A 227,670-nucleotide genomic window follows, 5' to 3' on the forward strand; every position below is an offset into this window, starting at 1 on the left:
TCGCCGAGCGGCTCGCGGCCACCCCCCGACACGTCCACGAGTGGGCCTGCCGGGCCATCGACGCGGCCAGCGAGGCGCCGGCAGCGACCTCGTTGCTGGTCGAGCAGCTCGCCTACGCCGCCCTCAGCGACGCCCACTGACCCCCACCGCCCACGCCACACCCAAGGAGCACCGCATGCGCACCATCACCGACGGCCTCGAGCTGAGCGAGGTCCAGCAGGACCTCGTCGCCCTGGCCCGCGACTTCGCCCGCAAGGAGATCCGCCCGCGGGCCCGCGAGGTCGACGAGAACGACACCGAGTCGCCCCTCGACCTGTGGTACAAGGCCGCCGAGCTCGGCCTCGGCGGCTACATGCTGCCCACCGAGTACGGCGGCAGCGGGATCACCGACCTGGTCACCCAGTGCCTGGTGCAGCAGGAGCTCTGCTACGGCGACATCAGCATCGGCAACTTCCTGACCTCCAGCGCCTTCTTCGCCGGACCGGTCGAGGCGCTCGGCGACGAGGAGCAGAAGAAGCGGTGGCTTGCGCCGCTGGCCGGCGAGCGCCCGCCCATCACGGCCTTGGCGGTGACCGAGCCCGGTGTCGGCTCCGACGCGGCGAGCCTGCAGACCCGCGCGGTGCGCGAGGGCGACGAGTACGTGCTGAGCGGGCAGAAGACCTGGATCTCCAACGCGCCGTACGCCGACCACATCGTCGTCTTCGCCACCGTCGACCCGTCGCTGCGCTCGCGTGGCGTCACCGCCTTCGTTGTCGACCGCGACATGCCGGGTCTGACCATCGGGCGCCCGATGAAGAAGATGGGTCAGCGCGGCATCGTCAACGCCGAGGTCTTCCTCGACAAGGTGCGCGTGCCGGTCTCGTCGCGGCTGGGCGAGGAGGGGCAGGGCTTCTACGGGCTGATGCGCACCTTCGACGCCTCGCGGATCCTCATCGGCGCCGGTGCTACCGGTCTCTCGCGCGCCGCCCTGGACGCCAGCATCGAGTACGCGCAGCAGCGCGAGCAGTTCGGCAAGCCCATCATCGAGCACCAGGCCGTCGCCTTCCGGCTGGCCGAGATGGCCGCGCGCGTCGACTCCGCCCACATGCTCGCCATGCGCGCTGCCCGGCTCTACGACGCCGGCATCCCGGCCGCCGCGGAGTCCGCGATCGCCAAGCTGGTCGGCTCCGAGAACGCCAGCTGGGTCGCCAACGCCGCCCTGGCCACGCACGGCGGGTGGGGCTACTCGCGGGAGTTCCTGGTGGAGAAGTGGGTGCGCGACGCCAAGCTCGAGGAGATCGAGGAGGGCACCTCCGACATCCAGAAGCTCATCATCTCGCGGTCGCTGACGACCGCCGGCTGACCGGAGCCCACCGACCAGAGCCCATTGGCCACGGAGCAGGGCCGGTGGGCACGCCCCGGCTACAGTCGGCGCGTGCCCACCCCCGGTGAGATCGCCACCCACCGGTGGGACGACTGGTCGCTGGGTGACCTCCTGGAGGCCAAGGGCGATCACCGGGTCAGCCTGGTGGTGCCGGCGCGCAACGAGGAGGGCACCGTCGGGGAGGTGGTGGCGCGCACCCGCGAGGCGCTGATGGAGACCGTCGCCCTCGTCGACGAGCTGGTGGTCATCGACTCCGACTCCACCGACACCACCTTCGCGGTCGCCACCGACGCGGGTGCGGTCGTGCACCGCTCCCGGGAGGTCCGTCCCGACCTGGGCACCCACCCCGGCAAGGGCGAGGCGATGTGGAAGTCGCTCTTCGTCACCACCGGCGACCTGATCGTCTTCATGGACGCCGACCTGCTCGACTGGGACACCCACTTCGTGCCCGGCCTGCTCGGCCCGCTGCTCACCAACGCGCAGACCTCACTGGTCAAGGGCTTCTACGAGCGGCCCGGTGCCGACGGGCTGCAGGGCGGTCGGGCCACCGAGCTCGTCGCCCGGCCCTGGCTTGCGCTGCGGCACCCCGAGCTCGCCGGGCTGGTGCAGCCGTTGGCGGGGGAGTGGGCGGTGCGCCGTTCGCTCTTCGAGTCGCTTTCGGTCCCCACCGGGTACGCCGTCGAGCTCGCCGCCCTCGTAGACACGGCCCTGTTGCACGGAGTAGAGGCGATCGCCCAGGTTGACCTCGGGCTCCGCTCGCACTCCCAGCAGCCGCTGCTCGACCTCGGGGCGATGGCCACCCAGATCCTCGCGGCGATGCTGGCGCGCGAGGACGGCGTTCCGCCCGGGGTCGATGAGGTGGCGCTGCGGCAGTTCCGCCCGGCCGAGGGAGCGATCGAGACCGTCGAGCGCGGCGTACCGACACTTGAGCGGCCGCCGGCCCGCGACGCCTGACGCTCAGCCGGACAGCTCGGAGCCGGAGGCAGGGCTGGTCGCGCCCAGCACCAGCTCGGGCTCGAACCACCGCGACGAGGGCTCCTCGTCGGACTCGATGAGGGCGCGGATCGACTGCGCCATCTCCTCCACCGGCTGGCGGACCGTGGTGAGGGAGGGGTGGGCCAGGGCGACGGCGCCGACCCCGTCGAAGCCGATCACCCGGAAGTCGCCGGGTATCGAGCGGCCCTGGTGGAGCAGGTGGGAGACCACGCCCAGGGCGATGATGTCGGCGGCGGTGACGATGGTGGCGCCCTCCCAGCCGTCCGCGAGGAGCCGGGCGGCCGCCTCACGACCCCAGGCCGCCGAGAAGTCGCCCAGCAGCGTCGGGACCTCGGGGGAGAACCAGCGGCGCACCCCGTCGAGCCGCTCGTGCGCCGACGACGAGCCCGGGGCGGCGCCCACGTAGACCACCGGCTGTGCGTCGAGGTCGACGCACTCGGTGATGTGGTCGCGCACCAGGCGCATGCCCGCCCGGTTGCTGACCCCGACGTACGACGACGCGGTGCCCGGCACGTGCCGGTCGAGCTGGATCGTGTGCACCGCGGCGGCCGCGATCGCGACCGAGGCCTCGCTGAGCTGCTCGTGCACCGGGATCAGCACCAGCGCGTCGACCTGGCGGCCCAGGAACGAGCGGACCCCGCGCGCCTCGGTCTCCAGCGATCCGTCGGCGCTGAAGACCAGCAGGTCGATGCCGGGGGCCGAGAAGGCCCGGGCAAGCTGCTGGGCCAGCGCCGAGAAGTACGGGTTCTCCAGGTCGGGCACGATCAGCCCGACCGTCGAGGTGCGGGTCTGGCGCAGCGCCCGGCCCACCAGGTTGACCTGGTAGTTGAGCTCGGCGGCCGCCTCGGTGACCTTGCGCTGCATCGCGGGGTCGACGGCGCGGGTGCCGCTCAGCGTGCGCGACACGGTCGCCACCGACACCCCGGCCAGGCGGGCGACGTCGGCCATCGTGGCGGAACGGTGGGCTGCCACGCGCGTCTCCTCCTCCGTCGCCGACCCGTCCAGGACAAGTCGGATATCGATTTCCGGACAACTATGGACGCTGAGCGGTCGACGTGTCTAGAGTCACGGCCAACGTCTCGGCAATCGATTACCGACGAATGAGGACACCATGAACCGACACCTCCGCACGGCCGCCCTCGCGACCGCCGCCACCCTGACCCTCGCGGCCTGCAGCACCGGCAACGAGGAGCCCACCACCGGCCAGGCCGGGGAGGCCGCCGACGAGTGCGTGATCGGCATGACCCAGATCAACCAGACCGCCACCTTCTTCACCCAGATGAACGAGGGTGCCCAGGAGGCCGCCGAGGCCGCCGGGTGCGAGCTGCAGATCGCCAACGCCAACAACGACTCCGCCAAGCAGAGCAGCGACATCGAGAACTTCGTCGCGCAGGGCGTCACCGGTCTCATCGTCGTGGCCATCGACGTCAACGGCGTGCTGCCCGCCCTCGAGCAGGCCACCCGCGAGGGCATCCGCTCGGTGGCCATCGACGCCGAGCTCGAGGAGGGCGCCGTCGACACCTTCGTCGGTGTCGACAACGAGGCCGCCGGCGCCGAGGCCGGCCAGTGGGCCGTCGACCAGGGCCTGGTCGACGGGGCGTCGTACGGCGTCGTCGACGCGCGCAGCTCCTTCATCCAGAACCAGCGCGAGGACAGCTTCCGCGAGGTCATCGACGGGGCCGGTGCGACCTTCACCCAGGCCGTCGACGGCGAGAACGTGCAGGAGCAGGCCGCCACCGCCGCCCAGAACCTGGTCACCGCCCAGCGCAACCTCGACTTCGTCTACACCACCGGCGAGCCCGCCACCGTCGGTGCCGTCGCTGCCCTCGACGCCGACGGCGACACCAAGGTCATCGGCTGGGACCTCACCGCCGAGGTCATCGCCGGCATCGACTCCGGCCTGGTCACCGCCGTCGTGCAGCAGGACCCGCGCCAGGAGGGCGTCGAGGCCGTCAACGAGCTCGCCGCGATCCTCGACGGCGAGGAGCCCGCCGGCTTCATCCCGGTGCCGATCACCATCGTGACCGCCGACAACGTCGACGAGTACCGCGAGATCTTCGAGTGACGGCGCCGACCAAGGACGTCTCCGTGCCGCGCGTGGAGATGCGCGGCATCCGCAAGAGCTTCGGCGCGCTCGACGTGCTGCGCGGGGTCGACCTGACCGTGGGTCGCGGCGAGGTCGTCGGCCTCGTCGGCGACAACGGCGCGGGCAAGTCGACGCTGATGAAGATGCTCGCCGGCGCGGTGATCCCCGACCAGGGCGAGATCAGCGTCGACGGCGCGCTGCTGACCCACCCGGGTCCGCGGGCGGCGCGGGCCGCTGGCATCGAGATGGTCTACCAGGACCTGGCGCTGTGCAACGACGTCGACGTGGCCGGCAACCTCTTCCTGGGTCGCGAGATCTACCGCCCCTTCAGCCGCCGCCTCGACCACGACCGGATGCACGAGGAGGCCGCGCGCGACCTGGCCACCCTCCACATCCGGATCAAGGACACCCGCCAGCTGGTGGCCAACATGTCCGGCGGCCAGCGCCAGGCCATCGCCATCGCCCGTGCGGTCACCTTCGAGCCCAAGGTGCTGGTGCTCGACGAGCCCACCGCCGCGCTCGCGGCCCGCGAGGTCGAGATGACCCTGCAGCTGATCCGCGACGTCTCCGCCCGCGGGGTCAGCGTCGTGCTGATCACCCACCGGCTCCAGGACCTCTTCGAGGTGGCCGACCGGTTCGTCGTCCTGCACGAGGGCGTCACGCACCGCGAGCTCGTCCCAGCCGAAACCGACCTCGGCGGTCTGGTGACCGCGATGATGGGGAAGTGACACCGTGAGCACCCAGACCGCCGCCCCGGCGCCCACCGGCAACCGCAAGGGCGCCCGCCAGGACTACGTCACCCGCAACTTCGGCGTGCTGTCGATCCTGGCCGTCCTCGCCGTGCTGTTCGTCTTCTTCAGCCTGCAGACCGACGTCTTCCTGACCACCAACAACCTGGTCAACGTCGCCCGCCAGGTCGCGCCGACCGTGATCGTCGCGGTCGCGATGACCTTCGTGATCACCACCGGCAGCATCGACCTGTCCGTCGGCTCCATCGTCGGGCTCACCGCCGCCGCGCTCGCGATCTTCGCCGAGAGCCGCAACCCGCTGATCGCGCTCGCGCTCACCCTCGTGCTCGGCCTGGGCATCGGGATGATCAACGGCGCGCTGACCGCCTACGGCCAGCTGCAGTCCTTCATCGTCACCCTTGCCGCGCTCACCGCGGTGCGCGGCCTCGCGCTGCTGATCACCGACGGCTACAGCACCCCGATCACCTCCGAGTGGCTGCTCCCGATCGGCAACGGCAAGCTCGCCGGCCTCTACGCCCCCACCTGGATCGCCGTCGCGACCGTGGCGCTCGGGTGGTACGCCTTCAACCACACCCGCTTCGGGCGGTACGTCGTCGCGACCGGCTCCAACGCCGAGTCGCTGCGCCGCGCCGGTGTCGACGTACGCCGCATCCAGCTGGCCGTGCTGACCCTCACCGGGCTCGCCGCGGCGCTGGCCGGTGTCATCACCGCCAGCCGGCTGGCCAGCGGGTCGGCCAACTCGGGCACCCTCTTCGAGCTCGAGGTCATCACGGCCGTGGTGCTCGGCGGCACCGCCCTGATGGGCGGCAAGGGCTCGATCATCGGCTCGGCCATCGGCGCGGTCACCCTGGGCGTCATCAGCAACGGGCTGGTCCTGCTGCGGGTCGACGTCTACTGGGTGCCCATCACCCAGGGCCTGATCCTGATCGTGGCGATCCTGCTCAACGCCAAGCTGTTCGGCCGCGTCTCCGGTCAGAAGGGCTGATCGCCCCGTGACCGACCAGCCCGACGAGGCGGTGGCGACCGTCGAGACCGTTCGGGGGCCCGTGCCCGTGGACGAGCTCGGGATCACCCTGAGCCACGAGCACCTGCTCAACGACGTGTCGTCGTGGTGGGCGCCCAGCACCTCCCGGGGCCTCGACGCCGACGCCTTCGCCGACGCCCCCGTCAGCGAGGAGGTGCTCTGGGACCTGCGCCAGGACCCCTTCGGCAACCGGGCCAACCTGGCCCTCGACGACGTCGACGTGGCCTGCGCCGAGCTCGACCGCTTCGCCGCCCTGGGTGGCGGCACCGTCGTCGAGACCACCGGCTGGGGGATCGGCCGCGACCTGGCCGGGCTCCGCACGATCTCGGAGCGCACCGGGGTGCACGTGGTGGCCGGCACCGGCTTCTACCTCGAGGCCTCCCACCCGGTCGACCTGCTGGCCCTGGGTGCCGACGGCGTGACCGAGCGCATCCTCACCGACCTGCGCGACGGCGAGGACGGGGTGCGCCCCGGCATCATCGGCGAGATCGGCGTCAGCGCCGACTTCACCCCCGCCGAGCAGGTCAGCCTGCGCGGTGCCCTGGCCGCGCAGGCCGAGACCGGGCTGCCGGTGCAGGTCCACCTGCCCGGCTGGTTCCGGCTCGCCGGGGAGGTGCTCGACCTCGCCGAGAGCACCGGCGCCGACCCCACCAAGGTCGTCCTGTGCCACATGGGCCCGTCGGGCGACGACCCCGACTACCAGCGCGCGGTGATGGACCGCGGCGCGTGGGTCCAGTACGACATGATCGGGATGGAGGTCTTCTACGCCGACCAGGGCGTGCAGTCCCCCTCCGACGAGCTCAACGCCGCCCACCTGGCCCGGCTGGTCCGCGACGGCTACGGCGCGCAGCTGCTGCTCAGCCAGGACGTCTTCGTCAAGTCGCTCCTGCGCCGCCACGGCGGCCCGGGCTACGCCCACCTGCTCCAGTACTTCGTGCCCCGTCTGCACCGTCATGGTCTGGACGACGCGCAGGTGCTGTCCCTGCTCACCGACAACCCGCGCCGCCTCTTCAGCGGTCGCGAACACCACCCCGAGGAGACACCGTGACCCGCGTCCTGCTGGCCGGCGAGAGCTGGATCTCGACCGCCACCCATGTGAAGGGCTTCGACGAGTTCTCGAGCACCACGTTCCACACCGGCGCGGACGCGTTCATCGCGGCCGCCGCCAGCGAGGGCCTGGAGATCGAGCAGATGTACGCCCACGACGTGCCCGGGTCCTTCCCCCGCACCGTCGAGGCGCTGTCCGAGTACGACGTCGTGATCCTCTCCGACGTCGGCGCCAACAGCTTCGTGCTGTCCCCGGAGGTCTTCCTCGAGGGCCGCCGCACCGGCAACCCGCTTCTGGCCCTGGCCGAGTGGACCCGTGGCGGCGGCGGTCTGATGATGGCCGGCGGCTACCTCAGCTTCACCGGCTTCCAGGCCCGCGCCAACTTCGCCCGCACCGCCGTGGCCGACGTGCTGCCGGTGACGATGCTCGACTGCGACGACCGCGTCGAGGCGCCCCAGGGCGTCGCGGTCTCGGTCGGCGACCCCACCCACCCGGCCGCCGCCGGCTGGGGCGAGCTGGTGGGCTCCGCGCCCACCCTGCTCGGCTACAACGTCGTGCACCCCCGCGAGGACGCCGACGTGGTCGCCACCGTCGACGGCGACGTGCTGGTCGCGACCCGCGAGGTCGGCGAGGGCCGCTCCCTGGTGTGGACCTCCGACATCGGCCCGCACTGGTGCCCCGAGGACTTCCTGGCCTGGGACGGCTTCGCGCCCCTCGTCGGCGGCATGCTGCGCTGGCTGGCCAAGGCATGAGCGCCGCCACCCCGGTGCCGGTGCTGCTCGACTGCGACCCCGGCCACGACGACGCCGTCGCCATCCTGCTGGCCCTCGGCTCGCCCGACATCCGACTGCTCGGCATCACCAGCTGCTTCGGCAACTGCGCGGTCGAGGACGCCACCCGCAACGCCCAGCGGGTCCTGGCGCTGGCCGGACGCGAGGACGTCCCGGTCGCCGTCGGCGCGGCCGGGCCGATGCGCGGCGAGCTCGCCCTGGGCAACTACGTGCACGGCATCAGCGGTCTCGACGGGCCCGAGCTGCCCGAGCCGACCGTCGCCCCGGTCGAGGAGACGGCCGTGCAGTTCCTGGCCCGCACCCTCGACGAGTCGCCCGAGCCGGTCACCGTCGTGGTGACCGGGCCGATGACCAACCTCGGCCACCTGCTCACCGAGCGCCCCGACCTGACCGAGAAGATCCGCGAGCTGATCTTCATGGGCGGCTCCACCGAGCGCGGCAACCACACCCCGACGGCGGAGTTCAACACCTACGCCGACCCGGAGGCGCTCGACGTGGTGCTCCGCTCGGGGGTGCTGCTGCGGATGGTCGGGCTCAACCTGACCCACCAGGCGCTGGCCACCCCGGCCGTGGTGGCCCGGATGTCGGAGATGCCGCACGAGGTCGGGCGCACCTGCGCGGCCTGGATGGGCTTCTTCGGCGACTCCTACCACCGGATCTGGGAGTTCGACGCGCCGCCCGTGCACGACCCCTGCACGATCGCGCCGCTGCTCGACCCCGACGTGATCGGCTGGCGCGACTGCTTCGTGGCCGTCGAGCTCGACGGCACCTGGACCCGCGGGACCACGGTGGTCGACCTCCACGACCGCTACCCCGACGAGGAGGCCAACGTGCAGGTGGCGCTCGACCTCGACGCCGAGCGCTACTGGGACCTGGTCCTCGCCGCGCTCGACCACCTGGGAGCGCCGTGACCGGCGGCGGCGCGGGCGGCCTGGTCTGCGTGGTGGGGGCCTTGAACGAGGACACGACGCTGCGCGTGAGCACGCTCCCCGACCCGGGGGAGACCACCCTGACCAGCGGCGGTCGGCTCACCTCGCCAGGCGGCAAGGGCGCCAACCAGGCCGCGGCCGCTGCCGTCCTGGGCGCCCGGGTCGTGATGGTCGGCGCAGTCGGCGACGACGAGCCCGGCGAGCGCTCGCTCGCCGCGCTGAACGAGGTCGGTGTCGACCTGTGGTCGGTGCTCCGACGCGACGAGGTCGGCACCGGCATCGCGGTGATCACCGTCGACGACGACGGCGAGAACACCATCGTGGTCGACGCCGGGGCCAACGCCACCCTCACCGCCGAGGAGGTGGCGGCCGCCGTCGCGGACGCGCGCCCCGACGTGCTGCTGCTGCAGCTCGAGGTGCCGCAGGACGCGGTGGCCGCGGCGGCCGAGGCCGCCGGTGAGGCCCTGGTGGTGCTCAACCCGGCGCCGATGCCCGCCGACGCCACCGTGGTGCGCGCGCTGCTGCCCCGGGTCGACGTGCTGGTGCCCAACCGCGGCGAGCTCGGCCGGCTGGCCGGTCGCCCGGAGCCTGTCGACGAGGCCGAGGTCGGGGCCTGCGTCGCCGCGCTCGAGCACGACGGCAGCGTCGTGGTGACCCTCGGTGCCGACGGTGCGCTGTGCTTCGAGAAGGGCGCCGAGCCGGTCGCCGTGCCGGGCGTGCCCACCGAGGCGCGTGACGCCAGCGGGGCCGGCGACGTCTTCTGCGGCACCCTGGCCCAGCAGCTGGCCGGCGGCACCGGCCTGCTGGAGGCCGTGCGGCACGCCAACGCGCTGGCCGCGGCCAGCACCGTGCACGCCGGTGCGCGCGTGCGCGCCGAGCTGGCCCCCTGACGCCCGGCCTGCCGGTGGTCCTCAGGCCGCCGGCAGGCCGTCGGCTGCGAGCAGGTGCAGCGCCGCACCGGTCGCCAGGACCGCCTCGTCGAAGACGGCGTCGGCGGCGTGGTTGAAGGCGTCGTGCCCCGGCACCTGCGCGCCCAGGTAGACCATCGCCCCCGGCCAGCGCTGCAGGAAGTAGGAGAAGTCCTCGATCACCATCGAGGGTTCGACCATCTCCACCAGCTCGGCGCGACCGCCGACCGCGGCCCGCACCCGGTCGACGTACGCCGCGTCGTTGACGACCGCGGGGTAGCCCTCGGTGATCGTCGTGCTCGCCTCGACCCCGATCTCGGCGGCCGTGGCGCCCGCCAGGTCGGTGAGCTCGCGGTGCAGCGTCTCGCGCCGGCCCGCCGAGAGCGTGCGCGTGGTGCCGCGCAGCCGGCCGTAGGTGGGGATCACGTTGACGGTGTTGCCGATCAACGACTCGGTGACGGTCGCGACCAGGTGCTCGTCGGCGGCCAGCTCGGCGACCCGACGGCGCAGCCGGCCGACGAGCTCGCCGGCCGCCTCGACCGGGTTGCCGGCCAGGTGCGGCTGACTCGCGTGCGCACCCGGCCCCGCGTAGTCGACACGGAACCAGTCGCCGAAGGCCATGAAGGTGCCGGCGCGCAGGTGCACGGTGTGGGCCGGCCAGGTGGCGTGCACGTGTATGGCGAACGCCTCGGCGTCGTCGAGCGCCAGGGCGGCGTGGCGCGCCAGGGTCGGCACCGCCCCGCGGTCGGTCTCCTCGCCGGGCTGGAAGACCAGGATCGTGCGGCGCCGGGGCGGCTGCTCGACCAGGCAGGCGGCCGCGCCGAGCAGCATCGCCATGTGCAGGTCGTGCCCGCAGGCGTGCATGGCGCCGTCGCGACGTGAGGGGTGCTCGACACCGCTGCGCTCGGTGACCGGCAGCGCGTCCATGTCGGCGCGCAGCACCACCGGGCGTTCGTCGGTCGTGCCCGGCACCTCGACGGTGACGCCCGCGCCCGGGTGCACGGTCGGTGCCAGACCCAGGCCCCGCAGGGCTTCCGCGACGTACGCGTGCGTGTCGGGCAGGTCGAGCCCGACCTCGGGCTCCTGGTGCAGCGCACGGCGGTGCGCGACCATCCAGTCCTGGCGTGCCGCGGCCTGCGACCATCGATCCGTCACGGTCGCGAGAGTACCGGCGCGAGCGGCCCCACTCGGGGCGTCGGGCGCCCCGCGGACACCAGACTTGACCCGGCGCTCTCGAACTACTGCCCCGGGTGAGCCGTCCGGCTGCCAAGATGAGCGGACGAGAGGGACGGGACGACGAAGGGGTCGGGGTGCGGGCGAGCGGCGCGGAGACGGCTGCGGCGAACAACGAGATGCTGCGCGCCACCCTCGACGCCGTGCCCGACGCGGTCATCGTCGTCGGTGAGGACGGCTTCATCGCTGCGGCCAACACGCAGGTCGAGCCGGTCTTCGGGTGGCGGCCCGAGGAGCTGGAGGGCCAGCGCATCGAGGTGCTGGTGCCGCCGCGGCTGCGCGCCACCCACCCGCAGCGCCGCCACGGCTACAGCCACCGCCCGATGGGGCTGCTGCAGCTGCCTGCCTACCGGCGCGACGGGGTGGAGTTCCCCGCCGAGATCTCCCTGGCCTCGGTGCCGCTGGGGGAGCGACGGCTGGCCGTCGCCACGGTGCGCGACATCACCGAGCGTCTTCGCCTGGAGGCCGAGGCCGACCGGCTGCGCGACGAGCTGCTCGCCACGGTCACCCACGAGCTGCGCACGCCGCTCACCTCGATCATCGGCTACGCCGAGCTCCTCGACGAGCTCGAGCAGGACACCCTGACGCCGCTGGGCCGCGACATGCTGGAGAAGATCCGCAGCAACGCCGACCGTGAGCTGCGCCTGGTCACCGACCTGCTCACCATGGCTGTCGGCAACCTCGACCAGATCCGGCTGCGGCTGCAGGACGTCGACGTGCTCGCGCTGGCCGGCGAGGTCGTCACCGAGCGCCGCCGCGAGGCCCGGCGCAAGGGCGTGGCCCTGCACGTGCGCGGCGACGCCGAGACCCTCACGCCCGTGCGCGGCGACCGGCACCGCCTCACCCAGGTCATGGACAACCTCGTCGGCAACGCCGTGAAGTTCACCCCGGCCGGTGGCCGGGTCGACGTCACCGTCAGCGCGCTGGCCGACTCGATCGTCATCACCGTCGCCGACACCGGGGCCGGCATCGAGCTGCAGGAGCAGAAGAAGGTCTTCGAGCGGCTCTACCGCAGCCGCAGCGCCACCGCCGACCAGGTCCCCGGCACCGGCCTGGGCCTGGCGCTGGTCGACGGCATCGTCGACGCCCACCGCGGCAGCGTCGCCCTCACGAGCACCCCCGGTGAGGGCACCACCGTGACCGTGCAGCTGCCGCTGCGCCCGCCCGAGGACTGAGGCTCGCCTCGATGGCGGGCAGCTGTCGACGCACCGGCCGCTCGTGGCGTGGCACGCGATCCCGGAAATAAATCGAGCGGCTGACGGGCGCGTCGCTACTGTTCGCGTGCTCTGCTCCTCGCCGACGTCCGGTGCGGTTCCTGTCGCGTCACCCGCCCGCCGATCGTCGGGCGGCACGGCGCCTCTTCTGTGATGGAGTCACCCACCCATGCAATCCGCCCGCTCCGTCGCGGTGGTCGCGGCCACCTGGCTGACCCTCGTCGGCACCGCCGCTGCCCTACCCGCCAGTGCCGGCGCATCCGTCATCCCTGACCGCACCCCGGGCGTCGAGAGGGCCGACGCCGCCGACCGATCGGTCGAGCTGACGTACGAGTGGGGTGAGGGCTTCGCGTCGATCCCCAACTCCTACGAGTTCTGGCAGTACGACGAGACTTCCTGGCCCGACAACTTCTTCCTGTACTACCGGGTCGGCCAGACCCACCAGGACGGCCGCTTCTTCCCCGTCATGTCCTCGAACGCGAGCGACGAGGACGCGTGGCAGGCTCCCTCGACGTTCAGCTTCCGGATTCTCGAGCAGGACAGCACCCGTTCCCTCACCGGCGCAGGAACCACGGTCCACGTGACCGTGACCAACATCCCCCAGGACGGCAAGCCGTCGGCCGACGACATCGCTCCTCCTACGGTGGTGAACGGCGCCTCGAACGCGGACTTCGGCAAGCCGTTCGACACGGGACGTCCGATCGCGAACATGGGCTCCGTCGGCCGCTCGGTCTCCATCTACGTGACCCACGACGAGGTGTCCGGCACCTGCTGTGCGGACACGGTGGAGTTCACGGTGGAGCCGCTGAACGAGCAGATGGCGACGTACTTCACCGTCAAGACGCCGCGGTACCGGGAGAACGGTTGGCAGACCACGTACATGGACCTGGTCGCCAAGCGCGGGGCGCCAGTGCCGCCGCCGTCCTACTGGACCATGGACTGGTTCGACGTCGACTACACGGTCAACATCACCAAGCACCACCCACGAGACACCGCGGTCACCAAGGACTTCACCTTCGACCGCACCGTGCAGTTCTCCGCCCCGACCATGAGGTTCGAGACCAAGCAGCCCCGGTTCTTCTTCCGCCGTGAAGTCGGCTACACCGTCTGGTCCGGGGTCGGTGTGGACGGCCACGGTGTCCAGTCCGGCTCCTACCAGCTGCACCTGAAGAAGCTGCCGGCGAGCCTGAGGCGGCACTTCTCCGTCGTCCTCGACAACCCCGCCCGTGCGACCCAGTACACCCAGCCCCGGGTAGGGATCAGGCCGCGCACCAAGGAGGCGTTGAGGATGAGCTTCCCGCTGACCTGGCGCGCCAGCGTCGTGGATCGGGCGGGGGTGCGCCACTACACCGACTGGACGACGCACACGGTGAGTGGCGAGCGGGCCTGGAGGCCGGGTGCCGAGCGGCCCGGTCGGGGGCCCCTCGTCACCGCCCTCACCCCGCGTCGTTGACGGGGCATGCGTCGATTCTCTGCGTCCCTGCTCGGGCTGCTCGTGGCATGCGGTCTGCTCGGTGCCCCGTCGTCCGGCAGCGCGGCCGCCGACGAGCCCTACCCGGTGCCCTACAACTTCCTGCCGTACGCCGTCCTCGGCGGTCTGCAGAACGACGCGCCCGGCACCAACGACTGGGACTGCCGGCCCTCGAAGAGGCACCCGCGCCCGGTGGTGCTGGTGCACGGCACCTTCGGCAACCAGGCGACCAACTGGCAGACCTACGGCCCGCTGCTGGCCAACGAGGGCTACTGCGTCTTCGCCCTCACCTACGGCGTCGACCACACCGGCGGGCCCGCGACGGAGCTCTTCGGCGGGATGGACCGGATGCAGGCCAGCGCGCGCGAGCTGCGCGACTTCGTCGGTGACGTGCTCGTCGCGACCGGGGCCCGCAAGGTCGACCTGGTCGGCCACTCGCAGGGCACGCTGATGCCGAGCTGGTACGTGAAGTTCCTCGGCGGGAAGAAGCACGTGAAGCGCTACGTCTCGATCGCGCCGCTGTGGCACGGCACCCAGGTCGGCGGGGTGGCGGCCCTCGCCGGCGGGGCCTTCGGCGCCTCGCCGGACACGGCGGTGCCGTTCTGCGTGGCCTGCGGCCAGTTCTCGCCCGACTCGAGGTTCCTGCGCAAGATCCGCCGAGGCGGGGTGGCGGAGCAGGGGATCGTCTACACCAACATCGTGACCCGCTACGACGAGCTGGTGCTGCCCTACACCTCGGGTATCGAGAAGGGCATGAGGAACATCGTCGTGCAAGACGGCTGCGACACCGACCTCGCCGAGCACTTCCAGATCGTCGCCGACCCGGTCACCGTCGGGCACGTGCTCAACGCCCTCGACCCGCAGCGCCGCAAGCCCGTCGGGTGCGAGCTGGTGCTGCCGTTCGTGGGCGGCCCGCCGCCCGCCTGAGACCGACCAAGCGGACCCACCACGTGACGACGCCAGGCCCGACGTCACTGGGGGGTGTGATCACGCCGGGCCTGGCGTCACTACCTCTGTTCCCCGCACGTCGCGACTCATGCACCCGATCGAGTTATTTCACGATTTGTTGTTCGAGGACTCGCCTGGCCCGTCTACCCGCCCGCTCCGCCGGGGAATGCGGACCCCGCCCGGGGCGTTGAGAGAGATCGTGCCCATCGACGACTCACGCCGCGTGTCCATGCTCATCGGCGTCCTGTTCGGTCTGGCGGGCATGGGCTCGGCCGCCGCGGCCGTCGCGCTGCCGGCGCTGGGCCAGGACTTCGGCATCGGCGTCGGCGCCACCGCCTGGACGATCAGCCTCTACGCGCTGATGTTCGCGGTCACCACCGCGCTCTACGGGCGCTTCTCCGACCTCGTCGGCATCCGCACCCCGCTCCTGGTCGGCATCGGCCTGATGACCGGCGGCGCGCTGCTGGCCGCCCTCGCGCCGACGTACGGCGTGCTGCTCTTCGCCCGCCTCGTGCAGGGCGCCGGCGCCGCGGCCGTGCCGACGCTGGGCGTGGCGATCCTCAGCGGCCGCTACGACGGCGCCGTGCGTGGGCTGGCCCTCGGCCGGCTCGCCGGCACCGCGGCGGCCGTCACCAGCCTCGGCCCACTGCTCGGCGGGGTCGTCGAGCACGCCTTCGGCTGGCGCGCGGTCATGGCGATCCCGATGCTCGGGGCGCTGGTGATCCCGTTCGTGTGGCGCGCGCTGACCACCGAGGGCAGCGGCGCCCAGCTCGACGTGCTCGGCGCGATCCTGGTCGCCCTGACCGCGGCCGGGCTGGTGCTGCTCATCCAGTCGCCCTCGACCGGGCTGGTCATCGCGCTCGTCGGGCTGCTGCTGCTCGGTCTCGGCACCCCGCTGGTCGCGCTGCAGGTACGGCGCCGACCCGACGGCTTCCTGCCACGCGACGTGATCCGCAACCCCGTCGTCGTACGGTCCGCGCTGGCCGCGGCCGCGGTGCCCGCGGCCTGGTTCGGGCTGCTCATCGCCGTGCCGGCGGTGCTGGTCGGCGAGGCCGGCTGGGAGCCCTGGCAGGTCGGGCTGCTGCTGCTGCCGTCGTCGGTCGTGGCGGTGCTGATGCCCCGGTTGACCGGGCCCATGCTGACCCGCATCGGTGCGGTCCGCACCCTGGCCATCGGCGCCGTCGCCTCGTCGCTGGCGCTCTTCCTCGCCGCCTGGGGCGCCGCCGTGCTCTCCCCGGTGCTGCTCGCCCTCGTGCTGATCCTGATGACATTCGCCTTCGGCGCCACTCAGCCCGCCCTCTCCGCCTCGGTCGGGGAGGCCGTGCACGTGCACGTGCGCGGTGTCGCGCTCGGCATCGCGACCCTGGTCTTCATGACCGGCGGCTCCGTCGGCTCGGCCATGGTCGGTGGGCTCGGTGGGGTCACCGGGCTGCCGTGGGCGCTGGCGATCCTCGGAGTGCTGCCGCTGCTCGGCATGACGGCGCTCATCAAGATCCTCAAGCACTCCCCGGAGGCCGTGCTGGCCGAGGCGGACATCGAGCTCGACTGAGCCGCGCCGTCACCGGGCACGGAGCCGGTCAGTAGCGGGCGAAGTTCTGCGTGTAGTAGCGCCCGTACTTGCTGTCGGGGTGGGTGGCGTAGCCGATCCCGATGTGGGTGAAGTCGCCGAGCATGTTGGCCTTGTGGCCGGGCGAGGCGTACCAGCCGTCGACGACGTCGTCGGGGCCGTAGCCGGCCGCGATGTTCTCCCCGGCCCGTCGCCAGCCGGACGGGTACTGCTCGGAGTAGCTCGGGTTGTGGTGGAAGACGTCGTTGGCGGCCATGTGGCGCGACCAGTCCTGGGCGACGGTGTCGAGCTCGGCCATGAGCGCCAGCGGTGCGAGGCCGTGGGCGGCCCGGTAGGCGTTGGTCTCCTCGAGGATCTGCTGCCGCACGGCCTCCTCGGTCGCGGGGTCCGGCCCGAGGTCGCCCGGCTCCTCGGGGGCGTCGGTGGCGACCGTGATCGTCCAGTAGCCCGTGTCGTCGTCGCGCAGCTCCATCCCGATCCCGAGCCAGGTGCCCTCGGCGCCGAGCACGTCGTCGGCCTCCGCCTCGAGGTCGGCCATCAGCGCCTCGGGCAGCCCGCCGAGGACGGTGTGCTCGGCGACCACCTCGTACGACGCCGGGGCGTCCTCGAAGGAGGTGCGGGTCAGCACCTGGCCCTGCTCGGCCTGCTCGACGCTCCAGGCCTGGGCGTAGCCGCCCAGGTCGCTGGTCTGCCAGAGCTCGCCGAGGCCCCGATCGTCGCGGTGCTCGTCGATCAGGGCGCCCAGCTCGGCGCGCAGGTGGCGCATCGGCTGCGACGACAGCTGCGGCTCCGAGGCCGCACTGCCGGTCACCTCGACCGTGGGGGAGGCGGCCCGGCGCAGCCGCTGGTTGCGCAGCACCTGCACCCGGTACGTCGCCCGCCCGTCGAGCGCCTCGGTGGCCAGCCGGTAGCGGCCCGACCTGCGCACCTTGCCGTCGTCGACCACCCGCCACGGGCCGTCCTGCTTCTCCTGCAGACGGACGCGGGCGCCACGCGAGGACCCGCTCACCGCGCCCTTGAACTTGACCGCATCGCCGGTGACCGGCGTGGTGTCGCTCGCGGAGATGCTCACCGTCGGCTTGACCCGCCCCTTGGCCCCGGCGGGCGTCGCGCCCACCGTCAGCAGGGGCGTGGCGGCCAGTGCCAGCACCAGGGCAGGGACGAGGGGCGTGCGCAGCATGGTGCCTCCTGGGGGACGTCGACCGGGGGGTGCCGACGACAGCACGCTACTCAGGACCGGGGTGGTGGGTGGGCGTTTCGAGAACCCGCTCGTCGGGACCGGGAGTCGATGCTCAGCCGCCCGCGACCAGCCCGGCGTCGCGGAAGGCCTGCTCCAGGCTCGTGGCGATCAGCTCGTGCCCGGCGTCCAACGGGTTGCCGGCGGGGCCCTGGGGCAGGTCCCCCCAGCCCTCCTTGGTGGGGCGCAGCACCAGCGCGTCGTCGACCGCGCGCCACGCCTGGGTCATCTGCTTCTCCTGCTTGGAGCTGACGCCCTCCGGGCGGAACGAGCTGATCGCGACCAGCGGCGTGCCGGGAAGGTCGGCGGTGATCCGGTCGCCCAGGTCGGCGATCGCGCCGGTGACGGCGTCGACGTCGGTGGCGCCGGCGTACCCGGCCTGCACGAGCACCGCGTCGGGGTCGATCTCGGCGAGCGGGGCGTCGGCGTACAGGTCGGCGACGGTGCTGCCGCTCTCGCCGGGCACCGTGTAGCCCGCGCCGGGCTCAGCCACCACCCGCACCGTCCAGCCCAGGTCGGCGGCCAGCAGGGAGGTGTACGCCGCGGCGTCGCCGGAGGCACCGTCGCCCGCGGCCCAGCCGTCACCGATGACCAGCAGCACCGGCCGCGGACGGTTGTCGGTCGGGGTGAGCGCCTCGAAGGTGGGCGGCTCGTAGGCCGGCGGCTCGGGTTCGGGGGCGGGCGTGGGCGAGCCGGGGGCCTCGGGCAGCCGGTCGTCGCCCGAGGCGGGGTCGACGACCGACTCGACGTCCGTGTCGGCCGCGATCTGGTTGTTCCAGCGCGACCAGGCGTACGCGGTGCCGCCGACGACCCCGAGCGCCAGGAGCGCGACGAGGATCGCGGCGATGGGCAGTTCTCGGCGTCGGCTCACCCACGCGAGTGTAGGGAAGAACGAGGTCGTGGCCGAGCCAGGGGACATGGGGTGGCCGCCAGCCCGCACCGCTCCCGGCATCGCGACCCTGGTCGCCAGGACCGGCGGCTCCGTCGGTTCGGCATGACCGCGCTGGTCGAGATACCGAGCACCCGCCGGAGGCCGTGCGGGCCGCGGCGGACGTCGAGCTGAGCCTCGCCGTTCGTCAGTAGCGGGCGAAGTTCTGCGTGTAGTAGGGCGTCCCGTCGTCGGAGGTGGTGGCGTAGCCGATCCCGATGTGGGTGTAGTCGCCGAGCATGTTGGCCTTGTGGCCGGGCGAGGCGTACCAGGCGTCGACCACGGCGTCCTCGCTGTAGCCCACCGCGATGTTCTCGCCCGCTGCCCGCCAGCCGGGCGGGATCTGCTGCGCGTAGTCCGGGTTGTGGCTGAAGTCGCCGGTCTCGGCCATGTACCGCGACCAGTCCTGCGCGACGGTGGTCATCTGGTCCATGAGGACGAGCGGCGAGAGCCCGTGCTGGGCGCGGTAGTCGTTGGTCTGCTCCAGGATCTGCTGGCGGACCGACTCCTCGTCCTTCGGGCCCGGGACGTCGGGAGCGCCGGTGGCGAGGGTGATGGTCCAGTACCCGCTGTCGTCGTCACGCCGGCTCATGCCGACGCCCAGCCAGAGCGCATCGGCGGTCAGCAGGTCGGCGGCGGCCGACTCGAGCTCGGCCATCGCCTCGCGCGGGGTCCCGCTGAGCATCGTGTGCTCGACGGTCACCTCGAACCCCGCGGGCGCGTCCGCGAAGGTCTCGCGGGTCAGGACGGTGTCCTCCGCGGCCTGCTCGACGCTCCACCGCTGGGCGTAGTCGTGCAGCTGGCTGTCGGGGGCGAGCGCGCCCAGGTCGCGGTCGTCGCGGAAGGTGTCGACAAGCTCGCCGAGGTCCACGCGGAGGCGTCGGAGGGAGTAGAACGACAGGGGCGGCCCCTGAGCCGCCTGGCCCGTCACCTCGAGCGTGGCCGAGGTCGCCTTGCGCAGCCGCTTCTTCTTCAGCACCTTCACCCGGTAGGTGGCGACGCCTTCGACCGCTGTGGCGGCCAGCTTGTACCGCCCCGACCTCGTGACCTTCCCGGCGTCCACGACCCGCCAGGGACCCGCCTGCTGCTCCTGGAGCCGCACTCGTGCCCCGCGCGCCGGGCCGCTCACCGTGCCGGTGAAGCGCAGCCGGTCGCCCTCCGTCGGCGTGGCCGAGTCCACGGCGACGCTGACGGTGGGGGTGTGGCGTCCCCGGGCCTCGGCGGGCGCCGCCGTACTCGCCGTCACCAGCGGCCCCGCCGTCAACGACAGGACCAGTGCGGGGGTGAGCAGGGCGCGCAGCATGGAGCCTCCTGGGGGATGGGGCGGCGACTCCGTGACGCTACCGAGGTCCGGCGCGGTACGTCGGGCTTTCCCTGACTCGAGGTCTCCGCGACGAGGAGGAGCGGTTCCCTCGCGGGTCGGAGGGGTGTGCGACCCGTTCGGGATCGTCCGGATATCGCCCAACTGCGGAAACGCGAGCCTCTGACGCCCCAGGATCGCCGCATGCTTCCGATGAGTCCCGGCGCCCTGCGCCAACCGTCCCAGCTCGCCATCGTCGCGGTGGTCCTCGCGACCACGCTCGGACTGGCCGCCGGGCCGAGCCGAGCCCTGGCGGCCGCCGAGAGCTCCGCGACGACAGTGTCGCCCGCAGCCGCGCAGCGGGACGACGTGGAAGAGCCGGCGGACGAGCTCCCCGGCCAGCGGTTGGCGGAGATCCTCCGCTTCGGCCGCTCCAACGTCGGCAGGATGGGCCTGCAGATCAAGGCGGTCAACGACCAGCCGGGCGTGCCGCTGACGATCACGCTCTACGGGTGCAACGGCAAGCCGGGGATGTCGAAGTCCGTCGCGAAGTCGAAGGCCAAGCAACGGGTCCTCTTCCTCCCACGGCGTCAGGACAAGTTCGGCTCGTTCATCCGCATCGACGCCACCTGGGCCAACCCGTCCGGCGACCACACGCTGACCTACGGATCGAACGCCAGCAAGAAGGACCGGAACGCCGAGGACAAGGGGTGCCGCAGCGGACGCCCGCCCCGGCTGGCGATGCAGGGCAGCCAGTCCTACCCCAGCAACGCCGCGGACTTCGACGCGATCGTCAAGGTGAAGGACCTGCCCGCGCCCGCGGAGGTCTCCCTCGAACGCTGGATCCGCGCCGAGCAGCGGTGGGCGGTCGAGCAGACCACCCTCTACCGCGACGGCCAGCACGCCGAGCCGGCGCGCGTGCCCGGCTACGGGGAACGCAGCGTGGTCTACCGCGCCTGTGCCACCACCCCCGCCGGGCTGACCTCCTGCTCCGAGCCACGTCCGTACTTCGCGACGGGCCACCCCGTCACGGAGGAGGAGCCGCGCCGAGCCTTCACCGACGCCGAGGAGACCACCTGGCTGGACGCGGCGCTCGACGCCATCAACCAGCGCCGAGCCGCCGACGGTCTCGCGCCGGTGACCCGGGAGGTGACCTACTCCGAGCAGACGACCTACCCGGTCGCGCTGCGCTACTACGAGACCGGGTCCACCAGGGACGGCCCGACGCCGCGCCGCGCCTACGTCGCGGGGCTGGCGTTCAGCGACTACGAGGTGCGCATCGCGCCCGTGGACTGGCTCCTGGACCCCGCGCTCGACGCGGTCGGTCTGAGCGTCCACTGGGACGAGACCGGTGGGTTCGACGGCGCCTACCTCGCCTACGCGGTCGCCGCCACCGAGTAGAGCCCCCGCCCCGACCACCTGCTGGCCCGACGACAAGGAACACGACATGTACCGGAAGCTCATCGGAGCGCTGGCAGCCCTGCTGTTCGTCTCGGCGACCCTGCTCTCGACTCCGAGTGCCGCGGGCACCAAGACGTACACGCTGGAGGCTGCGACCGCCTCGGCCCTCAAGCGCATCAACGCGATGCGCGAGGAGGCGGGGCTCGCCCCGGTCGAGCTGCACCCGAAGATGAGCGCGCACGCGCAGGCCATGGCCGAGGACTGGGCCGCGGGGGAGAAGTCCCGGGAGATCTGGGACTACAACAGCGACTCCCACGGCAGCGACGCGTTCGTCCCGGTCGACATGACGAGCTGGCGAGGCTGTCGCCACGAGGCCAGGAAGCCCAAGAAGATGCACCTGAGCCCCATCACCTACACCGAGGGCGAGGCGGTCGACAACATCTACCTCGCCTTCGGGTGGGCGCCGGTTCCGGGCTCGCGACGCTACCTGTACGTGGTGTACACGTTCACGCCCTACGAGGGCGACGTCTGAGGCGACGACGGGCCTTGCTCCGCGGTTGAGTGCCGGTCGCAGCCCTCTCTGCGTGCGGCTGGTGCGGTTCTTGCGGGGTCTCGGCGACGGTCGGCGCTGGGGCGCCTCCCTGCTCGACCAACGGTGGTGGTTGCGGGGTCTCGGCGACGGTCGGCGCTGGGGCGCCTCCCTGCTCGACCAACGGTGGGGTGGGGCGTTTCTTTGGATCGTGTGAGGAAGCGGGCGGATCGGGGTGGTGTGGCTGGCGTCACGCGTGGCCGGGGTCACATGCTCGGGACTCCAGATCCCAGGAGGCACCATGACGACCACCCCGTACGCCGGCACCCAGCCGGGCACCGACGCCGGCGGCCCGCCGCGCTGGCGGCTGATCGGCCCCGGCCTGGTCGTCGCCGCGACCGGGGTGGGCGCGGCCGACCTGGTCGCCACGATGATCGCAGGCAGCAAGTACGGCTACGCGCTGCTGTGGGCCGTGGTCGTGGGCTGCGTGATGAAGGTGGTGCTCGTCGAGGGCGCGGGGCGCTTCTCGCTGTCCACCGGGCGCACCATCTTCGAGGGGTGGAGCAGCCTGGGGCGCTGGACCCACGCCTACTTCGGGCCCTACATCGTGATCTGGGGCTTCGTCTACGGCGCCGCCGCGATGGCCGGCACCGGCCTGGCACTGCACGCGCTCTTCCCGGTGCTCGGCGTCACCGCCTGGGGCATCGTCTCCGGCCTGATCGGGCTGGCTCTGGTGTGGTCGGGGCGCTACGCGGTCTTCGAGAAGACGCTGAGCGTGCTGGTGCTGCTGATGTTCGTCTGCATGGTCGCCGCCGCCGTCGTCACCCTGCCGAACCTGCCCGACATGGCCGCCGGGCTCGCCCCGCGCATCCCCGACGGCGCCCTGATCAACGTGCTCAGCGTCGCGGGCGGCGTCGGCGGCACGATCACCCTGGCGGCGTACGGCTACTGGCTGCGCGAGAAGGGCTGGAGCACCCCGGCGTTCATGCGGGTGATGCGCCTCGACAACGGCGTGGCCTACCTGGTCACCGGCATCTTCGTCATCGCCACCCTCGTCGTGGGCGCCGAGCTGCTCTACTCCGCCGGCATCGCCGTCGACACCGGCGACAAGGGCATGCTCGACCTCTCCGAGGTGCTGCGCGACCGGTACGGCGCCGCCACCGGCACGATCTTCCTGGTCGGCTTCTGGGCCGCCGCGATGAGCTCGCTGGTCGGTGTCTGGAACGGCGTCAGCCTGATGTTCGCCGACTTCGCCGGCCACGTGCGCGGCCTGCCCACCGACCACCCCGACCGCCAGGGCGGTGGCCGCTGGTACCGCGCGTACGTGCTGTGGCTGACGCTGCCGCCGATGCTGATGCTCTTCCTCGGCAAGCCCGTCTACCTGATCCTCGCCTACGGCGTGCTCGGCGCGCTCTTCATGCCCTTCCTCGCGATCACCCTGATCTGGCTGCTCAACACCGACCGGACCCCGAAGCAGTGGCGCAACAAGCCCTTCGCCAACGTGGTGATGGTGCTGTGCGCGCTGACCTTCCTGGCCCTGGCCGTCGACCAGGTCCGCTCCGCGGTCAGCGGGGTGCTCTGAGCCAGGCGGCGTACGATCCCGGGGTGCAGCTGCTGCTCGTCGAGGACGACGCCGGGGTCGCCGCGGCCCTCGTGGAGACCCTCGAGGGCGCCGGCTGGGACGTCACCCACGCCCGGCGCGGCGACGACGGGCTGCACCAGGTCGCGGCCGCGGACCTGGTCGTGCTCGACCTGGGGCTGCCCGACATGGACGGCCTCGACTTCCTGCGCACCCTGCGCCGCGCCTCCACCGTGCCGGTGCTGGTGCTCACCGCCCGCGACGGCGACGGCGCCACCGTGCTCGGGCTGCGCGCCGGCGCCGACGACTACCTGGTCAAGCCCGTCGGGCAGGCCGTGCTGGTGGCCCGGGTGCACGCGCTGCTGCGGCGCAGCCGCGTCGACGAGGCCACCCGCGAGCCCGCCGCCCTGGCCTGGGGCGGGCTCGAGCTCGACCTGGGTGCGCGGCGCGCCACCCGCGACGGCGTCGAGGTCGCGCTGACCGCCACCGAGCTCGACGTGCTCGAGGCGCTCGCCGCCCAACCCGGTGAGGCCGTCAGCCGCGAGGCGGTGCAGCTGCACGTGTGGGGCACCCCCGCGCTGGGCCGCTCCCGCTCGCTGGACTTCTTCGTCGCCTCGCTGCGCAGCAAGCTCGGCCCCGACCTGCCGCTGCACACCGTCCGGGGCTTCGGCTACCGGCTCGGCTGAGCCGGCTCGGGCAGGGGGAGCGGGTGGAGAGACGGGTCCGGCTCGTGGTGGGGCTGCTGCTGGTCGGCGCGCTGCTGGCGCTGTCGGTGCCGCTCGCGCTCGCCCTGGCCGACCGTCGTACGGCGGCGCTGGCGGTGGAGCGCGACCGGCAGCTGGTGGCGCTGGCCGAGCTGGGTGCGCGCGAGGGCGACGTGGTCGCGGCCGTCGAGCGCTACCACGAGCTCTACGGCGAGGACGTGCTCGTCACCGACGCCGGAGGCGCGGTCGTGGCCGCCGCCGGGTCCCTCGACGTCGACGCGGCCGAGGTGGCCGACGCGGTGCGGGTCGGGCTGGTCGGCCAGCCGAGCCCAGCGCTCGAGCGGGTGCTGCCCTGGTCGGGCGCCGAGCCGCTGCGCAGCGCGGTGGCCTTCGAGGACGGCGAGGTCGCGGCCCTCGCGCTGCTGCGCGTCGACACCGGCGACGCCGCCGCCGACGTGGCGCGCGGGTGGGCGTGGGTGCTGCTCGTCGGCGTGCTGCTGATGCTCGCCGCGCTCGGGCTGGCGCGCTGGCTGTCCCGGTGGGCGGTGCGGCCCGTGCGCTCGCTCGAGAGCGCCGCGCGCGACCTGGCCGCCGGCGGGCGCGGCGACGCGGTGCTGGCCAGCGGACCGCCGGAGCTGCGAGGGCTGGTCGACGAGTTCAACCGGATGGTCGAGGTCGTGCAGCGCTCCCTCGACGACCAGCGCCGCCTGGTCGCCGATGCCTCCCACCAGCTGCGCAACCCGCTGGCCGCGGTGCGGCTGCGCGCGGACTCGCTGGGCCGCCACCTGCACGAGTCGGGGGCCGCCACCCACGCCGGTCTCACCGCCGAGCTCGAACGCCTCGAGCGCCTCCTCGACCAGCTGATGCGCCTCGCGCGCGCCCAGGAGAGCGGCACCTCCGGGGTCGCCGGCGCCCGGGCCCCGCAGGCGCGCGGGCCGCTGGCGCGAGTGCTGGCCGAGCGGGTCGAGGCGTGGGCGCCCGCCTTCGACGCGGCGGGGCAGACGGTCGCCGTAGAGGGGTCGGTGCCCGACGTCGAGGTGGCCCGCGACGACCTGGAGCAGGTGCTCGACGTGGTGCTCGACAACGCCGTGCGGCATGCCGGGGCGGGCGCGGCTGTGGTGCTGCGGGCCGCGGTCTCGGGGGCCGCCTCCTCCGGGCTGGTGGTGGTCGAGCTCGACGACGACGGGCCCGGCCTGGCCGAGGGGGAGTGGGAGCGCGCCGCCGAACGGTTCTGGCGCGGCTCGGACGACCCGCACGGCTCGGGGCTCGGGCTCGCCATCGCCCGTGAGCTGCTGCTGGCCGCCGGCGGCGACCTGGTGGTCGGGCCGGCGCGCGGCGGGGTCCTGGTGCGGATCACCCACCCCGTCGACGGGGGCCTCTCGTGACCCGGGGGACCGGTGTGAGCCGGCGGGTGCTGCTCGGCGGCGCCGGGGCCGGGGTGCTCACGGCGGCCCTCGGCGGGTGCGGCGCCGACGTACGGCGGCTGCGGGTGGCGGCCGGTGACGACGGCGGGATCTACGCGGCGTTCGCGGCGCTGCTGGCGCCGCGGCTCGAGGCGCGGGTCGACGGGCTGGACGTCGAGGTCGCGGTCACCGCCGGGTCGGTGGACAACCTGCGCCGGCTCGGGCGCGGCGAGTCGGACGTCGGGCTCGCGCTGGCCGACAGCGTCGGCGACCCGGGCGGCGCCGGGGTGGTGGCGCTGGCGCGGACGTACGAGAACTACCTGCAGCTGCTGGTGCGCGCCGATTCCTCGGTGCGCGACGTGGCCGGGCTGCGCGGGCGCTCGGTGGTGCTGGGGCGCGGCCGGGTCCGGGGCGGCGGTCTCCGGGGCGGTGCTGCTGGAGGCGGCCGGGCTCGCGGCCCCCGCGGTCGACGTGCGGTACGCCGGGCTGGCCGAGTCGCTGCGCGAGCTCGACGACGGCTCGGTCGAGGCGGTGCTCTGGTCGGGCGGCATCCCCACCCCCGCCATCGCCGCGCTCGACGACACCCGCCCGCTGCGGATGCTCGACCTCGGCGACTGGGCCGAGCCGATGGCCGAGGTCTCCGGCTACCCCTACCGCGCCCGCCGCGCCCCCGACGTCGCCTACGCCGCCGCCGGCACCGCCACCATCGGAGTCCCCAACCTCCTCCTGGCCCGCCCCGACCTCGCCGACGACCTCGCCGCCGCCGTCGTTGAGACCCTCGCCCGCGACGCCGCCGCGCTGGTGCCGAGCTCGGCCCGCGGCGTGCAGTACCTCGCCCCGCCCTCGATGATCCAGACCGGCTCGGTGCCGCTGCACCCCGGCGCCGCGGCGGCGTACCGGCGGTTGCACGGCTGACGGCCGAGCAGTCACTTCTGAACCGCCGACCGGTCAGGTTTGCACCCTCGAGCGGTCACTTCCGCACCCTCGAAAAAGTTTTCGATCTGCCTGTGGAAAACGGTGTTTGACCTGGTGCTTTGTCGGTGGCGGCTGAGATACTTTATTCATGTCGACCACCGCCGCGCACCCCGTCGGGAGTGCTGTCGCGCGGGCCCACGCGGTGCTGGACGAGGTCGCCGAGATGTCTACCTGGTCGATGAGCCAGGCCGAGACCGCGCAGGCGTTGGTGGAGGTCGCTCGGCTCGAGGCTCGGTGGGGCGAGGTGCGCTCGCGGCTGCTGGAGCACGCCGATGCGGTGGCGGTGCAGGAGCGCAACGCCTCGCCGTCGCTGGCGGTCTGGCACTCCAACGTCACCCGGTCGACCAAGCGGGAGTCGTTCCGGCAGGTACGCCTGGCCGAGGGACTGGCGCGTCACGTCTTGGTGCGCGAAGCGCTCGGTCGCGGGGACCTGGTCGCGGAGCAGGCGTCGGTGATCTGCGCGTCGTTGGATGCGTTGCCCGACGACCTCGAGGCGTCGATCCTCGAGGAGGCCACGAGAGCGTTGGTCGAGTTCGCGCAGGTGCACGACGCGAAAGCGCTGCGGGTGCTGGGTCGCCGGATCCTTGACGTGGTCGCCCCCGAGGTCGGTGAGGCCTGGGAGGCCGAGCTGCTCGACCGCGAGGAGCGCGAGGCGGAGAAGAGCTCGGTGTTCCGGATGCGTGAGGACGGCCACGGTCGCATCCGGGGGTCCTTCACGGTGCCGCTGCTCGTGGGGCAGATGCTCGAGCGGGCGCTGCTGGCCTTCGCGGCCCCCAAGCACCAGGTCGCCACCCGTGCCGTCAGTGTCGCGAGTGATGACCAGGACGAACCTGACGAGGCGGCGGTGCCGGTACGTCGTCCGACCGCGCAGCGCCTGGGGGCTGCGTTCGTGGAGCTGGTGGAGCGCCTCGACCCGGCTGGGCTTCCGCGGGCCGGTGGGGTGAACGCCACGGTGGTGGTGACGATGACGCTGGAGTCGCTGCAGGGTGGGTTGGCCGCGGCCACGCTCGACACCGGTGGGCGGGTGAGTGCTGCGACCGCGCGGCGGCTGGCGTGCGAGGCCGGGATCGTGCCGGTGGTGCTGGGCGGCCGGAGCGAGCCGCTCGACGTGGGGCGCAGTCAGCGGCTGTTCACGGTCCCGCAGCGTCTTGCTCTGGGTGTGCGTGACGGCGGGTGCACCGCGAAGGGGTGCGACGCCCCGCCTGCGATGTGCCACGCCCACCACGAGGACTTCTGGTGCAGGGACGGCCACACCAAGGTGGAGCGGGGGCGGTTGCTGTGCCCCTACCACCACCGACGCATCCACGACCCGGAGTACGAGACCGAGATCGGCGGGGACAACCAGGTCAGCTTCCACCGGCGGACGTAGGGGTCTGCCCGGTCCTCGCCGGGTCTCGACGACGGTCGGCGCTGGGGCGCCTCCCTGCTCGACCAACGGTCAGGGGGAGTCGTCGCGCCACAGCGCGACGCTGCACGCCATGCCGGCGAGCCACAGCAGGATCACGGGGATGTCGCCGGTGTGCATGCCGTGGCTCTGGCTCACGGTGAAGAGGACCCGGCCCGTCCACGGGCCGTGCCCGGCGACCAGGAACAGCGCGAGGACCGACACGATCAGGTAGATCGCGATGGCGATCAGGCGTCGGCGCTGCACCGGGAGAGGGTAGTCGGGCGGTGGCGGGGTGGTGGCTTTCGCGTACCCGGTTCCGTGGAGGGGTCTGCTCGGTGCTTGCGGGGTTTCGACGACGGTCGGCGCTGGGGCGCCTCCCTGCTCAACCAACGGACGCGACGGTCGGCGCTGGGGCGCCTCCCTGCTCAACCAGCGATGTTGCTAGCGCGCCTTCCTGGCGGAGCGAGGTGGTGCTAGCGGTGCTAGCGAACGGATTTCCCATGTTTTATTAGGGTTACTCGCCGGTAGTGACTCGTCACACACCCGCTAGCACTTGCAAGCGCTAGCAGCAGCAAGCATGATGGGGGACATGGCAAAGGGAAAGGTCTCGAACGCAGTCGGGACGCTGGGTGACTACCTCAAGGAGCAGCGCACCAGTGCGCAGCTCTCCTTGCGGCAGCTCGCCGAGCAGGCCGGCGTGTCCAACCCCTACCTGAGCCAGATCGAGCGCGGGCTGCGCAAGCCGTCCGCCGAGGTGCTGCAGCAGCTGGCCAAGGCGCTGCGCATCTCCGCCGAGCAGCTCTACATCCGCGCCGGCATCGTCAGCCCTGACGAAGGCACCGGCGGGTCCGTGGAGCTGGCCGTGCTGGGCGACCCCGCCCTCACCGAGCGGCAGAAGCAGTCGCTGCTCGACGTCTACCAGTCCTTCATCGCGATGAACATCGCCACCGGCGAGGCCCAGCCGCCCGTCGCTGACGAGGACTGAACGACCACACGACGTACGCCGCTCACCCGAGCGGTACGAACCAGATCGCCCGGCGTCCACCGGGAACCCAACCGAAGGAGCCGACATGGCCAAGACCAAGTTCGACATCAAGTCCGAGGCGACCAAGGGTCTCTACGCCGGTGCCGGCGTGGCCGACCTCGTCGTCGAGACCGTGCGCGAGTACGTCACCGACGTGCAGACCCGCATCTCCGGCGTCCAGAAGGACGTGCAGACCCGCGTCGCCGACGTGCAGAAGTCGGTCACCGACATCGACCTCAAGCCCGAGGCCCTGCGCAAGCAGGCCGTGACCACGGTCAACGCCCGCGTCGACGCCCTCACCGAGGACGCCAAGGCCCGCCGCAGCGCCATCGAGGCCCGCGTCGCCGAGCTGCAGTCCGAGGCCCTCGCCCTGCCGGGCAAGGTCCAGGGCACCGCGACCGCGACCTACACCGACCTCGCCAAGCGCGGCGAGACCCTGGTGACCCGCATCCGTCGCCAGGAGTCCACCAAGGCCACCGCCACCTCGGCCAAGACCACCACGGCCAAGGCGAAGACCACCAAGACCCAGGGCGCCAAGGCGGCCACCACGACCGCCAAGAAGGCCTCGACGTCGACCAAGACCGCCGCCAAGAAGTCGACCACCGCGACCAAGACCGCCGCGAAGAAGACCTCCACGGCCGCCAAGACCGGCGCGAAGTCGACCACCACCACCGCCAAGAAGGCCTCCGCCCCGGCGCAGTCCTCGGCCAAGGCCACCGGCACCGCCGCGGCCAAGACCGCCGAGAACGCTGCTAAGGCGACCACCGAGGCCGCCAAGAAGGTCGGCGACTGATCGTCCCCTCCGCCTCGCGCTGAGGTTCGGTCACGCGTCACCAGCGCGCCGAGGCACCAGGACCCCCGCACCCACCAGGGTGCGGGGGTCCTGCGCGTGTCGGACCGGGACCCCGGCTCCTTGCCCGGACCGGGGCCCCGGCACCCCGTCCACCCCGAGTCGGGTGGAGAGCTACCACCCGGGCGTGGTGAGGTCTCGGGGCTGGCTTTACCTTCACCCCGCCGGCGTCGGCCCCGCCTCACCCCTGCGCGGACACCCCTGGGGGTCCATGGCCCGTCCGGGGGGTCTTCGTCCGAACGGCTCCCTCGGCGGGGCCCGGGTCCCTACCTTGCCCGGGTGACCACCACCTCGGCCGTACGCCGTCTGCTCGCCGCCCTGCTGTCCGTGCTGGTCGCGGCCCCCCTGGTGCTCGGAGTCCAGGCGCATGCCCGATCGGTGACACCTCCCGAGCCGGACGGCCTCGTCGTGCGCTGGTTCGTCCAGGACCGCTTCGTCACCCTGTACTGGGCCCAGCCGTCGGTGCCGCCCGACCACTACGAGGTCACCACCCACGTCGGCGGGGAGGAGCGCAGCCACGAACGCCACGAGGCGGACGTGACCTGGACCGGCGCCTTCCTGGGGCACGACCCGACCGGCACCCCCGTCGAGGTGTCGGTGCGCGAGGTGCGCGGGGGCCAGCCCGGGCCGCGGACGTCGTTCGTGGCGCAGATCGGGGCCTCCCCGGCCGGGAAGGTGAGCGACGTCCGGTCCGAGAGCCGACCCGCCGAGGACGTGCTGCGCCTGGACTGGGCCGCCCCGTCCGGAGCCGACGACGGCGCCCTCGGCTACCACGTCTCGCTGACCGACGAGAACGGCGACCGCGCCACCCGCGACTACCTCGTGGACGACCCGTGGCTCGAGGTGGCCACCGATGGTGTCGGCGCGACCTTCCGTGCCCGGGTCGAGGCGGTCTCTCCCGGCGGCTACGGCCCGGGAGTCGAGGAGCAGGTCGTCTACGAGGACGTCCCCGGGCCGGCGATCGACCTCAACGCGCGCCCGCGCGCCGGAGGGTTCAGCCTGAAGTGGCACCACGCCAAGGGCAACCAGGCGATCTCGTGGGAGGTGCTGGTCGACGGAGTCGTCGTGCCGGTGCCGACCCGGACGGGCACGAGTCGCACCCTTCTCGCCGACGTGACCGGCCTGGAGACCGGGACCGAGTACGAGATCGGCGTCCGTGGGATGAACAGGCACGGGGGCGGGCCGGTGCTCGCCACGATCGCGCGCACCTACGACCTGCCCGACCAGCTGGCCGCGCCGCGGGTCGAGCGAGGTCCCAGGGGTGGCGACCTCAGCGTGCGGGTCTCGTGGATGCCGCCGGCGGACTGGGGCGGGGGAGAGGAGTGCTGCTACCGCATCACCGGGCACGGACCGGCCGACCGGGCAGGCGGGCCGGCCCTGGTCGTGCGCTGGAGCGACGCGCCGGCCACCCGCTTCGACTTCCCCGTCGGGCGACCCGGGAAGTGGCGGTTCCAGGTCGAGGCCAAGACCGGCGCCGGGTTCAGCCCGGTCAGCGAACCGAGCCGGTGGGTGCGAGCCCGCTGAGGCTCCCGCTCAGTCGCGCAGCGCGGCGACGAGCTCGCCCAGCTGCTCCGGCGCGACGTCGTACCCGGGGAAGTAGCAGCAGACCCGGTCGGTCAGGTCGCCGAAGCGGCGCTTGAGCTCGGCCGCGCACTCGCTGGGCGTGCCGCGCACCGCGATCGTCTCGATGTGGCGGGTGGTCACCAGCGCCATCATCTCGGCCACCGCGCCGGTCTTGGAGAGCGCGTTCAGCTCGGGCTGCAGGTCGCCCCAGCCCTCCACCTCGAGCACCGAGCGGTACGCCGGCGTGGAGCCGTAGAAGGCCAGCAGCCCGCCCACGCCCCGGTCGGCGGCGGCCTGCTCCTCGGGCGTGGAGCCCATCGAGACGATCGCCTGCGGGTAGATCCTGAACTCCTCGCGCGGGCGGCCCGGCCCGCGACCGGCCAGGCCCTCCTCGAGCGCGGGCAGGGTGCGCTCGCGCACGTGGCGGTGGCTGTGGAACGGCATCACCAGCAGGCCGTCGGCGACCTCGCCGGCCGCCCGCGTCATCAGCGGGCCGAGCGCGCCGAGCAGCACCGGCGCCACCCCGTGCGGGTTGGGGCCCGGCACGAAGGTCGGCGGCATCAGCGTGTGCTTGGTGAACTCGCCGCGGAAGTCGAGGCGGCTGCCGTCCTGCCAGGCCGTGAGGATCGCGCGAGTGGCCAGCACCGCCTCGCGCATGCGGGCCGCGGGCCGCGACCACGTGGCGCCGTACCGGTTCTCGATGTGCGGGCGGATCTGGCTGCCCAGCCCGAGCCGGAAGCGGCCGCCGCTCATCAGCTGCAGGTCGTACGCCGCGTGCGCCAGGTGCAGCGGCGAGCGCGGCGTGGCGATCGCGACGTTGGTCATCAGGTCGACGTCGACGCCGGCGCTGGCCGTGGCCGCGAGCGGGAGGAAGACGTCGTGCGGTCCCTCGAAGGTGAACAGCCCGGCCACCCCCGTCGCGGCGAGCTCGGCGGCGCGCGTGGCGGCCTGGTCGGGGCGGGCGTCGAGCTGGATGTCGAGGAGCACGCGCTGATCTTGACACGTGTCAGTTCCGATGGGGAGGGGTCGCGTCCCCAACATCGGGTATTCGTCCGCAGGGGCAGTGACGCGGCGCGGCGCCGGGTGCATCCTGTTCCTGCGGATGCCCGGGCCCGCGGTCTTGAGACTCCCGCCGGCCCGGACACCCGCCTACCTTCGCCGCCCAGCTCTGGTGCGTAGCCTCGTCGCATGCACGACATCCGCACGACCAGCCTCGCCTCGGTCCACGCGCTCTACGTCGCCAAGGTCGAGCGCAAGGGCCGCACCCGCGCCGAGGTCGACGAGGTCGTCCGCTGGCTGACCGGTCTCGACCAGGCCGGCCTCGAGCGCCACCTCGAGGCGGGCACGACCTTCGCCGACCTCTTCGACGAGGTCGAACTGCACCCGGCCGCCGACCGGATCACCGGCGTCGTCTGCGGGGTGCGCGTCGAGGAGGTCGAGGAGCCGCTGATGCGCAAGATCCGCTACCTCGACAAGCTCGTCGACGAGCTCGCCCGCGGCAAGGCTATGGAGAAGGTGCTGCGCGGCTGAGCGGCGGCCGGTCGAGCAGCACCGCGCCGACGCCTGCCACCACCCACACGGCGGTCAGGGTCAGCAGTGCGGCGGTGAACCCGCCGTCGCCCCCGCCGTACGCCGCCACCAGCGCGACGCTCAGCGCGCTGCCGACGGTGAAGCCGAGGTAGCGCAGCACCTGGTTGAAGGCCACCGCCGAGCCGGTCTCGGCGCGCGGCACGTGCGGCACCATCAGCACCGCCAGGCTGGAGAAGGTGAAGCCCGACCCGGCGCCGCCGAGCGCCATCGCGAGCAGCGCCTGCCACAGGTGGTCGTGGAAGAGACCCAGGCCCAGGGTCGCGGCCAGGAACATCGAGCAACCGGTCGGCAGCAGCCAGCGCGGGCCCAGGCGGCGGCGCACGACGCGGGCCAGCTGGTTGCCGAGCACGCTCATCAGCGAGTACGGCACGAGGATCAGCCCCGCCACCAGCACCGAGCGGTCCAGCCCGAAGCCCGGCTCGTCGGCGCGCACCAGCACCACCACCAGGGTCAGCAGGGCGTACATGCCCAGCCCCGCGACCGCCGCGACCAGGTTGGGCGCGGCCACGCCCGGGCGGGTGGCCAGCCGCAGGTCGACCAGCGGCGCCGGGCTGCGCAGCGTCACGCGCACCCACACGACCAGCCCCGCGAGACCGGCCGCGGCCAGGCCTAGCGTGCGCGGCGAGCCCCAGCCCCACACCTCGCCCTCCGAGACCGCGAGCAGCACCGCCAGCATCGCCGCGCTCAGCAGCAGCGCGCCCCACCAGTCCACCCGCGCCGGCGTCTCGTCGGCGCTGCCGGGCAGGTGCCGCCACGCCAGCAGCCAGGTCAGCCCGGTCATCGCGGTGCCCAGCGCGTACGCCGCCCCCAGCCCGCCGAGCTGCGCGACCAGCGCGGTCACCGGGTAGCCCAGCCCCGCGCCCGCCACCGTCGTCACCGACAGCAGCGCGATCGCCCGGTCCTGCCGTTCGTGGGCCAGCGCGTCACGGGCCACCGCGATCGCCAGCGGCAGCAGCGCCATCCCGACACCCTGCAGCGCCCGCCCCGCCACCAGCACCCCGAAGCCCTGCTCCAGTGCCGCCGACACCGCGGAGACCACCGTGCCGAGGGTGACCACGCCGAGACCCACCAGGATCGTGGGCCGGCGCAGCCGCCCGCTCGCGAAGCGGCCCACGACGGGCGTGGCGACCGCGCCGGCCAGCAGCGCCGCGGTCAGCGACCACTGCGCCGTGCCCAGCCGGACGTCGTACGCCGTCGCGACGCTGGGGACCAGCGGTGCGCCCAGGCTGCTGACCACCGCGGTGATGGTCGTCAGCAGCGCCAGCGTCGGCAGCAGCGCGCGGGACGGGGTGCCGCCGACCTGCGGGACGGGGCGGCGGCTCACCCCCCGAACCTAGGCCCGCGGGCAGGGGCGACCCTCACTAGGGTGTGTCCGGTGAACCAGCCCCCGCGCGACCCGCACCGTGTTCAGACCGAGCTGGAGGCGGCGCTCGAGGCCGCGGCCGAGCAGGCCCGGCTGGCCACCCGGCTGCAGGTCGCCGACACCGAGCTCGCCGCCGCGGAGGCGCAGGTGGCCGAGGCCCGGGGGCGGCTCGCCGACGAGCGCGCCGACGTCGAGCGGCTGGAGTCCTTCAGCCCCACCCGGATCTGGGCGGGGCTGCGGGGGAGCCGCGAGTCCGACCTCGACCGCGAGCGCGCCGAGCAGCAGCGCGCCGAGTACACCGTCGCCGTCGTCGAGCTGCGCCGCGACCGGGCGCGCGAGGCCTGCGCGGCGCTGCGCTCGGCGTACGACGCGCTCGGTGACGTCGCCGCCCGCCGCGCGGCCGCGCTCGACGCGAAGGCGGCGTGGCTGGCCGAGACCGGCGCTCCCGAGGCCGAGGAGCTGGCCCAGCTCGCCTCCGACCTGGGCGCGGTGCGCTCGACGACCACCGAGCTGCGCGAGGCGCTGGGGGCCGCCGACGACGCCGCCGACGCGCTGGCCCAGGCCGACAACCTGCTCAGCTCGGCGCGCGGCTGGTCGACCGCCGACACCTTCTTCGACGGCGGGCTGCTGACCGACATGGTCAAGTACGACCGAATGGACCAGGCGCAGGCGCTGATGCGCCGCGCCGACGACGCCCTCTCCGACCTCGGCGTCGAGCTCGCCGACGTCGGCATGGAGCCCGTCGGCGGCATCGAGATCACCCAGCTGGTGCGCGCCTTCGACGTGTGGTTCGACAACATCTTCAGCGACTGGGCCGTGCGCGAGCGGATCGGCGAGGCCGCCACCCGCGTCGCGGAGGCCCGAGGCGCGGTCGGCGAGGTGCGCCGCCGGCTCGTCGACCGGCTGCTGCAGGCCGAGTCGAAGGAGGCGGTGCTGGTGGCGCGCCGCGACGAGCTGCTCGGGGCGGGCACCTAGGCCAGCAGCTGCCGCTCGAGAGCGGCGAGCTCGCCGTCGCCGAGACCGCGGTCGCGCAGGTAGGCCCGCGCGCCGCCGTACGTCTGCTCGACCAGGCGCAGGAAGCGCCGCATCGTCTCGGGGGTGGAGCCGAACGCCTCGGCGGGCAGCGCCTCGAGCCGCTCCTGGTAGGACGGCAGCCGCCGGAACTGCTCGCGCAGCAGCGGCATCGCCTGCTCGGTGCGGGCGTAGTCGGCGACCACGTCGTCCTCACGCACCCCCACCGCGGCCAGGGTCAGCGCGACGGCGGTGCCGGTGCGGTCCTTGCCGGCGGTGCAGTGGGCGAGCACGGCGGTGCGGGCCGGGTCGGCCACCAGCCGCGCGAAGCCGACCAGCGAGTCGGCGGAGTGCTCGGTGAAGCGCAGGTAGTGCCCGGCCACCCAGTCGCTCTCGTGGGCGGAGTCGAAGTCCCAGCGCGCCCGGCCGGCCTGCACCTCGAGGTGCTCGGCGGCCACCGCGTCGAAGGCGGGACTGGTGGCCTCGACGGCCTCCTTCTCGCTGCGCAGGTCGACCCGGGTGGCCACGCCCATCTCCTCGACCAGGCGGGCGACCTGCTCGGCGTCGACGAACGCCGGGGTCGCGCAGCGCAGCAGCACCCCGGGGCGCACGGTGCGCCCGTCGGTCGTGCGCAGCCCCCCGACGTCGCGCAGGTTCAGCAGGTCCGGGGCGGGGGAGGGGGCGGTGCTCACGCCCCCGATCGTGCCTGGTCGACGGTTGCCGCGGCGCTCGCGGGGTCGCCCGGACCGCGCCCGGGGGCCCGGGGACGACGACGCGCCCCGCCCCTCCCACGAGGGAGGCGACGGGGCGCGTCGGCGTACGGCGTCAGGCGCGGGTCAGGACTTGTTGGCCTTGCGCGCCTGCGAGGCGGTCTTGGCGCGGGCGTTCGCGTCGAGCACCACCTTGCGGATGCGGACCTGCTCGGAGGTCACCTCGACGCACTCGTCGTCGCGGCAGAACTCCAGGCACTGCTCCAGCGACAGCTTCTTCGGCGGGATGAGCTTCTCGAAGTTGTCGGAGGTCGCGGAGCGGATGTTGGTCTGCTGCTTCTCCTTGGTGATGTTGACGTCCATGTCGTCGGCGCGCGAGTTCTCGCCGACGATCATGCCCTCGTACACCTCGGTGGTCGGCTCGACGAACAGCACGCCGCGCTCCTGCAGCGAGGTCATGGCGTACGCCGTCGCCGCGCCCTTGCGGTCGGCGACCAGCGAGCCGTTGTTGCGCGAGCGGATCTCGCCGGCCCACGGCTCGTAGCCCTCGGAGATGTGGTGGGCGATGCCGGTGCCGCGGGTGTCGGTGAGGAACTCGGTGCGGAAGCCGATCAGGCCGCGGGCCGGGACCAGGAACTCCATGCGCACCCAGCCGGTGCCGTGGTTGGTCATCTGCTCCATGCGGCCCTTGCGGGAGGCCAGCAGCTCGGTGATGGTGCCGAGGTACTCCTCGGGCGCGTCGATGGTCAGGCGCTCGACGGGCTCGTGGACCTTGCCGTTGACCTCCTTGGTGACCACCTGCGGCTTGCCGACGGTCAGCTCGAAGCCCTCGCGGCGCATCTGCTCGACCAGGATCGCCAGGGCCAGCTCGCCGCGGCCCTGCACCTCCCAGGCGTCGGGGCGCTCGGTGGGCAGCACGCGCAGCGACACATTGCCGATGAGCTCGGAGTCGAGACGGTCCTTGACCAGGCGCGCGGTGACCTTGGCGCCCTTGACCCGGCCCACCAGCGGGCTGGTGTTGGTGCCGATCGTCATCGAGATGGCCGGCTCGTCGACGTGGATGAGCGGCAGCGCGACCGGGTTCTCCGGGTCGGCCAGGGTCTCGCCGATGGTGATGTCGGGGATGCCCGCGATCGCGACGATGTCGCCGGGGCCCGCGGACTCGCCGGGCTTGCGCTCGAGGCCCTCGGTGACCAGCAGCTCGGTGATCCGCACGTTCTTGGTCTCGCCGTCGCGCTTCATCCACGCGACGGTCTGGCCCTTCTTCAGGGTGCCCTCGTGCACGCGCACCAGCGCGAGCCGGCCCAGGAACGGCGAGGAGTCGAGGTTGGTGACGTGCGCCTGCAGCGGCGCGCCCTCGGTGTAGGTCGGGGCGGGGATCGTGTCGAGGATCGTCTGGAAGAGCGGCTCGAGGTCGGGGGAGTCGGGCAGCTCGCCGTTGGCGGGCTGGTCGGTGCCGGCGACACCGGCGCGGCCGGAGGCGTAGACGACCGGGAAGTCGAGGGCGTCCTGGCTGTGGCTCTCGTCGAGCAGGTCCATGAACAGCTCGTAGGTCTCGTCGACGACCTCGGCGATGCGGGCGTCGCCGCGGTCGGTCTTGTTGACGACCAGGATCACCGGCATGTCGGCGTTGAGCGCCTTGCGCAGCACGAAGCGGGTCTGCGGCAGCGGACCCTCGGAGGCGTCGACCAGCAGCACGATGCCGTCGACCATCGACAGGCCGCGCTCGACCTCGCCACCGAAGTCGGCGTGGCCGGGGGTGTCGATGATGTTGATGGTCATCGGCTTGCCGCCCGCCGCCGGACCCGCGTAGTGGATCGCGGTGTTCTTGGCGAGGATGGTGATGCCCTTCTCGCGCTCGAGGTCACCGGAGTCCATGACGCGCTCGGCGACGCCCTCGGCCTGGTGCTCGGTGAACGCGCCGCCCTGGCGGAGCATCGCGTCGACCAGCGTGGTCTTGCCGTGGTCGACGTGCGCCACGATGGCGACGTTGCGGAGATCGGTACGAGTGGTCTGTCCAGACATGCGGGAGCGGCGTCGCTTTCGATTGACGAACGGCCGGATCCGGCCGCATCGATTCTACCGGCGGCGCCGCCGTACGCCGATTCGAGCGGTCTGCATGAGTCCCCGGTCGACCGGGGACTCCGGTACTTGTCAGGTGTTGCAACCCCTGACAAGTGCATGAGTCACCGGTCAGCCGGGGACTCATGCACGCGGGCCGAGGGCGCTCAGCCGGCCAGCGAACCGCCGAAGATCTGCCAGGCCAGCAGGCTCTTGGCGACCAGGCTGAGCACCAGGTACGCCTTCTCGCCGAAGGCGTAGGAGCGCCACGGGCCGATGCCCTTGTACTGCAGCCACTGGTTGAGCCCGAAGCTCATGAAGAAGACGAACAGCGAGACGACGATGCCGTAGACGAAGCCCGGGACGGTGTCGGCGCCGACGGTGTTGACCAGGATCGCGACCCAGGGGGCGAGGCCGGCCAGGGTGCCGAACCAGAAGGGCAGCATGGTCGTGTGCTGGCGACCCGGCGGGTTCATCACCTCCTGGATCCAGCCGAAGAGGATCATCGAGACGTTGGCGCCGATGATCGCGATCAGCGCCTCGACGCCGGTGATGCCGTTGTAGAAGGCGATCAGGATGATCATCAGGGTCGCGCTGACCGAGTACTCCACCCAGCGGAAGCGGTTGATGCCGCCGCGCAGGTCGGCCTCGTAGCGCCCGCGCCACAGGGTGCCGGTCAGGCCGTGGTCGAGCGCCGCGAGCAGCAGGAACGCCGCGATCGCCCAGCCGATCCGCACGTCGAAGAGCACCTCGGGCGCCGGCGGGGTGCTGCCCGGGGGGCCCTGCGGGAAGGTGGAGGTGACGCCGATGGCGAAGTCGGTGGCCAGCACCAGCACCACCACCGCCTGGGCGGCGTGCAGGACCGCCAGCCCGATGTTCCAGCGCTTGAGCGAGGTCAGGGCCTCGTCGGTGACCCCGCTGGCCACCTCGCGCTCGGGGGAGACGTTCTTCGCGTGCGTCATCGGACCACCAGCTCCTTGCCGTCCATCGCCACCTCGGTGGCCTCGCCACCGATGGCCTCCAGGATGGCCCTCACGACCTGCTCGTGGGGCATCGGTGCAGGTAGGCGCGGCGGTTCGCCGGCCAGGGCACGGGTGTCGAGGCCGGTGTCGAGGTGCGGCGGGCGTACGTCGAGCACCCGGAAGGAGCGGCGCTGCTCGCGGCGCAGCACCTGCAGCCAGGTCGCCAGCGCCGCCTTCGCCGCGGAGTAGTCGGCCATGCCCGCGGTCGGCAGGTCGGCCAGCACGGCGCTGAGCACCGCGGCGGTGCCCTCGCCGTCGCGCGCCTCGGCGAGGTACGGCGCCGCGGCGCGCACCAGCGCGATCGGCCCCAGCGTGTTCACCGCGAACAGCTCCTCGGCCACCGCCTCGTCGAGCTCGACCGCCCTGCCGAACCCGGCCGCCCCGGTGGCCACGACCAGCAGGTCCAGCCCGCCCAGCTCCTCGACGGCCCCGTGCACCGCCGCGGCGCACGAGCCCGCGTCGACGACATCGAGGTGCCAGGCCGGTGGTGCCGAGGCCGGCGGCGACAGCTCGCCCAGCCGCTCGGGGTTGCGCCCGGCGGCCACCACCCGCGCCCCCAGTTCGTGCAGCCCCTCGGCCAGGGCGCGCCCCAGCACGCCCGTCGCACCCGCCACCAGCACCCGTGCTCCCTCGGTCCTCATCCCTCGAACCTAGGCCGGGTCGTGGCCCGGGCCAGGACCCCTGGGGGTGGGCGCCGCGTGGCTATCGTCGAGGCCATGGCCTCCATCGCGACCACCGACCGTGTCGACCTCGACGGGCTGCTGGAGTTCGTGCGGCCGCGGCACAAGATGACGTTGATGACCCTGCGGGCCGACGGTCGCCCGCAGGTCTCGCCCGTCACCGGCGGCGTGGACGCCGACGGCCGCCTGGTCGTCTCGACGTACCCGCAGCGTGCGAAGGCCGCCAACCTGCGCCGCCGCCCCGAGGCGACGGTGCTGGTGCACTCCGACGACTGGGACGGTCCCTACGTGCAGGTCGACGGCACCGCCGAGGTGCTCGACATGCCCTCGCAGGAGGCCGAGGACGCCCTGGTCGAGTACTTCCGCTGCATCTCCGGGGAGCACCCCGACTGGGAGGAGTACCGCGCCGCGATGCGCCGCCAGGGCAAGTCGCTGCTGCGGATCACCCCGGTCTCGTGGGGGCCGGTCGCCACCGGCGGGTTCCCGCCGGACCGCGCCCCGGCCTGAGGCGGGCCGCTCGGGGGCCTTCCCACCGTCGGTGGCCGGGTGTTGGCTGGGCGGATGACTCTCGGACCCGCTCGCCGCCCGCACCGCTGCTTCGTCCCGCCGTACCTCCAGCGCGCCCTCGGGTACGACGCCACCCTCGCCGTCGACGAGGCGCTGCGCTCGGCCAGGCTGGCCGGGCCCTCGCCCGCGGCGACGCTGATCACCACCCCCGGCGCTCCGGCCTGGACCGTGCACGACGCCGGGTCGACCACCACGCTGCCCGGCCGGCCGGTGCGCGCGGCCGGGGAGCCTGCCGTCGGCGACGCGGCGGTCGACGAGGCCGCCACCGGGATCGCGGCGTCGCTGGCGCTGCTGCTCGAGGTGTGGGGCCGCGACTCCTACGACGGCGCGGGCGCCCCGGTGTCCCTGAGCGTCCACTACGGCCGCGACTACGCCAACGCCTTCTGGGACGGCACCCAGCTGGTCTTCGGCGACGGTGACGGCGTCGTCTTCGACCGGTTCACCAAGCCCGTCGACGTGCTGGGCCACGAGCTGGCGCACGCGCTGACCGAGCACACCGCCGGGCTCGTCTACGCCGACCAGCCGGGCGCGCTCAACGAGCACGTCTCCGACGTGGTGGCCGCCTGCCTCAAGCAGCGGCTCCTCGACCAGCGTCCCGACGCCGCCGACTGGCTGGTGGGCGAGGGGCTCTTCCTGCCCGGCGTGCAGGCGCGCGGGCTGCGCGACATGGCCCGGCCCGGCTCGGCGTACGACGACCCGCGCCTGGGTCGCGACCCGCAGCCGGGCCACATGGACGACTTCATCGTCACCACCGACGACCACGGCGGGGTGCACCTGAACTCCGGCATCCCCAACCGCGCCTTCCACCTCGCCGCGCTCGCCATCGCCGCCGCCGACCCCGGGCCGGCCGGCACGTCCTGGACCGGCGCCGGCCAGGTCTGGTACGACGCCCTGACCGGCGGCGCGGCCGGGCCCCGCACCGACTTCGCTGGGTTCGCCGCCGCCACCGTGGCCGCCGCCGGGCCGCACGCCGACGCGGTCGCCGAGGCGTGGGCCGCGGTCGGGGTCGAGCCGGGCGCGCCCACGGCGGGCACGCCCGCCGGCTCCCCGGACGAGGAGGGGTCCACCACCGGTCCCACCGCCGGGGTCGTGCGGGTGCGGCGCACCGGGGGGTTCGCGGGGCTCGCGACCGAGGCCGACGTCGACCTGGCCTCCGACGACCCCCGGGTGCCCGAGCTGCGCGGCCTGGCCGGGCGCGTCGACGTCAGCGCCGTCGCGGCCCGCCAGCCCGAGCACCAGCCCGACCGGTTCGTCTACGACCTCGACGTCTGCGGCGACTGCGCCAGCCTGGGCGAGCAGGCCCTGACCCCCGACCTGGCCCGCCTCGTCGAGCTCGTCCTCGACCTCCGCCACCGCTGACCAGGCGCAGATCTCGCACCGACCCGGCGCAGATCTCGCACCGACCCGGCGCAGATCTCGCACCGATCCGGCGCGAACCGTCACCAGGCGTCGCCGGGCCGGTCCTCGCAGACCACGTCGACACGCAGGTCGGGCACCAGGAGCGGGTCGAGACGCAGGATCATCAGCCCGTCCTGCTCGCCGTCGGCGACCGTGCCGGTGGGGGTCCGGGTGTACGACGTACCCTGCCAGCGCTCCCAGCCGAGCCGCTCGTAGAAGCCGGTGGCGCTGCCGGTCGAGAGCATCGCGACCGGCCAGCGGCCCGCGATCTCGTCGTGCAGGCGCTGCATCACCGCCCGCCCGAGACCCCGACCCCGGTGGGCGGGGTGCGTGGCGACGGCCTCGACGTACGCCACCGTGTGCCACGTCGGCCCGAACCGGATGCGGCGGGGCACCGCGCTGGCGTGGGCGACCGGGTCGCCGTCCGCGCGCACGAGCACGTGGACGCCGCCGTAGGCGTGCGCCTCGTCCTCGTCGCTGAACCCCTCAGGGAACGCGAGGTCCCACAGGGCCCGCAGCCCGGCCCGGGTGGCGTGGTCGAGGTCGGCGCTGCCGAGCGCGACCAGATCCACCGGACCGGCGTCCGCTCAGGACAGGGCGCGGGCCAGGGCCGCCTCGACGTGCAGGCTGGTCGAGCCGAGCACGGGGATGTTGGCGTCCGACTGGTGCACCAGCAGCTCGAGCTCGGTGCAGCCCAGGATCACCGCACCGGCGCCGGCGTCCCACAGCTCGTCGATCAGACCGACGACGGTGCGCCGCGACTTGGTGACCACGCGTCCGTGGCACAGCTCGTCGTAGATGATGCGGTTGACCGTGTCGTGGTGGTCGGGGTCGGGCACGTGCACCGTCAGGCCGCGCTCGCGCAGCCGGTCGGTGAAGAAGGAGCGCTCCATCGCGAAGGTGGTGCCGAGGAAGCCGACCTCCTTGACGTCGTTGGCCACGCACGCGTCGGCCAGCACGTCGGCCAGGTGCAGCAGCGGGATGTCCACCGCCGCGGCGACCTGGTCGGCGACCCGGTGGAAGGTCGTGGTGCACAGCAGGAGGAAGTCGGCGCCGGCGCGCTCGACCCCCTGCGCCGCGGCCACCAGGATCGCCGCGACGGCGTCCCAGTCCTCGGCCTCCTGCAGGGCGGTGACCTCCGCGAAGTCGACCGAGGTCATCACGGTGCGGGCCGAGTGGAGGTCGCCGAGGCGCTTCTCCACACCGGTGTTGAGGGCTTCGTAGTAGGCGGCGCTGCTCTCCCAGCTCATCCCGCCGATGAGTCCGATGGTCTGCACCGGCGCAGTCTCTCACGCCCGGCCGAGCGGTCAGTTTTGAACCACCCAGTGGTCAGTTCTGAACCCGCACAGCGCACGGGAGCGACCGGTCGATGGTTCAGAAGTGACCGCTCGGCGGGCGAGGCGTTCGCGGGCTCACGCCTGGCGGTGGACCTTGTGCTGGGCGGCCTGGGCGCGGGGGCGGATGACGAGCTCGTCGACGTTGACGTGGGGCGGTCGGGTGACCACCCAGGCGATCGCGTCGGCGACGTCCTCGGCGACCAGCGGCTCGGCCACGCCGGCGTACACCGCGTCGGCCTTCTCCTGGTCGCCGTCGAAGCGCACCAGCGCGAACTCGTCGGTGCGCACCATCCCGGGCGCCACCTCGCAGACCCGCACCGGCTGGTCGAAGAGCTCCAGGCGCAGCGTCTCGGTCACGACCTGGGTGCCGTGCTTGGCAGCGGTGTAGCCGGCGCCGCCCTCGTAGGCGATCCGCCCGGCCGTCGAGCCGACGTTGCAGATCACGCCGGCGCCCGAGGCGACCAGCCGCGGCAGCAGCGCCTTGGTGACCTGCATCAGCCCGACGACGTTGACGTCGTACATCGCGCGCCACTGCTCGGCGTCGCCCTCGGCGACCGGCGCCGAGCCGAACGCGCCACCGGCGTTGTTGACCAGCACGTCGAGCCCCGGGCGGCCCAGCTCGTCGGCGAGCCCGCCGACCCGGGCGGCCAGCGCGTCGACGGACGCGGCGTCGGTGACGTCGCAGACGACGGCGGTGCCGCCGATCTCGGCGGCCAGCGCCTCGACCCGCTCGGCGCGCCGGGCTGCGCACACCACGTGGAAGCCCTCCGCGCCCAGGCGCCGCGCGGTCGCGGCCCCGATCCCGCTGCTGGCTCCGGTCACGACGGCGAGGAGGGTGCTCATGGGCGCATTGTGGCCCACCGGGCCCGGCGCGCCGACGTGCTGGTGGACCCACCGTCCACCTGCGAGCATGGGGGCGGAGGTCTGAGGAGGGGGTCCGCTGTGGACAGGGGTACGACGTCCGCGGCCGTCGCCGGTGCGCTCGCCGCGCTGGTCGGCGGGCTGCTGTGGGTGCTGGCGTGGGCCGGGGTGGGCCCGCTGGCCTGGTGGCCCGGCGCCGTGCTGCTGGTGCTGGCCGCCGTCGCGGTCGGCGCGGGCCTGGTCGACCGGGGCGCGGCCCCGCTGCGGCTGGTCGTCGGGCTCTGCCTCGCCGTGCTCGGCTGGGCGTTGCTCGCCGTCGTCGGCGGGGTCAGCGGGGTGGTCGACGGTGACGCCGCGGCCCGGGTCGACGGCGTCGTGGGCGCCGTCGCGGCGCTGCTGGGTCTGCTGGTGCTCGGGCGCGAGCTGCGCCGTCGGCACCGCGGCGACCGGCCCGGCACCCGGGCCGCCCGCCGTACGCCACCGGGGCGGCGCCGTACGGGTGGGGCGCACGCGGGCTGACGGGTGTCAGAGTTTCATCGGGTACCCGATGAATCTCGCGCCACCACCACGAAGGTTCAGACAGGTGGCGCCAGTTCCATCGGGTACCCGATGAACCTTCGAGCCCGCCCCCCCGCGACCCCGACCGGCCCGTCACCAGGGTGGGGGAATCAACCGGCGTCGACGCTGGTTGAGCGACGAGGACCGATGACACCCGCACCACACGGACGGAGGCCTGCGTGAGCAGCCAGCAGCGGATCGAGCGCCCGGTGCGGCGCCTGGCGATGATCAGCCTCCACACCAGCCCCCTCGACCAGCCCGGCACCGGCGACGCGGGCGGCATGAACGTCTACGTCATCGAGCTGGCCAAGCGCCTGGCCGCGCAGGGCACCGAGGTCGACATCTTCACGCGCGCCACCTCCTCGGCCCTCGAGCCCGTCGTCGACCCGTACGACGGGGTGCGGGTGCGCCACATCCACGCCGGCCCCTTCGAGGGACTGACCAAGACCGAGCTCCCCGGCCAGCTGTGCGTCTTCGCGCGCGAGGTGCTGCGCACCGAGGCCGCCCACCCGGTGGGCCACTACGACGCCGTGCACAGCCACTACTGGCTCTCGGGCCAGGTCGGCGCGCTGGCCCGCGACCGGTGGGGCGTGCCGCTGGTGCACTCGATGCACACGATGGCCAAGGTCAAGAACGAGGCGCTCGCCGACGGCGACACCCCCGAGCCGCAGGCCCGGGTGATCGGTGAGGAGCAGGTCGTCGAGGCCGCGGACCTGCTGGTCGCCAACACCGACCTCGAGGCCAAGCAGCTGATCAACCTGTACGACGCCCACGCCGGTCGTGTCGAGGTGGTCCACCCCGGCGTCGACCTCGACGTCTTCCGCCCCCGCGAGCGTGCCGACGTACGCCGCGAGCTGGGGCTGCCCGTCGACGCCGACGTGCTGCTCTTCGCCGGGCGGATCCAGCCGCTGAAGGGCCCCGACGTGCTGCTGCGCGCGGTGGCCGAGCTGCTGCGCCGCGACCCCGGGCTGCGCGAGCGGCTGGTCGTGCCGGTCGTCGGCGGCCCGTCGGGCAGCGGCCTGGAGCACCCCGACGCCCTGGCGACCCTGGCCCGCGAGCTGGGGCTCGACGACGTGGTGCGCTTCGTGCCGCCCGTCGCCCAGGACGACCTGGCTCGCTGGATGGCCGCCGCCACGCTGGTGGCCGTGCCGTCGTACAACGAGTCCTTCGGGCTGGTCGCCGCCGAGGCCCAGGCCACCGGCACGCCGGTGGTGGCCGCGGCCGTCGGCGGGCTGACCACGGTGGTGCGCGACGGCCACAGCGGGCTGCTCGTCGAGGGCCACGAGGCCGGTGACTGGGCGGACGCGATCGCGCGGGTGCTGACCGAGCCGGTGCTGGCCCAGCGGCTGCGCTCCGGCGCGGTGCTGCAGGCCAAGGGCTTCTCCTGGGAGGCGACCGCGCAGTCGATGCTCGCCGGCTACGAGCGGGCCCGGTGGATGATGCGGCAGGAGGCCACGGCATGAGCGAGCAGCAGGACCCGAGCGGCACGAGCGGCCCCAGCGCCCCGGCCGGCCCCGAGCAGCAGCGGGTGGCCGAGGTGGTGCGCGGCTGGCTGGCCACCAACGAGATCGAGGTCGAGGAGCCCAGCCCCGGGCTGTTCTCCTTCGCGCTGCCCGGCGAGAAGAAGCTTCAGACCCCCGTCCGCCTCGACGTCGGTGCCCACGCCCTGGGCGTGCACGCCTTCGTGTGCCGCAACCCCGACGAGAACCACGAGCGCGTGTGGCGCTGGCTGCTGGAGAAGAACCTGCGCCTGTACGCCGTCGCGTTCGCCGTCGACCGCACCGGCGACATCTACCTCGACGCGCGGCTGCCGCTGGGCGCGGTCGACGAGGCCGAGCTCGACCGGCTGCTGGGCTCGGTGCTGACCTACGCCGACGAGTCCTTCAACGCCATCCTCGAGCTCGGGTTCGCCTCCTCGATCCGCAAGGAGTGGGAGTGGCGCACCCTGCGCGGGGAGTCCACGCGCAACCTCGAGGCCTTCCGCGGCTGGCTCGAGTCGGGCGCGGAGCCCACGGTCGACTGACCCCGGGAGGGTAAAGACGACTTACCCCATGTGGGGTATGACGCGGGGCCGCCCCGACCAGCAACATCGTCCCCACGACGCCTCAGGCGCGTCGGCGGGGAGGAACCAGGTGAACGCGAGCTCTATGTCCCGGCTCGTGGTGGCCGCTCTCCTCCTGAGCGTCTCTCCCGTGGTGGGGGCCGCGGGAGAGACGCCTTCCGCCCCCGGTGTGCAGATCAGTGCACCGGGCGGCGGCGAGCGCGTCGCGACGGGGTGGAGCGGCCCGGTCGTGGTCGAGGTCTCCGGCGCCACCGCCCTGCACGAGGGGCACCTGAGCCTGTCCTGCCCCTCCAGCGGCTACGAGCACCGGACGACCTTCAGCGTCACCGAGGGCCGGGTCGAGGTGCCGGTGGCGCCGGTGGAGGCGCCCGCCGGCGACTGCTCGGCGACCGCCGAGGTGCGGGGTCCGCTCGAGGCCGGTCCGTCCGACGAGCCGGGCGGCAGCGCCCGGGTCGACTTCTCGGCCTGGCACCGCGTCGGCTTCACCGACGCCCGGATCAGCCCGGTCTTCTACCCCACGGTGCGCGACGGGTACGCCGACGCCGCCGACCTGGTCTTCGGCCTCACGGCCGCCGCCGAGGTCGACCTGCTGGTCTTCGACCCGGTCACCCAGCGGGTGGTGCGGGAGGAGAGCCAGCGGTTCGAGGCCGGCTCGCACACCTGGTCCTGGAACGGCGCCACGAGCGCCTGGCGCCGTGCGCCGAGCCTGCCGACCGGGCGCTACCTGCTCGCCGCGGTCACCGAGGACCCCGTGGCCCGCCGGTCGGTCGGGGTGATCGGCTGGACCGAGATCGCGCGCCGCACCCTCACCCGGCGCAGCGTGCGCACCGTGCCGGCGCTGCAGGCCGAGCGCGTCCTGCGCGGGGCCTGCGGCAGCGGTGCCGGCGAGGCGGTCGTCGCACTGGTCTGCCGCGGCACCCGGACGTCGTACGCCGAGCTGTCGGGCGTCGTGCAGGTGCCGCGCGGGGCCCGGCTGCGGCGGGTCGGCTCCCACCACGACAAGCCCGCCGCCGACGAGCGCCCCGGGCGGGTGCTCCACGACCTCGAGCGGCTCTCCGCCAAGCGGGCGCGGGTCACCCTGCGCATCGACGGCCGTCGCGCCCTGGTGGTCGAGGATCTGTACGTCGTGTGGGCGCAGCGCATCCAGCAGCGCCCCGCCTCCTCGGTGCCGGGCCCGGAGGGCATCGTGGCCGGTGAGGTGACCGGTGGGCCGGGGCGGTGGCACATCGAGCTCGCCGAGCCGGCGCGTCCCTGACCGCTCCGCCACGCGATCGGCACGCTCAGGCGACACCCGACGCCATGTCGTCGACCTGGCCGGGACCGTCGGCGCGCCCCAGGTCCAGCGACGACAGCGGGCCCGGTCGGCCCAGGTGGTAGCCCTGGGCGAGCTCGCAGCCCAGGAGCCGCAGGCAGTCGACCTGGTCGGCTGTCTCGACCCCCTCGACGACCACGTCGACCGGGGCGGTGGCCAGCAGCGCCAGCACGGCGCGCACGAGGTCGAGGTCGGCCGGTGAGGTGGCGATCCCGGCGACCAGCGACCGGTCCACCTTCACGGTGTCGACGGGCAGCCGGTGCAGGTGGGAGATGGAGGAGTAGCCGGTGCCGAAGTCGTCGATGCCGATGCGCACGCCCAGGCGGCGCAGCCGCAGCAGGGTGGACAGCACGTCCTCGTCGCCGGTCATCACGTCGGTCTCGGTGACCTCGAGGAGCAGTCCCGGGGGTGGCACGGCGTGGCGCCCGAGCAGGTCGGCGACACGCTCGGCGTACCCGGGGTCGCGCAGCTCGCCGGGGGAGACGTTGACGTGCACGGTCGCGGTGTGTCCCCGGCGGCGCCAGCCGGCGGCCGTGGCCAGCGCGCGGTCGAGGACCAGGGCGCCCAACCGGTGCACCAGGCCGGACCGCTCGGCGGCCGCGACCGCCTGCAGCGCCGGTACGGCGCCGCGCACCGGGTGCGTCCAGCGCAGCAGCGCCTCTACGGCGTGCACGGAGCCGGTCGCCAGCGAGCGCACCGGTTGGAAGGCCAGGTCGATCTGGGTGGGGTCGTCGAGGGCCTGGGCGAGGTCGCGCAGCAGGGCCAGGTCGTGGTCGGGACGCGAGAGCACCTCGGGCCGGAACCAGCGCACCCCGCCGGGGGAGCGGCGGGCGGCGTCGAGCAGGGTGGCGCGCACGTCGCGCAGCAGGTCCTCGGGCGGGTGCTCGTCGGTGAAGCCGCGCAGGCCGAGCGTGACCACCGGCCAGATCTCCGCGGGCGTCGTCCACACCTTCCCGCGCATCCGCTGCGCCACCTCCATGGCGTCGCGGTCGGCCTGCAGCGGCGCCGCGAGCAACACCCCCAGCGCGCCCCCGAGCGGGGAGATGCGCAGCGGTCGGAACTCCACCGACCCGGCCATGGCGCGACGCACCACCACCTCGGTGACGGTCTCGAGCGTGCCGGCACCGTGCGCGTCGGCGATGTCAGCGGCGTTGGAGACCCCGACGGCCACGAGCGTCATCCGCAGCCCGCGCCGGGTCGCGCGCTCGTGCATCTCGCACAGCGTCGTGACCAGGCGCTCGACCCCGGCGTACGTCGCCTCGTGACCCTGCAACGAGCCCGGCGTCACGTCGCGGCGCAGGACCCCGTCGCGCGGCGCCGGGCTCGGCTGCAGCGCCGGGACCGCCGGCGTGCGTGTGTCCTCTCGCATCGTGTCGACCCCCATGTCGTCGTCGAGGCGTGCCCGACGGAGAGCGGCGCGGGGCGCAGTTCTAGACCGGACGGAGGTCACCGTGGCCCATCTCGCCATGTGGGCGCAGTCTGGTCTAGACCTGAAACCCCTGTGGCTGGTGGGTTTGCGGCCCAGGATTTTACGTTGGGGGTGGATCAATCGCCCGGAGCGGGCACACCGTGAGGTCAGGCGAGTCCGGTCAGCCGCAGGTAGGCGCCGGCGACCGGGTGGCCGGCGAAGAGGCCGACGCCGGCGCCCACGAGCATGAACGGCCCGTGCGGGACCCTCGTCCCGCGGCTCACGGTCCCGGTGACCAGCAGCAGCCCGCCCACCAGCCCGCCCAGCACGAAGCCGGCCCCGAGCCCCACGAGTGCGCTCCCGGTGCCGACGGCGCCCAGCGCCAGGCCCAGCACCGGTGCCAGCGCCACGTCGCCGAGGCCCATGCCGCGACCGCGCGTGGCCGCCCAGGCGCCGGCGTAGACGACCGTCCACGCGCCGGTCGCGACCAGCACGTCCAGCACCGGGACCGACCCGCCCAGCGCCTGGTCGAGGGCGAGCAGTCCGACCAGCGGGACCGCGGCGGCACCGGTGACGGCGAAGGGCAGGCGGCCGTGCTCGAGGTCGATCAGCGCCAGCGCCACCCCGGCGGCCGCCACGACCAGCAGCGCGCCCATCACCTGGGGGTCGTCCACCCGCAGCGCGACGGCGACCATCAGCACCGCGGTGCCGGCCTCGACGAGGGGGTAGCGCACGGGGATGGGCTCGCGGCAGTCGCGGCAGCGCCCGCGCAGCAGCACCCACGACACCACCGGCACGTTGTCGCGCCCGCGCACCTCGTGCCCGCAGGCCGGGCACGCCGAGCCCGGGGAGACGACGGACAGCCCGAGGGGCACCCGGTGGACCACCACGTTGAGGAACGAGCCGACCGCCAGGCCCAGGGTGCCGACGAGGCCCACCAGGAGCGGCAGGGGCAGGCCCGCACTCACGCGCTGCGCCTGCGGTTCGCACCCACCGCGACGTCGTACGCCGAGCGCTGCTGCTCGCTCAGGAGCACCCACAGCTCGGGCGGCAGGCCCCCGCGGGTGGTCGGCAGCGCCGCAGCGTGCCGTCCGCGGGGCGCGGGCTCGGCCGGGACGAGGGCGGCCAGGTCCTCGAGCGGAGCGAGGGCCGGCCCCGGCGAAGCGGGGTCGACGAGGGCCTGCGCCGCCGCCCGCGCGCAGCGCAGCAGCGCGAGGGGGTCGCGGTCGTCGAGGGCACCCACGAGGTCGCCCAGCTCGCCGCCGGCACCGGCCAGGTGCGGCGAGAGGGTCGCCAGGTCGGCGGCCCACTGGCACAGCACGGCCGCCTCGAGGTCCCCGACCTCGGCCAGGCGCCGCGCCAGGCCGGCGTACGTCGTCGGCACCGGGCCGGGTGCGGGCACCTGCGGCGCCTCTGGCTGCTCGAGCAGGCGAGGTCCCTCGGTCGTCTCGGTCGACGCGGGGCGGGTCGGCAGCGCCGGCAGGTCGGGCAGGTCGGGCACGTCGGCACCGGTGCGGCGCCGGCGCAGGACGACGAGCACGCCGACCAGCCCGGCGGCCAGGAGCAGCAGCCCGACGAGGGGTAGGAGCGGTGCGACCGCGACGTGGGGGACGGGGGCAGGGTCAAGGACGCGCACGGACACTCCTGGCGAGGGCTCCGGGTATGGGGGGCACCAGGAGCATCGGCACCAGGCGGCCCGGTCTGTAGCCCCGCTAGCTGTTGGAACTACAGCTAGCGGTCGAGCCGCGAGGCGCTGACCCGGTGCCACTGGCCGACCCAGTCGCCCAGTTCCTCGAGCGGCATCGGGGCGCCCAGCCAGTAGCCCTGGAAGGCGTCGCAGCCCATCGCCCGCAGACGGTGCACCACCTCGGCCTCCTCGACGCCCTCGGCGACCACCCGGATGTCGAGGCCGTGGGCGGCGTTGACCATCGCGCGGCACAGCCGCTCGGCCTCGGGGTCGGCACCGACCTGGCGGACGATGGCGGGGTCGATCTTGATCTCCCGGACCGCGGAGTACTGCCACAGCGCCGTCAGCGACGTCTGCGCCGACCCGAAGCCGTGCACGCTCACCCGGCAGCCCAGGGTGCGCAGCGACTCCAGCAGCCCGCGCACCTCGGTGGTCGCCCGGGGCGCCGGCTCGGTGATCTCGAGGACCAGGTCGGAGGGCGAGGCGCCGGTGTGGCGCAGCAGCGCGGCCACGTCGTCGAGCAGGCGCGGGCCGAGCATGCTGCGTGCCGAGACGTTGACGGCCACCGAGCAGCCCGGGGCCAGGCGCTGGAGCTCGGTCCGGTCCGCGAGCGCGTGGGCCAGCACCAGCCGCGTGAGCGGCACGATCGCGTCGCTGCGCTCGGCCTGCGGGAGGAAGGACTCCGGCAGCAGCAGTCCGTGCTCGGGGTGCTGCCAGCGCACGAGGGCCTCGAAGCCGGTCACCGCGCCGCTCCAGCCGTCGACCTGGGGCTGGTAGTGCACCCGGACCTCCTCGCCGCCGGCGATGGCCGCGAGCAGCTCGTCACGCAGCTGGCGGCCCAGGCGTCCGGCCGCCGCCGGCAGGGGCCGTCGCCACCCGGCCGAGGGGCTCGACTTGGCGTCGTACATCGCCTCGTCGGCGACCCGGAGCAGGTCGGGGACGGTCCGGGCGTCGACACCGTGCACCGCCAGGCCGAGCGAGGGGGCGACCGTGAGGCTGACGTCGTCGACGTGCACGGGCGCGGAGAGCACGTCGAGCAGCGCGGAGGCCCGCCGCTCGAGCGCGGCGTCGTCCTCGCCGATCACGATCATCGCGAACTCGTCACCCCCCAGACGCACCGCGAGCTCGTGCTCGCGCTCCTGGGAGCGGGTACGCCGCGCGACCTCGGCGAGCACCTGGTCGCCGGCGTCGTGACCCAGGGTGTCGTTGACGTGCTTGAAGCCGTCGAGGTCGAGGACCACGAGCCCGACGCGGCAGCACCCGGACTGCTCGGACCGGGCCAGCACCGCACGTCCCTGCGACTCCAGCGCCGCCCTGCCGGGCATCCCGGTCAGCGGGTCGCGGGGGTCGTCGTCACCGCCGAGCCGACGCAGCCGAGGCACCCAGGGCCACCAGCCCCGGTGGCGCTGGGGGTGCTCGCGCGTGGGGAGGGTGATCACGAAGGGACCCCAGCGCCGCAGGGCGACGAGCACGAGCAGACCGAGCAGCAGCACCGCGGCGGCCGTGACGGCGGCCGCGGGGGGCTCGGTGAGTCCAGGCATGTCATCCCGACCGGCTCGTGATCCGCGTGTCGGGCTCGGGCACCGGCGGCGCCACGAAGGTGGTTCCCGACAGGGTCAGGGTGAGCGTAGGGGACCCCGCCTCGCCCGACAGCGAGATGGAGCGGACCAGCACCGCCCGGTCCAGCCCACCGAGCCGGTCCAGCAGCCGGGTGGCCTGCTCGTAGCTGCCGGTCAGGGTCATCGAGACCGTCTGCACCGCGTACTCCGCGACCGGTGCGGCCGCGTCGGGCTGCTGCGTCGCCGGGTCGCCCGCTTGCGGCGCGGCGACGGGCGCCGGGGCGTCGGGGCCCACCGCGACCGGCACGGGCGCGCTGGGGCTGAGGGTGGTGATGTCACGGGCTGCGTAGCCCGCCTGCGTCGCTGCCTCGTCGACGAGGGCGAAGAACCCCGGTTGGTCGGCGGTGGCCGGCACCAGGCGGTCGAGCACCTCGGCGGCCTTCCTGGTGGAGCCGAGGTCCTCGGCCCGCGACTCCAGGTCGGCCAGGTCAGCGGCCAGCACCCGGTTCCGCTCGACGGCGTCGTCGGTGGCCCGCCGGGCGTTCCCGACGTCCTCGGTGAGCGGGCCCAGCAGCAGCAACCAGCCCGCCGCGGCGAGCAGCAGCAGCGTCAGCGAGCCCAGGACGAGGGTGGCGGAGGGGGAGCGGAGGCTCACGGGGTGGCTCCTTCGGCGGGCTCGAGGGTGCCCAGGCGGGCGCCCAGGTCGTCGTAGCGCTTGCTGAACACCTTCACGGCCAGGGCGACCGAGCCGCTGAAGGTGATGGGGGCGCCCTCGCTGGTGGTCGTGGTGGTGACGAAGGGCTCGTCGAACCACGCGCTCTCGTCGAGGGCGGCGACGAGAGCGCCGACGCTCTCGCGGTCGGTGGCGGTGCCGGTGAGGTTGAGGCAGCCCACGACCACGAGCGTCGCGAACGGGTCGGGGCCGGGGCAGGCCGCGGCCTCCAGGCCACGGGTCGGGTCGGCGACGCTGCCGTCGGCGGCCACCACCCGGCCCGCGTCGGGCCTGCGGCCGGGCAGGTCGACCGTCACCGACTCCAGGCCGGCGCCGGGCGGGAGGGCCCCGTCGAGCTCGACCAGGACCCTCGCGAGGTCGACGTCGGTGGCCATCGCCTCCTGCACCGTGCCCACCCGGCGCGACACGCCCCCGACGTAGGCCTGGACGGGCGCCAGCGCCGCGATCTCGCGGCCGAGCTGGGCGCCGACCGCCTCCTCGCCGCGCAGGTCGGCCTCGGCGCCGGCCAGCGCGAGACGTTGGAAGGTCCACGCGCCGCCCGTCAGCAGCACCAGCGCGAGACCGGCCACGCCCAGCCGGCGGCGCCAGCGGTGCACCCGCAACCGGTCGTGGACCCAGGGGGAGAGCAGGTCGACCGTCGCCGGACCCGGCCCGGTGACGGCGGTGTCACGGACGGACCGACGGCCCCCGGTGCGTGCGGTGCTCATGCGCTGCGCCCCAGGCACAGGCCGCCGGCAGCGCGAGGTCGTAGCCGTCGTCGCCCGGGAGCCCGAGGTGCGCGCCGAGGTCGAGCCGGCCCACCGGCAGACCCAGCACGCCGGAGGCCCGCTCCAGGAAGCCGTGCTGGTGCCCGGCGCCGCCGCTGAGCACGGCGCTGATCGGCACGTGCGCAGGGTCGGTGGCGGCGTGGAAGTCGAGCGTGGTGCGCACCTCGGTGAGCAGCCGCTGCGTGGCCTCGTCCAGCACGGGGTCCGGAGCGGCGCTGGTGCCCTCCCGCTCCGGGCCGCCGCGCTTGCGCAGCTCGGCGGCCGGCCAGTCCAGCCCGGTCTCCTCGGCCAGGGCCCGGGTCAGTGCGTCGCCGCCGACGCCGGGGGAGACCCGCACGAAGTGCGGCACGCGCCGGTGTGCACCGCCACCGAGACGGTGTCGGCGCCGATGTCGACCACGGCCTGCGTCGAGGCGTGCTCGGGACCGGTCGGCGCGTCCTGCGCGGCGACCGCCGCGCGCACCAGGGCCAGCGGCGCCAGGTCGGCGGCGACCGGGCGAAGCCCGGCGGCCTGCACGCAGCGCACCATCTCGTCGACGGCTCCACGGGCGGTGGCCACCAGCAGGATCCGCACCACCCGGCGTACCGCCCCGGTCGTGGGGTCGACCTGCTCGTCCTCGCCGAGGAGCACGTGGTCGAGGTTGGCGTCGTCGACCGCGACCGGCAGCACGTCGGCCACCTGGTAGCGCAGCGCCCGGCGCAGGTCGGCCGGCGGCATCCAGTCCAGCTCCAGCGGGCGCACCAGCACCGACCCGCTGCCCACCCCCAGCCGCACCGAGCGGGACGCGATCCTCTCCTCGCGCCACAGCTGGCGCAGCGCGGCGGTCACCGCGGCCGGGTCGACCACCAGGCCGGCCTCCACGGCACCCACCGGCAGCGGCACCCGGCCGTGCCGGCGTACGACGGGACGGCGGCCGCGGCGCAGCTCGACGGCGCGCACGGCGTGCGGCCGATGTCGAGCCGACGACGGTGCGGGGCATGGGACCTCCTCGGGGAGCGGCGCGGGGTGGTCCGCGCTCCCCGGTGTCATCGGCCGCGCCGAGGGCGGACTTGACCGCCGACCGGCCGGTCCGGACCACCGCTACAGGTCGGCCCGCCGGGTGCCGACAACCCCGGTGGCTCGACCGACCACGAGAGGAGACCCGGTGGGCGACACCTGGCACGACGGCGACCAGCCGCGCGTCGACCCGCGGCTGCGCGCCCTGCTGGAGGCGGTCGTCACCGCCGGTGCCTCCGACCTGCACCTGCGCGCGGGGGCGGTGCCGCGGATGCGACGCGGGGGCCTGCTCGAGTCGATCGGCGACGAGGCGTACGACGCCGCCGCGCTGTCGCTCGCGCTGCGCGGGTGCATGACCGACGCGGTGCGGGCCGGGTTCGAGCGCGACCTGGAGGCCGACTTCGCGCTGGCCGTGCCGGGGGTGGCCCGGTTCCGGGTCAACGTGTTCCGCGCCCGGGGCGCCGACGGGGCGGTGCTGCGGCTGATCAGCGACCACCCGGTGCCGCTGGAGGAGCTCGGGCTGCCGGACGTGGTGCGCCACCTGGCGCTGCGACCCCGGGGCCTGGTGCTGGTCACCGGCCCGACCGGGTCGGGCAAGTCGACCACGCTGGCGGCGATGGTCGACGCGCTGAACGCCGCGCGGCCGGTGCACATCCTGACCCTGGAGGACCCGATCGAGGTGCTGCACGCCGATCGGGCCGCCACCGTGACGCAGCGCGAGCTGGGCAGCGACACCCGCGACTGGGCGGGGGCGCTGCGGGCGGCGATGCGCCAGGACCCCGACACCATCCTGATCGGCGAGCTGCGCGACGCCGAGACCGTGCGCGCGGCGCTGTCGGCCGCCGAGACCGGTCACGCGGTGCTGGCCTCGATGCACACGACCGATGCGAAGGAGACGGTGCTGCGGCTCGTCGAGTTCTTCCCGCCGCACGAGCAGGGCCGGGTGCGGGCGGCGCTCGGGGCCAGTCTCGAGGGCGTCGTGTGCCAGCGGCTGGTGCCGCGCGCCGACGGCAGCGGCCGGGTGTGCGTGCTCGAGATCGGGGTGCGCGACGCGCGGTTCGCCGAGGCCGTCGCCGACCCCGAGCGCACCCACTCGATCCCCGACGTGCTGGCCGACGGCGGCTACTCGGGCATGCAGTCCTTCGACCAGCACCTGCTGCGCCTGGTCCTCGACGGCACCATCGACGTGCGCACTGGCACGATGGCCGCCACCAACCCGCACGACTTCGGCGTGATGCTGCGGCGCTCGGGGCACGCGGGCCAGCGGCCCGCGACGGTGCCCGCGGAGTCCGAGCCGGCGCCGGGACGCCGACGAGCACTGGAGCCGCAGCAGTGACCACCACCCCCGACCCCGCCGTGGACCCCGCCGTGGACCCCGCCGTCGACCTGACCGCCCTGGCGCTCCACGAGCTGCGCGCCTACCGCAGCCGGCTTCAGGCCGAGGAGGAGCGGGTGTCGTACTGGCGGCGCCTCGTCCACGCGCGCACCGACCTGCTCGGCACCGGCCGGGGCGCCGGAGGGTCGCTCGGGCTCGAGCAGCTGGTGCGGGCGTTGGGCGACACCGGCTCCGGGGCCACCCGCTCGGCCCTGCTGCGGGTGCGCGCCCAGGAGCCGCTGCCCGACCTCCCGGACCTCGCCGAGGTGTGGGCGGTGCCCGCCGGCGACGCCGAGGTCGACGCGGCGCTGGCCCGGCTCGCCGAGGCCGAGGCCACCCTGACCGGCTACCGGCGCGCGCTCTTCGACCGGCTCGACGCCGCGACGGCCGAGCTGGTGGACCGCTACCGCGCGGAGCCGACGCTCGCGCTCTCCGTCCTGGCCTGAGGGCCCGCGAGGCCCCGGCTGGTGCCGCGAGTGCCGGGGCTGCCGGGGATGCCGGAGGGCCGCGACCCTCAAGGTCGCCCGGCGCGGTGCCGAGACTCCTGACGAGCCGGTGAGCGCCGGTTAGTGGACCCTCGAGGAGCGGTGCGGTGACGGACCTGGCCCAGACCGGCTCGACGCCCGGCGCGACGCCCGGCACGACGACCGGCACGACAGGCGCACCGGACCGCGGCCTCGTCGTGCCGGGCCTCCTGGCCGACGGGCGGGTGAGCGAGGCGCAGGTGGCGCGGGCCGAGGCGGTCGCCGGGCCCGGCGGGTCGCTGCTCGAGGCGCTGGTCGAGACCGGTGCGATCGAGGCCGCCGAGCTGATGCAGTGGGGGGCGCAGGCGTCCGGGGTGCCCTACCTCGAGCTCAGCGACCTGGCGCTCGACCCGGCCGCGACCGCGCTGCTGCCGGCCGACTTCGCGCACCGCGCCAGCGTGCTGCCCGTCGGCTGGGAGGGCGGCCTGCTGGTCGTCGCGGCGCCGTTGCGCGCGGTCCTCGACCTGTCGCTCCAGGACGACGTCGCCCGGCTCACCGGTCAGCGGGTGCGCTTCTCGCTGGCCTCGCGCGGCGAGATCCGGCACCGGCTCAACCAGGTCTACCGCGCCGAGGGCGAGCTCGCCGACCTGACCGTCGGCCTGTCGACCGAGGCCGAGCACGACGAGGACCTCGACAGCCTCACCGAGGTGCACGAGGACGCGCCGGTGGTGCGCTTCGTCAACCTGCTGATCAGCCAGGCGATCGCCGACCGGGCCTCCGACATCCACCTCGAGCCGACCGAGCACGACCTGCGGGTGCGCTACCGCATCGACGGGGTGCTGCGCGACGCGCACCGGGCCCCGCGCAGCATCACAGCGGGCGTGGTGTCACGGCTCAAGATCATGGCCGAGATGGACATCGCCGAGCGCCGGGTGCCCCAGGACGGCCGGCTCAGCGTCACCCACCTGGGCCAGACGATGGACCTGCGGGTCGCGACCCTGCCGACGGTGTGGGGGGAGAAGGTCGTGGCCCGGGTCCTCGACAACTCCAACACCCGCCTCGGCCTGTCCGACCTGGGCTTCAGCGCCCACAACTTCGACCGCTTCGAGTGGTCCTACACCAAGCCCTACGGGATGATCCTGGTGACCGGGCCGACCGGGTCGGGCAAGTCCACGACGCTCTACGCCACCCTCAACATCCTCAACCAGCCGCACGTCAACGTGATCACGGTCGAGGACCCCGTGGAGTACCGGCTGCCGGGCATCAACCAGGTGCAGACCAATCCCAAGGCGGGTCTGACCTTCGCCCGGGCGCTGCGCTCGATCCTGCGCTCCGACCCCGACATCGTGCTGATCGGCGAGATCCGCGACCACGAGACCGCCAACATCGCCGTCGAGGCCGCGCTGACCGGCCACCTGGTGCTCTCGACGCTGCACACCAACGACGCGCCATCGGCGGTGACCCGGCTGGTGGAGATGGGCATCGAGCCGTTCCTGGTGGCCTCCGCGCTCGACGCGGTGGTCGCCCAGCGGCTGTGCCGCTCGCTGTGCGGGCGCTGCAAGGAGCAGTACGTGCCCGACCCCGAGGAGGTCGCCGCGCTCGGCTTCCCGCCGCTGGCGGCGGGGCAGTCGATCCACCGACCCCGGGGCTGCTCGACCTGCGCGCAGACCGGCTACCGGGGCCGGATGGCGTTGCACGAGGTGATGCCGGTCAGCGAGGAGCTCGAACGGCTCACCGTGCGCCGGGCCGCGACCGACGAGGTGGGCCGCACGGCCCGGGAGCAGGGGATGACGACGTTGCGCGACGACGGTTGGTTGAAGGTGCTCGAGGGTCGCACCGCGATCGAGGAGGTCCTGCGTGTCGTGGGGTGAGACGTCGTACGCCGCCCCCGCGGCGCCCGGCGCGACCGAGCTGCTCGACCTCGACGGCCTGCTGCGCCACGTCACCGAGACCGGGGGCTCCGACCTGCACCTGACCGTCGACGCCCCGCCCACGGTGCGGGTGCGCGGCGAGATGACTCCCGTGCCGGGTTACCCCGCGCTGGAGGCCCGCCCGTTGCAGGAGGCGCTCTACGCGGTGCTGACGGAGCGGCAGCGGCAGGTGCTCGAGGAGACCCGCGAGCTCGACCTGGCCTACTCGGTGCCGGGGCTCGCGCGCTTCCGCGTCAACGTCTTCTGGCAGCGCGAGAGGCTCGGGGCGGTGATGCGGCTGATCCCCTGGGAGATCACGCCGTTGGCCGACCTGGGCATGCCGCCGGTCGTCGAGACGTTCGCGGGACTGCGCCGCGGGCTGGTGCTGGTGACCGGGCCGACCGGGTCGGGCAAGTCGACGACGCTGGCCTCGGTCATCGACCAGGTCAACCGGACCCGGCGCGGGCACATCATGACCGTCGAGGACCCGATCGAGTTCCTGCACCCGCACCGCGGCTGCCTGGTCAACCAGCGTGAGGTCGGCGACGACACCCGCGACTTCCGAACCGCCCTCAAGCACGTGCTGCGCCAGGACCCCGACGTCATCCTGGTCGGCGAGCTGCGCGACCTCGAGACGATCTCGGTGGCGCTGACCGCCGCCGAGACCGGCCACCTGGTGCTGGCCACGCTGCACACCCAGTCCGCGCAGGACACCGTCTCGCGCATCGTCGACGTCTTCCCCTCCGGCCAGCAGCAGCAGGTGCGCACCCAGCTGGCCGCGACCCTGCAGGCCGTGGTGTGCCAGAGCCTGGTGCCGACCGCCGATGCCGCGGGCCGGGTGGTCGCCGCCGAGATCATGGTCTGCACACCCGGCGTCCGCGCGATGATCCGCGACGGCAAGCTCCAGCAGATCCCCGGCGCGCTGCAGTCGGGGGTCAAGGACGGCATGCAGACCCTCGACTCCCACCTCGCCGCCCACGTGAAGGCCGGTCGGATCAGCCGGGAGACCGCCCTCGAGTACTGCGCCGAGCGCGAGGACCTGCTCGCCCTCATCGGGTCGGCGACCCGCCGCTCCACCCCCACCCAGGCCCCGGCGACCCCGGGTGCCGCGCCGGCGGCCGCCCAGCACGCCGGCTGGTCCTGACCCACCCCGCCCTGGAGGCCCCGCGTTGAGCACCAGCCAGTACACCTACAAGGTCCGCGACACCACCGGGCGCTTCCGGCAGGGCAAGGTCAAGGCCGACTCCGAGAACGCGGTGGCCGAGAAGCTGTTGGCGATGGGCTACGTGCCGCTCGAGGTGCGCCAGAGCGGCACCGGGCTGCAGGCCGAGATCACCATCGGCCGGGCCAGGGTCAAGACCAAGGACCTCGCCGTGGCCGCCCGCCAGCTGGCCACCATGGTCGACGCCGGGCTGAGCCTGCTGCGGGCCCTGACGATCCTGGGTGACCAGGTCGAGAACACCGAGCTGCGGCGGGTGCTGGGCCTGGTGCGCCAGGACGTCGAGGCGGGGCACAGCCTCTCGTCGGCCTTCGCCGCCCAGAAGGAGGTCTTCCCGCCGTTCATGATCCACATGACCCGCGCCGGCGAGACCGGCGGCTTCCTCGACGGCGCGCTGCGCCAGGTGGCCGAGACCTTCGAGGCCGACGTCAAGCTGCGCGCCAAGGTGAAGTCGGCGATGACCTACCCCGTGGTGGTCTTCGCGATGGCGATCGTGATGTGCATCGGCATGCTGATCTTCATCGTGCCGATCTTCGAGTCGATGTTCGCCGACCTCGGTGGCCAGCTGCCGGCCCCCACCCGCGTGCTGGTCGCGCTGTCGGGGGCGATGAAGTACGCCCTTCCGGCGTTGGGCGTCGTCGTCGCCGCCGGGCTCTTCTGGTGGCGCCGGCACGGCCAGGACGACCGGGTGCGCGAGGTGGTCGACCCGCTCAAGCTCAAGCTGCCGGTCTTCGGGTCGCTCTTCACCAAGATCGCCCTGGCGCGGTTCTCCCGGAACCTCTCGACCCTCCTCGGCGCCGGTGTGCCGGTGCTGTCCTCGCTCGACATCGTCGCCGACACCTCCGGCTCGGTGGTGATCGCGCGCGCCCTGCACGACGTCCGCCAGTCGGTGGCGCAGGGCGAGTCGATCGCCGGCCCGCTGGCCCGCCACGACGTCTTCCCGTCGATGACGGTGCAGATGATCGCCTCCGGCGAGGAGGCCGGCGCCGTCGACGCGATGCTGCGCCGCATCTCGCAGTTCTACGACGAGGAGGTCGAGGCCACCACCGACGCCCTGACCTCGCTGATCGAGCCGTTGATGATCGCCTTCCTCGGCGTCGTCGTCGGCGGCATGATCATGGCGCTCTACCTGCCGATGTTCTCGATCTTCGACCTGATCGAGTAGCGGCCGCGGGCCCCACCTCGAGGGCGCCGGCGGGACGTCATACCGGCAGGACGTCATCGAGCCGAAGGGATGTATGACGTCCCGCGGTGCGGCCAGTGCCTCCGCGCCGGCGGCGGCTCAAGGTCGGTCGGTGCGGTCGACCTCGCGGTAGTCGCTGGTCACCAGGGTGGTGTCGATGAGGCCGGGGGAGAGATTCTGCAGGAAGCAGTCGTCGAGCGAGATGTCGACGGTGCCGGTGAGGTCGACGCTGTCGGCGTAGATGGTGCCGATCAGGTCCGCGGTGCCGTTGGCCTTGAAGACGTGCCCGTAGGGGGCCGGCGAGGTGAGCACGATGTTGGCGACCATGGCCTGGTTGCCGTTGAGCCGAACGTCGCCTCCGACCACGACGACGAGCAGGGACTGCTCCGGGCAGGCGGGGGACGCAGGGCGGGCCCAGCCGTTGACGTCCTTCAGGTCCACGAGTCTCTCATTGGCCGGACGGCCCTCCAGGTCGAAGAACACGACGAGGTGCGGCTGGTCGTCGGAGCGAGCAGGAATTTCGCTGGGGGTGTAGCCGGCTCTGTCGAAGTACGTGCCGGTCTCCTCGGCCATTGCACGAAGGTTGTCCAGCTGGGCGTCCGTGAACGGCTGGTCGGGGATCCCGAAGAGCCGGCGCAGCGACGCCTCGTTCTTGACCTTGGAGCCGACCACATCGGGATCGGCGTCGCCGTCGTACTCCTTGGTGCCGTAGTAGGCCTCCACGGCGTGCGCCGGGGCGCAGCCGGCCCTGCCTGCCAGTGAGCCGCCCTGCACCGACTGGTCCCAGGGGAACTCGGTGTTGCACGCGCCGTTCCTGTGCACCGCGCCGCTGGTGGGGCCGCAGGAGCGGTTGTTGCCGTTGGAGGTGGACACGTACTGCGCGGAGTGGACCGCGGCATCGATGCCGAAGGCGACGTCGACCCCCTCGGTCTTGATCTGTCGCCGGGAGAAGACGCAGCCGGTGCTGATGATCGACTCGCGGGTCACCGTCGCGTCGCCACCGCCGTCGACGCTGCGCGCGAAGATGGCCAGCGGTAGTCCGATCGGCTGGGTTCCGACGGTGATCTCGACCTCGAGCTCGCGCACGCCGTCGCCGGCGCGCCCGGTGGAGTGCACGAGGTAGACGCCGGGATTGTGCGTCGGCAGTGGGGCGACCGGCTCGACCCAGATCTCGTAGCGCCGCCCACCCTCCAGGGCGACCGAGACCGGGGCCGCCTCGGCGGCGTACCCGGTGCACTCCGTGGGGCCGCACCCCAGGGAGGAGATGCCGTACGTGCGCACGTGCGCGGCGAGCTGGGCGACGCCAGCCTCGGCCGAGTCCAGGGCCGCGGCGCTGTCGCGGGACAGACGGGCCGAACGCAGGTCGTTGACCGTGATGCTCAAGATCGTGGTGCCGACGATCATCACCAGGGTGGTGGCGAAGAGTGTCAGGACCAGGGCCGCACCCTGGTCCCGGGGCACCTTCTCGGGGTGTCTCACGCGGGGCCTCCGTCCCGGTTGCGCATGTCGGCCTGCACGACGAACTGTCGTGTCGTGTCGCCGTCCTGCACCTCCAGCTCGACGGAGACGAGATCGATGAGCGCGAGCTCCGCCGCGTCCAGCTGGTCGTCGCTGGTGCTGACCGAGGAGTCGTCGATCTCCTGCCAGGTGGTGGTGCCGTCGCCGTTCGTGTCGTGGATCCATTGGCTGCTGCGCAGCCGCAGGTCGGCCTTCACCACACCGCCGGCAAGCACGTCGGCGGAGTCGCCGCCGCCCGAGAGCACCAATGACCGCTCCTCGGGACGCCAGGTGTAGGTGAGGACCTCGGGGTCGTCCGCGGCGTTGGCCTCGACCCCGCCCTGGCCGTCGAAGTCGATGCCCAGGGTGAAGGCCAGCACCCTGCCTTCGTCGTCGATGGTGACGGACCGGATCTCGCTGGCCTGCCGCAGCTCCCTGGTCATCCGCTCCACGGCCAGGCGTGCCTCGCCGCTCGTGTTGCTGTCGGCACGCACGTCGTCGGCCACGCCGGTGGTGCCGATCGCGAAGCCCAGCAGGAGCGTGCCCAGCACCGCGAACAGCGCCATGCCGACGAGCATCTCGACCAGGCTGAAGCCCGCGTCGCGCGGGCGGCCCGCGCTCACCGGTGGTCCTCAGCGGAGCAGGACACCGAGCCCACGGTCACCGACAGCGCCGACTGCGGGTCGGGGACCGGCGCGTCGTCCTGGACGACGAGCGTGCCGGTCGCGTCGCGCCGCTGCCGCAGCGGCTGGGTCAGGATGCTCACCACCGAGGGGATGTCGACCCGCACCACCCCGTCGCCGACCACGGTGGTGATGCCGGCGCCCGGGCTCGCTGCCGACCACGAGTCGATCCAGGTGGACAGGGGGCGGTCGCCGACCATGACGGTGGCCGGGTCCGGCAGCGTGTCGCTGCTGGTGGACGAGGTGAGGGTGCGGCTGAGCACCGGGGTCGTCGTGCTGGCCGGGCCGTACACCTTCACGTCGGCGGTGAACCCGTACGACGGCGGGTTGGCGACGTGCCCGGGCCCGGTGACCTGGCAGCGGGCGTAGGCGGAGCGGAGCTGCACCGTCACCCGGGGGCCCCCGTTCGCGAGCGGAAGCACTGAGACCTCGGCCGAGTGCGTGGCCGCGCACGCATCGGCGCCTCCGCCGGTGCGGTGGTCGGTGGTGTGCGCCCAGCCGGCGCTGTGCAGGCGAAGGCTGCCGTTGTCCAGGCTGGGTTGGCACCCGGTCATGCCGCTGGTGACGTCGCCGTCGCGCATGCGCACGAGGGGGTTGGTGACGCCGAGGCCGGGCAGATAGTCGGGGCTGTCGCCCATGCCGACACGTAGTGCGAACCCCGCCCCTGCGCTGGGTGTCTTGAGCGCGACGCCTACGGGCGCGGTGGGGGTGCCGATGCCAGGGAGGCCGTCGGCCGTGGCCGGTGTCCACGTGCCCGAGGTCTCGCCGCCGCCCCAGCAGACCACGACGCAGTCCGTCCCGATGAGGTCGTTGGACGTGGAGGAGCTCCAGGTGAGCGCAGTGTCCGGGGGCGCAGTGCCGGTCGCCCTGGTCGTGCCGGCGTTCTCGCCGGTGCCGGCCGAGGCGGTCAGTCCTGCGCCCGCCAGGTCCACCCGGCTGCTGGCGACCAGCGAGGCGTCGAGGTGCAGCAGTGCCCCGGTGGCCGAGACCGCGTTGCCGTCGGTGTCGGTCGGGCCGGGGAGCTTGACCCCGACCTCGAGCGCGGTGGCGTCGGCGGTGGCCCGGACCTGGGTCCGGGTCTGGTAGCTGCGGGCGATCTGCGTGTACGTCGTGACCGGTGACCGGTCGCTCGGACGGTCGCGCAGCACCGTGACCGTGACCCCCACCTGGGAGCTGGCCGGTACGTCGGAGCCGGTCGTCTCGGTGTCGTAACCGGGCCGCGGCTCCTTCCAGCCCGGCGGTGTCTGCGCGTCGAGGAACTGGGTGGCGGTGACCACCACGAAGCCCTCCAGGTCCGGGTCGGGGTGCGGCCCCGTGGTGGTGCGGACGACGCGGTAGAAGGCACCGTCGGGCTCCCAGTCGCAACGGCCTGCGTCCGCGTCGACGTACCCGGTGCTCGCCAGGCCAGGCGGCACGTGCTGGTCGCCAGCGGTGCACTGCGGCGCGACGGCCGGGGTGAGGTCGTGGAAGTAGCGGTCGAAGAGGTCTACGAAGTTGCCGGCGTTGGGCTCGACCTGGAAGGGCAGGTTGCGCATCCGCTCCAGCTCGGAGGTGGCCAGGCCCTTGGCCTGCGAGCTGCTGCGGGCCAGGTCGGTCGCCTTGATGCCGCCGATCAGCTGGGGCAGCACGGCGACCAGCAGCGTCATCACGATGCCGATCGCGACGATCACCTCGACGAGGGTGAAGCCGCCATCGGAGCCGTCGGGCGCCGATCCGCGCCACTCAGCTGGTCGAGACACGGCCGGTGAGCCTCTCCACGCGGATCGTGCGGACCGTCGTCGACCCGTCGCGCCGGACCTGAACGCTGCCCGGGGTCGCGGTGCCCCGGGGGGTGAAGGTGACGCCTGGCGACGTCTCGGTGGCTCCAGCGGCGAAGACCGGGGCGGCGAAGCTCAGCCGTTCGCCGAGCTCGTCGGGCCCCTCGAGGAGGCTCTTCGTCTCGCTGGTGCAGGTGCCACGGTAGACCGACCAGGTGTCAGCGTCGGTCGAGAACAGCACACAGGTCGAGCTGCCCTCGGTGACGGCCCGTTGCTGGGCCTGGCGCAGCACCCCCTGCAGCTCGGTGGCCGCCCCGTCGTGGGCTGCGGCCATGCTCCAGGCCCGCCAGCCGCTGACCGCCGCGGCCATCAGGGTCCCCGCGATCGCGATCACCACGATGAGCTCGATCATCGTGTAGCCCGCGTCGCCGCGGCGGCGCTCGGCGCTCAGCGGGCTCGGCGGCATGACGCTCCTGGTCGGGTCCGGCGGGTGGACGTGTCGCGAGGGGGATGTCGGCTCGTCAGGGCCTCCGCTTGAGTGCCTGGGCTGGTGGTCTAGGCCGGGCTCAAGCGGTGCTCGGCCGGCTCCGACGACCTCGGTGCAACACCACGCCGCTCCCTGCGTCTGGCCTGTGTCTGGCTCCGGGGACCGGTGACCCTCCCGATCCCCTCACAAGGAGAACGAACGACCATGCGCACTGCTCCCTCCACCACCCCCGAGACCAAGAAGGACCAGGGCTTCACGCTCATCGAGCTCCTCGTGGTCGTCGTCATCATCGGCATCTTGGCCGCCATCGCCATCCCGGTGTTCCTGAACCAGCGCGAGAAGGCTGTGGACTCGGGAATTCAGTCGGATCTAAAGGCCCTCGCCACCACGCAGGAGACTCACTACGTCGATGCCCGCGCTTACAGCGTGGACCCGGCGGAGCTGAAGACGGCAGGCTTCACGCCGACGAAGGGCAACGTTATCGGTGTTGCAATCGCAGCAGGTGGGAAAGCGTACTGCCTCAAGGGCACCAACGCCGGCGGCAGCAAGGACTTCTACTACGCATCGGATGACGGCGGCTTGAGTGACGCCCAGTCGGGTGCCTGCACCGGCTTGCTGGATGCCGACTTCACTGACGTGTCGAACGCCTGAGCGAGGTCGCGAGTATTCGGCATGTTCATCGAGCAGACTGATCTGCACGTCTCTGAGGACGGTCTGACGCGCACGCTCGAGCACCTGACCCGCGCGCTGCTCGACCCGGCCCCCAGCCAGGTCGAGCGGCCGCGGGTCGCGGTCGTTCCTTCTCCGCTTGGCGAGCCTGTCCACGAGCAGGAGCCGGTCGAGCCTGTCGTGCTGCGCCTCCCGCGTGGGGTCGACCTCCTGGCCGAGCTCGCGTTCCTCGACCGATGACACCGCCGCACGCACCCTCCCCGCGTGTCCGTTGCCTCGGCGACGGGCACGTGGGGCAGAGTCACGTCCCGACCATGGGGACCGACATCGATGACGCGCGCGCGGGCACGGCTGCGCTGTGGGCGGCGTACAAGCGCGAGGGCGGCGACGAGCTGCGCAACCGGCTGGTGCTGCAGTACTCGCCGCTGGTGAAATACGTCGCCGGCCGCGTCCGGGCCACCCTCCCGGCCAGCGTCGAGTCGGCCGACCTGGTCTCCGAGGGCGTCATCGGGCTGATGGACGCGATCGAGAAGTTCGAGCCCGACCGCGGCTGGGAGTTCCAGACCTATGCGGTGCCGCGCATCCGCGGTGCGATCATCGACTCGATCCGCGCCGCCGACTGGGTGCCGCGCAGCGTGCGCACCAAGCTGCGCCAGGTCGAGCAGGCGCAGGGCGAGCTGCGACTGCGACTGGGCCGCGAGCCCGAGCCCGCCGAGCTCGCGGAGGCGACCGGGCTGAGCCCGACCGAGCTGCGCGAGGTGCTCGAGCGCCCGACCACGATGACCAGTGCCGACGACGACGAGCTCGCCGAGATCGGCGACGCCGGTGGCGGGCTCGAGGACGCCTTCGAGGACGAGGGCACCCGCGAGCTGCTGATGGGCGCTGTGCGCCGGCTGCCCGAGCGCGACCAGGTCGTGGTGGCGCTCTACTACTTCGAGGGCTTCACCCTCGCCGAGGTCGGCCAGGTCCTCGGCGTCACCGAGTCGCGGGTCAGCCAGCTGCGCAGCCGGACGACCAAGGCGCTGCGCGCCGAGCTCGCGACCGCCCTGCTCGACCGCTGATCCTGACGATCCTCACCGCGGCACGCCGCGGGGAGGTGCGGGTCGTCAGGATCGTGGCGGGTCGCTCAGGCCGGGGCGGGCGGGTGCTCGACGCGCCGCGGGCGGCGCCGCGCGAGCGCCACGCCCAGCAGCGCCAGCACCCCGCCGACGTACGCCGCGCCCGGCGGGGTCTCGCCCAGCAGCGCCCAGCCGAGCACGATCGTGATCGGCGGGACCAGGTAGGTGGTGACGCTGAGGCTGCCGGCGTCCATGTGGGTCAGGGCGTAGGCGTAGGTGGTGAAGGCGATCGCGGTCGGGAAGATGCCGAGGTAGACCACCCACAGCACCGACGAGGTCGGCGCGACCTGCACCTCCTCGATGAGCGTGGGCAGGAACGGCAGGCACACGACCGCACCGATCGTGCAGGCCAGCCAGGTCACGTGCACAGCGGCCAGACGGGCCATCAGCGGCTTCTGCAGGATCAGGCTGACGGCGTAGACCACCGCGGCGAGCAGCACCAGGAAGACCCCGAGCAGGTCGCGGCCCTGGCTCTGCGACGTCGAGAGCCCGATCAGCGCGACACCGCCGAAGGCCAGCGCGAGCCCCAGGCCGAGCCAGGCGGTGAACCGCTCGTCGAGGAACACCGCGGCCAGCACCGCCACCAGCACCGGCGAGAGCTGGATCAGCATCGCGGCCGTGCCGGCGTCGACGCGCTGCTCGCCCTCGTTGAGCGCGACGTTGTAGACGCCGAACCACAGCACCCCGATCGCGGCGAGCGAGACCCACTCCCGCCGCGTCGGGCGGGGCACGCCCTTCGTCGCGGTCGCCACCACGCCCAGGCACAGCGCGCCCACCAGCAGCCGGCCCAGGCTCAGCGGGCCGGCGGAGAAGTCGGCGCCCAGGTGCCGGATCGCCACGAACGCCGAGGCCCACAGCACCAGCGTCACCGCCACGGCCGCCAGCGGCAGCCAGGACGTCGGGGTGGAGGCCGGGGGAGTGCCGGGCGCGGGGCGCTCGGTGCGGGTCGTCGTCACGACCGAAGCCTACGGTGACCCATGACGCCGGGTCACGCGGGAATCGGTCGTGACGGCCGCGCTCACAGGTCGAGCTTGTAGCCCAGCCCGCGCACGGTGACGAGGTACTTCGGCTCGCCCGGGTCGGGCTCGAGCTTGGCGCGCAGCCGCTTGACGTGCACGTCGAGGGTCTTGGTGTCGCCGACGTAGTCGGAGCCCCAGACCCGGTCGATCAGCTGGCCGCGGGTCAGGACCCGCCCGGGGTTGCGCAGGAACATCTCGAGGAGCTCGAACTCCTTGAGCGGCAGCCGCTGCTCGTGGCCGTCGACGGTCACCACGTGCCGCTCGACGTCCATGCGCACCGGGCCGGCCTCGAGGGTGGCCGGGGCCGCCTCCGGCTCGGCGCCGCGGCGCAGCACCGCGCGGATGCGCGCGACCAGCTCGCGCGGGGAGTAGGGCTTGGTGACGTAGTCGTCGGCGCCGAGCTCGAGGCCCACCACCTTGTCGACCTCGTCGTCCTTGGCGCTGACCATGATGACCGGCACGCTGGAGGTCTGCCGGATGGTGCGGCACACCTCGGTGCCGGGGATGCCGGGCAGCATGAGGTCCAGCAGCACGATGTCGGCCCCGTTGCGGTCGAACTCCACCAGCGCGGCGTTGCCGTCGGCGGCGATGGCGACCTCGAAGCCCTCCTTGCGCAGCATGTACGCCAACGCGTCGCTGTAGCTCTCTTCGTCCTCGACGACCAGTACCCGTGTCACGGGCTGTCCTCCTGCTCTTTCCTCTCGGACCCGAAGTGCTGGGGCAGGGTCAGGGTGAACGTAGACCCCTGCCCCTCCGCCGACCAGACCCGGACCTCGCCGCCATGGGTGGCGGCGACGTGCTTGACGATGGACAGGCCGAGCCCGGTGCCGCCGGTGGAGCGGTGGCGGGCGGGGTCGACGCGGTAGAAGCGCTCGAAGATGCGGTCCAGCTCGTCGGCGGGGATGCCGATGCCCTGGTCGACCACCGAGATGTCGACCGACCCGTCGTCGACGCGGGTCGTGACCAGCACCGTCGAGTCGGGGTCGGAGTAGGAGACGGCGTTGGAGACCAGGTTGGAGACCGCGGCGGTCACCTGCTTCTCGTTGCCGAAGACCTGCACGTCCTCGGTGCCGCCGATCGCGACCGAGATCCGCTTGGCGCCGGCGTCGATCGCCGAGGCGTCGACCGCGGAGCGGATCACCTCGTCGAGGTGCACCGCCACGGGCGCGTCGAGCGGGTCGTCGGCCTGCAGCCGCGACAGCTCGATGATCTGCTGGACCAGCTTGGAGAGCCGGTCGCTCTCGGTGCCCATCCGGGCGGCGAACCGCTTGACCGCCTCGGGGTCGTCGGCGGCGTCGACCATCGCCTCGGCCAGCAGTCGGATCGCGCCCACGGGGGTCTTGAGCTCGTGGGAGACGTTGGCGACGAAGTCGCGGCGCACCTCCTCGACCCGCCGCTCGCGGGTGCGGTCCTCGACCAGGGCCAGCACCAGGCGCGAGCCGAGCGGCGCGACCCGGGCGGTGACGTGGCGCGCGGGGGCGCCCGGGCGGGTCATCAGGATCTCGGTCTCACGGATCTGCCCGTCGCGGCGCACCAGGTGCACCTGCTCGGCGAGCGCCTCGGAGACCAGGCGCGAGCCGCGCACCAGCCCGAGCGCGTACGCCGGGGCGCTGGCCTTGAGCACCACGTCGCCCGCGTCGACCACGACCGCCGAGCTGCGCAGCACCGAGAGCACCGAGGCGATCCCGTAGGGCAGCACCGGCTCGGGCGCGGGAGGCACGGTGTGCTGCTGGCGGTCGCTGACGTGCCAGGCCAGCACGGCCACGCCGGCGACGAACGCCCCCACGACGGCAGCGATGAATGCCTGCAGCGTCGGGTCCACGTGCAGGATCGTACGCAGTCTCGCACCCGGGACCTGCCGATCCGGCCCCTGCTTCGCAACGTTCACCGCCCGTTCACCGCCCGACGACCACCGGACACCCCGCAGGTCGGCCGCAGTGCCTAGTCTCTTCCTCATGCGTGACGTCTTCCATGAGCAGCTCGACGCCGTCTTCGACGACCTGACCGCCATCTGCGGCCAGGTCGAGGTCGCCGTGCGACGAGCCACCGAGGCCCTGTTGAGCGGCGACGCCGCGGTCGCCGAGCAGGTGATCACCGACGACGCCGAGATCGACCAGGCGCGGGAGCGGGTCGAGGAGTCGGCCTTCCAGCTGCTCAGCCTGCAGCAGCCGGTCGCCGGCGACCTGCGCGTGATCATCGCGGCGCTGCGGATGGTCACCGAGCTCGAGCGGATGGGCGACCTGTCGGTGCACGTCGCCAAGATCGCCCGCCTGCGGGTGCCCAACGTGGCGGTGCCCGAGGGCATCAACGAGACCATGACCAAGATGGCCGAGACCGCCGAGGACATGGTGCGCCGCGTCGGCCAGATCATCCGCCACCGCGACGTGTCGGCGGCCATCGAGCTGGGCCGCGACGACGAGGTGATGGACCAGCTGCGCCGCCACAGCTTCACCCAGCTGCTCGGCGACGACTGGGCCCACGGTGTCGAGGCGGCGGTCGACGTCGCCCTGCTCGGCCGCTACTACGAGCGCATCGCCGACCACGCCGTCTCGATCGCCAACCGCGTCGTCTTCGTGGTCACCGGCGAGAAGCCGCACCGCGGCGAGGTCTGAGCGACCCGAGAGCCACCCGGCCACCCCCGACGCACACCGCCCCGACCCGTACGAACGGGTCGGGGCGGTGTTGGTCCGGGTTGAGCCGGGTCGGCTCTGGTCAGCTCGAGCCGGCTCGGCGCGAAGTATGAGCCGGCTCGGCGCGAGATTTGGGCCGGGTCAGCGACCCTGCGAGGCCACGGCCGCGGCGGCCGCCTCGGCGGCGTCGGGGTCGAGGTAGCGCCCACCGGGGACGGTGGGGGACAGGTCGGCGTCGAGCTCGTAGACCAGCGGCATGCCGGTGGGGATGTTGAGCCCGGCGATCTCGTCGTCGCCGATGCCGTCGAGGTGCTTGACCAGCGCGCGCAGGCTGTTGCCGTGCGCGGCGACCAGGGTGACCTTGCCGGCGCGCAGGTCGGGCACGACCGCCGACTCCCAGTAGGGCAGGAAGCGCTCGATGACGTCCTTGAGGCACTCGGTGCGCGGCATGTCGTCGCCGAGGTCGGCGTAGCGCGGGTCGCCGGCCTGGGAGAACTCGTCGGCGTCGTCGATCGGGGGCGGCGGCACGTCGAAGGAGCGGCGCCACTGCATGAACTGCTCCTCGCCGTACTGCTCGAGGGTCTGCTTCTTGTTCTTGCCCTGCAGCGCGCCGTAGTGGCGCTCGTTGAGGCGCCAGGAGCGGTGCACGGGGATCCAGTGCCGGTCGCAGGCGTCGAGGGCCAGCCCGGTGGTGGAGATCGCGCGGCGCAGCAGCGAGGTGTGCACGACGTCGGGGAGGATGCCGGCCTCGCGCATCAGCTCACCGCCGCGGCGGGCCTCGCCCTCGCCCTTCTCGGTCAGGGCCACGTCGACCCAGCCGGTGAAGAGGTTCTTGGCGTTCCAGTCGCTCTCGCCGTGGCGCAGCAGGACCAGGGTGCTGGTCGGGGCGCTCACTGGGTGTTCTCCGGCTCCGACTCGGCGCCGCCCTCGGGCTCGAGCTCGTCGCCCTCGAGGCCCTCCTCGCCGGGCCCGTAGTCGCGCACCGACTCCAGCGGCTCGCAGTCGTAGGTCCCGCCGCCGTCACCGTCGTCGCTGGCGAAGTCGAAGCCCTCGAAGATGCCGCAGTTCGTGACGACGGGGACGTCGATCTGCACCGACTCGCCGTTGTCGAAGCTCAGGCGCACCGCCAGGTAGTCGCCGGCGGCGAAGTCGCCGGTCACGGCGAAGCCGTTGTCCTCCTCGGAGAGGTTCTCGAAGCCCAGCGGGTCGATCGGGCGGGGCTCGACCTCGGCGCTGACCTGCTCGCCGTTCTCGCCGGACAGACCGGTGAAGGTGATGACGTCGGTGGCGGAGTTGTTGGCCAGCCCGCCGATGAAGGTGCCGGCGCCGTCGCGGCTGGCCACGATCGCCGCGCCCAGCACGTCGACCTCGGCGTCGCGCTCGTTGGCGCCCGCGGCCGGCGTGTAGGGCCGGTCGGTGGCGTAGTCGAAACCGCAGGAGGAGAGCGGGAGAGCGAGCGCGACCGCGCTGGTGGTCAGCGCGAGCTTGCGGCGGATCAGCATCGTGGGTCTCATGCCTTCGGTTCGTCGTGGGTCCGGCTGCGGGCCAGCCTAGCGTCAGCCGGTGCCCAACCCGCTGGTGGTGCCCACGAAGCCGATCGCGACCGTGACCAGGCCCAGGTAGAGCGCCGTGAGCGCCAGCAGCCGTGCCGCGCCCAGCCGCAGACCCAGCCGCAGCGGCAGGTAGGTCCAGCCGTCCTCGTGGTCGGCGACCAGCCCCCACAGCGCGGTGAGCAGGTGCACCCCGACGCCCAGCAGCGCCGCGAGCAGCACCATCGCCGGCTGCGGGGCCTCGTCGGTGCCGACGCCGCCCCAGCCGCCGTACGACAGGAAGGCGGGGTACGTCGCGAACGCCGCGGCCCAGGGCACGAAGGACAGCACCCCGGTGCGCAGGGTCAGGTTGCCCAGCAGCCCGATCGCCACCGAGCCGAGGTAGATCAGGCCGGCCGTGGGGCCGTGCGCGACCGAGAGCGGCACCAGGGCCAGCAGCCCGCAGGCCAGTGCGAACCACGCCGTGCCGGGGTCGAGGCGCCCGTCGGCGAGGGGCTTGCCCCGGGTCGCGTGGTGCGGCGGCGTCGCGGCGCCGGTCGACCAGGTCGTTGTGCCAGCCCAGCATCGCCTGGCCCACCAGCACGGTGAGCAGCACCAGCCCCAGCTCGCGGGTCGGGCGGTCCGCGAGCGCCGCGGCGACGCTCATCAGCACGGCGGTCGCCACGGCCTGGCGCGGGTGGGCGGCCTGCACCAGCAGCACCGGCGTGGCGTCGAGGATCCGGGCCGGGCCGGTACGTCGCGCCCGCGGCGTGGGCGGCGGCGGCGCGACGGGCGTGCCCGCCGGCTCGGCGGTCGCGGTGGATGTCGAGCCGGTCGTCGAGCCGGTCGTCGGGCCGGTCTTCGAGCCGGGCCCCGGGGTGGGAGCCGAGCCGGCGGCCGGAGGGGTGGGGCCCGGAGGGGTGGTGGGCTCGGCGACGGGCTCCCCGACGGGCGTCCCCGCGGGGCGCGGGGCGGCCGGGCGGCGGCGGGGCAGGTGGGGTCGGGCCATGCCCGGCAGTATCCCCGCCGAGGGGGCTCCTCGCGGGAGGTCCGCGCAGGTAGGAGGCACTTTTCGCCCGACGCGCCCGACGTCGGGGGTGGGGTGCGTCACGCCCCCGGGGAGGGCCGCCACCACACCCCCGAGCCATCTGTCAAGACCGCATTGCGCCTCTGACCTGCACAAACGATGCGGAGGACGCTTCGATCCCGTGTTAAGATGGCCACCTAGGAAGGGGAACCTGACATATGACTTTCACCGTCGGCGAAACGGTTGTGTATCCCAATCACGGGGCCGCTGTCATCGAGGACATCGAGATGCGGACCATCAAGGGCGAGGACCGTCAGTACCTGGTCCTGCGGATCGTTGCCCAGCAGGACCTGGTCGTTCGCGTCCCGGCCTGCAACCTCGACCTGGTCGGCGTGCGTGACGTCGTCGACAAGGAGGGCCTCGACCGCGTCTTCGACGTCCTGCGGGCCGCTCACGTGGAGGAGCCGACCAACTGGTCGCGCCGCTACAAGGCGAACCTGGAGAAGCTGCACAGCGGCGACGTCATGAAGGTGGCCGAGGTCGTGCGCGACCTGTGGCGCCGCGAGCGCGACCGTGGCCTGTCGGCCGGCGAGAAGCGGATGCTGGCCAAGGCGCGCCAGATCCTGGTCTCCGAGCTGGCCCTGGCCGAGAAGACCAACGAGGACAAGGCCGAGGTCATCCTCGACGAGGTGCTCGCCTCCTGACGGCGAGCACCACCTCCAGCACAGCGACATCTCGACGGCCCCCGGGTGACCACCCGGGGGCCGTCGTGCGTCCTAGGGTGGACCCACCATGACCCCACCCGACAGCCCCGACAGCACTGACAGCCCCGACAGCCTCGACAGACCCGACTGGTCCGACCTCGAGGACGAGGACGAGCTGCCGCCCGCGCTGGGCACCGTGCTCGAGACCAACCGCGGCTCGCTGCCCTTCGAGCTCCTGCACGGCGAGGCGCTGGTCGCCGTCGCCGCGTGGGGCCTGGGGGAGTCGGGGGTCACCCCCGTCGACATCGGCACCGAGTGGGAGGGCCTCGCGGACTCCGGCGAGCCGGTGGTGCTGCACGACTGCCTGTGCCCGATGACCCCGGCCGACTTCATCGCCGACTGCCTGCGCGAGTCCGTACGCCGCCAGGCGGTCGTCGTGGGCGTGCGACCGGTGACCGACACGGTCAAGACCGTCGACGGGGCGGACGCGCTGCCGACGGTGCGGATGGGGCCCGACCGGGAGCAGCTGCTGGTGGTCACCTCGCCGGTGGTGCTGCCCGCCGGCGTGGTCGCGGCGCTCGACGCGCTGCCCTCCGACGACATGGGGGAGCTGGTCGCGATGCTGGCCGAGCGCTTCCCGGTCGTGACCCGCGAGGCGCCCCCCGAGGGTCGTCGCGTGACCGGTCCCGAGGACGTCGCCGTCCTCGAGGCGCTCACCGCTCGCTGAGCGACCCGCCCGGCAGCGACCCGGTCCGGCCCAGCAGCTCCTCGGCCAGGGCGAGGTCCTCGGGCCAGGTGACCTTGAGGTTCGTGGGCCCCGAGGCGACCGCGACGACCGGCAGGTCGGCGTACCGGCTGAAGCAGGCGGCGGTGTCGGTGCCCTCGAAGCCGTCGTCGTCGGCGCGGCGGTAGGCCTCGAGCAGCGGGCCGGCCCGGAAGGCCTGCGGGGTCTGCACGCCCACCAGCGCGTCGGGCACCTGCTGCAGCCCCCGGGTCAGCACCCCGGCGACCGGGGCGCCGGGCAGCGCCCCGCCGCTGCTGCGCGCCGTCTCGAGGACCGCGGTGAAGAGCGCGGCCGGGGCCAGCGGGCGGGCGCCGTCGTGCACGACGACCAGGTCGGTGCGCCCGGCCTCGACGTCGGCGGCGAGGCTGCGCAGCGCCCGGGCCTCGGAGGCGTGCCGGGTGGCGCCGCCGGCCACGAGCCCGACCTCCGGGCGGCCCCGGCCCTCGTCGTCCGCGCCGGCGTCGTCCAGCGGCAGGTGCGGGGCCAGCGCCTCGGCGACCTCGTCGAGCTCGTCGGCGCGCGCGACCACCAGCACCCGGCCCACGCCGGGGGTGGCCAGCGCGGTGAGCACCGACCAGGCCAGCACCGGGCGTCCGGCCAGCGGCAGCAGCACCTTGTTGACACCCGCGCCGACGCGCGAGCCGGAGCCGGCGCCGAGGACGACCACGGTCGCGGTGGGAGAGGTCGGTGGGGTGGGGGAGGGCGTCGGGTGCGGCACGCGGTGACCGTACCCAGGCCCGGCTCGGGACGTCATACGGGCGGGACGTCCCCCGCCGCGGGGGTGATGACGTCCCGGGGTCTAGTCGATGGCCACCAGCAGCGCGGTCGCGATCGCCGCGACCCCCTCGCCGCGCCCGGTCAGGCCCAGCCCGTCGGTGGTGGTCGCCGAGACCGACACCGGGGCGCCGACCGCGGCCCGCCGCCCGGGCCTCGTCGCGCCGTGGGCCGAGACGGGGCCGGTTGCCGATCACCTGCACGGCGACGTTGACGACCTCGAACCCGGCCGCGCGCACCCGGCGGGCGGTCTCGGCCAGCAGGGTGGCGCCCGACGCGCCGGCCCACTCGGGCTCGGCGGTGCCGAAGTGCGAGCCCAGGTCGCCCAGGTCGGCGGCGGAGAAGAGCGCGTCGCAGGCCGCGTGCGCCGCCACGTCGGCGTCGGAGTGGCCCTCGAGACCGGCCTCCTCGTCGGGCCAGGAGAGCCCGGCCAGGTGCATCTCGGCGCCCGGCACCAGCCGGTGCACGTCGGTGCCGACACCGGTGCGCAGGGCGGCGTACGCCGGCGCGGGACGGTCGGTGCGGGGGCTCTGCTCGGGGGTGCCGTTCACATCGCGATCATGCCCGAGCGCGGGCCCCCGGGGGTGCGTGGGGGATGATCGACAGGTGGACGGACGTGCAGGCATGTGGCGGCTGGCCGGTCTGGTGGCCGGGCTGACCGGTCTGGCGACCAGCTACACCGCCGCGATGGTGCTGACCATCCGCGAGTCGCCGGTGGTCGCGATCGCCGAGGCCGTCATCCGGCTGACCCCGGGCCCGGTCGCCGACTTCGTGATCCGCTTCTTCGGCGCCTCCAACAAGGCGCTGCTGCTGGTGATGATCTTCCTGATCGTCTCGCTCGTCTTCGCCGCGCTCGGCACCGCCGCCCGCACCCGGTGGTGGGCGCCGCTGGCCGGCTACTCGGTGCTGGCGCTGCTCACCGCCGCGGCGGTGCTGCTGCAGCGGGGCTCCGGGCCGGTCGACCTGCTGCCCGTGGTCATCGGCTACCTCACCTGGCTGGTCGTGCTGGCGCTGCTGGTCACGCCGCTGCGGCGCGCCGAGCGGGCCGCGCGCGAACCGGCCCGTCCCGCCGTGCCGACCGACGTACCGCCCGTCGGCTCGCCGGCCGCGGCGCAGGGACGGCGCGCGTTCCTGGTGCGCGCGCTGCTGGTGGGCGGCGCGGCCGTGGTCGTCGCCGGCGCAGGCAAGGTGCTCGGCAGCGGGCGGCGCGCGGTCGAGGAGACCCGGCGGCTGCTGCGCATCGAGGGCGCGGGCCAGACCCCGCCGCCGCGCGGCTCGAGCCTGGGCGTCGACGACATCGCCTCGTGGCAGACGCCCAACGACGAGTTCTACCTGATCCACACCGCCCTGGTGGTGCCCGCGATCGCCCCGGTCGACTGGCGCCTGCGCATCCACGGCCTGGTCGAGCGCGAGATCGAGCTGACCTACGACGACCTGCTCGCCCGCGAGCGCACCGAGGCGTGGGTGACGCTGAACTGCGTCTCCAACCCCGTCGGCGGCGACCTGGTCGGCAACGCGCTGTGGACCGGCGTGCTCACCTCCGAGCTGCTCGCCGAGGCGGGGGTGCTGCCCGGCGCCGACGCGGTGCTGCAGACCTCCGAGGACGGCTGGACCTGCGGCACCCCGCTCGAGGCGCTCACCGACGACCGCGGGGCGATGCTGGCGGTGGCGATGAACGGCGAGGCGCTGCCCATCGAGCACGGCTTCCCGGTGCGCACCCTGGTGCCCGGGCTCTACGGCTACGTCTCGGCGACCAAGTGGGTCGTCGACCTCGAGGTGACCCGCTTCGCCGACTTCTCGGCGTACTGGACCCAGCGCGGCTGGGGCGAGCGCGGGCCGGTCAAGATCGCCTCGCGCATCGACGTGCCGCGCTCGGGGGAGAGCGTGCCGGCCGGCAACGTCGCCTTCGGCGGGGTCGCCTGGATGCAGGGCACCGGCATCTCGGCCGTGGAGTTCTCCGTCGACGGCGGGCCGTGGGTGCCCGCCGACCTGGGCCGCGTGCCCAGCGCCGACACCTGGGTGCAGTGGGCCGGCACCACCGAGGTCGCGCCCGGCGACCACCTGGTGCGGGTGCGCGCCACCGACAGCGCCGGCAACGTGCAGACCGACGTCGAGCGCGACGTGCTGCCCGACGGCGCGACCGGTCTCGACGAGGTCGACTTCACCACCACCGACACCACCGACACCGCCGCCGGCTGAGCCCGGTCGGCCGCGGCCCTACCAGTTGGAGTGGTTCTCCGGCGAGGGCAGCGGGTGGTCGGCGTCGGTGATGACGTACGCCGTGCCGCCCGAGCGGGGCAGCCAGGCGTTCTCGAGCTCGCCGCGGTCGTAGGTGCGGCGCACCGCGCCGTTGGAGGCCCCGGCCGGGTCGTTGACCACGACGTCGCCGTCGCGGGTGAAGCCGACGACGACCAGCAGGTGGCCGTTGGACGCGCCGATCGGGGCGCCGGTGAGCTCGTCGCGGTCGAAGGCGATCGAGATGACGACGGGGATGCCCGCGGCCACCAGCTTCTCGGTCTCGCGCATGCTGCGCAGCCGGGTGACGAAGGCCGCGTCGGTCTGGCGGGCGGCGTAGGCGGTGTTGAAGGGCCAGTTGCCGGTGCCCTGGTAGCCGTGGTCGTAGGTCATCCGCGCCGCGTGGTCGACCCACGGGTCGTTGTGCCCGGCCGGCACCCAGGAGTAGTCCTTGGGCTTCGGCAGGGCGTCGTAGTAGCCCAGCACCATCGACGTCGACGTCGGCGAGCACCACGCCTCGCCGCCGTTGCCCCACTGCGGGTAGTGGCCCTGGTGGGTCATCTGGCTGTACGTCGGCACCGGCAGCACCGTGCCGCCGGCCTTGCTGACCACGCCGGGGGCCGAGGCCTGCACCGAGCCGCTCGGGAGCCGCGAGGCCATCGCGCTCACCGCGCCCACGCTGGGCGGGTTGCTGCTCGCGCCGGCCTTGCGGCCCATCGTCACCCGCAGCCGGTAGGCCACCAGCCCGGCGGGGGCCCGCCAGGTGTCGACGTTGACCGAGGCAAGGTCGTCGCTCTGCCCCGAGACCGTGGTGCGCTCGACGAACTTGTCGCCGGAGGCCCAGCGGCCCAGCAGGTCCCACGAGGAGCGGCGCCCGTCGGCGGCGCGGCCCTTGACCTCGACCTCGATCCAGCTGTCGCCGGGGGTCTTGGCCTCCCACGACGCGATCAGCTCGGTGAAGGAGAACCCGGGGCGGTGCCACGGGCCGTTCCAGCGCGCGGTCGTGTACGTCGTCCCGCCCAGCGAGCGCGTCGACGTGGTGGCCGAGGGCTGGTGGAAGACCCGGCCGCGCTTGACCTTCACCGCCGTGGAGCGGCCCTTCTTCCACTGTGCCGAGCCGTCCCAGGCCTGGTGGTTGATCTTGCGCGCGGTGGCGCTGCGCGCCGAGGTGTCGGCCCGGGCCGCGCTGGAGCTCGAGGCGGCGTCGCTGCCGCCGTCGGCGGCGTACGTCGTGGGGGCGGGGGCCAGCGCGGTGGCGAGGAGGGCGAGCGCGGTGGCGGGGAGGGCGGATCGCAGCACCGGGCCACGGTACGTCACATCCGTCACTTGCGTCACAGGTCGGCCCGAGGGAGTTTCATCGGGTACCCGATGAACCTGGCGCCACCCGGCTGATCCTTCAGCCAGGCAGCGGGAGGTCCATCGGGTACCCGATGAAACTCCCTGTGGAGGACCGGCGGCCCAGCCCGGGCGGGGATGCGGGGCGGGGGAGAGCGCGCTCCTACACTTGCGGGGTGACTCTCCGGCTCTACGACACCGCCACGCGCGACGTCCGCGACTTCGTCCCCCTGCAGCAGGGCAGGGCGGGCGTGTACGTGTGCGGGCTGACGGTGCAGTCGGAGCCGCACGTGGGCCACGTGCGCTCGGGGGTCAACTTCGACGTGCTGCGCCGTTGGTTGGCGCACCAGGGCCTGGAGGTGACGTTCATCCGCAACGTCACCGACATCGACGACAAGATCCTGGCCAAGTCGGCCGAGCAGGGCCGCCCGTGGTGGAACCTGGCCTACGACATGTCGCGCGAGCTCGACCGCGCCTACACCGCGCTCAACGTGCTGCCGCCCTCCTACGAGCCGGCCGCGACCGCCCACGTGCCCGAGATGATCACCCTCATCGAGCAGCTGGTCGAGAAGGGCCACGCCTACGCCGCGGCCGACGGCTCCGGCGACGTCTACTTCGACGTGCGCTCCTGGCCGTCGTACGGCGAGCTGACCCGGCAGGGCCTCGACGACATGGAGCCCGCCGAGGACGCCGACCCCCGGGGCAAGCGCGACCCGCGCGACTTCGCCCTGTGGAAGGGCCGCAAGGCCGCCGAGCCCGCCACCGCCTCGTGGCCCAGCCCCTGGGGCCCCGGCCGCCCCGGCTGGCACATCGAGTGCTCGGCGATGGCCGGCAAGTACCTCGGCGAGGCCTTCGACATCCACGGCGGCGGCGTCGACCTGCGCTTCCCGCACCACGAGAACGAGCAGGCGCAGAGCCGCGCCGCGGGCCACGGCTTCGCGTCGTACTGGATGCACAACGCCTGGATCACCACCGCCGGCGAGAAGATGAGCAAGTCGCTCGGCAACAGCCTGACCATCCCCTCGGTGCTGCAGCGCTTCCGCGGCATCGAGCTGCGCTACTACATGGTCTCGGCCCACTACCGCAGCCACGTCGAGTTCAGCTTCGAGGCGCTCGAGGAGGCCGCTGTCGGCTTCCGGCGCATCGAGGCCTACCTCGAGCGGGCCCGCGGGGTGCTCGGCGAGATCCCCGCGACCGGCATGCACTGCGCCGACTTCGTGGCCGCGATGGACGACGACCTCGGCACCCCCGCCGCCGTCGCCGCGGTCTTCGACGTCGTCCGCGAGGGCAACAAGCTCCTCGCCGAAGGGGCCGGTGCCGACTCACCCGCCCTGCGCGGCAACGCCGCCTCGGTGCGCGCCATGCTCGGCGTGCTGGGCCTCGACCCCGCCGACCCCGCCTGGGGCCCGGCCCGGGGCGCCGACGACCAGCTGACCTCCGCCGTGGACGCCCTCGTCCACGGCCTGCTCGACCAGCGTGCCCAGGCGCGTGCGGCGAAGGACTTCGCCGCGGCCGACGCCATCCGCGACCAGATCAAGGCCGCCGGCATCGAGGTCGAGGACACCCCTGACGGACCGAAGTGGAGCCTCATCAATGGCCGGTAACTCCCAGCGCAAGGGCGCGATCAAGAAGACCGGCAAGGGCAATCCCACCGCCGGCTCGGGTGGGCGCGTCAAGCGCGGGCTCGAGGGCCGCGGCCCGACCCCCAAGGCCAAGGACCGCGAGTACCACCAGGCCCACAAGGCCGCCAAGCGCGCCGAGAAGAACCGCTCGCAGTCCAAGGGCGGCTCCCAGAAGCGCCGCGGCAGCAGCGACGCCGAGTGGATCGCCGGGCGCAACTCGGTGCTCGAGGCGCTGCGCGAGGGCGTGCCGGTCAACGGCGTGTACGTCGCCGAGGGCGCCGAGCGCGACGGCCGGCTGCGCGAGGTCTTCGCGCTGGCCGCCGACAAGGGCGTCAGCCTCCTCGAGGTCGGCCGCGGCGAGCTCGACCGGCTCACCCAGGGCGCGGTGCACCAGGGCCTCGCGGCCCGCATCCCCTCCTACGAGTACGCCGACCCGCACGACCTGATCGAGCGCGCGAAGGAGATGGGCGAGCCGCCGCTGATCGTGATGCTCGACTCGGTCACCGACCCCCGCAACCTCGGCGCGATCGTGCGTAGCGCGGCCGGCTTCGGCGCCCACGGCGTGGTCATCCCCGAGCGGCGCGCCGCCGGCATGACCGCCTCGGCCTGGAAGACCAGCGCCGGTGCCGCCGCCCGCATCCCGGTCGCGCAGACGGTCAACCTGAACCGCCAGATCAAGGAGTACCAGGACGCCGGCTGCATGGTCGTCGGCCTGGCCGCCGACGGCGAGGTCGACCTGCCCGACCTCGACCTGGCCGACGGCCCGCTCGTGGTCGTCGTCGGGTCCGAGGGCAACGGCCTCTCGCGCCTGGTCGCCGAGAACTGCGACCAGCTGGTCTCGATCCCGATGGCCAACCAGCTCGAGTCCCTCAACGCCGGCGTCGCCGCCAGCGTGACCCTCTACGCGATCGCCCGTGCCCGAGCCTGAGCCCGCCTCGTCCCAGGCCGCCGAGCCGGCGGCCGAGCGGGGCCTGCGCGGCCGCCTGCTCGGGCACACCGTGCGCGGCGCGGTGGTCCTCGGCTGCCTGGCGGTCTGGCTGGGCGGCTCGCTGCTCGCGGCCGGCTTCCTGTTCCTCAGCAGCGACCGCGAGGTCAGCCTGGCCAGCCACGAGTCGGTGGTCCGCCCGACCCTCAACGGCCAGGTCGAGCTGCGCACCGGGCCGGTCCTCCCGGACCTGCGCATCTCCTCCGGCCTGCCGCTGGGCGTGCAGGTGCAGCTGGGCAAGACCGAGGCGGCCAGCACCGACGACCTGGTCCAGCGCTACGCGCTGATCGCCTCCTCGCCCGAGGGTCCGCAGGCCAAGCTGCGCTCGGCGATGGAGGACATGGCCCTCGACGCGCTGCTGCGCGGGCTGGTCATCGGCGCGGTGCCGGTGCTGGTGTGGCTGCTGCTGGGCCGCAGCCGGCGCCGCCAGCTGCTGCTCGCGCTCCCCACGCCGTACGGCGTGCTCGCCGCGCTGCTCGCGGTCGCGATGGTGCTGGGGCTGTGGCAGCCCTGGACCCCGCCCGACGACGCGGTCGCGGCCGCCGAGGCCGAGCGCGAGTGGGTGCCGCTGGCCGACTTCGTCGGCGAGGGCGTGCCGCTGCCCGAGGAGGTCGACGGCGTGGAGATCCGCGGCGACGTCACCACCACCTCGACCCGCCGGCTCATCGAGTCGGCGGTCAACACCTACGACAAGTCCCAGACGTTCTACACCGAGGCGGCCGAGGCCGCCCGTGAGCTCGACCTGCGCCTGCCCGAGGACGACGAGGTCGTCGTCACGATGGTCAGCGACCGCCACGACAACATCCAGATGGACGTGGTGGCCCGGGCGGTCGGCGACAACGTCGGGGCCGTGGGGGTGCTCAACGGCGGCGACGACACCTCCACCGGCTCCAGCTGGGAGGCCTTCTCGCTGGACTCGGTCTCGGCCGCCTTCGACGACCTGCCGCGCTGGGGCGTGGCCGGCAACCACGACAACGGCACCTTCGTGGTCGAGTACCTGGAGGAGCTGGGCTGGACGATGCTCGACGGCGAGGTCGTCGAGGGGCCCGGGGGCGGCACCCTCCTCGGTGTCGCCGACCCCCGCTCCAGCGGCCTGGGCAGCTGGCGCGACGAGGGCGGGCTGAGCTTCGAGGAGGTCGGCGAGCGCCTGGCCGACGCCGCGTGCGCGGCCGACGAGCCGATCGACACGGTGCTGGTCCACGACGCCAACCTGGCCTCCGAGGCGCTGCGCCGCGGCTGCGTCGACCTCGTCGTCGGCGGCCACCTCCACGTGCAGGAGGGCCCCGACCCCGTCGTGGCCGACGAGGCCACCGACGGCGACGGGGCGGAGGCGGCCGAGCCCGTCTCCGGCGAGCAGGGCGACGCGGAGCCGGCGGCCGACGAGCAGACCGACGAGCAGACCGACGAGCAGAGCGAGGAGGACGCCGAGGGCGCGAGCGACGCCGAGGGCGAGGAGACCCCCGAGGAGGCCGGCCCGCGCACCGGCTACCGGTTCACCATGGGCACCACGGGCGGGGCGGCGTACGCCATCGCGCTCGGCTCGAAGATCCGCCGCGAGGCGCAGGTCTCGTTGATCACCTACCGCGACGGCAGCCCGGTCGGCATCCAGACCGTCAACCTGCAGACCAACGGCGTGTGGGTGGTCGACGACTACATCGAGCTCTCCGACATCGACCCCGCCGGCACCCCCGACGAGGGCCCCACCGACGGCCCGGCGCCCGGCCCGATCGCCCCCGGCGACGGGCCCGACGACGGCCTCGACGACGGGGCCGGCGAGGCCTGAGGCCGGGCCCGCCGGCCGCGCCGGGCTACCCCCGGCGCTTCTCGCGGACGGCCGCCACCCGCTCGCGCAGCGGGCGCTTGCCGATCTGGCTGGCACGGCCGTGCAGGGCGGTGAGCATGGTGGCGAAGAGGGTGTCCTGCTCCTCGGTGCGCTCGAAGGTGGTCAGGTTGAGCACCGGCTTCATCCGCTGGCGGGTCACCGCCTTGGCGTAGGTGAACTCCTTGAGCCCGTCGGCGCCGTGGATGCGCCCGAACCCGGAGTCGCCGACCCCGCCGAAGGGCAGCGAGGGCACCGCGGCGAACGCGATGACGGCGTTGACCGAGGTCATCCCCGAGCGCAGCTGGCGGGCGATCTCGGCGCCCCGGCGCCCCGAGAAGACCGCGCCGCCGAGGCCGTACTTGCCGGCGTTGGCCTTCTCGACGGCCTCGTCCATGCAACCGACCCGGTTGACCACCACGGTGGGCCCGAAGGTCTCCTCGGTGACGGCCAGGGAGTCCTCGGGCACGTCGACGAGGACCACCGGCTGCGCGAACCGGTCGTCGACCGACTCGGGGCCGCCGACCACGGCACGCCCGCCGCGGGCGATCGCGTCGTCGACGTGGCTGCGCACGACCTCGAGCTGCGAGCTCATCGTCATCGGGCCGAGCTTGGCCTCGGCGTCGACGCCGGCGTGGACCGCGCGGGCCCGCTCGGAGAGCCTGCCGATGAAGTCGTCGGCGACCTTCTCGTGCACGTAGACCCGCTCGACGCCGATGCAGGTCTGCCCGGCGTTGGAGAAGGCGCCCCAGGCCGCGGCCTCGGCGGCGGCGTCGAGGTCGGCGTCCTCGTCGACGATCAGGGCGTCCTTGCCGCCGGCCTCGATCACGACCGGGGTCAGGTTCTCGGCGCAGGTGGCCATCACCTTCTTGCCGGTCGCCGTCGAGCCGGTGAAGGCGAGCTTGTCGATGTCGGCGCGGCACAGCGCGGTGCCGGTCTCGCCCCAGCCGATCACGGTCTGGAGCAGGTGCTGGCCGGGCACCACCTCGCGCAGGCTGTCGGCCAGCCACACGCCCACGCCGGGGGTCAGCTCGCTGGGCTTGAAGACGACCGTGTTGCCGGCGCCGAGGGCGTAGGCGATCGAGCCCATCGGCGTGAAGACCGGGTAGTTCCAGGGGCCGATGACGCCCACGACGCCCAGCGGCAGGTACTCCACCGAGGCGCTGTGGTTGGCCAGCAGCAGGCCGGGGGAGACCCGGTGGCGCCCCAGCACCTTCTCGGCCTTGGCACCGATCCAGGCCAGGTGGTCGATGGCCAGGCCGATCTCGAGCTGGGCGTCGGCGTGCGGCTTGCCGGTCTCGGCGTGCACGACGTCGGCCAGCTGGGCCATCCGCCGGGTCAGCACCGCGCGCCACTGGCCAAGCACCTCGGCGCGGGCGTCGAAGCCGATGCCCGCCCACCAGGCCGCCGAGGCCCGGGCCCGGGCGACGGCGGCCTCGACCGAGGCGGCGTCGTCGACGGCGTGCACCCCGACCACGTCGCCGGTGGCGGGGTCAAAGGACTCGAGCTTCTGCCGGTCCTGCTGGTGCTGCTGGTCCTGCTGGTCCTGCTGGTCCTGGGGCATGGTGTCGCTCATCGGTGGTCCTTCCCGGAGGTGGCGCCGGCGCCGACCGCGGCGCGCCCGCGCAGCAGGTCGGCGGCCTTCTCGCCGATCATGATGGTGGGGGCGTTGGTGTTGCCGCGGGTGACCATCGGCATCACGCTCGCGTCGACGACGCGCAGGCCCTCGACGCCGCGCACCCGCAGCTCGGGGTCGACGACCGCGCGGTCGTCGTCGCCCATCGCGCAGGTGCCGACGGGGTGGTAGAGGGTCTGGGTCTCGGCGCGCAGGTGCTCCTCGATCTGCGCGTCGGTGGGGTCGGCGCCCCACCGCATGGTCGGCAGCCCGGGCCCGGCGACCAGCTCGGCCAGCGGGCCGGTGCCCACCACGTCGAGCATCCGGCGCACGCCCGCGACCATCGCGTCGAGGTCGGCCTGGTCGTCGTAGTAGCCGGGGTCGATGTCGGGGTGCCAGCGCGGGTCGGCCGAGCGCAGCCGCAGCGAGCCGCGGCTAGCCACGTGCACGAGCGTCGGGGCGACGGTGACCTTGCGGCTGGTGGGCTCGTGCAGCCCGTTGTCCCAGAAGCCGCTGGGCGCCACGTGGGCCTGCAGGTCGGGGGCGGGCAGGCTCTCGCGGGTGCGCCAGAAGCCGCCGCCCTCACCGACGTTGGAGGTCAGCGGCCCCCGGCCCATCAGCTTGGCGCGCGCGAAGGCGCCCAGGGTGTTGAGCTCGGCCAGGTCGGTGGTGCCGCGGGTCTCGAAGACCAGCGGCAGCGCCGGGTGGTCGTGCAGGTTGGCGCCCACCGCGGGCTGGTCGAGCACCACGTCGACGCCCACCTCGCGCAGGTGCGCGCCGGGGCCGATGCCCGAGAGCATCAGCAGCTGCGGGCTGTTGACCGCGCCGCCGCACAGCAGCACCTCGGCGGCGGCGTACGACGTCTGCGTGCCGCGCCCGTGCTGGTACTGCACGCCCACGGCGCGGCCGCCCTCGACGACGACCTTCTCGGCCAGCGCGCCGGTGCGCACGGTGAGGTTGGGCCGGTCGGCGGCGGGGTCGAGGTAGGCGCGGGCGGTCGACCAGCGCCGGCCCTGGTGGCAGGTGACCTGGTAGAGCCCGGCGCCCTCCTGGGTGGCGCCGTTGAAGTCGTCGTTGCGGGCCATGCCGGTGGCCACCGCCGACTCGACCCAGGCGTGGGTCAGGTCGTGGGTGTAGCGGCGGTCCTCCACGTGCAGGGGGCCGTCCGTGCCGTGGAGGGGCCCGCCGAGGCGGCTGTTGGCCTCGGCCCGGCGGAAGTAGGGCAGCACGTCGTCGTAGCCCCAGCCGTGCGCGCCGTGGTCGTCGCGCCAGGTGTCGTAGTCGGCGGCGTTGCCGCGGATGTAGATCATCGCGTTCATCGACGAGCAGCCGCCGAGCGCCTTCATCCGCGGCCAGTAGGCGCGTCGGCCGAGCTGCTTCTGCTCGGTGGTCTGGTAGTTCCAGTCCCACCGGGTCTTGAAGAGGTTGGGGAAGGCCGCCGGGACGGAGATGTGGTCGGACTCCGCGGGGCCGCCCGCCTCCAGCAGCAGCACGGAGGTGCCCGGGTCCTCGGTGAGCCGGGCGGCCAGGACCGCGCCGGCGCTGCCGGCCCCCACCACCACGTAGTCGAAGCTCTCCCGCACGCTCATCGGCCCTCCTTCTCGCGGCCCGGGCCCGATGCCCGCCGCGTGGGACCGACCGTATGCCGGGGTGGTCTGCGTCACAACGGCGGTGCCGGGTCGTGGACATGCCCGGCCCGTGATCCCGGTCTGGTCCACGCCGATCAGCGTCCCCACCAGCGCCGATGCCGCTCCGACCACCCCTGTCCGGGTGGGAGTGTCGAGAACTGGTTCCAATTCGGTGTGGGCACCATCACCTTTTTGGGGCACACTCGTTAAGAATTAGTACACGTTCTAGTTTTGGAGGTCCGGTGTCCGCTCGACGGTCCCTGCGTGACGTCCGACGCGCCGCCACGGCCGTCGCGGCGGGCTCGCTCTGCCTGGTGCTCGCCGCGTGCGGCTCCAACCTCGACCCCAACGACGTCGTCACCGCGGGCGGCACGCTCGGCGGCACCGGCACCACCGGCACGCTCGAGGGCGGCGACGGCACGCTCTCCGGGGGAGACCCCGGCAGCGGCGGCGTCCCCGGCACCGACGGCTCCAGCGGCACCAGCGGCAGCTCGGGCTCGAGCGGCTCCTCCGGCTCCGACGGCTCGTCCTCGGGCGGCGGCACGACCACCGACCCGGACGGCGACAACGCGCCAGACGGCGGCGGCAAGGCCGCCTCGTGCGACGGGTTCAAGAACGGGCCCGGCATCACCGACTCCACGATCACCCTGGGCAACGCCTCCGACATCTCCGGGCCGGTGCCCGGGCTCTTCGAGGCCGCCCAGGACGCCACGAAGGCCTACATCGCCTTCTACAACAAGAGCAACCCCGACGGCATCTGCGGTCGCTCGCTGGTGCTGAAGAACTACGACAGCCGCACCGACGCCGGTGCCGACCAGCAGGCCTACACCGCGGCCTGCAACGACGTCTTCGCGATGGTCGGCTCGATGTCGGCCTTCGACTCCGGCGGCGCGCCGGTCGCCGAGAAGTGCGGCCTGCCCGACATCCGCTCGGCGGCCGTCACCCGCGACCGCAGCGGCTGCGCGACCTGCTTCGGTGCCCAGTCCACGGTCGCCACCGAGTTCCAGAACGCGGTGCCCGACTACGTGCTGAAGAACTTCAAGGCCGCCTCCCAGAAGGCCGCGATGCTCTACCTCAACGCCGGCGCCGCCGCCGAGAACGGCAAGACGCAGGCGGCCGCGATGACCGCACGGGGGATGAAGTTCGTCTACCAGCAGGGCATCGAGGTCTCCGACTTCAACTACGCGCCCTACGTGCAGCAGATGAAGGACCGCGGCGTCGAGTACGTCCAGTTCATCGGTGCCGCCAGCAACGCCCTCAAGCTGGCCCAGGCGATGGAGCAGCAGGGCTTCGAGCCCGACGTCTTCATGCTCGACCCGACCGCGTACACCCGTGAGTACCAGCAGGGCGGCAGCGCGGTGGAGGGCACCACCATCTTCACCAACTTCGTGCCCTTCGAGGAGGCCGGCAGCAGCCCCGAGACCCAGCTCTACCTCAGCTGGCTCCAGCAGGTGAAGCCCGGCGCGGAGCCTACCTTCTTCGGCGTCTTCGCCTGGTCCGCCGCGCGCCTGTTCGTGGAGCAGGCCAGCGCGCTGGGCGGCAAGCTCGACCGGTCGGCCCTGATCGACTCGGTGCGCAAGGTGTCGAGCTGGACCGCGAACGGCCTGCACTCCCCGCAGGTCGTAGGGCCCAAGCGCACCGGCGAGTGCTGGCGCTTCATCCAGCTCAAGGGCGGCCGGTGGGTCCCGGTCGGGGGCACGAAGTACACCTGCAACGGCACCACGACCGTGCGATGAGCTCCTTCCTCGCCTTCACGCTCTTCGGCCTGTTCAGCGGGGCGGCGTACGCGATCGCGGCCAGCGGGCTGGTGCTGACCTACAGCACCACCAGGGTCTTCAACATCGCCCACGGCGCGCTCGGCATGGTGATGTCGTTCGTGTTCTGGGACTTCAGCGTGCGCCAGGGGATGCCGCTGTGGCTGGCGCTGTTCCTGGTGCTCTTCGTGGTCGCGCCCGGCGTCGGCTGGTTCATCCAGCGCTTCGTGACCCGGGGCCTGGGGGAGGGGCCGGTCTCGGTCTCGCTGGTGGTCACCGTCGGGCTCCTCGTGGGGTGCATCGGCATGGCCACCCAGATCTGGCCGCCCGAGCCGCGCAGCATCCAGCCGTTCTTCCCCGGCAGCGACGTCGAGGTCCTCGGCATCTTCGTCACCGCCCACCAGATCCTCACCATCGCGCTGTCGGGGGTGGTCGCGGTCGGGCTCTACGTGCTGCTCAACCGCACCCGCATCGGCACCGCCATGCGTGCCTCGGTCGACAACCCCGAGCTGCTCAAGCTCTTCGGCGGCAAGCCCGAGCAGGTCGCCGCGCTGTCCTGGGCGATCGGCACCTCGCTGGCCGCGCTGGCCGGCGTGCTGCTGGTCTCCACGGTCGGCCTCGACTACTACGCGCTGACCCTGCTGGTCATCAACGCCTACGCCGCCGCCATGCTCGGGCGCCTGAAGTCGCTGCCGCTGACCTTCCTGGGCGCGATGTCGCTGGGGCTGATGACCTCCTACGCCTCCGGCTACCTGCCCACCGAGGGCCTGCTCAACAGCGTGCGCAACGTCGTGCCGGCGCTGTTCCTCTTCGCCGTCATCGTCGCGATGCCCCAGGCCCAGCTGCGCATCGGCCAGGTCAAGGGCATCGTCTCGGCGCCGCAGCCCTCGCTGTTCCGGGCCCTGGGCTGGGCCGGTGCGCTGCTGCTGGGCGTGGCCTTCCTGGCCACCGCGTTCGGCGAGTCCAAGCTGCTGCTGCTCGGCACCGCGGCGACGTACGCGATGGTGATGCTCTCGCTGGTGCTGCTGACCGGGTACGGCGGCCACGTCTCGCTGGCCCAGCTGACCTTCGCCGGCGTCGGCGCCCTGGCCTACATCAAGATCGACCAGCCCAACCTGCTCGGGCTGGTGCTGGCCAGCCTGGTCGCGGCCGGGGTGGGGGCGCTGGTGGCGCTGCCGGTGATCCGGTTGACGGGGCTCTACCTCGCGCTCTCCACGCTCGCCTTCGGCGTGATCATGGAGAAGATGGTCTTCCAGGCCGAGTTCGCCTTCGGCTTCAACGGCACGCTGGGTGCCGAGCGGCTCTCGGTGCTGGGCGTGCGCATCGAGTCCAGCGCCGCCTACGTGTGGGTGATGGCGCTGTTCTTCGTGCTGATGGGGCTCTGCCTGCTGTGGCTGCGCCGCGGCACCCTGGGCCGGATGCTGATCGCGCTGCGCGACAGCCCCGCCGCCTGCGGCACCCTGGGCCTCGACGCCCGGTGGTTCCGCGTCGGCCTCTTCGGCCTCTCGGCCGGCATGGCCGGCCTCGCCGGGGCGCTGTACGCCGGCCTGCGCGGCTCGGTCGGCGCCGCGGAGTTCCAGTACTTCAACTCGCTGCCGCTGCTGCTGCTCGCCGTGGTCTTCGGCGTCACCTCGGTCACCGGCGCGGCGCTGGGTGGCGTCGGGCTGATGCTGCTCCCGGTCTTCCAGTCCTCCAACCCCTCGGTGGCCGGGCTGATCTTCGCGCTCATCGGCTTCGGTGCGGTCGCGCTGGGCCGCGACCCCAACGGCCTGGCCAACCAGCTCTTCAAGCTCGGGCGGCTGCTCGACCGGCGCTTCGGCACCCAGCTGCGCGCCCGCATCCCGGTGCTCCCGGCCCCGGGCGAGGCCCAGCGACGGATGCACGCCGAGGCCGAGGCCAACGCCGACGCCGAGCCCTCGCTCTCGAGCGTGGGCCTGCACGCCGACCACCACTCCGACGGGTCCGTCGACCTGCCCCTCGCCACCGACCCGCGCCAGGAGGTGCCCGCGCATGCCGCTCCTCGAGGTTGACCACGTCGTGGTCCAGTTCGGCGGCGTGACCGCCGTCAACGAGGCCTGCTTCGCCGCCGAGGCCGGCCGGGTCACCGGCCTGATCGGGCCCAACGGCGCCGGCAAGACCACCTGCTTCAACGTCATCTCCGGGCTCCAGCGACCCACCCGGGGCGCGGTGCGCTTCGACGGCCGCAAGGTGACCTCGGTGCCGGTGCACCGCCGCTCCAAGCGGGGCATGGGCCGCACCTTCCAGCGCCTCGAGGCCTTCGGCTCGCTCACCGTGCGCGACAACGTGCGGGTCGCCGCCGACATCCACCGCGGCCTCCTGGGCGCGGTGCGCGGGATCGGGTCCTCCTCGCGCGGCGGCGTCGACGCGCTGCTGGAGCGGGTGGGCATCGCGGCGTACGCCGAGGAGCGGGCCGACTCGATCCCCACCGGCACCGCGCGGCTGCTGGAGCTGGCCCGCTGCCTGGCCGGCGACCCGAAGCTGCTGCTGCTCGACGAGCCGTCCTCGGGCCTCGACGAGACCGAGACCGACGACTTCGGCGACCTGCTGCGCGACCTGGCCGCCGAGGGCCGCGCGATCCTCATGGTCGAGCACGACATGGACCTGGTGATGGGGGTCTGCGACGAGATCCACGTGCTCGACTTCGGCTCGGTCATCGCCTCCGGTGAGCCCCACGCGATCCGGGCCGACCCGGCCGTCCAGAAGGCCTACCTCGGCTACGCGCCCGAGGAGGACGACGCGGCCGCTGGCGCCGCCGGCGCCGTCGGCGCCGTCGAGGGGCCCGCCGAGCGCACCCGCACCGACCTGCCCGTCGTCGCCGACGACACGACCGTCCTGCCCGCCGTCGCGGCGGGCCCCGCCGGAGGTGCCCGATGAGCGTCCCGATCCTCGAGGTCCTCGACCTGCACGCCGCCTACGGGCGCATCGAGGTGCTGCGCGGCGTCGACCTGGCCGTGCCCAAGGGCGCGGTGATGGCCCTGCTGGGCCCCAACGGCGCCGGGAAGTCGACGCTGATCAAGGTGATCTCGGGGCAGAAGTCGCCGACCTCCGGCGACGTGCACCTCGGTGGCGTCAACGTGCACGGTGCCGGGCCCGAGGAGCTCGCCCGGCTGGGGCTGTGCACGGTGCCGGAGGGCCGCTCGGTCTTCCCCAACCTGACCGTCGCCGAGAACCTCACCCTGATGTCGTACGCCGGCGTGCCGGCCGAGGCGGTCCTCGAGACGGCCTTCACCTACTTCCCGCGGCTGCTCGAGCGCCGCGGCCAGCTCGCCGGCACCATGTCGGGCGGCGAGCAGCAGATGCTGGCGATGTCGCGGGCGCTGGCCTCCGACCCGGCGCTGCTGCTGCTCGACGAGCTGTCGATGGGCCTGGCGCCGCTGATCGTCGACGAGCTCTACGACACCGTCGCCCAGATCGCCGAGTCGGGCGTCTCGATCCTGTGCATCGAGCAGTTCGCCCGCACCGCGCTGCGGGTCTCCGACTACGCCGCGGTGATGTCGGGCGGCCGCGTGGTGGCCACCGGCGAGCCCGCCGAGATCCTCGAGACCATGTCCGACGTCATCCTGGGAGGTGCGGCATGAGCCGCCAGACCACCACTGCTTCCGTGCGTCGCGCCGGCGGGCCCCGCCGGGTGCTGCTCTCATTGGCCGCCACCGCCCTCGTGGGCACCGCGCTGCCGCTGGCCGCGGCGCCCGGCCCGGCCGGCGCGGCCGAGGGCGACCCGGCGTTCGCCGGGTACGTCTCGACCACCTCGGCCACCCCGGTGCGCATCGAGATCTACGAGTCGACCATCCCGATCCCGGCCAGCCCGCAGGCCGAGCTGAACATGGGCTACAGCACGGTCAAGGCAGACTCCTCGACGTCGCGGGGCCGGGCCAGCTTCATGTGGCCCGGCGACGCGGTCGGCGAGGGCTTCAAGACCATCGTGGAGAACTTCGGCCTCCCACCCGAGCTCGCCGGCCCGATCGGCGAGAACGGCTACCCCTTCCAGGTCAACTCCGTGCACCCCGCCGGCCCGCCGCGCGAGGCCGACGAGCCGTTCCCGGGGGTCATCAACCGCACCGGGGCCAGCGAGGGCCGGACCTTCGCCGAGGTCGGCTACTCCACCGACTGCCGGCTCGGCGAGCCCGGCGCCGGCAGCGAGGACGGCGGCGGTGACGACGGTGACGGCGACGGCGACGCGCCGGGCTCCCGGGCCTGCCCGGCATCCCCGGGCTGCCCGACATCCCCGGCTGGGCGCCCTGACCGGCGGCTCACCGAGGCCCTGGCCGGAGGTCTGGCCGGCGGCTCGCGCGCCGCGAGCCAGGAGCCCACGGCGCGCGAGCGTCGTACGGCACGGGTCGAGGCGCGCGCCGACGAGGACGAGGTCGAGTGCCAGATCCCGACCGAGCTCGCCGCGCTCGTCGACATCGGCGGCTACGCCGCCGAGTCGGTCGTGACCAACGACCCCACCCAGGTGCGCGCGGTCTCGCGCTCGGCCGTCGGTGACGTCAGCCTGCTCGGCGGGGTGGTGACCCTCTCGGGCATCACCGCTCGAGCCGTGGCGGCCAGCGACGGCGCCAAGGGCACCACCGGGGGCGGCGCCGACTACGGCGTGCTCACCATCGCCGGGCAGAAGTTCCGCTACGGCGCCGACGGCTTCGAGGCCGCCGGCCAGGCGGCGCCCGTGCCGGGCCTGCCCAGCGACCCGGGGGCGGCGCTCGAGGCCCTCGGCATCCAGCTGCTGCTGCCGCAGCCGTCGTACGAGAAGGACGGCGACAAGGCCACCACCACCGTGCAGGGCATCCAGGTCGTCATCGACACCACGATCCTGCGCGGCCAGCTCGACGCGCTGCCGCTCAACGCGCTCGCCGACCTGATCAACCAGATCCCCGAGGAGGCCGGCCAGCTCAAGGCGGTGCTGGGGTCCGCGATCAACCTGGCCCCCCGGTTCGTGATCACCCTCGGCAACGCCACCAGCGTCGTCGACACCTCCCAGCCCGTCGACATCGCGACCGGCGAGGTGCCCGACAACAACACCACCGGCGAGCCGGGCGACCCGACCACCGCCGGTGGGGGCGGCAGCGCCACGACCGGCGGCGGCGGCACCGGCACCGCCGGCACCCCGGGCACCCCGGGCGAGCCCGCCGTGCCCGGCAGCGACGGCTCGGGCGACGGCGACCTCGTCGACGCCGCGCCGACCGGCGCCGGGCTGCCGCCGCTGTTCTCCATCCCCGGCGCGCTGCTCTTCGGCGGGATCATCGGCGCCACGATCGCCGGCTCCTACCTGCGCCGCCTCGGCGTGCTCGCCCTCGGCGGCATCGGCGCCTGCCCCCACGGCCTCGACAGCGGCCTCCCCGACCTTCGAAAGGCCTGAGCGATGACCACCGTGAACCCCGCACCCGCACCCACCCCCGGTCACACCGGCCACACCGGCACGGCTCCGGCCTCGGGTGCCCGCACCGGCGCCTCGTCGGTCGGCTCGCTGCCGCGGGCCGGCTCGCGCGGCGGCAACGGGGCGGCGCCGCTGAAGAACAACAACTACCGGCTGCTGCAGGTGGTGCTCTTCTGGGCCGGTGCGGTGCTGCTGCCGCTGGGCCTCGTGGTGATCATCCTGGGCTGGTACGGCGCCGCGAACACCCCCTACGAGTACGACCAGATCTCCTACCTGGTCTCCGGCGGCCTGCTCGGGCTCGGGCTGACCTTCTGCGGCGGCTTCCTCTACTTCGGCGCCTGGCTGGCCCGCATCGCCGACGACGGGCGCGAGTCCTCCAAGCGCCTCGCCGACACCCTCCTGGTGCTCGCCGACGTCACCTCGCGCGCCGCGGCCACCCGCGACGACGGCGTCGACGTCTCGGCCCTGCCGGTCACCGCCGGTGACGGCACCACCATGCACCGCCGCGACTGCGCCCTCATCGCCCACCGCACCGACCTGCACCCCGTCGGCGAGCACAACGGCCACCTGACCACCTGCCGCGTCTGCCGCCCCTGACCTCACGGGCGCGGGTCCGAAGGTTCATCGGGTACCCGATGAATCTCCCGCCACCACGCTGAAGCATCAGCCAGGCACCGCCAGTTCCATCGGGTACCCGATGAACCATCGGCGCCCCGCCTGACCCGCCCGCGTCAGCGGCGTACGCCGCCGGCGTCGGTGGGCGCGTCGGTGGGGTCGGTGTCGTCCGGGTCGTCGTCGGGGTCGGCGGCCATGGCCTCGTCGGGCTTCGAGGTCAGGACGGTGTCGATGTAGTCGCGGGCGGTGTCGAAGATGTCGACGGGCCGCCCGGCGCGCTCGGAGAGGTACCACCGGTGCACCAGCACCTCGTGGAAGAACTGCGCGGGCTCGAGCTTGCCGCGCGAGTCGGCGGGGATCATCGCGGTCAGCGGCTCGTACACCCGGGTCAGCCACCGGTTGGCGACCAGCTGGCGGTCCTCGCGGCCCAGGTCGTGGTGGGCGGTGAAGGCGGCGAGGTCGTTGAGCAGGCGCCGGGCCTGGGCGTCCTCGACGTCGAGCCCGGTCAGCGACTGCAGCTCGCGGCGGTGGTGGCCGGCCTCGACGACCTTGGGCTGGATGCGCACCTGGTCGCCGTCGTAGTCGGTGACGATGTCGAGCTCGTCGACGTCGAAGCCCAGGTCGTTGAGCCGCTCCAGGCGCCGCTCGATGCGCCACAGCTCGCCGGCCGAGAACTCCTCGTGCCCGGTCAGCTCGCCCCACAGCTCGTCGTAGCGGCGCAGCAGCAGCTCGACCACCTCGTGCGGCTCGATCGCCTCGGCGGCCGAGCCGTGGCCGGGCAGGCTGGCCTGCAGGTCGAGCAGCTCGGCGAAGACGTTCTCGGTGGCCACGGTGACGTCGTGCTCACGCATCTGGCGCGACAGGCTCGAGCGCAGCTCGCCGGTCTCGGCGTCGACGAGGTACGCCGCGAACCCGTCGGCGCTGCGCCGGAAGAGCACGTTCGACAGCGACACGTCGCCCCAGTAGAAGTCGGCCAGGTGCAGGCGCACCAGCAGCACCACCAGCGCGTCGACCAGCCGGGGCAGGTCCTCGCGCCCGGCGCCGTGGCTGAAGAGGCTGCGGTAGGGCAGCGAGAAGCGCAGGTGCTCGGTGATCAGCGCGGCCGGCAGCTCCTCGCCGTCGGCGTCGACGCGCCCGGCGACCACGCCCTGCGGCACCACGGCCGGCATCCCCATCCGCTGCAGGTCGCGCAGCAGCCGGTACTCGCGGAACGCGATGTCCTCGACGGTCTCCTTGACGGCGTACACCCGATCGCGCAGCCGCACGATGCGCACCACGTGGCGCGAGAGGCCGCGCGGCAGCGGCACCACGTGCTCCTCGCCCCACTCCTCGAGCGGGGTCGACCAGGGCAGGGTGATGATCGCCGGGTCGGGTCGGCTGGCGACGATGCGCAGGGCCATCAGGCGAGCCTAGGGCCGGGCGCTCAGAGCCGCCACACGGTGACGCCGGCCCCGCCGGCCGGCACCTCCAGCCATCCGTCGCGTACGACGAGCGGTGCCGGCTCGCCCTCGGTGGCCAGCAGCGGCGCGGGGTCGCCGACCGGGCGGGCCGGGGCCCCGTCGAGGGCGGGCAGCGCCAGCGCGGCCGCAGGCAGGCCGACCGCCCCGCCGGGGGCGCGGCGGGCGCAGACCAGCACCGAGCCGGCGGGGTGCTCACGAAGGTAGACGAGGGTGTCGTCGTCGACGTGGGCCCAGCGCAGCCCGCCGCGCACCAGCGCGGGGTGCTCGGCGCGCAGCCGCGCGAGCGCGGCGTACGTCTCCATCGTCGTGCGGTCCCAGGCCTCGGGGGAGTCCCAGGGCATCGTCCGGCGCGCGTCCTCGCCGTTGACGCCCTCGAGGCCGATCTCGTCGCCGGCGAAGAGCATCGGCACGCCGGGCAGGGTGAACTGCAGCCCGGCGGCGACCCGGTGCTGCTCGGGCGAGCCGACCAGGGTGCGGATCCGGGCGGAGTCGTGGGAGCCCAGGATGTTCCACGACCAGGTGGTGGCCCGCCAGCCGTGCCGCGCGGTCCACTCGCGCATGGTGCGCGCCACCAGCGGCCCGGGGCGCCGCGGCACCGGCAGCGGCCGGCCGAAGGCCCGCGCCGGCGACTCCTCGTCGCGCAGCCACGACCACACCGGCCACGAGAAGCCGGAGTAGTTCATCGTGCCGTGCCAGCCGTCGCCGTCGAGGTCGCTCGAGGCGTCGTGGTTGTGCTCGCCGATCACCAGCGCGTCGGGGCGCTGGGCCTGCGCGGTGGCGCGCACGGTGCGCGCCACGTCGTGCGCGACGTCGGTGGCGCCCAGCCGCCCGGTCATGTTGGCCACGTCGATGCGCCAGCCGTCGACGTCGTACGGCGGCCGCAGCCAGCGCGCCACGACGCTCTCGGGCCCCTCGGTCATCGCCGCGCGCAGCCCGGGGTCGGTGTGGTCGAGCTTGGGCAGGGTGTGGTGGCCCATCCAGCACTCGTAGGAGCCGTCGGCGCGGAAGCAGTACCAGCCGCGGCCGGGGCCCTCGGGGTCGGCGAGCGCCTCGCGGAACCACTCGTGGGTGTCGCCGGTGTGGTTGGTGGTCAGGTCGCCCAGCAGTCGCAGCCCCCGCTCGTGCACCGCCTCGGAGAGGCGCTGGTAGGCGTCGTCGCCGCCGAGCAGCGGGTCGACGCCGTCGAAGGTGGAGGCGTTGTAGCGGTGGTTGGACTCCCCGGGGAAGACCGGGGTCGTGTAGAGCACGCTCACGCCCAGCGCGGCCACGTGGTCGAGGTGCTCGACGACGCCGTCGAGGTCGCCGCCGAAGAGCTGCAGCGGGGTGCGCGGGTCGGAGCCCTCGAAGACCACCTCGTCGTCCCAGGCCGCCGGCACCGCCCAGGCCGGGGTCTCGCGCTGGTCGGCGGCCGCGGAGCGGGCGAACCGGTCGGGGAAGACCTGGTAGACCACGGCCTCGCGGCCCCACTCCGGCGGCGGGGCGTGGCTGGAGACGCGGAAGTCGAAGGCGTCGGGCGCGTCGTGCTCGACCACCCCGGCTGCGGTCAGCCAGCGCTGGCGCCCGTCGGCCCCGGCGAGCAGGAAGCGGTAGTGGGTGACCGGGTTGTGCACCGGCAGCTCGCCCTCCCACCACACCGACCCCTCGCCGCCGGACTCCTCGGCGTCGTCGCGCGCGACCTCGGCGCAACGGTGGTAGACCGGCTCGGCGTCGTACGTCGTGCGCAGCCAGACCGCCTCGACCGGGTCGCCGACCCAGGTCCGCAGCCGCACCGTGACCGGCCAGCCCGGCGCGGGGGTCTCGGGGTCCAGGTGCAGCGCGGAGCCGTCGTGGTGCGGCTCGTGCAGGAGGTGGGGGTCCATGCGCCCATCCTCCCAGGTGAACGCGCCGCGACCAGTGGGTCCTTAGCCCTTGCCGGATAAGTAGAACGTGTTCTAGGTTTCGGCCATGAGCAACCGCGTCGTCGTCGTCACCGGAGCCGCCTCCGGCATCGGGTTCGCCACCGCCGAGAGGTTCCGCGACCTCGGCGACACCGTCCTGGCCCTCGACATCGCCACGAGCGTGCCCGAGGGCGTCACCTTCGTGAAGTGCGACGTGGGCGACAAGGCCGCCGTGGACGCCGCGATCGCCACCTGCGTGGCCGAGGCCGGGCGCATCGACGTGCTGGCCAACGTCGCCGGCATCGTGCAGTTCGGCCGCTTCGAGAGCGTCACCGAGGAGCTCTTCGACCGCGTCCACGCCGTCGACGTCAAGGGCCCCTTCTTCCTCGTCCAGGCCGCCCTGCCGCACCTGCGCGCCAGCCGCGGCTGCGTCGTCAACGTCTCCTCGGTGGCCGGGCGCGTCCCGCAGCCCTACTCGGCGGCGTACTCGGCCGCCAAGGGCGGGCTGACCCAGCTGACCAAGGCCCTGGCCCTCGAGCTCTCGCCCGACGGCATCCGCGTCAACGCGGTCTGCCCCGGCACCGTCGACACCCCGCTGGTGGCCAAGGTCGCAGAGACCTACCCCGACGACCTCGACCCGCGCGTCTCCGACCGGCTGCTGGCGATGCTGCCCGGCGCGGCGTCGTCGCCCGCCGAGATCGCGGCGACCATCGCCTACCTCGCCTCCGCCGAGGCGCGGATGATCACCGGCGCGATCGTGGCCCACGACGGCGGCATGGGCTGAGCCCCACCCGGGCCGCGCGCCGCCGGGCCTGGCTAGGCTGGGCGCCCCCGCCGGTGTAGCTCAGTTGGCAGAGCACCTCTCTTGTAAAGAGGATGTCGCAGGTTCGACCCCTGTCACCGGCTCGTGAGCGACCACCCCGTCCCGTACGGCGTGCTGGTCCTGGCCGCCACCCCCATCGGCCAGCCCGGCGACGCGCCGCCGCGCCTGGCGGCCGAGCTGTCCGGCGCCGACGTGGTCGCCGCCGAGGACACCCGGCGGCTGCGGCGCCTGACCACCGACCTCGGCATCGAGCTCGGCGGGCGCGTCGTCTCCTACTTCGAGGGCAACGAGCAGGCGCGCACGCCCACGCTGCTCGAGGCGCTGCTGGCCGGCGAGCGGGTGGTGCTGGTGACCGACGCCGGGATGCCGAGCGTCTCCGACCCGGGCTACCGCCTGGTGGCCGCGGCCGTCGAGGCCGGGGTGCGGGTCACCTCGGTGCCCGGGCCGAGCGCGGTGCTGACCGCGCTCGCGGTCAGCGGCCTGCCCGTCGACCGGTTCTGCTTCGAGGGGTTCCTGCCCCGCAAGGCCGGCGAGCGCTCGCGGCGCCTGGACTCCCTGGCCGCCGAGGAGCGGACCATGGTGTTCTTCGAGGCGCCGCACCGCACCGAGGCCGCGCTCGCCGCGATGGCGACCTCCTGGGGCGCCGACCGGGTGGCCGCGGTGTGCCGCGAGCTGACCAAGACCCACGAGGAGGTGCGGCGCGGCCCGCTGGGCGAGCTCGTCGACTGGGCCGCCGAGGGCGTGCGCGGCGAGGTGACGATCGTGGTCACCGGCGCCGCGCCCAGCGCCGCCCTCTCGACCGAGCCCCCCGCCCTCGTCGCCGCGGTCGCCGAGCGGGAGGATCGGGGCATGAGCCGCAAGGAAGCGATCGCCGAGGTGGCCCGGCTGGCCGGGGTGCCCAAGCGCGAGGTCTACCAGCTGGTGCACGTCCGGTGAGCGCCCACCTGCGGGAGCGGATCACCTCCTACACCCACGACGGCCTGGTCTTCGACGTCGTCGACGACGGCCCGCTCGACGGCGACGTGGTCGTGCTGCTGCACGGCTTCCCGGAGCGCGCCACCAGCTGGCAGCAGGTCGCGGCCCGGCTGCACGCCCACGGCTTCCGCACCCTCGCGCCCGACCAGCGCGGCTACTCGCCCGGCGCGCGGCCCCCGCGCCGCCGTGACCACCGCCTCGCGCTGCTCACCGCCGACGTCGCCGCCCTCGTCGAGCGGGTCGGCGGGCCGGTGCACCTGGTCGGCCACGACTGGGGCGCGATCGTGGCCTGGTCGCTGGCCCAGACCCGCCCCGAGCTGCTGCGCACCCTGACCGCCTTCTCGGTGCCGCACCCCGGCGCCTTCGCCCGCTCGATGCGCGGCCTGCGGCAGCCGCTGCGCTCCTGGTACGTCGGGGTCTTCCAGGTCCGCGGCCTGGCCGAGCGGGTGCTGGCCCGCCCCGGCCTCGCCGAGCGCGTCCTGCGCCGCGGCGGGATGACGGCCGAGGACGTCGAGGCGTTCCGCACCGGCATCGTCGAGCACGGGGCGCTGCGCGGCGGCCTGATGTGGTACCGCGCCCTGGGCCTGCTCGACCGCGACCAGGTGCCGCGCCACGTCACCGTGCCGACCACGATGGTCTGGTCCGACGGCGACTCCTTCCTCGACCGCAGCGGCGTCGAGGCCACCGAGCGCTACGTCGACGCCTCCTACGAGCTCGTCGTGCTCAGCGGCGTCACCCACTGGATCCCCACCCAGGCCCCCGACGCGGCCGCCGAGGCGGTCCTCGAGCGGATCAGCGGTACGTGAGCCCCGCGCCGCACCCCGAGCGGCCGCCGCGCGCGGACCTGCCGCCGGTCCCCGAGCCGCTGCCGCACCCGGTGGTCGACAACCACTGCCACCTCGACATGGGACGCGGCGACGAGCCCGCGCTCCCGGTCGAGGAGGCCCTGGCCGCGGCCGCCGCGGTCGGCGTCGCCCGCGTCGTGCAGATCGGCTGCGACCTGCCCGGCGCCCGCTGGGCGGTCGAGGCGGCGGCGTCGTACGACGCCCTGGTCGCCGGCGTGGCGCTGCACCCCAACGAGGCGCCGCGCCTGGCCGCCGCGGGGCTGCTGGAGGAGGCGCTGGCCGAGATCGAGCAGCTCGCGGGCGCGCACGCCGACGTGCGCGCGGTGGGGGAGACCGGCCTCGACCACTTCCGCACCGGCGAGGAGGGGCGCGCCGCGCAGGAGGAGTCCTTCCGGCGCCACGTCGACATCGCCAAGCGGCTCGACAAGACGCTGGTCATCCACGACCGCGACGCCCACGACGACGTGTTGCGGGTGCTCGACGAGGAGGGTGCGCCCGAGCGCTGGGTGATGCACTGCTTCTCCGGCGACGCCGTCTTCGCGCGCCGCTGCCTCGACCGCGGCGCGCACCTGTCCTTCGCGGGCACCGTGACCTTCAAGAACGCCGACCCGCTGCGCGAGGCGCTGGCGCTGGTGCCGGGCGACCGGCTGCTCGTCGAGACCGACGCGCCGTACCTGACCCCGCACCCGCACCGGGGGCGCACCAACGCCTCCTACCTGGTGCCGCTGACCGTGCGGACCATGGCCGAGGTGCGCGGCGAGGACCTCGAGCGGCTGTGCGCCGGCATCGACGCGGCCACCGAGGCCGCGTTCGGCGGCACCTGGGGCGCCGGCCGGTAAAGACCACCCGGAGTCGACCTGAGCGTCCGTCGGCCCCCGGAAACCCGGCCTGACCTGCACGGACGGCCGGTGAGGAGGGGTGGTCACGGGAGCGAGAGCCTGCTCACGTCGTGGGCCGAGGACTTGGCCCAGGCAGCGACCTCTGGTGTGGTGGAGCACTGACAGCCGGGATCGCCGTGGTCCCGCCGGTGCCGCTGGTGGCCCCTGAGTCTCGCCGCCCAGCACACCCGTCACTCCAGCACCACGAGCGTAGAGGTGCTGTGCCGACGGGTCGCCGGTGGGGGTCGAGACCCGGACAGCTCGACCTTGGAGAACTGTGCGACGTATCAGCAGCCTTGCCTCGACCGTGGCCCGCAGCCGCGCCTGGATGGTCTCGTTGACCGCCGTGGTGGTGCTCGCCGTGGCCGGCACCACCTTCGGCTACACCGCGATGGCCGACACCGTCACCCTGACCGTCGACGGTGAGGAGCGCGAGATCAGCGCCCGTGCCGCGACCGTGGGCGACGTCCTGGCCGACGAGGGCATCGAGCTCGGCGAGCACGACCAGGTCGCGCCCGCGCTGACCGACCCGATCTCCGAGGGCAGCGAGATCAGCGTGCGCTACGGCCGCCCGCTCGAGCTGACCGTCGACGGCGAGACCGAGACCCACTGGGTCACCGCCACCGACGTCGACTCCGCGCTGGAGCAGATCGGCCGCGGCTTCGACGGCGCCGAGCTGTCGCTGAGCCGCGGTGGCGACCTCGACCGCTCCGGCGCGTCGCTGGAGGTCGTGACCGCCAAGAAGCTCACGCTGGTCATCGCCGGCAAGAAGCCGGTCAAGCGGACCCTGGCCGCCGCCACCGTCGAGGACGCCCTCGACGAGCTCGGCGTCGAGGTCGACAAGCTCGACGAGGCCAAGCCCGGCTTCGGCAAGCGCGTCGAGGACGGCGACAAGATCGTCTTCACCAACGTCGAGAAGGCCACCCGCAAGGTCACCGAGTCCATCGCCTTCGGCACCGTCGAGCGCACCGACTCCTCGATGTTCGAGGACGAGGAGGACGTGGTCCGCGAGGGCCGGGCCGGCGCGCGCAACGCGACGTACAAGGTCACCCTGCGCAACGGCGAGGTCGTGGGCCGCAAGCTGCTCAAGGCCACCGTGACCCGTGAGGCCGTCGACCGCATCCTCGCGATCGGCACCAAGGAGCGCCCCTCGACCCCGGCGCCGGCAGCCAACTTCGCCTCCGGCAGCTCGGTGTGGGACAGCCTCGCCCAGTGCGAGTCGGGCGGCAACTGGGCCATCAACACCGGCAACGGCTACTACGGCGGCCTGCAGTTCAACCTGCAGACCTGGCGCGCGTACGGCGGTGCGGGCTACCCGCACACCAGCAGCCGCGAGACCCAGATCGCCGTCGCCACGCGCCTGCGTGACGCCCGCGGCGGGTACGGCGCCTGGCCGTCCTGCTCGGCCAAGCTGGGCCTGCCCCGCTGACGAGGGCGGCGCCCACCTACGCTGGGCCCCATGACTGACACCTCCGCCGGCCCGAGACTCCTCGGGTCGGCGGAGGTGCGTCTGCTCGCGGCCGAGCTCGACCTGCGCCCCACCAAGCAGCGCGGCCAGAACTTCGTCATCGACCCCAACACCGTGCGCCGCATCGTGCGCGAGTCGGGCGTCACCGAGCGCGACGTCGTCGTCGAGGTCGGCCCCGGGCTCGGCTCGCTGACCCTGGCGCTGCTCGAGGTCGCCGGGCGGGTGGTGGCCATCGAGCTCGACGAGCTGCTCGCGGGCCGGCTGCCGCGGACCATCGCCGAGCACGCGCCGGCCCAGGCCGACCGCTTCGAGGTGGTCCTCGGCGATGCGATGCGCATCCGCGAGGTGCCCGGTCCCGCGCCCACCGCGCTGGTGGCCAACCTGCCCTACAACGTCTCGGTGCCGGTGCTGCTGCACCTGCTGGCGCTGCTGCCCTCGCTGGAGCGCGGGCTGGTGATGGTGCAGAGCGAGGTCGCGGACCGGCTCGCGGCCCGCCCCGGCTCCAAGGTGTACGGCGTCCCGTCGGTCAAGGCCGCCTGGTACGCCGACGTGCGCCGCGCCGGCGCGATCGGGCGCAACGTCTTCTGGCCGGCCCCCAACGTCGACTCCGGCCTGGTGGCCTGGACCCGCCGCGAGCCGCCGCAGACGACCGCCACCCGCCAGCAGGTCTTCGCCGTCGTCGACGCCGCCTTCTCCCAGCGCCGCAAGGCGCTGCGCGGGGTGCTGCGCGCGCTGGCGCCGGCCGCCGAGGTCGACGCCGCGCTGGAGCAGGCGGGGGTCTCCCCGCTGGCCCGCGGCGAGACGCTGACCATCGAGGACTACGTCCGCATCGCCGAGGCGCTGCCGGTCGAGGCCACCCGCGACCCCCAGGAGAGCGCTGGATGAGCACCACCGTCCGGGCCCCCGCCAAGATCAACCTGCACCTCGGCGTCGGCCCCCTGGGCGAGGACGGCTTCCACCCCCTCGCCACCCTCTACCAGGCCGTCGGCCTCTACGACGACGTCACCGTCAGCGACCAGCTCGAGTGGTCGGTGCACCTGCGCGGCGACGGCCGCATCGACCTCGACGAGGTGCCCGCCGACGACCGCAACATCGCGCTGCGCGCGGGGCGGGCGCTGGTGGCCCACCACGGGCTCGAGCGCGCCGCCAAGGTCGAGATCCGCAAGGGCATCCCGGTGGCCGGCGGGATGGCCGGCGGCTCCGCCGACGCCGCGGCCACCCTGGTGGCCCTCGACCGGCTCTGGGACCTCCAGACCCCCGACGACGACCTGCTGCGCCTGGCCGCCGGCCTGGGCAGCGACGTGCCGTTCGCGCTGCTGGGCGGCACCGCCATCGGCAGCGGCCACGGCGAGCTGGTCACCCCGGTCGTCGACCACGGCTCGTGGTGGTGGGTGGTCGTCGAGAACGACACCGGCCTGGCCACCCCCGACGTCTACCGCGCCTTCGACGAGCTGCACGCCGGCGCGCTGCTGCCGACCCCCCAGATCCCTCCCGCCCTCCACGACGCGCTGCTCACCGGCGACGTCGAGCAGCTCGCCCGGCTGCTGCGCAACGACCTCCAGGAGCCCGCCTTGCGACTGCGACCCGACCTCGCCGCCACCTTCGACGACGCCCTGGCCGCCGGGGCGCACGCCGCCCTGCTCTCCGGCTCGGGCCCCAGCGTGCTGCTGCTGTGCGGCGACCGGGCGCAGGCCGAGGCGGTCGACGCCGACCTCGCCGGGCGCGGCCACGGCCGTACGTCGGTGGTGCCGGCGCCGGTCGCCGGCGCGCACGTGGTGGAGTACGTCTGATGGCCGCCGCCAACCTCGTCAACCTCGAGAAGGTCTCCAAGTCCTACGGCGTGCGCCCGCTGCTGACCGAGGTCTCCCTCGGCATCGGCGAGGGCATGCGCATCGGCATCGTGGGCCGCAACGGCGACGGCAAGACCACGCTGCTCGAGGTGCTGACCGGCATCGAGAAGCCCGACTCGGGCCGGGTCTCGATGACCCGCGGGCTGCACGTGGGCTACCTGCACCAGGGCGACGAGCTGGTCGACACCCACACCGTGCGCGAGGCCGTGCTGGGCGGCATGGAGGACCACGAGTGGGCGGCCGACCCGCGCACCCGCGAGGTCGTCGAGGAGCTGCTGGCCGGGGTCGCCCTCGACCGCGCCGTGACCGGCCTGTCGGGCGGCGAGCGGCGACGCTGCTCGCTGGCCGCGCTGCTGCTCGGCGAGCACGACCTGATCATCCTCGACGAGCCGACCAACCACCTCGACGTCGAGGCGGTGGCCTGGCTGGCCGCCCACCTGGTCAAGCGGTCCTCGGCGATGGTCGTGGTCACCCACGACCGGTGGTTCCTCGACGCGGTGTGCCAGTGGACCTGGGAGGTCCACGACGGGGTGGTCGACGCCTACGAGGGCGGGTACGCCGCGCACGTGCTGGCCAAGGCCGAGCGCACCCGCCAGGCCAGCGCCTCCGAGGCGCGACGCGTCAACCTGGCCAAGAAAGAGTTGGCCTGGCTGCGCCGCGGCGCCCCGGCGCGCACCTCGAAGCCGAAGTTCCGCATCGAGGCCGCCAACGCGCTGATCGAGGACGTCCCGCCGCCGCGCGACCGCCTCGAGCTGCAGAAGTTCGCCACCCAGCGCCTGGGCAAGCAGGTCATCGACGTCGAGCACGTCGACCTCCAGCGCGGCGAGCGCACGCTGCTCACCGACGCCACCTGGCGCCTGGGCCCGGGCGACCGGGTCGGCCTGGTCGGGGTGAACGGCGCCGGCAAGACCTCGGTGCTCTCGCTGCTCTCCGGCGACCTGGCCCCCACCGCCGGCAGGGTCAAGCACGGACGCACCATCGCGATGCGCCACCTGACCCAGCAGCTCGACGACCTCGACCCCGACGCCCGGGTGCTGCCGATGGTGGAGTCCTACCGCCGGGTCGTGAAGACCGACGGCGGCGAGATCAGCGCCACCTCGATGCTCGAGCGCTTCGGGTTCACCGGCGACAAGCTCACCGCCCGCATCGGCGAGCTCTCCGGTGGCGAGCGGCGCCGCTTCCAGCTGCTGATGCTGCTGCTGGAGGAGCCCAACGTGCTGCTCCTCGACGAGCCCACCAACGACCTCGACATCGACACCCTGCAGGTGCTCGAGGACTTCCTCGACGCCTGGCCCGGGACCCTGGTCGTGGTCTCCCACGACCGGTACTTCCTCGAGCGGGTGACCGACTCGGTGTGGGCGCTGCTCGGCGACGGCCAGATCTCGATGCTGCCCCGTGGCGTCGACGAGTACCTCGAGCGCCGGGCCCAGGGCGCGGCGACCGCCCAGTCGTCGGCCCAGTCGTCGGCCCAGTCGTCGGGCCAGTCGGCCGCGGGTGGCGGCGACGTACCGGTCTCCAAGCGGGCCAAGGCCGGTTCGGCCGAGGAGCGCGCGGCCCGCAAGGCCGTGACCCGCATCGAGAAGTCGCTCAAGCGCCTCGACGCCCGCGAGGCCGAGCTCAACGAGCAGGTCCTCGAGCACGCCCAGGACCACGCCAAGGTCGCCGCCATCGGCGCCGAGCTCAGCGCGCTGGCCGCCGAGAAGGACGAGCTCGAGGGGGAGTGGCTCGAGGCCTCCGAGCTGCTGGAGTAGCCCTCAGCTGAAGGGCTTGAGCAGGGTCCGCAGCAGGTCGCCGAGGCGCTCGCGGTCGGGGTCGGGCAGGTCAGCCAGGAAGCCGCGCTCGGCCTCGAGCAGCGCGGTGAAGGCGCTGTCGACGGCACTCTTGCCCTCGGGCGTCAGGCGGACCTTCACCCCGCGCCGGTCGGCGGGGTCGGGCAGCCGCTCGACCAGGCCGCGGGCCACGAGCCGGTCGACGCGGTTGGTCATGGTCCCGCTGGTCACCAGGGTCTCGCGCAGCAGGCGGCCGGGGGAGAGCTCGTACGGCGTGCCGGCGCGGCGCAGCGCGGCCAGCACGTCGAACTCCCACGACTCGATGCCCTCGGCGCTGAAGGCCGCGCGCCGGGCCAGGTCGAGGTGGCGCGAGAGCCGGCTGATCCGGCTGAACACCTCGACGGGCCCCAGGTCGAGGTCCGAGCGCTCGCGCGCCCACGCCTCCACCAGCTCGTCGACCTCGTCCCGCATGCGCCCAGGGTACGCCCTGTCGAGATTCTCGACATCAAGAGACCTGCTGCGGGGCGCGAGCCGGGTCGTGGTCCGGGTCGTGGCCTGGGTCGTGGTCCGGGTCGTGTGCCTGAGGACGCGCCTGGGCGCGGTCACGAACCACGACCCGGACCACGACGGAGACCGCGACCCGGACCACGACCCACATGCGCGAGTCGTTCCAAGTCTCTTGACGTCAAGATATTTCTGCAGCAGGATGGAAGTATCTTGACATCAAGAGACTTGGAGCAGGCATGAGTCACACCTGGGACCCGCAGCGCTACCTGACGTACGCCGACGAGCGCGGCCGGCCGTTCGTCGAGCTGCTGGCGCGGGTGCGGGCCGAGGGCCCGCGCACCGTCGTCGACCTGGGCTGCGGGCCGGGCAACCTGACCGCGCTGCTGGCCCGGCGCTGGCCGGGGGTGAGGATCACCGGCCTGGACTCGAGCGCGGAGATGGTCGAGGCCGCGACCCGCGAGGTCGAGGGGGTGCGCTTCGAGCGCCGCGACCTGCGGGAGTGGCTCGAGGCCGGGGGTGAACCCGTCGACGTGCTGGTCAGCAACGCGACCCTGCAGTGGGTGCCGGGCCACCTCGACCTGCTGCCGGCGATGCTGGCGCGGGTGGCCCCCGGCGGCTGGCTGGCGCTGCAGGTGCCGGGCAACGTCGGGGAGCCCAGCCACACGCTGCGCACCGAGCTCGCCGCGCAGGCGCCGTACGCCGAGCACACGCGCGGCGCGGCGGTCCCCGCCAGCCACGACCCGGCGACGTACCTCGACGCGCTGGCGCGGCTGGGGGCCGAGGTCGACGCCTGGGAGACCACCTACCTGCACGTGCTCACCGGCGAGGATCCGGTCTTCACCTGGGTCAGTGGCACCGGCGCCCGCCCGACCCTGCAGTCGCTGCCCGACGACCTGCGACCCGGCTTCGAGGACGAGCTGCGCCGGCGGCTGCGCGAGGCCTACCCGCCCGGTCCGGCCGGCGTCGTGCTGCCGTTCCGCCGCGTCTTCGTGGTGGCGCACAAGCCGGGGGCGGTGGCGTGATGCGGCTGCACCACGTGCAGGTCTCCTGCCCGCGTGACGGCGAGGACGCCGCCCGGCGCTTCTGGAGCGACGGGCTGGGGCTGGTCGAGGTCGAGAAGCCGCCGGCGCTGCGGGCTCGCGGCGGCGCCTGGTTCCGCGCGTACGACGGCGGTGCCGGCGGGGGCGCGGTGGTCGCCGAGGTGCACGTCGGCGTCGAGGAGCCGTTCGTGCCCGCCCGCAAGGCGCACCCGGCCCTGCTGCTCGACTCGGTGGCCGAGCTCGACGCGGTGGCTGCGCGGCTCGAGGCGCTGGGGTTCGAGGTCGACCTGGGGGAGCGGCACACCTTCGACGGCCACGAGCGTGCGCACGTGCGCGACGCCCACGGCAACCGGGTGGAGCTGCTCGCGGTGGCGTAACCCGGTCGGACCTGCGGCGTTGAGACCACGACGCCCCCGGACCGGGGGTGCGCCAGCCAGAGGGGCCTGCCGATGAACGCGACCGCCAGCCTGTCCGTGGAGACCGTCGACACCCCGGCCGGGAGTGGCCTCGAGCCGGTGCCCGATGCCGCCCCCGCCCCCTCGGTCGACATGACCGCGGTCAAGAACCGCGTCAAGCGCGCCCAGGGCCAGCTCGGCGGGGTGCTGCGGATGCTCGAGGAGGCGCGCGACGTCTCCGACGTCGTGGTGCAGCTCAAGGCCGTCTCTCGCGCCCTGGACCGGGCCGGCTTCGCCATCATCTCCGCCGACCTGCGCCGCCAGGTCGCCGAGGGCGAGACGCTGCAGCCCGAGGACCTCGACCGCCTCGAGCGCTGGTTCCTCTCCCTGGCCTGAGTCGGCCCCGGCATGAGTCCCCGGTCGACCGGGGACTCATGCACTTGTCAGGGGTTGCAACCCCTGACGAGTGAGCGACTCGCCCGTCCGGCCCTGCCGGCGTGGGCAAGTTACTGGGCGGTAATGTGGCGGCCATGACTCCCGTCCTCGCCCTGTGGCAGCGCGCCACCTCCCTGCCCGTCGTCGGCTCCACCGTGGGGGCGCGCGTCTTCAGCGCCGTCTTCGCCCAGAAGGCGCCGTACTTCGCCACGATCAGGCCGCGCTTCACCGTCATCGAGGCCAACCACGCCGAGCTGGTGCTGCCCAAGCGTCGCCGGGTGCACAACCACATCGGCACCGTGCACGCCATCGCGCTGTGCAACGGCCTCGAGGCCGTGATGGGGGCGCTGGCCGAGGCGAGCGTGCCGGCCGACAGGCGCTGGATCCCCAAGGGGATGGACGTGGCCTACACCGCCAAGGCCACCAGCGACATCACCTGCATCGCCGAGACCGACCCCGAGCAGTGGACCTCCGACGACCCCGACCTCGCGGTGCGGGTGCGCGGGGTGCGCGACGACGGCACCGTCGTGGTCGAGGGCGTCATCCGGCTCTGGGTGACCCCCAGGGCCTGAGCCGTACGCCGCCGCCGGCCGCGCCGGGGCTCAGGCGCCCTGGCCGGCCGGGACCGCCTCGGCGCCGTCGCCGGCCGACGAGCCGCTGGCCCGTCCCATGCGCCGCTCGACGTACTCGGCGAGCTTGCCCAGGCCGTAGTTGATGACGATGAAGATGGTCGCGATGATCAGCAGCGACTGGATCGGGTTGTCGAGGGTCTGCGCGATCAGGTTGCCGCGGCGCAGCAGCTCGAGGTAGCCCAGGCCGACCACCGCGGCCAGCGAGGTGTCCTTGAGGACGACCACCAGCTGGCTGATCAGGGCCGGGAGCATGACCCGGAAGGCCTGCGGCAGCAGGACCGTGCGCATCGCCTGGCCGTTGGTCAGGCCGACCGCCAGGGCCGCCTCGCGCTGCCCGCTGGGCAGCGACCCGACGCCGGCGCGCAGGATCTCGGCGATGATCACCGAGTTGTAGAGGGTCAGGCCGATGACCAGGTACCACAGCGCCGACTCGCCGGGCAGGCTCGAGACGTCGATGCCGAGCTCGACCATCGCACGCCACACGAAGACGATCGTCACGACCACCGGCAGCCCGCGGAACAGCTCGATCCAGGCCACGACCGGCACCCGCAGCACGCGGCCCAGCATCATCCGGGCCACGCCGAGCAGGACGCCGACCACCAGCGAGAACGCGATCGCGAGCACCGCTGCCACCAGCGTGGCCGACAGGCCCCTGCCGACCAGCTCCCAGACCTGGCTGAACCGGTCGTCGGAGGGGTTGAACCAGGGGCTCCACAGCTCGGAGTCGAACTGGCCGCGGTCGGCCAGGCGCAGGACCACGAGAACGGCCAGGCCGAGGAAGACGAGGACCGCGACGGCGGTGCCGATGCGGGCGCGGCGTACGGCGCGGGGGCCGGGGGCGTCGTAGAGGACCGAGGTCTGGCTCATCGCGCGATCGCCACCTTCCGCTCGATGACCGCCAGCAGGGCGCCGGCGCTCAGGGTGATGACGAGGTAGCCGACCGCGACCCCGGTCAGGACCGGGATGTAGGCGAAGCCGCGGGCGCTGGTCAGGGTCTGCCCGACCTGCCACAGGTCGCCGCCGACGCCGAAGGCGCCGACGACCGCGGAGTTCTTGAACATCGCGATCTGCACGCTGCCCAGCGGCGGCACCGTGGCGCGCAGCGCCTGCGGCAGGACCACCTGGGTCAGGGTCTGGGTGAAGGGCAGGCCGATGGCCCGGGCCGCCTCGGCCTGGCCGGCCGAGACGGAGTTGATGCCCGAGCGGATCGCCTCGCACACGAACGCGGAGGTGTAGATGATCAGGCTCAGCACACCGAACCAGTAGAAGTCGATGTTGATGCCGAGCTCGGGCAGGCCGAAGGCCATGAAGAACAGCACGATGGTCAGCGGGCAGTTGCGGATCACGGTGACCCACGCGGAGCCGAAGGCCCGCAGGGAGGCGACGGGGGAGACCCGGAACGCGGCGATCAGGGTGCCGAGCAGCAGCGAGCCCACGAGGCTCCAGCCGATGATGCCCAGCGAGCGCCAGAACCCGCTCCAGTAGAGGTCCAGGTTGTTGAACACCGGATCCACGGTGGTTCCTCTCGGTGAGCCGGTGGGGGCGCGGGCCGCGCGCCCCCACCGGTCAGGGGTGAGTCAGACGGCTCAGGCGCAGGGAGCCGGCTCGGGCAGCTCGGGGGTCTCGGTGCCCTCGACCTGGCCCGCGGTGGCCTCCCAGGCCGCCACGTAGGCGTCCTCGTTGTCGGCGAGCGTCTCGTTGATGAACTCGCAGAACTCGACGTCACCCTTCTCGATGCCGATGCCGTAGGGCTCCTCGGTGAACTGCTCGCCGACGAGCTTGAACTCGCCGTCGCTCTCGTCGACGAAGCCGAGCAGGATCACGTTGTCGGTGGTGACGATGTCGACCTGGCCGTTGCCCAGGGCGTCGGCGCACTTGTCGTAGATGTCGAAGAGGACCAGCTGGTCGTCGGAGGCCAGGTACTCGCGGATCTGCTCCGAGGGCGTCGAGCCGGTGACCGAGCAGACCTTCATGTCGGGGTTGTCGGCGATGTCCTCGGGCCCGTTGAGCGAGTCGTTGTCGGCGTTGACCATCAGCTGCTGGCCGGCCTCGTAGTACGGCCCGGCGAAGGTGATGCGCTCGGCGCGCTCCTCGTTGATCGTGTACGTCGCCACGACCATGTCGACGTCGCCGTCCTCGATGACCTGCTCGCGGATGTCGGAGGAGGCCTGCTTCCACTCGATGTCCTCGGGGGCGATGCCCATCGCGCCGGCGATGATCTTGGCGACCTCGACGTCGAAGCCCTCGGGGGTGTCCTCGAGGCCCAGGAGACCGAAGCCGGGCTGGTCGAACTTGGTGCCGACGGTCATCGAGCCGGCCTCGGCGAGCTCGGCCATGGTGGTGCCGGCGTCGAACTCAACGTCGGAGGCCACCTCGGGCTCGGGGGCGCTCTCGTCGTCGCCACAGGCGGCGAGGGACCCGGCCAGGACGACGCCCGCGAAGGCTGCCGTGAACTTGGTCAGACGCATCGTTCATTCTCCTTTGTCGGCGGAACTGAGTGGTGCTGAGTGGAACTGGGTGGTGCTGGGTGGTGCGGGTCAGTGCTTGAGGATCTTGCTCAGGAAGTCCTGGGCGCGCTCGCTCTGCGGGTTGGTGAAGAACTCCTCGGGGGTGTTCTCCTCCACGATCGCGCCGTCGGCCATGAAGACGACCCGGTCGGCGGCGGTGCGCGCGAAGCCCATCTCGTGGGTGACCACGACCATGGTCATGCCCTGCTCGGCGAGGTCGACCATGACGTCGAGGACCTCCTTGATCATCTCGGGGTCCAGCGCCGAGGTGGGCTCGTCGAAGAGCATCACCTTGGGGTCCATGGCCAGGGCGCGGGCGATCGCGACGCGCTGCTGCTGGCCGCCCGAGAGCTGGGCGGGGTACTTCTTGGCCTGGTGGGCGATGCCGACCCGGTCGAGCAGCTCCATCGCGCGCTTGTCGGCGTCGGCCTTCTTGTGCCCGCGCACCTTGATCGGCCCGAGGGTGACGTTCTCGAGGATCGTCTTGTGGGCGAAGAGGTTGAAGGACTGGAAGACCATCCCGACCTCGGCGCGCAGCGCGGCGAGCTGCTTGCCCTCCGCGGGCAGCGGCTGGCCGTCGAGCGAGATCTGCCCCTTGTCGATGGTCTCGAGGCGGTTGATGGCGCGGCACAGCGTCGACTTGCCCGAGCCCGAGGGGCCGATGACCACGACGACCTCGCCGCGCGCGACGCTCAGGTGGATGTCCTGCAGCACGTGCAGGTCACCGAACCACTTGTCGACGTGGTCGAGCACGACCAGCGGTTCTCCCCTGGCAGCGGTGGGGCTCGACGAGGTCTGCTCAGCCGTCATACCGACTGACCCTAGCCACCCGTGGCCCCTTCGTGCCACGCTCAGGCTGCTCTCAGGTGGTCACATCTTCGTTGCGGTTCTGCGCGCGGGAGGGTGCGGGAGCCAGGAACACGGGGTTGGTCAGGGCCACCACGGGCAGCGCCGGGACCCCCTCGACCGGGTTCACGACCGGCGCCCCGTCGAGGCGGCGGACCTCGGCGCGCACGAACGGCGCTGCCCCGGCGCGCACCTGCACCGTCACCTCGGCGCGTCCCGCGGCGTCGGTCACCGCGCCCGCCAGCGGACCGAGCGGGCCCCACACCTGCGCCAGGCAGCCGGGCACCCCGCCGACCTCGAGGCGCACGTCGACCACGTCGGCCGGCCCGGCGTCCAGGCTCTGGCCGCAACCGGCCGCGCGCCCCGCCGAGGCGCGCCTCCAGGCCCAGCTCGACCGCCGAGGACTCCGCGAGCCAGGACCGGCCGCGGCGCAGCCCGCGCACCACCGCGCCGACCGAGAGCTGCTCGGCGTGCACGACTGTCTGGGCCCGCCCGACCTGCTGGCCGTCGTGGTGGCTGTCGGAGGAGCCCACGGCCGGCACGAAGCGACCCGCGACCAGCAGGGCGTGCCAGGCGCTCAAAGCGGTCTGGTCGTCGAGGGTCCACGGGCCGTTCCACAGCTCGACGGCGTCGACGTCGTCGTAGCCGTACTGCCAGGTCGAGCCGGCGGTCGGCGCGAACGGGTGCGCGGCGACCGACATCCCGCCCAGGCGGCGCACCCGCTCGGTGAAGCGGCCCAGCTGGTCGTCCTCGGGGCGGTAGCGCCAGTCGATCCAGGCGCCGGCGGGCTGGCCGAGGGTCACGCAGTGCCCGGCCCGGGTGGTGACCTCCTCGCCCGGGACCACCAGGAAGTCGTCGGGCACGTGGCGGCCCCAGGTCAGGTGCGCGGAGGTGGTGTTGTGCTCGGTGGAGGCCAGGAAGTCGAGCCCGGCCTCGCGCGCCAGCGCCAGCAGCGAGGCCTGGGTGTGGCGGCCGTCTGAGTGCACGGTGTGGGTGTGCAGGTCGCCGCGGTACCAGCCGGGGCCGGTGCCGCGCACCCGCCGCGGAGCCGGGCGGGGGCGGAAGCGCTGCCCCCGCGCGCCACCGCGGTGCAGGGTCACGGTGACCGTCCACTCCACCCCGGGCGGCACGACGGTGAAGGGGCCGAGCACGACGTGCCAGGTGCCCGCGCCGATCGGTCCCGCCAGGTAGCCGGGGGTGGCGCGGCTGCGGCTGATGCTGAACCGGTCGCGCGCCCCGCCGGACCAGCCGCGGAACCCGGCCGCGTCGCCCAGGCCCTTGCCGGAGGCGTCGAAGATCCCGATGTCGATGATGTTGAAGGAGACCCCGGCGCCGGTCTCGAGCTTGTCGTAGCCGTAGGCGACGTCGATGCGGGTGGTGCCGCGCGGCACCTCGACCGGCAGGTAGTGCCAGTCGGGGTCGCCGACGCCGGTGAACCGGCCGCGGTAGACCAGCCCCGCCGCGGTCGCCCCGTCGGCGGCGTACGACGCGGTGGGCGGCACCAGCACGGCCGAGGCGCCCGCCAGGCCGGCGCCGAGGCCGGCCCCGATGACGGCGCGCCGGCCGGCGGCGGCAGGGGGAGGGGAGAGCTCGCACACACCGCTCCAACGAGCGCCGGGGGCCGGGGTGATGGATTCGGGCGGGCCCGCCGCGCCGCCGTACCCTGGGAGCGTCATGACTGCCACCACCGCCCAGCCCGAGGCCGCCGTGCCCACGACCGGCCGCACCTACGAGGTCAAGACCTACGGGTGCCAGATGAACGTCCACGACTCCGAGCGGCTCACCGGGCTGCTGGAGGACGCGGGCTACGTGGCCTTCGACAAGCAGGGCGCCCCGGCCGGCGAGCAGGCCGACGTGGTCGTCTTCAACACCTGCGCGGTGCGCGAGAACGCCGACAACAAGCTCTACGGCAACCTCTCCCACCTCGCGCCCATCAAGGCCGCGCGCCCCGGCATGCAGATCGCCGTCGGCGGCTGCCTGGCGCAGAAGGACCGCGCCACCATCACCGACCGGGCGCCGTACGTCGACGTGGTCTTCGGCACCCACAACATCGGCTCGCTGCCGGTGCTGCTCGAGCGGGCCCGCGTGGCCGAGGAGGCCCAGGTCGAGATCCTGGAGTCGCTCGACGTCTTCCCCTCGACGCTGCCCACCAAGCGCGAGTCGGCGTACGCCGCGTGGGTCTCGATCTCGGTCGGCTGCAACAACACCTGCACCTTCTGCATCGTGCCCGCGCTGCGCGGCAAGGAGAAGGACCGTCGCCCCGGCGACATCCTCGCCGAGATCCGCGCGCTGGTCGCCGAGGGCGTCTCCGAGGTGACCCTGCTGGGCCAGAACGTCAACGCCTACGGCGTGGAGTTCGGCGACCGGCAGGCCTTCTCCAAGCTGCTGCGCGCCTGCGGCGACATCGAGGGCCTCGAGCGGGTGCGCTTCACCAGCCCGCACCCGGCCGAGTTCACCGACGACGTCATCGAGGCGATGGCCGAGACGCCCAACGTGATGCCGAGCCTGCACATGCCGCTGCAGTCGGGCTCCGACAAGGTGCTCAAGGACATGCGACGCTCCTACCGCTCCACCAAGTACCTCGGCATCATCGAGCGGGTGCGCGCGGCGATCCCAGAGGCAGCCATCACCACCGACATCATCGTCGGCTTCCCCGGCGAGACCGAGGAGGACTTCGCCGAGACGCTGCGCGTGGTCGCGGAGTCGCGGTTCTCCTCCGCCTTCACCTTCCAGTACTCCAAGCGCCCCGGTACGCCGGCCGCGACGCTGCCCGACCAGGTCCCGCCCGAGGTGGTCAAGGACCGCTACGGCCGCCTGGTCGACCTGGTCAACGAGATCGCCTGGACCGAGAACAAGAAGATGGTCGGGCGCACCCTCGAGCTGATGGTCGCCGAGGGCGAGGGCCGCAAGGACGCCGAGACGCTGCGGCTCTCCGGGCGCGCCCCCGACAACCGGCTCGTGCACTTCGTGGCTCCGCAGGAGGAGGTGCGCCCCGGTGACATGGTCACCGTCGAGGTCACCTATGCCGCCCCGCACCACCTGGTCGCCGACCGCGTGGTCTCCGTGCGACGTACCCGCTCGGGCGACGCGTGGGAGGCCCGCACCAGGGCCCCGAAGCCGACCGGTGTCGGGCTGGGCATGCCGTCGGTCGGGGTGCCGGCACCGCTGCCCGACGCCCCCGCCTGCCGCTGACCCGGCGCAAATGTCGCGCTGACCCGGCGCAAATGTCGCGCTGACCCGGCACAGATCTCGCGCTGACCCGGCCCGGATCTCCCTCTATCCGGAGCAGGCCGGGTCGACGCGAGATCCGGGCCGGGTGGACGCGAGATACGCGCCGGGTGGACGCGAGATACGGGCCGGGTGGACGCGAGATACGGGACGTCTCGGCGTGAGCCTGGTCAGTCCTTGCTGCGGGGGTCGATCGAGGAGTAGCCGGCCTTGGGGGTCAGCCCCTCGGGCTGCGGCTCCTCGCCGCCGCGGGTCTTCTCGGGCTTCTCGGGGTCCGGGACGCCGTGCTCGTCGGAGACCGAGGTGTCCTTGACCCCGTCGGTGCCGTGCTGGCCCGGGCCGGTCGAGCCCTCGCGCTCGCTGCTGACGCCCATGTCGCCGGCCAGCTCGTCGTTGGAGTGCCGCGGGTCGTCGGCCTCGCGGCCGGTCCGGGGGTCGGTGGGCGTGCTCATGCCGGCGACTCCTCGGTCGGGGCGACGTCGTCGGCGTCGTCATCGTCGTCGGTGGCCTTGGTGCTGGTGTCCTCGCCCTCGCTGGTCTCGGCGGGGGCGTTCTCGGTGGCCGGGTTGGCGCTCGCGGCGAGGTCGGGCACGACGGGCTGGTCGCTGACCTCGCCGATCGCGTCGACGCCGCCGGGCACCAGCTCCGGCTCCTCGGCCTGCGGGGTGGGCATCGGGCCGAGGTCCTCGGCGCCGTTGGTGTCGCTCATCTGCTGAGTCCTTCCTGGTGGGCGGCGACGGGGAGGTCCGCGTCGAAGCCGAAGGTGCTGTAGGGACTGCTCGTGCCGGTGCGGAGGCTCTCCAGCACCGCCCGCTCGTGCGGGACGACCGGGTCGGGCAGCGCATCTAGGTCGTCGAGCGCGCACCAGCGCAGCCCCGCGGACTTCTCAGGCTCCACGACTCTGGGCTCGCCGCTCCACGAGGAGGCGGTGAAGAAGAAGTCGATGCGCTCGTCGATCGGCTCCCCACCGCGGGTGCGGTGCATGGCGGTGACGAAGGAGAGGGCGAGGTCCTCGACGCCGATCTCCTCGCGCGCCTCGCGGTGCGCCGCGTCGTACGCCGTCTCGCCACGCTCGACGTGGCCGGCGGCCGCCGCGGCCCAGTGGCCGTCCATGTAGCCGGTGCCGCGGCGCAGCTGGAGCAGCACCTCGGACCCGGCCCCGCCGCTGCGCAGCAGGAAGACGTAGGCGGCGGGCACGACGACGAAGCGGCCGTGGTGCGGCGCTGCGCCGGTCATCGGGCCGGTCATCGGGCCGGTGGCTGGGCTGGTCATCGGGCGGTCACTGGCTGGGCTGGTCCTCGGAGGTCTCGGCGTTGCGCTCGTGCTCGGCCGCGGCGGCACCGTCGACCGGGCGCTCGGCGTCCTCGCCGGGCAGCTCGCCAGCGTGCTCGCCGGGCGGGTCCTCCTCGGTGGGCAGCGGGTGCTCCTCGCGCTCCTCGGGCACGGGTGCGGTCACGGCGTGTCCTCCGTCCGGGGGTAGGTGGTGGGCGGGTTGTCGGGCGGCAGGTCGTCCTTCTTGCCGTCGAGCTTGTCGAGACCGTCCTTGGCCTTCGAGACGCCCTTGGCGATCTTGTCGCTGTGCTTGCCGCCGGTGCGCTGGTCGGCGGCCCGGGCCGCCTTGTCGATGCCGTCGGAGATCTTGTCGCCGTGCTTGTCGACGGCGTCGGTCACCTTGCCGCGCAGCTTGTCGATGTTGCGCCTGTTGAAGAAACCCATCTCGGCCTCCTGGTCGGTGCGGGTGGGGTGATTGCCACACTAGTCACATGTCAGCACCGGCCGGGACGCCCGAGGGGATGGGGAGCGACCCCGTCGTGGTCGCGGTCGTCGGCGCCACCGCGTCCGGCAAGAGCGGGCTCTCCCTCGACCTGGCCGAGCGGCTCGGCGGCGAGGTGGTCAACACCGACGCGATGCAGCTCTACCGCGGCATGGACGTCGGCACCGCCAAGCTGCCGCCGGCCGAGCGGCGCGGCGTCCCGCACCACCTGCTCGACCTGCTCGAGGTCACCGAGCCGGCCAACGTCGCGCACTTCCAGGAGCTGGCGCGCGGGCTGATCGGCGAGCTGCGCGGGCGCGGCCGGGTGCCGGTGCTGGTCGGGGGGTCGGCCCTCTACACCCGCGCGGTGCTCGACGAGTTCGAGTTCCCCGGCACCGACAGCGCGCTGCGCGCCCGGCTGGAGGCCGAGGCCGAGGAGGCCGGCAGCGCGGCCCTGCACGCCCGGCTCGCCGCCCGCGACCCGGAGGCCGCCGCGCGCATCGAGCCCGGGAACACCCGCCGCGTGGTGCGCGCCCTGGAGGTCGTCGAGCTGACCGGCCGGCCCTTCAGCGCCTCCCTGCCGCGCCTGGTCTACGTCGACCCGCGCACCGTGCAGATCGGCGTCGACATCGACCGGCCCACCCTCGACGCGCGCATCGAGCAGCGGGTGGCGCAGATGTTCGACGACGGCTTCGTCGCCGAGGTGGAGCGGCTGCTGGGCGAGGGGCTCGACGAGGGGCTGACCGCCCGCCGCGCGATCGGCTACCGCGAGGTGGCGGCGTACGTCGCCGGCGAGCTGGGGCTCGAGGAGGCCCGCGAGCGCACCGTGGTGGCGACCCGGCGCTTCGCGCGGCGCCAGGACTCGTGGTTCCGCAAGGACCCGCGCATCGTGTGGGTCGACCACGACGACCCGGCCCGCGTCGAGGTCGCGGTGGCCGCCGTCGAGCGGGTGTCGGCGATCGGTGGCAGCATCGGAGCATGACCCGCACCACCTACTACGTTGCCTCGACGCTCGACGGGTTCATCGCCGACGAGCACGACTCCCTCGACTGGCTCTTCCGCCAGCAGATCGACGACGACGGCCCGATGGGCTACCCGGCGTTCATCTCCGGCATCGGGGCGCTGCTGATGGGCTCGACGACCTACGAGTGGATCCGCACCCACGACGAGGCTGGGGACGGCTGGCCCTACGAGCAGCCGTGCTGGGTCTTCACCCATCGCGACCTGCCGCGCATCGAGGGCGCCGACGTCCGCCTCGTCAGCGGTGCGGTCACCGAGGTGTGGCCCGAGGTGCTGGCCGCCGCCGGCGGCAGCGGCGTGTGGGTGGTCGGCGGTGGCGCGCTGGCCTCCCAGCTGGCCGCCGAGGGGCTGCTCGACGAGGTGGTCGTGGCGATCGCGCCCGTCGTGCTGGGTGCCGGGCGTCCGCTGATGACCGAGGCGCTCGACCTGCGCCTGGTCGACCTGGCGCGCAACGGCGACTTCGCCTGCGCCCGCTACGACGTCGTACGCCCGCCCGCGTAGGTTGGTCCGGGTGAGCAGTCCGCGTGCGCAGCAGGGGCCCTGGCGCGAGATCGGCGACGTCGACGAGCTCGCGCTGCTGCTGGGCGAGCCGACGCCGGTGGTGCGGGCGAAGGTGCACGCCACCCTGACCGACGTCGACCGGGCCTGGCTGGCGGCGACGCCGTTCTGCATGCTGGCCACGGCCGACGCGGAGGGCCGCTGCGACGTCTCGCCGAAGGGCGACCCCACCGGGAGCCTGGTGCACGTGCTCGACGAGTCGACCATCGCCATCGCCGAGCGCCCCGGCAACCGGCTCGCCGACGGCTACCGCAACATCCTGGCCAACCCCCACGTCGGGCTCGACTTCGTCATCCCCGGGCGCGGCGACACGCTGCGGGTCAACGGGCGGGCGCGGCTGGTGCGCGAGGCGCCCTTCCTCGACGAGCTCGAGGTCCGCGGCCACCGGCCGCTGCTGGCCGTCGTGGTCGAGGTCGAGGAGGTCTTCTTCCACTGCTCCAAGGCGTTCCTGCGCTCGCGGCTGTGGGAGCCGGAGAGCTGGGCGCCCGAGGCGCACGTGCCGCGGCGCGCGGTGCTGGCGGCCGCCGCGGAGCCCCCGGTCGAGGCGGGCGGGCGCAGCCCCGCCGAGCTCGAGGAGTACTACGGACCGTCCTACGCCGAGAGGCTCTACCGATGACCTACCCCTTCCTCAAGGGCCACGGCACCCGCAACGACTTCGTGCTGCTGCCCGACCACGACGGCTCGGTGCACGGCGGGCTGGCCGTCGAGCGGGTGCGGGCGCTGTGCGACCGCGCGCCGGCATCGGCGGTGACGGGGTGCTGCGGGTGGTGCGCACCGCCGCGCTGGCCGCCACCGACCCCGGTGCCGCGGCGCTGGCCGAGGGTGCGGAGTGGTTCATGGACTACCGCAACGCCGACGGGTCGGTCTCGGAGATGTGCGGCAACGGGGTGCGCGTCTTCGCCCTGCACCTGCTCCAGGAGGGCCTGGTCGAGCCCGGTACGCCGATCCCGGTCGGCACCCGCGACGGCGTCAAGGTCGTCACCCCCGCGGGCGGCGCCCCCGAGGACGGCCTGACCGTCGACATGGGCGCGCCGCGCCTGGTGGGTCGCACCGAGGTGTCGGTGGGGGAGCGGGCCTGGCCCGCCCGTCACGTCGACATGGGCAACCCGCACGCGGTGGCCTTCGTCGACTCCCTCGACGACGCCGGCGCGCTGACCGAGGCGCCCGGCCACGACGCCGGGGTCTACCCCGACGGGGTCAACGTCGAGTTCGTGGTGCGCCGCGGGCCGCGCCACGTCGCGATGCGGGTCCACGAGCGCGGCTCGGGCGAGACCTCCTCCTGCGGCACCGGCGCCTGCGCGGTGATGGTCGCCGCGGCCGAGGCCGACGGCGCGCTCGGCTCCGACGACGACGCCGCCGGGGCGGCGTACCGGGTGGACCTGCCGGGCGGCACCCTGACCATCGCCCTCGACGAGCGCGGCCACATGCTGATGACCGGCCCCGCCGTGATCGTCGCCCGCGGCACCACCGACCTGTAGGGCTGTCGGGCTGGCCCGGAGGTTCATCGGGCACCCGATGGAACTGGCGGCACCTGGCTGAACCTTCGTGGTGGTGGCGCGAGTTCTGTCGGGTACCCGATGAAACTCCCGCGCCCGACCGTGACAGTGGAACTGTCTCGTTCGGCGGGTCCCTGTCGGCGCGCGACGACGGCCCCCTAGGCTCCGCTGCATGGACATCTCCGGAGCATCTGCCATCGTCACCGGCGGCGCGTCGGGCATCGGCGCCGCCGCGGCCCGCCAGCTCGCCGCCAAGGGCGCGACCGTCGTCATCGCCGACCTGCAGGCCGACAAGGGCGAGGCCCTGGCCGCCGAGATCGGCGGCGTCTTCGCCCAGGTCGACGTCACGAACACTGACCAGATCAAGGCCGCGGTCGAGGCCGCCGCCGAGATCGCGCCGCTGCGCGCCGTGGTCAACTCGGCCGGCATCGGCTGGGCGCAGCGCACGATCGGGCGCGACGGCGACTTCGACTCCGCGCACGACCTGGCGGCGTACACGAAGGTGATCGCGATCAACCTGATCGGCACCTTCGACATGACCCGCCTGGCCGCCACCGCGATGAGCCGCAACGAGCCCGACGCCGACGGCTGCCGCGGCGCCATCGCCAACCTCACCTCGGTCGCGGCCTTCGACGGCCAGATCGGCCAGGCGGCGTACTCGTCGTCGAAGGGCGGCGTCGTCGGCATGACCCTGCCGGTCGCGCGCGACCTGTCGGCCGCCGGCATCCGCCTCAACACCATCGCCCCGGGCCTCATCGACACCCCGATCTACGGCGAGGGCGAGCAGGCCGAGGCGTTCAAGGCCAAGCTCGGCGAGAGCGTGCTGTTCCCCAAGCGGCTCGGCAACCCCGACGAGCTGGCCTCGATGGTCGTGGAGACGATCACCAACTCCTACATGAACGCCGAGGTCATCCGCGTCGACGGCGGCATCCGGATGCCCCCCAAGTAGCCACCGGCACTCGTGCCCCTGGGGGTGACCAGCAGGTCACCCCCAGGGGCACGACCCATTTGCAACACTCGACGCGTGGACCTCGCCCCTCGCCTCCTCGACACCGCCACCCCCGACGACCCGCGCGCCGTCGTGCTGGTGCTGCACGGCGGCGCCGACCGCCAGGACAGCCCCGGGGTCAGCCCCACCCAGCTCTCGGTGCTGCGGATGATCCCCACCGCCAAGGCGGTCGCGCGGGCCGGGCGCGGCGAGCTGGCCGTCCACCGCGTGCTCAACACCCGCCGCGGCTGGGACACCCACACCACCCCGGTCGACGACGTGGCCTGGGCGCTCGAGCAGGTGCGCGAGCGGTACGGCGACCGCCCGGTCGGCCTCGTCGGGCACTCGCTCGGTGGTCGGGCCGCCCTGCTCGCCGGCGGGCTCGACTGCGTGCGCTCGGTCGTGGCGCTCAACCCGTGGGTCTACCCGACCGACGGCGTCCCGATGCCGGGGCGCAGCGTGCTGGTGGTGCACGGCATGCGCGACCGCATCGCCCCGCCCGGCCGCGCCGAGACCGTCGCGCGGCGCATCGCCGCGCACACCGGGGTGGGCTTCATCCGCATCCCCGACGGCAAGCACGCGATGCTGCGCCACGGCCGCTCCTTCGACTCGTATGCCGCCCAGTTCAGCGCCGCCAGCCTCCTCGGGCGCGACGGGGTCGAGGTCTCCGAGCCGGTCGCCGCGGTGCTGGCCGGCGAGCCCTGGGTCACCGCCTGACGCCGACCCGGCCCGTCCGAACCGGCCGGCTCGCGGTGAAGTTGCGCCGGCTCGGCGGTGAAGTGGCGCCGGCTCGGCGGTGAAGTGGCGCCGGGTCGGCGGTGAAGTGGCGCCGGCTCGCGTCAGGGGGTGAGGTCGAGGACCAGGTCGGCGCGCTCGGCGGCGGCCTCGACGAGCGCGGCGTTGGGCTCGTCGACGCGGGCGACCCAGGCGCGGGCCTCGTCGGGGGTCTTGCCGTGGGCGACGTGGCGGGCCAGCAGCCGCTCGAGGCGCACGTCGGTGTCGACGTGCACGTGCCACACGGTGTCGAGCAGGGCGCGCACCGCGCGCCAGCGGGGCTCGTCGAGGAGCAGGTAGTTGCCCTCGGTGACGACCTGGTCGGCCGCCCCCGGCACCGGCAGCGCGCCGGCGAGGGGCTGCTCGAGGTCGCGCTCGAAGGCCGGTGCCATCACCAGCTCCTCGCGCTCGCGCACCCGCCGCAGCAGGGCGGCGTACCCCTCGGCGTCGAAGGTCTCGGGCGCACCCTTGCGGTCGAGCAGCCCGCGGCGGCGCAGCTCGACGTCGGCGAGGTGGAAGCCGTCCATCGGCACCACCGCGGCGCCGGTGTGCTCGGCCAGCCAGGCCGCGACGGTCGACTTGCCGGCCCCGGGGGCGCCGGTGAGGCCGAGCAGCCGGCCGCGGGGCAGGTGCTCGAGCGCGGCGAGGACGTCGGGGCTGGGCACGCCCTCCATCGTGGCACGTGGCGGCGTCCCGGGTGTGCCGGGATGAAAGTCGTTCGTGGTCGCGTTGGAACAGACATACCCTGGAGGCATATGACGAACGCACCTGACTTCTCCCTCGACGACGAGCTCGAGGCCACCGCGGCGTGGGACGCCGACGACTTCGAGTCCGGCTACGCCGACGATGACGACCGGGCCGACGACGACCGGGCCGACGAGCCCGCCGTCGACCTCGACGCCCCCGACCCCGAGGACGACGACCCCACGGTCGGCGCCATGGAGCTCGCCGAGCGCCACCAGCTGCGCCGCGTGGCCAGCCTGCGCACCGAGCTCGAGGACATCACCGAGGTCGAGTACCGCCAGCTGCGCCTCGAGCGGGTCGTGCTGGTCGGCGTGTGGACCGAGGGCAGCGTGCAGGACGCCGAGAACTCGATGGCCGAGCTCGCCCTGCTCGCCGAGACCGCCGGCTCCGAGGTGCTGGAGGCGCTCTTCCAGCGCCGCCAAAAGCCCGACCCGGCCACCTACATCGGCCGCGGCAAGGTCGAGGGCCTGGCCGAGATCGTGGCCGCGACCGGCGCCGACACCGTCATCTGCGACGGTGAGCTCGCGCCGAGCCAGCTGCGCAACCTCGAGGACAAGATCAAGGTCAAGGTGGTCGACCGGACCGCGCTGATCCTCGACATCTTCGCCCAGCACGCCAAGTCGCGCGAGGGCCAGGCCCAGGTCGAGCTGGCCCAGCTCTCCTACATGAAGCAGCGCCTGCGCGGCTGGGGCGGCAACCTGTCGCGCCAGGCCGGTGGCCGCGTCGCCGGCGGTGCCGGCATCGGTGGCCGTGGCCCCGGTGAGACCAAGATCGAGACCGACCGCCGCCGCATCAACACCAAGATCGCCAAGCTGCGCGCCGACCTGAAGCAGATGAAGGTCACCCGCGACGCCAAGCGCTCGGGCCGCGCCCGCAACGAGATCCCCTCGGTGGCGATCGCCGGCTACACCAACGCCGGCAAGTCCAGCCTGCTCAACCGGCTGACCAGCGCCGGGGTGCTGGTCGAGGACAGCCTGTTCGCGACCCTCGACCCCACCACGCGTCGTACGACGACCGCGGACGGGCGGGTCTACACGATGAGCGACACCGTCGGGTTCGTCCGCCACCTGCCCCACCAGCTGGTCGAGGCGTTCCGCTCGACGCTGGAGGAGGTGGCCGCGGCCGACCTGATCCTGCACGTGGTCGACGGCTCGCACCCCGACCCCGAGGGCCAGCTGAGTGCGGTGCGCGAGGTGCTCGCCGAGGTCGACGCCGCCAAGATCCCCGAGCTCGTGGTCATCAACAAGGCCGACGCCGCCGACCCGCTGGTGCTGGCGCGCCTGCAGGCCCGCGAGCCGCACTCGGTGGTCGTCTCGGCCAGGACCGGCGAGGGCATCGCCGCGGCGCTGGCGGTCATCGAGTCCGAGCTGCCGCGCCCGTCGGTGGAGTTCGAGGTGCTGCTGCCCTACAGCCGTGGCGACCTGGTCAACCGGCTGCACCAGGAGGGCGAGATCGACACGCTCGAGCACACCGCCGACGGCTCCCTGGTGCGCGGGCGCGCCAACGAGTCGCTGGCCGGCGAGCTGGCGGCCTACGCCGTGCAGCCCAGCGTCGAGGGTGGCTCCCCGTCCTGAGCCCGGCCTAGACCCCGATCCGGCCCCAGGGGCCCCAGATCGCGAACGTCATGCCCTTGCTCGACTGGATGTTGACGTAGAGCGTGCGGCCGTCGGGGCTGAAGGTCGAACCGGCGAACTCGTCGCCGAACCGCTCGGCCCCGCTGCTGCTGCGCAGCCGGTTGAGCGCGATGTCCCAGATCTTGCCGCGCCGGGTCAGCCCGCGCAGGTAGTTGTCGCCGCTGGAGTCCTCGCAGACCACCAGGGTGCCGCGCTTGGACGTCGTGACGTTGTCGGGCAGGTCGAGCACCATCGGGCCGGGTGACTGGAAGACGCAGCGCAGCTGCTGGCGCCGGGTGTCGTAGGCCCACACCTGGCCCGAGCCGTTGCCGTAGCCGGAGGGCCCCTCGGTGCCGGGCATCGCCTCCCCGCCGCCCTGGGTGGAGGTGAAGTAGACGACGCCGCGGTCGTAGACCTGGCCCTCGAGCCGCGAGAAGTACGCCGCCCCCTGCGCCCAGCCCTGGCTGGCCACGTGGGTCAGCGCGGTGGCCTGCTCGGTGGGCGCCGGCTCGCCGGGGGTGTGGTCGTACTCGACGTCGGGCTGGGCGATGTCGACCCACTCCACGTCGTAGGTCGCGCCCTGCTCCTGGTGCCCCTCGAGGTGGGCGTTGTCGACGCCCTTGACCTTCAGCATCTGCAGCCGGCCGCCGTCGCGCAGCTCGCCGACCTCCATGGGGTGCGCGGGCGGGCGGTAGCGGTAGAAGCCCGAGGCGAAGCCGAAGTCGTCCTCGGTGAGGTAGAGGTGGCCCTTGCGGGGGTCGAAGGAGACCGCCTCGTGGGCGAAGCGCCCGGCCGAGCGGATCGGCTCGCGGTTCGACTGGCCCCGGCCCGGCTGGTGGCTGACCGGCACCTCGAAGACGTAGCCGTGCCGCTGCTTCAGCGGCACGTTGGAGGTGCCGGTGAAGTCGGCCTCGACGTCGGGGCCGTTGACGGTCTCCTCGCAGGTGATCCACGCGCCCCACGGCATCTGCCCGCCCGAGCAGTTCATCATCGTGCCGTTGAGGCTGGTGAACGAGCCGAGCACCCCGCCGCGGCGGTTGACCTGCACCGTGGTGGTGCCGCCGCCGGCCATCTCGTCGTACGGCGTGCCGGGGCCGAAGGCGGGCTGGGGGTTGTTGACCTCGTGGTTGCGCACCAGGAGCGTGGTGCCGCGCGGGCCCTTGAAGGCGCCCATGCCGTCGTGGCGCCCGGGCAGCGCGGTGCCGTCGGTGAGCACGACGGGGCCCTCGGTGTCGTGGAACGAGCGGTACTTGAAGCCACGGGGCAGGTGCAGGCGCACGGTGCCGTCGCGCAGGTCGCGCACGGGCACCAGCTCCTGCTGGCGGGGTGGGCGCCCCGCCTCGGCGGGCATCGTGACCAGCCCGGCGAAGGGGCCGACGGCGGCGCCGGCGGCGCTGGTGCGGAGCAGGGTGCGACGGTCGAGCGACATGCGGAGACTCCTGGATCCGAGAGGCGGGACGGGCATCCAACGTAATCCAGGTCACACCCGGTGGCCACCCCGTCCACACCGGCGCGTAACGATCCCTGCACGGGCCGGTCACGACCTGCGCCGAACCGCTGCGCGGGCCCGTGCGCGCGCGCACGATGGGGGTGTGCTCGGACCACTGGCGGTGCCGCGGCGGCGCACCCTCGGGGTGGGCCTGGCCGCGCTGCTCGTCGCGCTCGCGGTCGTCGTCGTGGTGCTGGCCCCCGAGCGGGCCACCGGCTCGTACGCCGAGCGCTGCGACCGCTTCGCCGCCGACTCGAGCGCCCGCGCGGGCCTGGTGACCGGTTCCGGCGAGCCGGTGCTGGTGATCGGCGACTCGTGGAGCGCCGGGCTGGGCCTGGCCGACCCGGGCGCCTCGTGGCCGGTGCGGCTGCCCGGTCGCGTGCATGTGGCCGGCTTCTCCGGCTCGGGCTTCTCGGCGCGCGCCTCGGGCTGCGGCGCCGTCTCCTTCGCCGCCCGCGCGCCCGCGGCGCTGGCCGGCCTGCCGGCCGACGCCCTGGTGGTGGTCGAGGGCGGCCTCAACGACTGGGACCGCAGCGACGCCGAGGTCACCGCCGGGTTCGACGACCTGCTGGCGGTGCTCGAGGGTCGCCGCGTGGTCGTCGTCGGGCCGGCGAGCGCGCCGTCGCGGGCGGCGTACGTCGCCCGGGTCGACGCGCTGCTCGCGGAGCTGGCGGCGGGCCACGGAGTCACCTACCTCTCGGCGCTCGACGTCGAGCTGGGCTACCTCGACGACCGGCTGCACCTGACCCCCGCCGGGCACACCGCGTTCGGCGACTGGGTGGCGGCGCACCTCGGGTGAGCGGCCGCCGTGACCCGCGGCACCCGCCCTCCACAGCCCCGGGGCGGGCCGCTGGGGAGCGTCGGTGGGCGCGGCTAGGGTGCTCGGGTGCCTGAGACAGCCGACGCCGCCGCGACGACCGACGACGCCACGCCGCCGCTGCTCAGCGACGCGCCCGTCGGCGCGGTGACGACCCTGCTGGGCGAGGCCGTGCAGGCCCTGGGCGGGGCCGAGCGGGCCGGGCAGGTGCAGATGGCCGAGGCGGTCGCGCGCGCGTTCGTGGAGGAGGAGCACCTGCTGGTGCAGGCCGGCACCGGCACCGGCAAGTCGCTGGCCTACCTGGTGCCCTCGCTGCTGCACCGCGAGCGGGTGGTGGTCGCGACCGCCACCCTGGCGCTGCAGCACCAGCTGGTCGAGCGCGACATCCCGCGGCTGATGGCGGCGGTCAAGGGCTCGCGGGCCGGCAAGGACGTCGACACCTCCTTCGCGGTGCTCAAGGGCCGCTCCAACTACGCCTGCCTGCACCGCGTGCGCGAGGGCGTGCCCGACGACCAGGGCGCGCTGGTGCAGCTGCCCGAGGGGTCGATGGGCCAGAAGGTCCTCGAGCTGCGCGAGTGGGCCGAGAAGGAGGCCGAGGGCGGCGGGTCGGGCGAGCGCGACGGCGCCCCGCGCCACACCGACCGCGAGTGGCGCCAGGTCAGCGTCAGCCACCGCGACTGCCTCGGCGCCGCGCGCTGCCCCTTCGGCCAGGAGTGCTTCGCCGAGCTGGCCAAGGAGAAGGCGCACCGCTCTCACGTCATCGTCACCAACCACTCGCTGCTCGCGATCGACGCGATCGAGGGGGTGCCGATGATCCCCGAGTACGACGCCGTGGTGATCGACGAGGCCCACGAGCTGACCGCGCGGGTCACCCAGGCCGCCACCGACGAGCTGTCGGCGCTCGACGTCGAGCGCGCCGCGAAGCGCTCGGGGCGCCACGTCGACGGCTCCGAGGCCGACGACCTGGCCGACGCCGCCGACGCGCTGCGCGACGCGATGGCCGAGTGCGACGCCGGCCGCTTCGAGCGGCTCCCGGTGCACCTGGGCGACGCGCTGCAGCTGGTGCGCGACGCGGCCCGCGCGTGCGTGTCGGCGTACCCCAAGGACAACCCGAAGGACGGCGAGGGCGACCCGGGCAAGCAGCAGGCCAAGGGCATGGTCCAGGACGTCTTCGTGGTCGCCGAGCGGATGGCCGCCGACCTGGAGTCCGACGTGCTGTGGCTGGGCGAGGCCCGCGAGCGGATGCCGGCGCGGCTCTACGTCGCGCCGCTGGCGGTGTGGGGCCCGATGCGCGACAAGCTGTTGAGCGAGAAGACGGTGGTGCTGACCTCGGCCACGCTGATGCTCGGTGGCGACTTCGCCTCGGTGGCCACCAGCGTCGGGCTCAAGCCGACCGAGCGGGTCGGGGTGGGCCGCGAGATCGCGCCCGGCGACGGGGTGCTGCCCTGGCGCGGCCTCGACGTCGGCAGCCCCTTCGACTACGGCCAGCAGTCGATCCTCTACGTCGCCCGCCACCTGCCGCAGCCGGGCCGCGACGGGCTCGGCAAGGCCCAGCTCGACGAGATCGTCGAGCTGGTCGACGCCGCCGACGGCCGCGCGCTGGGGCTGTTCTCCTCGCGGCGGGCCGCCGAGGCCGCCGCCGAGGCGGTGCGCGAGCGGCTGCCGCACCTGACGATCCTCGCCCAGGGCGACGCCCAGCTGCCCGAGCTGGCCAAGCAGTTCGTCGAGGACCCGCACACGGTGCTCTTCGGCACCCTGAGCCTGTGGCAGGGCCTCGACGTGCCCGGCGACACCTGCCAGCTGGTGCTCATCGACCGCATCCCCTTCCCGCGGCCCGACGACCCGCTGATGAGCGCGCGGCAGAAGGCCGCCGACAAGGCCGGCGGCAACGGCTTCATGCAGGTCGCGGCCACCCACGCCGCGCTGCTGATGGCCCAGGGCGCCGGCCGGCTGATCCGCACCACCTCCGACCGCGGCGTCGTGGCCGTCCTCGACCCCCGCCTGGCCACCGCCCGCTACGGCTCGTTCCTCAAGGCCAGCCTGCCGCCGATGTGGACCACCACCGACCCCGCTGTGGTCCGCAAGGCGCTGGCCCGCCTGGCCGCCTCCGCCAAGGACGCCTGAGCGCCATCGCGCCTACAGCCGCGGCTTCCCGTCGTACCCGCCTCTGGGCGGCTTGAGCCCGAAGAACGCCCCGACGGTGGGGGCGACGTCGGTGGTGCGGGCGTGGCGCGGTGAGACCCTGCCCGGGGTGACCGCGCGGTGCCCGCCGCCGATGAAGAACGGGATCGCGCGGGTGGCGGGGTGGCCGTGGTTGCCGGGGATCGGGTTGGAGTAGACGTCGGGGTCGCTGAAGCGCCAGCCGGCCTGGCAGAAGACCACGACGTCGCCGGACTCGGGGCCCAGGCGCAGCCAGTCGGCGCGGCGGTCCCAGGCCTTCAGCACCCCGGGCACGTCGGAGGCGATGCGGCGGATGCGGCGCACGGCCTTGTCGCGCTCGGAGCGCGGGCCGGTGAAGTAGACCAGGTCGGCACCGCCGTTGTCGGCGATCACGAACCGGTCGGCCAGGAACGGGTCCTCCGAGAGCGGTCCCTGCAGCGAGACGATCCGGTCGGGGTAGGACCAGTCCATCGAGTGGTCGGCCAGCACGATGACGATCGAGTGCTCCCAGCGCCCCGAGCTCTTCAGCTCGGCCACGAAGTCGCCGACGAGCCGGTCGGTGTTGACCAGCGCCAGCTTGCGCGCGGCCTCGAGCGTGGTGGGGCCGGTGAGGTCGGTGTGCCCGAGCCGGTCGACGTCGCCGAGGTTGACGAAGACCAGGTGGGGGTCGAACTCACCAATCATGTCGAGGGTGGCGCGCATCGTGAAGTCGTCGGGGGCGTGCCCCGAGATCGGGACGATCGGGAACGGCTCCCAGCGGTGCGTGGCCCGCTCGCCGAAGATCCCGTAGAGGTACTCCTTGCTCAGCACCGTGCCGGTGGTCAGCCCGCGCCTGTTGAGCCGCTCGATGACGGTGGGGAAGCGCAGGTCGGAGGGCTGGTCGAGGGTGCGGATCTCGCCCAGCGCCCGGTCGTAGACCGCGTTGGCCGGCACGCCGCTGCGGTCGGGGCGCACCCCGGTCATCATCATCGTGTGGTTGGGGATGGTCTCCATCACCGGCATCGAGGTGGCCCGCGGGTGGTGCACCCCGCCCTCGCGCAGCGCCAGCAGGTTCGGCGTCAGCCCGCTGTCGAGCTCCTCGGGCCGGCAGCCGTCGACGACCAGCACGTAGGCGCGCTTGCGGGTCGAGGCCCGCGCCGCGAGCGCCGGCTCGAGCCCGGCCACGGTCGAGAACGCCAGCCCCGAGGCCGCCGCGGTCAGGACCGTGCGCCGACCGGCGCGGATCTCACCGAGGCCGCGGGCGAAGGGGGCGGGGCCGGCCGCGTCGCAGTGGCCGCTCGTCGGGTCGCACATCAGCGGTCTCCTACGGGGGTGCTCACACGCTGCACCGTGCCGGTGCCGGCCAGGGTGCGGAACGACGCGTCGTGGGTGGCGGTGGTCTGCTGGTCGTCGCGGGCCCCGATGACGTACCAGTCCATCTGGGTGCGCTCGGCGGTGATGTCGAGCACCGAGAAGCCGTGGTCGTCGAAGTTCAGGTACTTGATGTGGCGGTTGTTGGCCTTGATCGCGGTCTCCACCAGCGGCGTCAGCGCCGGCTGGCCGGTGATGTCCTTGAGGTTGTTGGAGGTCACCGAGGAGCACACGAACTCCACGCCCACCGAGTCGCCGAGCAGCGGGTAGAGCGAGGTGTCCATCGGCAGGTCGCAGGCCCACCCCGAGTGGATGTCGCCGGTCACGAAGACCACGTCCTTGACCTGGTGGTCGTCGATGTGGCGGAAGACCTCGCGGCGGTCGGCGGTGTAGCCGTCCCACTGGTCGACGTTGTACGGCGAGCCGTCCTGGGGCAGCAGCCCGGTGACGTCGTTGACCGGGTCGACGAGCTCGTTGGGCAGGTCGGCGAAGGTGACCGGGGCGATCATCACCGGGTTGCCGACCACCTTCCACTGCGGGGCGTGGTTGCCGCGGGTCAGGGAGTCCTTGAGCCACTCCATCTGCCGGTTGCCGGTGATCGAGCGCGCCGGGTCGTTGACCTCCGCGTCCACCAGCGGGGTCGCGACCTGCTGGGAGCGGTAGGTGCGCAGGTCGAGCATGCTGACCTCGGCCAGGTCGCCGAAGCGCAGGCGGCGGTAGAGCCGGGCGCCGTCGCCCAGCGAGGCGGTGCCGTCCATGCGCACCGGCATCCACTCGTCGTACGCGCGGTGGGCGCGGGCGCGCCGCTTGAGGTAGTCGCCCTCGGAGTCGTCGTGGTTCTCGGCGTTCTTCCTCCACTGGTCGTTGGTGACCTCGTGGTCGTCCCAGGTCACGATCCAGGCGTACCGGGCGTGCAGGGCCTGCAGGTCGGGGTCGGTCTTGTACTGCGCGTGCCGGCGGCGGTAGTCGGAGAGCGAGACCATCTCGCGCGCGGGGTCGTGCGGGCGGATGTCGACGTTGTCCTGGCCCATGCCGTACTGGCCGGGCGCGTACTCGTAGAGGTAGTCGCCCAGGTGCAGCACCGCGTGCAGGTCGTCGCGCTCGGCGAGCAGCCGGTAGGCGCTGAACCAGCCGGCCTGCAGGTTGGCGCAGGACACCACGCCGAAGCGCAGGTTGTCGGGCGTGGCGCGCTTGGCGGGGGCGGTGCGGGTGGTGCCGACCGGGCTGCGCTGGCCGCGCGCGGTGAAGCGGTAGTGGTAGACGGTCTCGGGCTGCAGGCCCGTCACGTCGAGCTTGACGGTGTGGTCGCGCGCGGCGCTGGTGACGAAGCGGCCCCGGCGCACGACGTTGCGGAAGCGGCGGTCGGTGGCGACCTCCCAGCGCACGCCCACCCGCGGGCCCTTGCCCGAGCCGGGGGTGGCGGCCCTGGTGGGGGTGACCCGGGTCCAGATCAGCACCGCGCGCGGCAGCGGGTCGCCGGAGGCCACACCGTGGGCGAAGACGTCGTGACGGGCCTTCGCGGCGACCGCGTGCGGGCCGGCGAGCACGCCGGCGCCGGTGACGGCGGCGCCGCCGGCCCCGACGGCACTGGCGGCCAGGACCGTACGGCGTCCGAGGGCGGCGAGGCGGGCCCGCTCGGCGTCGGCGGGGCTCGCGGCGTCAGCGGCGGTGGTGGGGGTCAGTGGTGGGGTCACGCCTCATCCAACGACACACCGCCGTCCACGTGACGTGGACGGCGGTGTGAGCACCGTCTGTTCACCGTCGGTTCGGTCTCCCGACGGGCGGGTGCGGGGCCTCAGAGGCTGCGCAGCACCGCGGTGACGACCCCGAGGATCGAGGCGTGGGTGCCGTCGATCGGCTCGTAGGCGTCGTTGTGGGGCAGCAGCCAGACCTTGCCGTCCTTGCGCTGGAAGGTCTTGACGGTGGCCTCCTCACCGATCAGGGCGGCGACGATCTGGCCGTTGCTGGCGGTCTGCTCCTGGCGGATCACCACGTAGTCGCCGTCGCAGATCGCGGCGTCGATCATCGAGTCGCCGGAGACCTCGAGCAGGAAGAGCTGGCCGTCGCCGACCAGCTGCTGGGGCAGCGGGAAGACGGCCTCGACCCGCTCCTCGGCCAGGATCGGGCCACCGGCGGCGATCCGGCCCACGACCGGCACGTAGGAGGCCTGCGGCATGGTGTTGCCGATGTCGGTCTCGTCGACCGAGCTGTCGTCGGCCGAGGAGATCGCCTTGCGGCGCGCCATCAGCTCGGGCAGGAAGACCTCGAGCGCGCGCGGGCGGTGCGGGTCGCGCTTGAGGAAGCCCTTCTCCTCGAGCACCTTGAGCTGGTGGGAGACGCTGGAGGTGCTGGTCAGGCCGACGGCCTGGCCGATCTCGCGCATGCTCGGCGGGTAGCCGCGGGTCTCGATGGCCTCCTTGATGCACGCGAGGACCTTGATCTGGCGCGGCGTCAGGCCGGTCGCGTCGGGAGGGCCGTCGGGCAGCTCCGCGACCCCGCGCTTGCGGGGGCCGCTGTTCTTGGTGGCCATCGTGTGCCTTTCGTGCGCGAGGCCCGAGCCGGGGAGTCCGCTCGGATGGGTCGTGGACCCACGCTATCGCCGCGCGGGCCCGACTTCAAACATCTGTTCGAAGGGCGTGTCGCGCTCGTGGAGGCGGCGACGGGCTGCTCCGGCGTGACGTCGGGGATCTCGAACAATTGTTCGCCGCACCCCTTGCGCGGCTCGAACACCTGATCTAGTCTCGCTCATGTGTTCGATCGAACACCTGGTCGAAGCAGGATCGCGACCGGGACTGTCGGTGGCTGTCCGTAGACATCTCCCTGACCGAGCACGACGACGACCACCCCCTTCCCCAGGAGGTCCCGATGAGCACCATGACCCTCACCGCCGCCCCGGCCCCGATCCGCCTCGGCGCCGTCCGCGCCACCCGCCGTACGACGCCCGGCTCGCTGCGGCTGACCCGCCGCGGCCGGCTCGCTGTGCTGGCCGCGGGCCTGCTGCTCGTCGCCCTGGTGGGCGTCGTGCTGGCCGGCGTCTCCGTTGCCACCAGCGAGAGCGGCACCGCCCCGGCGACTGAGACGATCACCGTCGGCGTCGGCGACACGCTGTGGGCCATCGCCGCCGAGCGCGCCGAGTCCGGCGACGTGCGCGAGGTCATCGGGCGCATCCAGCAGCTGAACTCCCTCGACGGTGGCCTGGTGGTCACCGGCCAGCGCCTGGTCGTCCCGGCCGGCTGAGGAACGGCCCGCGACCGCGGTGCGGTCCGGGCGCGGCGGCCCCTGTGGCCGCCCACAGATTTCGTCGGTCGCCTCGACCCCGGCCGGCGAAACCAGGGGAAAGACGAGGGGCGGGCCCGCAGTGGGCCCGCCCCTCGCGCTGTGTCGGGCCCTGTCTTCCGCGTCCGGTGGGGGAGGGTGTCGTGGTGAGCGACGGCGTCTTCGAGAGCAGGCTGGCGCAGTGGCAGGCGTGGTGCGAGGCGCCCTGGGGCCGGTTGCGGTTCGCGGTGGTGCGCGAGACGCTGCGCCGCCAGATCGAGGCGCTCCAGGCCGACCTCGGGCAGCCGCGGGCGCTGCGGGTCCTCGACGTCGGCGGGGGCGACGGCCGCGACGCCTTGGGCCTGGCCGTCGCCGGCCACGACGTCACGGTCCTCGACCGGCGCCCTCCTGGCTCGCCGAGGCCCGCCGCCGCGCCGAGTCGGCGGGGGCGGGGAGCGGCTGGTGACCCTCGAGGGCTCGATCGACGACCTGAGCGGGGCCGGAGACGGGGCCGGCGGCGGGTTCGACCTGGTGCTGTGCCACAACGTGCTGCACTACCGCCCGGCCGAGACCGGCGCGGCCGACGTGCGACGTCCTGGCGCGGGCGGCGCGGCCGGGCGGTCGGGTCTCGGTGATGGCGCCGAACCCCGCGGCGCGGGTGATCGGGCGGCTGGTGCGTGAGGGGCCGGAGGCTGCCCTCGACGAGCTCGGCCGCGACGACATGGAGTCGGCCACCTTCGCCACGACCGCGCGGGCGGTGGCCCGCGACGAGGTCGAGGCGCAGCTGGTGGCGGCCGGGCTCGAGGTGGTGGGCCGCTTCGCCGCCCGGGTCGCCAACGACTACGTCGCCGACGACGGCCGCAAGGCCGACCCCGACTTCTACGCGGCGCTGGAGCGCCTCGAGCTCGCGCTGTGCGACCGGGAGCCGTTCATCTCTCTCGGGGCGCTGTGGCAGCTCGTCGCCGTCCGCCCGGTGGGGGAGCCGGGGTCGCGGGGTCGCGGGTGAGGCCGAGCGCCCGGCCCAGGCGCGCGATGAGCATCAGGCCCACGAAGAGGCAGGCCACGGCCCCGACGGAGGCGAGCGCCAGGAAGAACCAGGCGGCCGACTCCCCGCCGCGGGCCTGGGTGCCGAAGTCGATGGCGGCGTAGACCAGGTAGCCCCAAGCGACCACCGCGGCGGTGACGGCCAGGGCCAGGCCGAGCAGCCGCGGCTGGAACGAGCGCTCCGGGCGGGGGGCGGGCCGCACGGCGGGAACCGGCCCGCTTGCCGGCCGTGGCGGGAGCGGGAGTCGGCGCGCCGGCCACCTGCTCGTCCACCTGGCCGCCCGCCTCGCCGCTCACAGCGTCATTGTGTCCGACCGCACCCAGCCCCGGCGACCGGGTGTCGGTACCGGTGCCGGCATCTGGCGGCCGCTCCAGCACTGCTCGGCGCCACCCCTTCGGGGCGGTCCCGGTGCGCTGACCTGCACCGATGTGTCGAGTGTGATCTGGGTCGCAGGAAATTTTCGGGACGGCTTGCGCGGCTCGTGGTCCCGGGCGTACGGTTCCACTACATCTAGTAGTTACACCGGTGTAGTTATCCACATCTAGTTCACAGATGGATGCGGGATGGTGCACAGGTGACCGGTTGTTCTCCACAGGGAGAGCAACGATATCCACACCCAGCAGCCCTCGCGGGGGCTGCGCGGCGCGCCCGAGAGGAGGACCCGATGCACTGCCCGTTCTGCCGTGCCACCGACACCCGGGTCCTCGACTCGCGGGTCTCCGAGGACGGCGGCTCGATCCGCCGGCGGCGTACCTGCTCGGCCTGCTCGAAGCGGTTCACCACCGTCGAGCAGATGCAGCTGAGCGTCGTGAAGCGCTCGGGGGCCAGCGAGCCCTTCGTGCGCGAGAAGGCCGTGGCCGGCGTGCGCAAGGCGTGCAAGGGCCGACCGGTCACCGAGGACCAGCTGGCCTGCCTGGGCCAGGTCGTCGAGGACACCCTGCGCGGCGCGGGAGCCGCCGAGCTGCCGGCCCACGAGGTCGGTCTGGCCATCCTGGGCCCGCTGCGCGAGCTCGACGAGGTGGCCTACCTGCGCTTCGCCAGCGTCTACCGCCAGTTCGCCTCCGCGGCCGACTTCGAGGACGAGATCGCCATGCTCCGCGCCGAGCGCCTGACGCTCGACACCGAGCCCCAGCCCACGGGCTGACACAGACCGCCCGGCAGGTAGTGGGGAAGCTGCCTGCCGGGCGCACCACCTCTTCCCTCACCGCATCACCCGGTGTCACGTCCGATGTCGGTGGTCGCAGCGACCATCGGGACGGGCGCCGACACAGCACCCCCCAGCAGCAGACCGCACCAACCAGCACCCCTTAGACCGGGACACAGAGGAGCACGGCATGACCGAGACGGTGAGCGGCGCAGGAGCCGACGCAGCGACCAAGGGCCAGGGCAAGGGCCTGACGATGGAGCGCGTCTTCAGCACCGAGGGGGTGCACCCCTACGACGAGCTGACCTGGGAGAGCCGCGACGTCGTCCAGACCAACTGGAAGACCGGCGCCACCGTCTTCGAGCAGCGCGGCGTGGAGTTCCCCGCCACCTGGTCGGTCAACGCCTCGACCATCGTCACCACCAAGTACTTCCGCGGCGCGGTCGGCACCGACGCCCGCGAGCGCAGCCTCAAGCAGCTCATCAACCGCGTGGTCGAGCAGTACGTCAAGGGCGGCGTCGAGCACGGCTACTTCGCCACCAAGGCCGACGCCGAGGTCTTCGAGCACGAGCTGACCTGGCTGCTGGTCAACCAGTACTTCTCCTTCAACTCCCCGGTCTGGTTCAACGTCGGCACGCCCTCGCCGCAGCAGGTCTCGGCCTGCTTCATCCTCTCGGTCGACGACTCGATGGACTCGATCCTCAACTGGTACAAGGAGGAGGGCTTCATCTTCAAGGGCGGCTCCGGTGCCGGCCTGAACCTCTCGCGCATCCGCTCCTCCAAGGAGCTGCTCTCCTCCGGCGGCACCGCCTCGGGCCCGGTCTCGTTCATGCGCGGCGCCGACGCCTCGGCCGGCACCATCAAGTCGGGCGGCGCGACGCGCCGTGCGGCCAAGATGGTCGTGCTCGACGTCGACCACCCCGACATCGAGGAGTTCGTGGCCACCAAGGCGCGCGAGGAGGACAAGATCCGCGCGCTGCGCGACGCCGGCTTCGACATGGACCTGGGCGGCGAGGACATCACCTCGGTGCAGTACCAGAACGCCAACAACTCGGTCCGCGTCTCCGACGAGTTCATGCGCGCGGTCGAGGAGGGCACCGAGTTCGGGCTGCGCTCGCGCGGCACCGGTGAGGTCATCGAGACCGTCGACGCCCGCGAGCTGTTCCGCAAGATCTCCACCGCCGCGTGGGAGTGCGCCGACCCGGGCCTGCAGTACGACGACACCATCAACGACTGGCACACCAACCCCGAGACGGGGCGCATCACCGCGTCGAACCCGTGCTCGGAGTACATGAGCCTCGACAACTCCTCGTGCAACCTGGCGTCGCTGAACCTGCTGAAGTTCCTCAAGGACGACGACACCTTCGACGCCGAGCTGTTCGCGAAGGCCGTCGAGGTGATCATCACCGCGATGGACATCTCCATCTGCTTCGCCGACTTCCCGACCGAGCCGATCGGCCAGACCACCCGCGACTACCGCCAGCTCGGCATCGGCTACGCCAACCTCGGCGCGCTGCTGATGGCGATGGGCCTGGGCTACGACTCCGACGGCGGCCGCTCGATGGCCGCGACCATCACCTCGCTGATGACCGGTGTCTCCTACAAGCGCTCGGCCGAGCTGGCCGGCGTGGTGGGCCCCTACACCGGCTACGCCCGCAACGCCGACGCCCACAAGCGCGTGATGCGTAAGCACCAGGCCGCCAACGACACCGTGCGCACCCTGCACATCGCCGACTCGCAGGTGCACAAGCTGGCCACCGCCGCGTGGGCCGACGTGCAGAAGCTCGGCGAGACCAACGGCTTCCGCAACGCGCAGGCCTCGGTGCTCGCGCCCACCGGCACCATCGGCTTCATGATGGATTGCGACACCACCGGCATCGAGCCCGACTTCTCGCTGGTGAAGTTCAAGAAGCTCGTCGGCGGCGGCTCGATGCAGATCGTCAACCAGACCATCCCGCGCGCGCTGAAGAAGATGGGCTACCAGCCCGAGTCGATCGAGGCGATCGTGGCCTACATCGCCGAGCACGGCCACGTCATCGACGCCCCCGGCCTCAAGACCGAGCACTACGAGGTCTTCGACACCGCCATGGGCGCCCGTGCCCTGGCGCCCATGGGCCACGTGCGGATGATGGCGGCCTGCCAGCCGTTCCTCAGCGGTGCGATCAGCAAGACCGTCAACCTCCCCGAGACCGCCACGGTCGAGGAGATCGAGGACATCTACTTCCAGTCCTGGAAGCTCGGTCTGAAGGCGACCGCTTGCTACCGCGACAACTGCAAGGTCGGCCAGCCGATGTCCTCGGGCAAGGGCGAGAACAAGGGCACCGACTCGAACCGGCCCGCCGCGACCGACGAGGTCGAGACCAAGGTCGTGGAGAAGGTCGTCTACGCCCCGACCCGCAAGCGCCTGCCGAAGTCACGGGTCTCGCGCACCACGTCGTTCACCGTGGGTGGCGCCGAGGGCTACATGACCTCGGGTGCTCACGAGGACGGCCAGCTCGGCGAGATCTTCCTCAAGCTCGGCAAGCAGGGCTCGACCCTGGCCGGCGTGATGGACGCCTTCTCAATAGCGGTCAGCATCGGCCTGCAGTACGGCGTCCCGCTGGAGACCTACGTCTCGAAGTTCACCAACCTGCGCTTCGAGCCCGCCGGTCTCACCGACGACGCCGACGTGCGGATGGCGCAGTCGATCATGGACTACATCTTCCGCCGCCTGGCTCTGGACTACCTGCCCTTCGAGGAGCGCGAGGCCCTGTCGATCTACTCGGCCGACGAGCGTCAGCGTTACCTCGAGACCGGCTCCTACGAGCCTGTTGAGGAGACCGGCGGCGCCGCCGAGCTGGTCGACACCCCCTCCGTGGGGCGCGACGGGGGCTCCTCCGTTGGTCGAGCAGCGAGCGAAGCGAGCGTCGTCGAGACCGCCGAGGTTGTCGAGACCCACGACACCGAGGGCAGCAACCAGCGCGAGGTCCCGGCCCAGCGCGACACCTCGGGTGCCCACACCTCGGCCGAGCTGATGGAGAAGATCACCGGCACCGCCGTCGACTCCCCGCTCTGCTTCACCTGCGGCACCAAGATGCGCCCCGCCGGCTCCTGTTACGTCTGCGAGGGCTGCGGCAGCACCTCCGGCTGCAGCTGACCAGGGATGCCGTACGACGGCCCCGACACCCGATGGGTGTCGGGGCCGTCGTCATTGTTCGTCACTGTCGGCGGAGGCAGGTAGAACTGAGCGGTCAGCGCACGCCCCTGGGTCGGGACGGGAAGTACGTCGTGACCGAGCCAGCGCGCCCCTCACCTCAGCAACGACGCCGTCGCCCGCCTGCCGCCGAGGTCGAACCCTCAACGATGATCTGGTGTCCCGGCTGTCAGGTGGAGCGGCCAGCGCGCGACTTCAACACCGAGTCGCGCCGTTTCAGCGGCCTGTCGACTCGTTGTCGTGAATGCCAGGCAGCTGCGCGGCGGACTCCTGAAGGAATGGCTAAGACCAGGCAGCGCAACCGGCGGCGCTGGGCTAACCCGGAGTACCGGGAGCGAGGCCTGGCCGCCGCTCGGGCCCGTCGCAAGATCGAAGGTCAGAACGACCTTCGGAAGTCACGGGCGCGCCTGCAGGCAGTGGTCGATGCCTGGAAGGGGCAAGGGTGCGTCGACTGCGGGTATGGCGACGTCAGGGCCATCGAACCTGACCACCGCCCCGGCACGGACAAGCTGGGCAATGTCAGCCGCATGGTCCAGCTATGCGTCGGCATCGACCGGCTGCGTGCTGAGCTGGCCAAGTGTGAGCCGCGGTGCGCGCGCTGCCACCGACGGATGACGATGAGTCGCAAGCCCTCGTCCTGGCGATCGGCGAAGAGGCTCCCGACGTCTTGGCGGGCGCGCCTGGCGCGACAGGACTTCAACGATCAGCTGAAGTTGCGTCTCGGGTGTGCGGATTGCGGATGGTCGGGATGGGCACGTGGTCTCGACTGGGATCACGCGCGGGGCCGCAAGGAGTACGAGATCGCTGAGTTGATCAACTTCGGCGGCCCGACCGAGGTGCTCATCGCTGAGCTCGGTAAGTGCGACGTGGTCTGTGCTAACTGCCATCGTCTTCGTACCGTGGCTCGACGTTCGTCGGCCGCCCTCAACCGTCCGCGGCGGTAGACACCGCCCCAAACCGCAGCGAACCCACCGCAGCCTCCAGCCTTACGCACGTCATCCGGTCCCTCGGCTGCAGCAGCACGGACTTCTCGACAGTAGCCACCTCCCGCTCAGCTGAGACTGCCGCGGTGTCGGGGAGGCGCAGGCATTCAGCTGCGCTGCAGTACTGCCCAGGCGATGAGGCTGTCGAGGCGCCGAACGTCTGCGCCCTTGCTGAGTTTGATCTTGATGTGGCCAGCCCGCGTCCACAGCTCGATTTCAGAGTTGAAGTCGAGTCGCCCGGCGTTCTCAGACGACCACATGTTAATGGCGCTGTAGGGCAACGAGTAGATCTCCACCTTCTTTCCGGTGATGCCCTGAGCGTCGCGAACGATGAGGCGCTTGGTCGTGAAAACGGCGCTGTCGCGGAAGGTCTTGAAGGCGGCGACGGCTTCTTCCCCAGCGACTAAGAGAGGTGTCACGTCCTGCGGAATGGGGATCTCCTGTGCCAGGGTCCAGGCCGTGATCGGGGCTGTTTCCATTTTCTTCTCCTAGTTTGCGATGAGGCGGGCCGAGGCCAAGAACTCGGCGGGCATGGGGTGCTGCAGCGACCAGGTGATGGCGATCGGGCGGTCACCGGTGTGGCCGGCGTACGACACCGGGCCGAGGAAGAGGTAGGGCGAGGTGCCGAATTCGTCCTTCTGGTCGTGTCGCACGAACAGCAGCACAGTGCTGTTGCCGTTCAGGTAACGCTGGCCGGTGGGGGAGGAGACCGATGTGGTCGACTGCGATTCCCAGTGGAAGGTTTGAGCGTCGATCGGGTAGTCGCGATACATCGTGGTTGGGGAGAAGTCCGACTCCGACTTCTTCAGTGTCAAGAACAGCATGTCGACGTTGAGGTCGGCGGAGTAGGCGACACCCTGCATGACACTGGTGGGCTTGCGGCTCAACGATGCGTAGTCCAACCCGGCCAGGATTTCCTCGCGCTGGTAGCGGCCATGAATGCGCAGCGGCACCTGGCTCAGTTCGCCCTCGAGCTCCACGGTCTGGTGTCGGGCGGCGTCGAAGGACAGGTCCACGATGGCACTCGCCTCACCGACCACGTGGGTGAGCGCTCGCGCCTGGCGGAGCCCCTCGTCGTACGAGCCTGGGGCGCCGCTGGGGTAAAGCGAGAAGAACAGCATGCGTGCCAGCCGCTGCTCGCCCGGTGACAGTGCGCCTACAGCGCCGACATCACCACCCAGCAATCGCTGGTAGGTCGCGGCCCGGAGAGGATCGTCGACGTGGGCGAGCGCCCGCATCCGCTTCAATAGCTCACTCTCGCCCGGCTCCGGCTGTCCAGAGATGAGATTGGCGTCGCGCTGCAAGGTGGTCCAGGACTTAGACCCAGCCTTCAGGACATCAGACAGTTCGAGGCCTGACTCGTCGAGGAAGGTGGCAAGGTCGTGCTCGGGGTGACGTCGCAGTTCGGCGACGATGTCCCTCCAACGGTTGGCGACCTGGCCGCGGATGTTGTCAAGCACGATCTGTTGGGCCTGGCGATCCATGACGATCTGGCAGCCCGACGGCAGCAGGGGGAAGCCGCGTTCCACCTCGCGCTCGAGACCCTTCCTCGTCTGCCCCGTCAGCGCGCGCAACTTGAGATCGAAGCGAAACTCCTGGCGGTGATAGCCGACGAAGTCGAGGACGGTCAGCACAGCCTTGTCCTTCGTGCGCCGCAGCCCCCGACCCAATTGTTGTAAGAAGATCGTGGCGCTTTCGGTGGGGCGCAGAAACAGCACAGTGTCGACGTCAGGGATGTCGATGCCCTCGTTGAAGACGTCGACGGTGAAGACCGTCTGGAGGCGGCCGTCGCGAAGATCCTGCAGAGTCCGCTCACGCTCGGTCTGAGGCGTGGCGCCGCTGACCGTCGCGGCACGAACTCCGGCCTCGTTGAAGGCGGTCGTCATGAACTCTGCGTGTGCAACGCTGACGCAGAAGCCGAGGGCCCGCATGACGGCCGGGTCAGAGACCTTGTCTCGTAGCTGTCGTAGGACCAGCGCCGCCCGAGCCGTGTTGCCGGTGTAGACGTTCCCCAACTCAGAGTCGTCGTACCGACCGTGTTTCCAGCCCACCCGCCGTAGGTCGGTGCCGTCGGCCACCGCGAAGTAGTGGAACGGGCACAGCAAGTCGGCACCCAGCGCGTCCCACAGGCGCAGCTCGGCTGCGATGCGGCCGTCGAAGAATGCGCGTACGTCGACCCCGTCGGCTCGCTCGGGAGTCGCGGTCAGCCCCAGTAGTTCCCTCGGGGTGAGGTGCTCGATGAGACGCCGATAGCTGGCGGCCTCTGCATGGTGGAACTCGTCGATGACCACCACGTCGAAGGCATCGCTGGGGATGGCGGCCACACCATGCGAGGAGAGGGACTGGATGCTGGCGAAGACGTGCCGCCCGCGCTCGGGCCGAATGCCGCCGACGTACAGCTCGCCGAACGTGGCGTCGGTCAACACTTCGCGATACGTCCGCAGCGCCTGATCGAGAATTTCTCGGCGGTGCGCGACGAAGAGCAGCGACGGCCTGTCGGTGCCATGACACAGCCGCCGATAGTCCAGGGCGGCGATCACGGTCTTGCCCGTGCCGGTGGCGGCGACCACCAGGTTGCGGTGCCGGTCGTGGACCTCGCGTTCGGCGTGGACCGCGTCGAGCATCTGCTGCTGGTAGGCGAAGGGCCGGACTTCGAGGCCGGACAGGTTGATGGTCACCCTGTTGTGCTCTGCGCGCCCGGACGCCTCGTGGAGGGCATCGTCGAGTCGGTCGGCATCGCGAGCGGGGTCGTAGACCTCGAAGCTGGCGTCGTTCCAGTAGGTGTCGAAGGTGGCTCGGAACTTGTCGATCAGCGGCCCGGTCCCGGTGGTCGAGAGCCGCACGTTCCACTCCACGCCGTCGAGCAATGCCGCCCGCGACAGGTTCGAGGAGCCCACGTATGCGGTGTCGAAACCCGTCTTTCGGCGAAACATCCATGCCTTGGCGTGCAGTCGCGTCCGCGCGGTGTCGTACTGGATGCGGACCTCGGCGCCGAAGTCGTTGACCAGGCGGTCAAGAGCTCGCCGCTCGGTCGCTCCCATGTACGTCGTCGTCAATACCCGGAACGGTGCCCCGCGATCGCGCAGGCGCGACAGCTCGGTCTCGAGCAGCCTGAGGCCATGCCACTTCACGAAGGCGCACAACAGATCGACCTCGTTGCTGCTCTCGATCTCCGCGCGCAGCTCGGAACCGAGATTGGGCTCGCCTCTGGTGTTCGTGAGGAGGGCTGGCTCGCTCAACGGAGTGCTGGGTCGGACGTCGGGAAGTCCGGGAGTGCCCAGAAGTCCCGATCGGTGGATCCGGCGCAGCTGTCTGGTCGGCGCCGACACTTCCGCGTCGTGCGCGTGGAGCACCGCCAGCAGGTCATTGACCATCGCCACGCGGCGACCGGGGTCGGAGGTGGCCGACAGTGCGCGGTGGGTCGCCTGCTGCACGTGGCGAGCCAGAATGTGCGGCTGATGTGCGGCGTCGATGTCCTCGACTGTCGCTGCCTCGCCGATGAGACTCAGCGTTCGCTGGAGTTCGCTGCTGACCAGTGCCTCGTAGAGACCATCAGGCATGGGGTTGCGTGTCATCACGGACAGCTTCCCTGAGTAAAGGCTTCCTGTCCTCCGATGTGCGGGTTCATCCGCAGCGTCGCCCTGGCGGAACTTGCTGCACTCCCAATGCACCAATCTCTACAAACTTAGGTTACTTTGGCTACTCACTCACTTTGAAGTACATAGGAGCACGCTCATGTGGTTGGTCGCTGCCTTCGCCCTCGCCGGTGGTCTGGCCCAGCTCGTCGACGGGACGTTGGGGATGGGCTTCGGTGTCACCTCGGCGACCGTGCTGCTCGCGCTCGGCGTCGCCCCCGCTACGGCCAGCGCGGCCACGCACGCCGCCAAGCTGCCCACGACGCTGATCTCGGGCCTGTCGCACTGGCGGGTCGGCAACGTCGACAAGGCCGTGCTGGTCCGCGTGGCCATCCCCGGCGCGATCGGCGGCTTCCTCGGCGCCGTGGTGCTGACCTCGATCAGCCTGGTTGCCGCCAAGAGCGGCATGGCCGCGCTGCTGCTGTTTTTCGGTGCCGTCATCCTGGTGCGGTTCGGCTTCGGCCTGCGCATCATCCCGACGCCCAAGTCGGGGCACACCGCCCGCTGGCTCTCCCCGATCGGCCTGCTTGGTGGCTTCGTCGACGCCACCGGTGGCGGCGGGTGGGGCCCGGTCGTCACGCCCAGCCTGATGACCGTCACCAGCCACGAGCCCCGCAAGGTCGTCGGCACCACCAACGCCGCCGAGTTCGCCGTGGCGGTCTCGGTCTCGCTCGGCTTCATCACCGGCGCCGCGCACCAGGACATCCCGTGGCTGCCGGTGCTGGGCCTGGTCCTCGGCGGCGTGATCGTCGCGCCGATCGCCGCGCGGCTGGCGGGCCGGCTGCCGCACGCCCCGATGGGCGTGATGGTCGGAGGCCTGATCATCCTGGTCAACAGCATCGTCGTGCTCGCGGCCGTCGGCGACCTGCCGTTCGTGGTCGACCTGGCGCTGATGGTCGCCTGGCTGCTCTTCGTGGCCCGCCTCGCCCGGACCGCGTGGCACAAGGAGCGCGCCGAGCGGGCGGCGGCCGCGACCGCCGAGCCCGTCCTGGTCTGAGCGGTTCCCACGCCCCGCCGGTGGCGTAACGACCGTCACCTCCCGCCGTTGGACGGGCATGCTCCGGAACCTGCGCGTCCTGCTCGCTCCCGCTCTCGCGGCGGGGTTGGTGCTCGGGGTGGGGGGTCCGGTGCAGGGGGCCTCGACCAACGGAGGGGGAGGCCTGCCGGAGGGGGCGCCGGCGGCGGCGACCCAGGCCGAGCCGCGGCTCGGCACACCGAAGGGCTGGCCGTTCACCCAGCGGATCAGCCGCACCTCGGGCACCGAGCGGCTGCACGGCGGGGCGTCGTACTGGACCGACTTCGTGTACGACGCCCACGGCGCCGCGCTGCCGAGCGGCTTCAGCCTCGACAACATCGCCACCCTGGCGCCCGAGCAGGGCGTCTACGAGCAGCCCGAGGGCGCGGCCGGCAACGGGGCCGACGTCTTCGTCGCCGCCACGGGCAAGGACCGGCGCGCGACGTACTGGCGGGTCGACTGGACGACGCTGGCCAGCCCCGACGTGCCGCTGGCGGTGTGGGCCTTCGACACCGACCGCGACGCCAGCACCGGCGTCGACGACTGGCCGGCCGCCGCGGGCGTCACCTCGCCCGGGCTCGAGCAGGCACTCGTCGTCTCCAGCCGCGGCGCCTGGCTGCACGACCTGGTCACCAGCGACGTCACCGACGTGACCCGCCAGGGCGGGCGGCTCACCGTCGACGAGTCGACGCGCTCCTTCACCGTGCGGGTCCCTAAGCAGCTGCTCCGCGCCCGCGGTTCCTGGCGGGTGCGGCTCGCCGCCGGCCTGGCCGACGCGACCGGCGAGGCGATGGCGGCGCCCACCCTCACTGGCGGCGTGCCGCTGCCGCCCGGGTCGACGCACGTCTACAACCTCGCCTTCCGCACCCCCGAGCAGGAGACGCCGGTCGTCACCGACAGCCGGACCGCCGGGCTGGTCGCCGCCTTCCAGGCCGTCGCCGCCGGCAACCCGGTCACCGACCAGCTCGGCGCCGACGGGCTCGCGCGCTTCGTCACCGGCAACTTCTGGATGGAGGACGCCCAGGCCGATGCGCTCGCCGGTGGCGACGCCTCACCGTTCTCCCACGTCGTGCGCTGGGCCGACCTGCGCCGCAAGGAGCGCACCCGCGAGCCGCTCGTGCACGGCCCCAGCAACCGCTGGTACCTCTCCCGCCTCGACCTCGGCGAGGGCGTCGTCGCTGACGAGGGCCAGGGCAGCGGGGACGGCGCCCCCAACTACCTTTCGCCCGTGCAGCCGTACGCCGTCCACGTCCCCACCTCCTACCGCCGCGGCGACGCCACCCCGCTCACCTGGACGCTGCACTCGCTCGGCGTCAACCACAACCAGTACGCCGCCTACGACCCCGAGCTGCTCCAGAGCCTCTGCGAGGACCGCGACTCCATCTGCGCCGGCACCCTCGGCCGCGGGCCCGACGGCTGGTACCTCGACGAGGCCGAGGTCGACTACTGGCAGGTCTGGCGGGCCCTGGCCGACGGCTTCACCCTCGACCCCCGGCGCACCGTCCTGACCGGCTACTCGATGGGCGGCTGGGCCGGCTACCACCTCGGCCTCGCGCACCCCGACCTGTACGCCGAGACCGTCGTGCTCGCCGGTCCGCCCCAGTGCGGGGTCTCCGTGGACGCCGACCAGATCGTCTCGCCCGCCTTCGGCGGACGCTGCACGAGCGACGGGACGGCGTACGACCTGGTCGGCAACGCCACCTGGCTGCCGTTCCGGATCGGGCACGGCACGCTCGACCAGCTCGTGCCGTTCACCTCGGTCGAGCGCCAGGTCTCCCGCTTCGTCGACGCCGGCCTGAGGCACCGGTTCGTGCGCTACCCCGCCGAGGACCACCTCGTCTTCGCCATCCAGGACCGCTTCGCGACCGTCATCGACGGGCTCGGCCTGCCGACGGTCACCCGCGACCCCCGCGACGTCGACTTCACCTGGCGCCCGCACCTGACCCGGCGCGGGCTCGGGATCGGCGCCACCACGGCGTACTGGACCGGCGACCTGGCCGCCCGCGACTCCGGGCCCGGCAGACTCGCCCGGGTCGAGGCGACCTCCAAGCGCATCCCCGACCGGGTGCACCTGCCGGTCACGACCGGCCCGACCCCGGTGGTCAGCCCGCTGCCCGCGGTGCTGCAGGAGACCGCCTGGGAGGACGGCGAGCGGCTGCCGGTGCGCCACCGGCTCGAGCTGCGGCTGACCAACGTCTCCCGCGTCAGCGTCGACCTCGACCGGGCACGGTGGCGCTGCGGCAGGCTCGCGGTGACCTCCGACGGCGACGCCGTCGTCCGGCTGGTGCGCGGTGAGCGGGTGGTCCGGGCGGTGCGGGTCGGCGACGGCAGGGCCGTCGTACGCCGCTCCTGCTGAGCCTGTCCACAGGCACGCGGTCGGCGGTGGGCGGGTGTCGGCGCCGGCCCCTAGCGTGCTGAGCAGGAGGCCGACATGAAGGTACTGGTGGCGACGAGCAGCACGCAGGGCGAGGTGGACGGGGACTACAGCTTCTGCGTCCCCGGGGAGATCCTCTGGATCACGATGGTCTGCGACACCGACCGGCTGTACCCGGAGAAGGGGTGCGGTTGCGGGCGTGGGTTCGGTGGCCTGACCAGCCACCGCGCCACAACCACCGCGGAGGTGGCCGACCTGGACATCACCGAGGCCGACCTGGGGCTCGCGGTGAGGACCAGCCTGACCGACCAGGGCTGGCTGGCCCCCGAGATGGCGGAGATGCACGACGAGATCGTGGCCGAGACCGTCGAGCTCGTCCGCGCGCGAGCGCGGCCCTGGGTCGCCCCGGCGTGGCTCGGTTCGGCAGACTGCCGGTGTGCCCACCCCCGACCCGGTCGCCGCCTTCGCGCCCTGGCTGAGCGCCGAGGGCCTGGCCTCCGTCTACGACCCGGCCGCCGTCGGGCGGGCGCGCTCCTACGCCCGGGACGGCTCGGTGCTGCGGCTCGAGGTCGACGTCGTCGACGGTGAGTTCCTCACGGTCGACGGCGAGGTCGCCGGCACCGGGCCGGCGGCGTACCGCACGTCGGTCAGCCTCGACCTCGGCCGCGGGCGGCCCGCCGTCACCTCCAGCTGCTCGTGCCCGGTCGGCTGGGAGTGCAAGCACGGCGCGGCGCTGCTGCTGCGCCTGGGCTGGACGCTGACCCCCCAGGACGCCGACCCCGCCACGGCACCCGACGACGGCGCGGCCGACTGGGCGGGCGCGCTCGACACGGCCCTGCGCGACCTGGAGGCCTCGCGGGGCGACGAGGCGGGCCACCACGCCCTCGCGCTCCTGCTCGACCTGCACCTGCCGCGCCACCGCGGCTTCACCGGCCTGGTCGCGCCGGTGGTGCGGATGCGGCCGGTCCGCCGCGGCGCGAGCGGGCGCTGGGTGCGCGGCGGCGCGGCCTGGAAGGACTTCAGCCCGCACGGCGTCCACCTCGGCCGCACCCAGCACGATCCCGCCCACGTCGCCGCCGTGGGCCGGCTGCGCGGCGAGATGGGGATGGCGGCGTACTGGAACGTCGCCGACCTGCCGCCGCTCGCCGACTTCGGCCCCCAGCTGTGGCAGCGCCTGCGCCAGGCACGTGACGCGGGCATGGCGCTGGTGCCCGGCGACGGGCTGGGCGAGGTGCGGCTGCTCGACGAGCCGGTCGAGGTGGTCGCCGACGTGACGCGCGACGGCGAGGAGCCGGGGGCGGCCAGCCTGCGCTTCGGGGTCCGGTACGCCGAGCAGTGGTGGCCCGCCGACCGGCTGCTGCTCGTCGGCGACGAGGCCCACGGCGTGGTGCTGCTCGACCGGGCGCCCAGCGCCACGACCCGTGACGCCACCGCCCTGCTGGCACCCCTCGCGGAGCCGGTCCCGCCCGCGCTGGCCAGGCTCGTCACCGGCGGCGACACCACCGTCCCGCCCGAGCACCTCGACGCCCTCGTCGGGGCCCGGCTGCCCCGGCTCGCCCGGCACCTCCCGGTCGTCTCCAGCGACGACTCGATCTCGATCCCCGCCCCGCCCACCCCGCGGCTGGTCCTCGTCGTCGAGTGGGACCGCCGCCCGGCCGCCGAGCTGCGCTGGCAGTGGCGCTACCGGGTCGGCGACGCCGACCTGACCTGCGCCGCCGGCTCGACCGCCCGGCTCGACGGGGTCCGCGACCGCGCCGCCGAGCGCGCCGAGCTCGCCCGGCTGACCTCCGCCGGAGTCCTGGCGGGCCCCGGGGCGCCGCCCGACCGCGGCGTACCGACCAGCGGCGTGCTCGACCTGGCCGACGAGCTCGCGCGCCTCCGGGAGGCCGGCGTCGAGGTCGAGGAGGTCGAGCGGCCCGACTTCCGGCCCGCGACCGGTCCGGTCGAGATCAGCTTCGGTCAGGTGGGCCCCGACGACCCCGGCGACCCGGACGACCCCGCGGCCGAGGACGACGCGGCGGCCGCCGACGGGGCCACCGACTGGCTCGACCTGAGCGTCGACGTCAGCGTCGACGGCGAGCAGATCCCCCTGGCGTCGGTGCTGGAGGCGCTGACGCTCGGCGACGAGCGGATCGTGCTGCCCAGCGGCCTGCACGTCGACGCCACCGCCGCCGAGCTCGAGAGCCTGCGCGGCCTGGTCGCGGCCGCCGCCGAGGTCCGCGAGCCCACCCGCGACGGCCGCATCGGCGTCGGCGGCCACGACCTCGGCCTGTGGGCCACGGTCGGCGACCTCGCCGAGACCGACACGCTGCCCGCGCACGCCCAGGAGTGGGTGCGCCGCGCCCACGCGCTGCGCGACCTCACCGACCTGCCCCGCCCCGAGCCGGTGGGCGTGGTCTCCACCCTGCGGCACTACCAGCACGACGGGTTCCGCTGGCTGGCCTTCCTGCAGGACCACGGGCTCGGCGGCGTCCTGGCCGACGACATGGGCCTGGGCAAGACCCTGCAGGTGCTCGCGGCCGTGGCCCGCGCCCGCGCCGGCGGCGCCGCGCCGTTCCTGGTCGTGGCGCCCGCGAGCGTCGTGGCCAACTGGGCGCGCGAGTCCGAGCGGCACACCCCGGGACTCGTGGTCCGCACCATCACCGCCTCGGCCCGCAAGCTCGGCACCTCGGTGGCCGCGCTCGCCGACGGCGCCGACGTCGTGGTGACGACGTACACGCTGCTGCGCCTCGACGTCGACGAGTACGCCGCCCTCGGCTGGGGCGGGCTGGTCCTCGACGAGGCCCAGCACGTCAAGAACCACCTCGCCAAGACCCACCAGGCCGTACGCCGCGTCGAGGCGCCGTTCCGGCTCGCCGTCACCGGCACGCCGTTCGAGAACCGGCTCATGGAGCTGTGGTCGCTGCTGGCCCTCGTCGCCCCGGGCCTCTACCCGACCGTCAAGGGCTTCGTCGACCACGTGGTGCGCCCGGTCGAGAAGGAGGGCGACAGCGCCGCGCTGAAGCGCTTCCAGCAGCGGCTGCGCCCCTTCCTGCTGCGCCGCACCAAGGACCTGGTCGCCGCCGACCTGCCGCCCAAGCAGGAGCAGCTGCTGCAGGTCGACCTCGGCGCCCGGCACCGCAAGATCTACGACACCCACCTGGCCCGCGAGCAGCAGAAGATCCTCGGCCTGGTCGACGACTTCGACCGCAACCGGGTCGCCATCCTCAGCGCCCTCACCCGGCTGCGCCAGCTCAGCCTGGACCCGGCGCTGGTCGACGCCGAGCACGACGCCGTGGGCTCGGCCAAGACCGACGTCCTGGTCGAGCACCTGCTCGAGCTGGCGGCCGAGGGCCACCGGGCGCTGGTCTTCAGCCAGTTCACCGGCTTCCTGCGCCGCGTGCGCGCCCGCCTCGACGCCGAGGGCGTCAGCTACAGCTACCTCGACGGGCGCACCCGCAAGCGGGCCGAGGCGGTCGAGGGGTTCCGCGACGGCGAGAGCACCGCGTTCCTGATCAGCCTCAAGGCCGGCGGGGTCGGGCTCACCCTCACCGAGGCCGACTACGTCTTCGTGCTCGACCCGTGGTGGAACCCGGCGGTCGAGGCGCAGGCCGTCGACCGCGCGCACCGGATCGGCCAGACCCGGCCGGTGATGGTCTACCGGCTGGTCTCGCGCGACACGGTCGAGGAGAAGGTGGTGGCGCTCAAGGAGCGCAAGGCCGAGCTGTTCGCCCAGGTCGTCGACGGTGACGGGGCCCTGGGCGGCGTCATCGACGCCGCCGACGTACGAGCGCTCTTCGAGTGATCGTCCCGACGACCCCTGGGTGACCCCTGGGTGACCCCGCGTGGTGGCCGGAGGGGGGTTATCCACAGATCGCGGATCGGTGGTGTCGCCGCCCGGCGAACGCGGGGAGCCTTGGGGTCATGACCGACACCCGACCTCCCCTGCCCCCCGTGGTCTACGCGCCGACCGTCGAGCACGCCGACGGGTCGCCGCGCCTGGCCATGCACCGCACCCACGACGGCCGCGTCGCGCTCTTCGTCTACTCCGCGCTCGACCGGCTCGCCGACTTCTACGACGCCGACAGCGCCTGGGTGCTGCTCTCCGTCGCCGACCTGCAGGCGGCCCACGACCAGGCCCCCTACGACCTGCTCTACCTCGACAAGCGGCCCAGCCCCGCCCCCGTCGCGGCGGGTGCGCGATGAGCGTCGAGCTGCGGTGGTCGACCGCGGACGACATCACCGCGGGCCTCGAGCGGGCCCGCACGTCGATCGAGGAGTGTGCCTCCTCGGTCCCGTCGGGGATCGACGGCGGTGATGTCACCGCGCTGCTGCTCGAGATGGTGGCCCACCTCCTCGAGGCCGCCGCCGAGGTCAGCGAGGGCCTGCTCGGGGCCTCCGACAACGTCCGGTCGGCGGTCGCGGTGCTCCAGAGCGCCGACCGGGTCTCGCGGGAGACCTTCACCTCCGGGTGGTGGTGAGATGAGCGTCGACACCGAGCTGCCGGGCTCGCCGCGCTCCATCGAGTCCGCGGCCGCCTGGCTCGAGGGGTCCCTCGGAGCCGCGGTCGACCAGGGCGTCGAGCGGGTCGCCGCCGCGCGCCGGGTCGCCTCCTCCGACTGGGAGGGCGCCGCCGGCACCGGCTTCGCCGACCGGATGGGCGTGGCCGTCGACAAGATCGACCACGTGCACCGGGCGACGGCCTCGGTCGCCCGCGAGATGACGGCGTACGCCGACACGCTGCGCCGCCAGCAGGAACGCATGGCCGAGATCCGCGGGACGGCCCGCGCTGCCGGCCTCACCGTGACGGCGTACGTCGTCGAAGCGCCCGGCGCGGCCCCCGCCGACCCCGGCGACGCGCCGACCGGGCGGGTCAGCCCCACCGCCGTCGACGCGCACGCCGCTGCCGTCGAGGCGTGGGCCGACCACCAGGCGAAGGTGCTGGCCTACGAGAGGGTGGTCGCCGAGGCCGCCCAGGTGCGGGACGGGCTGCGGTCCGCCACGCGGTTGCTCGAGGACGAGTACCGCGGGCTGAGCGGGCCCGGGATGCTGCTGACCGCCCTGGACATCGCTGGCGGCTTCGGCGCAGCAGGGGTCGTCGGGCACGCGTCGGTGCTGAAGGCGGAGGGCAGACGGCTCGTCCGGGAGGCCGAGGAGTACATCGACCTGATCAGGAGGAAGCCGGGCGGCTTCCACAACGGCGACCTGAACCACTGGGACGCGCGCAAGCTGGAGGGCGGTGACCTCGTTCGGCGGGCCGGGGAGATCGAGACCCGGGCCAAGCTCACCTCGATGAAGCTCGGCGGAGCCCTGTCGGTGGTGGGCATCGGTCTCGACCTCGTCGCAGGCGAGAGCCCTGCGCAGGCGGTGACGTCGGGAGCAGGTGGACTGGGGGCGTCCATCGCGGCCGGAGCGCTGGTCGGGGCGGGCGTCGGCAGCCTCGTGCCGGTCCCGGGAGTGGGCACCGTAGCCGGGGCCGTGGTGGGCGCGGGCGTCGGCATCGTCACCTCGGGCGCGATCGACGCGCTCTTCGAGGAAGGCCCCGACGTGATGAATGCTCTGGACGAGGGGTGGGAATCACTCAAGGACACCGGCGGTGCGATCGGTGGCGGCGTGGGTGCCGTCGTCGGCGGCATCGGCGGGTTCTTCGACTAGGAGGCACCTGTGTCCAGCACCCGAAGAGACGTGCTGCTGGCCGTCGGTCACGGCTGGCTGCTGCTGATGGGCGTCGGCCTGGTCGCCGTGGGCGAGACCAGCGCGATCATGTTCGGCTCCCTGCTCTGGATCATCGCCGTCCTCGGTTCGGTCACGCTCGTCGTCGAGCGCCGGCTCTCCCGTCGGCGCCCCGACCTCGAGCTGGGCACGGCACCGTCCGGAGCCGCGGCCCTGGTGTTCCCGTACTCGGTGGCGTCGATCGTGATGTCGGCGGTGGGCACCGCGTCACTCATGGTCTGGTGCCTGGTCGGGGCGCTGCTGGCGGGCCGGGCAGGCCACCCGGGCGGTGCCTGGCTGCTGGGACTGCTCGGGCTGGGTCTGGCGGCGCCGTTCGTCCCGCTGCTGCGGGGCAAGATCGTCGCTGGCGGGCTGTACGTCACCTCGTTCGGGGTCGAGCTCCGCCGTGAGGGTGTCGGGTGGTCGGTGCCCTGGGACGACATCGACGTCGTCGCGCCGGCGGACGACGTCGTCCTGGGGCTGCACCGCCCTGCCGCGCGTCACGACACGACGAGGTTCATGTGGCGGCGCACACCGCGTGGGAAGGCCGACCTGCTCGTCGTGCCAGGTCGCCACCTCGCCGGTGGCACCGCCGCAGTCGCGATGGTCGTCGCCCGCGGCCGAGCGGTGCCGGAGTCGCGCGGCATGCTGGCGCAGGCCCACGTCGTCGACGACATCAACGGCCTCCTCCGAGCACGCGCCACCGCTTCCGCGACCCCGGCTCCCTGAGCCGACCCAGGACGCTCGGTCGCGGCGTCCATCGACTGTCGGTCCTCGCGTCTAGCGTGGGGCCCTCGGGTCGGTGGAGCCGACCGGTCGAGACACCGGGAGCGACGTGACGATCGAGCAGGAGCACGACGAGGCGTGGCGCGAGCTGCGTCGCCGGGTCGCCGACCACCTCGCGGCGATGGGCCCGGGCGACGAGCTCGGGGTCGCGGTCGACGACGGGTCCGGCGAGGTGCCGGCGTACGTCGTCGCCGACGTCGACGGTCAGCAGCGGCTGCACCTGGAGTCGGTCGGCACCGGTGGCCTGGACCAGCCGTGGGCCGTCGGGCCCGAGCACGAGGACGACGACCCGGCCTTCGAGACCGTGCTCGGCCAGCGCGAGTGCGACCTCGCTGCGGAGCTGATCGTGGCCGTGCTGCGCTCCGGCTGCCTCCACCCGGCCTTCCTCACCAGCCGCGAGCTCGACCTCGACGGCCTGCGCTGGCGTCGCCCGACGAAGCCGCTGCCGCCCGGGCGCGGCACGGTGCTCGGCGACGACGCGCCGCTCGCGGTGCTCGTCGAGGACCGCGAGCACCTGCAGCGGCTGGTCGACGCCACCCTCGCCGAGGTCCTCGACCAACCGGTCGCCCACGACGAGGACGGCGACGTGCCGGTGCCGGTCGGTGAGAGCGTCGTGTGGGTCCAGGTGCTCGAGGACCGGCCGGTAGTGGCCCTCTTCGCGATCCTCGTCGACGACATCGCCGACACCGGAGCAGCCTTCCGGGAGGTCGCCGGGCTCCAGGCGCGGCTGCCCTACCTGCAGGTGCGCGTCGTGGGTGACCGCATCCTGGTGCGCCACGAGATCTGCGCGGTGCCCTTCGCGCCCCGCCAGCTCGCGGGGGTGCTCGCGCGGCTCTGCTCCGAGATCGACGACATCGCCGGCGCGGTCGCTGAGCGGGTCGGCGGCCGCCGGTTCCTGGAGGGCATGGGCGTCGACGAGGAGGGCGACGAGCTCGCCGAGCCGGCGCCGACCGTCCTCGACGAGCACCTGGCCACCGTGGTCGAGCTGCTCCTCGACGGCCAGGTCGAGCCCGCCCAGGTCGCGGCGGCGTACGACGGCGACCGGTCGTTGCTGGTGCGGTCCCTGGTGGGGCTGCGCACCGGCACCGTCGTGGTGCCCGACGTCGACCTCGACCTGCTGCTGCACACCGTCCGCTCGGGCCTGCGCCACCTCGTCGACCGGCTCGCCCGCCGCGACGACGGCCCGGCCCGCCCTCGCGGCCCCCGCACGCAACAGCTCTCGCTGCTGCCCGAGGACGAGCAGGGCCTCGACCTGCCCGACCCCGGGCGCTGGGTGGGTTGAGCGGCCGCCCGGAAGTCACTGACAGGGCTCAGGACGCCACGCACAATGGTGGGGCCGCGATGTCGCTCGGCCTCACCGAAGGAAACTGATGAAGCACCTGACGACCGTCCTCGCCCTGGCTTTTCTCCTCACCCCGGCGCCGGGACCCGCGGCCCATGCGGGCCTTGACGCGCCAGCCGCCTCGAAGGCGGACACGAAGGAGTCTCGCGACCTCAAGCGCCTGACCTGCCGCAAGATCCCCAAGTGCGACAAGGACGCTTCCTACTGGGAGGGCGACGACAAGGGGCGCATCAGGGGTGACGACGGCGCCGGGGTCTACGTCTTCATCCAGTACCGAAAGTGTGGTCAAGGTAAGTGGGCCAACCTCACGCGCGAGACCACGACCGCGACCGGCGCCTGGGACTTCTACTACACCTACAAGGCCAGCGAGAAGAAGAAGTACCAGGTCAAGGAGTACAAGGCGGACTTCCCCAACTCGGTCCAGTTCAGCTTCTTCATCCCCGCCACGGACGACTACAAGCCGTACCGCTCGGTCTCCCCGTTCTGCTACAGCTGAGTCTCCCACCGGTGGGCGTCAGCCTGTCGCCGCGGACTCGCGGCCGGGCGCCGGCGTCGCCGCACGACGGCGTACGCCGAAGATGACCAGGTAGCCCATGATCCAGGCCTCGCCGACCGACGCGGGCACCGTCAACAGGTCGATCGCCGACGCGGCGTCGGGGAACAGGTACGTGAGCAGCGCACTGCCCAGGTAGAGGACGCCGGCCACCACCAGGAGCCAGCCCAGGACCCGAGGCATCCAGCCGGAGCGGAGCACCAGCCACCCCATCGGGATCAGCCACAGGCCGAAGAAGAGGGCGCCCACCCCCCAGAGGTTCCCGCTCAGCGCGTAGAGCATCTGGACGGTGGCGGCCGGGTCGCCCTCCCGGCTCAGGGACTCGTCCTGCGCGACGTCGAGGGCCGTGGCGAGCACCGCGGCGCTGCTCAGGATGACCACCGCGTTGACCAGGCCGAAGCCCGCCAACGCACCCGCGGCCACGCGGTCGACCCGGCGGAAGAGCCGGTAGAACCACACGGCGACGAGCGCCTGGCTCAGCACGATGCCGAGCTCGAGCACGATCCCGATGCGCGCCAGCGCCTCGCTGTCGAGCAGGTTGTCGAGCGTGCCCTGCGGGTCGTCGGCCACGTAGAGCTGCGGTCGCACGACCAGGAACCCCAGGATGCCCACGACGAAGAACGCCAGGTAGATCAGCCCGGTCGCCCGGGCCACCCGGACCAGGTCGTCGTCGATGTCAGGTGGTGCGCTTGAGCCGGTGGTCGTCGTCGTCGTCATGCGGTCCTCCCTCGGTCGAGATCGGCCCGTCCCTCCCGAGGTCGGGCCGCCAGTGGAACGACGGGCGCTCGCGCGTCGTCGCACCTTCAATCTGCTTGCGGGAGGTAGCCCCTCCCAGGGTCCAAGGACCCTTTTGCGCCCGGCGCCCCCAGGACAGGCGTCCCGTTCGGCGGCGAATTCCCTGACGTTCCTCACCGCGACACGCCGGTCCGGCGTGTGGAAGGTCAGGGACTATCCGCGCAGGCGACGCGGGCCCCTAGCCTGGGGTGATGGCCGCCTTCGACGTGTCCGCGGAGACCTACGACCGGTTCATGGGCCGGTTCTCGCGACCGCTCGCGCCGGTCTTCTGCGACGCGGTGCTGCCCGGGGGAGGGGTGCCGGCGTCGGTGCTCGACGTCGGGTGCGGGCCGGGGGCGCTGGTCGAGGAGCTGTCGCGGCGCTGTACCGCCGCCGGTGCCGACGTACGACGGTTGGCCGCGGTCGACCCGGCCCCGACGTTCGTCGCCGCCGTCGCGGACCGCCACCCCGACGTGGAGACGCTGCAGGCCGGGGCCGAGGAGCTGCCGTTCGTGGACGACGAGTTCGAGGCGACCCTGGCCCAGCTGGTCGTGCACTTCATGGACGACCCGGCCGCCGGGGTCGCGGAGATGGTGCGGGTGACGCGGCCGGGCGGGCTGGTCGCCGCCTGCGTGTGGGACCACGGCGGTGGGCGGGGGCCGCTCTCACCGTTCTGGTCGGCCGTCGAGTCGCTGGCTCCCGGCACCGCGGCTGCGCCCTCGACCGGGTCGAGCGGCGGTGACCTGGAGCGCCTCTGGCGGGCCGCCGGGCTGGCCGCGGTGCGCGAGGAGCGCATCGGGGTCCGGGTCGACTTCACCGGCTTCGAGCAGTGGTGGGCGCCCTTCGAGCGGGCCGCCGGGTCGGTGCGCGCCTACCTCGACCGGCTGGAGCCGTCGGAGGTGGCGCGACTGCGCGACTTCCTGCGCACCCGCCTCGGCGAGGGGCCGTTCGCGGTCGAGGCGGAGGCATGGTGCGTCAGCGGTCAGGTGCCCGGCTGACGGTGCCCGCGTCTGCCGTCCTGGCCGCCCTCAGCGGCGAGTCGCTCAGACGGGGGTGACGCCGGGCGCCGACGCGGCGGCGACGTCCCGCAGCAGGCCGTGGGTGCCGGTGAGCTTCATCAGGCGCAGCGCGGCCGGGCTGGCGTTGTCGACCATGCAGGCCCGCCCAGCGGCGAGGGCGCGGCGGCGGCACCACATGACCGCCCCGAGGCCGGCGGCGTCCATGAAGGTGACGCCCGCGAGGTCGAGGTCGAGCGCGGAGGAGTCCGTCGGCACGGCGAGCGCAGCCGAGAAGCTCAGGCGCAGGTCGTGCACGGTGGCGAGGTCGAGCTCGCCGCTGACGGCGTGGCTGGTGGTGCTGGTGTGCGGTGTTGCCACCGAGGTGGCGAAGTCGTTGCCCATGGCGGGCCCCCAAGCGTGGTGGTGCAGCGCCGAGTCTCGACGCCTGTTCACTCCTTCGAGAGTAGGCGCCGACACCTAGTACGGCCAGGCGGCGCCGCACAAACCCCCGTAGGGGTGGTCTGGTACGGCGCCGCCCGCCCACGCGTCGGCGGCCGGCTCAGGGCTCGAAGGTGACCACCAGGTCGTCGCCGTCGACGTCGACCTCGACCTGGAAGGCCAGGTAGGAGGTGTCCTCCTGGGGCTGGTAGTCGGGGCGCCCGAACCCGTAGGACTCGTCGGCCTCGAAGGTCGCCGTGGCCTCGCCGTCGCTGAGGTAGAGCGTCTCGGGGAACTCGCCGCTGAGGTAGATCTCGCCCAGGTCGGGGGCCTGGTCGAGGGTCCACTCGACGTTGCGCGGGTCGTCGCCGAACGAGAACGCCGACTGCGGGCAGCCCTCGGGCTCCAGCTCGGTGCTGGCCATGCACTCGTCGAGGTAGGCGTCGACCTGCTCCTGCAGCTGGTCGCGGAACTCCTGCGTCGGCTGCGGGGTCGAGACCGACGCGATGCTCGCGTAACCGCCGGGCTCGACCACGGTCGGCTCGCCGTCGAGCTCGAGGAACGGGTTGTCGGCGTACGGGTCGACGTCGTAGCTGCCGGGCAGCAGCCACTGGTCGGCCCCCGGCTCGACGTCGACCTGCACCCCGTTGACCGTCAACGTGGCGGACTCCTCGTAGATGCTGCCGATCCCGGCCAGGCCGGCCTCGCCGACGACCCAGTCCCCGAAGACGCCCCAGCGGCGCCCGTCGCGGTAGAGGGTCAGGTCGGCCGTGGGCTCGCCGCTGAGACCCTCGAGGCGGACCTCGACCTCGGCGGTGTCGCCGCTGACGTCGGTCGAGACGATCTCGTAGCCGGTGACCCGCTCCTCGGCCGCCTCGTAGACCTCGCGGGTGAACAGGTCGGTGGCCGCGTCGTCGCCGAAGCCGATCGAGAACGCCAGGCCCTCGGGCTCGAAGTCGAAGGGCGCCAGGTCCTGGGCCTCGTCGAGGTCGCCGGCGACGACCGCGTCGAGGTAGGCCTCGACCCGGTCCTCGGGGCCGAAGAACGTCGAGTCGACGACGCGGTAGCCGATCGCCAGCAATGCCAGCACACCGACCACGCCGGCCCCGGCCAGCACCAGGCGGCGGTCGCGGCGCTGCTCCTCGGGCGTGCGCGGGCGGGGAGCCGGCCGGTCGCCGTCGGTCGCGACGGCGGTCTGCTCGCCCGCGTGCAGCGGACGCGGGCGGTCGAGGAGACGGCCCACCCGCTCGGGCAGCCTCGGCGACAGCGCCGGGGCGACGGTGCGGCTGAGCCCCTCGGCCAGCAGCGCCCACGCAGCGAGCACGAACATCGACCAGAACGCCGGCGCGAGGACCACCTGGCCGCTGAACTCGGCGATGCCGCCGCCGATGACCAGGACCCCGGCGACCCACAGCACGAGCCCACCGACGAGCCCGGCCAGCGGCAGCACCGCCCACGACCAGGCGTCGGCCCCCGCCGGGCGCACCCGGCGACGGTGCCAGGCCACCGACACGAGCAGGGTCGAGACCAGGGCGGCGAGGGTCAGCACGACCGCCAGGCCCACGTTCTCGCTGAAGAGGAAGAGGTGCTCGCCGCCGGCCGAGAGCGCGCCGAGGTGGGCCAGCTCGACGAGGTAGACCGCGACCGTCGGCGCGCCCACGAGCAGCACGACGGCGGCGTCGACGCCCTCACCGACCAGCGCGAGCAGCGCCGCGAGCGGGACCCCGACGACCAGCCACCCGAGCAGCACCGACCACATCAGCCGCAGGCCCACGACCAGGTCCAGGTCGAGCGCCGGGTGCCACCGGGGCCGGGCCGACCAGCGCCCGCCCCACAGCGCACCCAGGGTGAGCAGGAGCGCCCCGAGGAACAGGCTCGGGGAGGCGGTGTGCGCCACCGACCCGTCCACGCGCATCGCCAGCACCCGCATCAGCACCAGCAGCACGACGCCCAGCGCGACGCCGAGCAGTGCGCCGGAGCGGACCCGCTCCAGGGTGGTCGTGGGTCGCGCGGCCTGCCGCTCGGCCCTGCGGGCCAGCAGCGCGGTGACGGCGACGTACGAGCCGCTCACCCAGTAGACGGGCGCGTAGAGGCTGCCGCTCAGCCCCTCGAACGAGAGCCCCATGGTGCCGAGCAGACCCATGCCGAGCACCTGGAAGGGCAGGAAGAGCAGCACCCCCGCGCCGCTGGCGTCGCCGTCGTCGACCGGTTCGGTGCCGCTGACGACCAGGGCCAGCAGCATCAGCAGGGTGAGCACGACCGCGGCACCGAAGGCGGCGGCCAGACCCAGCAGCACGGGCCGCAGGTCGGCGCGGGCCTCGCCGAGCAGCGCACCCGGCGTCACCCCCGAGGACGACGGGCCGGACGGAGCCTCGGGGGAGGGGGCGGTGGTGGAGCCTGGCGGGGGCCCGGAGGGCGGGGTCGGAGGGAGCACTCGCCGAGGGTAAAGGAATCTGGCCCTCCCGGGGCTGTCGTGAGTAGCGTGCGGGCGTGCAGGTGCTCCCCGACCTCGTCCCCGACCAGCCGCGCGTCGTCTTCTGCGGGCTCGCGGGCGCCGAGAGCACCAAGCACCGTGACCACTACTACGAGACGCCCGGCAACAGCTTCTGGGAGTCGCTGCACCTCTCGGGGCTCTCCCCGCGGCGGCTGCAGCCGCACGAGGACCACCTGGTGCCCGACCTCGGCCTGGGTCTGACCGACCTGGTCGGCCACTGGGACCCGCGCTGGGTCGAGATCGACGACCTGGCCGAGAAGTGCGAGCGCTGGCAGCCGGAGTGGCTGGCCTTCACCAGCAAGGCCGTCGCCCACGAGGCCTCCCGGGCGACGGGGCGACGGGGTCGGCCGGGTCTGGGCGTCCAGGACTGGTACGTCGGGCCCGCCCAGGTCTTCGTCCTGCCCGGGGTCTCCGGTGCCAACCAGCGCCACGACTACGACGGACGGCCCAACCGGCTCTCGTGGTGGCGCGACCTGGCGATGATCGCCGCTGCCTGACCGGGTACCCGTGCCGACCCGCGGCGCGGGCTCAGCGGCGGGCTGCTGCCCTGCCGCGCTCGATGTCCTCGACCAGCTGCTCGGCCGGCACCGTGAAGGCCGTGATCGGCACGACGACGTCCTTGCCCGCGCCCTTGACGTCGATCAGCACCCCCGCGGGGCCACGTTGCTGGACCCGGGCGCCGCGGATCGTCGACCAGGGCCACGTCTCGTCGGTGCGGTAGCCGCGGTAGGTCAGGGACTCGGGCCCGATCTCGAGCTGCCAGCGGTGCAGACGGCCGGTGAGCAGACGCACCAGGTCGGGCGCGGAGCCCAGGGCACCCACGACGGTGACCAGGATCCAGCCGTGGCCCTCGAGCGCGGAGAAGTCCGTGACCGCCAGGTAGACCCAGGACGCCGCCATCGCCAGCGCGGCGAACCAGGCACCCAGCAGCGGCCACACGGTCGCCGCCGGCGCCCGGTGCACGCCCACCCCCGCGGCGGTGGTCCTCATCGGGCGTCGCCGCCGAGGGCGCGCCAGCGCCGAGCAGGCGGCGACCAGCAGCAGACCGGCCGCGAGCGCGGCCAACCGCAAGGACCAGCCCACCGCCCCGTCCCGGACGAGGGCGACGCCGGTGGTGGCCGCCGTGGAGACGACCAGCACCGCCAGGACGGCCGCGACGTACCACCGGGGGACCAGCGGCCGATCGGGCACCGTCCGGTGCTTGTTCCGCTTCGGCCCGCTCACGCGGGGAGGCCCCCGGCGAGCGCGTCGAGCACCTCGGCCGTCGACAGCACCGTCGCGAACTCGCCGTGCAGGCTGGTGGCGGTGGCCCGAGCCAGCTCGGCGGCGCTCATCGTGGTGCCGTCCGGGCCGGTGCGGTCGAAGGTGTGGGTCGCGTCGAGCACGAACGTGACGGCGTACCCGAGGTTGCCGCCGACCCGCGCCGTGGTCTCGCAGCAGTGGTTGATGGTGATGCCGCAGACCACGATCTCGCCGATGCCCTCGCCGCGCAGCCATGCGTCGAGGTCGGGGGAGCCGTGGAAGGCGGAGTTGACCTGCTTGGTCACCAGCAGCGCCGGCTCGAAGCCCTCGAGGTAGTCCTTGAGGGCGTGGCCGGGCTGTCCGGGGAAGAGCGGGCTCTCGGGGCTCAGCGAGGAGTGCTGCACGTAGACCAGCGGGCGCCCCGAGGCCGCGAACGCGCCGACCAGCGCGGCGACGTGCTCGTCGCAGTCGGGGTTGTCGCGCGGACCCCACCACGGCTCGTCGAAGCCCTCCTGCACGTCGATGACTACGAGGGCGGCGTCGGCACCGATGGGGAGGCGGGTCACCCGGCGGACGCTAGCGGCGCCCGGCGTCTCACCGCGTCACCCCTGGTGTTTACCCCGACGTGTCGGCGGGGCAGGGTGAGGCGCATGGCTGATGCCCCGCACGGACTCGTCTTCCCGCTCGACCCCGCCGGCCAGAACCGTACCGACGGGCCGCCGCGTCGCAGCACCACCGCGACCGGCCGCGGCGTCGTCGCCGACGCGCTGCGCCCCGTCGACGCCGTCGGCGCCCGCGCCGCCGAGCGCGAGACCGCCTGGCGTACCCAGTACCTGCCGTGGTTCCGGCTGCTGGTCGAGGCCGGCCTGGCCACGCCCGACGACGCCGTCGCGGTCGCCCGCGGCGGCCTCGACTCGCTGCACGCGCGGATGCGGGTCATGACCGGCGAGGGCGACGGCTCCGACGTGGCCCTGGCTGACTGGCCCCGCAGCACGACCGGCTTCGGCCAGGTCGAGATGCACGGCGCCGGCGAGCCGCTGCGCGAGCTGGTGCTGCCCTACCGCGGCGAGCGGCTGCGCGGCGACGACGTACGCCGCCGCGTCGAGCAGTGGGTGCTGGCCGGGGTCGTGGAGCCGACGCTGGCCGAGGCCGTCGACGCGGTGGTGGCCAACCCCGACTGGCTGCGCCTGGAGGGCCACACCGTCGCGGTCGTCGGCGCCGGCTCGGAGATGGGGCCGCTGCAGGCCCTGACCCGCTGGGGCGCCCGGGTCGCGGCGATCGACCTGCCCCGCGAGGACGTGTGGGAGCGGGTCAGCGACACCGCGGTCGCCGGCGCCGGCACCGTCGTGGCCCCCGCCGTCGAGGGCCGCCCCGGCGCCGACCTGCTCGCCGACGTGCCCGCGCTGGCCGACTGGCTCGCCGAGCAGCCCGGCACCCTGGTGCTCGGCAACTACGTCTACGCCGACGGCGCCACCAACGTGCGGGTCTCCACCGCCGTCGACGAGCTCAGCCGCCGCCTCCTCGAGGCCCGCGACGACGCCGCCCTGGCGTTCCTGGCCACCCCCACCGACGTCTTCGCGGTCCCCGGCGACGCCGTCGACCAGGCCCTGGCCGCCTACTCCGGGCGCGGCCGGCTCAGCAAGGGCCTGGGCCGCCCGCTGCGCACCGTGTCGGGCGGGCGCCTGCTCCAGCGCCCGTACGCCGGCCCGGCCGACCCCGGCCTCAACGACTCGCTGGTGCCCCAGCAGGGCCCCAACTACGCGCTGGCCAAGCGGCTGCAGCGCTGGCGCGCCACCGTGGCGCGCCACGAGGGCCGGCTGGTCTCGATGAACGTCGCGCCCCCGACCCGCACCCGCTCGGTGGTCAAGAACCGCGCCCTGGCCGCGGCGTACGCCGGCGCGCACCGCTTCGGCGTCGAGGTCTTCGACCCCTCCACCTCCAACGTGCTGATGGCCGCGATGCTGGTCCACGACCTGCACACCGGCGGCGGACCGCGCCACGAGCACCCCTGGCAGGACGAGGCGTACGCCGCCGCGCACGGCGGGCTGTGGCGCGCGGCGTACTCGCCCCGCAGCGCCCTGGGCCTGGCCGCGCTGCTCGGCGTCGGCGGCGCCCGCGGCTGAGCCGGTGAGCACACCGCCCGACGACCCGGACGCGGTCTACCGCGCGCCGGGCAGGTACGCCGTGATGGGCCTCGCCGCGCTCCTCGTGCCGGTCGGGGTCTTCCTCGTGGTCGGCGGGCTGCGGGCCGAGGCGCCCGCCTTCCCGATCGCCCTGGGCGTGCTGCTCGCGGTCCTGGGGGCGACCGGCGTCGGCAGCCTCACGGCCCCGCGGCACGGGCCACGAGCCGACCCACCACCCGCGGTCGCCGTCGCGGGTGGCCTCGCGCTGCCGCTGCGGCGTACGCAGGCGCTGCTGCGCGCCGTGGCCGGCGTCGCGCTGGCGCTGCTGGGGGTGCTGATGGTGCTGGTCGCCGACTCGGCCGGCCCGCGCGTCCTGGGGGTGCTGGTCGTCCTGGGGGTCGTCGCAGCGGCCGTGCTGGCCGTGCGCACCGAGACCCGGCTGGTCGTGGGCCCCGACGGGCTGCGGGTGCCGGGCGGGGTGGGCCGGGCGCAGACGGTGGCGTGGCGCGACCTCGTCGAGGTGGCTGCCGTCCGTGGGTGGCAGCCGCACCTCGTGGTCACCACCCGGGGCCCGTCGCTGGTGTCCTGCCGGCTGCTGCCGCAGGCGTGGCCGGCCTCCGCGCTGGTGGCCCTCGTCGAGCACCACCGCCGCAAGGCCGGCGACCGGTCGGCCCTGGTCGAGCCCGACGCGCTGGAGCGTTTCCGCTCCTGACCCGCCACGGGGCTGCTTGACTGTGGCCGCCGTCACAGGGGCGGTGGCGCAGGGCGCCCAGGTCGAGCCGGGAGAGTGGTCGTGAACGACTCCGCACTGATCAGCGTCGGGCTGCCCGTCGCGCTGGCCATCATCATGTTCGGTCTCGGCCTGTCGCTGCAGGTCGACGACTTCCGCCGGGTGGCGCGCAGCCCGCGGGCCGTGGCGGTGGCGCTGGGGCTGCAGGTGCTGGTGCTGCCGGTGATCGCGTTCGTGCTGGTGCTCGGCTTCGACCTCGACCCGCTGCTGGCCGTCGGCGTGATGCTGCTCGCCGCCTCGCCCGGCGGCACCACCGCCAACCTCTTCAGCCACCTCTTCCGCGGTGACGTGGCCCTCAACGTCACCCTCACCGCGATCAACTCGGTGCTCGCGGCCTTCACCATCCCGCTCATCACCAACCTGGCCATCGGGTACTTCGACGCCGACGGCGAGCTGGGCCTGCAGGTCGGCAAGGTGCTGCAGGTGATCGCCATCGTGCTGGTCCCGGTCGTGCTCGGGATGGCCGTGCGCAGCCGCAGCCCCCAGCTCGCGGCCCGCTCCGACAAGCCCGTGCGGGTCTTCTCGATCGTGGTGCTGGTCGTCGTCGCCGTCGGCGCGCTGCTGGGCGAGCGCGAGAACCTCGCCGACTACGTGCGCCAGGTCGGCCTGGTCACCGCCCTCTTCTGCGCCGCGAGCCTGACCCTGGGCTACGTCGGCGCGCGGGCGCTGCGCCTCGACCAGGCCCAGGCGATCGCCAGCTCGATGGAGGTCGGCATCCACAACACCACCGTGGCGCTGACCATCGCCCTCAGCGTGCTCGACAGCACCGAGGTCGCGATCCCGAGCGCGGTCTACTCGGTGATCATGTACGTCTTCGCGACCGCCTTCGGGTTCCTCGTCACTCGCGGGGCGCGCGGGCGCGAGCCGGCGCGCGTGGCCTGAGCGGGCGCCGTACGCCGCCGCGGGCTCAGGCGGGGTGCGCCACGGCGGGCAGCGCGACCAGGAGGTCGTGGGTGCCGGTCAGGTGCAGCAGTCGCTCGACCACGGCGCTGCTGGCCACGACCCGGCACTCGGCGCCCGCGGCGCGGGCGCGTCGCTGGCACCAGACCAGCGCGCCCAGGCCGGCCGCGTCGAGGAAGACGACCCCGGCGAGGTCGACGTCGAGGCACTGGGTCGCGAAGGGCAGGGCGCGCGCGAGCGCGTCGCGCAGCGTCGGGACCGAGCCCAGGTCGAGCTCCCCGGTGAGCACCAGGCGCGCATGGCCCGTCGCGACGGGGGTCGCGACGACCGCGAGGTCGTGCTGCACAGCGATCCCTCCCCAGGCCGGCTGCGGGACGCCGGTCCCGGCGCCATGTCCTACCCAACGCCCCGGCAGCCGCTCGGGTGCCCGTGCGCGCCGAGAACGACCCGAAGATGACCCGAACGTGCGTGGCGCATGGCCCGTCCGGGCCATGCCCCGCCGCCGTCGCGGTTCGGGGGAGAGGGTCAGCCCAGCAGGCCGAGCTCCCGGGCCCGGGTGCGCAGCTCGTCGCCGTCGTCGCCGTACGCCGTCTGCGGGCCGGTGTGCTCGCGGGGGCCCTCCAAGTTGCCGTAGCGCGCGACCTGCTCGCCCAGGCTGAGCCGGCGGATCAGCACCGCCTCGACCCGGCCGGGGTGCTCGGCGGCGCAGTCGGCGTAGATCGCCGGGTCGTGCTGGCCGTCGTCGCCGACCAGCGTCCAGCGCAGCTGCGGGAAGTCCTCCATCAGCCGGCGCAGCTCGGTCGTCTTGTGCTGCCGCCCGGAGCGGAACCAGCCCCGCGGGGTGGGGCCCCAGTCGGTCAGCAGCGCCGGGCCGGCGGGGTAGCCGTGGCGCTCCAGGAACCGCCCGATCGCCCCGGCGACGTTCCAGGCGCCCGTCGAGAGGTAGACCACGAACGTGTCGGGCCGCTCGGCGAGCAGGTCGCGGTAGAGCCCGGCCATCCCCGGCACCGGGAGCCGGTCGACCTCACGGCTCACGAAGGCGTTGCGGAAGGCCACCAGGGGCCGGGGCAGCATCGTGACCATCACGGTGTCGTCGACATCGCTGACCAGCCCGTGGCGCGCCGACGCCGCCACCACCCGCAGCTGCGCGGTGGTCACCGGGTCCTCCGGGTCCTCGGTCGTCAGCCTGGCCGTGGCCCACCCCGGCGCCAGGTCCGCCGGCAGCCGGACGTCGACGTACCCCTCGCGGTCGGACTCGACCCGGGTGCCGACCCCGCCCACCTCGATCGTGACGGGCACGCCGGCCGCCGACTGGGTCGCGAAGCGGCGCCAGCCCCGGGCGTCCTCGGGGTGCCGCGCCGCCAGGCTGCCCTCGGGCACCAGCACCACCCGCGCCAGCACCCGCACCCAGCTGCCCTCGAGCCCGTAGCCCACGTGCGCCACGACCCGCGGCACCCAGCCGGCGCGACGCAGCCCGCCGCCGACCAGGCGCTGCACGGCGTCCTCGGCGCGCATGGCGAGGTGGTCGGCGCGCTCGACGGGTCCGGGCCTGCTCATCGGCCCAGCGAAGCACATCGCGGCGCCCAGGTGGAGTGGGTGGGCCTGGATAGGCTGCCCAGATGTCCGGGCCCCCGACGCTGCTCCTCGTCGGAGCCGGTCACACCCACCTGCACCTGCTGCGCCACGCCGACCGGCTGCGCGCCGCGGGTTGGGCGGTCGAGCTGCTCGCGCCGCGCTGGTTCGACTACTCCGGGGTGGGCTCCGCGGTCGCCACCGGGGCGTTGCCGCTGGCGGCCGGACGGCTCGACGTGGCCGGGCTGGCCGCGCGCAGCGGCGTACGCCACCACGAGGACGTGCTCGCCGACCTCGACCCGGTGGCCCGGGTCGCCACCACCGCGAGCGGGCGGCGGCTGTCGTACGCCGTGGCCTCGCTCGGCATCGGGTCGGTGACCTCCGACCTCGGGGTGCCGGTCGGGCCGGACGTGGTGACGGTCAAGCCGCTGGCCGGGCTGCAGAGCCTGGCCCAGCGGCTGGCGCCCGACGGGGCGGCGGTCGTGACCGTCGTGGGCGCCGGGCCCTCGGGGCTCGAGGTGGCGGCGCAGCTCGCGGTGCGCCCGGGCGTGGCCCGGGTGCGACTCGTCGACGGCGGCCACGAGATCGGCACGTCGCTGCCCGCCGGGGCACGTCGGTACGTCGAGCGGGTGCTCGCGGGCCGTGGCGTGGAGGTGCTCACCGGTCGCGGGGTCGCCCGGATCGGCGCGGGCAGCGTCGTGCTCGACGACGGCGCGGTGCTCGAGCACGACCTCGCGGTCCTCGCCGGCGGGCTCGCCGCCCCACCGCTGCTCGCCGCCACCGGCCTCGGCGACGCCGCCGGGGCGCCCGTGCGGGCCACCCTGCAGCACGTCGAGCACGACGACCTCTACGCGGTCGGCGACTGCGCCCACTTCACCCCGGCGCCGCTGCCCCGGATCGGGGTCCACGGGGTGCGCCAGGCGCCCGTGCTGCTCGCCGCCCTCGAGGCCCGCGGGCGCGGCGAGGACGCCGGAGCCCACGTCTACGAGCCCCGGCGCCACTTCCTGTCGGTCGTCGACCTCGGCGGTGGGGTCGGCGTGGCCAGCCGCGGTCGCTGGTGGTGGGGCGGGCGGGCCGCGCTGCTGCTCAAGCGGCGCATCGACCGGCTCTGGATCGAGTCCTACCGCGCCGCCGGCGGCTGAGGCCGGCTGTCGGGAGAGGTCAGCCGGGGGTCCCGGCGGAGCCGATGTTGACCAGCCAGATGATCCCGAACCGGTCGACGCACTGCCCGAAGACGTCGCCCCAGGCCTGCTTCTCCAGCGGCACGTGCACCTCGCCGCCCTCGGCCAGCGCCTCGAACCACCCGCGCAGCCGGTCCTCGTCGTCGCCGGAGAGGCTCAGGCGCACCGTGGTGCCGTGGTCCACCACCTCGCCGGGGCCGATGTCGGAGGCCATCAGGGCGACGCCGTCGGCCGACGTGAGCTGGGAGTGCATGACCAGAGACGCGAGGTCGCCCTCGGCGCCCATGTCGCCGTACGTCATCACGCTCAGCTCGCCGCCGAAGACGGACTGGTAGAGCGTCATCGCCTCGCGCGCGGTGCCGGTGAGGGTCAGGTAGGGGTTCAGCAGGACGGGCACGGCAGCTCCTCGGGTGGGGTGGGCGGCCCGCTGTCGGGGACCGCTGCACCTCCGACCACCGCGGGCCCCGGAAGTCATCGCCCCATCCCTCGTTCGGGTGATCTTCCCGGACCCCGTGGTGGGGTGAGGCTGCTGCGCCTACAGTTCGTGGTGCGGGCAGCGGGGCCCGCGGGACGAGCGGAGACGAGCACGTGCGGGCCGGCATCCAGCAGAGCATCGCGGCGATCAGCGCCGCGGCCTGCGTCGTGCTCGCGAGCGGGGCGGCCGTGCCCGCCCAGGCCGTCGTCCCGACCTCCCGCGGCGTCGTCGCGGAGCAGTCCACCGTCGTGGTCCGCGGTCTCGCCTTCCCCGCGGGGCGCGCGATGCGCCTGGGCCTGGTGGGCTGCGAGAGCGTCTACGACCGGGTCGCGGAGACGCCGCAGGCGATGATCGGCACCGGCCCGGCCACCGCGCCGGCGGGGGAGCGCAGCCTGCGCTACGACCTCGTCGGCGGCAACGCGCTCGGCCCGCTGAGCTACGTCTCGTCGGTCGCGCAGACCCGCAGCGCCGGGCTGACGGCGTACGCCGCCGAGGGCACCACCGGCGTCGTGTGGGCCGGCTACCAGGAGCCCGCGGACCGCCACACCGGGCGCGTGTGGTTCGGCCGCGCCGAGGTGGCCGTGCCGGCCGGGCGGTGGACCCGCATCGAGGCCGTCGACCTGACCTACAGCTGGACCAAGTGGGACATGTACGACCAGGCCCCCGTCGCCGACGCGTCGAGCGAGGCCGTGCCCGACGGCACGCTGGCCGACATGGTGGTGCGCCACCGCGGCGACGGCGCCGGGTTCGTGATGAGCGGGCTCGGCTGCGACGGCAACGAGTTCGCCATGGACGCCCTGCGCCTGGAGACCGCCGGCACCGCGACGACGTACGACCTCGAGGGCCTGGCGACGACCGCGTCGATGCTGGCCCCGCCCGCGAACCGGGTCGCGGCCGGACAGCCCGTCGAGCTGCGCGGCGCCCTGGTCGACAGCACCGGGGCCGCGATGAGCGGCGTGACGATGATCCTCGAGAAGCGCGTCGTCGGCACCACCGGCTGGGCCGTCGCCCAGGTGGTCGAGGTCGACGGTGGCGCTGCGGTGGCCGAGGTGGCCCCCGAGAAGGCGACGAGCTACCGCTGGCGCTTCGCCGAGCGGCCGATGGCCGAGGGCAGCGTCTCCCGGGCGGTCACCGTCGAGGTGGCCCCGGGTCCCGGTGCGGGTGACGGGCCCACCGAGGCGCCCTCCGAGGGACCCTCCGCCGGGCCCGCTGACGAGCCGTCGTCCAGCGCCGGCCCCAGCGGGAGCGCCGCGCCGAGCGCGAGCGCTGCACCGAGTGCGAGCGCCGGTCAGAGCCAGAGCGCCGGCCCCAGCTCCAGCCCCAGCCAGGGCGCGGGTGGGAGCACCAGCCCGAGCACCAGCCCGAGCGGCAGCGCGAGCGCGGGTGCCGGTGCGTCGACGAGCGCCGAGGTCGACCCGACGCCGTCCGAGTCCGTCACGGCAACCCCCACGACCTCGCCGTCGGCGTCCGCCACGGCGACCTCGACCGACCCCTCCTGAGACACCCGCGCAACAGCGACGAGCGCCGGCGAGGGGGTGCCTCCTCGCCGACGCTCGTCCCGCGTGCCGACCCCTGACCGGGGCGTGGTCAGGTCAGACGCGAGCCTTGCCCTTCGACGACATGCCCTCGGCCACGCCGATGAGCAGCACGGCGGCGACCACGGCGACGACGAAGCCGAGGATGTTGAGCTCGAAGATGTCGCCCGTCCCGAGCGCGCTGGCGACGATGCCGCCGATGAGGGCGCCCACGACGCCGAGCGCGAGGGTGCCGAGCAGCCCCAGGGCCTGCTTGCCGGGCTTGATGAGCCGGGCCAGCGCGCCGATGATCAGGCCGACCACGAGCAGTCCGATGATGTTGAACATGGTGTGTCCCTCCTAGCCGTCCTTGTCCCGTCCGATGTCCGGACGGCAGATTGACGTTACGCGCACCTGTGGCGCTCGGGGTTCACCCGTTGGGGGTGCCCGGGAGTCGACGCGGCTCGTCCGCGGCGCACGGCGCGCACGTAGGCTGACGCCCCGTGCAGTGCGACTACTTCGACGCGGGTGCGTGCCGGTCGTGCACGTGGATGGGCCGGCCCTACGCCGAGCAGGTCGCCGACAAGCAGCGCCACGTCGAGGGCCTCCTCGCCCCGGCGCTGGCCGGCCGTCGCCCGGTCGCGTGGCTGCCCGCGGTCACGGGCCCCGAGGAAGGGTTCCGCAACAAGGCCAAGATGGTCGTCGCCGGCACCCCCGACGCGCCCACGCTGGGGATCCTCGGCGCCGACGGGCGCGGCACCGACCTGCGCCACTGCGGGCTGCACGAGCCGGGGCTCCACGACGCCCTGCCCGTCCTGGCCGAGCACGTCGTCCGCGCCCGGCTGACGCCGTACGACCTCACCACCCGCCGCGGCGAGCTCAAGCACCTGCTCGTCACCCGCTCGCCCGCCGGCGAGCTGATGGTGCGCTGGGTGCTGCGCTCCACCGAGCCCGAGGCGCGGCTGCGCAAGCACCTGGGCTGGCTGACCGACCGCCTGCCGGTCGCGGTGGCCTCGATCAACGTGCAGCCCGAGCACAAGGCGGTGCTCGAGGGGGAGCGCGAGATCGTGCTCACCGACGCCGCCACCCTCGAGATGCGGCTCGAGGTCGGCGCCGGGCTGCGGCTGCACCTGCGGCCGCAGTCGTTCTTCCAGACCAACACCGCGGTCGCGACCGCGCTCTACGAGCAGGCCCGGGCCTGGGTCGAGGAGACCGCGCCCGCCTCGGTGTGGGACCTCTACGCCGGCGTCGGCGGCTTCGCGCTGGCGCTCGCCGCGCCCGGCCGGGCGGTCAACGGCGTCGAGATCGCGCCCGAGGCGGTCGCCTCGGCCCAGCAGTCGGCGGGGGAGGCGGGGCTCGAGCAGGCCCGCTTCGTCGCCGCCGACGCGACCGCGTGGGCGCTCGAGCAGCCGACCGCCGACCACCCCGACCTGGTCGTGGTCAACCCGCCGCGGCGCGGCATCGGCCCCGCGCTGACCGGCTGGCTGGAGTCGTCGCGGGTGCGGCACGTCCTCTATTCCAGCTGCAACGCCGCCACGCTCGCCCGCGACCTGGCCGCGCTGCCGTCGTACGACGTCGAGGCCGCCCGGCTGCTCGACATGTTCCCCCAGACCACCCACCACGAGGTGCTGGTCCGACTGCGCCGCCGGGGGTGAGGGGGCGGCGCGGGAGTTTCATCGGGTACCCGATGGACCTGGCGCCACCCGGCTGAAGGTTCGTGGTGGTGGCGCGAGCTCTGTCGGGTACCCGATGAAACTCCCGCGGCCGCCGTGCGCCAGGTCTCGTCCACAGGCGGGGTGGGGGCGGGGGGTTCCACAGGGGCGGTGGTGCGTGGGTACGGTCGGCACGTGAGCGCCACCGACTACTGCGACCTGTGCGACCTCCCGCTCTCGACCTGCGTGCACGGGATGCCCAAGCCCGTGGAGCCGCCCCCGGCACCCCCGAAGGCGCCGCCCAAGGCCTCGCCCGTCACCCGGCGTCGTACGACGACCGCGGCGTCGGCTGGCTCCACCGCCCCCGCGGCGCCCGCGCGGCCGCGCCGGCGCACGCCCTCGGTCGACTTCAAGCCGTGGATCGTCAAGCTGCTCCAGGAGGCCGGTGGCCAGGCGGAGTCCGACGACCTGCTCACCGAGCTCGCCGAGCGTCTCGGCGACGTGCTGCGCCCCGGGGACCTGGAGAAGGGCCCGACCGGCGAGGTGCGGTGGCGCACCGCGGCCCGTACGGCGCGCAAGGAGCTCGCCGACGACGGCCTGCTGCTCGCCCCGCGCCCCGGCACCTGGGCGCTGACCGACCGCGGTCGCGTCGAGTGGGTGCCCGACCTGCCCTCCGCCTAGGCCACCGCCGCGGGGTCGTGGCTCGGGTCGTGGGTCGGGTCGTGGCCCCTGGCCGCGCCAGGGCGCGTCCTCAGGCACACGCCCCGGACCACGACCCGGACCACGACCCGCACCACGACCCGGGGCGGGCGACAAAGGAAGTGACCCACGGCCGCTGATCGGGGAGCATGGTCGCTCGTGGGTCACGTGGATGTCGCAGGTGTCAGGTACGAGCTCCCCGACGGGCGGGTGCTGCTCGACGACGTGTCGTTCCGGGTGGGCGAGGGCGCCAAGGTCGCGCTGGTCGGCGCCAACGGCGCGGGCAAGACGACCCTGCTGCGCATCGTCACCGGCGAGCTGACCCCGCACGCGGGCGTGGTGACCCGCTCGGGCGGGCTCGGCGTGATGCGGCAGGACGTCAAGGCCGGGCTGCGCGAGGGCGCGACCGTCGCCGACCTGCTGCTCAGCGTCGCCCCGCCGCGGGTCCGCGAGGCTGCCGCGCAGGTGGAGCGGCTCGAGCTGGCGCTGATGGAGACCGACGACGAGGCCACCCAGATGCGCTACGCCGAGGCGCTCTCGGAGTACGCCGACGCCGGCGGGTACGACGTCGAGGTCACCTGGGACGTGTGCGCCACCGCGGCGCTGGGGGTCTCCTACGACCGCGCGAAGTACCGCGAGCTGGCCACCCTGAGCGGCGGCGAGCAGAAGCGGCTGGTGCTCGAGTTCCTGCTGCGCGGGCCCGACCAGGTGCTGCTGCTCGACGAGCCCGACAACTACCTCGACGTGCCCGGCAAGATCTGGCTCGAGGGCCGCATCCGCGAGTCCGACAAGACGGTGCTGATGATCAGCCACGACCGCGAGCTGCTCGACAACACCGCCACCCGGGTGGTGACCGTCGAGCTGGGCAGCGGCCACGGCGTCGGCAACAGCGTGTGGACCCACCCGGGCGGCTTCTCCTCCTACCACCAGGCGCGCACCGACCGGTTCGCGCGCTTCGAGGAGCTGCGCAAGCGCTGGGACGAGGAGCACGCCAAGCTCAAGGCGCTCGTGCTGCGCCTGAAGATCAAGGCCGAGTACAACGACGGCATGTCCAGCCAGTACCGCGCCGCCCAGACCCGGCTGCGCAAGTTCGAGGAGGTCGGCCCGCCGACCGAGCAGCCGCGCGAGCAGCAGGTCGCGATGCGCCTCAAGGGCGGGCGCACCGGCAAGCGCGCCGTGGTCTGCGAGCAGCTGGAGCTGACCGGGCTGATGAAGCCCTTCGACCTCGAGGTCTGGTACGGCGAGCGGGTGGCGGTGCTGGGCTCCAACGGCTCCGGCAAGTCGCACTTCCTGCGGCTGCTGGCCGCCGGCGGCACCGACCCCGACGTCGAGCACCGCCCCGTCAGCGAGGTGCCGGTCACGCCGGTGCCGCACACCGGCAAGGCCAAGCTCGGCGCCCGGGTGCGGCCCGGCTGGTTCGTGCAGACCCACGAGCACCCCGAGCTGGTCGGTCGCCCGCTGCTCGACATCCTGCACCGCGGCGACGGCCACCCCGACGGGCGCCGCGGCCTGGGTCGGGAGCAGGCCGCGCGGGTGCTGGACCGCTACGAGCTCGCGCACGCCGGCGAGCAGACCTTCGACTCGCTGTCGGGCGGCCAGCAGGCGCGCTTCCAGATCCTGCTGCTCGAGCTCTCGGGCGCCACCCTGCTGCTGCTCGACGAGCCCACCGACAACCTCGACGTGCAGTCGGCCGAGGCGCTCGAGGAGGGCCTCGAGGCGTTCGAGGGCACCGTCCTGGCGGTCACCCACGACCGGTGGTTCGCCCGCGGCTTCGACCGGTTCCTGGTCTACGGCGCCGACGGCGAGGTCTACGAGTCGCCGGGGCCGGTGTGGGACGAGGGCCGCGTGGTCCGGTCGCGATGAGCGGCCCGCTGCGCATCGAGCCCGTCGACCCGTACGACGACGCGGCGTTCGACGCCTGGCACGAGGTCTACCGCGCCTCCCAGCACCACGGGCGGCCCGCCGCGGCGGTGACGGCGTGGACCCGCGAGGAGATGCGCGCGGCGCTGCAGCGGCCGGGTCGCCGCACCTGGGCGGGGGCCTGGCTGGGCCGCGTCGACGGCGAGCCGGTCGCGACCGGCCACCTGCAGACGCCGCTGCTCGACAACCTGGCCCAGGCGCAGCTCTCGATCGACGTGGCGCCGGCCCACCGGCGCCGCGGGCACGGCTCGCGGATGCTGGCGCACCTGGGCGCCGAGGCCGCCTCGCGGGGGCGCGACCTGTGGATCGCCGAGGCCAGCTGGCCGATGGGCGCCCCGGTGGACGGGGCCGGGGAGCCCGGGCCGTCGCTGCTGCGCGGCCACGGCTTCGGGCTCGGCCTGGTCGAGGTGCTGCGCGTGCTCGACCCGCTGCCCGACCCCGACCACCTGCGGGCCCTGGCCGCCGAGGCGGCGCCGCACCACGCGGCGTACGAGGTGCGGTCGTTCGTGGGCCGGGTTCCCGACGACCTGCTCGACGACTGGGCCCGGATCACCGCCAGCCTCAACACCGAGGCGCCGGTGGGCACCCTGAGCCTCGAGGCCGACGTGGTCGACCCGGCGCTGGTGCGCGAGGAGGAGGAGCTGCTGGCCCGGCAGGCCCGCACCCGCCACGCCACGGTGGCGCTCGGCCCCGGGGGCGGGGTGGTCGCCTACACCGAGATCGTCACCACCGAGCACGAGCCCGGGCTGGCCTACCAGTGGGGCACGGTCGTGGACCGCGCCCACCGCGGCCGCCGGCTCGGGCTGGCGCTCAAGGCCGCCAACCACCTGCTGCTGCACGAGCAGGTGGCCGACCTGCGGATGGTGCGCACCTGGAACGCCGAGACCAACACCCACATGGTCGCGGTCAACGACGCCCTGGGCTACCGGCCCCTCGAGCGGTACGGCGGGTTCGAGCGCCGCGCCTGACCCGTGCGGCGACCCGGCCCAAATATCGCAGTGACCCGGCCCGGATCTCGCAGTGACCCGGCCCGAACCTCCGGGGCGGAGGTTCGGGCCGGGTCGACGCGAAGTTTGCGCCGGGTCAGCGGGAGATCTGCGCCGGGTCAGCGCGAAGTATGCGCCGGGTCACGAGGTCTCGGCGTCGGTGTCGAGCTCGAGGTCGACGCTCTGCTCCTCGCCGTCGCGCACGAAGGTCAGGGTGACGGTGTCGCCGGGGCGGTAGGAGCGGATCGTGGCGACCAGCGAGTCGGAGCCGGTGATCATCGTGTCGTCGACCCGGACCACCACGTCGCCCGGCTCAAGGCCCGCGTCGCCGGCCGTCGAGCCCTCGCCCACCTCGCGCACCAGCGCACCGATGACGGCCTCGGCGCCGCTCTGGCCCTCCGCGGCGGTCGCGTCGCTGACCGAGATGCCCAGGCGGGCGTGGGTCGGGGTCTCGCCCGCGGCCATCTGCTCCACGATCGGCAGCACCTCGTCGATCGGGATCGAGAAGCCCAGGCCGATCGAGCCGCCGCTCGCGCCCGAGGTCGAGCCCGAGGTGCGGATGGAGGAGTTGATGCCGACCACGTGGCCGTTGGTGTCGACCAGCGGGCCGCCGCTGTTGCCGGGGTTGATCGCCGCGTCGGTCTGGATGGCGGGGTAGATGGTGGCGTCGCCCGAGGCGTCGCTGGCCACGCCCACGGGGCGGTCCAGGGCGCTGACGATGCCGCTGGTGACGGTGGCGTCGAGGCCGAAGGGGGAGCCGATGGCGACCACCTCCTGGCCGACCCGCAGGTCCTCGGAGCTACCGATCGTCGCGGGGGTCAGGCCCTCGACACCCTCGGCCTGGATGACCGCGGTGTCGGTGAGCGGGTCGGCGCCCAGCACGGTGGCCGTGGCGCGCGAGCCGTCGTCGAAGGAGACCGTGATGTCGGCGCCCTCCCCGGCGGCCGCGATCACGTGCTCGTTGGTGAGGATCTGCCCGTCGGAGGAGAGCACGATCCCCGAGCCCGAGCCACCCTCCTGGCCGCTGCTGACGTCGATGCGCACCACCGAGGGCAGCACCGTCTCGGCGACCTGCTGCACCGAGCCGGGCTCGGCGTCGCTGACCGGGGTGTCGACGACCTGCGAGGTCTGCACGCCCGAGGGGGAGCCGGTCCCCGCCCCGTCGTCCTCGAGGGCGCTCCACGTCGCGGCGCCGCCGAGACCGGCCGCGCCGCCGACGACCAGCGAAGCCGCCACCACGGCAGCGGCGAACCCCTTGCGCCCCCGCGCAGGCGGGGCTGCGGGCGCAGCGGCGTACGCCGGCGGGACGACCTGCTGGGTGGCGGTCTCGTCGTCCGGCGCCCAGGTCGGCTGCGGGCCGAGGTCGTAGGCGCTGGTGTCGTCGTACGGGCCGTGCCCGGTCGGGTGCTCGGGGTCGCGGGGAGTCTCGTTCATGCTCCCCATGGTGCCGACCGCGGCTGTGAGCCACCTGAGACCCCGCTGGACGCGCGGCAAGAACTGAGACGATCCAGCACACCTCTTGATGGGCCCTGTGGGCTCGGTCACACTCGGCCCCATGACTGCCACCCCGACCGACACCTCCACTTCGGCCACCCCGGGCACCTCGGCCACCGGCCCCGCGCCCGGTCCGACGCCCCGCTTCGTCGACGACCGCCTCGCCCACTGGGCGGCCACCAAGCCCGACGAGGAGGCGATGAGCTACCTGGGCCGCAGCTGGACCTGGGCGCAGTGGGACGAGCGCGTACGCCGCTGCACCGGCATGCTGGCCGGGCTCGGGGTCGGCCGCGGCGACGTGGTGGCCTTCCTCGACAAGAACCACCCGGCCTGCGTCGAGCTCAGCCTCGCCGCGGGGGCGCTGGGGGCCGCCAACGCGATCATCAACTTCCGCCTCGCCGGGGAGGAGATCGACTACGCCGTCAATGACTCCGGCGCCAAGGTGCTGCTGGTCGGCTCCGAGCTCAAGGGCCAGATCGAGCAGATCCGCGACCGGCTCACCGGTGTCGAGCACGTCATCGAGGTCACCCCCGAGGGCGGCGACGACTCAGGGCCCGACGACTACGAGACCCGCCTGGCCGCGGCCACGCCCACCGGACGCTCCGCCGACGTCGAGCCCGACGACACCTGCCTGGTGATGTACTCCTCGGGCACCACCGGGCACCCCAAGGGCGTGATGCTCACCCACGCCAACATGATCGCCCACACCATCAACTCCCACGACGGGTGGGGCTTCGAGCCCGGCGACAAGTCGATGGTCGCGATGCCGCTCTTCCACGTCGGCGGGTCGTCGTACGTGCTCTTCGGGCTGCACGACGGCATCCCCAGCATCATGACCCGCGACCCCGACGGCGCCTCGCTGGCCGGGGCGATCCTGGCCGGCGCCAACCGCACCTTCCTGGTGCCGGCCGTGCTCGCGCAGGTGCTGCAGTCGGGCCCCGACGCGATCAAGCTCTTCGGGGCGCTGAAGACCTACACCTACGGCGCGGCCCCGATGCCGCCGCCGCTGCTGCGCGCGGCGATGGAGGCCTGGCCCGACACCGACTTCATGCAGGTCTACGGCCTGACCGAGGTCTCCGGCGTGGCCACCCACCTGATGCCCGAGGAGCACCGCACCGCGATCGCCGACGGGCACCCCGAGCGGCTGGTCTCGGCCGGCCGCGCGGTGCCCGAGGTGGAGGTGCGCATCGTCGACCCCGCGACCCTCGAGGACCTGCCCACCGGCGAGCACGGGGAGATCTGGCTGCGCACGCCCCAGCTCTTCAAGGGCTACCTCAACCGCCCCGAGGCCACCGCCGAGGTGATCACCGAGGACGGCTGGTTCCGCACCGGCGACATGGGCAAGGTCGACGCCGACGGCTACGTCTTCGTCGAGGACCGCCTCAAGGACATGATCATCTCGGGCGGGGAGAACATCTACAGCCCCGAGGTCGAGCGGGTGCTCGCCGAGCACCCGGCGGTGATGGAGGTCGCGGTCATCGGCATCCCCGACGACACCTGGGGCGAGTCGGTCAAGGCGGTGGTGGCGCTCAAGGAGGGCGCCTCGGCCACCGAGCAGGAGATCATCGACCACTGCCGCGAGCACCTCGCGCACTTCAAGTGCCCCAAGAGCGTCGACGTCATCGAGATGCTGCCGCGCAACCCGACCGGCAAGATCCTCAAGCGCGAGCTGCGGGCGCCGTACTGGGCCGACCGCGACCGGGGCGTCTGACCCGCCGACGACCGCTGACGACGGCACCGCCCGAGGGCCCGGTCCTCGGGCGGTGCCCGGTTCGTCGACGCGGCGGTAACGGCTCCTCCACAGCCGTCCCGCGCCCCCTCCCGGGCCCCTAGCGTCGGGGCGGGGGTGCCGAGCGGCGCCCCCCGGAGGCGGGGGGCCACCATGCTGCGACACCATCACCAGCTCGTACGACGCGGCGCCCGGGCCACGGGCGCGAGCCTGCTGGCCGGGGCCCTCGCGGCCGCCGCGATGATCGCCCTGCCGGGCTCGTCGGGCGCCGCGGCCGGCGCCGGCGGGGGAGCGGCCTGCGAGACGCTGACCCACCCGCTGGGCGCGGCCACGCCGTACACGGAGTTCGTCGAGACCCACGGCACCCGCGGCTCGGAGTCGGAGGGGGCCATCGCCTACGGCGGTGACCTCGCCGCCAGCGGCATGACCGTCGGCACCCGGCTCACCTCCGAGAAGACCGCCCCCACGCTGGTCGTGGCCGGCTCCCACGGCCAGTGGTTCAACCTCCAGCGCGGCAGCGCCTGGGTGGTGCCCCGCAGCGGGGTCAACTTCAACGGCGGCGGCACCTACCTCGACGCCAACCCCGTCGACGTCCCGGCCGCCTTCGTGGGGCTGCGTGCCCTGGCCGCACGGATCGCCACGACACCGAGCACCGCCACGGTGCTGGAGAACAACGAGATCAGCGCCCAGCCCAGCCTGGTGCTGCGCGGCACCGACCCCGTCCTCAACGTCGTGCGCCCCACCGCGGCACAGCTCGCCTCCGGGCGCAACATCGGCTACGACGTGCCGGCCGGCTCGACGCTGCTGGTGGTCGTCGACGGCGCCGACGTCACCGTCCGGGGCCAGGTCTGGGTGCGCGAGCCCGGGGGCTGGCAGCAGGCCAACGACTCGACGATGGCCACCCGCCCCGGGGTGCTCTGGAGCCTGGCCGGCGCCTCGCGGGTGACCCTCGACATCGGCAGCGCCTGGGGCGGCAGCATCCTGGCCCCCGCCGCCCACGTGGTCGTCGCCCGAGCCGGCCACACCATCGGCCAGGTGCTGGCCCAGCGGTTCAGCTCCGCCTTCGAGACCCACCAGCGGCTGTTCTCGGCCGCCCTGTGCCTGCCGCCGACCTCCCCGCCGACGACGCCCACCACGGCACCGCCGCCCACCCCGGAGCCGCCGGGCACGACCGACGTCACGCTGACCAAGACCGCGTCCGCGACGTCGGTGCGCGGCGGCGGGCGGACGTCGTACACGCTCACCGCCCGCAACCTCGGCACCGCGACGGCGACCGGGGTCGTGCTCCGCGACCCGCTGCCGGCGGGGGTGACCCTGGAGTCCGCGAGCCCCGGGTGCTCGGCGGCCGCGGGCGTGGTGACCTGCCAGGTCGGTGACCTCGCGGCCGGCGCCACGCACGGCGTGCGGCTCGACGTGCTCGTCGACCCGGTCGCCGGGTCCGGGCGCACCGCGCACCCGCAGGCCCACCACCACCTGACGCCCACGAAGCAGGAGGTGCACGTCGACCTCGAGGCCGGGCAGACCCGCTCGGTGACGCTGGGCTGCCCGGGCGGCATCGTCTCCGACGGCGCGGTCCGCGTCGACCACGTCGACCAGGGCACCGGCACGCTCGCCGACGTGCGGGTGCTCTCGGCGCGGAGCACGGGTGTCGGGACCTGGAAGGCGGTCGTGCGCAACGACGCCGCCGGCCGCGCCCAGGCCAAGGCCTTCGGTGTCTGCCTGCCCGGCAGCACCGAGCCCGCCGACCGGCAGACTGGGCACGCCGACGGCCACGCTCACGACCTGGTCGCCGACACCGCGCTGGTCACCGAGACCCGGGCCCTGGCGCCGGGACGGCACAGCACCCGGCTGACCTGCCCCGCGGCGACCACGCCCGTGGCCCCCGGCCACGACCTCTCGGGCGGCACCGCCCGGCTGGTGGCCTCCGAGCCCACCGCGACCGGCTGGCGCCTCGACGTGCTGGTGCAGGAGGCGACCACGCTGACCGCGTCGGTGCGCTGCCTGCGCACTGCCACCACCGCCGCGCAGGGCCACACCCACCAGCTGCGCACCACCCACGTCGAGCGCCGCGTCGTGGTGCCGGCCGGGGCGGTGGTCGAGGAGCAGGTGGTCTGCCCCGACGACGCCAAGGGCGTGGTGGCCACCTTCGACCTGCCCGACGGCCTGGTCGGCCTGGGCCACGACCCGCGGCTCAAGACCCGCGCCTTCCGGCTGCTCAACCCCACCGGGTCGCCGCAGGAGGCGCTGCTCGACCTGGTCTGCCTGCACGACCGCACCGAGGTCGAGACCCCCGGCACCGACGAGCCGGCCGAGCTCGTCAACACCGCCACCGTCAGCTCGGCCTCGACCGACGTCGACTTCACCAACAACGCCGCCTCCGCCACCCTCACGGTGCTCCCCGGCCGCGCGACCCTGGCGCTGCCGCGCACCGCCGGCGTCAGCGGGCGCACCCTGTCGTTGCAGGTGCTGAGCTCGCTGCCGGGCGCGGCGCGGGTCACCGCGACCGCCCCCGGTGCGAAGGGCCGGGTGGCCCGCGGGCGCGTGCGGCTCGACCCCGACCGGCCCCGCGCGAGCGGCGTACGCCTGACGCGGCTGGGCCAGCGCCTGGTGCGGGCCGGCGAGGCCGACCGGCTGCGGGTCACGGTCGTGCCGACGAAGGGCCGCAAGGCCCGAGGCACGCTCGCGCTGGGAGGCTCCTGACCCCGGGTGCGGACCGTGCTCAGACCGGGAGCCCGAGCCCCCGCAGGTCGAGGCGCAGCGCCTCGGCGGCGGTGAAGACCAGCCCGGTCATCCCCAGCGCGCAGGCGGCCGCCACGTTGTCGGCGCGGTCGTCGACGAAGACCAGGTCGGCCAGCGGGCGCCCGGTGCGGGCCACCAGCAGCTCGTAGACCCGCGGGTCCGGCTTGGCCAGCCCCTCGGTGCCCGAGACCACGACGTCGTCGAGCAGCGCGAGCACCTCGAACATCCGCGGGGCGTGCGGGTAGAGCTCGTGCGACCAGTTCGTCAGCCCCCACTGGCGTACGCCGCCCGCGTGCAGCTCGCGCACCAGGTCGCTGCTGCCGGGGACCTCGCCGACCAGGGAGGCGGGGAAGTGGGCGCGGTAGGCGCGGGCGTGCTCGAGCCAGTGCGGGTGGCTGCGCGCGACCGCGGCCTCCGCCTCGTCCCACGACAGCCCCGAGTCGGGGCCGTGGTTGTAGGCGCGGAAGTCGAAGTCGTCGGCGGCCAGGAAGCGTGCCGCCTCGTGCTCGCCGACCCCGGCGGCGATCGCCCGGGAGGCGTCCCAGTCGATCAGCACGTTGCCCAGGTCCCACACGACCCCGGCCCCCACGTGGGGGACCGGGGTCGTGGCAGGACCGTGGGTGGGGCTCAGGCCCACCGCTCCGAGGCCGGGGTGAAGTCGAGACGACGCTCACCGGTGTAGATCTGCTTCGGGCGGGCGATCTTCTGCTCCTTGTCCTGGACCAGCTCGAGCCACTGCGCGAGCCAGCCCGGGGTGCGCCCGATGGCGAAGAGCACCGTGAACATCTCGGGCGGGAACTGGAAGGCCTCGTAGATCAGGCCAGAGTAGAAGTCCACGTTGGGGTAGAGCTTGCGGGAGATGAAGTACTCGTCCTCGAGGGCGATCTTCTCCAGCTCCTTGGCGATCTCGAGCAGCGGGTTGACCCCGGTGACCTCGAAGACGTCGTCGCAGGCCTTCTTGATGATGGTGGCGCGCGGGTCGTGGTTCTTGTAGACCCGGTGGCCGAAGCCCATCAGCTTCTCGTTGCCGTTCTTGACGCCCTCGATGAAGGCCGGGATGTTCTCCTTCGTCCCGATGCGCCGCAGCATCCGCAGCACCGCCTCGTTGGCGCCGCCGTGCAGCGGGCCGTAGAGGGCGCCGATGCCGGCCGAGACCGCCGAGTAGGGGTCGACCTGCGAGGAGCCCACCGAGCGCACCGCGTTGGTCGAGCAGTTCTGCTCGTGGTCGGCGTGCAGGATGAACAGGATGTCGAGGGCCTTGACCAGGCGCTCGTCGGCCTCGAACTTCGACTCGCTCATCTTGAAGAGCATCGAGAGGAAGTTCGCGGTGTAGGAGAGGTCGTTGTCGGGGTAGATGTAGGGCTTGCCCTGCGCGTGGCGGAACGACCAGGCGCCCAGCGTCGGCATCTTCGCGATCATCCGCACGATCTGCATGTGCCGGTTGTCGGGGTCGGAGATGTTGCGCGCGTCGGGGTAGAACGTCGACAGCGCCCCGGTGGAGGCCATCAGCATGCCCATCGGGTGGGCGTCGTAGCGGAAGCCCTGCATGAAGGTCTTGACGTTCTCGTGCACGAAGGTGTGGTAGGTGATCTCGTGCACCCACGCCTCGTACTCGGCCTTGGTCGGGAGCGCGCCGTGGATCAGGAGGTAGGAGACCTCCAGGAAGTTCGACTTCTCGGCGAGCTGCTCGATCGGGTACCCGCGGTACTCGAGGATGCCCTTCTCACCGTCGATGTAGGTCACGGCACTGCGGCAGGAGGCGGTGTTGACGAAGCCGGGGTCGTACACGGCCAGGCCGGGAGTCTCCTCGTCGGCCTTGATCTTCCCGATGTCGGCGGCCTTGATGGAGCCGTCGGTGATCGGGACGTCGTACTCCTGTCCGGTGCGGTTGTCACGGACTGTCAGAGATTCGGTCACGCTTCGCGACTTTAGCCCGCGTCCGCAGCGAGTGTTAACCCGGTGTCCGCGGAGCGGGCCCGGTCACGCATTTGGCCGTACGCCGCGCGCCGCCGTAGTCTTACCGGTCGCGACCCCTGCCGCGCCCCGACGTCCTCGTCGAGGTGCTGATCCGGACGTGAGCCGAGCCCCACCCAGACCACTCGTGGTCCGGGGCTGGTCGGTGCGAACCGGGCCGTGTTCGTCAGAGGCCGTGCTCCACCACCCCGCCGAGCAGCTCGACGGGGACCAACGAACGAAGAGAGTAGATCAGCCGTGCGTACCTACAGCCCGAAGCCTGGGGACATCCAGCGCGAGTGGCACGTCATCGACGCCACCGACGTCCGCCTCGGACGCCTCGCCGTCCAGGCCGCGACCCTCATCCGTGGCAAGCACAAGCCGACCTTCGCCCCGCACGTCGACGGTGGCGACTTCGTCGTCATCATCAACGCCGAGAAGGTGTCGCTCTCGGGCGACAAGGCGACCAAGAAGATGGCCTACCGCCACTCCGGCTTCCCGGGTGGTCTGTCCGCGACGCCGATCGGTGAGGTCCTGGAGAAGGACGCTCGCCGGGCGATCGAGATGGCCGTGTGGGGCATGCTCCCCAAGAACAAGCTGGGCCGCCAGATCCTGAAGAAGCTCAAGGTCTACTCGGGTCCCACGCACCCGCACCAGGCCCAGCAGGCCGTCCCGTTCGAGATCAGCCAGATCTCCCAGTAATCGTCGTCGTCGAGAAAGACTGAGTGAGGAACATCGTGGCTGAGACCACCGAGAACGAGAACAGCACCGAGGTCGAGGAGACCTTCACCCCCGACGAGCAGGGCGTCGCCTACAGCTCCGAGAGCGCCCCGAGCGCCGAGGCTGTCGCCGAGCGTCCCGCGACCATCGCCCCCGGCGCGGCCACCGGCCGTCGCAAGGAGGCCGTGGCCCGCGTGCGCATCGTCCCGGGCACCGGCGTGTGGACCGTCAACGGTCGCACCCTGGACTCCTACTTCCCCAACAAGCTGCACCAGCAGGTCGTCAACGAGCCCTTCGCTGCGCTGCAGCTCGAGGGCCGCTTCGACGTCATCGCCCGCATCCACGGCGGCGGCATCACCGGCCAGGCCGGCGCGCTGCGCCTGGGCGTGGCCCGCTCGCTCAACGCGATCGACGTCGAGGCCAACCGCGCGACGCTGAAGAAGGACGGGCTGCTCACCCGCGACGCCCGCGTCATCGAGCGCAAGAAGGCCGGTCTGAAGAAGGCGCGCAAGGCGCCGCAGTTCAGCAAGCGCTGATCCGCGAGGACGCGTGAGCACTTCTGTGACACGCCTCTTCGGCACGGACGGGGTCCGGGGTCGGGCCAACGGTGTCCTCACCGCTGGCCTGGCCCTGGACCTTTCCGTTGCTGCGGCGCGCGTGCTGGGTGACGCCGGCGAGTTCGAGGGCCACCGGCCCCGGGCGGTCGTCGGGCGCGACACCCGCATCTCCGGCGAGTTCCTCGAGGCCGCCGTCGTGGCCGGGCTGGCCTCGGCCGGTGTCGACGTGCACCTGGTCGGCGTGCTGCCGACCCCCGGGGTCGCGCACCTGACCGACGTGCTCGACGCCGACCTGGGCGTGATGATCTCCGCCTCGCACAACCCGATGCCCGACAACGGGATCAAGTTCTTCGCCCGCGGGGGCCACAAGCTCGACGACGCCCTTGAGGAGCAGATCGAGGCGCGCCTGCACGCCGACGAGCCGCTGCCCACCGGCGCCGACGTCGGCCGCGTGCACCCGCACCCCGAGGCCGTGCAGCGCTACGCCGACCACCTGGTCGCCACGGTGCCCGCCCCCGACGGGGCCCGCCCGCTGGCCGGGCTCCGGCTGGTGCTCGACTGCGCCGAGGGTGCGGCGTACGACGCCGGGCCGCGCGCGCTCGAGGCGGCCGGCGCCACCGTGGTCGCGATCCACGCCAGCCCCGACGGGCTCAACATCAACGACGGCTGCGGCTCCACGCACCTCGAGCCGCTGCGCAAGGCGGTCCTCGAGCACGGCGCCGACGCCGGCTTCGCCCTCGACGGCGACGCCGACCGGATGCTGGCTGTCGACGCCGCCGGCGACGTGGTCGACGGCGACCAGGTGCTGGCGATCCTGGCGCTGGCCGGGCGCGAGACCGGCTCGCTGGTCGACGACACGGTCGTGGCGACCGTGATGAGCAACCTCGGCTTCGTGCAGGCCATGGAGGCCGCCGGCATCACCGTGGCGCGCACCAAGGTCGGCGACCGCTACGTGCTCGAGCAGATGCGCGCCTCGGGCTTCGTGCTCGGCGGCGAGCAGTCGGGCCACGTCATCATGAGCCGCCACGCCACCACCGGCGACGGGCTGCTGGCCACGCTCCACGTCGCCGCCCGGATGGCCGCCACCGGTCGCTCCCTGGCCGACCTCGCCGGGGTGATGACCCGCCTGCCGCAGGTGCTGGTCAACGTGCCCGGCGTCGACAAGGACCGCACGGACGACGAGGTGCTCGCCGCCGCCGTCGCCGAGGAGGAGGCCGTGCTGGCCGGCTCCGGGCGGGTCCTGCTGCGCGCCTCCGGCACCGAGCCGCTGGTGCGGGTGATGGTCGAGGCCCCCTCGATGGAGCAGGCGCAGGGCGTCGCCGACCGGCTCGCCGGCGTGGTGCGCGAGCGGCTCTCCCTGGCCTGAGAGCCGTCACCCGCGATACCCCGGGTCGCATCTAGTCACCCCTGCTGATTGGGTGGGCGCATGATCGACGCGCCACCGCTGGTCCTCGAGGGGCTGGGCAAGAGGTTCGGATCGGTGCAGGCGGTGGAGGACCTGTCCTTCACGGTCGCACCGGGCCGGGTGACCGGGTTCCTGGGTCCCAACGGCTCGGGCAAGACCACCACGCTGCGGATGCTGCTGGGCCTGACCAGGCCCACCACCGGCCGGGCGCTCGTGGGGGAGCGGGCGTACGCCGAGCTGCCGGTGCCGGGCGCCGTCGTCGGCGCCGCGCTCGAGCCCGGCTTCCACCCCGGGCGCACCGCCCGCGGCCACCTGGAGGCGTGGGCGCCCCAGGTCGGGGCCAGCCGGGCGCGCTGCCGCGAGGTGCTGGCGATGGTCGGGCTCGACCAGAGCGCCGAGCGCCGGGTCGGCGGCTTCTCCCTCGGCATGCGCCAGCGCCTGGGCCTGGCCGCCGCGCTGCTGGCCGACCCGCCGGTGCTGGTGCTCGACGAGCCCGCGAACGGCCTCGACCCCGAGGGCATCAAGTGGCTGCGCGGGATGCTGCGCCACCTCGCGGCCGAGGGGCGCACCGTCCTGGTCTCGAGCCACGTGCTCGGCGAGGTGCAGCACACCGTCGACGACGTGGTCATCATCGCGCAGGGCCGGCTCGTGCACGCCTCCCCGCTCGAGGGCCTGGCCGCGCTCGCCGAGCCCCGCACCTACGTCGAGTCGCCCGAGGTCGAGCGCCTCACCGGCGTGCTGGCCGAGCAGGGCTGGGCCACCTCACCCGGCGCGCGAGGGGCCACCGGCGTGGTCGTCGAGGGGGTCGCCGCCGCCCGGGTCGGCGCCGCCGTGCACGCCGCCGGCCTCGAGCTGCACCAGCTCACCTCGCAGGGCACCGACCTCGAGGACGTCTTCTTCCACCTCGTCGAGCAGGCCGGCGACCGCCGCCAGCCGCAGGAGGTCGTGGCATGAGCACCCCGCAGCGGCTGCGCGTCGCCCTGGTCGCCGAGCACCGCAAGCTCGTGAGCACCCGGATCTGGTGGATCCTCGCGCTCGCGATGGCCGCCTACCTCGCCTTCGTCGGCGGCGTGCTGGCCCTCAGCGCCACCGTCACCCCGCCCGGCGAGGGCACCCCGCAGCTCACCGGCATCGACGCCGCGCTGTCGACGTACGGCGTGCTCAACGCGATCGGCTACGTCTTCCCGCTCGTCGTCGGCACCCTGGCCGTCACCACCGAGCACCGCCACCGCACCATCGAGCAGACCTACCTCGTCGAGCCGCGCCGCGGTGTGGTGCTGGTGGCCAAGCTGCTCGGCACCGTGCCGGTGGGGCTGCTGCTCGGCGTCGTCGGCACCGCCGGCCTGGTCGCCACGGCCGCGCCGGTGCTGGCCTGGCAGGGCGACGGCGCCTTCCTCACCAGCGGCCGCGTCTGGGAGACGCTGCTGCTCGGGGTGGTCGTCACCGCGCTGTGGGCGGTGCTGGGCGCGGCGTTCGGAGCCGTGCTGACCAACCAGGTCGCCGCGATCGTGGTGGTCCTGGCCTTCACGCAGTTCGTCGAGCCGATCGCCCGGGTCGCGCTCGCGGCCTTCGAGTCGCTCTCGGGGGTCTCGGCCTACCTGCCCGGTGCCGCCGCCGACGCGGTCGTGGGCGCCAGCTTCTTCAGCGGCTTCGGCGGTGCCGACCTGCTGCCGCGCTGGGGCGGCGCCCTCGTGCTGCTGGCGTACGTCGCAGCACTGGCGCTGGTGGGCTGGTGGCGGGCCCGCTCCAGCGACGTGGGCTGACGCTCAGCGCGGCGCTCCTCCACAGGCGGGGGCCGGGCGAGGTGTGCGCGGCGGCCGGGTCGGGTAGGCACCGGCCATGACCTCGCGCACCGACCGGCCGCCGGCGCCGCTGCTGGCGCTCGCCGCGGTGGCGGTCGCGCTGGTGCTGGTGACCGGCGGTGTCGTGGTGGCCGGCTGGGCGGGTCGCGTCGGTGGCCCGGCACCCGCAGGCGACCCGGGGGACGGGGCCGCCGCCGTGCAGCTGGTGCGCGGCGGGGAGCACGACGCGGCCGTCCTCGAGGTCGGCGACGGCTGGACCCTGCGCCCGCGCGGCACCTCGCTCTTCTACACCGACGCGCAGGGCCGGATCAGCGCCGGCATCGACGGCGCCGCGGTGTTCCGCGACGGGTTCTGCGAGGCGGACGGCCCCGGAGCCCCCGGCCGGCCCTCCAACCGGGCGATCGCCGGGTTCGGCCGGGTCTCGCGGCTGGCGCCACGGGCCACGAGCCGCGAGCTCGCTCGGCAGTGGCGCGACGCCGTCGCCTACGACCACCGCACCGCCACCACCCACGAGACCGGCCCGCTGCGCACCCGCGAGGTCGAGCTCGCCGACGGTTCTGCGGCGGTGCGCACCGACGTCGCGCTGCGCGTCGCCGACCCCGGCGTCTGCGAGGCGGCCCGGGTGCAGATCAGCGTGGTCAGCCTCGACACCGGCCGCTGGACCTCCAGCGTGGTGCTGGTGCGCGACCGGGGCGTGCCCGACGCGCTCGGCGACGCCGCCGCCGACCGGCTGCTGGGCAGCCTGCGCCCCACCTCGGGGGAGCCGGCTCAGAGCTTGCGCAGCCGCACGTAGCGCACCGAGTGGTCGATGTCCTTGCGCAGCACCAGGGTGGCCCGCGAGCGGGTCGGCAGCACGTTCTGCACCAGGTTGGGCCCGTTGATGGTGTCCCAGATCCGCTCGGCCTCCGCGACCGCCTCGTCGTGGCTCAGCGCGCCGTACTTGGAGAAGTAGGACCCCGGGTCGCGGAACGCGGTCTCGCGCAGCCGCAGGAACCGGTCGACGTACCACTGGCGGATCTTGTCGCGCCCCGCGTCGACGTAGACGCTGAAGTCGAAGAAGTCGCTGAGCACCAGCCCGGCGGTGCCGTCCTCGCGGATGCGCGGCGGCTGCAGCACGTTGAGGCCCTCGATGATCACGATGTCGGGGCGCTTGATGACGACCTTCTCGTCGGGCACCACGTCGTAGACCAGGTGGGAGTAGGTCGGCGCCTCCACCTCGTCCTTGCCCGACTTGATGTCGACCACGAAGCGCAGCAGCGCGCGCCGGTCGTAGGACTCGGGGAAGCCCTTGCGCTGCAGGATGCCGCGGCGCTCCAGCTCGGCGTTGGGGTAGAGGAAGCCGTCGGTGGTCACCAGCGCCACGTTGGGGTGCTCGGGCCAGTGCGCCAGCATCTGCTGCAGCACCCGCGCCGTGGTCGACTTGCCGACCGCCACCGAGCCCGCGAGCCCGATCACGAACGGCGTGCGCGGCGGGGTGCGGCGGTGCAGGAAGTCCTCCTGGCTGCGGTGCAGCTCGCCGGCCGACTCGACGTACAGGCTCAGCAGCCGCGAGAGCGGCAGGTAGACCTCGCGCACCTCGTCGAGGTCGAGCTCGTCACCGAGGCCGCTGAGCTCGTGGATCTCCTCCTCGGAGAGCGGGTCCGCGGTGGCCGTGTCGGCCAGTGCCGCCCAGGCCGAGCGGTCGAGCTCGATGTACGGCGACGTCTCGCGGCCGTTGTCGTCGTGGCCGCCGTTGAGGTGGCCCCGGCCAGGCGAGGACATGGCCGCGATTGTTGCAGCCCCCGCGCCGCGCGCGTCGGGCGGTCCGCGCCTCGATAGACTCACCACCCATGTGCGGGATCGTGGGGTACGTCGGGCAGCGTCCCGCCGAGCTGGTCGTCATCGAGGGGCTGCGGCGCCTGGAGTACCGCGGCTACGACTCGGCCGGCATCGCCCTGGTCGACGAGGGGGCGCTGGTCACCCGCAAGAAGGCCGGCAAGCTCGCCAACCTCGAGAAGGTCGTCGACGACGACCCGCTGCCGCCCTCGACGATCGGCATCGGGCACACCCGCTGGGCCACCCACGGCGCCCCCAACGACGTCAACGCCCACCCCCACGTCGGGGCGACCGGGCGGGTGGCGATGGTGCACAACGGCATCATCGAGAACTTCGACGACCTGCGGGCCCGGCTCGAGGACGACGGCCACCAGCTGGTCTCCGAGACCGACACCGAGGTCGTGGCCCACCTGCTGGAGCTGCAGGTCGCCTCCGGCGTCGACCTGACCACCGCGATGCAGCGGGTGTGCAGCCGCCTCGAGGGTGCCTTCACGCTCGTGGCCGTCGACGCCCAGGACCCCACCGCCGTGGTGGCCGCGCGCCGCAACAGCCCGCTGGTCGTGGGTCTCGGCGAGGGCGAGAACTTCCTCGGCTCCGACGTCGCCGCCTTCATCGAGCACACCCGCGAGGCGCTCGAGCTCGACCAGGACCAGGTCGTGACCATCACCGCCGACGGCGTGGCCGTGTCGGGCTTCGACGGCACCCCGGCGCAGGGCCGGCCCTACCACGTCGACTGGGACCTCTCCGCGGCCGAGAAGGACGGCCACGACTGGTTCATGCGCAAGGAGATCTTCGAGCAGCCGCGCGCCGTGGCCGACTCGCTGCTGGGGCGCCGTACCCGCGAGGGGGCGCTGCACCTCGACGAGATGCGCCTCTCCGACCAGGAGCTGCGCGACGTCGACAAGATCATCATCATCGCGGCCGGCACCTCCTTCTACGCCGGCATGGTCGCCAAGTACGCCATCGAGCACTGGTGCCGGATCCCCGTCGAGGTCGAGCTGTCCAGCGAGTTCCGCTACCGCGACCCGATCCTCGACTACTCCACGCTCGTGGTGGCGATCAGCCAGTCCGGCGAGACCGCCGACACCCTGCAGGCGATCCGCCACGCCCGCACCCAGCGCTCGAAGGTGCTGGCGATCTGCAACACCAACGGCTCGACCATCCCGCGCGAGTCCGACGCGGTCATCTACACCCACGCCGGCCCCGAGATCGGCGTCGCCTCCACCAAGGGGTTCCTGACCCAGCTGGTGGCCTGCTACCTGCTCGCGCTCTACCTCGCGCAGGTCAAGGGCACCCGCTACGGCGACGAGATCGCCGAGGTGATGAGCCAGCTGGAGGAGATGCCCGGCCACATCGAGACCGTGCTCTCGCGCGCCGACGACGTCTACGCGCTCGCCGCCGACCACGTCGGCACCCGCTCGGTGCTCTTCCTGGGCCGCCACGCCGGCTACCCGGTCGCGCTCGAGGGGGCGCTGAAGCTCAAGGAGCTGGCCTACATCCACGCCGAGGGCTTCGCCGCCGGCGAGCTCAAGCACGGCCCGATCGCGCTGATCGAGCAGGACCTGCCAGTGCTGTGCGTGGTCCCGCCCCGCGGGCGCGACCAGCTGCACGACAAGATGCTCAGCGGCATCCAGGAGGTCCGCGCCCGTGGCGCCCGCACGATCTGCCTGGCCGAGGAGGGCGACGACTCCATCACGTCGTACGCCGACGTGCTGGTCCGGCTGCCCCGGGTGCCGGTGCTGCTCCAGCCCCTGGTCGCGGTGGTCCCGCTGCAGCTCTTCGCCTGCGAGCTGGCCACCCAGATGGGCCACGACGTCGACCAGCCCCGCAACCTCGCCAAGTCCGTCACGGTCGAGTGAGCGCGCCGTGCCCGTGATCGGCGTCGGCATCGACGTCTGCGACATCGAGCGCTTCGCCGAGTCCCTGGAGCGCACCCCCGCGCTGCGCGAGCGGCTCTTCACCCCGGCCGAGGCGACCCGGCCGCTGGCCTCGCTCGCCGCCCGCTTCGCGGCCAAGGAGGCGCTGGCCAAGGCCCTGGGCGCCCCGGTGGGGATGGCCTGGCACGACTGCGAGGTGGTCAACGAGTCGTCGGGGCGCCCGCTGCTGGAGATCCGGGGCAGCGTGCGCGCCCGCGCCGACGAGCTCGGGGTCGCCCACCTGCACCTCTCGCTCTCCCACGACGCCGGCATCGCCTCGGCCGTGGTGGTCCTCGAGGCGTGACCCGCCGCGGGAGCGCGCCGACGTGATCCAGGTCTCGTCAGGCTTAACACGTTGGTGACCGGGGAGGTAAAGAACGGTCTTGCCGCGTAACACGCGGCAGCGAGGGTTCACCTGCCTACCTGCCCGTTCGAGAGGAACAGCGTGAACAAGAAGAAGACCACCCGGGCGTCGTTGCTCGCCGCCGGCTCGATGGGGATCGCCGTGCTCGCGGTCGGCCCCACCGCCGCCCCCGCACTGTCGACCCCGGCGCTGTCCACCGCGGCGGCCCCGGCCGCCGCCGGCGGCGGCTACCTCGCCCCGTACTTCACCGCCGCCGACCTGACCGGTGACCGCGAGGTCACCGTCGACGACCTCGACCTGCTGGTCGAGGCGATGGGCACCACCAGCACCGACGCGTCGTGGCCCGACGTGGCGCCGGCCGACCTCGACGGCGACCTCGTCATCACCGTCTCCGACCTCGCGGCCCTCTCGCAGCGGGTGCTACACGACGACGGGGACTTCGCGCTCGTCGAGGCCAGCGCCGTGGAGATGCAGAAGGCGATGAACGCCGGCGTCGTCACCTCGGTGCAGCTCACCCAGGCCTACCTCGACCGCATCGCCGCCTACGACCGCACCGTCGTGGACACCTCCCCGACCGGTCGCGCCCTGGCCTCGATCATCGCCACCAGCGACGTGGCCCTCGAGGCCGCGGCCGCCAGCGACGCCGCCCGCGCCGTCAACGGCGGGCCCTCGAGCATGCTCGACGGCATCCCGGTGCTGCTCAAGGACAACTACGACACCGTCGACATGCCCACCACCGCCGGCTGCGGGTGCTGGGAGGACAACCAGACCGAGGACGACGCCGCCATGGTCGAGGGCCTGCGCGCCGACGGCGCGATCATCCTGGGCAAGGCCAGCCTCGACGAGTTCGCCTTCGGCTTCACCTCGCAGTTCAGCGCCGGCTCCGAGCCCGGCGACACGGTGTACGTCGCCAGCCCGTACGCCACCGACAAGACCGCGGGCGGCTCCAGCGGCGGCACCGGTGCCGCGATCGCCGCCAACCTCGGCGCGATCGGCTTCGGCACCGACACCGGCGGCTCGATCCGGGTGCCCTCGAGCTACAACCAGCTCGTCGGCGTGCGCCCCACGGTCGGCCTGGCCAGCCGCGACGGCATCGTGCCGCTCGCGCTCAGCCAGGACACCGGCGGCCCGATGACCCGCTCGGTCTCCGACGCGGCCATCGCGCTGGACGCCGTGGTCGGGAGCGACCCCGCCGACCCGGTGACCGCCGACGCCGACGACCGCGCGCCCGAGTCGTACACCTCCTACCTCGACCCCGAGGCGCTCGCGGGCGTGCGGATCGGCTACCTGGCCTCGATGCTGCCCAACGACCTCGCGGTGCAGCGGCTGTGGGCGCAGGCGGTCGAGGACCTCGAGGCCCAGGGCGCCACGGTCGAGGAGATCTCCATCGACGGCATCGACCCGGTGCTCGGCGAGGGCAGCGGCTCGACCAACGAGTTCAAGCACGACCTCGACGACTACATCGAGGCCCACCTCGGTGAGAGCGTCGCGGCCCGCTCGCTGCGCGCCATCATCGACACCGGCCACATCGTCCCCTCGCGCGCCTCGACGTACGACCGTCGCGAGCAGGTCACCGCGGAGGAGTACGACGCCTGGATGGAGTCGCACACCGCCGTCCTCGAGGGCGGTCGCGCGCTGGTCACCGGTGCGCTCGACGACAACGACCTCGACGCGATCGTCTACCCCTCGGGGCGGCCGTACGGCACCCACAGCACCAACATGCGCCTGAGCCCCAACACCGGGCTGCCGGCCGTGACCGTGCCGATGGGCCAGGCCGTCGCGACCGACCTGTCCGTCACCGGGGCGGGTGTGAACCTGGAGTTCCTGGGCCGTGAGTACGCCGAGGGCGACCTGCTGGGCATGACCTACGCCTACGAGCAGGCCACCGCGCACCGCACAACCCCCGAGCTCTACGGCGCCCTCGCCGGCGACGTGCTCGAGGGCGTCGGCAGCGACGAGTCCGCGACCCCCGGCGACGGGACGGTCACGATCTCGGCGCCGGCCAAGGTCAAGGCGGGCCAGGAGTTCACGGTCACCGTCGAGCAGGACGCCGCCGACCTCTACGCCTACGACCTCAGCATCGGCTTCGACCCCGGTGCGGTGACCTACGTGGTCGACAGCGCGGGCACCGACGACACCGGCGCCACCTACGAGTCGACGGGCGAGGGCGAGGTCGCGGTGACCCACACCAAGCTCGGCACCTCGCCGGCGACATCGGGCGAGACGACCCTGGCCACCCTCACCTTCGTGGCCACCGCCTCCGGGCCCACCGGCCTGGTGGTCGAGGAGCTCGAGACCGTCGACTCCGAGGGCACCGCCACCACCGTGGTCGAGGCCGCCGACGCCGAGGTCGACGTGCGCAAGGTCCCGACGTCCCTCGACGTCGACCTCAGCGACGACAAGGTCTCGAAGGGCTCCAAGGTCTCGCTGGTCGCCACCGTCGGCGCCGCCGGCTCGATCGCCCCCACCGGCAAGGTCAAGGTGCTCGTCGACGGTGACGTCGTGCGCCGCGCCGAGGTCGTCGACGGAGTCGCCGAGACCCGCTTCAAGGCCCGCTCGCTGGGCCGCAACAAGGTCATCGTCCGGTTCCTGCCCGCCGACCCCTTCAAGAAGAGCAAGGGCAAGGCGGTCCTCCGCACCGTCCGCTGACCCCTCCCGTGCCCCTGGGCGTGGCCGTGAGGCCACGCTCAGGGGCACGACCGCGTCGTGGCCTGAGTCGTGGTCCGGGTCGTGGTCTGGGTCGTGGTCCGGGTCGTGGCCCGTGGCCGCGCTAGGCCGCGTCCTCAGGTGCACGACCCGAGCCACGACCCGAGCCACGACCCGAGCCACGACCCCGGCCACCCCGCGGCGGGAGGCCGGGCACGCCGAGCGAGCGCAGGTCCGCGGCCAGCTCGGCGTCCTCGTGGCGCACCTCGTACGCCGTGCACCCGACCACGACGCGGTCGGGGGAGGCGAGGCGACGCCCGCGCTTCTTGTCCGCGGCCCAGTGGCGCACCTCCATGTGGAAGGAACCGTCGACCTCCAGCACCAGCACCCCACCGCCGGGCAGGTCCCACTCGCAGTCGGTCCACCGGCGTCGTCCCGCGGAGTCGGCGCGGGCGCGTTGGCGGTCCGGCGGTGCGAGCCCGGCTCGACGGCACATCACGGCGACGTCCAGCTCGGCACCGGAGTGCGCGCCGCCCCCGATCTCGCCCAGCACCTGCTTGAAGGGCTTGGCGCGGCGCAGCGGGCGGAGCTGGTCGACCCACTCGAGCAGGCGCTCGGCCGTGGTGAGGCGCTGCTGCACCGTCGCGGCCAGCAGGCCGTACGCCGAGCGCATCGGGGCGTCGTACGCCGACCAGAGCAGCACCGCAGGCTCGACCCGGGCCACGGGCAGGCCGTCGCGCGGGTGGCGCAGCAGGTCGAAGGGGCGCCGGGTGCGGAAGAAGTCCACCCCGTCGACGGGCTCGAACGCCAGCGGCGCATCGACCCACACGGTGACGCGGTCGCGGTCCCAGCCGGTCAGCCCGTGGCACGCGGCCGCCGTCAGACCGCCGAGCATGCTGCGCGGACCGGCGTGCAGGACGCCCAGCCAGCGACGCTGCTCGAGGTCGAGCGTGCCGGTCACGGTGCTGACGACGCGTGACGTGCGGTTGGCCCATCGCCTGGCCCAGACGTTGTTGCGCACCGTGTCGGAGTCGATGCCGAGCGCGGTGAGCTGACGCCGCGCCACCATCCCCGACTGGCGGGTGACCAGGTCGTCGAGAGCCTTCTCGGTGTCTGTCATGACCAGCAGGCTGCCCCGGCGCGTCGATCCGTGCGCCGCTCATCCACAGGCCCGCTGGTGGGCCGGTGCGCTGGGGTCGTGGTCCCAGTCGTGGTCCCGGTTGTGGTTCCAGTCGTGGCTCCAGTCGTGTGCCTGCCGACGCGCCATACCGCGGCCACGGGCCACGACCCGGACCACGACCCGGACCACGACCCGGGGCTAGGTTGGGGCGGCATGAGGCAGGCGCACACGGTGGAGCAGGTCAGGGCGGCGGAGGCGGGGCTGATGGCCCGGCTGCCGGAGGGCGCGCTGATGATGCGGGCGGCCCACGGACTGGCGCAGGCGGTGGCCGACTGGCTCGGCTCGACGTACGGCCGCAGGGTGCTGCTGCTGGTGGGCTCGGGCGACAACGGGGGCGACGCGCTGCACGCGGGGGCGCTGCTGGCGCGGCGCGGGGCCGGGGTAGAGGCGTGGCTGCTCTCCGAGACCGTGCACGAGGGGGGCCTGGCGGCGCTGCGGGCCGCCGGTGGCCGGGTCGTGCCCCCGGGCGGGAGCCAGGAGCCACGCCGGGGGGCACGACCGGAGGTGGTGGTCGACGGGATCATGGGCATCGGCGGCAAGCCCGGGCTGCGCCCCGACGCGCAGCGAGCGCTGGCACGGCTCGAGGGGGTCCCGGTGGTCGCGGTCGACGTGCCCAGCGGGGTCGACGTCGACACCGGGGAGACCCCGGAACCGCACGTGCGGGCCGCGCTGACGGTCACGTTCGGCACCCACAAGACCGCCCACCTGGTCGACCCCGCGGCGGGCGCCTGCGGGGCGGTGCACCTCGTCGACCTCGGCCTCGACCTGCCGGAGCCCGGGGTCGAGAGCCTCCAGGGCCACGACGTCGCCCGGCTGCTGCCGCGCCCGGCCGACGACGCCCACAAGTACACGCGCGGCGTGGTCGGGGTGCGCGCCGGCTCCGAGGAGTACCCCGGTGCCGGGCTCCTCAGCGTCGCCGGCGCCGCGACCGGCCTCGCCGGCATGGTCCGGTACGTCGGCGACGTCGCCGTGGCCGACCGGGTGCGCCAGGCGCACCCCGAGGTCGTCGGGGCCGGCCGGGTGCAGGCCTGGGTGGTCGGCTCGGGGGCGGGCGAGGGCGCCGCCGGCACCCTGGCCGAGGCGCTCGACGACGCCCGCGAGCACCACCTGCCGGTGCTCGTCGACGCCGACGCGCTGCACCAGCTCGACCCCCACGAGCCGCTGCTGCGGTCGGGGGAGGTGCCGGCGGTGCTCACCCCGCACGCCGGCGAGCTCGCCGCGATGCTCGGCGAGGACCGCGCCGACATCGAGGCGCGCCCGCTGCACTTCGCCCGGGCGGCCGCGCGCCGCTACGGCTGCGTGGTGCTGCTCAAGGGCCGCCACACCCTGGTCAGCCGCCCCGACGGGCGCACCCGCGCCACCACCACCGGCACCCCGTGGCTGGCGACCGCCGGCGCCGGCGACGTGCTCGGCGGGCTCATCGGCGCCCTGCTCGCCGCGGGGCTGGACCCCTTCGACGCCGCGAGCGTCGGGTCGTGGCTGCACGGCGCCGCGGCCACCACCGTCTCGCGCGGCGGGCCGATCGTGGCGGGCCAGGTCGCGGGGGCGGTGGCCGACGTGGTGCGGGCCCTGCCCGCGCCCCTGAGCAGTCCCTGAGCCGTCGGGTGGAAGGATGGACCCGATGAGCCTTCCGCACGACGCACGGCGCGCCGAGATCGTCGTCGACCTGGCGGCGGTCCGACACAACGTGCGCCGGATCGCCGACGAGGTCGGCCCCGACGTGGCGCTCATGGTCGTGGTCAAGGCCGACGCCTACGGCCACGGCATGGTGCCCGTCGCCCGGGCCGCCCGCGAGGCGGGGGCACCCTGGCTGGGCGTGGCCACCCTCGACGAGGCGCTGGCCCTGCGCGAGGCCGGCGACACCGGCCGGCTGCTGGCCTGGCTGACCGTGCCCGGCGAGGACTGGGCGGCCGCGGTGGCCGCCGACGTCGACGTGACGGCGTACACCACCGCCGAGCTCGACCACCTCGTCGACGCCGTCGCCCGCGCCGGCCGCCCGGCCCGCCTGCAGCTCAAGATCGACACCGGCCTCAACCGCGGCGGCTGCGCCCCCGCCGACTGGCCGGCGCTGGTCGCCGCCGCGCGCGCCGGCCAGGACGCCGGCCACTGGCGCGTCACCGGCATCTGGTCGCACCTGGCCGCCTCCGACGACCCCGACCACCCCGCCAACCCCGCGCAGCAGCGGGTCTTCCGCGAGGCGCTCGACGCCGCCGAGGCGGCCGGGCTCGAGCCCGAGGTGCGCCACCTGGCCAACTCGGCCGCGGCGCTGCTGCAGCCGGAGTCCCGCTTCGACCTGGTCCGCGTCGGCCTGGCGTCCTACGGCCTCGACCCCGCCCCCGGCCACACCCCCGACCTGGGCCTGCATCCCGCGATGACCGCCACCGCGACCGTGGCGATGACCAAGCGGCTCGCGCCCGGCGACGGCGTCTCCTACGGCCACACCTGGATCGCCGACCAGCCGGTCACCGTCGGCCTGCTGCCCGTGGGGTACGCCGACGGGGTGCCGCGCCACGCCGGCAACACCGCCGAGGTCGGCGTCGCCGGCACACGCCGACCGGTGCGGGGCCGGGTGTGCATGGACCAGCTCGTCGTCGAGCTGGCCGGGCCGGGCGAGGAGCCGGCCGTCGGTGCGGGTGACCGGGTGGTGCTCTTCGGCGCCGCCCCCGACCCGACCGCGCAGGACTGGGCCGAGGCGTGCGGCACCATCTCCTACGAGATCGTCAGCAGGATCGGCGGCCGCTTCGCGCGCCGCTGGGTCGACAGCGAGGAGCAGTCGTGAACATGCGTCGTCGTGTGGCCGGGCTGGCCGGCGCCCTCGCGGGCGTCGCGGTGGCCGGCACCGCCGCGGAGGTCGTCCGCCGCCGCCGCGTCATCGCCCGCCGGGGCGCGGGCGACCGAGCCCCCCTGGGCACGCTGCGCTCCGTGGCGCGCACCGTGGTGGCCGACGACGGGCTGCCGCTGCACGTCGAGGTCGACGAGCCCGACGCCCACGACCCCGCCGACCCGACCGGCCCCGACCACCAGCCGCTCACGGTGGTCTTCGTGCACGGCTACGCCCTCAACCTCGACTGCTGGCACTTCCAGCGCGCCGGCTACCGAGGCCTGGTGCGCACCGTCTTCTACGACCAGCGCTCCCACGGCCGCTCCGGGCGCTCCTCGCTCGAGCACGCCACCATCGACCAGCTCGGCCACGACCTGGCCCGGGTGCTCGAGGCCGAGGCACCCGAGGGGCCCGTGGTCCTGGTGGGCCACTCGATGGGCGGGATGACGATCATCGCGCTGGCCGAGCAGCACCCCGAGCTCTTCGGCGACCGGGTGGTCGGCGTGGGGCTGGTCTCCACGACCGCCGGCGGTCTCGACGTGGGCCGCCTGCTGCTGCCGGTCGTGCCGGCCAAGCTCGCCGGGCCGTTCCTGGGCCGCGCGGTCGGCCGCGCGATGGTGCCGCTGGCGCGCGGGCACCGGCTCATCGACCTGGCCCGCCGCCTCGGTGGCTCGGTGGCGATCGTGGCCACCGACCTGTTCTCCTTCGGCGGCGACGTGCCCGAGTCCTACGTGCGCTTCGTCGACCAGATGCTGGCCCGCACCCCCTTCGAGGTCGTCGCCGAGTTCTTCCCCAGCTTCGAGTCGCTCGACAAGTTCCACGTCGTGGAGGTGCTGAGCCGGGTGCCCGTCTCGATCATCTGCGGCACCTCCGACCGGGTCACCTCGATCGGCCACAGCCGCAAGCTGCACGCCCACATCGACGGTTCGCGCCTGGTCGAGGTCGAGGGCGCCGGGCACATGGTCGTCATGGAGAGCCACGACCAGGTCAACGCCGAGCTCGACCAGCTCCTCGCGGCCGCCAGCGAGCGGGCGGAGCAGCGGTGAGCACGGCGCGCGAGGAGTCCCGCCCGCGTCCCGACGTCGTCGTACGACGCGTGGGGCCGGAGGCCGCCGAGCACGTGATGCACGTGGTGCACGAGGCGTTCTCGGCGCGCCCGCCGCTCGACCCGCCTCCGGGGGCGCTGAAGGAGACGGTGCACACCATCCGCGGCAAGCTCGCCGACGGCGGCGGGCTGCTGGCCGTCATCGACGACCAGCCCGTGGGCACCCTGATCCTCGACCCGATCGGGTCCTCCACCTACATCCGTCGCTTCGGCGTGGTGCCCGGGATGCAGGGCATGGGCATCGCCGGCCGGCTCATCGACGCCGCCGTCGACGCGGTCGCCGACTCCGGTCGGGGCACCGACGACCTGATCGTGCAGGCGCGCGAGGAGCTGCCGGCCACGGTGCGCTTCTGGGACCGCCAGGGCTTCCGCGAGATCCGCCGCTACTCGCCGCTGGTCGAGATGCGCCGCCCGCTGCGCACCGCCGTCTTCCAGGCCCCGACCGCCGACGCGATGCGCGGCATCGGCCGCTCGCTGGCCGGCCAGCTCAGCCACGGCGACCTGGTCGTGCTGACCGGCGACCTGGGTGCCGGCAAGACCACCTTCACCCAGGGTCTCGGCGCCGGGCTCGGGGTGCGCGGCAACGTGACCTCGCCGACGTTCGTCATCGCCCGGGTGCACCCCTCGACGGTCGGCGGCCCCGAGCTGGTCCACGTCGACGCCTACCGCCTCGACGGGCTCGAGGAGCTCGACGACCTCGACCTCGACACCTCCCTCGACGAGGCCGTCACGGTGGTGGAGTGGGGCGAGGACCTCGCCGAGGGGCTCTCGGAGTCGCGCCTGGAGATCCGCATCGTGCGCGCCATCGGCGACCCCGACGACGACCGGGACCCGGTCTCGATGTTCGACCCGCGCCGGGTCGAGGTGACGCCCGTCGGCCCGCGCTGGCACGCCCTGTCCTTCCGCGCGCTGGGCTGAGGCGAGCGCGGTGGCCGGCGTCGAGGTCCTCGACGGCGGGCGCCCGCCCCGGGGCCCGCGCGCCGTACGCCGCCTGAGGCTCCTGGCCGCGCTCGTGGCCCTGCTGGTCGTCGCGGGCGCCGTGCTGGCGGTCCTCGACGCCCGGTGGCGCGACGACGAGCGCGACCGGTTGGCGGGCTGCGAGGAGCGGGCGCTGGCCGCGGCCCGGCGCACCGACACCGTGCTCGCCGCGATGGTGGCCTACCTGCGCCCGGCGTTCGCGGCCGTCCCCGAGGGCAGCAGCCGCGACAGCTTCTACGCGATCGTGGCCGCCGAGGCCGAGGAGGTCCGCCCGGTGCTGCGACGGGCGCTGGAGGTCTGCCGCGGCGTCGAGGTGCGGTCCTGGCACCGCGACCTGGGCGAGCAGCAGCGGGCGTACGTCGCCTACCTCGCCGCTCGCGAGCAGCTGGTGGCCGAGGTGGCCGCCGATGGGCGGGTGCTCTACACCGCCGACCAGGCCCGCTCCGACGAGCTGGCCGCGCTGCGCGAGGAGGCGTTCGGCGCCCGCCGCTGAGGACAACCGGCTTTCGGCCGGTGTCGGTGGCCGGTCGTAGACTCGAGCGCGCTGCACCGCACCCCCGTCTCGCGCCCGAGCGGGGGCGTTGCCCGTGCGGCGCCCTCTGTGCTTGACGCACCAGCGACCACCCAGGAGCCAGCGCACGTGTCGACCACGACCCTCGAGACCCACCTCGCCCCCGGCCCCGCCGGGATCGCCGACGCGGTGCTGGCCGACCCGACCCTCACCGAGGTCCTCGCCGACGCGGGGGAGGGGCGCGTCCGTGCGCTCGACCTGACCGGCCCCGAGGCCCTGCGCCCCTTCGTGGTGGCCGGGCTGGTGCGCGCCGGTCGCAGCGTGCTGGCGGTGACCGCCACCTCGCGCGAGGCCGAGGACCTCGTCGCCGCGCTCGGCGACCTGCTCGACACCGGCCGCGGTCGCCTACTACCCGTCGTGGGAGACGCTGCCCCACGAGCGGCTCAGCCCGCGCTCCGACACCGTCGGGCGGCGCCTGGCGGTGCTGCGCCGCCTGCAGCACCCCGGCACCGACGCCACCAACGGCCCGCTGCAGGTGGTCGTGGCGCCGGTGCGCTCGGTGCTGCAGCCGCAGGTCAAGGGGCTCGGCGACCTCGAGCCCGTCGAGCTCGTCCCCGGCGGCACCGCGCCCCTCGACGACCTGGTGCAACGCCTCTCCGACGCGGCGTACTCGCGCGTCGACCTGGTCGAGCGCCGTGGCGAGTTCGCGGTGCGCGGCGGGATCATCGACGTCTTCCCGCCCACCGAGGAGCACCCGCTGCGCGTGGAGCTGTGGGGCGACGAGGTCGAGGAGATCCGCTCGTTCTCGGTGGCCGACCAGCGCACCCTCGAGCCCGTCGAGCGGCTCTGGGCGCCGCCGTGCCGCGAGCTGCTGCTCACCGACGAGGTACGCCGCCGCGCCGCCGCGCTCGGCCAGGCCCACCCCCAGCTGCTCGAGCTGACCGACAAGATGGCCGAGGGCATCGCCGTCGAGGGCATGGAGTCGCTGGCGCCCGCGCTCGTCGACGACATGGAGCTGCTCGTCGACCTGATGCCCGTCGACACCCACGTGCTGGTGCTCGACCCCGAGCGCGCGCGCCGCCGCGCCCACGACCTGGTCGCCACCAGCGAGGAGTTCCTGGGCGCCAGCTGGGCCGCGGCCGCCAGCGGCGGCAGCGCCCCGATCGACCTGGGCGCGGCGTCGTACCGCACCCTCTCCGACGTGCGCGAGCACAGCCTGGGCCAGGACAAGCCCTGGTGGACCGTGAGCCCGTTCGGCATCGACGACGCCGACGGCGCGGCGGCCGGGCCGGTGCTGCGCGACGAGTCGGGCGCGGTCACCGGCATCGACGTCGACGTGACCGTGGGCGCAGTGCCCAGCCGGGCGCTGCCCGCCAAGCCGGTCGACGCCTACCGCGGCGACGTCGAGCGGGCGATCAAGGACCTCGAGACCTGGCGCTCCGAGGGATACCGGGTGCTGGTGCTGCACGAGGGCCACGGCCCCGCCCAGCGCATGGTCGAGGCGCTGGCCGAGCACGACGTGCCGGCCCGGATGGTCGAGCCGCGCCCCGGCGACGGTGGCGAGCAGGTGCGCCTGTCGCCCGACGTGGTCACCGTCAGCTGCGGCGCGCTCGCGCACGGGTTCGTCGACGAGACCAACCGCCTGGTGCTGCTGACCGGCGAGGACCTCTCGGGCCAGAAGTCGTCCACGCGCGACATGCGCAAGATGCCCACCCGCCGCAAGAAGCAGATCGACCCGCTCGAGCTCAAGGCCGGCGACTTCGTCGTCCACGAGCAGCACGGTGTGGGGCGCTTCGTGGAGATGAAGCAGCGCCAGGTCGGCGGCGCGACCCGCGAGTACCTCGTGCTCGAGTACGGCGCCTCGAAGCGCGGCGGGCCCGCCGACCGGCTCTACGTGCCCGCCGACGCCCTCGACCAGGTCACCCGCTACGTGGGTGGCGAGCAGCCCAGCCTCGACCGCCTCGGCGGCGGCGACTGGGCCAAGCGCAAGGGCCGCGCCCGCAAGGCGGTGCGCGAGATCGCCGCCGAGCTGATCAAGCTGTACGCCGCCCGGCAGGCCACCCAGGGCCACGCGTTCGGCCCCGACACCCCCTGGCAGCGCGAGCTCGAGGACGCCTTCCCGTTCCAGGAGACCCAGGACCAGCTGACCACGGTCGACGAGGTCAAGCAGGACATGCGCCAGGTGGTCCCGATGGATCGCCTGGTCTGCGGCGACGTCGGCTACGGCAAGACCGAGATCGCGGTGCGCGCGGCGTTCAAGGCCGTCCAGGACGGCAAGCAGGTCGCGGTGCTGGTGCCGACGACGCTGCTGGTCACCCAGCACCTGTCGACCTTCAGCGAGCGGATGGCCGGCTTCCCGGTGGTGCTCAAGGGGCTCTCGCGCTTCCAGACCGACAAGGAGGCCAGGGAGGTCCTGGCCGGGCTGGCCGACGGCACCGTCGACATCGTGGTGGGCACCCACCGGCTGCTCAACCCCGACACCCGGATGAAGGACCTCGGGCTGATCATCGTCGACGAGGAGCAGCGCTTCGGCGTCGAGCACAAGGAGCAGATGAAGCGGCTGCGCACCTCCGTCGACGTGCTGTCGATGAGCGCCACGCCGATCCCGCGCACCCTCGAGATGGCGATCACCGGCATCCGCGAGATGTCCACGATCACCACCCCGCCCGAGGAGCGGCACCCGGTGCTGACCTACGTCGGCGCCTACGAGGACCGCCAGGTGGTGGCCGCCGTGCGCCGCGAGCTGCTGCGCGAGGGCCAGGTCTTCTACATCCACAACCGGGTCCAGTCGATCGAGAAGGCCGCGGCGCGCATCAAGGAGCTGGTGCCCGAGGCGCGGGTCGCGACCGCGCACGGCCAGATGGGCGAGCAGCAGCTCGAGCAGGTGATGCTCGACTTCTGGGAGAAGCGCTTCGACGTGCTGGTGTGCACCACGATCGTGGAGTCCGGCCTCGACGTCTCCAACGCCAACACGATGATCATCGAGCGCTCCGACACCCTCGGCCTCTCCCAGCTGCACCAGCTGCGCGGTCGGGTCGGCCGCTCGCGCGAGCGGGCCTACGCCTACTTCCTCTACCCCTCCGAGAAGCCGCTCACCGAGACCGCGCACGAGCGGCTGGCCACCCTGGCCCAGCACTCCGACCTGGGCGGCGGCATGGCGATCGCGATGAAGGACCTCGAGATCCGCGGCGCCGGCAACCTGCTGGGCGGCGAGCAGTCGGGCCACATCGCCGACGTCGGCTTCGACCTCTACGTGCGCCTGGTCGGCGAGGCGGTCGCGGAGTTCAAGGGCGACGGCGGCGAGCCCGAGCTCAACGAGGTCCGCATCGAGCTCCCGGTCGACGCGCACCTGCCCCACGACTACATCCCCACCGAGCGGCTGCGCCTGGAGATCTACAAGCGCCTGGCCGAGGTGCGCTCCGACGACGACGTCGACGCGATCAACGAGGAGCTGCTCGACCGGTACGGCGAGCCGCCGGTCGAGGTGGTCTCGCTGCTGCTGGTCGCGCGGTTCCGGGCCCGGGCCCGCAAGGCGGGGATCGGCGAGGTCACCATCGCCGGCAAGAACGTGCGGTTCGCGCCGGTCAGCCTGCCCGAGTCGCGCGTCGTGCGGCTGCAGCGGATGTACCCGAAGTCGCTGGTCAAGCCGCAGGTCGACACGGTCCTGGTGCCGCGACCGCAGACCGCGGTCATCGGCGGGCGCCCGCTCGACGGCATCGCGCTGCTCGAGTGGGCGCGCGGCGTGATCGACCAGGTGATCGACCCGGCATGAGCGGCTGGTTCAATGTGACCAGTCGAGTGTGACCCGGCCCTCACTTCTCATCCCACGCTGCCGTCATCCCAAGGAGCTCCCGTGCGTCTGTCCCGTCCCCTCGCCGGTCTCGCCGCTGCGGCCCTGCTGGGCACCGGTGTGCTCTCCGGCTGCGGTGTCTCCGACATCCAGGCGGCGCCCGGCGTGGCCGCCGAGATCGACGACCGGCAGATCAGCGTCGCGGAGGTCGACGACCTCTCGGTGGCGACCTGCGAGGTGCTGCGCAGCAACCCCGAGCTCCTGGGCCAGGGCTACACCGGCTCGACGGTGCGCGACACGGTGCTGGCCCAGCTGGCCCAGCGCGAGATCGCCGACCTGATCGCGGCCGAGAACGACATCGACGGCGACGTGATCTACGGCAGCGCCGCCCAGCAGGCCCGGCTCGGGCTCGCCCAGGCCGACTCCGAGGCCCTCGAGGAGGTGCTGCCGGTCTTCGCCTCCAGCGGCTACCTGCGCGCGGTGGTCGCCGAGGTCGTCGACCCGGCGCTCGACGGCGACGCCGACGACGCGACCCGCACGGCGGCGTACCAGACCTACCTGTCGGCCTGGCAGGCCGCGCACGACATCTCGACCAACCCGCTCTTCACCGAGGTCGACTTCACCGCGCCCGAGGAGCGCCGCAACGAGCTCTCGGTCGCGGTCAGTGACGAGGCCGTCGAGCTGCTGACGCTCGACCCGGCGGCGGTGCGGCTCGAGGAGCGGCTGCCGGCCTCGCAGCGCTGCACCTGAGCGGGGCCCGCCCCGTGGACGCCGCCGACGAGCCGCTGCTCGAGCTTCGCGCGGTGATGGCGCGACTGCGCGCCGAGTGCCCGTGGAAGGCCGAGCAGACCCACCGCTCGCTGGTGCGCTACCTGCTCGAGGAGACCCACGAGACCGTCGAGGCGGTCGACCGCCTCGAGGCGGGGGAGCCCGGCGCGCTCGAGCACCTGCGCGAGGAGCTCGGCGACCTGCTGCTGCAGGTCTACTTCCACGCGGCCGTCGCCGCGGAGGCGGGCGGCTTCGACATCGACGACGTCGCCCGCGGCATCACCGACAAGATGCTGCGCCGCAACCCGCACGTCTTCGGCGACGAGGCCGGCGAGCCGGGGGGACCCCGCGACGCCGCCGCCGTCAACGAGCGCTGGCAGCAGATCAAGGCCGCCGAGAAGTCCGGGCGCACCACCGTCGACGAGGGCGTGCCCGCCGGTCTCCCGGCGCTGCTCTACGCCGACAAGGTGCTCGACCGGCTCCACCGCGCCGGGCGCGACGTCGACCTCCGGCACGGCTCCGAGGACCTCGGCGAGCGGCTCCTGGCCCTGGTCGACGAGGCCCGCGCCGACGGCGTCGACCCCGAGCAGGCCCTGCGCGACGCCGTACGCCGCCGCACCTGACGCGAGCCGGCGCCAGTTCCCCGCCGAGTCGGCGCCAGTTCCGGAACTGGCGCCGACTCGCGAGGGAAGTAGCGCCGACTCGCGAGGGAAGTAGCGCCGGGTCGGGTCAGAGGGGCGGGCGGCGGTCGAACCAGGGGGCGGCGTCCTCGAGCTGGGCGGCCAGGCGCAGCAGCATGCCCTCGCTGCCCAGGCGCCCGACGAGCTGCACGCCCATCGGAAGGCCCTCGGGCGTCCAGTGCAGCGGCACGCTCATGGCCGGGCGGCCGGTGAGGTTGGCCATCTGGGTGTAGGGCACCCAGCCGAGGTTCTCGCTGATCATCTGGTCGACCAGCGGGGTGAAGCGCAGCAGGCCGCCGACGCGGGCGGTCAGCAGCGCCTTCTGGGCCAGCTGCACCAGCGGCGGCTGGTCGAAGGCGCCGATGCGCGGCGGCGGGGTCGCGGTGGTGGGGGTCAGCAGCAGGTCGTGCTCGGCGTGCAGCGCGGCCAGCCGGCGCACGTGGGTGTGGCGGTTCTCGGTGGCCCGCACGTAGTCGGTCGCGGCGGTCGCACGGCCCAGGGCGGCCATCACCCGGGTGTCGGGCTCGAAGTCGTCCTCGCCCGCCCCGGTCAGCTGGCGGGCCTGGTCGACGGCCACCGCGCAGTTGACGAACCAGGTGGTCAGGAAGTCCTCGGCCAGCTGCGCGTCGTCGACCGGGGCGGCGTCGAGCTCGACGACCTCGTGGCCGGCGGCGGCCAGGAGCTCGGCGGCGTGGTGCACGGCCGCCTTGGCCTCCGGGTGCGGGTCGGGGTTGACGCTGCTGTGCCAGCTCACGGCGACCCGGAGCCGGCCCGGGTCGCGGCCGACCTCGGCGGCGTACCCCTCAGCCGGGCCGGGGGCGGCCAGGAACGGCGACTCGGGGGTGGGCCCGGCGAGCACGTCGAGCATCGCGGCGCTGTCGCGGACGCTGCGCGAGACCACGCCGTCGGTGCTGGTGCCGCCGATCGACTCGCCGAACTCGGGGCCGTGGGGCAGCAGCCCGCGGCTGGTCTTGAGACCGAAGAGCCCGCAGGCCGAGGCCGGGATGCGGATCGAGCCGCCGCCGTCGCTGGCCGCGGCGCAGGGCACGATGCCGGCGGCCACGGCCGCGGCCGAGCCGCCCGAGGACCCGCCGGGGGTGTGCGCGAGGTCCCACGGGTTGCGGGTGGCGCCGAAGACGTGCGGCTCGGTGACGCCCTTGGCGCCGAACTCGGGGCTGTTGGTCTTGCCGAAGATCACCAGGCCGGCCTCGATCCAGCGCTGCACCACCGCGGCGGTCTCGGCGGCCGGGTGGCCGGCCAGGGCCCTGCTGCCGCCGCTGGTCGGGACGCCGGCCAGGCGCTGGTTGAGGTCCTTGAGCAGGAACGGCACCCCGGCGAAGGGGCGCCCGCCCTCGGGCTCGGGGCCCGAGGGCACCGGCGGCTCGACGCCGTGCACGATCGCGTTGATGCGCGGGTTCACCTCCGCCGCGCGGGCCCGGGCCGCGGCGAGCAGCTCCTCGGCGGTGGTGGAGCCCTCGCGCACGAGGGCGGCGAGGGCGGTGGCGTCGTGGTCGGCGTAGTCGGCGTAGTCGAGCATGGCCACACCGTAGTGACCGGGCGGTGCTCCCGGGGGCCGGACCGCGCGACCCGCGGGCCGCGCCACGCACTAGGCTCGGCGCCGGCGAGATCGTCCGCCCCCGCAGCACAGCCCACCACGCAGCACCCCCGAACCGTTCAGGAGCACCCCAAGTGGCATCCATCGAAGCAGTCGGCGCCCGCGAGATCCTCGACTCCCGGGGCAACCCCACCGTCGAGGTCGAGGTCGTCCTCGACGACGGCACCTTCGCCCGCGCAGCCGTGCCCAGCGGCGCCTCCACCGGCGCGTTCGAGGCCGTCGAGCTGCGCGACGGCGGCGACCGGTACGCCGGCAAGGGCGTCCAGCAGGCCGTCGACAACGTGATCCGCGTGCTCGGCCCCGCCGTCGAGGGCCTCGACGCCGACGACCAGCGGCTCGTCGACCAGGCGATGCTCGCCGCCGACGGCACCCCCAACAAGGCCGAGATCGGCGCCAACGCCATCCTCGGCGTCTCGCTGGCCGTGGCCCGCGCGGCCGCCGACTCCGCCGGCCTGCCGCTCTACCGCTACGTCGGCGGGCCCAACGCCCACGTGCTGCCGGTGCCGATGATGAACATCCTCAACGGCGGCTCGCACGCCGACTCCAACGTCGACATCCAGGAGTTCATGATCGCGCCGGTCGGCGCGTCCTCCTTCCGCGAGGCGCTGCGCTCGGGCGCGGAGGTCTACCACGCGCTGAAGGCGGTGCTCAAGGAGCGCGGGCTGGCCACCGGCCTCGGCGACGAGGGCGGCTTCGCCCCCGACCTCGACTCCAACCGCGCCGCCCTCGACCTGATCGCCGAGGCCGTCGAGCGCTCGGGCCAGAAGCTGGGCACCGACATCGTGCTGGCCCTCGACGTGGCCGCCACCGAGTTCTGCACCGACGGCGTCTACTCCTTCGAGGGCCAGTCCAAGACGGCCGCCGAGATGACCGCCTACTACGCCGAGCTGTGCGAGGCCTACCCGATCGTCTCCATCGAGGACCCCCTCGACGAGGACGACTGGGAGGGCTGGAAGACCCTCACCGACCAGCTCGGCGACAAGGTCCAGATCGTCGGCGACGACCTGTTCGTCACCAACGTCGAGCGCCTGCAGCGCGGCATCAGCGGCGGCCAGGCCAACGCCCTGCTGGTCAAGGTCAACCAGATCGGCTCGCTGACCGAGACCCTCGACTCCGTCGACCTGGCCCACCGCAACGGCTTCCGGTGCATGATGAGCCACCGCTCCGGGGAGACCGAGGACATCACGATCGCCGACCTGGCCGTGGCCACCAACTGCGGCCAGATCAAGACCGGTGCCCCGGCGCGCTCCGAGCGGGTCGCGAAGTACAACCAGCTGCTGCGCATCGAGGACGAGCTCTCAGATGCCGCGCGCTACGCCGGTGTGTCGGCGTTCCCGCGCTACACCTCCTGAGCGACCCTGGGACACATGCCCGAGAACCGACGCACCCCGTCGCGGGGCAGCGGCCCGCGCGGGCGCACCGGCCCCGGCCGGGGCGGTGCCCCGCGCCCGGCCGCGCGCCCCGCGGCCGGGTCGACCCCGCGCCCGGGCACCTCGCGTCGCCGCCGGCCCCGCCTGACCGGCCGGGCGGCGGTGCTGGTGCTGGTGGTGGCCGTGCTGGCCGTCTCCTACGCCAGCTCGGCGCGCGCCTACCTCCAGCAGCGCGGTGAGCTCGACGCGCTGCGCGCCGACATCGCCGAGAAGGAGGCGAGCATCTCCGACCTCGAGCGCGAGATGCGGCGCTGGGAGGACCCGGCGTACGTCACCCAGGAGGCCCGCGAGCTCGGCTACGTGATGCCCGGCGAGACGTCGTACGTCGTGCTCGACGAGGACGGCGAGCCGCTCGAGCCGGCCGCCGAGCTCGCCGACCCCGACGAGGTCGGCCCCGAGGTCGAGCCGGCCTTCTGGGAGGACGCCTGGGCCTCGGTGCTGCTGGCCGGCAACCCGCCGCGCAACCCCGGCACCCCGCCCCTGACCGAGATCGACGGCTCCGAGGAGCAGCAGTGAGCGCCCCCGACCTGCCCGGCATCAGCGAGGCCGACCAGGCGGTCGTCGACGCCCAGCTGGGCCGCTCGGCCAGCGGGATCGCCGAGGTCGGGCACCGCTGCCCCTGCGGCAACCCCGACGTGGTGACGACGGTGCCGCGCCTGCCCAGCGGCACGCCGTTCCCGACGACGTACTACCTGACCTGCCCGCGCGCCGCGTCGCGCATCGGCACCCTCGAGGGCTCCGGGCTGATGAAGGAGATGGAGGCGCGCCTCGCCGACGACGAGGAGCTCGCCGCGGCGTACGCCGCCGCCCACGAGCGCTACCTCGCCGCGCGCGACGAGATCGGCCGGGCCGCCGGGCTCGACGTGCCCGAGATCGAGGGGATCTCGGCGGGCGGGATGCCCGACCGCGTCAAGTGCCTGCACGTGCTGGCCGGCCAGTCCCTGGCCCAGGGCCGCGGCGTCAACCCGCTCGGCGACGAGGTCCTCGACGCCCTCGGTCCCTGGTGGGAGCCGGGCCCGTGCGCGTAGCCGCCATCGACTGCGGCACCAACTCGATCAAGCTGCTCGTCGCCGACGTCGACGTCGGCGCCGGCACCACCACCGACGTGGTGCGCGAGTCGCGGATGGTGCGTCTCGGCGAGGGCGTCGACCGCACCGGCCGGCTCTTCGAGGCCGCGCTCGAGCGGACCTTCGCCGCCGTCGAGGAGTACGCCGCGCTGGTGCGCGAGCACGGCGTCGACCCCGCCCACACCCGGTTCTGCGCCACCTCGGCGACCCGCGACGCCGACAACGCCGAGGAGTTCGGCGACGGCGTCGAGCAGCGCCTGGGGGTGCGCCCCGAGGTGCTCAGCGGCGGCGAGGAGGCCCGGCTGGCGTGGGCCGGCTCGGTGCGGGTGCTGCGCGAGACGCCGCAGGCGCCGGTGCTGGTCGTCGACGTCGGCGGTGGCTCCACCGAGCTGGTGCTCGGTCACGCGGGGGCCGAGCAGGACCGCCCCGACCAGGCGCACTCGATGGACATCGGCTCGGTGCGCCTCACCGAGCGCCACCTGCACTCCGACCCGCCCACCGCCGCCGAGGTGGCCGCCTGCGTCGCCGACGTCGACGCGGTCCTCGACCAGAGCCCCGTGGCCGTCAGCGACGCGCTGAGCGTCGTGGGCGTCGCCGGCACGATCACCACCCTGGCCGCCGGGGTGCTCGACCTCGACGCCTACGACCGCGACCGCATCGACCAGAGCGTGCTCGACGTCGCGGCCGTGCACCGCGAGTGCGACCGCCTGGTCGGGCTCAGCGTCGAGCAGCGCCGGGCCCTGCCGTGGATGCACCCGCGGCGCGCCGACGTCATCGCGGCCGGCGGCCTCATCGTCTCGCGGGTGCTGGCCCGCAGCCGGGCCACCGAGCTGGTGGTCAGCGAGAGCGACATCCTCGACGGCATCGCCTGGGACCTCGCCCTGACCTCTGCCTAGGGGTGGATTGAGGCGGGCCGCGGCGGGGTAGGCGGACCGGGTCACCGACGAGAGGACCAGACCCATGAGCAAGACCTCGATGCTGATCGCCGCCGGCGCCGGCTACGTGCTGGGCGCCCGCGCAGGCCGGGAGCGCTACGACCAGATCGTGGCCCAGGCCGCCCGCGTCCGCCGCGACCCGCGGGTGCAGGACGCCGCCCACCGCGCCACCGAGACGGTGAAGGAGAAGGCCAGCGAGGTCGCCTCCGACGCCGTCGACGCCGCCAGGCGCCAGAACTCGGTGCCGCCGACCCCCTGAGGCCTGCTGCGCCACGACGTACGACGACGACCGCCCGCTCCGGAAGGCTCCGGGGCGGGCGGCGTCGTACGTGGTGGGGGGTCAGGGCGTGAAGACGACCTTGATCATCTCGTCCTGCTTGTCCCGGAACTTCGCGTAGGCCTCGGGCGCCTGCGCCAGCGGGAGCCGGTGGGTCACGAACTGCTCGGTGCCCAGCGGGTCGGCGTCGTCGAGCAGCAGCGGCATGATGTCGTCGGTCCAGCGCCGCACGTTGGCCTGGCCCATGCGCAGCTGCAGCTGCTTGTCGAACATCTGCATCAGCGGCATCGGGTCGGCCGCGCCGCCGTACACGCCGAGCAGCGACACGGTGCCGCCCCGTCGTACGGCGTCCAGCGAGGCGTGCAGCGCGGCCAGTCGGTCGAAGCCGGCCTTGAGCATCAGCGGCTTCGCCACGGCGTCGGGCAGCAGGCCCACGGCCTTGATGGCCTTCTCGGCCACGGGGTTGCCGTGCGCCTCCATGCCGACGGCGTCGATCACGGCGTCGGCGCCGCGCCCGCCGGTGCGGCTGCGGACCTCCTCGGCGACGTCGTCGACGGCGTCGAGGTCGATCGTCTCGGCGCCCCGGGCCGCCACCCGGGCGAGGCGCTCGGGCACCCGGTCGACCACGATGGTGCGGATGCCGCGGTGCATCGCGATCCGCGCCGCCATGTCACCGATCGGCCCGGCGCCCATCACCAGCAGGGTGCCGTCGGCGGAACAGTCGGCGTACTCGACGCCCTGCCAGGCGGTGGGCAGCACGTCGGAGAGGAAGACGAACCGGTCGTCCGAGGGGCCCTCCGGCACCTTGACCGGCAGGAAGTCGGCGAACGGGACCCGCAGCAGCTCGGCCTGCCCGCCCGGCACGGCACCGTAGAGGCTGCTGTAGCCGAAGAGGCTGGCGCCGGTGCCGTGCTCGCGGTTCTGGGTCGTCTCGCACTGGCTGTGCAGGCCGCGCGAGCAGGTCCAGCAGCTGCCGCAGCTGATGTTGAAGGGCACCACCACGCGGTCGCCGACCGCGAGGTCCCGCACGTCGGGCCCGACCTCGCGCACGATCCCCATCGGCTCGTGGCCCACGACGTCGCCGGGGGTCATGAAGGGTGCCAGCGGCTCGTAGAGGTGCAGGTCGGAGCCGCACAGGCCGGTGGTGGTCACCTCGACGACCGCGTCGGTCGGGTCCTGGATGCGGGGGTCGGGCACCTCCTCGACCGACATCGTGCGCGGGCCCTGCCAGGTGACTGCCTTCATCTGCTGTCCTCCGTGTGGTGCGTCGGTCCCCCGAGGGGCGTCCCTCCACCGTGCGTGCGCCGGCCCACGGGCCAGGACATCCCTGCGGGTGATTCGCGCGCCCGGCCGGCTGGCGCAGGCTGCCGGGCATGACCGAGCCCAGCATCTGGTGGCAGCACCGCGCCGACCCGCCGACCCAGCCCTCCGTGCCCGGCGACCCCGGCCCGCAGGAGACCTTCGACGTCGTCGTCGTGGGCGCCGGCGTCACCGGGCTGGCCACCGCCCTGGAGCTGGTGCGCGCCGGCCGGTCGGTGCTGGTGGTCGAGGCCCGCCACCCCGGTGCGGTCACCTCGGGCCGCACCACCGGCAAGGTCTCCGCGCTGCAGGGCACCACCCTCTCCGAGCTGCGCCGCCGCCACGGCGACTCCCCGCGGGTCACGGCGTACGTCGAGAGCACCCTCGCGGCGCTCGACTGGGTCGCGGCCTTCTGCGACGAGCACGGGGTGGCCACCCAGCGGCGCGACGCGGTGACCTACGCCGCCTCGCGCGACGACGTCTCGACCGTGCGCGCCGAGCACGACGCGGCCCTCGACGCCGGGCTCGGGGTGCGCTTCGAGACCGACCCCGACCTGCCGGTGCCGGCGTACGCCGCCACGGTGCTGCCCGACCAGCTCCAGCTCGACCCCGTGGAGCTGGTGCTGGCGATGCTCGAGCAGGTGCGCAAGGCAGGTGGCCGGCTGCTGACCGGTCGCCGGGTCCAGCGGTTGCGCCAGCGGGGGGAGACGGTGCACGTGCTGGGCGAGGACGGCCTCGAGGTGCAGGGCCGCCACGTCGTGCTGGCCACCGGGGCGCCGGTGGTCGACCGGCGGATGCACTTCGCGCGGCTGACGCCGCAGCGCAGCTACCTGCTCGCCTTCACCCACCCCGACCCGCCGGACCTGATGGCGCTCTCGGCCGGCTCGCCCGGCCGCTCGTGGCGCGGCGGCGAGCTCGACGGCCGGCGGATGCTGCTGGTCGGCGGCGAGGGCCACGAGACCGGTCGCGGCCCACGAGAGAGCACCCGGGTCGACCGGCTGCGCCGCTGGACCGACGAGCACTTCCCCGACGCCGTCGAGCTCGGTGCCTGGTCGGCCCAGGACTACATGTCGCTCGACGGGCTGCCGCTCGTCGGCGGGCTGGGCGGGCCGAGCTCGTCGGTCAGCGTGGCCACCGGCTACCGCAAGTGGGGCCTGACCAGCGGCGTCGCCGCGGGCATCGCGCTGGCCGGGGCGCAGAGCGGGGCCGAGGCGCCCTGGAGCGAGCGGCTCTACACGCGCGCCCCGCGGCTGCGCGACGTGCCGGCGTTCCTGGGCGTGCAGGCGGGGGTGGCGCTGGGCCAGGCCGGCTCGCTCGCCCGCGGCGTACGCCGGCCGCCGCCGGTGGAGGCCGCCCGCAGCGGCGGGTGCGCCGCGCTGCCGGTGTGCACCCACCTGGGCGGCACCCTGCGCTGGAACGACCACGAGCAGACCTACGACTGCCCGCTGCACGGCTCGCGCTTCTCCGCCGACGGCGAGGTCCTCGAGGGGCCCGCGACCCGGGCGCTGCCGCGCCTGCCGCGCCTGCCCGGCACCGGGGGGCGCTCGTCGTCATGAGGCGCGACGTCGCCGCGCTGCTCGACGAGCACGGGCGCACCTACGCCGACCAGGCCGGGATCACGCTGCGCGACGAGCCGTCGCCGCTCTACTGCCTGCTGGTGCTCGCCACGCTGTCCTCGGCGCCGATCTCGGCCGACGTGGCGGCCGCCACCGCCCGCGAGCTCTTCGGTGCCGGGTGGCGCACCCCGGAGCGGATGCGCGGGGCCACCTGGCAGCAGCGGGTCGACGCGCTGGGTCGCGGGGGCTACCGGCGCTACGACGAGCGGACCGCCACCACGCTGGAGGAGTCGGCCGCCCTGCTGCTCGAGCGGCACGGCGGCGACCTGCGCCGGCTGCGCCGCGACGCCGACGGCGACCGGGAGTCGCTGCTGGCGGCGCTGCAGGAGCTCCCTCGGATCGGGCCGACCGGTGCGGGGATCTTCTGCCGGGAGGTGCAGGCGGTCTGGCCCGAGGTCGCCCCGTTCTTCGACGAGCGCGGGCTGGCCCGCGCGGAGGAGCTGGGGCTGCCCACCGACCCCGCCGACCTGGCCGGCACGGTCGGCGGCGACCCCGCCGAGGTCGCCCGCCTGTCGGCGGCCCTGGTGCGCTCGGCCCTGGCCGGAGGCCGCGGTGGCGACTGAACAGCCCCGCCCGGCTTTCGCCCTGCTCGAGGACCGGCTGGTCGGGTGCCGGGCCTGCCCGCGGCTGGTCGAGTGGCGCGAGCGGGTGGCCCGCGAGAAGCGCGCGGCGTACGCCGACGAGGAGTACTGGGGGCGGCCGGTGCCGGGCTGGGGCGCCCCCGACCCGCGGATCCTGGTGGTGGGGCTCGCCCCGGCGGCCCACGGAGCCAACCGGACGGGGCGGATCTTCACCGGTGACCGCTCCGGCGACTGGCTCTTCGCGGCCCTGCACCGGGTCGGCCTGGCGGCGCTGCCGACCAGCACCCACGCCGGTGACGGGCAGGCGCTGCACGGCACCCGCCTGGTCTCGGCGGTGCGCTGCGCCCCGCCCGACAACAAGCCCACCCCCACCGAGCGCGACACCTGCGCACCGTGGCTCGACGAGGAGCTGGCGCTGCTCCTGCCGGGTGTCGAGGTGGTGGTGGCGCTGGGGGCGTTCGGGTGGGCGGCCGCGCTGACGGCGCTGGGCCGGGTGGGCGCGGAGGTGCCGCGTCCGCGACCGAGGTTCGGCCACGGGGTGGAGGTGCGCCTGCCCCTCGACGGGCGCGACCTGCCCCTGCTCGGCTGCTACCACCCGAGCCCGCACAACACCGTCACGGGCCGGCTCACCGAGCAGATGACGGACGAGGTGCTGGGTCGCGCCGCGGTCCTTGCGAGAATGACCGGGTGAGCACCGAACCCACCGCACCGACCAGCCTGCACGCCATCACCGTCCTGGGCCACGACCGGCCCGGCATCATCGCCGAGACCACCGGTCGCCTGGCCGAATTGGGCCTCAACATCGAGGACTCCACGATGACGCTGCTGCGCGGCCACTTCGCGATGACCCTGGTGTGCTCCGGGCCCGCCACCGGTACCGAGGTCGAGCTGGCGCTCGCCCCGCTGTCCGCCGACGGGCAGCTCACCGTGACCGTGCGCGACGTCGACGACGCCCACGCCGAGCCCGGCGAGGCCGGTGCCGCTGGGGGCGGCACCAGCTGGTTGCTGACCGTCCACGGCGGCGACCGCGCCGGCATCGTCTCGGCCGTGGTCGGCCGGGTCGCGATGGTCGGCGGCAACATCACCGACCTGACCACGCGCCTGGCCGGTGACCTCTACCTGCTGGTCGCCGAGATCGACCTGCCCGCCGACGCCGACGCCGAGGCCCTCGAGCAGGCGATCGGCGAGGCCGCCGCCGGGCTCGGGGTGCGGGCCACGCTCCGCGCGGCCGAGGCCGACGAGCTGTGAGCGAGCACCCGGTCGCGGCCTGGAGCGAGGACGACCTGGGCGTCGAGGGGCGCGTGCTCGACGTCGTACGGGCCCCGGCGGACGTGCTCTCGACGGTGGGGGAGCGGGTCGACCCGTGCAGCCCCGAGAGCGTGCAGCTGGCCGCCGACCTCGTCGCGACCATGCGGGTCAGCCCCGGCTGCGTCGGCCTGGCGGCCCCGCAGGTCGGGGTGAGCGCGCAGATGTTCTGCGTCGACGTCTCCGAGCACCCCAAGACCCGCGGCCACCACGGCACCTTCGTGCTGTGCAACGCCGAGGTCGTCGCCTCGAGCCGCAACGAGAAGGCCCGCGAGGGCTGCATGAGCGTCCCCGACCTCACCGGCGACGTGAAGCGCGCCTCGCGGCTGACCGTGCGCGGCCAGCTGCCCGGCACCGGCGAGGAGGTCGAGGTCGAGACCAGCGCCTTCGAGGCCCGCGCGCTGCAGCACGAGATCGACCACTGCCAGGGTCTGCTGTTCGTCGACCGGGCCGCCGGCGCCCACGCGATCTACGCGCGCAAGACTTACCTCTGAGCCCGACGGCTCACGCCCCCGTATCCCAATCGGCAGAGGAAACCGCCTTAAAAGCGGCTCAGTCTGGGTTCGAGTCCCAGCGGGGGCACATGCGGTGGGGGGTATCCTCGGGGTGGGGAGGGAACCGAGCGCCGACCACTCATGCCCCCCATCCGTGGTCGGCACTCCTACCCCCGGCAGGGCCGACCGCGGATCCGCTGCGACCGTGATGCATGTCCCCGGCCCTGCCGTCACCCTCCCCCCTCCCGGGGGCGCCATCATGGGTCCATGAGCGAGCAGGGTGGGGAGAGGTCCTGGAGCGCACGCGCCTGGGACGAGCGCTACGCCGAGAAGGGACCGGTGTGGAGCGGGCGGGTCAACCCCCGCCTGGTGGAGCAGGCCTGCGACCTGGCGCCGGGCGCCGCGCTCGACGTCGGCTGCGGCGAGGGCGGTGACGCGCTGTGGCTGGCCGGCCGCGGCTGGCGGGTCACCGGCGTCGACCTGTCGCAGGTGGCGCTCGACCGGGCCGCCCGCCGCGCCGGTGAGGAGGGCCTCGACGTCGACTGGCGCCGGGCCGACCTGCTCGAGGAGCCGGTGCCCGGCGGCCCCTACGACCTGGTGTCGGTCTTCTTCCTGCACGTGCCGCGCCCCGTCTTCGACGGCCTGTACGCCGCCCTGGCCGCGGCCGTCGCCCCCGGCGGCTCGCTGCTGGTGGTGGGCCACCACCCCGACGACCAGCACACCGGCGTGCGCCGCCCGCAGGGCGACGACCTGCTCTTCGGCCCCGAGCGCGTCACCGCGCTGCTCGACGAGCGCGACTGGGAGCTGCGCACGGCCGCCACCCCGACCCGCACCCAGGACCTCGAGGGGCAGCCGGTCACGGTCACCGACACCGTCGTGCACGCCGTACGCCGCTGATCCACCGCGAGCCGGCGCCAGTTCCCCGCCGAGCCGGCGCCAGTTCCCGGAACTCGCGCCGGGTCGGCGAGGAAGTAGCGCCGGCTCGCGGTTCTCAGCGACTTCACAGCCTCGGCGTCACGATCCGGGAACGTCCGCGCCCGGCGCGGCGTTGGACCAGGCAGAGCCACTACAGTGGATCCACCACAGCGGCCGTCGACGCGGCCACCACCCGGCCTCCAAGGAGAGACCAATGAAGAGCAACAACCCGGTGTTCTCGCGCTCGGAGGAGTTCAACCGCTCCGGCGCGAACACCTACGGCAACCAGACGTACGCCGGGGGCTACGGCTCCGACCCCTCGACCTGGGGCACCGGCACCCCCGGTGACACCGGCTACGGCGCCCCGCAGGCGCCCGCCGCCCCGATGACCATCGACTCGGTGGTCCAGAAGACCTCGATCACCCTGGGTGTCGTCCTGGTCACGGCCTTCGCGACCTGGATCCTCACCCCCGACCTGCGTGACAACACCCAGGCCGGCGGCGCGCTCTACGCCGCGCTGATGATCGGCAGCCTGGGCGCCTTCGCCCTGTCGATGGTCAACTCCTTCAAGAAGGTCATCAGCCCCGGCCTGGTGCTCGCCTTCGCCGCCCTCGAGGGCGTGGCGATGGGTGCGTTCTCGAAGTTCATCGAGCAGACCTTCGTGCCGCAGGGCTCGGGCTCGATCGTGATGCAGGCGGTCATCGGCACCTTCGCCGCGTTCGCCGGCACCCTGGCCGCCTACAAGTTCTTCAACATCAAGGTCGGCGACAAGTTCCGCACCTTCGTGGTCGCGGCCATGTTCGGCATGGTGGCCCTGGGCCTCCTCGAGGTCGTGCTCGGCATGTTCGGCAGCGCCATGGGCTTCCTGGGCTTCGGTGCCCTGGGCCTGCTCTTCGCGGTCGGTGGCCTGGTGCTCGGCATCTTCATGCTGATCCTCGACTTCGACTTCGTCGAGCAGGGCGTGGCCAACCGCATCCCCGAGCAGGAGTCCTGGCGTGCGGCGTTCGCGCTGACCGTCAGCCTGGTCTGGATCTACACCAACCTGCTGCGCATCCTCGCGATCCTGCAGCAGGACTGATCGACCCGCACCACCCCGCAGCACGAGAGGGCCCCCGGAGCACCGCTCCGGGGGCCTTCGTCGTACGTCGAGCGGCTCAGGCGTCGACGGGCACGTCGGGCGCGTCGGTCTCGTCGTGCTCGTCGGGGGTCTCGCCGGTGGTCTCGGGGTGGCGGCGGCGGTGCCGCAGCTCCACCCACAGCCCGCGCACCCCGCGCCGGTCGCCGCCGACCTCGGTGCCGTCGAGCTCGGTGCCGGGGTTCTTGACGGCCTGGATGGCGGCGTCGGTGATCGGCAGCACGCCCTCGCCGCGCAGCGCCTGCAGCGACTCCTCGTCGGCCTCGATGACACCGAGCGCGGCGAGCACGCTGGGCAGCAGCACCGTGACCAGCGTGCGGTAGCCGTGGGCGGAGGGGTGGAACTGGTCGGGCCCGAAGAGCAGCGCGGGCGCGGCGGCGAACTCGGGGCCGAGCACCGAGCCGATCGAGACGGTGCGCCCGCCCTCCTCGATGACCGCGATGGTCTGGCCGGCCGCGAGGCGGCGCGACCACGAGCGGGCCACCTGCTTCAGCGGCGGCGCGATCGGCTTGAGGGTGCCCAGGTCGGGGCAGGTGCCGACGACCACGGCGACGCCGGCCTCGTGCAGGCGGCGCACGCCCTCCTGCAGGTGCCGGATCGAGGTCGCGGGCGGGACGATGTGGGTGACGTCGTTGGCGCCGATCAGGATCAGCGCCACGTCGGGCTCGATCGGCAGCGCGCGGTCGATCTGCTCGTCGAGGTCGGAGGTCTTGGCGCCGACGACCGCGAAGTCGCGCAGGTAGACGCGCCGGTCGGCGTGCTCGGCGACACCGCTGGCCAGCAGCGCCCCGGGGGTCTGCTCGACGCGGTCGACGCCGTAGCCGGCGGCGCTGGAGTCACCGAGCAGGGCGACCTTGATCGCCGGGCCCGGTCGGCCGCGGCCGTACCAGCCGGTCGGGTCGGGGGGCGGCTCCTCGAGGATCGGCCCGATGGTCTTGCGGGCGAGCTTGGCCTCGGCCGTCAGGACGCCGTAGAGGCCGGCGCCGAGCACGGAGAGACCGCCGCCGCCGTAGGCCGCGGCGGACGCGAGCTTGCGTGCTGCTGCTGCCTTCCCCACACCGGGGAGTGTAGTGACCGGCACGCAGCGCGGTGGACCACCCCGACGTCACCCGCGGGGGCAGTGCAGGTCGTCACGTTTGGTCCCGGCCCGCGGCCGCGTCCTAGATTGTGGACATGCAGTACGTCGACTCCGTCCTTGACCTGATCGGCCATACCCCGCTCGTGCGCCTGCGGCGCACCCTCGACGGGCTGGCGGAGGGGCCCCTGGTGCTGGCGAAGGTCGAGTACCTCAACCCCGGCGGCTCGGTGAAGGACCGCATCGCCACCCGGATGATCGAGGCCGCGGAGGCCTCCGGCGAGCTGCAGCCCGGCGGCACGATCGTCGAGCCGACCTCCGGCAACACCGGCGTGGGCCTGGCGATGGTGGCCCAGGAGAAGGGCTACCGCTGCGTCTTCGTGTGCCCCGACAAGGTCAGCGAGGACAAGCGCAACGTGCTGCGCGCGTACGGCGCCGAGGTCGTGGTCTGCCCGACCGCCGTGGCCCCCGAGCACCCCGACTCCTACTACAACGTCTCCGACCGGCTCGCCTCGCAGCCCGGCGCCTGGAAGCCCAACCAGTACGCCAACCCGCACAACCCGCGCAGCCACTACGAGACCACCGGCCCCGAGATCTGGGAGCAGACCGAGGGCCGGATCACGCACTTCGTGACCGGCATGGGCACCGGCGGCACGATCTCGGGCGTGGGGCGCTACCTCAAGGAGCGCAACCCCGACGTGCAGGTCGTCGGCGCCGACCCCGCCGGCTCGGTCTACTCCGGCGGCGACGGACGCCCCTACCTCGTCGAGGGCGTCGGCGAGGACTTCTGGCCCGAGACCTACGACCGCTCGGTCGCCGACCGGGTCATCGAGGTCTCCGACGCCGACTCGTTCGCGATGACGCGCCGCCTGGCCCGCGAGGAGGCGCTGCTGGTCGGCGGCTCCTGCGGCATGGCCGTGGTGGCCGCGCGCCAGCTGGCCCACGAGCTGGCCGCCGAGGGACGCACCGACGCGGTCGTCGTGGTGCTGCTGCCCGACTCGGGGCGCGGCTACCTGACCAAGATCTTCAACGACGACTGGCTGGCGCAGTACGGCTTCGCGACCTCCGAGGGCGGCGACGCCTCGCGGACCGTGGGGGAGGTGCTGCGCGGCAAGTCCGGCCGGCTGCCCGACCTGGTGCACACGCACCCCAACGAGACCATCGCCGAGGCCGTCGCGATCCTGCAGGAGTACGGCGTCTCGCAGATGCCGGTCGTCCGCGCCGAGCCGCCGATCGTGGCCGCCGAGGTCGCCGGATCGGTCTCCGACCGCGCCCTGCTCGACGCCCTGTTCGCCGGCCACGCGCACCTGACCGACCGGGTCGAGGACCACATGTCGGCGCCGCTGCCGACCATCGGCGCGGCCGAGGAGGCCACCGACGCGGTGCGGCTGATGGAGAGCGCCGACGCGGTGCTGGTGCACGAGGACGGCAAGCCCGTCGGGGTGCTGACGCGACAGGACCTGCTGGCCTTCCTGGCCCGCGCCTGACCCCCGGGCGGCTGCGGCCCCCACCCCTGCGGTGCACAGGTGTGCTTGGGTGGGGGTGTGTGGGACTTCTTCCTCGACCGACGTGAACAGATCGTCTACAACACCCTGCAGCACGGGAACCTGGTGCTGCAGGCGGTGCTGCTGGCGACCCTGATCGCGGTCGTGCTGGCCGTGGTGATCATCCGGGTGCCGCAGCTCGCGGGCCTGGCCAACGCGATCAGCGCGATCGGCCTGACCATCCCGTCCTTCGCCCTGGTGGGCATCCTGCTGCCGGTCCTGGGCTTCGGCGCCTACACGGCGTTCGCCGCCGTGTGCTTCTACGCCGTGCTGCCCGTGCTGCGCAACGCGGTCGTCGGGCTCCAGGGTGTCGACGAGACGCTGCTGGAGTCGTCGCGGGGCATGGGGATGAGCGAGCTGACCTCGCTGTGGCGGGTGCGCCTGCCGCTGGCCTGGCCGGTGATCCTCGCCGGGGTCCGGGTCTCCATGCAGATGTCGATGGGCGTCGCTGCCATCGCCGCGCTCGTCCAGGGCCCGGGCCTGGGCACCTACATCTTCACCGGCCTCGCCCAGATCGGCGGTGCCAACGCCGTCAACTACGCCGTCGTCGGCACCGTCGGCGTCGTCGTCGTGGCGCTCGTCGCCGACCTGCTGCTCCAGCTCGTGGGGCGCCTGACCATCTCGAAGGGAATTCGCGCATGACCGCCACGCAGGAGACCACCGGGCCCGGCACACCAGAGGTCAGCGGCGCCGAGATCGTCCTCGAGGACGTCGTCAAGCGCTACCCCGGCCAGCAGCACGCGGCCGTCGACAGCCTCTCCCTGACCATCCCGGCCGGCGAGATCGTGATGTTCGTCGGCCCCTCGGGCTGCGGCAAGACGACCAGCCTGAAGATGATCAACCGGCTCATCGAGCCCACGTCGGGCTCGATCCGCATCAACGGCCAGGACGTCCGCGAGCGCAGCGCCACCGACCTGCGCCGCCACGTCGGCTACGTCATCCAGGGCGGCAGCCTCTTCCCGCACATGAGCGTGGCCACCAACATCGCGATCGTGCCCAAGCTGCTCGGCTGGGACGACGCCAAGGTCACCGCACGCGTCGACGAGCTGCTCGACCTCGTGGGCCTCGACCCGGCGAAGTACCGCGACCGGTACCCCCGCGAGCTCTCCGGTGGCCAGCAGCAGCGCGTCGGCGTGGCCCGCGGCCTCGCCGCCGACCCGCCGGTGATCCTGATGGACGAGCCCTTCGGTGCCGTCGACCCGATCACCCGCCAGCGGCTGCAGGACGAGCTGCTCAGCATCCAGCGCGAGCTGCGCAAGACGATCGTGATCGTCACCCACGACATCGACGAGGCCATCAAGCTCGGCGACAAGATCGTGATCCTGCGCGAGGGCGCGCACGTCGCCCAGTACGACACCCCCGAGAACGTGCTCGCGGCGCCGGCCGACGACTTCGTCAGCGACTTCGTCGGCTCCGGCTCGACGCTCAAGCAGCTCTCCCTGACCCGGGTCAGGGCTCTCGACCTGCGCACGCCGACCACCGCCAAGGTCGGTGAGAGCACCGCGGAGGTCAAGGCCCGCGCGGAGGCCAACGGCGACCGCGCCGTGGTCGTCCTCGACGAGCGCGGGCGGCCGCTGGGCTGGCCGTGGCTGCGCCAGCTGCGCGGCGACACGATCGTCGAGCCCACCGAGGACCTCATCGACCTCGACGAGGCCGCCACCCTCAACGACGCGCTCGACACGATGCTGACCAACCGGCACGGCGCGGCCGTGGTCACCGGAGCGCGCGACCAGTACCTCGGCGTCGTCGACTTCGCCTCCGTCACCGAGCACATGCGGATGCTCGAGGAGCAGGCCGGGAGCGCCGAGCAGTGAGCACCACCGAGCCGACCTCGCGGGCCGGGGACGCCGAGCCGTCCCTGGCCGACCAGATGGACAAGGCCCCCGAGCCGCAGGGCACGGGGCGTCGGCTCGACCGCGAGACCTGGTCGATGCTGGTGGTCCCCCCGGTGCTGGTGGCGCTGGTCTTCGCCGGCTTCGTGTGGTGGCGCCAGACCGCCGACCTCGACTCCACCGAGCTCAACCAGCTGCAGTGGTCGACGATCTGGAGCCTGATCGTCGAGCACGTCCAGGTCACGGCCGTCTCGGCGGTCGCCGTCGTGCTGGTCGCGGTGCCCCTGGGCGTCGCGCTGACCCGCGGCCCGCTGCGCCGGGCCGCGCCGCTGGTCGTGGGCTTCGCCAACGCCGGCCAGGCCGCGCCCTCGATCGGCCTGATCGTGCTGCTCGCGATCTGGGTCGGCTTCGGCTTCTGGACCGCGGTGCTCGCGCTGACCCTGTACGGCGTGCTGCCGGTGCTGCGCAACACCATCACCGGCCTGCAGGGCGTCGACCCCACCCTGGTCGAGGCGGGCCGCGGGCTCGGGATGTCCTCGGCGGCGGTGCTGGTGCGGGTCGAGCTGCCGCTGGCCGTGCCCGTGATCATGGCCGGGGTCCGCACCGCGCTGGTGCTGCTGGTCGGCACCGCCGCGCTCGCGACCTTCATCAACGCCGGTGGGCTCGGCGCGATCGTCGACGCCGGCATCTCCAACTACCGCTTCTCGCTGATGATCGCCGGAGCCGTCCTGATCGCCCTGCTGGCGCTGCTGGTGGAGTGGCTCGGCCGTCTGCTCGAGCTCGCGACGCGACCGAAGGGACTCTGAGTGAGACCGCCCCGCACCACCTCCACCCCGGCCCGCCTCCTCACGGCGGGCCTCACGCTCACCCTCGCGGCCGGCCTGGGGGCCTGCGGCCTCGGCACCGCCGGTGGCTTCGTGCCCTCCGGCGAGCTCGCCGGCCCGCTGGCCGAGGTCGACGTCGAGGGGCTCGAGGGCGCCGAGCTGACCATCGGCTCCAAGAACTTCAGCGAGAACATCCTGCTGGGCAAGATGGCGATCATCCTGCTGAAGTCGGCCGGCGCCGAGGTCACCGACCTGACCAACATCCCCGGCAGCTCCTCCTCGCGCGCGGCCCACCTCGACGGCGCCATCGACGCGATGTGGGAGTACACCGGCACGGGGTGGATCAACTACCTCGGCAACGACAAGCCGGTCAAGGGTGAGCAGGAGCAGTACGAGGCCGTGCGCGAGGCCGACCTCGAGCAGAACGACCTGGTCTGGCTGCCCCCGGCGCCGATGAACAACACCTACTCCTTCGCGGTCACCGAGTCGGTGCAGCAGGAGTACGGGCTGACGACGCTGGCCGACATCACCAAGGTGCCGGTCGCCGAGCGCACCTTCTGCGTCGAGAGCGAGTTCCGCAACCGCGCCGACGGTCTCACCGGCATGCTCAAGGCCTACGACGCGCCGCTCGGCACGCCCCAGGGCGTGCCCGAGGACAACATCCAGAGCTACCAGACCGGCGCCATCTACGCGGCGACCGACAACGGCAACTGCACCTTCGGCGAGGTCTTCACCACCGACGGGCGGATCGTGGCCCTCGACCTGACCGTGCTCGAGGACACCGCGGAGTTCTTCCCCAACTACAACGTCTCGTTCGTGGTGCGCGAGGAGACGCTGGAGGAGCACGAGGAGATCGCCGACCTGATCGCGCCGGTCAGCGAGGAGCTCACCAACGAGGTGCTGCTCGAGCTCAACGCCGAGATCGACGTCGACGGCCGCGAGCCCGCCGACGTGGCCTTCGACTGGCTGGAGTCGGAGGGCTTCGTCACCGAGTAGCGGGACCGGTGCTGGCCGCGGACCCCGTCGCCCCCTAGAGTGAGAACACGTTCTAGTTCTGGAGGGCGCATGTCCGCACCTGCCATCGAGGGATGGTTCACCACCGGCCCCGACCCCTCGCTCACCGGCGAGCGGTGCACGTCGTGCGCCACCGTCTACTTCCCGCCGACGATGTCGGCGGCCGGCTTCTGCCGGCACCCGGCCTGCGACGGCGAGGAGTTCGAGCGGGTGCCGCTCTCGCGCCGCGGCCGGGTGTGGTCCTACACCGACGCGCAGTACCAGCCGCCGGCGCCGTACGCCGCCGCCGAGCCGTTCGAGCCGTTCGCGCTCGCGGCGGTCGAGCTGCCCGAGGGGATCGTGGTGCTGGGCCAGGTCGCGCGCGGCTACGGCGTCGCCGACCTGAGCGTGGGCGCCGAGGCCGAGCTCGTGGTCGAGCCCGAGGCCGTGGGCGACGCCCTGATGTGGAAGTGGCTGCCGCTGGGCTCGGGCCACGTCACCGAGCTGGGCGAGGAGGCCGACCAGTGAGCGCCGGGCAGCAGCGCGGCGTCGCGGTGGCCGGGGTGGGGATGCACCCGTGGGGCAAGTGGGGCCGCAGCTTCGTGCAGTACGGCGTGCACGCCGCGCGCGAGGCGCTCACCGACGCGGGGGTCCCGTGGACCGACGTCGACCTGGTCGTGGGTGGGGAGACGGTGCGCAACGGCTACGCCGGCTACGTCGCCGGCTCGACCTTCGCGCAGGCGCTGGGCTGGAACGGCGCGCGCATCGCGACGTCGTACGCCGCCTGCGCCACCGGCGCGCAGGCGCTCGACACCGCACGGGCGCGGATCCTCGCCGGGCTGTGCGAGGTGGCCCTGGTGGTGGGGGCCGACACCACGCCCAAGGGCTTCCTGGCCCCCAACGCCGGCGAGCGCTGGGACGACCCCGACTGGCTGCGCTTCCGGCTGCTCGGCATGACCAACCCGGCGTACTTCGCGATGTACGCCCGCCGCCGCATGGACCTCTACGGCGCGACGACCGAGGACTTCGCCCGGGTGAAGGTGAAGAACTCGCGGCACGGCCTGGCCAACCCCTACGCGCGCTACCGCAAGGAGGTCGGCGTGGCCGACGTGCTGGCCAGCGCCGTGGTGAGCGACCCGCTGCACCTGCTCGACATCTGCGCCACCTCCGACGGGGCCGCCGCGGTCGTGCTGGTCTCCGACGACTACGCGCGGCGCCACGGCCTGGCCGACGGGGCGGTGCGGATGGTGGCCGTCTCCACGGTCACGCCGACCTTCCCGCAGACGGTGCTCGACATGCCGATGCTCTCCACCGACGCCAGCGGGGGCGTCGAGCCGGCGCGCACCTTCAAGGAGTCGCTGGCGGCGGCTGCCTACGAGGAGGCCGGCATCGGCCCCGACGACGTCGACGTCGCGGAGGTCTACGACCTGTCGACCGCCCTCGAGCTCGACTGGATCGAGGACCTGGGGCTCTGCGGGCGCGGCCGGGCCGAGGAGCTGCTGCGGGCGGGGGAGACGACGATCGGCGGCCGCATCCCGGTCAACCCGTCGGGCGGGCTGGCCTGCTTCGGTGAGGCGGTGCCCGCCCAGGCGCTGGCGCAGGTCTGCGAGCTGACCTGGCAGCTGCGCGGTCGCGCCGAGGGGCGCCAGGTCGAGGGGGCGCGGGTCGGCGTCACCGCCAACCAGGGCCTCTTCGGCCACGGCAGCGCCGTGGTCCTGGCGCGCTAGCGACCGGGCGGCAGCACCATCAGCAGCAGGTCGGCGCGCGACCCGGGCAGCCACGGCGGCCGGATGCGACCGACCTGCTGCCACCCGCGGTGGGCGTAGACCTCGACGGCGGTGCCGTGGTCGGTCACGACGTCGAGCACCGGGGTGCGGCCCTGCGCGCGCAGCCACGCGACCGCGGTGTCGAGCAGGAGCCCACCGACACCGGTGCCTCGTGCAGCGAGCTCGGTGAAGAGGACCTCGACGA

At 73.6% G+C, this 227,670-nt stretch carries 214 protein-coding genes, 2 tRNA genes and 3 pseudogenes (2 of these 219 running past the window's edge); 142 read left to right on the plus strand and 77 right to left on the minus strand.

Annotation, left to right across the window (positions count from 1 at the left end):
* The 3 genes from H0S66_RS10525 to H0S66_RS10535 form a co-directional block, all read left to right on the plus strand.
* On the plus strand, nt 1–140 hold the final stretch of the coding sequence (locus H0S66_RS10525) for an enoyl-CoA hydratase/isomerase family protein (RefSeq protein WP_179617316.1). 589 nt of this gene lie to the left of the window's left edge; 140 of the gene's 729 nt are visible here — the last part of the coding sequence; the start codon falls outside the window, past its left edge; it ends in the stop codon at nt 138–140.
* A 35-nt stretch (nt 141–175) separates the two neighbouring features.
* Nucleotides 176–1,342, plus strand: coding sequence for an acyl-CoA dehydrogenase family protein (locus H0S66_RS10530; protein ID WP_179615347.1), 1,167 nt, complete (start codon nt 176–178; stop codon nt 1,340–1,342).
* A gap of 72 nt (nt 1,343–1,414) precedes the next feature.
* Nucleotides 1,415–2,317 carry a glucosyl-3-phosphoglycerate synthase gene (locus H0S66_RS10535; RefSeq protein WP_179615348.1) on the plus strand — a complete coding sequence of 301 codons (903 nt, stop codon included), beginning with the start codon at nt 1,415–1,417 and terminating at the stop codon, nt 2,315–2,317.
* A gap of 3 nt (nt 2,318–2,320) precedes the next feature.
* Here the strand turns inward: H0S66_RS10535 and H0S66_RS10540 are convergent, their stop codons facing one another.
* Nucleotides 2,321–3,331: a LacI family DNA-binding transcriptional regulator gene (locus tag H0S66_RS10540; protein ID WP_179615349.1), complete on the minus strand. Its 1,011-nt coding sequence runs from the start codon at nt 3,329–3,331 to the stop codon at nt 2,321–2,323.
* 139 nt (nt 3,332–3,470) lie between these two features.
* Between H0S66_RS10540 and H0S66_RS10545 the strand changes: the two genes are divergently transcribed.
* The 7 genes from H0S66_RS10545 (at nt 3,471) to H0S66_RS10575 (ending at nt 9,876) form a co-directional block, all read left to right on the plus strand.
* Nucleotides 3,471–4,424 (plus strand): substrate-binding domain-containing protein, encoded by a 954-nt coding sequence (locus H0S66_RS10545; RefSeq protein ID WP_179615350.1) that lies wholly within the window; start codon nt 3,471–3,473, stop codon nt 4,422–4,424.
* A gap of 23 nt (nt 4,425–4,447) precedes the next feature.
* A complete protein-coding gene (locus tag H0S66_RS10550) occupies nt 4,448–5,173 on the plus strand; it encodes an ATP-binding cassette domain-containing protein (RefSeq protein ID WP_218876287.1) in 726 nt (241 codons plus the stop codon).
* Nucleotides 5,174–5,177: 4 nt separating this feature from the next.
* Nucleotides 5,178–6,179, plus strand: a complete 1,002-nt coding sequence (locus tag H0S66_RS10555; protein ID WP_179615351.1) for an ABC transporter permease — start codon at nt 5,178–5,180, stop codon at nt 6,177–6,179.
* 7 nt (nt 6,180–6,186) lie between these two features.
* The gene (locus H0S66_RS10560; protein WP_179615352.1) at nt 6,187–7,266 is read left to right on the plus strand and encodes a phosphotriesterase family protein; all 1,080 of its coding nucleotides are present in this window, start codon (nt 6,187–6,189) and stop codon (nt 7,264–7,266) included.
* A complete protein-coding gene (locus H0S66_RS10565; RefSeq protein ID WP_179615353.1) occupies nt 7,263–8,018 on the plus strand; it encodes a glutamine amidotransferase in 756 nt (251 codons plus the stop codon). The genes H0S66_RS10560 and H0S66_RS10565 overlap by 4 nt, the downstream gene beginning before the upstream one ends.
* Nucleotides 8,015–8,968 (plus strand): nucleoside hydrolase, encoded by a 954-nt coding sequence (locus H0S66_RS10570; RefSeq protein ID WP_179615354.1) that lies wholly within the window; start codon nt 8,015–8,017, stop codon nt 8,966–8,968. Before H0S66_RS10565 ends, H0S66_RS10570 begins: the two co-directional genes overlap by 4 nt.
* Before the next feature lie 65 nt (nt 8,969–9,033).
* Nucleotides 9,034–9,876, plus strand: coding sequence for a ribokinase (locus H0S66_RS10575; protein WP_258016858.1), 843 nt, complete (start codon nt 9,034–9,036; stop codon nt 9,874–9,876).
* 21 nt (nt 9,877–9,897) lie between these two features.
* On the opposite strand, the gene H0S66_RS10580 is transcribed toward H0S66_RS10575, so the two are convergent.
* Nucleotides 9,898–11,049, minus strand: coding sequence for a M20 metallopeptidase family protein (locus tag H0S66_RS10580; protein WP_179615355.1), 1,152 nt, complete (start codon nt 11,047–11,049; stop codon nt 9,898–9,900).
* Nucleotides 11,050–11,165: 116 nt separating this feature from the next.
* On the opposite strand from H0S66_RS10580, the gene H0S66_RS10585 reads away from it, so the two are divergent.
* The 4 genes from H0S66_RS10585 (at nt 11,166) to H0S66_RS10600 (ending at nt 16,309) form a co-directional block, all read left to right on the plus strand.
* Entirely contained in the window at nt 11,166–12,302 is a 1,137-nt protein-coding gene (locus tag H0S66_RS10585; RefSeq protein ID WP_179615356.1) for a PAS domain-containing sensor histidine kinase, read from the plus strand.
* Between the two features lie 208 nt (nt 12,303–12,510).
* Nucleotides 12,511–13,794 carry a hypothetical protein gene (locus H0S66_RS10590; RefSeq protein ID WP_179615357.1) on the plus strand — a complete coding sequence of 428 codons (1,284 nt, stop codon included), beginning with the start codon at nt 12,511–12,513 and terminating at the stop codon, nt 13,792–13,794.
* A gap of 6 nt (nt 13,795–13,800) precedes the next feature.
* Nucleotides 13,801–14,739, plus strand: coding sequence for an esterase/lipase family protein (locus tag H0S66_RS10595; RefSeq protein ID WP_179615358.1), 939 nt, complete (start codon nt 13,801–13,803; stop codon nt 14,737–14,739).
* A 220-nt stretch (nt 14,740–14,959) separates the two neighbouring features.
* Nucleotides 14,960–16,309 carry an MFS transporter gene (locus H0S66_RS10600; protein ID WP_179615359.1) on the plus strand — a complete coding sequence of 450 codons (1,350 nt, stop codon included), beginning with the start codon at nt 14,960–14,962 and terminating at the stop codon, nt 16,307–16,309.
* Between the two features lie 28 nt (nt 16,310–16,337).
* Here H0S66_RS10600 and H0S66_RS10605 read toward each other — a convergent pair whose 3' ends face one another.
* The 3 genes from H0S66_RS10605 to H0S66_RS10615 all read right to left on the minus strand — a co-directional run bounded on the left by H0S66_RS10605 (nt 16,338) and on the right by H0S66_RS10615 (nt 19,795).
* Nucleotides 16,338–17,507, minus strand: a complete 1,170-nt coding sequence (locus H0S66_RS10605; protein WP_179615360.1) for a CAP domain-containing protein — start codon at nt 17,505–17,507, stop codon at nt 16,338–16,340.
* Nucleotides 17,508–17,619: 112 nt separating this feature from the next.
* Nucleotides 17,620–18,435 carry an SGNH/GDSL hydrolase family protein gene (locus H0S66_RS10610; RefSeq protein WP_179615361.1) on the minus strand — a complete coding sequence of 272 codons (816 nt, stop codon included), beginning with the start codon at nt 18,433–18,435 and terminating at the stop codon, nt 17,620–17,622.
* Between the two features lie 205 nt (nt 18,436–18,640).
* Nucleotides 18,641–19,795 (minus strand): CAP domain-containing protein, encoded by a 1,155-nt coding sequence (locus H0S66_RS10615; protein ID WP_179615362.1) that lies wholly within the window; start codon nt 19,793–19,795, stop codon nt 18,641–18,643.
* 201 nt (nt 19,796–19,996) lie between these two features.
* Here H0S66_RS10615 and H0S66_RS10620 point away from each other — a divergent pair, with 201 nt between their 5' ends.
* From H0S66_RS10620 to H0S66_RS10650, 7 genes are all read left to right on the plus strand, one after another.
* Nucleotides 19,997–21,193 carry a hypothetical protein gene (locus tag H0S66_RS10620; protein ID WP_179615363.1) on the plus strand — a complete coding sequence of 399 codons (1,197 nt, stop codon included), beginning with the start codon at nt 19,997–19,999 and terminating at the stop codon, nt 21,191–21,193.
* A gap of 46 nt (nt 21,194–21,239) precedes the next feature.
* Nucleotides 21,240–21,725, plus strand: coding sequence for a CAP domain-containing protein (locus tag H0S66_RS10625; protein WP_179615364.1), 486 nt, complete (start codon nt 21,240–21,242; stop codon nt 21,723–21,725).
* A gap of 298 nt (nt 21,726–22,023) precedes the next feature.
* Nucleotides 22,024–23,304, plus strand: coding sequence for an Nramp family divalent metal transporter (locus H0S66_RS10630; protein WP_179615365.1), 1,281 nt, complete (start codon nt 22,024–22,026; stop codon nt 23,302–23,304).
* 23 nt (nt 23,305–23,327) lie between these two features.
* Nucleotides 23,328–23,987 carry a response regulator transcription factor gene (locus tag H0S66_RS10635; RefSeq protein ID WP_179615366.1) on the plus strand — a complete coding sequence of 220 codons (660 nt, stop codon included), beginning with the start codon at nt 23,328–23,330 and terminating at the stop codon, nt 23,985–23,987.
* Between the two features lie 23 nt (nt 23,988–24,010).
* Nucleotides 24,011–25,390, plus strand: coding sequence for a HAMP domain-containing sensor histidine kinase (locus H0S66_RS10640; protein WP_180923572.1), 1,380 nt, complete (start codon nt 24,011–24,013; stop codon nt 25,388–25,390).
* A 447-nt stretch (nt 25,391–25,837) separates the two neighbouring features.
* Nucleotides 25,838–26,323, plus strand: a complete 486-nt coding sequence (locus H0S66_RS20470) for a TAXI family TRAP transporter solute-binding subunit (protein ID WP_258016859.1) — start codon at nt 25,838–25,840, stop codon at nt 26,321–26,323.
* 148 nt (nt 26,324–26,471) lie between these two features.
* Nucleotides 26,472–27,752 carry an HNH endonuclease signature motif containing protein gene (locus H0S66_RS10650; RefSeq protein ID WP_179615368.1) on the plus strand — a complete coding sequence of 427 codons (1,281 nt, stop codon included), beginning with the start codon at nt 26,472–26,474 and terminating at the stop codon, nt 27,750–27,752.
* A 69-nt stretch (nt 27,753–27,821) separates the two neighbouring features.
* On the opposite strand, the gene H0S66_RS10655 is transcribed toward H0S66_RS10650, so the two are convergent.
* Nucleotides 27,822–28,034, minus strand: coding sequence for a cupin domain-containing protein (locus tag H0S66_RS10655; protein WP_179615369.1), 213 nt, complete (start codon nt 28,032–28,034; stop codon nt 27,822–27,824).
* A 325-nt stretch (nt 28,035–28,359) separates the two neighbouring features.
* Here H0S66_RS10655 and H0S66_RS10660 point away from each other — a divergent pair, with 325 nt between their 5' ends.
* The 3 genes from H0S66_RS10660 (at nt 28,360) to H0S66_RS10670 (ending at nt 31,168) form a co-directional block, all read left to right on the plus strand.
* Nucleotides 28,360–28,755 (plus strand): helix-turn-helix domain-containing protein, encoded by a 396-nt coding sequence (locus H0S66_RS10660; RefSeq protein WP_179615370.1) that lies wholly within the window; start codon nt 28,360–28,362, stop codon nt 28,753–28,755.
* Nucleotides 28,756–28,840: 85 nt separating this feature from the next.
* Nucleotides 28,841–29,587: a hypothetical protein gene (locus H0S66_RS10665; RefSeq protein ID WP_179615371.1), complete on the plus strand. Its 747-nt coding sequence runs from the start codon at nt 28,841–28,843 to the stop codon at nt 29,585–29,587.
* A gap of 336 nt (nt 29,588–29,923) precedes the next feature.
* The gene (locus H0S66_RS10670) at nt 29,924–31,168 is read left to right on the plus strand and encodes a hypothetical protein (RefSeq protein ID WP_179615372.1); all 1,245 of its coding nucleotides are present in this window, start codon (nt 29,924–29,926) and stop codon (nt 31,166–31,168) included.
* Between the two features lie 9 nt (nt 31,169–31,177).
* On the opposite strand, the gene H0S66_RS10675 is transcribed toward H0S66_RS10670, so the two are convergent.
* On the minus strand, nt 31,178–32,194 hold the full coding sequence (locus H0S66_RS10675; protein ID WP_179615373.1) for a TIGR03617 family F420-dependent LLM class oxidoreductase: 1,017 nt from the start codon (nt 32,192–32,194) through the stop codon (nt 31,178–31,180).
* Nucleotides 32,195–32,395: 201 nt separating this feature from the next.
* Between H0S66_RS10675 and H0S66_RS10680 the strand changes: the two genes are divergently transcribed.
* Nucleotides 32,396–32,737 carry a DUF2200 domain-containing protein gene (locus tag H0S66_RS10680; RefSeq protein WP_179615374.1) on the plus strand — a complete coding sequence of 114 codons (342 nt, stop codon included), beginning with the start codon at nt 32,396–32,398 and terminating at the stop codon, nt 32,735–32,737.
* On the opposite strand, the gene H0S66_RS10685 is transcribed toward H0S66_RS10680, so the two are convergent.
* Nucleotides 32,712–34,121 (minus strand): MFS transporter, encoded by a 1,410-nt coding sequence (locus H0S66_RS10685; RefSeq protein ID WP_179615375.1) that lies wholly within the window; start codon nt 34,119–34,121, stop codon nt 32,712–32,714. The two genes, H0S66_RS10680 and H0S66_RS10685, sit on opposite strands and share 26 nt — an antisense overlap.
* 51 nt (nt 34,122–34,172) lie before the next feature.
* Between H0S66_RS10685 and H0S66_RS10690 the strand changes: the two genes are divergently transcribed.
* Entirely contained in the window at nt 34,173–35,135 is a 963-nt protein-coding gene (locus H0S66_RS10690; protein WP_179615376.1) for a hypothetical protein, read from the plus strand.
* Here the strand turns inward: H0S66_RS10690 and H0S66_RS10695 are convergent.
* From H0S66_RS10695 to H0S66_RS10710, 4 genes are all read right to left on the minus strand, one after another.
* A complete protein-coding gene (locus H0S66_RS10695) occupies nt 35,132–35,863 on the minus strand; it encodes a tyrosine-protein phosphatase (RefSeq protein WP_179615377.1) in 732 nt (243 codons plus the stop codon). The genes H0S66_RS10690 and H0S66_RS10695 overlap by 4 nt on opposite strands.
* 144 nt (nt 35,864–36,007) lie before the next feature.
* Complete coding sequence (gene typA, locus H0S66_RS10700; protein ID WP_179615378.1) at nt 36,008–37,906, minus strand: translational GTPase TypA; 1,899 nt, start codon at nt 37,904–37,906, stop codon at nt 36,008–36,010.
* 203 nt (nt 37,907–38,109) lie between these two features.
* Nucleotides 38,110–38,904, minus strand: coding sequence for a heliorhodopsin HeR (gene heR / locus H0S66_RS10705; RefSeq protein ID WP_179615379.1), 795 nt, complete (start codon nt 38,902–38,904; stop codon nt 38,110–38,112).
* Entirely contained in the window at nt 38,901–39,605 is a 705-nt protein-coding gene (locus H0S66_RS10710) for an SDR family NAD(P)-dependent oxidoreductase (RefSeq protein WP_180923574.1), read from the minus strand. The genes heR and H0S66_RS10710 overlap by 4 nt, the downstream gene beginning before the upstream one ends.
* 75 nt (nt 39,606–39,680) lie before the next feature.
* Between H0S66_RS10710 and H0S66_RS10715 the strand changes: the two genes are divergently transcribed.
* Together H0S66_RS10715 and H0S66_RS10720 are read left to right on the plus strand one after the other, a co-directional pair.
* On the plus strand, nt 39,681–40,151 hold the full coding sequence (locus tag H0S66_RS10715) for a PPOX class F420-dependent oxidoreductase (RefSeq protein WP_179615381.1): 471 nt from the start codon (nt 39,681–39,683) through the stop codon (nt 40,149–40,151).
* 54 nt (nt 40,152–40,205) lie between these two features.
* Nucleotides 40,206–41,570: a protealysin inhibitor emfourin gene (locus tag H0S66_RS10720; RefSeq protein WP_179615382.1), complete on the plus strand. Its 1,365-nt coding sequence runs from the start codon at nt 40,206–40,208 to the stop codon at nt 41,568–41,570.
* 80 nt (nt 41,571–41,650) lie between these two features.
* Here H0S66_RS10720 and H0S66_RS10725 read toward each other — a convergent pair whose 3' ends face one another.
* The 3 genes from H0S66_RS10725 to H0S66_RS10735 all read right to left on the minus strand — a co-directional run bounded on the left by H0S66_RS10725 (nt 41,651) and on the right by H0S66_RS10735 (nt 43,789).
* Entirely contained in the window at nt 41,651–42,181 is a 531-nt protein-coding gene (locus H0S66_RS10725) for a GNAT family N-acetyltransferase (RefSeq protein WP_179615383.1), read from the minus strand.
* A gap of 15 nt (nt 42,182–42,196) precedes the next feature.
* Nucleotides 42,197–42,886, minus strand: a complete 690-nt coding sequence (locus tag H0S66_RS10730; RefSeq protein ID WP_179615384.1) for an aspartate/glutamate racemase family protein — start codon at nt 42,884–42,886, stop codon at nt 42,197–42,199.
* Between the two features lie 135 nt (nt 42,887–43,021).
* Nucleotides 43,022–43,789 (minus strand): SDR family NAD(P)-dependent oxidoreductase, encoded by a 768-nt coding sequence (locus H0S66_RS10735; RefSeq protein WP_179615385.1) that lies wholly within the window; start codon nt 43,787–43,789, stop codon nt 43,022–43,024.
* A gap of 99 nt (nt 43,790–43,888) precedes the next feature.
* On the opposite strand from H0S66_RS10735, the gene H0S66_RS10740 reads away from it, so the two are divergent.
* From H0S66_RS10740 to H0S66_RS10755, 4 genes are all read left to right on the plus strand, one after another.
* The gene (locus H0S66_RS10740; RefSeq protein ID WP_179615386.1) at nt 43,889–44,326 is read left to right on the plus strand and encodes a hypothetical protein; all 438 of its coding nucleotides are present in this window, start codon (nt 43,889–43,891) and stop codon (nt 44,324–44,326) included.
* 218 nt (nt 44,327–44,544) lie between these two features.
* Nucleotides 44,545–45,828: a D-inositol-3-phosphate glycosyltransferase gene (gene mshA / locus H0S66_RS10745; RefSeq protein WP_370463656.1), complete on the plus strand. Its 1,284-nt coding sequence runs from the start codon at nt 44,545–44,547 to the stop codon at nt 45,826–45,828.
* Nucleotides 45,825–46,388, plus strand: coding sequence for a type III secretion system chaperone family protein (locus H0S66_RS10750; RefSeq protein ID WP_179615387.1), 564 nt, complete (start codon nt 45,825–45,827; stop codon nt 46,386–46,388). Before mshA ends, H0S66_RS10750 begins: the two co-directional genes overlap by 4 nt.
* Nucleotides 46,389–46,596: 208 nt before the next feature.
* Complete coding sequence (locus tag H0S66_RS10755; protein ID WP_179615388.1) at nt 46,597–47,682, plus strand: hypothetical protein; 1,086 nt, start codon at nt 46,597–46,599, stop codon at nt 47,680–47,682.
* A gap of 25 nt (nt 47,683–47,707) precedes the next feature.
* On the opposite strand, the gene H0S66_RS10760 is transcribed toward H0S66_RS10755, so the two are convergent.
* The 8 genes from H0S66_RS10760 to pilM form a co-directional block, all read right to left on the minus strand.
* On the minus strand, nt 47,708–49,108 hold the full coding sequence (locus H0S66_RS10760; RefSeq protein ID WP_179615389.1) for an EAL domain-containing protein: 1,401 nt from the start codon (nt 49,106–49,108) through the stop codon (nt 47,708–47,710).
* 206 nt (nt 49,109–49,314) lie between these two features.
* Entirely contained in the window at nt 49,315–50,115 is an 801-nt protein-coding gene (locus tag H0S66_RS10765) for a prepilin peptidase (RefSeq protein ID WP_258016860.1), read from the minus strand.
* The gene (locus H0S66_RS10770) at nt 50,112–50,783 is read right to left on the minus strand and encodes a hypothetical protein (RefSeq protein WP_179615390.1); all 672 of its coding nucleotides are present in this window, start codon (nt 50,781–50,783) and stop codon (nt 50,112–50,114) included. Before H0S66_RS10770 ends, H0S66_RS10765 begins: the two co-directional genes overlap by 4 nt.
* A gap of 95 nt (nt 50,784–50,878) precedes the next feature.
* Complete coding sequence (locus tag H0S66_RS10775; protein WP_179615391.1) at nt 50,879–52,375, minus strand: putative bifunctional diguanylate cyclase/phosphodiesterase; 1,497 nt, start codon at nt 52,373–52,375, stop codon at nt 50,879–50,881.
* Nucleotide 52,376: 1 nt separating this feature from the next.
* On the minus strand, nt 52,377–53,048 hold the full coding sequence (locus H0S66_RS10780; RefSeq protein ID WP_179615392.1) for a hypothetical protein: 672 nt from the start codon (nt 53,046–53,048) through the stop codon (nt 52,377–52,379).
* Nucleotides 53,045–53,833 (minus strand): PilN domain-containing protein, encoded by a 789-nt coding sequence (locus H0S66_RS10785; protein WP_179615393.1) that lies wholly within the window; start codon nt 53,831–53,833, stop codon nt 53,045–53,047. Before H0S66_RS10785 ends, H0S66_RS10780 begins: the two co-directional genes overlap by 4 nt.
* Complete coding sequence (locus tag H0S66_RS10790; RefSeq protein WP_180923576.1) at nt 53,793–54,242, minus strand: type IV pilus biogenesis protein PilM; 450 nt, start codon at nt 54,240–54,242, stop codon at nt 53,793–53,795. Before H0S66_RS10790 ends, H0S66_RS10785 begins: the two co-directional genes overlap by 41 nt.
* Nucleotides 54,194–54,832 (minus strand): type IV pilus biogenesis protein PilM, encoded by a 639-nt coding sequence (gene pilM, locus H0S66_RS10795; RefSeq protein WP_180923578.1) that lies wholly within the window; start codon nt 54,830–54,832, stop codon nt 54,194–54,196. The genes H0S66_RS10790 and pilM overlap by 49 nt, the downstream gene beginning before the upstream one ends.
* Nucleotides 54,833–55,037: 205 nt before the next feature.
* On the opposite strand from pilM, the gene H0S66_RS10800 reads away from it, so the two are divergent.
* From H0S66_RS10800 to H0S66_RS10820, 5 genes are all read left to right on the plus strand, one after another.
* A complete protein-coding gene (locus tag H0S66_RS10800; RefSeq protein WP_179615395.1) occupies nt 55,038–56,225 on the plus strand; it encodes a type IV pilus twitching motility protein PilT in 1,188 nt (395 codons plus the stop codon).
* Nucleotides 56,222–56,710, plus strand: a complete 489-nt coding sequence (locus H0S66_RS10805) for an RsiG family protein (protein WP_179615396.1) — start codon at nt 56,222–56,224, stop codon at nt 56,708–56,710. Before H0S66_RS10800 ends, H0S66_RS10805 begins: the two co-directional genes overlap by 4 nt.
* Before the next feature lie 146 nt (nt 56,711–56,856).
* Nucleotides 56,857–58,599: a GspE/PulE family protein gene (locus H0S66_RS10810; RefSeq protein WP_258016861.1), complete on the plus strand. Its 1,743-nt coding sequence runs from the start codon at nt 56,857–56,859 to the stop codon at nt 58,597–58,599.
* The gene (locus H0S66_RS10815) at nt 58,586–59,782 is read left to right on the plus strand and encodes a type IV pilus twitching motility protein PilT (RefSeq protein WP_219633557.1); all 1,197 of its coding nucleotides are present in this window, start codon (nt 58,586–58,588) and stop codon (nt 59,780–59,782) included. The genes H0S66_RS10810 and H0S66_RS10815 overlap by 14 nt, the downstream gene beginning before the upstream one ends.
* 25 nt (nt 59,783–59,807) lie before the next feature.
* Nucleotides 59,808–61,022: a type II secretion system F family protein gene (locus H0S66_RS10820; protein ID WP_179615397.1), complete on the plus strand. Its 1,215-nt coding sequence runs from the start codon at nt 59,808–59,810 to the stop codon at nt 61,020–61,022.
* 117 nt (nt 61,023–61,139) lie between these two features.
* On the opposite strand, the gene H0S66_RS10825 is transcribed toward H0S66_RS10820, so the two are convergent.
* The 4 genes from H0S66_RS10825 to H0S66_RS10840 are packed head-to-tail and all read right to left on the minus strand — an operon-like array spanning nt 61,140 to nt 65,443.
* Nucleotides 61,140–62,519: a pilus assembly PilX N-terminal domain-containing protein gene (locus H0S66_RS10825; protein ID WP_179615398.1), complete on the minus strand. Its 1,380-nt coding sequence runs from the start codon at nt 62,517–62,519 to the stop codon at nt 61,140–61,142.
* Nucleotides 62,516–63,160, minus strand: coding sequence for a PulJ/GspJ family protein (locus H0S66_RS10830; RefSeq protein WP_179615399.1), 645 nt, complete (start codon nt 63,158–63,160; stop codon nt 62,516–62,518). The genes H0S66_RS10825 and H0S66_RS10830 overlap by 4 nt, the downstream gene beginning before the upstream one ends.
* On the minus strand, nt 63,157–64,959 hold the full coding sequence (locus H0S66_RS10835) for a type IV pilus modification PilV family protein (RefSeq protein ID WP_179615400.1): 1,803 nt from the start codon (nt 64,957–64,959) through the stop codon (nt 63,157–63,159). Before H0S66_RS10835 ends, H0S66_RS10830 begins: the two co-directional genes overlap by 4 nt.
* Nucleotides 64,943–65,443, minus strand: coding sequence for a GspH/FimT family pseudopilin (locus tag H0S66_RS10840; RefSeq protein ID WP_179617324.1), 501 nt, complete (start codon nt 65,441–65,443; stop codon nt 64,943–64,945). Before H0S66_RS10840 ends, H0S66_RS10835 begins: the two co-directional genes overlap by 17 nt.
* Before the next feature lie 225 nt (nt 65,444–65,668).
* Here H0S66_RS10840 and H0S66_RS20765 point away from each other — a divergent pair, with 225 nt between their 5' ends.
* From H0S66_RS20765 to H0S66_RS10855, 3 genes are all read left to right on the plus strand, one after another.
* Entirely contained in the window at nt 65,669–66,115 is a 447-nt protein-coding gene (locus H0S66_RS20765) for a type IV pilin protein (protein ID WP_179615401.1), read from the plus strand.
* Between the two features lie 21 nt (nt 66,116–66,136).
* Nucleotides 66,137–66,373 (plus strand): hypothetical protein, encoded by a 237-nt coding sequence (locus H0S66_RS10850; protein WP_179615402.1) that lies wholly within the window; start codon nt 66,137–66,139, stop codon nt 66,371–66,373.
* A 74-nt stretch (nt 66,374–66,447) separates the two neighbouring features.
* Nucleotides 66,448–67,194 (plus strand): FliA/WhiG family RNA polymerase sigma factor, encoded by a 747-nt coding sequence (locus H0S66_RS10855; protein ID WP_179615403.1) that lies wholly within the window; start codon nt 66,448–66,450, stop codon nt 67,192–67,194.
* Between the two features lie 65 nt (nt 67,195–67,259).
* On the opposite strand, the gene H0S66_RS10860 is transcribed toward H0S66_RS10855, so the two are convergent.
* The 3 genes from H0S66_RS10860 to H0S66_RS10870 form a co-directional block, all read right to left on the minus strand.
* Complete coding sequence (locus tag H0S66_RS10860; protein WP_258016862.1) at nt 67,260–68,207, minus strand: DMT family transporter; 948 nt, start codon at nt 68,205–68,207, stop codon at nt 67,260–67,262.
* A gap of 62 nt (nt 68,208–68,269) precedes the next feature.
* Entirely contained in the window at nt 68,270–68,947 is a 678-nt protein-coding gene (locus tag H0S66_RS10865) for a response regulator transcription factor (protein WP_179615404.1), read from the minus strand.
* Nucleotides 68,944–70,092, minus strand: a complete 1,149-nt coding sequence (locus tag H0S66_RS10870) for a sensor histidine kinase (RefSeq protein ID WP_179615405.1) — start codon at nt 70,090–70,092, stop codon at nt 68,944–68,946. The genes H0S66_RS10865 and H0S66_RS10870 overlap by 4 nt, the downstream gene beginning before the upstream one ends.
* A gap of 133 nt (nt 70,093–70,225) precedes the next feature.
* On the opposite strand from H0S66_RS10870, the gene phoU reads away from it, so the two are divergent.
* Nucleotides 70,226–70,882: a phosphate signaling complex protein PhoU gene (gene phoU, locus H0S66_RS10875; protein WP_179615406.1), complete on the plus strand. Its 657-nt coding sequence runs from the start codon at nt 70,226–70,228 to the stop codon at nt 70,880–70,882.
* A gap of 159 nt (nt 70,883–71,041) precedes the next feature.
* On the opposite strand, the gene H0S66_RS10880 is transcribed toward phoU, so the two are convergent.
* The 3 genes from H0S66_RS10880 to H0S66_RS10890 are packed head-to-tail and all read right to left on the minus strand — an operon-like array spanning nt 71,042 to nt 72,876.
* Nucleotides 71,042–71,794 (minus strand): phosphoglyceromutase, encoded by a 753-nt coding sequence (locus H0S66_RS10880; protein ID WP_179615407.1) that lies wholly within the window; start codon nt 71,792–71,794, stop codon nt 71,042–71,044.
* A complete protein-coding gene (locus H0S66_RS10885) occupies nt 71,791–72,414 on the minus strand; it encodes a hypothetical protein (RefSeq protein ID WP_179615408.1) in 624 nt (207 codons plus the stop codon). The genes H0S66_RS10880 and H0S66_RS10885 overlap by 4 nt, the downstream gene beginning before the upstream one ends.
* A 42-nt stretch (nt 72,415–72,456) precedes the next feature.
* The gene (locus H0S66_RS10890; RefSeq protein WP_180923580.1) at nt 72,457–72,876 is read right to left on the minus strand and encodes a hypothetical protein; all 420 of its coding nucleotides are present in this window, start codon (nt 72,874–72,876) and stop codon (nt 72,457–72,459) included.
* A 798-nt stretch (nt 72,877–73,674) separates the two neighbouring features.
* Between H0S66_RS10890 and H0S66_RS10895 the strand changes: the two genes are divergently transcribed.
* Both H0S66_RS10895 and H0S66_RS10900 read left to right on the plus strand, forming a co-directional pair.
* The gene (locus H0S66_RS10895) at nt 73,675–74,160 is read left to right on the plus strand and encodes a CarD family transcriptional regulator (RefSeq protein ID WP_179615410.1); all 486 of its coding nucleotides are present in this window, start codon (nt 73,675–73,677) and stop codon (nt 74,158–74,160) included.
* An 88-nt stretch (nt 74,161–74,248) separates the two neighbouring features.
* Nucleotides 74,249–74,887 carry a 2-C-methyl-D-erythritol 4-phosphate cytidylyltransferase gene (locus H0S66_RS10900; protein WP_179615411.1) on the plus strand — a complete coding sequence of 213 codons (639 nt, stop codon included), beginning with the start codon at nt 74,249–74,251 and terminating at the stop codon, nt 74,885–74,887.
* Here H0S66_RS10900 and H0S66_RS10905 read toward each other — a convergent pair.
* Complete coding sequence (locus H0S66_RS10905) at nt 74,874–75,662, minus strand: IspD/TarI family cytidylyltransferase (RefSeq protein ID WP_258016863.1); 789 nt, start codon at nt 75,660–75,662, stop codon at nt 74,874–74,876. The genes H0S66_RS10900 and H0S66_RS10905 overlap by 14 nt on opposite strands.
* 81 nt (nt 75,663–75,743) lie before the next feature.
* A pseudogene (ispF, locus tag H0S66_RS10910) lies at nt 75,744–76,158 on the minus strand (2-C-methyl-D-erythritol 2,4-cyclodiphosphate synthase).
* A 166-nt stretch (nt 76,159–76,324) separates the two neighbouring features.
* Here ispF and H0S66_RS10915 point away from each other — a divergent pair.
* Nucleotides 76,325–77,917 carry a molybdopterin-dependent oxidoreductase gene (locus H0S66_RS10915; RefSeq protein ID WP_258016864.1) on the plus strand — a complete coding sequence of 531 codons (1,593 nt, stop codon included), beginning with the start codon at nt 76,325–76,327 and terminating at the stop codon, nt 77,915–77,917.
* A gap of 18 nt (nt 77,918–77,935) precedes the next feature.
* Here the strand turns inward: H0S66_RS10915 and H0S66_RS10920 are convergent, their stop codons facing one another.
* Nucleotides 77,936–79,252, minus strand: a complete 1,317-nt coding sequence (locus tag H0S66_RS10920; RefSeq protein ID WP_179615414.1) for a peptidase C39 family protein — start codon at nt 79,250–79,252, stop codon at nt 77,936–77,938.
* Nucleotides 79,253–79,464: 212 nt separating this feature from the next.
* Between H0S66_RS10920 and cysS the strand changes: the two genes are divergently transcribed.
* From cysS to H0S66_RS10935, 3 genes are read left to right on the plus strand one after another with little or no spacing between them, the layout of a single operon-like run.
* The gene (cysS, locus tag H0S66_RS10925; protein WP_179615415.1) at nt 79,465–80,892 is read left to right on the plus strand and encodes a cysteine--tRNA ligase; all 1,428 of its coding nucleotides are present in this window, start codon (nt 79,465–79,467) and stop codon (nt 80,890–80,892) included.
* The gene (gene rlmB, locus H0S66_RS10930; protein WP_179615416.1) at nt 80,882–81,838 is read left to right on the plus strand and encodes a 23S rRNA (guanosine(2251)-2'-O)-methyltransferase RlmB; all 957 of its coding nucleotides are present in this window, start codon (nt 80,882–80,884) and stop codon (nt 81,836–81,838) included. Before cysS ends, rlmB begins: the two co-directional genes overlap by 11 nt.
* Entirely contained in the window at nt 81,825–83,678 is a 1,854-nt protein-coding gene (locus tag H0S66_RS10935) for a metallophosphoesterase (protein WP_179615417.1), read from the plus strand. Before rlmB ends, H0S66_RS10935 begins: the two co-directional genes overlap by 14 nt.
* Before the next feature lie 25 nt (nt 83,679–83,703).
* On the opposite strand, the gene H0S66_RS10940 is transcribed toward H0S66_RS10935, so the two are convergent.
* Entirely contained in the window at nt 83,704–85,290 is a 1,587-nt protein-coding gene (locus H0S66_RS10940) for an aldehyde dehydrogenase family protein (RefSeq protein WP_246305132.1), read from the minus strand.
* On the minus strand, nt 85,287–86,918 hold the full coding sequence (locus tag H0S66_RS10945) for a GMC family oxidoreductase (protein ID WP_179615418.1): 1,632 nt from the start codon (nt 86,916–86,918) through the stop codon (nt 85,287–85,289). The genes H0S66_RS10940 and H0S66_RS10945 overlap by 4 nt, the downstream gene beginning before the upstream one ends.
* Before the next feature lie 281 nt (nt 86,919–87,199).
* Here H0S66_RS10945 and H0S66_RS10950 point away from each other — a divergent pair, with 281 nt between their 5' ends.
* Genes H0S66_RS10950 through H0S66_RS10975 form a run of 6 tightly spaced genes read left to right on the plus strand, consistent with a single transcriptional unit; the run spans nt 87,200 to nt 94,700 of the window.
* Nucleotides 87,200–88,693 carry an ABC transporter substrate-binding protein gene (locus H0S66_RS10950; protein ID WP_179615419.1) on the plus strand — a complete coding sequence of 498 codons (1,494 nt, stop codon included), beginning with the start codon at nt 87,200–87,202 and terminating at the stop codon, nt 88,691–88,693.
* Nucleotides 88,690–90,741: an ABC transporter permease gene (locus H0S66_RS10955; protein WP_179615420.1), complete on the plus strand. Its 2,052-nt coding sequence runs from the start codon at nt 88,690–88,692 to the stop codon at nt 90,739–90,741. Before H0S66_RS10950 ends, H0S66_RS10955 begins: the two co-directional genes overlap by 4 nt.
* On the plus strand, nt 90,722–91,606 hold the full coding sequence (locus H0S66_RS10960; RefSeq protein ID WP_179615421.1) for an ABC transporter ATP-binding protein: 885 nt from the start codon (nt 90,722–90,724) through the stop codon (nt 91,604–91,606). Before H0S66_RS10955 ends, H0S66_RS10960 begins: the two co-directional genes overlap by 20 nt.
* Nucleotides 91,603–92,310 (plus strand): ABC transporter ATP-binding protein, encoded by a 708-nt coding sequence (locus tag H0S66_RS10965; RefSeq protein ID WP_179615422.1) that lies wholly within the window; start codon nt 91,603–91,605, stop codon nt 92,308–92,310. The genes H0S66_RS10960 and H0S66_RS10965 overlap by 4 nt, the downstream gene beginning before the upstream one ends.
* Entirely contained in the window at nt 92,307–94,085 is a 1,779-nt protein-coding gene (locus H0S66_RS10970; RefSeq protein WP_180923582.1) for a choice-of-anchor P family protein, read from the plus strand. The genes H0S66_RS10965 and H0S66_RS10970 overlap by 4 nt, the downstream gene beginning before the upstream one ends.
* A gap of 3 nt (nt 94,086–94,088) precedes the next feature.
* Nucleotides 94,089–94,700, plus strand: coding sequence for a hypothetical protein (locus H0S66_RS10975; RefSeq protein ID WP_179615424.1), 612 nt, complete (start codon nt 94,089–94,091; stop codon nt 94,698–94,700).
* Between the two features lie 134 nt (nt 94,701–94,834).
* On the opposite strand, the gene H0S66_RS10980 is transcribed toward H0S66_RS10975, so the two are convergent.
* Together H0S66_RS10980 and H0S66_RS10985 are read right to left on the minus strand one after the other, a co-directional pair.
* Complete coding sequence (locus tag H0S66_RS10980) at nt 94,835–96,118, minus strand: DUF4032 domain-containing protein (RefSeq protein WP_179615425.1); 1,284 nt, start codon at nt 96,116–96,118, stop codon at nt 94,835–94,837.
* 23 nt (nt 96,119–96,141) lie between these two features.
* Nucleotides 96,142–98,037 carry a glycoside hydrolase family 13 protein gene (locus H0S66_RS10985; protein ID WP_179615426.1) on the minus strand — a complete coding sequence of 632 codons (1,896 nt, stop codon included), beginning with the start codon at nt 98,035–98,037 and terminating at the stop codon, nt 96,142–96,144.
* 85 nt (nt 98,038–98,122) lie between these two features.
* Here H0S66_RS10985 and H0S66_RS10990 point away from each other — a divergent pair, with 85 nt between their 5' ends.
* The 9 genes from H0S66_RS10990 (at nt 98,123) to H0S66_RS11025 (ending at nt 106,645) form a co-directional block, all read left to right on the plus strand.
* Nucleotides 98,123–98,839: an SDR family NAD(P)-dependent oxidoreductase gene (locus H0S66_RS10990; RefSeq protein ID WP_179615427.1), complete on the plus strand. Its 717-nt coding sequence runs from the start codon at nt 98,123–98,125 to the stop codon at nt 98,837–98,839.
* A 49-nt stretch (nt 98,840–98,888) separates the two neighbouring features.
* A tRNA-Thr gene (locus H0S66_RS10995) sits at nt 98,889–98,961 on the plus strand.
* A gap of 1 nt (nt 98,962) precedes the next feature.
* Nucleotides 98,963–99,814, plus strand: a complete 852-nt coding sequence (rsmI, locus tag H0S66_RS20090) for a 16S rRNA (cytidine(1402)-2'-O)-methyltransferase (RefSeq protein WP_258016865.1) — start codon at nt 98,963–98,965, stop codon at nt 99,812–99,814.
* Complete coding sequence (locus tag H0S66_RS20095; RefSeq protein WP_219633559.1) at nt 99,811–100,659, plus strand: alpha/beta fold hydrolase; 849 nt, start codon at nt 99,811–99,813, stop codon at nt 100,657–100,659. Before rsmI ends, H0S66_RS20095 begins: the two co-directional genes overlap by 4 nt.
* Nucleotides 100,656–101,537 carry a TatD family hydrolase gene (locus H0S66_RS11005; RefSeq protein ID WP_179615428.1) on the plus strand — a complete coding sequence of 294 codons (882 nt, stop codon included), beginning with the start codon at nt 100,656–100,658 and terminating at the stop codon, nt 101,535–101,537. The genes H0S66_RS20095 and H0S66_RS11005 overlap by 4 nt, the downstream gene beginning before the upstream one ends.
* A 346-nt stretch (nt 101,538–101,883) precedes the next feature.
* Nucleotides 101,884–103,005 (plus strand): resuscitation-promoting factor, encoded by a 1,122-nt coding sequence (locus H0S66_RS20770; protein ID WP_276529351.1) that lies wholly within the window; start codon nt 101,884–101,886, stop codon nt 103,003–103,005.
* 30 nt (nt 103,006–103,035) lie between these two features.
* Nucleotides 103,036–103,929 carry a 16S rRNA (adenine(1518)-N(6)/adenine(1519)-N(6))-dimethyltransferase RsmA gene (gene rsmA, locus H0S66_RS11015; protein WP_179615429.1) on the plus strand — a complete coding sequence of 298 codons (894 nt, stop codon included), beginning with the start codon at nt 103,036–103,038 and terminating at the stop codon, nt 103,927–103,929.
* Nucleotides 103,926–104,834 (plus strand): 4-(cytidine 5'-diphospho)-2-C-methyl-D-erythritol kinase, encoded by a 909-nt coding sequence (locus H0S66_RS11020; RefSeq protein WP_179615430.1) that lies wholly within the window; start codon nt 103,926–103,928, stop codon nt 104,832–104,834. The genes rsmA and H0S66_RS11020 overlap by 4 nt, the downstream gene beginning before the upstream one ends.
* The gene (locus H0S66_RS11025; RefSeq protein WP_179615431.1) at nt 104,834–106,645 is read left to right on the plus strand and encodes an ABC-F family ATP-binding cassette domain-containing protein; all 1,812 of its coding nucleotides are present in this window, start codon (nt 104,834–104,836) and stop codon (nt 106,643–106,645) included. Before H0S66_RS11020 ends, H0S66_RS11025 begins: the two co-directional genes overlap by 1 nt.
* A gap of 3 nt (nt 106,646–106,648) precedes the next feature.
* Here H0S66_RS11025 and H0S66_RS11030 read toward each other — a convergent pair whose 3' ends face one another.
* Nucleotides 106,649–107,134 carry a MarR family winged helix-turn-helix transcriptional regulator gene (locus tag H0S66_RS11030; protein ID WP_179615432.1) on the minus strand — a complete coding sequence of 162 codons (486 nt, stop codon included), beginning with the start codon at nt 107,132–107,134 and terminating at the stop codon, nt 106,649–106,651.
* Between the two features lie 272 nt (nt 107,135–107,406).
* Between H0S66_RS11030 and H0S66_RS11035 the strand changes: the two genes are divergently transcribed.
* From H0S66_RS11035 to H0S66_RS11050, 4 genes are all read left to right on the plus strand, one after another.
* Entirely contained in the window at nt 107,407–108,192 is a 786-nt protein-coding gene (locus tag H0S66_RS11035) for a methyltransferase domain-containing protein (RefSeq protein ID WP_179615433.1), read from the plus strand.
* Nucleotides 108,192–108,587 carry a VOC family protein gene (locus H0S66_RS11040; RefSeq protein WP_179615434.1) on the plus strand — a complete coding sequence of 132 codons (396 nt, stop codon included), beginning with the start codon at nt 108,192–108,194 and terminating at the stop codon, nt 108,585–108,587. The genes H0S66_RS11035 and H0S66_RS11040 overlap by 1 nt, the downstream gene beginning before the upstream one ends.
* A gap of 72 nt (nt 108,588–108,659) precedes the next feature.
* Entirely contained in the window at nt 108,660–109,001 is a 342-nt protein-coding gene (locus H0S66_RS11045) for a metal-sensitive transcriptional regulator (protein WP_476739290.1), read from the plus strand.
* Between the two features lie 134 nt (nt 109,002–109,135).
* Nucleotides 109,136–109,612 carry a hotdog fold domain-containing protein gene (locus H0S66_RS11050; protein WP_179615435.1) on the plus strand — a complete coding sequence of 159 codons (477 nt, stop codon included), beginning with the start codon at nt 109,136–109,138 and terminating at the stop codon, nt 109,610–109,612.
* A 30-nt stretch (nt 109,613–109,642) separates the two neighbouring features.
* On the opposite strand, the gene H0S66_RS11055 is transcribed toward H0S66_RS11050, so the two are convergent.
* The 5 genes from H0S66_RS11055 to H0S66_RS11075 all read right to left on the minus strand — a co-directional run bounded on the left by H0S66_RS11055 (nt 109,643) and on the right by H0S66_RS11075 (nt 114,701).
* Complete coding sequence (locus H0S66_RS11055) at nt 109,643–110,539, minus strand: amino acid ABC transporter permease (protein ID WP_179615436.1); 897 nt, start codon at nt 110,537–110,539, stop codon at nt 109,643–109,645.
* The gene (locus H0S66_RS11060; protein ID WP_258016866.1) at nt 110,536–111,177 is read right to left on the minus strand and encodes an amino acid ABC transporter permease; all 642 of its coding nucleotides are present in this window, start codon (nt 111,175–111,177) and stop codon (nt 110,536–110,538) included. Before H0S66_RS11060 ends, H0S66_RS11055 begins: the two co-directional genes overlap by 4 nt.
* An 81-nt stretch (nt 111,178–111,258) precedes the next feature.
* Nucleotides 111,259–112,140 carry a glutamate ABC transporter substrate-binding protein gene (locus H0S66_RS11065; RefSeq protein ID WP_179615438.1) on the minus strand — a complete coding sequence of 294 codons (882 nt, stop codon included), beginning with the start codon at nt 112,138–112,140 and terminating at the stop codon, nt 111,259–111,261.
* Between the two features lie 69 nt (nt 112,141–112,209).
* A complete protein-coding gene (locus tag H0S66_RS11070) occupies nt 112,210–112,989 on the minus strand; it encodes an amino acid ABC transporter ATP-binding protein (protein WP_370463657.1) in 780 nt (259 codons plus the stop codon).
* 41 nt (nt 112,990–113,030) lie between these two features.
* Complete coding sequence (locus H0S66_RS11075) at nt 113,031–114,701, minus strand: CehA/McbA family metallohydrolase (protein ID WP_180923584.1); 1,671 nt, start codon at nt 114,699–114,701, stop codon at nt 113,031–113,033.
* Between H0S66_RS11075 and miaB the strand changes: the two genes are divergently transcribed.
* Nucleotides 114,700–116,217, plus strand: a complete 1,518-nt coding sequence (miaB, locus tag H0S66_RS11080; protein WP_179615440.1) for a tRNA (N6-isopentenyl adenosine(37)-C2)-methylthiotransferase MiaB — start codon at nt 114,700–114,702, stop codon at nt 116,215–116,217. The genes H0S66_RS11075 and miaB overlap by 2 nt on opposite strands.
* A 206-nt stretch (nt 116,218–116,423) precedes the next feature.
* Here miaB and H0S66_RS11085 read toward each other — a convergent pair whose 3' ends face one another.
* The 5 genes from H0S66_RS11085 to H0S66_RS11105 are packed head-to-tail and all read right to left on the minus strand — an operon-like array spanning nt 116,424 to nt 117,969.
* Nucleotides 116,424–116,705 carry a hypothetical protein gene (locus H0S66_RS11085; RefSeq protein WP_179615441.1) on the minus strand — a complete coding sequence of 94 codons (282 nt, stop codon included), beginning with the start codon at nt 116,703–116,705 and terminating at the stop codon, nt 116,424–116,426.
* Nucleotides 116,702–116,962: a hypothetical protein gene (locus H0S66_RS11090; RefSeq protein ID WP_179615442.1), complete on the minus strand. Its 261-nt coding sequence runs from the start codon at nt 116,960–116,962 to the stop codon at nt 116,702–116,704. The genes H0S66_RS11085 and H0S66_RS11090 overlap by 4 nt, the downstream gene beginning before the upstream one ends.
* Nucleotides 116,959–117,525, minus strand: a complete 567-nt coding sequence (locus H0S66_RS11095; protein WP_246305134.1) for an NUDIX hydrolase — start codon at nt 117,523–117,525, stop codon at nt 116,959–116,961. The genes H0S66_RS11090 and H0S66_RS11095 overlap by 4 nt, the downstream gene beginning before the upstream one ends.
* A gap of 7 nt (nt 117,526–117,532) precedes the next feature.
* Nucleotides 117,533–117,709 carry a hypothetical protein gene (locus H0S66_RS11100; protein WP_179615443.1) on the minus strand — a complete coding sequence of 59 codons (177 nt, stop codon included), beginning with the start codon at nt 117,707–117,709 and terminating at the stop codon, nt 117,533–117,535.
* Entirely contained in the window at nt 117,706–117,969 is a 264-nt protein-coding gene (locus tag H0S66_RS11105) for an antitoxin (protein WP_179615444.1), read from the minus strand. The genes H0S66_RS11100 and H0S66_RS11105 overlap by 4 nt, the downstream gene beginning before the upstream one ends.
* A gap of 47 nt (nt 117,970–118,016) precedes the next feature.
* On the opposite strand from H0S66_RS11105, the gene miaA reads away from it, so the two are divergent.
* From miaA to H0S66_RS11135, 6 genes are all read left to right on the plus strand, one after another.
* Nucleotides 118,017–118,988, plus strand: a complete 972-nt coding sequence (gene miaA, locus H0S66_RS11110; protein WP_246305135.1) for a tRNA (adenosine(37)-N6)-dimethylallyltransferase MiaA — start codon at nt 118,017–118,019, stop codon at nt 118,986–118,988.
* Entirely contained in the window at nt 118,985–119,527 is a 543-nt protein-coding gene (locus H0S66_RS11115; RefSeq protein ID WP_179615445.1) for a dihydrofolate reductase family protein, read from the plus strand. The genes miaA and H0S66_RS11115 overlap by 4 nt, the downstream gene beginning before the upstream one ends.
* 10 nt (nt 119,528–119,537) lie before the next feature.
* Nucleotides 119,538–120,200, plus strand: coding sequence for an MSMEG_1061 family FMN-dependent PPOX-type flavoprotein (locus H0S66_RS11120; RefSeq protein ID WP_179615446.1), 663 nt, complete (start codon nt 119,538–119,540; stop codon nt 120,198–120,200).
* 106 nt (nt 120,201–120,306) lie between these two features.
* Nucleotides 120,307–121,062, plus strand: a complete 756-nt coding sequence (dapF, locus tag H0S66_RS11125) for a diaminopimelate epimerase (protein WP_338037203.1) — start codon at nt 120,307–120,309, stop codon at nt 121,060–121,062.
* Between the two features lie 190 nt (nt 121,063–121,252).
* The gene (locus tag H0S66_RS11130; protein WP_179615448.1) at nt 121,253–122,029 is read left to right on the plus strand and encodes an SDR family NAD(P)-dependent oxidoreductase; all 777 of its coding nucleotides are present in this window, start codon (nt 121,253–121,255) and stop codon (nt 122,027–122,029) included.
* 75 nt (nt 122,030–122,104) lie between these two features.
* Nucleotides 122,105–122,785: an alpha/beta hydrolase gene (locus H0S66_RS11135; protein WP_179615449.1), complete on the plus strand. Its 681-nt coding sequence runs from the start codon at nt 122,105–122,107 to the stop codon at nt 122,783–122,785.
* A 122-nt stretch (nt 122,786–122,907) separates the two neighbouring features.
* Here H0S66_RS11135 and H0S66_RS11140 read toward each other — a convergent pair whose 3' ends face one another.
* Nucleotides 122,908–123,507, minus strand: coding sequence for a nucleoside/nucleotide kinase family protein (locus H0S66_RS11140; RefSeq protein ID WP_258016867.1), 600 nt, complete (start codon nt 123,505–123,507; stop codon nt 122,908–122,910).
* 90 nt (nt 123,508–123,597) lie between these two features.
* Here H0S66_RS11140 and hflX point away from each other — a divergent pair, with 90 nt between their 5' ends.
* Nucleotides 123,598–125,160 carry a GTPase HflX gene (gene hflX, locus H0S66_RS11145; RefSeq protein ID WP_420846873.1) on the plus strand — a complete coding sequence of 521 codons (1,563 nt, stop codon included), beginning with the start codon at nt 123,598–123,600 and terminating at the stop codon, nt 125,158–125,160.
* A 7-nt stretch (nt 125,161–125,167) separates the two neighbouring features.
* Here the strand turns inward: hflX and H0S66_RS11150 are convergent, their stop codons facing one another.
* Nucleotides 125,168–126,628, minus strand: coding sequence for a PhoX family protein (locus H0S66_RS11150; protein ID WP_179615451.1), 1,461 nt, complete (start codon nt 126,626–126,628; stop codon nt 125,168–125,170).
* A 163-nt stretch (nt 126,629–126,791) separates the two neighbouring features.
* On the opposite strand from H0S66_RS11150, the gene H0S66_RS11155 reads away from it, so the two are divergent.
* On the plus strand, nt 126,792–127,487 hold the full coding sequence (locus H0S66_RS11155) for an SGNH/GDSL hydrolase family protein (protein WP_179615452.1): 696 nt from the start codon (nt 126,792–126,794) through the stop codon (nt 127,485–127,487).
* A gap of 231 nt (nt 127,488–127,718) precedes the next feature.
* On the plus strand, nt 127,719–129,629 hold the full coding sequence (locus H0S66_RS11160; RefSeq protein ID WP_246305537.1) for an ATP-dependent DNA helicase: 1,911 nt from the start codon (nt 127,719–127,721) through the stop codon (nt 129,627–129,629).
* Nucleotides 129,630–129,641: 12 nt separating this feature from the next.
* Here H0S66_RS11160 and H0S66_RS11165 read toward each other — a convergent pair whose 3' ends face one another.
* The 3 genes from H0S66_RS11165 to lexA all read right to left on the minus strand — a co-directional run bounded on the left by H0S66_RS11165 (nt 129,642) and on the right by lexA (nt 133,545).
* Nucleotides 129,642–130,958, minus strand: coding sequence for an alkaline phosphatase family protein (locus tag H0S66_RS11165; protein ID WP_179615453.1), 1,317 nt, complete (start codon nt 130,956–130,958; stop codon nt 129,642–129,644).
* Complete coding sequence (locus H0S66_RS11170) at nt 130,958–132,709, minus strand: alkaline phosphatase D family protein (RefSeq protein ID WP_258016868.1); 1,752 nt, start codon at nt 132,707–132,709, stop codon at nt 130,958–130,960. Before H0S66_RS11170 ends, H0S66_RS11165 begins: the two co-directional genes overlap by 1 nt.
* A gap of 101 nt (nt 132,710–132,810) precedes the next feature.
* On the minus strand, nt 132,811–133,545 hold the full coding sequence (gene lexA, locus H0S66_RS11175) for a transcriptional repressor LexA (protein WP_179615454.1): 735 nt from the start codon (nt 133,543–133,545) through the stop codon (nt 132,811–132,813).
* Between the two features lie 335 nt (nt 133,546–133,880).
* Here lexA and H0S66_RS11180 point away from each other — a divergent pair, with 335 nt between their 5' ends.
* The 3 genes from H0S66_RS11180 (at nt 133,881) to H0S66_RS11190 (ending at nt 135,276) form a co-directional block, all read left to right on the plus strand.
* Nucleotides 133,881–134,252 (plus strand): LysM peptidoglycan-binding domain-containing protein, encoded by a 372-nt coding sequence (locus H0S66_RS11180; RefSeq protein ID WP_179615455.1) that lies wholly within the window; start codon nt 133,881–133,883, stop codon nt 134,250–134,252.
* Between the two features lie 480 nt (nt 134,253–134,732).
* Nucleotides 134,733–134,951: a hypothetical protein gene (locus H0S66_RS11185; protein ID WP_180923586.1), complete on the plus strand. Its 219-nt coding sequence runs from the start codon at nt 134,733–134,735 to the stop codon at nt 134,949–134,951.
* On the plus strand, nt 134,905–135,276 hold the full coding sequence (locus H0S66_RS11190; protein WP_180923588.1) for a class I SAM-dependent methyltransferase: 372 nt from the start codon (nt 134,905–134,907) through the stop codon (nt 135,274–135,276). Before H0S66_RS11185 ends, H0S66_RS11190 begins: the two co-directional genes overlap by 47 nt.
* Here the strand turns inward: H0S66_RS11190 and H0S66_RS11195 are convergent.
* Nucleotides 135,200–135,517: a hypothetical protein gene (locus H0S66_RS11195; RefSeq protein WP_180923590.1), complete on the minus strand. Its 318-nt coding sequence runs from the start codon at nt 135,515–135,517 to the stop codon at nt 135,200–135,202. The two genes, H0S66_RS11190 and H0S66_RS11195, sit on opposite strands and share 77 nt — an antisense overlap.
* Nucleotides 135,518–135,979: 462 nt before the next feature.
* On the opposite strand from H0S66_RS11195, the gene nrdR reads away from it, so the two are divergent.
* From nrdR to H0S66_RS11210, 3 genes are all read left to right on the plus strand, one after another.
* The gene (gene nrdR / locus H0S66_RS11200) at nt 135,980–136,459 is read left to right on the plus strand and encodes a transcriptional regulator NrdR (protein WP_179615458.1); all 480 of its coding nucleotides are present in this window, start codon (nt 135,980–135,982) and stop codon (nt 136,457–136,459) included.
* Between the two features lie 190 nt (nt 136,460–136,649).
* Nucleotides 136,650–139,595 (plus strand): vitamin B12-dependent ribonucleotide reductase, encoded by a 2,946-nt coding sequence (locus H0S66_RS11205; RefSeq protein ID WP_179615459.1) that lies wholly within the window; start codon nt 136,650–136,652, stop codon nt 139,593–139,595.
* Between the two features lie 131 nt (nt 139,596–139,726).
* Entirely contained in the window at nt 139,727–140,596 is an 870-nt protein-coding gene (locus tag H0S66_RS11210; RefSeq protein ID WP_179615460.1) for a hypothetical protein, read from the plus strand.
* Between the two features lie 146 nt (nt 140,597–140,742).
* Here the strand turns inward: H0S66_RS11210 and H0S66_RS11215 are convergent, their stop codons facing one another.
* On the minus strand, nt 140,743–141,114 hold the full coding sequence (locus H0S66_RS11215; RefSeq protein ID WP_179615461.1) for a PH domain-containing protein: 372 nt from the start codon (nt 141,112–141,114) through the stop codon (nt 140,743–140,745).
* Between the two features lie 9 nt (nt 141,115–141,123).
* Nucleotides 141,124–144,210 (minus strand): DEAD/DEAH box helicase, encoded by a 3,087-nt coding sequence (locus tag H0S66_RS11220; RefSeq protein WP_218876292.1) that lies wholly within the window; start codon nt 144,208–144,210, stop codon nt 141,124–141,126.
* A gap of 160 nt (nt 144,211–144,370) precedes the next feature.
* On the opposite strand from H0S66_RS11220, the gene H0S66_RS11225 reads away from it, so the two are divergent.
* From H0S66_RS11225 to H0S66_RS11265, 10 genes and pseudogenes are all read left to right on the plus strand, one after another.
* Nucleotides 144,371–145,267, plus strand: a complete 897-nt coding sequence (locus tag H0S66_RS11225; RefSeq protein WP_179615462.1) for a sulfite exporter TauE/SafE family protein — start codon at nt 144,371–144,373, stop codon at nt 145,265–145,267.
* A gap of 58 nt (nt 145,268–145,325) precedes the next feature.
* Nucleotides 145,326–147,641 carry an alpha/beta hydrolase family protein gene (locus H0S66_RS11230; RefSeq protein ID WP_180923592.1) on the plus strand — a complete coding sequence of 772 codons (2,316 nt, stop codon included), beginning with the start codon at nt 145,326–145,328 and terminating at the stop codon, nt 147,639–147,641.
* 75 nt (nt 147,642–147,716) lie between these two features.
* Nucleotides 147,717–147,959, plus strand: a pseudogene (locus H0S66_RS21020) (DUF7715 family protein); the annotation flags it as partial.
* Nucleotides 147,960–148,095: 136 nt separating this feature from the next.
* Nucleotides 148,096–151,443 carry a DEAD/DEAH box helicase gene (locus tag H0S66_RS11235; protein ID WP_179615464.1) on the plus strand — a complete coding sequence of 1,116 codons (3,348 nt, stop codon included), beginning with the start codon at nt 148,096–148,098 and terminating at the stop codon, nt 151,441–151,443.
* A 119-nt stretch (nt 151,444–151,562) separates the two neighbouring features.
* Nucleotides 151,563–151,844, plus strand: a complete 282-nt coding sequence (locus H0S66_RS11240) for an SAV_915 family protein (RefSeq protein ID WP_179615465.1) — start codon at nt 151,563–151,565, stop codon at nt 151,842–151,844.
* Nucleotides 151,841–152,119, plus strand: coding sequence for a hypothetical protein (locus H0S66_RS11245; protein ID WP_179615466.1), 279 nt, complete (start codon nt 151,841–151,843; stop codon nt 152,117–152,119). The genes H0S66_RS11240 and H0S66_RS11245 overlap by 4 nt, the downstream gene beginning before the upstream one ends.
* A gap of 1 nt (nt 152,120) precedes the next feature.
* Entirely contained in the window at nt 152,121–153,293 is a 1,173-nt protein-coding gene (locus H0S66_RS11250; RefSeq protein WP_179615467.1) for a hypothetical protein, read from the plus strand.
* A gap of 9 nt (nt 153,294–153,302) precedes the next feature.
* Nucleotides 153,303–154,079 carry a hypothetical protein gene (locus H0S66_RS11255; protein WP_179615468.1) on the plus strand — a complete coding sequence of 259 codons (777 nt, stop codon included), beginning with the start codon at nt 153,303–153,305 and terminating at the stop codon, nt 154,077–154,079.
* A 106-nt stretch (nt 154,080–154,185) separates the two neighbouring features.
* A complete protein-coding gene (locus tag H0S66_RS11260) occupies nt 154,186–155,418 on the plus strand; it encodes a T3SS (YopN, CesT) and YbjN peptide-binding chaperone 1 (RefSeq protein ID WP_179615469.1) in 1,233 nt (410 codons plus the stop codon).
* Between the two features lie 88 nt (nt 155,419–155,506).
* Entirely contained in the window at nt 155,507–155,974 is a 468-nt protein-coding gene (locus H0S66_RS11265) for a hypothetical protein (protein WP_179615470.1), read from the plus strand.
* 18 nt (nt 155,975–155,992) lie between these two features.
* Here H0S66_RS11265 and H0S66_RS11270 read toward each other — a convergent pair whose 3' ends face one another.
* Complete coding sequence (locus tag H0S66_RS11270) at nt 155,993–156,748, minus strand: DUF4386 domain-containing protein (protein WP_179615471.1); 756 nt, start codon at nt 156,746–156,748, stop codon at nt 155,993–155,995.
* 269 nt (nt 156,749–157,017) lie between these two features.
* On the opposite strand from H0S66_RS11270, the gene H0S66_RS11275 reads away from it, so the two are divergent.
* Nucleotides 157,018–157,803, plus strand: a complete 786-nt coding sequence (locus tag H0S66_RS11275; RefSeq protein WP_179615472.1) for a class I SAM-dependent methyltransferase — start codon at nt 157,018–157,020, stop codon at nt 157,801–157,803.
* A 45-nt stretch (nt 157,804–157,848) separates the two neighbouring features.
* Here H0S66_RS11275 and H0S66_RS11280 read toward each other — a convergent pair whose 3' ends face one another.
* A complete protein-coding gene (locus tag H0S66_RS11280) occupies nt 157,849–158,205 on the minus strand; it encodes an STAS domain-containing protein (protein ID WP_179615473.1) in 357 nt (118 codons plus the stop codon).
* 157 nt (nt 158,206–158,362) lie between these two features.
* Nucleotides 158,363–160,675 carry a hypothetical protein gene (locus H0S66_RS11285; RefSeq protein ID WP_179615474.1) on the minus strand — a complete coding sequence of 771 codons (2,313 nt, stop codon included), beginning with the start codon at nt 160,673–160,675 and terminating at the stop codon, nt 158,363–158,365.
* A 56-nt stretch (nt 160,676–160,731) separates the two neighbouring features.
* Between H0S66_RS11285 and H0S66_RS11290 the strand changes: the two genes are divergently transcribed.
* Nucleotides 160,732–161,232, plus strand: coding sequence for a mismatch-specific DNA-glycosylase (locus tag H0S66_RS11290; RefSeq protein ID WP_179615475.1), 501 nt, complete (start codon nt 160,732–160,734; stop codon nt 161,230–161,232).
* A gap of 31 nt (nt 161,233–161,263) precedes the next feature.
* On the opposite strand, the gene H0S66_RS11295 is transcribed toward H0S66_RS11290, so the two are convergent.
* Both H0S66_RS11295 and H0S66_RS11300 read right to left on the minus strand, forming a co-directional pair.
* A complete protein-coding gene (locus H0S66_RS11295; protein ID WP_179615476.1) occupies nt 161,264–161,926 on the minus strand; it encodes a hypothetical protein in 663 nt (220 codons plus the stop codon).
* A 29-nt stretch (nt 161,927–161,955) separates the two neighbouring features.
* Nucleotides 161,956–162,543 carry a cysteine hydrolase family protein gene (locus H0S66_RS11300; protein ID WP_179615477.1) on the minus strand — a complete coding sequence of 196 codons (588 nt, stop codon included), beginning with the start codon at nt 162,541–162,543 and terminating at the stop codon, nt 161,956–161,958.
* Between the two features lie 84 nt (nt 162,544–162,627).
* On the opposite strand from H0S66_RS11300, the gene H0S66_RS11305 reads away from it, so the two are divergent.
* From H0S66_RS11305 to H0S66_RS11315, 3 genes are all read left to right on the plus strand, one after another.
* Nucleotides 162,628–164,100, plus strand: coding sequence for a hypothetical protein (locus tag H0S66_RS11305; RefSeq protein WP_179615478.1), 1,473 nt, complete (start codon nt 162,628–162,630; stop codon nt 164,098–164,100).
* 4 nt (nt 164,101–164,104) lie between these two features.
* On the plus strand, nt 164,105–164,812 hold the full coding sequence (locus H0S66_RS11310) for a hypothetical protein (RefSeq protein WP_179615479.1): 708 nt from the start codon (nt 164,105–164,107) through the stop codon (nt 164,810–164,812).
* Between the two features lie 81 nt (nt 164,813–164,893).
* Nucleotides 164,894–165,772, plus strand: coding sequence for a bile acid:sodium symporter family protein (locus tag H0S66_RS11315; RefSeq protein ID WP_179615480.1), 879 nt, complete (start codon nt 164,894–164,896; stop codon nt 165,770–165,772).
* A 25-nt stretch (nt 165,773–165,797) separates the two neighbouring features.
* Here the strand turns inward: H0S66_RS11315 and H0S66_RS11320 are convergent, their stop codons facing one another.
* Together H0S66_RS11320 and H0S66_RS11325 are read right to left on the minus strand one after the other, a co-directional pair.
* On the minus strand, nt 165,798–166,136 hold the full coding sequence (locus H0S66_RS11320) for an STAS domain-containing protein (RefSeq protein ID WP_179615481.1): 339 nt from the start codon (nt 166,134–166,136) through the stop codon (nt 165,798–165,800).
* 179 nt (nt 166,137–166,315) lie between these two features.
* A complete protein-coding gene (locus H0S66_RS11325; protein ID WP_179615482.1) occupies nt 166,316–167,347 on the minus strand; it encodes an App1 family protein in 1,032 nt (343 codons plus the stop codon).
* Between the two features lie 62 nt (nt 167,348–167,409).
* Between H0S66_RS11325 and H0S66_RS11330 the strand changes: the two genes are divergently transcribed.
* Entirely contained in the window at nt 167,410–168,504 is a 1,095-nt protein-coding gene (locus H0S66_RS11330) for an NAD(P)/FAD-dependent oxidoreductase (RefSeq protein WP_179615483.1), read from the plus strand.
* A gap of 19 nt (nt 168,505–168,523) precedes the next feature.
* On the opposite strand, the gene H0S66_RS11335 is transcribed toward H0S66_RS11330, so the two are convergent.
* The gene (locus H0S66_RS11335; RefSeq protein WP_179615484.1) at nt 168,524–168,940 is read right to left on the minus strand and encodes a VOC family protein; all 417 of its coding nucleotides are present in this window, start codon (nt 168,938–168,940) and stop codon (nt 168,524–168,526) included.
* 191 nt (nt 168,941–169,131) lie between these two features.
* Between H0S66_RS11335 and H0S66_RS11340 the strand changes: the two genes are divergently transcribed.
* Nucleotides 169,132–170,517: a hypothetical protein gene (locus H0S66_RS11340; protein WP_179615485.1), complete on the plus strand. Its 1,386-nt coding sequence runs from the start codon at nt 169,132–169,134 to the stop codon at nt 170,515–170,517.
* 93 nt (nt 170,518–170,610) lie between these two features.
* Here H0S66_RS11340 and H0S66_RS11345 read toward each other — a convergent pair whose 3' ends face one another.
* Nucleotides 170,611–170,880, minus strand: coding sequence for a GlsB/YeaQ/YmgE family stress response membrane protein (locus tag H0S66_RS11345; RefSeq protein ID WP_218876294.1), 270 nt, complete (start codon nt 170,878–170,880; stop codon nt 170,611–170,613).
* Nucleotides 170,881–171,035: 155 nt separating this feature from the next.
* On the opposite strand from H0S66_RS11345, the gene rlmC reads away from it, so the two are divergent.
* The 4 genes from rlmC to H0S66_RS11365 all read left to right on the plus strand — a co-directional run bounded on the left by rlmC (nt 171,036) and on the right by H0S66_RS11365 (nt 175,771).
* On the plus strand, nt 171,036–172,187 hold the full coding sequence (gene rlmC, locus H0S66_RS11350) for a 23S rRNA (uracil(747)-C(5))-methyltransferase RlmC (protein ID WP_179615486.1): 1,152 nt from the start codon (nt 171,036–171,038) through the stop codon (nt 172,185–172,187).
* Nucleotides 172,188–172,379: 192 nt separating this feature from the next.
* Nucleotides 172,380–172,865, plus strand: a complete 486-nt coding sequence (locus tag H0S66_RS11355; protein WP_179615487.1) for a winged helix-turn-helix domain-containing protein — start codon at nt 172,380–172,382, stop codon at nt 172,863–172,865.
* A 177-nt stretch (nt 172,866–173,042) separates the two neighbouring features.
* Entirely contained in the window at nt 173,043–174,746 is a 1,704-nt protein-coding gene (locus H0S66_RS11360) for an ABC-F family ATP-binding cassette domain-containing protein (RefSeq protein ID WP_179615488.1), read from the plus strand.
* Nucleotides 174,743–175,771, plus strand: a complete 1,029-nt coding sequence (locus H0S66_RS11365) for a GNAT family N-acetyltransferase (protein WP_179615489.1) — start codon at nt 174,743–174,745, stop codon at nt 175,769–175,771. Before H0S66_RS11360 ends, H0S66_RS11365 begins: the two co-directional genes overlap by 4 nt.
* Before the next feature lie 159 nt (nt 175,772–175,930).
* Here the strand turns inward: H0S66_RS11365 and H0S66_RS11370 are convergent, their stop codons facing one another.
* The gene (locus H0S66_RS11370; protein ID WP_179615490.1) at nt 175,931–177,223 is read right to left on the minus strand and encodes a S1C family serine protease; all 1,293 of its coding nucleotides are present in this window, start codon (nt 177,221–177,223) and stop codon (nt 175,931–175,933) included.
* A 121-nt stretch (nt 177,224–177,344) separates the two neighbouring features.
* On the opposite strand from H0S66_RS11370, the gene H0S66_RS11375 reads away from it, so the two are divergent.
* Both H0S66_RS11375 and H0S66_RS11380 read left to right on the plus strand, forming a co-directional pair.
* The gene (locus H0S66_RS11375; RefSeq protein ID WP_179615491.1) at nt 177,345–178,994 is read left to right on the plus strand and encodes a long-chain-fatty-acid--CoA ligase; all 1,650 of its coding nucleotides are present in this window, start codon (nt 177,345–177,347) and stop codon (nt 178,992–178,994) included.
* A 171-nt stretch (nt 178,995–179,165) separates the two neighbouring features.
* Nucleotides 179,166–181,712 carry a collagen-binding domain-containing protein gene (locus H0S66_RS11380; protein WP_179615492.1) on the plus strand — a complete coding sequence of 849 codons (2,547 nt, stop codon included), beginning with the start codon at nt 179,166–179,168 and terminating at the stop codon, nt 181,710–181,712.
* A gap of 19 nt (nt 181,713–181,731) precedes the next feature.
* Here the strand turns inward: H0S66_RS11380 and H0S66_RS11385 are convergent, their stop codons facing one another.
* The gene (locus tag H0S66_RS11385; protein WP_258016869.1) at nt 181,732–182,388 is read right to left on the minus strand and encodes an HAD-IA family hydrolase; all 657 of its coding nucleotides are present in this window, start codon (nt 182,386–182,388) and stop codon (nt 181,732–181,734) included.
* On the minus strand, nt 182,379–183,668 hold the full coding sequence (locus H0S66_RS11390) for a citrate synthase (RefSeq protein WP_179615493.1): 1,290 nt from the start codon (nt 183,666–183,668) through the stop codon (nt 182,379–182,381). Before H0S66_RS11390 ends, H0S66_RS11385 begins: the two co-directional genes overlap by 10 nt.
* A gap of 294 nt (nt 183,669–183,962) precedes the next feature.
* On the opposite strand from H0S66_RS11390, the gene rplM reads away from it, so the two are divergent.
* The 6 genes from rplM to H0S66_RS11420 all read left to right on the plus strand — a co-directional run bounded on the left by rplM (nt 183,963) and on the right by H0S66_RS11420 (nt 188,981).
* Nucleotides 183,963–184,406, plus strand: coding sequence for a 50S ribosomal protein L13 (rplM, locus tag H0S66_RS11395; protein WP_179615494.1), 444 nt, complete (start codon nt 183,963–183,965; stop codon nt 184,404–184,406).
* A 32-nt stretch (nt 184,407–184,438) separates the two neighbouring features.
* A complete protein-coding gene (gene rpsI, locus H0S66_RS11400; RefSeq protein ID WP_370463662.1) occupies nt 184,439–184,960 on the plus strand; it encodes a 30S ribosomal protein S9 in 522 nt (173 codons plus the stop codon).
* A gap of 25 nt (nt 184,961–184,985) precedes the next feature.
* Complete coding sequence (gene glmM, locus H0S66_RS11405) at nt 184,986–186,347, plus strand: phosphoglucosamine mutase (protein ID WP_179617340.1); 1,362 nt, start codon at nt 184,986–184,988, stop codon at nt 186,345–186,347.
* 60 nt (nt 186,348–186,407) lie between these two features.
* Nucleotides 186,408–187,340 carry an ATP-binding cassette domain-containing protein gene (locus H0S66_RS11410; RefSeq protein ID WP_218876295.1) on the plus strand — a complete coding sequence of 311 codons (933 nt, stop codon included), beginning with the start codon at nt 186,408–186,410 and terminating at the stop codon, nt 187,338–187,340.
* Complete coding sequence (locus tag H0S66_RS11415) at nt 187,337–188,149, plus strand: ABC transporter permease (RefSeq protein ID WP_246305138.1); 813 nt, start codon at nt 187,337–187,339, stop codon at nt 188,147–188,149. The genes H0S66_RS11410 and H0S66_RS11415 overlap by 4 nt, the downstream gene beginning before the upstream one ends.
* 76 nt (nt 188,150–188,225) lie before the next feature.
* Entirely contained in the window at nt 188,226–188,981 is a 756-nt protein-coding gene (locus tag H0S66_RS11420; protein WP_179615496.1) for a DUF8017 domain-containing protein, read from the plus strand.
* Here the strand turns inward: H0S66_RS11420 and coaA are convergent.
* Nucleotides 188,957–189,949, minus strand: a complete 993-nt coding sequence (gene coaA / locus H0S66_RS11425; RefSeq protein ID WP_179615497.1) for a type I pantothenate kinase — start codon at nt 189,947–189,949, stop codon at nt 188,957–188,959. The genes H0S66_RS11420 and coaA overlap by 25 nt on opposite strands.
* Before the next feature lie 68 nt (nt 189,950–190,017).
* On the opposite strand from coaA, the gene glmS reads away from it, so the two are divergent.
* The 3 genes from glmS to H0S66_RS11440 all read left to right on the plus strand — a co-directional run bounded on the left by glmS (nt 190,018) and on the right by H0S66_RS11440 (nt 194,932).
* Nucleotides 190,018–191,862, plus strand: coding sequence for a glutamine--fructose-6-phosphate transaminase (isomerizing) (glmS, locus tag H0S66_RS11430; protein WP_179615498.1), 1,845 nt, complete (start codon nt 190,018–190,020; stop codon nt 191,860–191,862).
* Nucleotides 191,863–191,869: 7 nt separating this feature from the next.
* On the plus strand, nt 191,870–192,223 hold the full coding sequence (locus tag H0S66_RS11435) for a holo-ACP synthase (protein WP_179615499.1): 354 nt from the start codon (nt 191,870–191,872) through the stop codon (nt 192,221–192,223).
* Nucleotides 192,224–192,364: 141 nt separating this feature from the next.
* Nucleotides 192,365–194,932, plus strand: coding sequence for an amidase family protein (locus H0S66_RS11440; protein WP_179615500.1), 2,568 nt, complete (start codon nt 192,365–192,367; stop codon nt 194,930–194,932).
* 121 nt (nt 194,933–195,053) lie between these two features.
* Here H0S66_RS11440 and H0S66_RS11445 read toward each other — a convergent pair whose 3' ends face one another.
* The gene (locus H0S66_RS11445; RefSeq protein ID WP_179615501.1) at nt 195,054–196,049 is read right to left on the minus strand and encodes a hypothetical protein; all 996 of its coding nucleotides are present in this window, start codon (nt 196,047–196,049) and stop codon (nt 195,054–195,056) included.
* Nucleotides 196,050–196,262: 213 nt separating this feature from the next.
* Here H0S66_RS11445 and H0S66_RS11450 point away from each other — a divergent pair, with 213 nt between their 5' ends.
* The 8 genes and pseudogenes from H0S66_RS11450 to H0S66_RS11485 all read left to right on the plus strand — a co-directional run bounded on the left by H0S66_RS11450 (nt 196,263) and on the right by H0S66_RS11485 (nt 206,705).
* Nucleotides 196,263–197,705, plus strand: a complete 1,443-nt coding sequence (locus H0S66_RS11450; protein WP_179615502.1) for an NAD(P)H-hydrate dehydratase — start codon at nt 196,263–196,265, stop codon at nt 197,703–197,705.
* A 25-nt stretch (nt 197,706–197,730) separates the two neighbouring features.
* Nucleotides 197,731–198,888, plus strand: a complete 1,158-nt coding sequence (gene alr, locus H0S66_RS11455; RefSeq protein WP_179615503.1) for an alanine racemase — start codon at nt 197,731–197,733, stop codon at nt 198,886–198,888.
* A gap of 2 nt (nt 198,889–198,890) precedes the next feature.
* The gene (locus H0S66_RS11460) at nt 198,891–199,976 is read left to right on the plus strand and encodes an alpha/beta fold hydrolase (RefSeq protein WP_179615504.1); all 1,086 of its coding nucleotides are present in this window, start codon (nt 198,891–198,893) and stop codon (nt 199,974–199,976) included.
* Nucleotides 199,973–200,953: a tRNA (adenosine(37)-N6)-threonylcarbamoyltransferase complex ATPase subunit type 1 TsaE gene (gene tsaE, locus H0S66_RS11465; RefSeq protein ID WP_258016870.1), complete on the plus strand. Its 981-nt coding sequence runs from the start codon at nt 199,973–199,975 to the stop codon at nt 200,951–200,953. Before H0S66_RS11460 ends, tsaE begins: the two co-directional genes overlap by 4 nt.
* A gap of 10 nt (nt 200,954–200,963) precedes the next feature.
* On the plus strand, nt 200,964–201,506 hold the full coding sequence (locus H0S66_RS11470; RefSeq protein WP_179615505.1) for a hypothetical protein: 543 nt from the start codon (nt 200,964–200,966) through the stop codon (nt 201,504–201,506).
* Between the two features lie 147 nt (nt 201,507–201,653).
* Nucleotides 201,654–205,296 (plus strand): annotated as a pseudogene (mfd, locus tag H0S66_RS11475) (transcription-repair coupling factor).
* A gap of 81 nt (nt 205,297–205,377) precedes the next feature.
* Nucleotides 205,378–206,064 carry a hypothetical protein gene (locus H0S66_RS11480; RefSeq protein ID WP_179615507.1) on the plus strand — a complete coding sequence of 229 codons (687 nt, stop codon included), beginning with the start codon at nt 205,378–205,380 and terminating at the stop codon, nt 206,062–206,064.
* 14 nt (nt 206,065–206,078) lie between these two features.
* Nucleotides 206,079–206,705 (plus strand): nucleoside triphosphate pyrophosphohydrolase, encoded by a 627-nt coding sequence (locus H0S66_RS11485; protein ID WP_258016871.1) that lies wholly within the window; start codon nt 206,079–206,081, stop codon nt 206,703–206,705.
* 106 nt (nt 206,706–206,811) lie between these two features.
* Here the strand turns inward: H0S66_RS11485 and H0S66_RS11490 are convergent, their stop codons facing one another.
* On the minus strand, nt 206,812–208,299 hold the full coding sequence (locus tag H0S66_RS11490; protein WP_179615508.1) for an amidase: 1,488 nt from the start codon (nt 208,297–208,299) through the stop codon (nt 206,812–206,814).
* 152 nt (nt 208,300–208,451) lie between these two features.
* Here H0S66_RS11490 and eno point away from each other — a divergent pair, with 152 nt between their 5' ends.
* The 5 genes from eno to H0S66_RS11515 all read left to right on the plus strand — a co-directional run bounded on the left by eno (nt 208,452) and on the right by H0S66_RS11515 (nt 212,068).
* Nucleotides 208,452–209,729: a phosphopyruvate hydratase gene (gene eno / locus H0S66_RS11495; RefSeq protein WP_179615509.1), complete on the plus strand. Its 1,278-nt coding sequence runs from the start codon at nt 208,452–208,454 to the stop codon at nt 209,727–209,729.
* 15 nt (nt 209,730–209,744) lie between these two features.
* Nucleotides 209,745–210,323 (plus strand): FtsB family cell division protein, encoded by a 579-nt coding sequence (locus tag H0S66_RS11500; RefSeq protein ID WP_179615510.1) that lies wholly within the window; start codon nt 209,745–209,747, stop codon nt 210,321–210,323.
* Entirely contained in the window at nt 210,320–210,835 is a 516-nt protein-coding gene (locus H0S66_RS11505) for a DUF501 domain-containing protein (RefSeq protein WP_258016872.1), read from the plus strand. Before H0S66_RS11500 ends, H0S66_RS11505 begins: the two co-directional genes overlap by 4 nt.
* Nucleotides 210,826–211,770, plus strand: coding sequence for a Ppx/GppA phosphatase family protein (locus H0S66_RS11510; RefSeq protein WP_219633560.1), 945 nt, complete (start codon nt 210,826–210,828; stop codon nt 211,768–211,770). The genes H0S66_RS11505 and H0S66_RS11510 overlap by 10 nt, the downstream gene beginning before the upstream one ends.
* A 64-nt stretch (nt 211,771–211,834) precedes the next feature.
* The gene (locus H0S66_RS11515; protein WP_179615512.1) at nt 211,835–212,068 is read left to right on the plus strand and encodes a hypothetical protein; all 234 of its coding nucleotides are present in this window, start codon (nt 211,835–211,837) and stop codon (nt 212,066–212,068) included.
* 81 nt (nt 212,069–212,149) lie between these two features.
* On the opposite strand, the gene H0S66_RS11520 is transcribed toward H0S66_RS11515, so the two are convergent.
* Nucleotides 212,150–213,331 (minus strand): zinc-dependent alcohol dehydrogenase, encoded by a 1,182-nt coding sequence (locus H0S66_RS11520; RefSeq protein WP_179615513.1) that lies wholly within the window; start codon nt 213,329–213,331, stop codon nt 212,150–212,152.
* Between the two features lie 128 nt (nt 213,332–213,459).
* Here H0S66_RS11520 and H0S66_RS20490 point away from each other — a divergent pair, with 128 nt between their 5' ends.
* From H0S66_RS20490 to H0S66_RS11555, 8 genes are all read left to right on the plus strand, one after another.
* Nucleotides 213,460–214,941, plus strand: coding sequence for an FAD-dependent oxidoreductase (locus H0S66_RS20490; RefSeq protein WP_179615514.1), 1,482 nt, complete (start codon nt 213,460–213,462; stop codon nt 214,939–214,941).
* Nucleotides 214,938–215,564 (plus strand): endonuclease, encoded by a 627-nt coding sequence (locus tag H0S66_RS20105; protein ID WP_218876296.1) that lies wholly within the window; start codon nt 214,938–214,940, stop codon nt 215,562–215,564. Before H0S66_RS20490 ends, H0S66_RS20105 begins: the two co-directional genes overlap by 4 nt.
* Nucleotides 215,554–216,273, plus strand: a complete 720-nt coding sequence (locus H0S66_RS11530; protein ID WP_258016873.1) for a uracil-DNA glycosylase — start codon at nt 215,554–215,556, stop codon at nt 216,271–216,273. The genes H0S66_RS20105 and H0S66_RS11530 overlap by 11 nt, the downstream gene beginning before the upstream one ends.
* Nucleotides 216,270–216,830 (plus strand): glycine cleavage system transcriptional repressor, encoded by a 561-nt coding sequence (locus H0S66_RS11535; protein WP_219633561.1) that lies wholly within the window; start codon nt 216,270–216,272, stop codon nt 216,828–216,830. Before H0S66_RS11530 ends, H0S66_RS11535 begins: the two co-directional genes overlap by 4 nt.
* The gene (gene def / locus H0S66_RS11540; RefSeq protein ID WP_179615516.1) at nt 216,827–217,381 is read left to right on the plus strand and encodes a peptide deformylase; all 555 of its coding nucleotides are present in this window, start codon (nt 216,827–216,829) and stop codon (nt 217,379–217,381) included. The genes H0S66_RS11535 and def overlap by 4 nt, the downstream gene beginning before the upstream one ends.
* Before the next feature lie 14 nt (nt 217,382–217,395).
* Nucleotides 217,396–217,469 (plus strand) — tRNA-Leu (locus tag H0S66_RS11545).
* A gap of 179 nt (nt 217,470–217,648) precedes the next feature.
* Nucleotides 217,649–218,278, plus strand: coding sequence for a class I SAM-dependent methyltransferase (locus H0S66_RS11550; protein ID WP_179615517.1), 630 nt, complete (start codon nt 217,649–217,651; stop codon nt 218,276–218,278).
* Between the two features lie 232 nt (nt 218,279–218,510).
* Nucleotides 218,511–219,374 (plus strand): Bax inhibitor-1/YccA family protein, encoded by an 864-nt coding sequence (locus H0S66_RS11555; protein ID WP_179615518.1) that lies wholly within the window; start codon nt 218,511–218,513, stop codon nt 219,372–219,374.
* 76 nt (nt 219,375–219,450) lie between these two features.
* Here H0S66_RS11555 and H0S66_RS11560 read toward each other — a convergent pair whose 3' ends face one another.
* Nucleotides 219,451–220,488: an SGNH/GDSL hydrolase family protein gene (locus tag H0S66_RS11560; protein ID WP_179615519.1), complete on the minus strand. Its 1,038-nt coding sequence runs from the start codon at nt 220,486–220,488 to the stop codon at nt 219,451–219,453.
* 116 nt (nt 220,489–220,604) lie between these two features.
* Here H0S66_RS11560 and H0S66_RS11565 point away from each other — a divergent pair, with 116 nt between their 5' ends.
* The 7 genes from H0S66_RS11565 (at nt 220,605) to H0S66_RS11595 (ending at nt 227,426) form a co-directional block, all read left to right on the plus strand.
* Nucleotides 220,605–221,993, plus strand: coding sequence for a cystathionine beta-synthase (locus tag H0S66_RS11565; protein WP_179615520.1), 1,389 nt, complete (start codon nt 220,605–220,607; stop codon nt 221,991–221,993).
* Between the two features lie 57 nt (nt 221,994–222,050).
* Nucleotides 222,051–222,692 (plus strand): ABC transporter permease, encoded by a 642-nt coding sequence (locus tag H0S66_RS11570; RefSeq protein WP_179615521.1) that lies wholly within the window; start codon nt 222,051–222,053, stop codon nt 222,690–222,692.
* The gene (locus tag H0S66_RS11575; RefSeq protein ID WP_179615522.1) at nt 222,689–223,864 is read left to right on the plus strand and encodes an ABC transporter ATP-binding protein; all 1,176 of its coding nucleotides are present in this window, start codon (nt 222,689–222,691) and stop codon (nt 223,862–223,864) included. Before H0S66_RS11570 ends, H0S66_RS11575 begins: the two co-directional genes overlap by 4 nt.
* Complete coding sequence (locus H0S66_RS11580) at nt 223,861–224,688, plus strand: ABC transporter permease (RefSeq protein WP_258016874.1); 828 nt, start codon at nt 223,861–223,863, stop codon at nt 224,686–224,688. Before H0S66_RS11575 ends, H0S66_RS11580 begins: the two co-directional genes overlap by 4 nt.
* Nucleotides 224,689–225,702, plus strand: coding sequence for a glycine betaine ABC transporter substrate-binding protein (locus H0S66_RS11585; RefSeq protein ID WP_179615523.1), 1,014 nt, complete (start codon nt 224,689–224,691; stop codon nt 225,700–225,702).
* Between the two features lie 69 nt (nt 225,703–225,771).
* On the plus strand, nt 225,772–226,227 hold the full coding sequence (locus H0S66_RS11590) for a Zn-ribbon domain-containing OB-fold protein (RefSeq protein WP_179615524.1): 456 nt from the start codon (nt 225,772–225,774) through the stop codon (nt 226,225–226,227).
* Nucleotides 226,224–227,426, plus strand: a complete 1,203-nt coding sequence (locus tag H0S66_RS11595; protein WP_179615525.1) for a lipid-transfer protein — start codon at nt 226,224–226,226, stop codon at nt 227,424–227,426. Before H0S66_RS11590 ends, H0S66_RS11595 begins: the two co-directional genes overlap by 4 nt.
* Here the strand turns inward: H0S66_RS11595 and H0S66_RS11600 are convergent.
* Nucleotides 227,423–227,670 carry the final stretch of a GNAT family N-acetyltransferase gene (locus H0S66_RS11600; RefSeq protein WP_218876298.1) on the minus strand. The gene runs 277 nt beyond the window's last position, so 248 of the gene's 525 nt are visible here — the last part of the coding sequence; its start codon lies beyond the right edge, outside the window; its stop codon occupies nt 227,423–227,425. The two genes, H0S66_RS11595 and H0S66_RS11600, sit on opposite strands and share 4 nt — an antisense overlap.

It is taken from the genome of Nocardioides marinisabuli, from assembly GCF_013466785.1.
GTDB classification, from domain to species: Bacteria; Actinomycetota; Actinomycetes; order Propionibacteriales; family Nocardioidaceae; genus Nocardioides; species Nocardioides marinisabuli.

Coding starts and splice junctions, on each gene's coding strand:
- H0S66_RS10625 (WP_179615364.1), top strand. CDS start 21,240: ATGTACCGGAAGCTCATCGGAGCGCTGGCAGCCCTGCTGTTCGTCTCG.
- H0S66_RS11515 (WP_179615512.1), top strand. CDS start 211,835: ATGAGCAAGACCTCGATGCTGATCGCCGCCGGCGCCGGCTACGTGCTG.
- H0S66_RS11130 (WP_179615448.1), top strand. CDS start 121,253: ATGGACATCTCCGGAGCATCTGCCATCGTCACCGGCGGCGCGTCGGGC.
- H0S66_RS11265 (WP_179615470.1), top strand. CDS start 155,507: ATGAAGCACCTGACGACCGTCCTCGCCCTGGCTTTTCTCCTCACCCCG.
- H0S66_RS11555 (WP_179615518.1), top strand. CDS start 218,511: ATGAAGAGCAACAACCCGGTGTTCTCGCGCTCGGAGGAGTTCAACCGC.
- hflX (WP_420846873.1), top strand. CDS start 123,598: ATGACGAACGCACCTGACTTCTCCCTCGACGACGAGCTCGAGGCCACC.
- H0S66_RS11030 (WP_179615432.1), bottom strand. CDS start 107,134: ATGCGGGACGAGGTCGACGAGCTGGTGGAGGCGTGGGCGCGCGAGCGC.
- miaB (WP_179615440.1), top strand. CDS start 114,700: ATGACTGCCACCACCGCCCAGCCCGAGGCCGCCGTGCCCACGACCGGC.
- H0S66_RS10735 (WP_179615385.1), bottom strand. CDS start 43,789: ATGAGCACCCTCCTCGCCGTCGTGACCGGAGCCAGCAGCGGGATCGGG.
- H0S66_RS10585 (WP_179615356.1), top strand. CDS start 11,166: ATGAGCGGACGAGAGGGACGGGACGACGAAGGGGTCGGGGTGCGGGCG.
- H0S66_RS11280 (WP_179615473.1), bottom strand. CDS start 158,205: ATGGGCAACGACTTCGCCACCTCGGTGGCAACACCGCACACCAGCACC.
- H0S66_RS10595 (WP_179615358.1), top strand. CDS start 13,801: ATGCGTCGATTCTCTGCGTCCCTGCTCGGGCTGCTCGTGGCATGCGGT.
- H0S66_RS11090 (WP_179615442.1), bottom strand. CDS start 116,962: ATGAGCGACACCAACGGCGCCGAGGACCTCGGCCCGATGCCCACCCCG.
- H0S66_RS11020 (WP_179615430.1), top strand. CDS start 103,926: ATGAGCACCACCGTCCGGGCCCCCGCCAAGATCAACCTGCACCTCGGC.
- H0S66_RS11550 (WP_179615517.1), top strand. CDS start 217,649: ATGAGCGAGCAGGGTGGGGAGAGGTCCTGGAGCGCACGCGCCTGGGAC.
- H0S66_RS11180 (WP_179615455.1), top strand. CDS start 133,881: ATGAGCACCATGACCCTCACCGCCGCCCCGGCCCCGATCCGCCTCGGC.
- H0S66_RS10855 (WP_179615403.1), top strand. CDS start 66,448: ATGGGGACCGACATCGATGACGCGCGCGCGGGCACGGCTGCGCTGTGG.
- H0S66_RS10840 (WP_179617324.1), bottom strand. CDS start 65,443: ATGCCGCCGAGCCCGCTGAGCGCCGAGCGCCGCCGCGGCGACGCGGGC.
- alr (WP_179615503.1), top strand. CDS start 197,731: ATGAGCCTTCCGCACGACGCACGGCGCGCCGAGATCGTCGTCGACCTG.
- H0S66_RS11220 (WP_218876292.1), bottom strand. CDS start 144,210: ATGACACGCAACCCCATGCCTGATGGTCTCTACGAGGCACTGGTCAGC.
- H0S66_RS11055 (WP_179615436.1), bottom strand. CDS start 110,539: ATGAGCCAGACCTCGGTCCTCTACGACGCCCCCGGCCCCCGCGCCGTA.
- H0S66_RS20490 (WP_179615514.1), top strand. CDS start 213,460: ATGACCGAGCCCAGCATCTGGTGGCAGCACCGCGCCGACCCGCCGACC.
- H0S66_RS11590 (WP_179615524.1), top strand. CDS start 225,772: ATGTCCGCACCTGCCATCGAGGGATGGTTCACCACCGGCCCCGACCCC.
- H0S66_RS10980 (WP_179615425.1), bottom strand. CDS start 96,118: ATGGCCCTGCGCATCGTCGCCAGCCGACCCGACCCGGCGATCATCACC.
- H0S66_RS10955 (WP_179615420.1), top strand. CDS start 88,690: ATGAGCTCCTTCCTCGCCTTCACGCTCTTCGGCCTGTTCAGCGGGGCG.
- H0S66_RS10660 (WP_179615370.1), top strand. CDS start 28,360: ATGGCAAAGGGAAAGGTCTCGAACGCAGTCGGGACGCTGGGTGACTAC.
- H0S66_RS11250 (WP_179615467.1), top strand. CDS start 152,121: ATGAGCGTCGACACCGAGCTGCCGGGCTCGCCGCGCTCCATCGAGTCC.
- H0S66_RS11105 (WP_179615444.1), bottom strand. CDS start 117,969: ATGGGTTTCTTCAACAGGCGCAACATCGACAAGCTGCGCGGCAAGGTG.
- H0S66_RS11040 (WP_179615434.1), top strand. CDS start 108,192: ATGCGGCTGCACCACGTGCAGGTCTCCTGCCCGCGTGACGGCGAGGAC.
- H0S66_RS10760 (WP_179615389.1), bottom strand. CDS start 49,108: ATGCGAGAGGACACACGCACGCCGGCGGTCCCGGCGCTGCAGCCGAGC.
- H0S66_RS11095 (WP_246305134.1), bottom strand. CDS start 117,525: ATGACCAGCCCAGCCACCGGCCCGATGACCGGCCCGATGACCGGCGCA.
- H0S66_RS10665 (WP_179615371.1), top strand. CDS start 28,841: ATGGCCAAGACCAAGTTCGACATCAAGTCCGAGGCGACCAAGGGTCTC.
- H0S66_RS11365 (WP_179615489.1), top strand. CDS start 174,743: ATGAGCGGCCCGCTGCGCATCGAGCCCGTCGACCCGTACGACGACGCG.
- H0S66_RS11075 (WP_180923584.1), bottom strand. CDS start 114,701: ATGACGCTCCCAGGGTACGGCGGCGCGGCGGGCCCGCCCGAATCCATC.
- H0S66_RS11415 (WP_246305138.1), top strand. CDS start 187,337: ATGAGCACCCCGCAGCGGCTGCGCGTCGCCCTGGTCGCCGAGCACCGC.
- H0S66_RS10785 (WP_179615393.1), bottom strand. CDS start 53,833: ATGAGCACCGCACGCACCGGGGGCCGTCGGTCCGTCCGTGACACCGCC.
- H0S66_RS11380 (WP_179615492.1), top strand. CDS start 179,166: ATGCTGCGACACCATCACCAGCTCGTACGACGCGGCGCCCGGGCCACG.
- H0S66_RS20105 (WP_218876296.1), top strand. CDS start 214,938: ATGAGGCGCGACGTCGCCGCGCTGCTCGACGAGCACGGGCGCACCTAC.
- H0S66_RS11490 (WP_179615508.1), bottom strand. CDS start 208,299: ATGCTCGACTACGCCGACTACGCCGACCACGACGCCACCGCCCTCGCC.
- H0S66_RS11240 (WP_179615465.1), top strand. CDS start 151,563: ATGACCGACACCCGACCTCCCCTGCCCCCCGTGGTCTACGCGCCGACC.
- H0S66_RS11225 (WP_179615462.1), top strand. CDS start 144,371: ATGTGGTTGGTCGCTGCCTTCGCCCTCGCCGGTGGTCTGGCCCAGCTC.
- H0S66_RS10990 (WP_179615427.1), top strand. CDS start 98,123: ATGAGCAACCGCGTCGTCGTCGTCACCGGAGCCGCCTCCGGCATCGGG.
- miaA (WP_246305135.1), top strand. CDS start 118,017: ATGTCAGCACCGGCCGGGACGCCCGAGGGGATGGGGAGCGACCCCGTC.
- H0S66_RS11305 (WP_179615478.1), top strand. CDS start 162,628: ATGGCTGATGCCCCGCACGGACTCGTCTTCCCGCTCGACCCCGCCGGC.
- H0S66_RS10605 (WP_179615360.1), bottom strand. CDS start 17,507: ATGCTGCGCACGCCCCTCGTCCCTGCCCTGGTGCTGGCACTGGCCGCC.
- H0S66_RS11575 (WP_179615522.1), top strand. CDS start 222,689: ATGACCGCCACGCAGGAGACCACCGGGCCCGGCACACCAGAGGTCAGC.
- H0S66_RS10960 (WP_179615421.1), top strand. CDS start 90,722: ATGCCGCTCCTCGAGGTTGACCACGTCGTGGTCCAGTTCGGCGGCGTG.
- coaA (WP_179615497.1), bottom strand. CDS start 189,949: ATGTCCTCGCCTGGCCGGGGCCACCTCAACGGCGGCCACGACGACAAC.
- H0S66_RS11375 (WP_179615491.1), top strand. CDS start 177,345: ATGACTGCCACCCCGACCGACACCTCCACTTCGGCCACCCCGGGCACC.
- nrdR (WP_179615458.1), top strand. CDS start 135,980: ATGCACTGCCCGTTCTGCCGTGCCACCGACACCCGGGTCCTCGACTCG.
- rlmB (WP_179615416.1), top strand. CDS start 80,882: ATGGCCGGTAACTCCCAGCGCAAGGGCGCGATCAAGAAGACCGGCAAG.
- H0S66_RS10680 (WP_179615374.1), top strand. CDS start 32,396: ATGCACGACATCCGCACGACCAGCCTCGCCTCGGTCCACGCGCTCTAC.
- H0S66_RS11205 (WP_179615459.1), top strand. CDS start 136,650: ATGACCGAGACGGTGAGCGGCGCAGGAGCCGACGCAGCGACCAAGGGC.
- H0S66_RS11045 (WP_476739290.1), top strand. CDS start 108,660: ATGAACGCGACCGCCAGCCTGTCCGTGGAGACCGTCGACACCCCGGCC.
- H0S66_RS10970 (WP_180923582.1), top strand. CDS start 92,307: ATGAGCCGCCAGACCACCACTGCTTCCGTGCGTCGCGCCGGCGGGCCC.
- H0S66_RS11070 (WP_370463657.1), bottom strand. CDS start 112,989: ATGACGGCTGAGCAGACCTCGTCGAGCCCCACCGCTGCCAGGGGAGAA.
- H0S66_RS10650 (WP_179615368.1), top strand. CDS start 26,472: ATGTCGACCACCGCCGCGCACCCCGTCGGGAGTGCTGTCGCGCGGGCC.
- H0S66_RS11345 (WP_218876294.1), bottom strand. CDS start 170,880: ATGTTCAACATCATCGGACTGCTCGTGGTCGGCCTGATCATCGGCGCG.
- H0S66_RS10775 (WP_179615391.1), bottom strand. CDS start 52,375: ATGCCTGGACTCACCGAGCCCCCCGCGGCCGCCGTCACGGCCGCCGCG.
- H0S66_RS11420 (WP_179615496.1), top strand. CDS start 188,226: ATGACCTCGCGCACCGACCGGCCGCCGGCGCCGCTGCTGGCGCTCGCC.
- H0S66_RS11085 (WP_179615441.1), bottom strand. CDS start 116,705: ATGAGCACGCCCACCGACCCCCGGACCGGCCGCGAGGCCGACGACCCG.
- heR (WP_179615379.1), bottom strand. CDS start 38,904: ATGACGCACGCGAAGAACGTCTCCCCCGAGCGCGAGGTGGCCAGCGGG.
- H0S66_RS11215 (WP_179615461.1), bottom strand. CDS start 141,114: ATGGAAACAGCCCCGATCACGGCCTGGACCCTGGCACAGGAGATCCCC.
- H0S66_RS10615 (WP_179615362.1), bottom strand. CDS start 19,795: ATGCTGCGCGCCCTGCTCACCCCCGCACTGGTCCTGTCGTTGACGGCG.
- H0S66_RS11520 (WP_179615513.1), bottom strand. CDS start 213,331: ATGAAGGCAGTCACCTGGCAGGGCCCGCGCACGATGTCGGTCGAGGAG.
- rsmA (WP_179615429.1), top strand. CDS start 103,036: ATGACTGACACCTCCGCCGGCCCGAGACTCCTCGGGTCGGCGGAGGTG.
- H0S66_RS11460 (WP_179615504.1), top strand. CDS start 198,891: ATGCGTCGTCGTGTGGCCGGGCTGGCCGGCGCCCTCGCGGGCGTCGCG.
- H0S66_RS11230 (WP_180923592.1), top strand. CDS start 145,326: ATGCTCCGGAACCTGCGCGTCCTGCTCGCTCCCGCTCTCGCGGCGGGG.
- H0S66_RS10715 (WP_179615381.1), top strand. CDS start 39,681: ATGGCCTCCATCGCGACCACCGACCGTGTCGACCTCGACGGGCTGCTG.
- H0S66_RS20765 (WP_179615401.1), top strand. CDS start 65,669: ATGCGCACTGCTCCCTCCACCACCCCCGAGACCAAGAAGGACCAGGGC.
- H0S66_RS10965 (WP_179615422.1), top strand. CDS start 91,603: ATGAGCGTCCCGATCCTCGAGGTCCTCGACCTGCACGCCGCCTACGGG.
- H0S66_RS11500 (WP_179615510.1), top strand. CDS start 209,745: ATGCCCGAGAACCGACGCACCCCGTCGCGGGGCAGCGGCCCGCGCGGG.
- H0S66_RS11565 (WP_179615520.1), top strand. CDS start 220,605: ATGCAGTACGTCGACTCCGTCCTTGACCTGATCGGCCATACCCCGCTC.
- H0S66_RS10850 (WP_179615402.1), top strand. CDS start 66,137: ATGTTCATCGAGCAGACTGATCTGCACGTCTCTGAGGACGGTCTGACG.
- H0S66_RS11035 (WP_179615433.1), top strand. CDS start 107,407: ATGAGTCACACCTGGGACCCGCAGCGCTACCTGACGTACGCCGACGAG.
- lexA (WP_179615454.1), bottom strand. CDS start 133,545: ATGGCCACCAAGAACAGCGGCCCCCGCAAGCGCGGGGTCGCGGAGCTG.
- H0S66_RS10630 (WP_179615365.1), top strand. CDS start 22,024: ATGACGACCACCCCGTACGCCGGCACCCAGCCGGGCACCGACGCCGGC.
- H0S66_RS11115 (WP_179615445.1), top strand. CDS start 118,985: ATGACCCGCACCACCTACTACGTTGCCTCGACGCTCGACGGGTTCATC.
- H0S66_RS10750 (WP_179615387.1), top strand. CDS start 45,825: ATGAGCGAGCAGCAGGACCCGAGCGGCACGAGCGGCCCCAGCGCCCCG.
- H0S66_RS11245 (WP_179615466.1), top strand. CDS start 151,841: ATGAGCGTCGAGCTGCGGTGGTCGACCGCGGACGACATCACCGCGGGC.
- phoU (WP_179615406.1), top strand. CDS start 70,226: ATGCGTGACGTCTTCCATGAGCAGCTCGACGCCGTCTTCGACGACCTG.
- H0S66_RS10570 (WP_179615354.1), top strand. CDS start 8,015: ATGAGCGCCGCCACCCCGGTGCCGGTGCTGCTCGACTGCGACCCCGGC.
- H0S66_RS10945 (WP_179615418.1), bottom strand. CDS start 86,918: ATGAGCGTGCGGGAGAGCTTCGACTACGTGGTGGTGGGGGCCGGCAGC.
- H0S66_RS11160 (WP_246305537.1), top strand. CDS start 127,719: ATGGCCGAGGCGGTCGCGCGCGCGTTCGTGGAGGAGGAGCACCTGCTG.
- H0S66_RS10620 (WP_179615363.1), top strand. CDS start 19,997: ATGCTTCCGATGAGTCCCGGCGCCCTGCGCCAACCGTCCCAGCTCGCC.
- H0S66_RS11050 (WP_179615435.1), top strand. CDS start 109,136: ATGACTCCCGTCCTCGCCCTGTGGCAGCGCGCCACCTCCCTGCCCGTC.
- H0S66_RS11025 (WP_179615431.1), top strand. CDS start 104,834: ATGGCCGCCGCCAACCTCGTCAACCTCGAGAAGGTCTCCAAGTCCTAC.
- typA (WP_179615378.1), bottom strand. CDS start 37,906: ATGTCTGGACAGACCACTCGTACCGATCTCCGCAACGTCGCCATCGTG.
- H0S66_RS10900 (WP_179615411.1), top strand. CDS start 74,249: ATGACCCCACCCGACAGCCCCGACAGCACTGACAGCCCCGACAGCCTC.
- H0S66_RS10720 (WP_179615382.1), top strand. CDS start 40,206: ATGACTCTCGGACCCGCTCGCCGCCCGCACCGCTGCTTCGTCCCGCCG.
- H0S66_RS11275 (WP_179615472.1), top strand. CDS start 157,018: ATGGCCGCCTTCGACGTGTCCGCGGAGACCTACGACCGGTTCATGGGC.
- H0S66_RS11450 (WP_179615502.1), top strand. CDS start 196,263: ATGAGGCAGGCGCACACGGTGGAGCAGGTCAGGGCGGCGGAGGCGGGG.
- H0S66_RS10975 (WP_179615424.1), top strand. CDS start 94,089: ATGACCACCGTGAACCCCGCACCCGCACCCACCCCCGGTCACACCGGC.
- H0S66_RS10590 (WP_179615357.1), top strand. CDS start 12,511: ATGCAATCCGCCCGCTCCGTCGCGGTGGTCGCGGCCACCTGGCTGACC.
- H0S66_RS11370 (WP_179615490.1), bottom strand. CDS start 177,223: ATGAACGAGACTCCCCGCGACCCCGAGCACCCGACCGGGCACGGCCCG.
- H0S66_RS10710 (WP_180923574.1), bottom strand. CDS start 39,605: ATGAGGACCGAGGGAGCACGGGTGCTGGTGGCGGGTGCGACGGGCGTG.
- H0S66_RS11150 (WP_179615451.1), bottom strand. CDS start 126,628: ATGTCGCTCGACCGTCGCACCCTGCTCCGCACCAGCGCCGCCGGCGCC.
- H0S66_RS11065 (WP_179615438.1), bottom strand. CDS start 112,140: ATGCGTCTGACCAAGTTCACGGCAGCCTTCGCGGGCGTCGTCCTGGCC.
- H0S66_RS10545 (WP_179615350.1), top strand. CDS start 3,471: ATGAACCGACACCTCCGCACGGCCGCCCTCGCGACCGCCGCCACCCTG.
- H0S66_RS10885 (WP_179615408.1), bottom strand. CDS start 72,414: ATGAGACCCACGATGCTGATCCGCCGCAAGCTCGCGCTGACCACCAGC.
- H0S66_RS11325 (WP_179615482.1), bottom strand. CDS start 167,347: ATGAGCAGGCCCGGACCCGTCGAGCGCGCCGACCACCTCGCCATGCGC.
- H0S66_RS11410 (WP_218876295.1), top strand. CDS start 186,408: ATGATCGACGCGCCACCGCTGGTCCTCGAGGGGCTGGGCAAGAGGTTC.
- H0S66_RS10895 (WP_179615410.1), top strand. CDS start 73,675: ATGACTTTCACCGTCGGCGAAACGGTTGTGTATCCCAATCACGGGGCC.
- H0S66_RS11190 (WP_180923588.1), top strand. CDS start 134,905: ATGGCGCCGAACCCCGCGGCGCGGGTGATCGGGCGGCTGGTGCGTGAG.
- H0S66_RS10940 (WP_246305132.1), bottom strand. CDS start 85,290: ATGAGCGACACCATGCCCCAGGACCAGCAGGACCAGCAGGACCAGCAG.
- H0S66_RS11165 (WP_179615453.1), bottom strand. CDS start 130,958: ATGTGCGACCCGACGAGCGGCCACTGCGACGCGGCCGGCCCCGCCCCC.
- H0S66_RS10530 (WP_179615347.1), top strand. CDS start 176: ATGCGCACCATCACCGACGGCCTCGAGCTGAGCGAGGTCCAGCAGGAC.
- H0S66_RS11270 (WP_179615471.1), bottom strand. CDS start 156,748: ATGACGACGACGACGACCACCGGCTCAAGCGCACCACCTGACATCGAC.
- H0S66_RS11445 (WP_179615501.1), bottom strand. CDS start 196,049: ATGACAGACACCGAGAAGGCTCTCGACGACCTGGTCACCCGCCAGTCG.
- glmS (WP_179615498.1), top strand. CDS start 190,018: ATGTGCGGGATCGTGGGGTACGTCGGGCAGCGTCCCGCCGAGCTGGTC.
- H0S66_RS11330 (WP_179615483.1), top strand. CDS start 167,410: ATGTCCGGGCCCCCGACGCTGCTCCTCGTCGGAGCCGGTCACACCCAC.
- H0S66_RS10985 (WP_179615426.1), bottom strand. CDS start 98,037: ATGGACCCCCACCTCCTGCACGAGCCGCACCACGACGGCTCCGCGCTG.